The organism is Streptococcus nakanonensis, assembly GCF_059738785.1.
On sequence record NZ_AP027139.1, the window covers coordinates 879,327 to 1,110,012 of the forward strand.

The following is a 230,686-nucleotide window of genomic DNA, read 5'->3' on the forward strand; positions in this document are numbered from 1 at the left end:
AGTGAAATTGGAGAAAAAATCATTTGAAATGATTGCCCTTCAACAACCCGTTTCTCAGGACTTGCGTACTGTTCTAACAGTCTTAAAAGCCGTATCTGACTTGGAACGTATGGGTGACCATGCCGTTTCCATTGCCAAAGCGACAATTCGTATGAAGGGTGAGCAACGTATCCCAGCTGTTGAAGAAGAAATCAAGAGAATGGGTCGCGATGTCAAGAACTTCGTCGAAGCAGCCCTTGAACTCTATCTGAATGGTTCAGTGGATCAGGCCTATGAAGTAGCAACCATGGATGAAAAAATCAACCATTACTTTGATAGCATTCGTGACTTGGCTACAGAAGAAATCAAGAAAAATCCAGATGCTATCGTTACAGGCCGTGATTATTTCCAAGTGATTGCCTTCTTGGAACGCATTGGAGACTATGCCAAGAATATCTGTGAATGGGTTGTTTACTTTGAAACAGGTAAGATTGTCGAACTATAAAACAAGTTCAATCTGTATAAAAAGGAGCTTGAAATCAACTGATAGCTCCTTTTATTGAATGAAAAAAATATTTTTAAGATAAAAATTCAAAAAACACTTGACAAGTAGCTTGAATAGCGTTATAATTATACAAAATTAACAGAGAGGTTGTTTATTTATGAAATCAAAAAAATGGATATTTGTTTTATGTAGCTTTCTTGCAAGTTTCTTCTTAGTGGCTTGCCAGTCGGGTTCGAATGGTTCTCAGTCAGCTGTTGAGGCCATTAAGCAAAAGGGGAAATTAGTTGTGGCGACTAGTCCTGATTATGCACCTTTTGAATTCCAATCCTTAGTTGACGGAAAAAACCAGGTAGTCGGTGCGGACATTGATATGGCCCAAGCTATCGCTGATGAACTTGGGGTTAAGTTGGAAATCTCAAGCATGAGTTTTGACAATGTCTTGACTAGTCTTCAAACAGGTAAGGCTGATCTAGCGGTTGCGGGAATTAGCGCTACTGACGAGAGAAAAGAAGTCTTTGATTTTTCAATCCCTTACTATGAAAACAAGATTAGTTTCTTGGTTCGTAAGGCTGATGTAGAAAAATACAAGGATTTAACTAGCCTAGAAAGTGCTAATATTGCAGCCCAAAAAGGGACTGTTCCAGAATCAATGGTCAAGGAACAATTGCCAAAAGCGCAATTGACTTCCCTAACTAATATGGGTGAAGCTGTCAATGAATTGCAGGCTGGAAAAGTAGATGCTGTTCATATGGATGAGCCTGTTGCGCTTAGCTATGCTGCTAAAAATGCCGACCTAGCTGTCGCAACTGTCAGCTTGAAGATGAAGGACGGTGAAGCCAATGCCGTTGCCCTTAGAAAAAATAGTGCTGATTTGAAAGAAGTGGTGGACAAGGTCATCCAAAAACTCAAGGATGACGGTACCTACCAAAAATATCTTGAAAAAGCGGCAACCTTAACAGAAGTTGAAGAATAATACTCAATGAAAATCAAAGAGCAAACTAGGAAGCTAGCCGCAGGTTGCTCAAAGCACTGCTTTGAGGTTGTAGATAAGACTGACGAAGTTCAGCTCAAAACACTGTTTTGAGGTTGTGGATAGAACTGACGAAGTCAGTAACCATATCTACGGTAAGGCGACGCTGACGTGGTTTGAAGAGATTTTCGAAGAGTATAAGAAAAAAGCAGAGTTGGAAGTCAGTCCAATTCTGCTTTTAAATAGTTTAAAACCTTTTCCAGATTATCTAAGGACACCTTGGCAAATTGATAAGGACAGGTGCTTAAATAGGCCTCTTCAAAGAAATCCAAGCCCAGTTGACTGTGTTTGAGACTGGCAATTTTAGGATACTGTCTCAGGTCTAGTAATACACCATCGTGAAGCGGGAAATGAGGAAGGGGGCAAGGAGTGTTAGCTAATCTTTCCTCGAGTTGTTTTTGGTAGTCTTCCTGATTGGACAATCGAGCTAGACGATTTTTCTCAAATAATTGACTGTCAATATAGAGTGACAGGGCCTTTTGCATGATGAGGTTGCTGTCGTAATCTAGGATATTTTTGTAAGCCACAAAGGCTTCTTTGATAGCATTTGGAAGAATGAGTGACGTAATCCGCAGGGCTGGAAAGAGGCTGGTTGAGAAGGACTTGATGTAAATGATCCGCTCCTCTGTATCCAGATAGTGGAAGGTCTGACCCTTCTTGGAATCCAAATCCCCCAGATAATCGTCTTCGACGATATAAACACCATACTTGGCAGCTAAGTCAAGAATAGCCCGTTTGTCCTGCTCAGAATAGGAATGCCCCAGAGGATAGTGAAAACGAGGAATGGTATAGAAAAACTTAATTTTTCCTGTTTTGAAGTGGCCTTCCAGCTCTTCCAAGTCAATCCCATCAATGCCTCGTTCAATCGTTTGATAGTCCAATCCCTGAGCAATCAAGAGGCGATTCATCCGATGGTAGGTCGGCTGTTCCACCAAGATTTCCTTGGCTTGGCTAGGGAAGGAAATTTGAGAGAGGATAAATAAGGCTTGTTGGGTCCCAGAAGTCAGTACCAGTTGATCAGCCTTGCAGTAGAGAGCTTGGTCAAAGAGGAGTTTATGAATGGATTGTCTTAAGTCTTCTAATCCTTCTTGGTTGTCATAGTAGTTGAAGAGGTAGTTTTCCCGACCAATCAAGGTTTCATTGATACAGAGTCGGAAATCGTCATAGGCACTGGCATGTTCGTCAGTGACTTCGATTTCTAGATCCTGGTGTTGCCCTTGTTCTAGGACATAGTAACCACTCTGGGGCTTGGCATAGAGGTATTGTTCGTGCCGTAATTCCAGCAGGGCTCGTTGGACAGTATCCTTGCTACAGTGAAAGTCAAGGCTCAGTTGACGGATAGAAGGCAGGCGGCTTCCCGTCGAAAATCGTCCAGACTCGATACCATTTTTTAGATAGGAAACAACCTCTTGGTACTTGCTTTGTTTCTTCATTCCAGACCTCCCTTGATTTTGTTACATTGTACCCTTTTTTTTCCTTCTTGGCAATGTCTAGGGTATTTCTCTCGTTCACATCTAGGGGCAAATGTGGTATACTTAGGAGTAAGATTTATAGAATAATACTCTTCGAAATCTATTCAAACCACGTCAGCTTCGCCTTGCCGTAGATATGGTTACTGACTTCGTCAGTTCTATCCACAACCTCAAAACAGTGTTTTGAGCTGACTTCGTCAGTCTTATCTACAACCTCAAAGCAGTGCTTTGAGCAACCTGCGGCTCGCTTACTAGTTTGTTCTTCGATTTTCATTGAGTATAACAGATAAGAAAGAGAATGGATAAGAACGTGCAGGAACCAGTGAAATTATTTCAATACAATACCCTTGGAGCCTTGATGGCAGGCCTTTATGGTGGTACTATGACAGTAGGAGAATTGCTAGAACATGGTGACCTTGGTTTGGGAACCTTGGATTCTATTGATGGAGAATTGATTGTCTTAGATGGCAAGGCCTATCAGGCCAAAGGCTCAGGAGAACAACCAGAAATTGTAGAAGTATCACCAGATGCCCTTATTCCTTATGCAGCAGTAGTACCACATCAGGCAGAAGTTATTTTCCGCCAGCGCTTTGAGATGACAGACAAGGAATTGGAAGAACGAATCGAGTCTTATTATGACGGGGAAAATCTTTTCCGCTCGATCAAGATTCGTGGCGAATTTTCACATATGCATGTGCGCATGATTCCCAAGTCGACACCAGATACCAAGTTTGCTGAGGTCGCAACCCATCAACCGGAATATAGTCGTGACAATGTGGCGGGAACCATCGTTGGTTTCTGGACGCCTGAGATTTTCCATGGGGTTAGTGTGGCAGGTTACCATCTGCACTTCATCTCAGATGATTTGACCTTCGGTGGGCATGTCATGGACTTTGTCATCAAGGAAGGCATTATCGAGGTAGGAGCAGTGGACCAGTTGGACCAACGTTTCCCAGTACAAGACCGTCAATACTTGTTTGCTAAGTTCAATGTTGACGAGATGAAAAAAGATATTGAAAAGGCGGAATAGGAGAAGAAAATGACCATTCATATTATCATTACCATGTTGCTGTTGCTGGCTTTCTTGATAGGGAGCATTTGGTATGCTAAAAAGAAATACCAGATTAATCTAGCTGTCTTGGGCTTGGGGGCTGTTGCTTTCTTTGTCTCTTCACAGATTTTAGAAAAACTGGTGCATATCTTGGTTTTGCATCCTCAAAAAGACGGTAGTATTGCCCTCTTGCAAGAACATCCGCTTGTCTATATCATCTATGGCTTAGCTATGGCAGCATTTTTTGAGGAAACTGCTCGTCTTATTTTCTTCAAATGGTTGGAGAAAAAGAGAAGTTTGGAAAAGGCAGATGCCTTGGCTTATGGATTGGGGCATGGTGGCTTGGAGTTGATTTTCCTAGGTCTTACTAGTTTGCTTAATCTCTACATCGTTCTCTCAGCAGTTCAAACGCAAAATCCACAGGTCATGCAATTGCTGTCTGAAAATATGTTGAAAACTATTCAGTCGCTATCAGTCTGGCAGATTTATTTGCTTGGTTTTGAGAGAATCTTGGCGCTAGGTTTCCAATTACTCTTGACAGTTTGGGTTTACCAAGCTATTCGCCAGAAGAAATGGATTTATCTCCTAGCAGCCTATGGCCTACATGCCTTCTTTGATCTGGCACCATCTCTAGTCCAAGTTGGCTGGCTGACCAATCCAGTCTTGGTTGAAGTTGTCCTAGCACTAGAGCTCGTTCTGGTTGCCTATGGAACCAAGGCAATCTTTTGTAAAAAATCATAAAAAGAGGGGAAACCTCTTTTTTGTTTAAAATAAGCCCAAGATTTTTTTAGGGTCGTCAAATGGTCTTAAAAATGGTATAATGGAATGAATTTTGTAAAAGGAAGAGTGACATGTCTGTAAGAGAAAAAATGCTTGAAATCTTAGAAGGAATTGATATCCGTTTTAAGGAACCCTTGCATAGTTATAGTTATACAAAAGTAGGTGGAGAGGCTGATTATCTGGTCTTTCCACGAAATCGTTTTGAGTTGGCTCGCCTTGTCAAATTTGCCAATCAAGAAAATATTCCTTGGATGGTTCTTGGAAATGCCAGCAACATTATCGTTCGTGATGGTGGGATTCGTGGATTTGTCATCTTGTGTGACAAGCTCAATAACGTTTCAGTTGATGGATATACCATCGAAGCAGAAACAGGAGCCAACTTGATTGAGACAACTCGCATTGCCCTTCGTCATAGTTTGACTGGCTTTGAGTTTGCTTGTGGCATTCCTGGAAGCGTTGGTGGTGCTGTCTTTATGAATGCCGGTGCCTATGGTGGCGAGATTGCCCACATCTTGCAGTCTTGTAAGGTCTTGACCAAGGATGGAGAAATCGAAACCCTGTCTGCCAAGGACTTGGCTTTTGGTTACCGCCACTCAGCCATTCAAGAGTCTGGTGCAGTTGTCTTGTCAGCTAAATTTGCCCTTGCTCCAGGAACCCATCAGGTTATCAAGCAGGAAATGGACCGTTTGACGCACCTACGCGAACTCAAGCAACCTTTAGAATATCCATCTTGTGGTTCGGTCTTTAAGCGTCCAGTAGGTCATTTTGCAGGTCAATTAATTTCAGAAGCTGGCTTGAAAGGCTATCGTATCGGTGGCGTAGAAGTGTCTGAAAAGCACGCGGGATTTATGATCAATGTTGCTGACGGAACGGCCAAAGACTACGAAGACTTGATTGAGTCTGTTATCGAAAAAGTCAAGGAACACTCTGGCGTTACTCTTGAGAGAGAAGTCCGTATTCTAGGTGAAAGCAAGTAGGAAGCTGTAGTTGAAAAGCTGCTGCTATGTCATGGAAAGGGGGTGAAAGCCTATCGTTAGTGCAGAAGAATGTAGGCAGTTCAATCTCCTACACGAGGTAGTAGCGGCCTGACAGAGCCCTGATCTGTTAATCTATGAAAAAGAAGGAATAAATGACAATTGAAAAAACCAATTATTGAATTCAAAAACGTCTCAAAAGTTTTTGAAGACAGCAACACTAAGGTTCTCAAAGACATCAACTTTGAGTTGGAAGAAGGGAAATTCTACACCCTTCTAGGCGCATCTGGTTCAGGGAAATCAACTATCCTTAACATCATTGCAGGTTTACTGGATGCGACGACAGGAGATATTTTGCTGGATGGTGTCCGTATCAATGACATTCCAACCAACAAGCGAGACGTCCATACAGTCTTCCAATCCTATGCCTTGTTTCCACATATGAATGTGTTTGAAAATGTTGCCTTTCCGCTCCGCTTGCGTAAAATTGACAAGAAAGAAATCGAGAAACGCGTAGCGGAAGTTCTCAAGATGGTTCAGTTGGAAGGTTACGAAAAACGTTCCATCCGTAAACTCTCTGGAGGACAACGTCAGCGTGTGGCTATTGCCCGTGCCATCATCAACCAACCCCGTGTGGTTTTGCTGGACGAGCCTCTGTCAGCGCTGGACTTGAAATTAAGAACAGATATGCAGTACGAACTGCGTGAACTGCAACAACGATTGGGCATTACCTTTGTCTTTGTAACTCACGATCAAGAAGAAGCCCTGGCTATGAGTGACTGGATTTTTGTCATGAATGATGGCGAGATTGTCCAGTCAGGAACACCTGTGGACATCTACGATGAGCCAATCAACCATTTTGTTGCCACCTTTATCGGTGAGTCAAATATCTTGCCAGGAACCATGATTGAGGACTACTTGGTTGAGTTTAACGGCAAACGCTTTGAAGCGGTTGATGGGGGGATGAAGCCAAATGAACCTGTTGAGGTCGTGATTCGTCCAGAGGACTTGCGGATTACCCTTCCTGAAGAAGGCAAGCTCCAAGTTAAGGTCGATACCCAGCTCTTCCGTGGAGTTCACTATGAAATTATCGCCTATGACGTACTTGGAAATGAATGGATGATACACTCGACTCGTAAGGCCATCGTGGGTGAGGAAATCGGTCTGGACTTTGAACCAGAAGACATCCACATCATGCGTCTCAATGAAACAGAAGAAGAGTTTGATGCTCGTATAGAAGAATACGTGGAAATCGAAGAGCAAGAAGCAGGTTTGATCAATGCAATCGAGGAGGAAAGAGATGAAGAAAACAAGCTCTAAACTCTTTGTAGTGCCCTACATGCTCTGGATCGCACTCTTTGTCCTGGCACCCTTGGTCTTGATTTTCGGACAATCCTTTTTCAATATCGAAGGCCAGTTCAGTTTAGAAAATTATAAATCTTACTTTGCGTCACAAAACTTGACCTACCTAAAAATGAGTTTCAACTCTGTACTCTATGCAGGAATTGTGACCTTTGTGACCTTGCTTATCAGCTATCCAACAGCCCTCTTTTTGACCCGTCTCAAGCACCGTCAACTCTGGCTCATGCTGATTATCCTGCCTACCTGGATCAATTTGCTCCTCAAGGCCTATGCCTTTATCGGAATTTTTGGTCAAAATGGCTCTATTAACCAATTTTTGGAATTTATCGGAATCGGTTCGCAACAGTTGCTTTTTACTGATTTCTCCTTTATTTTTGTCGCAAGCTACATCGAGCTCCCCTTTATGATTTTGCCCATTTTCAATGTCTTGGACGATATGGACAACAATCTCATCAATGCCAGCTATGACCTAGGTGCGACCAAGTGGGAAACCTTCCGCCATGTCATCTTCCCTTTATCGATGAATGGTGTGCGAAGTGGAGTTCAGTCTGTCTTTATCCCCAGCTTGAGCCTCTTCATGCTGACCCGTTTGATTGGTGGGAATCGCGTTATTACGCTGGGAACGGCTATTGAACAGAACTTCCTGACAAATGACAACTACGGTATGGGTTCAACCATCGGTGTAATTCTCATCCTGACCATGTTTATCACCATGTGGGTGACCAAGGAAAGGAGAGAACGATGAAAAAATTTGCCAACCTTTATCTGGGACTGGTCTTTCTTGTCCTCTACCTGCCTATTTTTTACCTGATTGGCTACGCCTTTAATGCAGGCAATGACATGAATAGCTTTACAGGCTTTAGCTTGAGCCATTTTAAAACCATGTTTGGCGATGGTCGTCTTATGTTGATTGTAACTCAGACCTTTTTCTTGGCCTTCCTGTCAGCCTTGATTGCGACCATTATCGGGACTTTTGGTGCCATTTACATCTACCAGTCTCGTAAGAAATACCAAGAAGCCTTTCTATCACTCAATAATATCCTCATGGTTGCGCCTGACGTTATGATTGGTGCCAGCTTCTTGATTCTCTTTACCCAACTCAAGTTTTCACTTGGCTTTTTGACCGTTCTTTCTAGTCACGTGGCCTTCTCCATTCCTATCGTGGTCTTGATGGTTTTGCCTCGTCTCAAGGAAATGAACGGTGACATGATTCATGCGGCCTATGACCTTGGTGCTAGTCAATTTCAGATGTTCAAGGAAATTATGCTTCCTTACCTGACACCGTCTATTATTGCAGGTTATTTCATGGCCTTCACCTATTCGCTAGATGACTTTGCCGTAACCTTCTTTGTAACGGGAAATGGCTTTTCAACCCTGTCAGTCGAGATTTACTCTCGTGCTCGCAAGGGGATTTCCTTAGAAATCAATGCCCTGTCTGCCCTTGTCTTTCTCTTTAGTATTATCCTAGTGGTTGGATATTACTTTATCTCACGTGAGAAGGAGGAGCAAGCATGAAAAAACTCTATTCATTTTTAGCAGGAATTGCAGCCATCATCCTGGTCTTGTGGGGAATTGCGACGCATTTAGATAGTAAAATCAATAGCCGAGATAGTCAAAAACTGGTTATCTACAACTGGGGAGACTATATCGATCCAGAACTCTTGGAGAAATTCACAGAAGAAACAGGAATCCAAGTCCAGTACGAGACCTTTGACTCCAACGAAGCCATGTATACCAAAATCAAGCAGGGTGGAACGACCTACGATATTGCCATTCCTAGTGAATACATGATCAACAAGATGAAGGACGAAGACCTCTTGGTACCGCTTGACTATTCAAAACTTGAAGGTCTTGAAAATATCGGACCAGAGTTCCTCAACCAGTCCTTTGACCCAGGCAATAAATTCTCCATCCCTTACTTCTGGGGAACCTTGGGAATTGTTTACAATGAAACCATGGTAGAGGAAGCGCCTGAGCATTGGGATGACCTCTGGAAGCCAGAGTATAAGAACTCTATCATGCTCTTTGATGGGGCGCGTGAGGTACTGGGACTGGGGCTCAACTCCCTCGGCTACAGCCTCAACTCCAAGGATACCCAGCAATTGGAAGAGACAGTGGATAAGCTCTACAAGTTGACTCCAAATATCAAGGCTATTGTGGCGGATGAGATGAAGGGCTACATGATTCAGAACAACGCTGCTATCGGCGTGACCTTTTCAGGGGAAGCCAGCCAAATGCTGGAAAAAAACGAAAATCTACGCTATGTGGTACCGACTGAGGCCAGCAACCTTTGGTTTGACAATATGGTCATTCCCAAAACCGTCAAAAACCAAGATGCCGCCTATGCCTTTATCAACTTTATGTTGAAACCTGAAAATGCACTCAAAAATGCAGAGTATGTCGGCTATTCAACACCAAACCTACCAGCTAAGGAATTACTCCCAGAGGAGAAAAAAGAAGACAAGGCATTCTATCCAGATGCTGAAACCATGAAACACCTAGAAGTTTATGAGAAATTTGACCATAAATGGACAGGAAAATATAGCGACCTCTTCCTACAGTTTAAAATGTATCGGAAGTAGGAGTTAGCAGTCACGAAACGAATCAGTCAAGCTGGTTCGTTTTTTTAAAATAGAAGGCAATTTGTATAACTGTATGTTTTCTATGATAGTTGCTTATTTTCTTACTTAGTAGTATACTAAGTTTAACCTTACAGAAAGCGGTAACAAATAATGAAAGTGTCTACTTTTTTCAAAAAAAGTTTCTGGCCAACCTTTTTGACTGTTCAGCAAACATATATACTATTTTATCTAAAGGATGGTTTGGATCGACAATACCTAACAACTGAGTCTATATATTTGGTGATAGGAAACTTTATATTTGCAAATATTTGCGTAGCTATATTTAGCAATTCGAAAACTTGGGATAAAAGTTGGGATAAAAAGAAAAATGGCAGTAAGAAAAAGTATATTCTGAAAAAGTAATCTGAGATGTAGGGAATGGGTTATTTAAATAGGAATCATTTCCAGTTGACGCAAACTTAAAAAAACGTTATAATAAGAAAGTTGAGAATTGATTTTCTCTTGTCTTAGTCCAGAGAAATGGCGGTGCTGCGAGCCATCTAAGCTAGAAAGTCATGCTACTCAATTTAACAATTGCATAAGAACAAGAGAATGACAAGTTCATTGAATGAAGGTGGTACCGCGGTTTTTCGCCCTTCGTGATATGAGCTTGTCTTTTGATTTTTGGAGGTGTTGATGAAAACATTTCTTGTCAAACAAAAGTTTCGTCTTGGAGGCGAACGCTTCGCTATCAAGGATGACAGGGGAGAAATCGCCTATCAGGTGGAGGGATCATTCTTTAAGATTCCTAAAACCTTTACCATCTATGATGTGGCTGGTGAACAAGTCAGTCAGATCAGTAAAGAAATCTTGACCTTGCTTCCTCGTTTTGAGATTCAGCTTAGGGATGGCTCGAGTTTTGTCATTCGTAAGAAGTTGACCTTCTGGCGAGATAAGTATGAGTTTGATAATCTAGGTCTTCGTATCGAGGGCAATATCTGGGATTTGGATTTCAAATTGCTGGATGATCGCGATCAGCTGATTGCGGAAATTAAGAAGGAACTCTTCCATCTGACCTCTACCTATACCGTAACGGTTCTTGAGGATGCTTATGCAGACCTAGTCATTTCCCTCTGTGTCGCGATTGACTATGTGGAAATGCTGGAAAGCCAATCACATTAAACAAGTAAATAAGGAGACAATATGAAACAACTATCTAGTGCACAAGTACGCCAAATGTGGCTTGATTTCTGGGCAACCAAAGGTCACTCTGTAGAACCATCAGTGAGCCTGGTTCCTGTAAATGACCCAACTCTTTTGTGGATCAACTCTGGGGTAGCAACGCTTAAGAAATACTTTGACGGGACTATTATCCCTGAAAATCCACGTATTACTAATGCCCAAAAGGCTATCCGTACCAACGATATTGAAAACGTAGGGAAGACAGCACGTCACCATACCATGTTTGAAATGTTGGGGAACTTCTCAATCGGGGATTACTTCCGTGATGAAGCTATCACTTGGGCTTATGAGCTTTTGACAAGCCCTGAGTGGTTTGACTTCCCAGCTGAAAAACTTTATATGACCTACTATCCAGATGATAAAGATTCTTATAACCGCTGGATTGAAGTGGGAGTGGACCCAAGTCACTTGATTCCAATCGAGGACAACTTCTGGGAAATCGGTGCAGGACCTTCTGGACCAGATACAGAAATCTTCTTTGACCGTGGTGAAGCCTTTGACCCAGAAAATATTGGTCTTCGCCTTCTTGCAGAGGATATCGAAAACGACCGTTACATCGAAATCTGGAACATCGTTTTGTCACAATTTAATGCAGATCCTGCTGTTCCTCGTAGCGAGTACAAGGAATTGCCACACAAGAACATTGATACGGGCGCTGGTTTGGAGCGTTTGGTGGCAGTTATCCAAGGGGCTAAGACCAACTTTGAAACAGACCTCTTCATGCCGATCATTCGTGAAGTGGAGAAATTGTCTGGTAAGGTCTATGACCAAGATGGCGACAACATGAGCTTCAAGGTCATCGCTGACCACATCCGTTCTCTTTCATTTGCCATCGGTGATGGTGCCCTTCCTGGAAATGAAGGTCGTGGTTACGTCCTTCGTCGTCTTCTCCGTCGTGCTTCTATGCATGGTCAAAAATTGGGAATCAACGAGCCTTTCCTTTACAAACTCGTTCCAACCGTTGGAAAAATCATGGAAAGCTACTACCCAGAAGTGCTTGAAAAACGTGATTTTATCGAAAAAATCGTTAAGAGCGAGGAAGAGTCATTTGCCCGTACTCTTCACTCAGGTCAACACTTTGCCCAAGGCATTGTAGCTGACTTGAAAGAAAAAGGTCAATCTGTCATTGCTGGTTCAGATGTATTCAAACTCTATGACACTTATGGATTCCCAGTTGAATTGACTGAAGAAATCGCTGAAGAAGCTGGTATGACTGTGGACCGTGAAGGTTTTGAAGCAGCCATGAAAGAACAGCAAGAACGTGCGCGTGCGTCAGCTGTTAAGGGTGGCTCAATGGGTATGCAAAATGAAACCCTTCAAAACATCACTGTAGAAAGTGTCTTCAACTACAATGCTAGCCAATTGTCTTCTAAATTGGTGGCTATCGTGGCTGACAATGCAGAAGTTGAAGCTGTATCAGAAGGAACTGCCTCACTTATCTTTGCGGAAACTCCATTCTATGCTGAAATGGGTGGACAGGTTGCTGACCATGGACAAATCTTGGATGAGTCAGGTAAGGTTGTGGCTACTGTGACAAATGTTCAAAAAGCACCAAACGGACAAGCTCTTCATACAGTTGAAGTCTTTGCACCACTTGCCTTGAATCAAGAATATACCTTAGCAATTGATACAAATCGTCGTCACCGTGTTATGAAAAACCACACTGCGACTCACTTGCTTCATGCTGCCCTTCACAATATCCTTGGAAACCACGCAACACAAGCAGGATCTCTTAACGAAGTTGAATTCCTTAGATTTGACTTTACCCACTTCCAAGCCGTAACTCCTGAAGAGTTGCGCGCCATTGAACAACAAGTCAACGAAAAAATCTGGGAAGCTCTTGAAGTGAAGACAGTTGAAACGGATATTGACACTGCCAAGGAAATGGGAGCTATGGCTCTCTTTGGTGAGAAATACGGCAAGGAAGTCCGTGTTGTTACTATCGGTGACTACTCTATCGAGCTTTGTGGTGGTACCCACGTTGGCAACACTTCTGAGATTGGACTCTTCAAGATTGTCAAAGAAGAAGGGATTGGTTCAGGAACTCGCCGTATCTTGGCAGTGACTGGTAAGGAAGCCTTTGAAGCCTACCGTGAACAAGAAGACGCTCTTAAAGCTGTCGCAGCAACCTTGAAAGCACCTCAACTTAAAGAAGTACCTCACAAGGTAGAAGGACTTCAAGAACAACTTCGTCAATTGCAGAAAGAAAATGCTGAGTTGAAGGAAAAGGCCGCAGCTGCAGCCGCAGGCGATATCTTCAAGGATGTGAAGGAAGTCAATGGTCACCGTTACATTGCTAGCCAAGTATCTGTATCAGATGCTGGTGCCCTTCGTACCTTTGCGGACAACTGGAAACAAAAAGACTACTCTGATCTTCTTGTCCTAGTTGCCGCTATCGGTGACAAAGTCAATGTCCTTGTAGCAAGCAAGACAAAAGACCTTCATGCAGGAAACCTTGTCAAAGAATTAGCACCAATCGTCGATGGACGTGGTGGTGGTAAACCAGACATGGCCATGGCAGGGGGAAGCAACCAAGCTAAGATCCAAGAATTGTTGGATGCAGTAGCAGGTAAATTGTAATCAAGTAAAGATCTATCCATTTGGGTAGGTCTTTTTGTGAATGCAAAAAAGCCAAATCCGTTTGGACCTGGCTTGATTATTATGCACTATTAGATTGTATTGGCTGCCCAGACACTTACGGTTCTAGCTGAGACTGGGAATTGTCCATAACCTTCCTCATCGATTGTAACTTGACCTTGGTGGTTTCCAAGTAAATCTACAAAAGTTTGGTTAGCCCATTCTTGGCCGACAAACATTGATTTGCTGTTTTCTTGGTCATTTGAAATCAAGACTGCGATTGGGGATTGATGTTCAGCACCTGAACGTACCCAACCGATACAGTTAGCGTGGTCAAAGTAGTCTGTTTGTTCTCCATAGGCCAAATCTTTTCGGATGGTTAGGAGGCGGTCAAGGACTTCTTTGAAATCTTGTTGAGCATATTGCCCTGAAATCCCATAGTAGTCGCCGTAAAAGACACATGGAAGACCATTTTGGCGTAACAGAATGAGGGCATAGGCTGCTGGTTTGAACCATTCTTCAACAGTAGACTCAAGAGCCTGACCACGTTGAGTATCGTGGTTGTCGACAAAAGTCACAGCCTTGTCAGGTTTGAGTTCAACCAAGCTATCTGTAAAAATACCACGAAGGTCGTAGTTGGAACCTGCTCGGCTAGCATCAAAGAGATTCTGGTGGAGACGAACATCGACAAGGTCAAAGCGTTCTTCCGTTTTTTCAAGATAGTCTAGATTGGCTTCCTTGTCTGGATTCCAAAATTCACCGAACACATAGAAATCTTGACCATATTTTTCCTTCATATCACGGATGAAATTGCGCATGAAGAAAGAGTCAATGTGCTTAACGGCATCCAAACGGAAACCAGCAATACCAGTCGTTTCCATGAACCAGTCAGCCCAGTCATAGATATTTTGGATGACTTCAGGATGCTTAAAGTCTAGGTCGGCATACATGAGGTAGTCGTAGTTGCCGTTTTCATTATCAACCAATTCCTCGTTAGCCCAGCCCTTGTTGTCTCCTTGAATCAGATAAATCCCAGATTTACGGCGTTTTGCATCGTAATCTGTACCTGTGAAGTGGTACCAGTGCCAGTGGAAGTCATTGTAGGTATCTTGGCGACCATCGAAGGTAAAGCTAGTCCAGCCATTGATGGTGAAGGGTTCCCCAAGTTCAACTGTACGGTCTACAGGGTCCACTTCGATAACCTGAAAGGCTTCCATGTGATCGGCTGCAGCCTTGTGGTTGAGAACCACATCGGCCATAGGCTGGATTCCCTGTGCTTTTAGGGCTTGAATGGCTTGAAGATAGTCTTCTTTGAAACCATACTTGGTGCGGATAGTACCTTTTTGGTTAAACTCTCCTAGGTCGAATAAGTCATAGACCCCATAGCCGACATCTTTTTCATTGGTTGCCTTAAAAGCTGGTGGCATCCAGACGTGGCTAATCCCCAGATGAGCTAGGTGTGGAGTATCTTCAGCTAGGCGCGTCCAGTGTTGGCCGTCGTGGGGCAAATACCATTCAAAGTATTGCATGAGTGTTTGATTTTGCATGATGTTTCCTCTTACTTGTCAATCTTGTTCTTTATTCTATCATAAAGTATCTCTTAGCGCAAACGTTTGCGTAAGATAGAAAAAATATATTTTAACTACTTAAAATAAAGTGTTGATTTTTTTTGTATCAAAGTGCTAGTATAATAGTATGTAATATAGATAAAGATAGGAGTCATCCCATGATTGAATTTCAAAATGTTAGTAAGTTGTATGGTGATAAAGAGGCTTTGAGCAATCTCAATTTGCAGATTGAAAATGGGGAGATTATGGGCTTGATTGGCCATAACGGTGCTGGAAAATCGACTACCATAAAATCCCTAGTCAGTATCATTTCGCCCAGCAGTGGTCGTATTTTGGTAGATGGTCAGGATTTATCGGAAAATCGCTTGGCTATTAAACGAAAGATTGGCTACGTTGCAGACTCGCCTGACTTATTTTTACGCTTAACGGCCAATGAATTTTGGGAATTGATTGCCTCATCCTATGATTTGAGCAGCTCTGACTTGGAGGCTAGTCTAGCTAGGCTATTGAACGTTTTTGATTTTGCTGAAAACTGCTATCAGGTTATTGAAACCCTTTCTCACGGAATGCGTCAGAAAGTCTTTGTCATCGGAGCACTCTTGTCCGATCCCGATATTTGGGTCTTGGACGAACCCTTGACAGGTTTGGATCCCCAGGCTGCCTTTGATTTGAAGCAAATGATGAAGGAGCATGCGCAAAAAGGCAAGACAGTCTTGTTTTCAACCCATGTCCTAGAGGTGGCAGAGCAAGTCTGTGATCGGATTGCCATTTTGAAAAAGGGGCATTTGATTTATTGTGGTAGCGTAGAGGACTTGAGAAAAGACCACCCAAACCAGTCTTTAGAAAGTATCTATCTTAGCCTTGCTGGTAGAAAAGAGGAGGTTTCAGATGCGTCTCAAGGTCATTAAAAAATTAGTTGATATCAATATCCTCTATTCATCTCAAGAAGCTAATCTGGCTAACCTACGAAAGAAGCAAGCTAAGAATCCTGAGAAAAAAGTAAATGTTTCCGCTAGAGTCCTAAGTTCTTACATTTTTTCTAGTCTCTTGATGCTTTTCATGTTTATAAATATAGCCTTTCGTTTTCCTTTTGAGGAAATACCAAGTTTTTTTAGTAGCATGGTTGCTATTTTACTAGTGCTTGCCTTTTCAACTTCTTTCACTGCATTTTACAATGTCTTTTATGAGAGTAAGGACTTGGTATCGTATAGGCCTTATGCCTTTAAAGAATCAGAGATTATAATTGCTAAAGGACTGTCTGTCCTCTTGCCAGCTCTGCCTGGAATTGTACCAATCCTAGCTTATTTTCTAGTCCTCTACATTAGGCTAGCACCTTCTCTTTGGCTTGGCTTGCCTTTGATGCTGCTGTCCTTGGCCTTATTATTTGTCTCTGTTACTTTAGTGATGGTAGTGGCAGTACATTTCTTGGCTCAGACTAGGGTCTTCAGAAAGTATCAGTCTATTTTTGCCAATGTGATGATTGGGATAGGAGTTCTCATACCTTTAATATTTGTCCTCTTTCTACAGTCGACTTTTGGAAGTATTGTTGACAAAGTTAGAGACATTCCATTTCTCCTTTATCCTCTTCATATCTTTTACAAAATAGCAGTGGAGCCTTTTTCGACAGAAGCCATACTGGGTCTGCTCGCTTGGATAACTCTAACTGTCTTCTTACTTTACCTGACCAAAAAGAAGGTTCTTCCTCATTTTTATGACGTGATTCTGCTTAACAGTGAGGAGAAGGTCAAGAAAGAACGTCGCAATAAGGAGAGAATTTCAACTACTAATAAAAAGGGCTTTTTCCGTATGGTTTTACGCTACCACCTCACCCTCTTGGGACAGGGAACTGGCGTGGTTACAGTGCTTTTTACAAGTGCTTTCCTTCCTTATCTCATGATGATTGGTCTGATTTCCAAAATCCGAGATTCTCAGATAGTTCCAGATATTCATCCTCTATACTGGTTACCCTTGTTTTTTGTAGGAGTGTTTATAGCAGTTGTCAATAACAATATCACCAGCCTGCATTCAATTGCTTTATCCTTGGAGAGGGAAAATGTTGATTTTCTTAAGAGTTTACCCTTTGACTTTACTCGCTATGTGAAAGTGAAATTTTGGATTATATTTGCTGTCCAGTCCTTTTTACCAGTTCTGACTTTACTTGGCCTTTCTCTATATCTAGGCTTGCCCATCCTTTCGATGATTTACCTTCTTGTAGTCTGGATCCTTACCAGTGTCATCCTTTCTTGCCACCATTACCTTAAGGACGTGAAAAATCTGTCAACCAATTGGAGTAACATTACGGACCTGGTGAACCGTTCAAATCGTATAGTAGCAATTGTTTTGATTTTTATTTATAGTGCAATCTTAATGGCCCTTGTAATAGGGAGCTTATTCTTGGTTCGGTCTCTCTCCCCTGTCCTTGCCATCAGCTTGGGAGTAGGAACTCTTATCGTCTTGCTTGCTCTTGCTATTTTTGGCTATCATTACTACCTGTCACGCATATTGACAGAAATAGAAAAAAGATGAGCTAGTTGGTTACTATCTTGATAAATTTAATTCGACAAACGCTTTTATAGTTTGTTAGAATGTAGTTGTAAATGATTAAGATTGGTAATCAAAAATATATAGGGAGGAATGTTTTGAATAAGAAATATAATCTAGTTCTATTATTGTTGTTTATAGTTTATTTATTGGGATATTTTTCAATTTCAAAAACGTTCATTCCTATAATGTGTGTGATCCAAGTATTTTTGATAGAACATATATTTAAAGTTCGAAATAGAATGATGCAAATAGGTGAAATTTTAATTATTGTTGCTTCTATAATATTATTTATTGATAGTATATTTAGTTTGTAACAAAAGGCTTTTCTATAAAATCAAATTTTCCAGATACCTGCTGAAGCTGATTTATATCCTAATATTTCTTCTACTATCTTCGTCACTAAACTTGACAGACATATATTGCAGGTACAACCTCTCTACCTACAATCTTACAGGTTAGTTTCTTAGTTTGTTATTTGATTTTCATTGAATTTTATTTTATAAAAAGAAATGCTCCTCCACGATGGAAGAGCATCTTTTATTGTGATTTTGATTCGGTTTCGGCCGACTCGGGATGGAGTTCTTGGTAACTTGGTGCCTTGAAAAGGTCAGTACTGGTCTTACCTTGTCGTTGGCTAAAGAGACTGGTTGATTGACTACCTTTTTCCTGCTCAATCTTTTGAAGAATTGGTAAAGAATTGAGGTAAGAAATACTTTCAGTATCAACTTTTCCAAGATGATCTTTTTGGTAAAAACGTATCAAATCGCCAGTTTGAATCTGGTCGCTGATTTTCAGCTGTTGACTGGCTGCCTGTCGAACGCTTTCCAGTTCGGTCTGAGCTTGTTCATCAAGATTGCTGATTTCAAGACCGCTTTCAGTATAGTAGGTTCGTCCGTCGTAGTTGGTATATTTTGGTGTGACGAAGGAATTGGCAGTTCGAAAGGCAACGATTTCTTGGTGGTCTGGTGATAGGAGGTCTTGGCCGACTTGAAGGAAGGAATTGGACTCAATACCAAGGAGGTGTTCGAGAGTTGGTAAGATATCGATTTGTCCACCGTAGGTATTGATGATTTGTCCTTTTTCATAGCCAGGCATGACCACCATAAAAGGCACTCGTTGCAACATGGCATTGTCGTAATTCGACCAGTTCTCAGAAGTCTTGCCAATCAAGGGTGCCAGCTCAGGATTGCGGGAGTTGGAAATCCCATAATGGTCTCCGTAGATGACGATGATGGATTTTTCATAGAGGCCACTTTCTTTGAGATAGTCAAAGAAGGCCTTGATAGCACTGTCCAGATAGTTAGCTGTTTGGAAGTAGCCATTGATGGTTTCATCTTTGGTTTTAGCCAAGGGGAAACCAAGCTCATCGCCTGTCAGATTGCTAGCATAGGGATAGTGATTGGACACCGTGATATACTTAGCATAAAAAGGTTGCTGTAAATGCTCCAGATACTGAATAGAATCTTTCATCATGATTTTATCATTTAAACCATATTGGAAAGAGTTGCTACTGTCTTGCTTGGTGAAGTAGGAAGCATCAAAGAAGTATTGGTAGCCCCATTGCTTGTAGGTCGTATTTCGGTTCCAGAAGGTCCCGATATTGCCGTGAAAGACAGCACTTGATTGGTAGCCGTTTTTTGATAGGATAAAAGGCGCAGCTTGCTGGGTATTGGTACCTCCATAGTTGACCATGAAGGAACCTTGGTCAAGTCCAAACAAACCAGTTTCCAGCATGGTTTCCGCATCTGAGGTCTTCCCAGCCTTGACTTGGTTAAAGATATTCGAAAAGGCTAGGGTTGATTGCGAATGGTAGAGGGAGTTGAGGAAGGGAGTGACTTCATGCTCAGTTCCATCTATGTTGAGTTTATAGTCAAGCAGGAACTGCTGGAAGCTCTCCAAGTGGAGATAAATCACATTTTTCCCTTTGGCTAAGCCGAAATAGTCTGGATTGGGCTTAGCCGAATGTTCTTGAATATAATCTGTAATAGGTTGAAGGTCGGTCTCAGAGGCCTTAGCACGTTCTTTGTTGGCGCTATAGGATTGATTGGCACTATAACCTAAAAAGGCGGGCAAACTAAGGGCACGAACAATATAATAATTAGAAAATCCTCGCGACAGGAGATCGGGACGCTCAATTTCAGCCAAGAAAAGATTAGCAGAAAAGAGCAGGGCTGAGAGTGCAGTGATAGCAACACTTGAGCGGAATTTGAAAGGTCTCCTATCCAGCTGGATGAATTTTTTATAGAAAAGGAAAGCCAGCAATGGGAAATCCATAAAATAGATGAAATCCCAAAAGCGCAGTAACTCTAGTTCTGCAGTACCAACAGACACCTTGCTGACCACCTTCATGGTATTAGCCGTGATAAAGTCGCTAAATTCTCGATAGTAAAAGACATTGGAATAAAGCCAAATGAATAAAAGGCTATAAATAGCTATACTCAGGCCATAAAAAATCTTGGTTGAGCGAGCATAGAGGGCTAGAGCCAGCAGGAGTAGCCCCAAAGGAAGGGGATTGAAAAAGGCGATAAAGGCAAGGTAATTTCCCTGCAACTTGCCCACTTGAATATCTAAATTAAAGTCAACGGCATAGGCTAATAAGGTTTTGAGCCAATAGAGGATTAAAAGGGTTAGGACAAAACCCAGTCTGGTACCCATGGCTTTTTGGATTTTGTTAAAATTGCTTTTCACACATTTACTTCCTAATTTTTTATTAGTATTAGTATACCATTTTTTAAAAGAAGAGTAAAAAAGCAAGGGTAGTTTCTTTTTTGAGAATTGGCTAAAAGTTTGATATAATGGTAGTTATGAATAGAATAAGAGTCAGCAAAAGGGTTGAAAAGAAGCTCGCCAAAGGTCTGGTTTTACTAGAAGCCAGTGATCTTGAGAATGTAAATCTTAAGGATCAGGAAGTAGAAGTGCAGAGTCAAGAAGGAACCTTTCTTGGGACTGCCTACCTTTCGCAGCAAAACAAGGGCTTGGGCTGGTTTGTTAGTAAGGACAAGGTGGCCTTCAATCAAGCTTTCTTTGAAACGCTGTTTAGACAAGCTAAAGAAAAGAGAAAATCCTATTATCAAGATGATTTGACAACCGCCTTTCGTCTCTTCAACCAAGAGGGAGATGGCTTTGGGGGTCTGACAGTGGACCTTTATGGTGAGTATGCTGTCTTTTCTTGGTATAACTCTTATGTTTATCAGATTCGCAAGGTTATCTCAGAAGCCTTTAGACAGGTTTTTCCTGAGGTTTTAGGGGCCTATGAGAAGATTCGTTTTAAGGGTTTGGACTATGAATCTGCACATGTTTATGGTCAAGAAGCACCTGACTTTTTCACTGTTTTGGAAAATGGTGTCTTGTATCAGGTCTTCATGAATGATGGCTTGATGACAGGGATTTTCTTAGACCAGCATGAGGTTCGCGGTAGTCTGGTTGATGGATTGGCTATGGGCAAATCCTTGCTCAATATGTTTTCCTACACAGCAGCCTTTTCAGTGGCTGCGGCCATGGGTGGAGCAAGCCAGACTACTTCGGTTGACCTAGCTAAACGTTCACGAGAATTGTCTCAAGCGCATTTTCAGGCAAATGGAATCAGTATAGACGACCACCGTTTTGTGGTCATGGATGTCTTTGAATATTTCAAGTATGCCAAACGAAAAGGCTTGACCTACGATGTGATTGTCCTAGATCCGCCTAGCTTTGCTCGGAACAAAAAACAAACGTTCTCTGTGGCCAAGGATTATCACAAATTGATTTCCCAGAGTCTTGAGATTTTAAATCCGGGAGGGATTATCATTGCTAGTACCAATGCTGCCAATGTATCCCGCCAGAAATTTACAGAACAAATTGATAAAGGCTTTGCAGGAAGAAGTTACCAGATTTTAAACAAATACGGTCTTCCAGCAGATTTTGCCTATAATAAAAAAGATGAAAGTAGTAATTACCTCAAGGTGATTAGTATGAAGGTTAGTAAATGAAATTAATCGTTTCAGTAATGCCAAGAAGTTTAGAGGAGGCCCAGGCTCTGGACGCCACGAGGTACCTGGATGCCGACATCATTGAATGGCGTGCCGACTATCTGCCTAAGGAAGCGATTTTGCAGGTGGCTCCAGCTATTTTTGAAAAATTCGCAGGCCGTGAGTTGGTTTTCACTCTGCGAACTCGCTCAGAAGGGGGAGAAATCGACCTTTTTCCAGAAGAATATATCCATCTAATCAAGGAAGTGGCGCAACTCTATCAACCAGACTATATTGATTTTGAGTACTATAGCTACAAGGATGTTTTTGAAGAAATGCTGGACTTCCCAAATCTTGTTTTGAGTTACCATAATTTCCAAGAAACACCTGAAAATATGATGGAAATCTTGTCAGAGTTGACGAGCCTAAATCCAAAACTTGTCAAGGTTGCGGTGATGGCTCACACGGAGCAGGATGTATTAGACTTGATGAACTATACACGAGGCTTTAAAACCCTCAATCCTGAACAGGAATATGTGACCATTTCTATGGGCAAGGTGGGCAAGGTCTCTCGTATCACTGCGGATGTGACTGGTTCGAGTTGGTCTTTTGCCAGTCTGGATGAGGCCAGTGCACCTGGTCAGATTTCCCTAGCTAACATGAAAAAAATCAGGGAGATTTTGGATGAAGCTTGATGGCTATACACGTTTAGCTGCCGTTGTTGCCAATCCTATTAAGCACTCTATTTCTCCCTTCATCCACAATAGGGCCTTTGAGGCGACAGCTACCAATGGTGTTTATGTGGCTTGGGAGATTGAAGCGAGTGATTTGCCAGAAACAATGGCTAATATTCGTCGCTACCAGATGTTTGGTATCAACCTATCCATGCCCTATAAGGAGCAAGTGATTCCTTATTTAGATGAATTGAGTGATGAAGCGCGCTTGATCGGTGCGGTCAATACGGTTGTCAATGAGAATGGCAATTTAATTGGATATAATACAGATGGCAAGGGATTTTTTAAGAGCTTGCCTTCTTTTACAATTACAGGTAAGAAGATGACTCTGCTGGGTGCAGGTGGTGCGGCCAAGTCCATTTTGGCACAGGCTATTTTGGACGGCGTCAGTCAGATTTCGGTCTTTGTTCGTTCCGTTTCTATGGAAAAAACAAGACCTTACCTAGACAAATTACAGGAGCAGACAGACTTTAAAGTGGACTTGTATGCTTTAGAAGATGTTTCTGAACTGCAAGCAAGGATTGCCGAGTCGGATTTACTGGTCAATGCGACAAGTGTAGGAATGGACGGTCAATCATCCCCAGTTCCTGAAAGCATCAATTTGCCAGAAACTCTCTTAGTGGCAGATATCATTTACCAACCCTTTGAAACACCATTTTTAAAATGGGCCAGAAGTCAGGGCAATCCAGCCGTCAATGGTCTGGGAATGTTGCTCTATCAAGCTGCAGAAGCTTTTCAACTGTGGACAGGCAAGGAAATGCCAACAGAAGAGATTTGGCAGTCCTTAACAGAAAAATACCAATAAAGAAAGGGAGATTCTCCTATGAAAATCAGAATCGATATTCCTCATCATCCTTATGATATTCAGATTGAAAAAGGTTGTCTGGCTCAGGCTGGTCAATGGTTGCGAGAACTCTGGCAACCACAAAAGGTAGTCATTGTGACAGATAACCATGTAGCTTCTCTTTATGCAGAGAAGGTCAAGCTCAGCCTAGAAGATGCTGGTTTTCAGGTAGCTGTTTTTGACTTTTTAGAAGGGGAAGAAAGAAAGAATTTAACCACTGTTCAGAAAGTCTATGAATTCCTAGTTAAGCAGGGGTTGACTCGTAGCGATGGAATCGTGGCTCTCGGTGGTGGTGTCGTTGGGGACTTGGCTGGTTTTGTAGCCTCTACCTATATGCGGGGCATTCATTTTGTTCAGATACCGACTAGCTTAACAGCCCAGGTGGATTCTTCTATTGGTGGAAAGACGGGTGTTAACACTCCATTTGCCAAGAATATGGTAGGAACTTTTGCCCAACCAGATGGGGTTTTGATTGACCCACTTGTTCTTGAAACGCTTGGAAAAAGAGAGTTGATTGAAGGGATGGGTGAGGTTATCAAGTATGGCTTGATTGAGGATCCAGAACTGTGGGCTCTCTTGACGGAGCTGGATGGTACTGTAGAGAGCATTCTGGAACATGCGGAGACTTTGATTGAACATTCTTGTCAGGTCAAGCGCAAGATGGTGGTTGAGGATGAGTTGGACAATGGTGTTCGCCTTTACCTCAATTTTGGTCACACTATTGGCCATGCCATTGAAGCGACTGCCGGTTATGGCAAGGTCATGCATGGAGAGGCTGTAGCTATGGGAATGGTACAGATTTCCAAGGTAGCTGAGGGAAAAGGCCTTATGCCAGAAGGGATAACCCAGTCTATTACAGCTATGTGTCAGAAATTTGGACTACCTGTTGACTATGAAAACTGGGATGTTGACAAGCTTTATCAGGCTTTGACTCATGATAAGAAAGCGCGTGGCAATACCTTGAAATTGGTCTTGGTACCAGAGCTTGGTTCAGCGACTATTCACCCAGTTTCTCTGGAAGAGATGAAAGACTACTTGGTAAAATAAGGAGAGTGTATGAGATATTTAACTGCAGGAGAATCACACGGTCCCCGTCTGACAGCTATTATTGAGGGAATTCCAGCTGGACTACCTTTGACAGCAGAGGATATCAATGAGGACCTTAAACGCCGTCAGGGTGGTTACGGTCGTGGTGGCCGTATGAAGATTGAGAGCGACCAAGTTGTCTTTACTTCAGGCGTTCGTCATGGGAAGACGACAGGGGCTCCCATTACCATGGATGTCATCAATAAGGACCACCAAAAATGGCTGGACATTATGTCTGCGGAGGACATTGAAGACCGTCTTAAAAGCAAACGAAAAATCACCCATCCTCGCCCAGGTCATGCTGATTTGGTTGGGGGCATCAAGTACCGTTTTGATGATTTGCGTAATTCCTTGGAGCGTTCATCAGCTCGTGAAACCACCATGCGAGTGGCAGTCGGAGCAGTAGCTAAACGCCTCTTGGCTGAGCTGGATATGGAGATTGCCAACCATGTCGTAGTCTTTGGTGGCAAGGAAATCGATGTACCTGAAAATCTGACAGTCACTGAGATTAAGGAAAGAGCTGCCCAGTCTGACGTTTCTATTGTCAACCAAGAAAGAGAACAGGAAATCAAGGATTATATTGACCAAATCAAACGTGACGGTGATACCATCGGTGGGGTTGTGGAGACAGTCGTTGGAGGTGTTCCAGTTGGTCTTGGTTCCTATGTCCAATGGGACAGAAAATTGGATGCACGATTAGCCCAAGCTGTTGTCTCTATAAATGCCTTTAAAGGGGTAGAATTTGGTCTTGGATTTGAGGCTGGTTATTGTAAAGGAAGCCAGGTCATGGATGAAATTCTCTGGTCTAAAGAAGACGGCTATACTCGCCGTACAAACAATCTAGGTGGCTTTGAAGGCGGTATGACTAATGGGCAACCGATTGTTGTTCGTGGCGTCATGAAGCCCATTCCTACTCTCTACAAACCACTCATGAGTGTGGATATCGAAACCCATGAACCCTACAAGGCAACTGTGGAGAGAAGTGATCCGACTGCTCTTCCAGCTGCAGGTGTAGTTATGGAAGCTGTTGTGGCAACGGTTTTAGCACAAGAAATCCTCGAAAAATTCTCATCAGACAATCTAGAGGAATTAAAAGAAGCAGTGGTCAAGCACCGAGACTATACAAAGAACTATTAAGGAGTTTCTATGGCAAAAACAGTCTATATCGCGGGCCTTGGATTGATTGGTGCCTCGATGGCCCTTGGTATCAAACGCGATCATCCAGATTATGAAATTTTAGGTTATAATCGCAGTCAAGCTTCGAGAGATATTGCCTTGAAAGAAGGCATGATTGACCGTGCAACGGATGATTTTGCTAGTTTTGCTCCTTTGGCAGATATCATCATTCTCAGCTTGCCAATCAAGCAAACCATTGCTTTCATTAAGGAGTTGGCCAACTTGGACTTAAAAGAAGGCGTGATTATCTCAGATGCTGGTTCGACCAAGTCAGCCATTGTAGATGCGGCGGAGAACTATTTAGCTGGTAAGCCTGTTCGCTTTGTCGGGGCCCATCCCATGGCTGGTAGTCACAAGACAGGGGCTGCTTCTGCGGATGTCAATCTTTTTGAAAATGCCTATTATATCTTTACACCTTCGAGGCTGACAAGTCCTGACACACTTGAGGAAATGAAGGACTTACTTTCAGGTCTTCATGCTCGTTTTATCGAGATTGATGCCAAGGAGCACGATCGAGTCACTTCTCAGATTAGCCATTTTCCTCATATTCTGGCTTCTAGTCTCATGGAACAGACCGTGGTCTATGCTCAAGAACATGAGATGGCAAGGCGTTTTGCTGCCGGTGGTTTTCGAGATATGACCCGAATTGCGGAAAGCGAGCCAGGTATGTGGACCTCCATTCTCTTGTCCAATCGTGAAACAATTTTAGATAGAATTGGGGATTTCAAGGAGCGTTTGGACGAGATTGGACAAGCTATCAGTAAGGGTGATGAAAACCAAATCTGGAACTTTTTCAACCAAGCGCGTGAGCAACGTCAGGCCATGGAAATTCATAAGCGTGGTGGTGTGGATAGTTCTTACGACCTCTATGTCGACGTTCCCGATGAAGAAGATGTCATCTTGAGGATTTTGGAACTACTACGTGGAACTTCCTTGGTCAATATTCATATCAACGAGGAAAACCGTGAGGATATTCACGGGATTCTACAAATTTCATTTAAAAATGCTCAAGACTTGGAAAGAGCTGAGCATCTAATAACAGAAAATACCGACTACACAGTCGTTGTCAAATAAGGAGAAAAATATGCCTAAAATAGAGCCTAGATTCATATTTGGTATTATCTTTATTTCTTTTATCTTACTTAGAGCTTACGCTGTTAAAAAAGATGTGAAAACTACTTCAGAAGCTAGTGTTGAGACAAAAAATGAACCATCCAACAAGGAAATAAGTTAAGAGAAAACCAATTCAAAGTATGTAGACGATAGAATTATTAATGAGTTTATCAATAGCTATAATCAAAATTCTAATAGCCCATTGGAAAATATCAAAAAAGGAAATATAAAAATAAAATATTTCGCATCAAGCTACGGATACTACTTGGAACTTTTACATGCAAATGATACTGCTAAAATCAACGTAACAATAAATCAGACAAATGAAAATAGTGAATCTGGTGTTGCAGGAATGAAAGAAGTATTTCATGATATTGTTAAATCGATTGAATCATCCTTATCTGATGATGAGATAGAGAACTATTTTGATAATCTTATGTCAAATGAAATAAAAACAGGTTCTAATTTAGGAACTTTGAAGATCGAGTATATACCAGATAAGGAATTAAGGAATGGACATTCAAGAGGTCATATAAAAGTGATTGCACAATAATAAAGACCACAGAGTGACTAGTAATTTTAAAAGAAATGAATAAGGAGAACATCATGTCAAATATTTACGATAGTGCAAACGAACTCAGTCGCGGCCTACGCGAATTACCAGAATACAAGGCTGTCAAAGCGGCTAAAGATGCGATTTCAGCAGATGCTGAGGCAAGCAAAATCTTTACAGAATATGTTGCTTTCCAAGAGGAAATTCAAAGATTAGCGCAGACAGGGCAAATGCCAGATGCTTCCTTCCAAGCTAAAATGGAAGGCTTTGGTAAGCAGATTCAGGGGAACAGCCTCTTGTCAGAATTCTTTACCAAGCAACAACAATTGGCCATTTACCTTTCTGACATTGAAAAAATTGTTTTCGAACCAGTTTCAGAATTGCTAAAATAAGAAAATAACTATCATAAAGTCAGGAATTTTTAAGGAATTTCTGGCTTTTTATGATAAAATAGGTAAAAGTATTGCAAGTATGAGGTCCAGTATGAAACTAAAAACAAACATTAGCCACTTACACGGCAGTATCCGAGTTCCAGGTGACAAGTCTATCAGCCACCGTTCCATTATCTTTGGAAGTTTGGCTGAGGGTGAGACCAAGGTTTATGATATTCTGCGAGGTGAAGACGTTCTTTCGACCATGCAGGTTTTTCGTGATCTTGGTGTTGAAATTGAGGATAAAGATGGGGTTATTACCATTCAAGGTGTAGGTATGGACGGCTTGAAAACTCCACAAAATGCCCTTGATATGGGAAATTCTGGCACCTCGATTCGCCTGATTTCAGGTGTCCTTGCTGGTGCAGACTTTGAAGTAGAAATGTTTGGCGATGATAGTCTTTCCAAACGTCCTATGGATCGTGTGACGATTCCACTGAAAAAAATGGGCGTTAACATTTCTGGGCAAGCTGAGCGAGACCTGCCTCCCCTTCACTTAAAAGGGACGAAAAACCTAAGACCTATTCAGTATGAGTTGCCAATTGCCTCTGCCCAAGTTAAGTCATCCTTGATGTTTGCAGCTTTACAAGCTAAGGGGGAGTCAGTTATTATCGAAAAAGAATGCACCCGTAATCATACTGAAGATATGTTGCAACAATTTGGTGGTCATTTAAGTGTGGACGGCAAGAAAATCACAGTCCAAGGGCCACAAAAATTGACAGGACAAAAGGTGGTTGTTCCAGGAGATATTTCCAGTGCAGCCTTTTGGTTGGTCGCAGGTTTGATTGTTCCAAACTCTCGTCTAGTGCTGCAGAATGTGGGGATCAACGAAACGCGCACCGGTATTATTGATGTCATTCGCGCCATGGGTGGAAAATTGGAAATAACTGAAATCAATCCAGTCGCTAAATCTGCTACTTTGACTGTTGAGTCTTCTGATTTAAAAGGAACAGAGATTGGTGGCGCTTTGATTCCACGTTTGATTGATGAATTGCCTATTATTTCCCTACTTGCGACCCAAGCCCAAGGTGTTACAGTTATCAAGGATGCTGAGGAGCTCAAGGTCAAGGAAACAGACCGCATTCAGGTTGTGGCAGACGCCTTAAATAGCATGGGAGCAGATATTACTCCTACAGCAGATGGAATGATTATCAAAGGAAAATCAGCCCTTAACAGTGCTAGAGTCAATACTTTTGGAGACCATCGTATCGGAATGATGACAGCCATTGCAGCCCTTTTGGTTGCAGATGGAGAGGTGGAGCTTGACCGTGCAGAAGCCATCAATACCAGTTATCCTAGCTTCTTTGATGATTTGGAGAGCTTGATTCATGGCTAAGGTATTACTAGGATTTATGGGGGCTGGCAAATCGACTATTGCAAGAGGCTTGGATCCTAATTACCTTGATATGGATGCCCTGATTGAGAAGCGCCTAGGTATGTCCATTGCGAATTTTTTTGCTGAAAAGGGAGAATCAGCCTTTCGTCGGATAGAATCAGAAGTTCTAGCTGAGTTACTACAAACAGATCAAGTTGTGTCAACTGGTGGGGGAGTGGTTATTTCTCAGCGAAATCGTGACTTACTCAAGACTAATACAGATAACATCTACCTGAAAGCCGATTTTGAAACCCTCTACCATCGTATCGCAGCTGATAAGGACAATCAGCGCCCGCTTTTTCTAAATAATAGTAAGGAAGAACTAGCAACAATTTTCCAAGAAAGACAGGCTTGGTATGAGGAAGTGGCTAGTCGGGTTTTGGATGTGACCAAGTTAAGCCCAGAGGAAATTATAGAGGAACTGAGATGAAAATTGCTTATCTAGGTCCCAAGGGATCATTTTCACACCACGTTGTGCAGACAGCTTTTCCTCATGAGGAATTGCAGGCCTTTGCCAATATTACAGATGTCATCAAGGCTTATGAGCAAGGATTAGTGGACTATTCTGTGGTGCCAGTTGAAAATTCTATTGAGGGTAGTGTTCATGAAACCTTGGACTACCTTTTTCATCAGGCTCGCATTCAAGCAGTTGCAGAAATCGTTCAGCCTATTCATCAGCAGTTGATGGTGGTTCCAGGCCATACTAAGATTGAAAAGATTTTTTCACATCCACAGGCCTTGGCTCAAGGAAAGAAATTCATCGATGAACAGTATCCAGAGGCTCAAATAGAGGTGACTGCTAGTACAGCTTATGCGGCCCGCTTTATTTCCGAACATCCAGATCAGCCCTTTGCAGCAATTGCACCTAGAAGTTCTGCTGAAGAATATGGCTTAGAACTGATTGCCGAGGATATTCAGGAAATGGAAGCCAATTTCACACGCTTCTGGGTTCTGGGAGCTGAAAAGCCTAGTATTCCCTTGCAAGCACAAACTGAGAAAATGAGTTTGGCCCTGACCTTACCTGACAACCTTCCAGGTGCACTCTACAAGGCTCTTTCGACCTTTGCTTGGCGAGGAATTGACCTGACAAAAATTGAAAGTCGTCCACTCAAGACAGCGCTAGGCGAATACTTTTTCATTATCGATGTGGACTATACTGATAAGGACTTGGTTCACTTTGCCCAAAAAGAACTAGAAGCCATCGGAATCCAGTATAAAGTTCTGGGTGCCTATCCTATTTATCCAATATCAGACCATGGAAAGGAGAGAAGATGAGTAAAGAAAATCCTCTCAGTCATCATGAAAAATTACGTTATGATTATTTGCTAAAAAATATTCACTATCTCAATGAGAGAGAAAAAAATGAGTTTGCCTATTTGCAAGAAAAGCTAACTATTGCTAGGGTAAATAGTAGTTCCAGCTTGGAACAAGAAAGAGAAGAGCAGGTTGACTTACCAAGCTATGCGAACCGGAGTCGCTCACAATACAAATCACAAGCACTCTCTGCTCCTCCCAAAAAGAAAAGACGGAAGCTCCGTCTTAAACGCATTTTTATGGTGATTTTTTCACTTTTGGTCTGTGTGGCTTTGGCCATGGTATTCATGTTTTTACGTGGTTACCAAGATGCTAGTGCAAAGAAAACTGCTGATGCCAAGGCAGCACAGGTTCAAGTCTTTAATGGTCAAGATACCAGAGATGGTGTTAATATTTTGATTATGGGGACGGATGGTCGAATCGGCCAAAATAGTGCTGAGACGCGGACTGATTCTATTATGGTATTAAATGTCGGAGGTTCAGATAAGAAAATTAAGCTAGTCAGTTTCATGCGTGACAATTTGGTTTATATAGACGGTTACAGCCAAGTCATTAACGGTAGAAAACAGACGGATAACAAGTTAAACGTAGCCTATGAACTAGGGGAACAAGAAGGACAAAAAGGGGCAGAAATGGTTCGTCAAGTCTTGAAAGATAATTTTGACTTGGACATTAAGTACTATGCCTTGGTCGATTTTCAGGCCTTTGCCACAGCGATTGACACCCTTTTCCCTGATGGGGTGACAATTGATGCCCAATTTTCAACATTAAATGGGCGTCCACTAACAGAAGCTACAGTCGGAGATGATTTACACGCTACTGAGACTGAGTCTCCAACCCAAACCATCAAAGTCGGAAAACAGCAGATGAACGGCTCGACCCTGCTCAATTATGCACGCTTTCGTGATGATGATGAGGCGGATTACGGCCGTACAAAAAGACAGCAGCAAGTTTTAACAGCAATTTTAGAGCAAATTAAAGATCCTACTAAACTTTTCACTGGTTCTGAAGCTCTTGGAAAGGTTTTTGCTATGACCTCAACCAATGCACCCTATACTTTCCTCCTAACAAACGGTTTATCTGTTTTGGATGGAGCAAAAAATGGTATTGAAAAATTGACGATTCCAGAACTGGGTGACTGGGTAGATGCCTACGATGTTTATGGAGGCTTAGGCTTGCTGGTCGATCAAAACAAGTATCAGAATAAATTAGCTCAGATGGGCTTGAGATAAGATAATACTCAATGAAAATCAAAGTTTGATAGCTATTTGGATAGCAATCAGGGGTAAATTCCCAAACTAAGTTCCACCGCTAGTAGAAGTGGAAGTTAATCTGATAAAAATTGTAAAAACCAGTGGAAATCCATGTCAGGGTAAGTTCCACTGGTTTTACTAATGCTTGATTTTATTGCTTTTGTAGCCAAAATGAATCGAAAAAAAGAGCGCACAAAATCCTCTTATCTGAAAGCGTTTCAGATTAAGTTCCGCTATGGTGGAAGTTAGTGTGAGACGTTTGAATAGGGTTTTAGGTTAGTTTTTAGAACTTATGTTGGAGTAATTTAGAAGACTGACAGACGTCTTCTGCAGGTATTTTAGAAATACCGAGAAGCTTAGGAATTTCTTCTCCATAAGTAAAGGCAAAGAGTTCATAAGCTGACTTTCCATTCAAAGCAGCACGTTTGACGCTGTTGACATGAGAGCAGACGAGATTGATGTCCTCTTGAGTTAAATTGTCAAAAGAAGTTCCTTTAGGTAGAATGTCGCGAATCAGCGTGTGATTTTTCTCAATTCTCCCTTTCTGGTCAGAGCGATTAGGGTCACAAAAGAAGAGTTTACTCTCTCCTCGCACATCCATTTCGATGTCATCAACCCTGGCAAACTCTCCACCATTATCGGTAAGAATGACAGGGAAGAGTTGGAAGAAATCTTTGTCCGCTTGGTGAAGAGTGTTCTTGATGTCATAGAGATGTTTGGTAACCTCAAGGGCAGTTTTATTATCCAGAAGTCTAGCGAAGATAAAGTTACAGAAAGATAGATTGAAGGTGAGTAGGACTTTACCTCCCATTCTCCCCATAACTGTGTCCATTTCCAGCCAAGAGTCTAGTTGATTCAGTGCTAAATAGTTTTGGAAATCCTCATAGGAACGGCCTTTTTTAGCTTCTTTAGGGATGGAAGGTAGCTTACTTTTTCGTCTTTCTTTGAATTTAACGGCTCTGGCAAGATCAATCGGAGCGATAGATAGGTACCCTTTTCGGATGTGTCGATAGACAGTTGAGGAGCTGACATCAAGGTTATGAGTTTTGAGAATATGATAGATGTGTTGTCCTTTTTTAACCCCATCAGAAATGACTTTGTCCATGTCCCAGAAGGTCTTGGAATTGAGGGGAGTTCCTTCACGAGCTTCGCCAAGAGTTTGTTCGTATTGTTTTTGAGCTTGCTTAGCGAGGTAGAAGATCTTCTTATAGCCACAATTCTGTCTTCTTTTAGGGCAGCCGTTACAGACAAAGGGAGCTTTGTCGAGTAGAGGGCAAGGAAGGTTATGGCATGTAGACTCTCGGACTTGTCTGTTTCGTTTGACTTCTTTAGAAACAGTAGTCGGGTCTTTTAGAATGGATTGTCCAATAGCTTTGAAGGTTTCACTGCGCTCTAAACCTAATTGGATATCATTACGGTCTGAAAGGGTAAGGTGTTTATGTTTTGTCATAGTAGACCTCGTTTCTAACTCAAACGTCTCACACTTAATTCCACCATAAAAATCCGTTTTAGACTAATTTCCACTTTGGTCAGGCAAGTGGAAGTTACTTTGAGAAGTTACAGATAGCAATCAGGCTTTGATTTTTTACAGTCTGCAATAGATTTTCACCCCCTATTTGTGGTATAATGAAACGATACGATAGAAAGAATAATGAATAATATGACTGATTTAAAAGCAATTCAGGCTCGTAGTCTGGAGATGGCTGAATACTTTGTGGCCTTTTGCAAGGAGCATGATTTACTTTGTTATCTCTGTGGAGGGGGTGCTATTGGTGCCCTTCGAAACAAGGGTTTCATTCCTTGGGATGACGACCTAGACTTTTTTATGCCTCGTAAAGATTATGAGAAATTAGCAGAATTATGGCCTCGTTATGCAGATGAACGTTATTTCTTGTCAAAGAGTCACAAGGATTTTGTTGACCGCAATCTTTTTATTACCATTCGTGACAAGGAAACCACCTGTATCAAGCCTTATCAGCAGGATTTAGAATTGCCACATGGTTTGGCCTTGGACGTTTTGCCTTTGGATTATTATCCGAAAAATCTAGCTGAACGAAAAAAACAGGTTCGCTGGGCCTTGATTTATTCACTCTTTTGTGCTCAAACTATTCCAGAAAAGCATGGCGCACTTATGAAATGGGGAAGCCGTATTTTACTGGGTGTGACTCCAAAATCTCTCCGTTATCGCATTTGGAAAAAAGCTGAGAAAGAAATGACTAAGTATGATTTGGCTGAGAGCGATGGCATCACAGAATTATGCTCAGGTCCTGGCTACATGAGAAACAAGTACCCAATCGCATCGTTTGAAGACAATCTTTTCTTACCATTTGAAGGGACAGAGATGCCTATTCCAGTTGGCTACGATGCCTATCTCAGCACTGCTTTTGGAGATTATATGACGCCACCACCAGCAAATAAGCAAGTACCGCATCATGATACTGTCATCGCTGATATGGATAAGTCTTATACAGAATACAAGGGAGAATATGGTGGCTAAGAAAAAAATATTATTTTTTATGTGGTCTTTTTCTCTCGGAGGTGGCGCAGAGAAGATTCTGTCTACCATTGTTTCAAATCTGGATCCAGAAAAGTATGATATTGATATTCTTGAAATGGAGCACTTTGACAAGGGATACGAATCTGTTCCCAAGCATGTAGGCATTTTAAAATCCCTTCAAGATTACCGCCAAGCTAGATGGTTACGAGCTTTTTTGTGGAGAATGAGAATTTATTTTCCAAGATTGACACGTCGCTTACTGGTGAAAGATGACTATGATGTTGAAGTTTCCTTTACCATTATGAATCCTCCACTTTTGTTCTCTAAAAGAAGAGAAGTCAAGAAGATCTCTTGGATTCATGGAAGTATCGAAGAATTTCTTAAGGATAGTTCAAAAAGAGAATCACATAGACGCCAGTTGGATGCTGCGGATACCATTGTAGGAATTTCAAAAAAGACCAGTCATTCTATCAAGGAAGTCTATCCAGATTATGCTTCGAAATTACAGACGGTCTACAATGGATATGATTTTCAGAGTATTCTAGAAAAATCTCAAGAGAAGATCGATATCGAGATTGCTCCTCAAAGTATCTGTACCATCGGACGGATTGAGGAAAATAAGGGTTCTGACCGTGTGGTGGAAGTGATACGGTTATTACATCAAGAGGGAAAAAACTATCATCTCTATTTTATCGGGGCTGGGGATATGGAAGAGGAACTGAAAAAATGCGTCAAAGAATATGAGCTAGAAGACTATGTACATTTCCTTGGTTATCAAAAAAATCCTTATCAGTATTTATCTCAGATGAAAGTTCTTTTGTCTATGTCTAAACAAGAAGGTTTTCCTGGAGTGTATGTGGAGGCCTTGAGTTTAGGACTTCCTTTTGTCTCTACGGATGTTGGAGGGGCTGAGGAATTATCCCAAGACGGACAATTTGGACAAATCATTGAGAGCAATCAAGAGGCGGCTCAGGCAATTACTGACTACATGACCTCTGCTTCAAACTTCGATGTCAATGAGGCTAGTCAATTCATTCAACAATTCACAATTGCCAAACAAATCGAACAAGTAGAAAAACTATTAGAGGAGTAGCATGGAAACTGCATTAATCAGTGTGATTGTGCCAGTCTATAATGTGGCGCAGTACCTAGAAAAATCGATAGCTTCCATTCAGAAGCAGACCTATCAAAATCTGGAAATTATTCTTGTTGATGATGGTGCAACAGATGAGAGTGGTGGCTTGTGTGATGCAATCGCTAAACAAGATGATAGGGTGTCAGTTCTTCATAAAAAGAACGAAGGCTTGTCGCAAGCGCGAAATGATGGAATGAAGCAGGCTCACGGGGATTATCTGATTTTTATTGATTCAGATGATTATATCCATCCAGAAATGATTCAGAGCTTATATGAGCAATTAATTCAAGAAGATGCGGATGTTTCGAGCTGTGGTGTCATGAATGTCTATGCTAATGATGAAAGCCCACAGTCAGCCAATCAGGATGAGTATTTTGTCTGTGATTCTCAAACATTTCTAAAGGAATACCTCATAGGTGAAAAAATACCTGGAACGATTTGCAATAAGCTAATCAAGAGAGAGATTGCAACTGCCCTATCCTTTCCTAAGGGATTGATTTATGAAGATGCTTATTATCATTTTGATTTAATCAAGTTGGCTAATAAGTACGTTGTTAATACCAAACCCTATTATTACTATTTCCATAGAGGGGATAGTATTACGACTAAACCCTATGCAGAGAAGGATTTAGCCTATATTGATATCTATCAAAAGTTTTACAATGAAGTTGTGAAAAACTATCCGGATTTGAAAGAGGTTGCTTTTTTCAGATTGGCCTATGCCCATTTCTTTATTCTAGATAAGATGTTACTAGATGATCAGTATAAACAATTTGAAGCCTATTCTCAGATTCATCATTTTTTAAAAGGTCATGCCTTTACTATTGCTAGGAATCCAATTTTCCGTAAGGGGAGAAGAATTAGTGCTTTGGCTCTATTCATAAATATTTCCTTATACCGATTCTTATTACTAAAAAATATTGAAAAATCTAAAAAATTACATTAGAACGGGGGTGAGCAAGTGATTGATGGGAAACGATTATTATTTAGTTTGACCATAGTCAGCTATGCCTTGACGCTAGTAAGTGGAATTGTGTATCTGTTTAATAATAACAATGTTAGCTTGCTTTCTACTTTATTGTTCTTACTGGTTAGTAGCTTAATTGCCTGCTGGAATGACATCAAGTATTACTTAATCCATTTTATTTTCTATTTAACCATTTTTGTCTTTCTGGTATCAAGGCCGACCATTGATTATTTTAGGGATGGCGCTCTGGATACCTATCATCCCATAGCCTATCGTTTTGCCTTTATAGTCGTCATGGTTTCGATTCTGGGCTTGACCACAGGAGGCGTCCTGGCTCGTTACTTCATAGCTAGGAAGAAAATAAAAGTAGCAAATATAGGAAATTCTCTAAAAGAGGTTTATATCAAGCGGTTACGCTTTGTTTCGCTAGGAGTTTTTCTTCTCACCTATCCTTTCTATTTCATTCGGTTATTTGAACGGCTCCTGTATCGCTTGCAGACGTCCTACTATGCCTACTATGCAAATTTTGAAAGTAAACTGCCTTATTTTACCTACATTTTGTCTACCTTTACGGTCTACGCAATGTGTATGTATCTGGCAACCAAGCCAAAGAAATTGCAGGCCACAGCAGTGCTTGTCTCCTTTATTGCAGCCAATACCATTCATTTGGCAATCGGGACACGAAATCCCTTTATTTTAAGTATTTTATTTGCTTTTGTTTATTACTTTATGCGGGAGCAAACTGAAAAAGGAAAATGGATTGGGTTTAAAGAAAAGTTAGCGATTTTTGTAGGTTCTCCTATTCTCATGTTAGCGATGGGAGTGCTCAATTATGTGCGGGATAATGTTCAGGTTTCCCATACAGGTTTCTGGGATATCCTGCTTGACTTTATCTATAAACAAGGAACCAGTTTTGGCGTTCTGGCTCGAGGTTTTCTATTTAACAGTAGCCTCCCTTACCGAGATTTCCGTAATTTTACTTTTGGTCCTGTTCTTGATTATTTTGCAAGGGGGAGTTTGGGGTCCATTTTCGGAGGAAAAGCCTTTGAGCATACAACCAATAGTGTGGAATTAGCTATTGATAGTAATAGTTATGCCCACAATCTATCCTATCTTGTTTTGAACAAGGAATATTTGAAAGGACATGGTATCGGAAGTAGTTATATCATGGAGTTGTATACAGACTATGGTATGATAGGAGTCTTTCTACTTAGTCTCTTACTTGGTATGTTATTTATAGCCATGTTGCAAGTAGCCTATCGCTCAAGGACAATCCTATTTGCTTTGTCCCTACTCATCTTGAATAATCTATTCTTTATGCCTAGAAGTAGCTTTTCAGAAAGTTTCTTCAATTTATTTACAATGCAATTCTGGGGAATTGTTCTTGTGATTATATTTGTAGCAAAAATGCTTACAAAAGAGAACCAGTATCTACTCAACAAAGGAGAAAAAAATCATGTTTGAACATTATTCAGTAGCTGATTTGTTTGCAAATCTTTATAAAAAACGAAAAGCAAATATTTTAGCTCTCATCGCTTTATTTGCTCTTATTGCTGTACCATTTACAATTAAAGCAGTTAGGAATAAAAATACTGTCAAAGATACAACAAGTTATTCAACTTATCTTAGCTATAAAATCACTCCTCCAGAAGACTCAGCCAAAACGATTTTGAATCATCAAATTGGTGGTTATAGTGATTTTTATGGGAAATTGATTGATGGGAATTTGAATGGAGCTTATCTTTTCAATGATGTAGAACCCAGTGAGTTGAAAAAAATTGCCAGTGAATTAGATACGACAGAAACAACCTTGAAAAATTCTACGAATGACTATTGGTGGAAAAAACTGACCGTCTACTATATGATTGACGATGCAGGGGTCGGTGTGAAAATTTTGACACCAAGCAAGGATGTCAATGACTTGTTAGAGCGAAAAATTGATGGATTGATTGAGAAATTTAAACACACTTATGCAAATGTAAAAATTGAAAAATTGGAAACCATCAACTCTAAAGAATTGAATGCAAATGGTGAGACAGCACTTGGATTGAATGTGAAGAATTTGATTCTCCGTTTAGCTGTTATTGGAGTAGTCTGTGTGATTTTGGTTGTGATGGGAAATGTATTGGTTTATCTCTTTAATCCAACAATCAATAGAGCAGGTGATTTTTCTCAATATCAAATTGATTTTGTAACAGAGATCACAACAATTGCCAACCTAGCAGATGTTTTGTCATACAAAAATGCTGGACAGGAATTGACTATCGTTAGCTCAAACAAAGCTATCCTAGATAAATTGAAACAAAATCAAGAGTCTTTAAAAGGAATGCATTTTGTCGATTTACAAGATGTACCATCTCTTTTAGAAAGAGATACAGTCCTTCTTGTTGAAGAATACGGAGTGACTCGTTATAAGAAATTTGAGCAAAGTCTTCAAATTCTCAGAAACTTAAATCGTTCTATCCTCGGTGTAGCAACCTTTAAATTATAAGTATTCTGATGTATCAGGTCTTCAAAGTTGGCTAAGAGCCTATTTTGAAGGCTTTTTCTATTTGCTAGCAGAAATTTCCCTTTAGAATCTTTTATAGAAAGACCCTATGGAAAATCTATCCCGACAGAGGAGCCTTCTTTTGATAAAATCGTAAAAATCTAGTATAATAGATAGAACTGAAAGTATGAGGTTACTAGCAATGAAAATGAAACAAATTAGTGATACTACTTTAAAAATCACGATGTCTTTAGAGGATTTGATGGATCGAGGAATGGAGATTGCTGACTTTCTCGTCCCTCAAGAAAAAACAGAAGAGTTCTTTTATGCTATCTTGGATGAGTTAGAGATGCCTGATAGCTTTCTAGATACAGGCATGTTGAGTTTTCGTGTGACTCCAAAACCTGATAAGGTAGATGTCTTTGTAACCAAGTCAAAGATTGACCAAAATCTAGATTTTGAAGACTTATCGGATTTACCAGATATGGAAGAATTGGCTCAAATGTCGCCAGATGAATTTATCAAAACCTTGGAAAAAAGCATCGCAGAAAAGACTAAAGATGATATCGAAGCGATTCAATCTCTAGAGCAAGTTGAAGCCAAGGAAGAAGAGCAGGAACAGGCTGAACAAGAAGTTGAAAGTAAGAAAGAGCCTTACATCTATTACATCCTTTCTTTTGAAAAATTAGCTGAGTTGGTGGCTTTTGCCAAGACAGTGACTTTTGAGATGGAAACTTCTGAACTCTACAAGATGAATGAGCGCTATTATTTGACTATTTTAGTGGATATTGAAAATCATCCAAGTCCATATCCAGCTTGGCTGTTGGCTCGTATGCGTGAGTTTGCGGACGATAGTGACATCAGTCGCTCGGTCTTGCAAGAGTATGGTCAAGTCTTGATGAATCACGATGCAGTACTTAATCTGCAAAAGATTGGATAATCATTTCTGGAAAGCTATTTCTAGATTTCGAGAAGAGCGAATCGTCTGATTCGTTTTTTCTTTTTATACTGAAATAGTGATTTACTATAATAGGAATTTTCACAAAATTCTGTTATAATGGCTATATCAGAAAATTTCGAGGAGACAAACATGACAGTTAAAATTGCTTTACTAGGATTTGGTACCGTTGCAAGTGGTGTGCCTTTCCTCCTAAAGGAAAATGGAGAAAAAATCAATCAATCAGCACATTCAGAGATTGAAGTTGCTAAGGTGTTGGTCAAGGATGAAGATGAAAAGAATCGCTTGCTTGCAGCAGAGAATGATTTTAATTTTGTAACCAATGTGGATGACATTTTGTCAGACCAAGACATTACGATTGTAGTGGAATTGATGGGGCGTATCGAACCAGCTAAGACCTTTATCACTCGTGCCTTGGAAGCTGGAAAGCACGTTGTTACTGCTAACAAGGACCTTTTGGCTGTCCATGGTGCAGAATTGTTAGAAATCGCTAAAGAGAATAATGTAGCACTTTACTATGAAGCAGCAGTAGCTGGTGGGATTCCAATTCTTCGCACTCTAGCAAATTCCTTGGCTTCTGATAAAATCACGCGTGTGCTTGGAGTAGTCAACGGAACTTCCAACTTCATGATGACCAAGATGGTGGAAGAAGGCTGGTCTTATGATGATGCTCTTGCGGAAGCGCAAAGACTTGGTTTTGCAGAAAGCGATCCGACAAATGATGTAGATGGGATTGATGCAGCCTACAAGATGGTTATTTTGAGCCAATTTGCCTTTGGTATGAAGGTTGCCTTTGACGATGTAGCCCACAAAGGAATCCGCAATATCACACCAGAAGATGTGGCTGTAGCCCAAGACCTTGGCTATGTAGTGAAATTGGTTGGTTCTATCGAGGAAACTCCTTCAGGTATTGCTGCAGAAGTGACTCCAACCTTCCTACCTAAAGCGCATCCACTTGCCAGTGTGAATGGGGTAATGAACGCTGTCTTTGTAGAATCTATCGGTATTGGTGAGTCTATGTATTACGGACCAGGTGCTGGTCAAAAACCAACTGCAACAAGTGTTGTAGCAGATATTGTCCGTATCGTTCGTCGTTTGAATGATGGTACCATTGGCAAAGACTTCAACGAATATAGCCGTGACTTGGTCTTGGCAAATCCTGAAGATGTCAAAGCTAATTACTACTTCTCAATCTTGGCTCCAGACTCAAAAGGTCAGGTCTTGAAATTGGCTGAAATCTTTAATGCCCAAGATATTTCCTTCAAGCAAATTCTCCAAGATGGAAAAGATGGTGACAAGGCGCGTGTTGTTATCATCACACACAAGATTAATAAAGCCCAGCTTGAAAATGTTTCAGTTGAATTGAAGAAGGTTTCAGAATTCGACCTCTTGAATAGCTTCAAGGTGCTAGGAGAATAAGATGAAGATTATTGTACCTGCAACTAGTGCCAATATCGGGCCGGGTTTTGACTCGGTCGGTGTAGCTGTAACCAAGTATCTTCAAATTGAGGTCTGCGAAGAACGAGATGAGTGGCTGATTGAACACCAGATTGGCAAATGGATTCCTCATGACGAGCGTAATCTCTTGCTCAAAATTGCTTTGCAAATTGTACCAGACTTGCAACCAAGACGCTTGAAAATGACCAGTGATGTTCCCTTGGCGCGTGGTTTGGGTTCTTCCAGTTCTGTTATTGTTGCTGGGATTGAACTGGCCAACCAACTGGGCAAGCTCAACTTGACAGACCATGAAAAATTGCAGTTAGCGACCAAGATTGAGGGACATCCAGATAATGTGGCTCCAGCCATTTATGGTAATCTCGTTATTGCAAGCTCTGTTGATGGACAAGTTTCTGCTATCGTAGCAGACTTCCCAGAATGTGATTTTCTAGCCTACATTCCAAACTATGAATTGCGTACTCGAGACAGCCGTGGTGTCTTGCCTAAGAAATTGTCCTATAAGGAAGCTGTTGCAGCTAGTTCTATCGCCAATGTGGCGGTTGCGGCCTTGTTGGCAGGAGACATGGTGACCGCTGGGCAAGCAATCGAGGGAGACCTCTTCCACGAGCGCTATCGTCAGGACTTGGTGAGAGAATTTGCGACGATTAAGCAAGTAGCCAAAGAGAATGGTGCCTATGCAACCTACCTCTCAGGTGCTGGGCCTACAGTTATGGTCTTGGCTTCTCATGACAAGATGCCAACGATTAAGGCAGAATTGGAAAAGCAACCCTTCAAAGGAAAACTGCATGACTTGAAGGTTGATACCCAAGGTGTCCGTGTAGAAGCAAAATAAAGAATAGAAGATAGGATGGGGAAACTCGCGACCAGAGGGCTTCCTATCCTTTTTTTGAAAAGAAGTTTATACTCAATGAAAATCAAAGAGCAAACTAGGAAGCTAGCCGCAGGTTGCTCAAAGTACTGTTTTGAGGTTGCAGATGTAAGCTGACGTGGTTTGAAGAGATTTTCGAAGAGTATTAGTTAAAAACGTGATAAAGGAGAAATAAAGATGGCAGAAATTTATCTAGCAGGTGGTTGTTTTTGGGGCCTAGAGGAATATTTTTCACGCATTTCTGGAGTGCTAGCAACCAGTGTTGGCTATGCTAATGGTCAAGTCGAAACGACCAATTACCAGTTGATCAAGGAAACAGACCATGCAGAAACGGTCCAAGTGATTTACGATGAGAAGACAGTGTCACTCAGAGAGATTTTACTTTATTATTTCCGAGTTATCGATCCTCTATCTATCAATCAACAAGGGAATGACCGTGGTCGTCAATATAGAACTGGGATCTATTATCAGGATGAAGCAGATTTGCCAGCTATCTACACAGTGGTGCAGGAGCAGGAGCGCATGCTTGGTCGAAAGATTGCAGTAGAGGTGGAGAAACTTCGCCATTATATTTTAGCTGAAGATTACCACCAAGACTATCTTAAGAAGAATCCTTCAGGTTACTGTCATATCGATGTGACCGATGCTGAGAAGCCATTGATTGATGCCTCTAACTATGAAAAGCCTAGTCAAGAGGTGCTAAGGAAAAGTTTGTCAGAAGAGTCTTACCGTGTCACTCAAGAAGCTGCTACAGAGGCTCCATTTAGCAATGTCTATGATCAAACATTTGAAGAAGGGATTTATGTAGACATTACGACGGGTGAGCCACTCTTTTTTGCCAAGGATAAGTTTGCCTCAGGTTGTGGTTGGCCAAGTTTTAGCCGTCCGATTTCTAAGGAATTGATTCACTATTACAAGGATCTCAGCCATGGAATGGAGCGAATCGAGGTTCGTTCTCGGTCAGGAAATGCTCACTTGGGTCATGTTTTCACAGATGGACCGCGTGAGTTTGGCGGCCTCCGTTACTGTATCAATTCTGCTTCCTTGCGCTTTGTGGCCAAGGATGAGATGGAAGAGGAAGGATATGGCTATCTACTGCCTTACTTAAACAAATAAAACAGAGAGGGTGGGTGCTTCCCACTTTCTTCATTTCCAGAATACGAATAGAAGGGACTTATGAAACACCTATTATCTTACTTTAAACCCTACATCAAGGAGTCGATTTTAGCACCCTTGTTCAAGCTACTAGAAGCTGTGTTTGAGCTCTTGGTTCCCATGGTGATTGCTGGGATTGTTGACCAATCCTTGCCCCAGAGAAATCAAGGGCATTTATGGATGCAGATTGGTCTGCTCCTTATCTTTGCAGTGATTGGCGTTTTAGTGGCCTTGATAGCCCAGTTTTACTCAGCTAAGGCTGCGGTTGGTTTTGCCAAAGAACTGACAAACGACCTTTATCTTCATATTCTTTCCTTACCCAAGAATAGTAGAGACCGTTTGACAACTTCTAGCTTGGTGACTCGCTTGACTTCGGACACCTATCAGATTCAGACTGGTATCAATCAATTCCTGCGTCTCTTTTTGCGAGCGCCCATTATCGTTTTTGGTGCCATTTTTATGGCTTATCGAATCTCAGCTGAGCTGACTTTCTGGTTCTTGGTCATGGTTGTCATTCTGACCATTGTTATTGTAGGGCTCTCTCGATTAGTCAATCCTCTCTACAGTAGTCTCAGAAGGAAAACGGACCAGCTTGTTCAGGAAACGCGCCAGCAATTACAAGGGATGCGGGTCATCCATGCTTTTGGTCAGGAAAAACGAGAGTTACAGGTTTTTCAAACCCTTAACCAAGTTTATGCCAGATTGCAAGAAAAAACAGGTTTCTGGTCTAGTTTATTAACCCCTCTGACTTATCTGATTGTCAATGGAACTCTCCTCGTCATCATCTGGCAGGGCTATATTTCTATTCAAGGAGGTTTACTCAGTCAAGGTGCCCTGATTGCCCTTATCAATTATCTCTTGCAGATTTTGGTGGAATTGGTTAAGCTAGCCATGCTGATAAATTCCCTCAACCAGTCCTATATCTCAGCCAAGCGAATCGAGGAAGTCTTTGCTGAGGCTCCAGAGGATATCCATTCAGAGTTAGAACAAAAGCAAGCTACCCGGGATAAGGTTTTACAAGTCCAAGAATTGGCTTTTACCTATCCAGATGCAGCTCAACCTTCTCTGAGAGACATTTCCTTTGATATGAAGCAAGGGCAAATTCTTGGTATTATTGGTGGAACAGGTTCTGGTAAATCAAGCTTGGTGCAACTCATCCTTAGACTTTATCCAGCAGACAAGGGAAGCATTGACCTTTATCGAAATGGATCTAGTCCTCGTAATCTTGAGCAGTGGCGGTCTTGGATTGCCTATGTGCCCCAAAAAGTCGAACTATTTAAGGGAACTATTCGTTCCAACTTAACTTTGGGTTTACATCAAGAAGTGACTGATCAAGAACTATGGCAAGCCTTGGAGATTGCGCAAGCTAAGGATTTTGTCAGTGAAAAGGAAGGACTCTTGGATGCTCTAGTTGAGGCAGGAGGTCGAAATTTCTCAGGCGGTCAAAAACAAAGGCTGTCTATCGCACGAGCAGTCTTGCGCCAAGCTCCATTTCTCATCCTAGATGATGCGACTTCGGCCCTCGACACCATTACCGAGTCCAAGCTCTTGAAATCTATTCGAAAAAATCTGCCAAATACAAGTTTAATTTTGATTTCTCAACGGACTTCGACACTTCAGATGGCAGACCAGATTCTCCTCTTGGAAAAAGGTGAGTTACTAGCTGTTGGCAAGCACGAGGAATTGATGCAAACTAGTCAAGTTTATCGTGAAATCAATGCATCTCAATATGGAAAGGAGGACTAACATGAGACGACAAACTGCAAACCAGACGCTCAAACGTTTAGCCATAGATTTAGCTAGCCATCCCTTCCTCCTTTTCCTAGCATTTCTAGGAACTATTGCCCAAGTTGGTTTATCAATTTACCTACCTATTCTGATTGGGCAGGTCATCGACCAAGTCCTAGTGGCTGGTTCTTCCCCAGTTTTTTGGCAGATTTTCATCCAGATGATTTTGGTAGTCATAGGAAATACACTGGTACAATGGGCCAATCCTCTTCTTTATAATCGCCTAATCTTTTCTTATACCAGAGACTTGCGAGAGCGAATTATCCATAAGCTCCATCGTTTACCGATTGCTTTTGTGGATCGGCAAGGCAGTGGGGAGATGGTCAGTCGTGTGACCACGGACATAGAACAGTTGGCAGCCGGCTTGACCATGATTTTTAACCAATTTTTCATTGGTGTCTTGATGATTTTGGTTAGTATTCTAGCCATGCTTCAAATTCATCTCCTCATGACTATCTTGGTCTTGCTGTTGACACCACTGTCCGTGGTAATTTCACGCTTTATTGCCAAGAGCTCCTATCATCTCTTCCAGAAGCAAACAGAGACGAGGGGAATTCAGACTCAGTTAATTGAAGAATCGCTTAGCCAGCAGACCATCATCCAGTCCTTCAATGCTCAAACGGAGTTTATCCAAAAATTGCATGAGGCTAATAACAATTACGCAGGCTATTCTCAGTCAGCTATCTTTTATTCCTCAACGGTTAATCCTTCAACTCGCTTTGTCAATGCGCTTATTTATGCACTTCTAGCTGGAGTGGGAGCTTATCGTATCATGATAGGCTCTACCTTGACCATTGGACGCTTAGTGACTTTTTTGAACTATGTTCAACAATACACCAAGCCCTTTAACGATATTTCTTCAGTGCTAGCTGAGTTGCAAAGTGCTCTGGCTTGCGCAGAGCGCGTCTATGCTGTCTTAGAAAGTCCTGAGGTGGCTGAAACAGGCAAGGAAGTCTTGACCAGTGACCAAGTTAAGGGAGCTATTTCCTTTAAACAGGTCTCTTTTGGCTACCATCCTGAAAAGATTTTGATTAAGGATTTATCTATTGATATTCCAGCTGGTAGCAAGGTGGCCATCGTTGGTCCGACAGGTGCTGGGAAATCAACTCTTATCAATCTCCTCATGCGTTTTTACCCTATTAACTCAGGAGATATCTTGCTGGATGGGCAATCCATTTATGATTATACCCGAGCATCATTGAGACAACAGTTTGGAATGGTGCTCCAAGAAACCTGGCTCAAGCAAGGAACTATTCATGACAATATTGCCTTTGGAAATCCTGATGCTAGTCGGGAGCAGGTGATTGCTGCTGCCAAAGCAGCCAATGCAGACTTTTTCATCCAACAGTTACCTCAAGGCTATGATACCAAGTTGGAAAATGCTGGAGCATCTCTCTCTGTTGGTCAGGCCCAGCTCTTGACCATCGCCCGAGTCTTTCTGGCTATTCCAAAGATTCTTATCTTAGACGAAGCAACTTCATCCATCGATACGCGGACAGAAGTGCTGGTACAGGATGCCTTTGCTAAACTCATGAAGGGGCGCACAAGCTTTATCATTGCTCACCGTTTGTCAACCATTCAGGATGCGGATTTGATTCTTGTCTTGGTGGATGGTGACATTGTTGAGTATGGGAACCATCATGACCTTATGGCTAGAAAGGGCAAGTATTATCAAATGCAGCAAGCTGCAGCTTTTAGCTCTGAATAAGCCATTCTAATTTCGAACTCTTATAGATAAAAAAGTTGCCTTCGGGTGACTTTTTTGTTACAATAGCTAGAAAAATTATTCACTGTAATACTCAATGAAAATCAAAGAGCAAACTAGGAAGCTAGCCGTAGGTTACTAAAAGCACTGCTTTGAGGTTGTAAATAAGACTGACGAAGTCAGCTCAAAGCACTGCTTTGAGGTAGTAGATAAGACTGACGAAGTCAGCTCAAAACACCGTTTTGAGGTTGCAGATAGAACTGACGAAGTCAGTAACATATATCTACGGCAAGGTGAAGCTGACGTGGTTTGAATTTGAGTATAAATTGTCTTTTAGAAAAGGAGCCTATAATGAAAGTCTTTCAGCATGTAAACATCGTGACTTGTGACCAAAATTTCCATGTTTATTTGGATGGAATCTTAGCAGTAAAGGATTCTCAAATCGTCTATGTCGGTCAAGAGAAGCCAGAGATTTTAGATCAAGCTGAGCAGATTATAGACTATCAGGGAGCCTGGATCATACCTGGATTGGTCAATTGTCACACCCACTCGGCTATGACAGGTTTGAGAGGGATTCGGGACGACAGCAATCTCCATGAATGGCTCAATGACTATATTTGGCCTGCAGAAGCTGAGTTTACTCCAGACATGACTACCAAGGCGGTCAAAGAAGCTCTGACAGAAATGCTTCAGTCAGGCACCACAACCTTTAACGATATGTATAATCCCAATGGAGTGGAGATTGAGCAGATTTATCAGGCAGTCAAGGCTTCCAAGATGCGTTGTTATTTCTCACCTACCCTCTTTTCTTCTGAGGCGGAGACAACTGATGAAACTATAAGCAGAACACGAGCTATTATCGAGACAATCATAGGATATGAAAATCCAAATTTCAAGGTTATGGTAGCCCCGCATTCTCCCTACAGCTGTAGTAAAGATTTGCTGGAAGAGAGCTTGGAAATGGCAAAAGAGCTGGACATTCCCATCCATATCCATGTGGCGGAGACCAAGGAAGAGTCAGGCATTCTCCTGAAACGTTATGGAAAACGCCCTCTCGCTTTTCTTGAAGAACTGGGTTACTTAGATCATCCGTCTGTCTTTGCTCATGGGGTAGAATTAAACGAGCGAGAAATTGAACGCTTAGCAACTTCTCACGTGGCTATTGCCCACAATCCTATCAGTAACCTCAAATTGGCATCAGGGATTGCTCCTATAATTCAACTGCAAAAAGCAGGAGTAGCAGTCGGAATTGCGACGGACTCGGTTGCTTCCAATAACAATCTAGATATGTTTGAGGAAGGACGGACAGCAGCCCTTCTTCAGAAGATGAAAAGTGGAGATGCCAGCCAATTTCCTATCGAAACAGCTCTCAAGGCACTAACAATCGAAGGGGCTAAGGCCCTAGGAATGGAAAATCAGATAGGAAGCCTAGAAGTTGGTAAGCAGGCAGATTTTCTGGTTATTCAACCACAAGGGAAAATTCATCTCCAACCTCAGGAAAATATGCTTTCTCATCTCGTCTATGCGGTTAAATCCAGTGATGTTGATGATGTTTATATCGCTGGAGAACAGGTTGTTAAGCAAGGTCAAGTCCTGACAGTAGAACTTTAAAAGAAAAATAACGAAAAATTTTAAAAAAAGTTTGCAAAAATCTTGCATTCTTTTTTTAACTATGCTATACTTATATACGGTTTGAAAAAACTGCCTAAGACAGTAGGGGAGCTTGACTCATAAATATCCTACCGAGGACAAAACGTATCATGTAAAAAGAAGCGTATTGTACTTTCGTGTCTAGGTTTGGGCGCGTTTTTCTTTTGGAAAATTTCCCCAAGCAAAATAATTACGGAGGTGAACACACTAATGAGTGAAGCAATTATTGCTAAAAAAGCGGAACTAGTTGACGTAGTAGCTGAAAAAATGAAAGCTGCTGCATCTATCGTCGTTGTAGACGCTCGTGGTTTGACAGTTGAGCAAGATACAGTTCTTCGTCGTGAGCTTCGTGGAAGCGAAGTTGAGTATAAAGTGATTAAAAACTCAATCTTGCGTCGTGCAGCTGAAAAAGCTGGTCTTGAAGAACTTGCATCAGTATTTGTTGGACCATCTGCAGTAGCATTTTCTAACGAAGATGTTATCGCACCAGCGAAAATCTTGAACGACTTTTCTAAAAACGCTGAAGCACTTGAAATCAAAGGTGGTGCAATCGAAGGCGCTGTCGCATCTAAAGAAGAGATTCTTGCACTTGCAACTCTTCCAAACCGCGAAGGACTTCTTTCTATGCTCCTTTCTGTACTTCAAGCGCCAGTGCGCAACGTTGCTCTTGCAGTCAAAGCGGTTGCAGACAACAAAGAAGACGCAGCTTAATCTTAAGCTACGCAGCGTAGCCTAGCTACAAAAAAATATTATAAATTTAAAAACATATTTGGAGGAAATAACAATGGCATTGAACATTGAAAACATTATTGCTGAAATTAAAGAAGCTTCAATCCTTGAATTGAACGACCTTGTAAAAGCTATCGAAGAAGAATTTGGTGTAACTGCAGCTGCTCCTGTAGCTGTTGCTGCAGCTGGTGCTGCTGACGCTGGTGCTGCTAAAGATTCATTCGACGTTGAATTGACATCTGCAGGCGACAAAAAAGTTGGCGTTATCAAAGTTGTACGTGAAATCACAGGTCTTGGTCTTAAAGAAGCTAAAGAACTTGTTGACGGTGCACCAGCACTTGTTAAAGAAGGCGTTGCAACTGCAGAAGCTGAAGAAATCAAAGCTAAATTGGAAGAAGCTGGAGCTTCAGTTACTCTTAAATAATAGAGCGACTACATTAGTAGCTTAAAAACATGATTAAACCGCTATTCTTAGGACTAGCGGTTTTTATTTTTGTATAAAAAAGTTGGCGAGTAAGTAATACTCAATGAAAATCAAATAGCAAACTAGGAAGCTAGTCGCAGGTTGCTCAAAACACTGTTTTGAGGTTGCAGATAGAACTGACGAAGTCAGTAACATATATACGGTAAGGCGACGCTGACGTGGTTTGAAGAGATTTTCGAAGAGTATAAAATAGATTGAATTTAGAATAGCCCACCGAGTTTTATAAAACATTGTTAGAAATTGGTGTGAATTCCGTAATCAAGTTGTTTGGTTTTTATTTCATTTAATTTAATTAAATTAGAATTTACCAACTGTTTAATTCAAGCTAAAAATCCCCAATCAAAGCGATTGAGGATTAAGCAAATGAATCTTAAACAATACCTTGGGCAATCATAGCGTTTGCTACATTTTCAAAGGCAGCAATGTTAGCTCCTGCAAGGTAGTCTTTATCAAGACCGTATGTTTCTGAAGTAGTTTTAGCTGTGTTGAAGATGTTTGTCATGATGTCTTTGAGACGGCCATCAACTTCTTCACGAGTCCATGAGAGACGAAGACTGTTTTGGCTCATTTCAAGGGCTGAAACGGCTACACCACCAGCGTTGGCAGCTTTCGCAGGTCCGTAGAAGATACCATTTTCTTTGTAAACTTTGATGGCATCAAGATCGCTTGGCATGTTGGCACCTTCAGATACACAGATAACGCCTTGAGCAACCAAACGTTTAGCTGCTTCACCGTTGATTTCGTTTTGAGTCGCACATGGAAGCGCAATGTCATAGTTTCCAGCGTAAGTCCATACAGAACCTTCATGATAAGTAGCAGTTGCTTTCTCAGCTGCATACTCAGTCAAACGAGCGCGACGTTTTTCTTTAACATCAGCCAATAGATCGAAGTCGATACCATTTTCATCGATGACATAACCATTCGAATCAGATACAGAGATAACAGTTGCACCGAGTTCAGTCGCTTTTTGAAGAGCGTATTGAGCAACGTTACCAGAACCTGAAATAACGACTTTCTTACCAGCAAAGCTGTTACCGTTAGCTTTGAGCATTTCTTCAGTATAGTAAACCAAACCGTAACCAGTTGCTTCTGGACGGATCAAGCTACCACCAAATCCAAGAGGTTTACCAGTCAAGACACCAGCATCAAATTGGTTAAGACGCTTGTATTGACCGTAAAGATAACCAATCTCACGTCCACCTACACCGATATCACCAGCAGGTACGTCAAGTGATGGCCCAATGTATTTTTGCAATTCAGTCATGAAGCTTTGGCAGAAGCGCATCACTTCAGCATCTGTTTTACCTTTAGGATCGAAGTCTGATCCACCTTTACCTCCACCGATAGGAAGTCCAGTCAAGACATTTTTAAAGATTTGTTCAAATCCGAGGAATTTCAAGATCCCTTGGTTTACAGTTGGGTGGAAACGAAGTCCGCCTTTGTATGGTCCAACAGCTGAGTTGAATTGAACACGGTAGCCACGGTTTACTTGAACTTTTCCATCACGGTCAACCCAAGGAACACGGAAAGAAATCACGCGCTCAGGCTCAGTAATACGTGCCAAGATATTTTCTTCGATATACTCAGGGTGTTTTTCAAATACAGGTTCTAAAGTGTTGAAAAATTCTTCAACAGCTTGGAGGAATTCAGCCTCGTGCCCGTTACGAGCTTTTACAGTTTCAAACACGCTTTGGATATATTCTTTAGCAGATGTCATATCGTTCTCCTTTTATTGTCATATTTTATTACATGAGTCATTATAGCAGAATTTTTTTTCACTGTAAAGAAAAAAACAGAAATTTTCTAAAAATTCTTTCAATTCAGTTTTTGGGATTTTTTGAAAATAGATAAAAAAACGAACGTTTTTCTTGTAAATATCTTTCTCAAAGAGAAAATCTTAAAGTATGCTATAAGAAAAGAAAATGTTTAGCAATTCAGAAATCACTTGTTAATTTATCCGTGATATGTTAGATTTGCCAGTAAAACTATGACCATTTTGGAGGAAAGCAATATTTACATCCCCTTATTCAGGGCAGGATTTTCTATACAAGTATAGATGTCTTGCTGGAGTTGGATCATGGAACCCAAGCGGTTATTGAGATTTAGAACTATCATCAGAATTTTTTCATTAGGCTTGTTCGCTAACCATAAAGTACTATACTATCCATGAACAGGGCCCAGAAAAAGTAGCCTTATTTCTTAAGAATTTTAATAGTTTAAAGCAATTAGCACCTGTTTATATTGATGAAACAGGATTCGATACTTATTTTTATCGAGAATATGGTCGCTCTTTAAAAGGTCAGATAATAAGAGGTAAAGTATCTGGAAGAAGATATCAGAGGATTTCTTTGGTTGCAGGGCTAACAAATGGTGAGTTAATCGCTCCAATGACTTACCAAGAGGCGATGACGAGCGACTTTTTTGAAGCATGGTTTCAGAAATTTCTCTTACCAACATTAAACAAACCATCAGTTATTATTATGGATAATACAAGATTCCATAGAATGGCTAAGATAGAAGTCTTGTGTGAAGAGTTTGGGCATAAACTTTTACCTCTTCCTCCCTACTCACCTGAGTACAATCCTATGGAGAAGACATGGGCTCATATCAAAAAGCACCTCAAAAAGGTATTATCAAGTTGTAATACCTTTTACGAGGCTCTTTTGTCTTGTTCTTGTTTCAGTTTGTTATAAATACCTAAGATAAGAGTTACACTAGGTAAATAAAAATCTCTATACTATCTGAAAGTGAAGATTACTCACTATAAGATAGCATAGAGCCTTTTTGTTGTAGTTAAATTATCCTACCCACTCACCGTCGTAATTGACACGGTAGCCGTCTGGGGTCGTCGTATTGATGGCTAGGGCACCAGAGCTATAGGCATAGTACCATTTACCAGATACTTTCATCCAGCCTGTTTTCATAGCACCTGAATCTTGAAGGTAGTACCAGCTACCGTTATCTTTGAGCCAACCAGTCTTCATAGCGCCTGAACCGTCGAGATAGTACCAGCTACCGTCTTTCACCCAGCCTGTTTGCATCCAACCAGAGTTGTCAAAGCGATACCAAGTTCTATTTATTTTTTCCCATCCATTACTCGTGTATGAGCCGTCATTGTGTTTAAACCACCAACGTCCGTTTGATTGAATCCAACTTCCGAAGTATTGAGAATGATTGAACCAACTTCTTAGTCGATTAAGAAATTCGGCAGGGTCATTGGTCTCATCGTCTAGTTTCTGACTTGAATTTGTATTTTCATTTTTGGTTTTATGAGTTCCGATAGCCTTTAAGTCTTTGTCAAAAAGATTTGCCTTAGTCGCAAATGTTTGAATCTGAGAAGAATTTGCTTCTGTATATTGAATAGCCTTTCCATAACCACCAGCTAATTCTTCAGAGCCACCAGATGCTGTTCCGAAACTTTGTGCAACGGTAATCCATCCATTTTGAGTGGCAGGGTTTTCAAAGGCTGCCAACCCCATATAGGTCAGTTTTGGATCAATTAAGGATTTATAGTGTCCAGTTTGACCTGTAACACTGACACCACTACGAGATTTAACATAATCGGCTTTTTCATCATACCATTGCTGGATGGCCTTCATAAATCCGTCATAGTTCCAAGCCAAATTTTCTGAAAGGGAGAAATTTCCTGCAGGCCAAGCGCTCCAAATGTCCTTACTAGATAAGCGTGTGTGATCAATGGTGATCGAAGCTTCTGCTGCACGAACGAAGGCTGTTTTTTCTAGCGCAGTTGACCATTTGATAGGAACATAGCTAGTAACTAGACCTTCGTCTGCTGCCTCTTTTCGAATGGCATTGATACGGTCTAAGATAGCCTGTTTATCTGGCGTTAAGAAAGTCCCTTCAACCCCAACTAGAGTAGTACCAGAAGAAGTACTAGTGACCTCAGAGTTTAAGATATTGTAGGATTGACCATTGATTGCTTGAGTGGAAACCAGCCTATCATTAGCGGCTACTGATTGTGATGTAAGAGTTCCAGCTCCTAACAAGGAAAGTACTAAAACTGTAGCAAGTGTGAACTTTTTAGTTTTATTGTTCATTTTGTGTCCTCCTATTTTTATTATAACATCTCTACTGGGCAGAGTAAACTAAAATTCGGTATAGCTAGGGACTAGATTTATTTTAAATTTAGATGTTAGCAAAAATTTTTCTTAAATTTGGTGTATAATATAAATAGATGATTTTAATGAATCTACTCGACTTGTTCGATAACTATCTGAAGCGAGATTAGGTGCTCAGAAATTGAATTTTTAAGGTTCCCACTTAGTCATACTTTTTAGGTTTCACATCTTTAAATAAGCTAAACACTCTATGATGTAATATAAATTATAGTTTAGAGGATGTAGAACAAATCTTCCTTCATCAAGGAAGTCAAAGAACTCAATAACACAGGGATTCCATTCCCCTAGAAAGGTTAAATAAATGAAATCATATAAGAAATTTACGATTCTTGCTCTAGCTCTTCTTGGATTTACTAGCCAAACAGTTCTAGCTAATGATACTAGTCATCCTACGAATAACTCTATCGCTAGTTCAACTACTAGCTCTGCAAGTGATTCTCAAGCAGCTGCAGAAAACCAGCCGACGACTCCTAGTTCGAGTGAGCAGGAGACAAAACCAACTCTTCCTACTGAGTCTAAGCTACAAACTGGTTGGGTAAAAGAAGACGGGAAGTGGACTTATTATAGTCAAACAGGTGTCAAATTTACAGATACTCTTTATGAGGGCTACCTATTTGATAAGAATGGTTACTTACTTGAAAATAGCTGGTATCAGATGGCTAACAAGTGGTACTACGCCAATGGCTCAGGAAAATATTTGTCTAACCAATGGAGTCAAATCAATGGTAAATGGTATGCATTTGATCAAAATGGTGCCATGATGGCTAATACTTGGAAGGGAAACTATTACCTGAAATCCAGTGGGGCTATGGCAGATAAAGAATGGGTGTACGATCCTAACTACTCTAGCTGGTTTTATCTCAAGTCAGGTGGGCACTATGCTGAGCAGCAATGGGTCGGCTCTTACTATCTAAAATCTGGTGGCTACATGGCTCACAAAGAGTGGCTTTATGATCCAGATTATCAAGCTTGGTATTATCTTAAAGAAGATGGCGTTTATGTCACTGGAACTTATACTATTGATGGAAGTAGTCATTTTTTCAAAGATAATGGTAAATGGGTTCAAGAACTTCCAAAAGGATTTGAAAAGGGGCGCTATAGTAAAACTATCTTCCTAGATCCTGGGCATGGTGGACGTGATTCGGGCGCTTACTATTATGGAATAGCTGAAAAAGATTTGAATCTACAGGTCTCTCGTAAATTACGGAAACGTTTAGAAGAACTTGGCTATATAGTTTTAACATCTCGTGATAGTGATGTGGATGTTGACTTTGTGACAGAGCGTTCTCGTATGGTAAATAAAACGAATGCAGACTTCTTTATTAGTATTCATTTTAACGCTACTGGGAATGACACAACACTGAATCTGGGAATACAGACTTATTCTTATAAGGAAGATGCAGGTTACCCGAGCAAGATTAACCAGTACTGGCATAATAATCCAGACCGTATAAGTGAAAGTAATCGTTTGGCCGCTGACCTTCATTCATCTCTCTTGACTGAGACAGGAGCTAGAGATGCTGGACTTCTGCAAGCCACCTTCGCTGTTCTTCGTGAGACTGCGAAACCTGCTGTGTTATTAGAGTTGGGTTATATGGATAATCCAGAAGAAAACCAACGAATCCGTAGTGAACAATACCAAGATAAGTTGGTTGAAGGCATTATTAAAGGAATTCAAAAATATTACGCTGGAAATTAAGAAACTAGATCAAACTAAGCTTTGGAGATTGTCCTAGGCTTAGTTTTTTATTGGTAAGGAACTGAAAATCAAGATAAGGAAGACTAAGCCTTGTCAAATTAAAAAACTTTGTACTCTGGAAACCATTGTGTGGCTAGTTAGAGTGCAAAGTTTTTTTGATTTTCTAGTTAAAATGAGGACTGTATTTTTTATGAGTATACTATATGATTAAGAGTAGTGGACATTAAAATGATGATTTTGAGTTTTTATTATTTTTGCTTTGTAGCAAGGTAACATAGTCGCTTTTTGTGTGGAATAAGTGGGAAAGAAAAACAGTTCTTTGAGTTTGATCGATAAAGTAAAGCAAGATATATTGCCCGATAATTTTTCCTCGTGTGGGGTACTTACTATTGATTTTAAGTCCGATTTTTTCATCTGCATCAAAGCCAGCTTCAGGAAAGGTTTCTAAACTTTTTAAGCCGTCTAAAATTTTGGCCACAGTATTTTTAGCCGACTGGGGTGATAAAAGAACAGTAGTAATGTAATCATGAATACTGTCAATTGCTTGACTCACTTCGGTAGATAGAATCACTTTATAAGTCATATCGTAGCCTCATATCATCTAGGGAAGTTCCTTGTCCGGATTCATATTCTCTTAAGGCGCGTTCAGATTGGGCTTGTAGTTCTTGAATCAATCGTTCACGGTGTAAATCTTCTGCAGTTTTTATTGGCAAATCCTGTTCGAGGACAATCTGCTCGATAAAAAGACTAATAGCATCCGTCATAGTCATTCCTTTTTCCTTGATGATAGCTCTAGCCTGTTCCATTGATGACTCATTGATTTTAAAATTGTATTGCTTAGTAAGTGATGTAGTCATGGCATATCTCCAATCTATACGATATATAGCTAGTATATATCTTTTATATTTTTTAGGCAAGAAAAAACTCTATACTCTGGAAGCCATCATGTAGCTATCGAGAGTGCAAAGTTTTTTTGAGCTTGGAAAATTTGGATTTAAAAACTGATTTCAAGAAACAAAAAAGAACAGCCGAAACTGTTCTTTTTATCATTATTTGAGACCGTATTTTTTGTTGAAACGATCCACGCGTCCATCTGCTTGAGTGAACTTTTGACGTCCAGTGTAGAATGGGTGTGAGTCTGATGAAATTTCCACACGGATCAATGGGTAAGTCTCGCCTTCGAACTCAACTGTTTCGTTAGAGCGTTTTGTTGAACCGCTAAGGAATTGGTAACCAGTAGTTGTGTCCATGAAGACAACTGGGCGATATTCTGGATGGATATCTTTTTTCATTTTGCAATAGTTCCTTTCTGCCATGGTCTCTTTGCGAGCCATAGATTGTTACCATACTAGTCTATCAGATTCTGAAAAGTTTGGCAAGTATTTTATCAGTTTTTAAGCAAGTTTTTTAACTTTTGGTAGATGATTTCGTTTTCCTCTAGGCTATAGGAATTAGCACCACTTGCTAGAGGGTGGCCTCCACCATCATGTTCCTTGGCAATTTCATTGATAGGATGAATTTTACTGCGTAAGCGAACGCGGTAGTGGCCATCAGCCTGTTCCACAAAAATTCCCCAGAGACTCACACTGTCAATGCGTCCAGGCGCACCGACAATGGCTGCAGTTTCAGCATCGGTAACATTGAATTGTTTCAAGATTTCTTGACTCAGGATAACGCGAGCTGCACCATTTTCATCCACTTCCAGATGGTCGTAGATGTAGCCTTGAAGTTTCGCAATTTTGTAGCTCATAGTGTCCATTTTGCGAGTGAGGGCCGCAAAGTCAAAGTTTTGTTCTCTCAGAGAGGCAGCCAGGCGGAGGGTGCGTGCAGTGGTAGAAGGGTAGAGGAATCGACCTGTATCACCAACGATTCCTGCAAAAAGTAGCTCAGCAGCACGATCTGACAAGACCAGTTGGGTTGTTTGGGCAAATAGGGTAATCATCTCGCTAGCACTGCTAGAATTAGTATCCACCCAAGATAGGTCACCGTATACATCATCATTTGGATGGTGGTCAATCTTAATGAGAAAATCACCTTGACTATAGCGCTTATCATCAATACGAGCAGTATTGGCCGTATCACAGACGATAACAAGTGCCCCTTGGTAGGCACTATCTTCAACAAGATCCATCTCAGCCATCCAGGTAAGAGTTGGTTCATCAAAACCAACTGCTTTGATGGTTTTTTCAGGGAAATGATGTTCCAGTAAGGCCTTCAATCCCACCTGACTTCCCAAGGCATCAGGGTCTGGTTTCATATGACGGTGAATGATAATCGTGTCGTATTCTTTGATTTTTTCTAAAATTTGATGGCAAATGTCCATAGATAACCTCAATTCTTTCTCATTTCATTGTAGCACAAGAATTTTTATTTTTAAAATGAAAAAGATGTGATATAATGGAGAAAGATAAATTGAGGAGGACGATATGGCATTAGCAAAAATTGTATTTGCCAGTATGACCGGTAATACCGAAGAAATTGCAGATATTGTAGCAGACAAATTACGTGACTTGGGCTTGGATGTTGATGTTGATGAATGTACAACTGTTGACGCTTCAGACTTCTTGGAAGCAGACATCGCTATCGTTGCGACCTATACTTATGGTGATGGTGAATTGCCAGATGAGATGATGGACTTCTACGAAGACCTAGCAGATCTCAACTTGAATGGTAAAATCTACGGAGTAGTCGGCTCAGGAGATACCTTCTACGATGAATTCTGTAAAGCTGTAGATGACTTTGACTGTGTCTTTGTGTCAACAGGAGCAGAAAAAGGTTCAGAATGTGTCAAAGTTGACCTATCCGCCGAGGAAGAAGATATTGAACGCTTGGAACAATTCGCAGAAGAATTGGCTGCTAAAGTAGGATAAGCATAAACGTGCGCTGATGTAATCAATCAGTGCATTTTTCTTATCGTGAGTTGGGATTTTACTAGCCTAATTGGTGGCTTTTTGATACAATAATTCAAATAAAGGAGGAGACTGTATGGATTTAGATATTATTCGTCAAGAAATTGATCAAATCGACGACCAAATTGTCAAACTGTTAGAAGCACGTATGCACTTAGTTGAAGGGGTTGTTGCTTATAAGAAGGCTTCAGGGAAACCAATTTTAGATACCAAGAGAGAAGCAATTATCTTTGAAAAGGTTAGAAGTCGTGTAGAGGACAAGCGCTATCAGGAGACTATTGTCGCGACTTTTTCGGACATACTCAAACGTTCGCGTGATTATCAGGATCAAAATATCAAATGAAAAAAGAACAATTTTATTCGCTAGGAATTTTTCTAGCTGCTATGTTGGGCGGACTTGTCCGCTATCTAGTTTCCATTTGGTTACCAGCCAGCCCAGATTTCCCCTTGGGCACCCTTCTTGTTAACTATCTAGGCATTTTCTGCTTGGTGTATCTTGTTAAGGGCTATTTAGTCTATAAGGGAACTAGTAAGGGCTTGGTTCTAGCACTGGGGACGGGTTTTTGTGGAGGTTTGACAACCTTTTCTAGTCTCATGCTTGATGCTGTAAAACTGCTTGATACAGGGCGTTATCTTAGTTTGGTTCTGTATTTACTTTTGAGCATCGGAGGAGGCCTGCTCTTGGCTTACTATTTGGGGAGGAAGAAATGGTAATCATCTATCTTGCAATTGCTTGTGGTTTCGGAGCCCTAGTAAGGTATTTCTTTTCCCGCTATAATCAAACTTCTACATTGCCACTCGGAACGCTTATAGCCAATCTTTTGGGTTGTTTTTTGATTGGTTTATGCTACAATCATGTTGAGTCTAAGGAAGTCTATGCTATTTTAGCAACTGGATTTTGTGGAGGTCTGACGACTTTTTCGACCTTGAATGACGAACTCCAAAGGTTGCTAAGTGATAAGAAGGTATTTTATAGCTACCTAGCCTTAACCTACCTAGGTGGTTTAGTTGCGATTTTTTTAGGAATTCTGCTATAAATTTCTTTACTTTTTTGTGGAAATTTGGTAAACTGTATCTTGTGTGTAATGGACGCACAAAAATACAGTTTATCCGCTGAGGAAGATTCCTCAAGATTGACAAAGATAGGAGAATAAAATGAATCCATTAATCCAAAGCTTGACTGAAGGTCAACTTCGTACAGATATCCCATCATTCCGTCCTGGTGACACTGTTCGTGTACACGCGAAAGTTGTCGAAGGAAACCGTGAACGTATCCAGATTTTTGAAGGTGTTGTTATTGCACGTAAAGGTGCTGGCATCTCAGAAAACTACACAGTTCGTAAAATCTCTAACGGTGTAGGTGTTGAGCGTATCTTCCCAATCCACACTCCACGTGTTGAAAAAATCGAAGTTGTTCGTTACGGTAAAGTACGTCGTGCGAAATTGTACTACTTGCGTGCTCTTCAAGGTAAAGCAGCTCGTATCAAAGAAATCCGTCGTTAATTCGACTAAAAAACTCTGCTCATTTAGCAGAGTTTTTATCTAGCTCCCTTAGTTCAATGGATATAACAACTCCCTCCTAAGGAGTAGTTGCAGGTTCGATTCCTGCAGGGGGCAGTAATTAGATACTAAAAACCGCTCAGCCGAGCGGTTTTCGTATATTCTTCACTTTTACAGTACCCATGTACGGATGGCATGGGCAACGCCGGATTCATCATTAGATTTAGTGATGTATTTGGCGATTTTTTTGATTTCTGGATTTCCGTTTTCCATGACAACGGGGTTACCAACGACTTCCAGCATGGCACGGTCGTTTTCTTCGTCACCGATAGCCATGGTTTCATCTTTGGTCAATCCGAGTTTTTCAGCTAGGTGAGTGATGGCTGAACCTTTGTCCACATTCTTTTTAAGGAGTTCGAGGTAGAAAGGAGCAGATTTGTTGATGGAGTAGCGTTCGTAAAATTCTGCTGGGATTTTTTCAATTGCAGCATCGAGGATTTCTGGTTCATCGATGAACATACATTTAACGATTTCCTTGTCAGCCATTTCTTCAGGTGTACGGTAGAAGATAGGCATGCTGACGAGGGTTGATTCGTGCACTGTGTATTTTCCGATATTGCGATTGGCCGTGTAGATACCGTCTTTGGTAATAGCGTGCATGTGAACACCGAGCTTACGACTGAGAAATTCCATAACCAGATAATCCTCATAGGTCAAGGATTCGCTGATAATTTCATGGCCTGTAGCAGTTTCTTGGACAAGGGCACCGTTGAAGGTCACCACATAGTCACCCTCGTCTCTCAACTGCAAGTCGTCCAGAAGTTTGGCAACACCTGCGATAGGGCGGCCAGTTGCAATGACGACTTTGACACCAGCTTCTTTGGCATCTTGGATGGCAGAAAAGACTTCAGGAGTGATTTCCTTTTGGCTGTTGACTAGGGTTCCGTCAATATCGACGGCGATTAGTTTAATACTCATAAAATTCCTCCTCTAGTTTTTATTTGGGGTAAAATGATCGTTCTCAATCAAGTGTAAAAATTGCTGGGTAATGCTTGCGAAGATACTGTTTTGATCCAACATTTCTTTTGGGAAATAGAAACGATTATCTCCGTGGCGACTGCCAGCAAGGGATTGGACGATAGGAGACAGGCTAGAGAGTTCGGCTAGTTCTCCATTTTTCTGTAGAATCTCAATCTGTGTCCGTGGATTTTCAGATTCGGGACGATAGATATCATAAGGGAGGTCGAAGTTCTTATGAATGGCAGTATAGTAGTCGGGATCAAAGCCAATGTCCTCAACCAATTTTCTCATGCTAGCGAGTTGGTCTTGGTTTTCTTGTGAAAAAGTAATGGATTTAAAGACTTTGCGGTTGACAAAGCGTTGCGACAAGTCTGCAAGAATCTTATCAGGACTGGTCATCCAGAGCTGGAAGTAGGTATTCATCACACCATCATCCAGAGCCAGATAGTCAGTCAAGGTTACATTTTTTTCAAAGAAAGGCAGGAGATGTGGAGAAGTTCGTGCAAAGAAATCTTTGTCTTTAGGATAGAGTTCCTTGGCGCGCTTTAGAAGATTCTGTAGGAGGACCTCCATGGCGCGTGTTGCTGGGTGGAAATAAACCTGCATGTACATCTGGTAGCGACTGAGGACATAGTCTTCGATGGCGTGCATGCCATTGCGCTGAAAGGCGATACCATTTGCGACAGGACGAATGACTCGGAGGATGCGAGTCAGGTCAAATTCTCCATAGGAAGCTCCTGTAAAATAGGAGTCGCGCAAGAGATAGTCCATGCGATCCGCATCAATCTGGCTAGAAATGAGCTGCACAACCTGCTTGTTAGGGTAGGTATGGTCGATGACACTGGCTACCTTTTCTGGAAAGTCTGGCGCTACTTGTAGTAGAACTTGGTGAATCTCGGTCTCAGGATTTTGGATAATTTCCTGAGTGATTGCTTCATGGTCGGTATCAAAGAGATGTTCAAAAGTATGGGAGTAGGCACCATGCCCAAGGTCATGTAGGAGAGCAGCGGTCATGGTCAAGAGAGACTCGGCAGGATTCCATTCCTCAGGATATTTTTCTTCAAAAATCTCTGTGATGCGTCGTGCAATCTCATAGACTCCTAGACAGTGAGAGAAGCGACTGTGTTCTCCACCGTGGAAGGTATAACTGGAAGTCCCCAGTTGTTTGATGCGACGCAAACGCTGAAATTCTTTTGTATTGATCAAGTCATAGATGATTTGATTATTGACATGGATGTAGTTGTGAACTGGGTCACGGAATACTTTTTCGTTCATATGACCATTATAGCAAAAAGCTAGAGTTTTTGGTAAAATAGTAGGACAAGAGACAAGAAAGAGGACTTGATGTGAAGATTCGGATGCGAAATACGATTCAGTTTGATGAGCAGTTGGAAGTGATTGACCAACTCTATGATGTAGAAGTGCATGAAAAAGGAGATTATAGCTACCTGCTTTTTTATAATGAGGAAAAGGAAAAAGTGGTTATTAAATTTCATGGTCAAGAACTGGTGATGAGTCGATTTTCCAATCCCAAGACCATTATGCGCTTTCTAAAGGATAGCGATAGTTTAGCTTATATTCCTACACCTATGGGCATGCAGGAATTTATCATCCAAACGAGCCATTATCAAGTTGATGGGCAAAAGATTGAACTAGATTATCAACTACAAAATCAAGAGGGACACCCCTTTGCCAGCTATCAATTGGAAATTACTTGGGGCTAGTCTCTTGTCTTTTTCAAATTTAGCTAGCTATCTTCTCGGATTAGCCTGCTAATGTGGTAGATTAGGCTATTTTTTGGTATAATAAAAGTTATGGAAATTGAAAAAACCAATCGTATGAATGCGCTCTTTGAATTTTATGCGGCGCTGTTGACAGACAAGCAAATGAATTATATAGAGCTCTACTACGCTGATGATTACAGTCTTGCTGAGATTGCCGAGGAATTCGGTGTCAGTCGTCAGGCTGTCTATGATAATATCAAGCGGACAGAAAAGATTCTGGAAGATTATGAGATGAAATTGCACATGTACTCGGACTACATTGTCCGTAGTCAGATTTTTGACCAGATTTTGGAGCAGTATCCCAATGATGACTTTCTGCAAAAGCAGATAGAAATTTTAACAAGCATTGATAATAGAGAATAAGAGGAAGAAAAATGGCATTTGAAAGTTTAACAGAACGTTTACAGAACGTCTTTAAAAATTTACGTAAAAAAGGAAAAATATCTGAATCTGATGTCCAAGAGGCAACCAAAGAAATTCGCTTGGCCTTGCTTGAGGCCGACGTTGCCTTGCCTGTTGTAAAGGACTTTATCAAGAAAGTTCGTGAGCGTGCAGTCGGACATGAGGTCATTGATACCCTTAATCCTGCGCAACAAATTATTAAAATCGTTGATGAGGGGCTGACAACCGTTTTAGGTTCTGACACGGCAGAAATTATCAAGTCACCTAAGATTCCTACAATCATCATGATGGTCGGTTTGCAGGGGGCTGGTAAAACAACCTTTGCTGGTAAATTGGCCAACAAACTCAAGAAGGAAGAAAATGCCCGTCCTTTGATGATTGCGGCGGATATTTACCGTCCTGCGGCTATTGACCAGTTGAAAACTCTGGGTCAACAGATTGATGTGCCGGTTTTCGCTCTTGGGACAGAGGTTCCAGCTGTGGAGATTGTTCGTCAAGGTTTGGAACAAGCCCAAGCCAATCACAACGATTATGTCTTGATTGATACGGCAGGTCGTTTGCAGATTGATGAGCTTTTGATGAATGAACTTCGTGACGTAAAAGCATTGGCTCAACCAAACGAAATTCTGCTCGTCGTTGATGCCATGATTGGTCAAGAAGCGGCCAATGTTGCGCGTGAGTTTAATGCTCAGTTGGAAGTGACTGGGGTTATCCTTACTAAGATTGATGGGGATACTCGTGGTGGTGCGGCTCTATCTGTTCGTCACATTACAGGAAAACCAATCAAGTTCACTGGTACAGGTGAAAAGATTACGGACATTGAAACCTTCCACCCAGACCGTATGTCTAGCCGTATCCTTGGCATGGGGGATATGCTCACTCTGATTGAGAAAGCTTCTCAGGAATACGATGAGCAAAAAGCCCTTGAAATGGCTGAGAAGATGCGTGAAAACACCTTCGATTTCAATGATTTCATTGATCAGTTGGATCAGGTACAAAACATGGGCCCAATGGAAGACTTGCTCAAGATGATTCCAGGCATGGCTAACAACCCAGCCCTTCAAAACATGAAGGTGGATGAGCGTCAGATTGCGCGCAAGCGTGCTATTGTATCTTCTATGACGCCTGAAGAACGTGAAAATCCTGATTTGTTAAATCCAAGCCGTCGCCGTCGTATCGCTGCAGGTTCTGGAAATACCTTTGTCGAAGTTAATAAATTCATCAAAGACTTTAATCAGGCCAAACAGCTTATGCAGGGAGTCATGTCTGGCGATATGAACAAGATGATGAAGCAGATGGGAATCAATCCAAACAACCTTCCTAAAAATATGCCAAATATGGGAGGAATGGATATGTCTGCCCTTGAAGGAATGATGGGACAAGGTGGTATGCCTGACTTGTCAGCTCTTGGAGGAGCAGGAATGCCAGATATGAGCCAGATGTTTGGTGGCGGACTCAAAGGTAAAATCGGTGAATTTGCTATGAAACAGTCCATGAAACGCATGGCGAATAAAATGAAGAAAGCGAAGAAAAAACGTAAGTAAGACAAGGGAAGGCCGCAGGGCTTTCCTTTTTTAGAAAGAAGAAAAATGAGCACTTCCATAATTGGAAATGCTCGTTTTTTGATGTGTTTAGATGTTTAGTCTTTATTTTCGTATGGCAAGATTAAGTTCAAGATGATTCCTGTCATGGCTGATAGGGCAGTACCTGAAAGAGTAACTGGACCAAGTTTAAGGATAGCTCCTCCAAGTCCAAGCACCAACATAGCACTTGCGATGATCAGGTTTCGCATTTGAGCGAAATCAACACGTTCTTTAATCAAAACTTTCAAACCGTTGCTGGCGATAACTCCATAGAGAAGGATTGACATACCACCAAGTACAGCATTTGGAATAGTTGAAATCAAAGCAGTGAATTTACCAAGGAAGCTAAGGGCAATCGCGATGAAGGCAGCGTTACGGATAACTGAGACAGAAGCGATACGAGTCATACCAATAACCCCTGTATTTTCTCCGTAAGTTGTATTGGCTGGTCCACCAAGGAAGGCAGAAACAGAAGTTGCGATACCGTCACCAAGAAGAGTACGGTGAAGACCTGGTTCTTTCAAGAATTGACGGCCACAGATTTGACCCAAAACAGTATGGTCTCCGATGTGTTCAGAAATTGTTACGATAGCGATTGGCAAGATAGCGATGGTTTCTGGCCCAAAGTAAAGATTGTACTCTTTAAAGGCACCACCTGTGCTAAATGGCAAGTAGAAACCAGGAATTTCGAACCAGTTGGCTTTAAGAACTGGTGTAAAGTCAACTAAGCCAAGAGTTAGTGCGAAGAGGTAACCACCGATAATGGCAAATAGGAATGGAATGATTCGTAGGAAGCCTTTTCCCTTTGTATTGATAAAGGCAGCAATCAAGAAAGTAACAACTGCTACAAGAGCATTTTTCCAATTCCCGTCTGCTACAAGACCAGCATTGGTAACAGCTGAACCTGCAAGTCCAAGACCGATAACGATGATCATAGGACCGATAATGATTGGTGGCAAGAGTTTATCAATCCATTTTGTTCCTACAAATCGGATGCTGGTAGCAACAAGGACATAGACCAAACCAGTCAAGATAACCCCTGTTTGAGCAGCAGATACATCACCACCCATTTCTTTCATAGCCAGTGACATAGCTGTGATAAAGGCAAATGAAGAACCTAGATAAACTGGAACTTTAAAACCAGTTGAAATCATGTAGATGAGTGTTCCAACACCTGAAGCAAAAAGGGCAACGGATACAGGCATTCCCAAAATCAAGGGTACCAAGATAGTCGCACCAAACATGGCGAAAACGTGTTGGAAGCTAAGGAGAATTCCTTTTCCAGCCGAAGGACGTTGGTCAACGTCTAGTAACAAATCAACAGTTGATTCTTGTTTCATATAAACCTCACTTTTGGGCATCAAAAAAGAGCCCATTATTTTACAGCAATAGGCCCTCAGAGTAAGACTTCTTTAAAATTTAGATTTTAAAGAGTTTCAAATATTTCTGCGTCTTCGTCACCTCACGGGATGACATTAAAAACCTTTGCTTAGGATAGTATAGCAGAAAAAAATGATTTTGTAAATCATTTTTTCCCGAGCCTAGAAATAAAAGAGCGAGTGTAACTTCTCAAAGTAACTTCCACTTGCCTGACCAAAGTGGAAATTAGTCTAAAACGGATTTTTATGGTGGAATTAAGTGTGAGACGTTTGAGTTAGAAACGAGGTCTACTATGACAAAACATAAACACCTTACCCTTTCAGACCGTAATGATATCCAATTAGGTTTAGAGCGCAGTGAAACCTTCAAAGCTATTGGACAATCCATTCTAAAAGACCCGACTACTGTTTCTAAAGAAGTCAAACGAAACAGACAAGTCCGAGAGTCTACATGCCATAACCTTCCTTGCCCTCTACTCGACAAAGCTCCCTTTGTCTGTAACGGCTGCCCTAAAAGAAGACAGAATTGTGGCTATAAGAAGATCTTCTACCTCGCTAAGCAAGCTCAAAAACAATACGAACAAACTCTTGGCGAAGCTCGTGAAGGAACTCCCCTCAATTCCAAGACCTTCTGGGACATGGACAAAGTCATTTCTGATGGGGTTAAAAAAGGACAACACATCTATCATATTCTCAAAACTCATAACCTTGATGTCAGCTCCTCAACTGTCTATCGACACATCCGAAAAGGGTACCTATCTATCGCTCCGATTGATCTTGCCAGAGCCGTTAAATTCAAAGAAAGACGAAAAAGTAAGCTACCTTCCATCCCTAAAGAAGCTAAAAAAGGCCGTTCCTATGAGGATTTCCAAAACTATTTAGCACTGAATCAACTAGACTCTTGGCTGGAAATGGACACAGTTATGGGGAGAATGGGAGGTAAAGTCCTACTCACCTTCAATCTATCTTTCTGTAACTTTATCTTCGCTAGACTTCTGGATAATAAAACTGCCCTTGAGGTTACCAAACATCTCTATGACATCAAGAACACTCTTCACCAAGCGGACAAAGATTTCTTCCAACTCTTCCCTGTCATTCTTACCGATAATGGTGGAGAGTTTGCCAGGGTTGATGACATCGAAATGGATGTGCGAGGAGAGAGTAAACTCTTCTTTTGTGACCCTAATCGCTCTGACCAGAAAGGGAGAATTGAGAAAAATCACACGCTGATTCGCGACATTCTACCTAAAGGAACTTCTTTTGACAATTTAACTCAAGAGGACATCAATCTCGTCTGCTCTCATGTCAACAGCGTCAAACGTGCTGCTTTGAATGGAAAGTCAGCTTATGAACTCTTTGCCTTTACTTATGGAGAAGAAATTCCTAAGCTTCTCGGTATTTCTAAAATACCTGCAGAAGACGTCTGTCAGTCTTCTAAATTACTCCAACATAAGTTCTAAAAACTAACCTAAAACCCTATTCAAACGTCTCACACTAACTTCCACCATAGCGGAACTTAATCTGAAACGCTTTCAGATAAGAGGATTTTGTGCGCTCTTTTTTTCGATTCATTTTGGCTACAAAAGCAATAAAATCAAGCATTAGTAAAACCAGTGGAACTTACCCTGACATGGATTTCCACTGGTTTTTACAATTTTTATCAGATTAACTTCCACTTCTACTAGCGGTGGAACTTAGTTTGGGAATTTACCATAAAAGAGCGAGGCTGATTTTGTAAATATTTTTTACTTAAAAATTTAAAGCGGGCGTTTATTTGGCATGCCAGCCTTACGTGGGTATTTGTTGGGCGTTTCTTTTTTCTTTTCTACCACTGTGATGTAGCGCGGATCTCCATTTGGTAGGGCGTAGCTGAGATTGTCTTCGACCTTACTAAAAAGGAGGTTGAGGGCATTCTTAGCTTCTAATAATTCCTCAGGCGCATTGCTGGCCTTGAGTGCTAATAGTTTGCCACTAACTTTAAGGTAGGGGATAGTCAATTCAGATAAAACCTGCATGCGGGCAACCGCACGAGCTGTTACAAAATCATATTGAGCACGGAAGTTTTTGTCCTGTGCAAAATCTTCGGCACGTCCATGGTAGAAATGAACACCGTCCAAATCCAGTTCTTGAGCCAAAAGTTGGAGGAAGTTGATGCGCTTATTGAGTGAATCGATGATGGTCACATCTAACTGAGGATAGAGGATTTTCATGGGAAGACTAGGAAATCCTGCCCCGGCTCCAATATCAAGAAGTTTGATATTTTCATTTGAAATCAAGCCTTGAAGGATGGGTGCAATCGAATCGTAAAAATGTTTGAGATAAACTTCATCCTTGTCTGTAATAGCTGTTAGATTAATTTTTTCGTTCCACTCGACCAAGAGCTCAAAATAACGTTCAAATTGTTTTTTTTGCTGGTCAGAAAGTGGAAGATTTTGCTCGGCAAGCAAGTTGTAAAATGTTTCTGGTTTCATAGTTATTTCCTTCTTTAGTATCATCTTATTTTACCACAATCATTAAAAATTTGATATACTGGTACTAATCTAAAAGCAGAAAGGACTTATATCATGACTTGGATTATTCTTGGAGTTATCGCTCTTATTGTTATTTTTGTGATTGTTAGCTATAACGGTTTGGTTAAAAATCGTATGCAAACAAAGGAGGCTTGGAGCCAGATTGATGTTCAGTTGAAACGTCGAAATGACCTCTTGCCAAACTTGATTGAGACTGTAAAAGGTTATGCTAAATATGAAGGTTCTACCCTTGAAAAGGTGGCAGAACTTCGTAACCAAGTGGCGGCAGCGACTTCACCAGCAGAAGCTATGAAAGCTAGTGATGCCCTTACTCGTCAGGTTTCAGGTATTTTTGCAGTTGCAGAAAGCTATCCAGATTTGAAAGCTAGTGCAAACTTTGTTAAATTGCAAGAGGAGTTGACAAACACAGAAAATAAAATTTCTTACTCTCGTCAACTCTACAACAGTGTTGTCAGCAACTACAATGTAAAATTAGAAACTTTCCCAAGCAATATTATCGCTGGAATGTTTGGATTTAAAGCAGCAGATTTCCTTCAAACTCCAGAAGAGGAAAAGGCAGTTCCTAAAGTTGATTTTAGCGGTTTAGGTGACTAAGATGTTGTTTGATCAAATTGCAAGCAATAAACGAAAAACCTGGATTTTGTTGCTGGTATTTTTCCTACTCTTAGCTCTTGTTGGCTATGCGGTTGGTTACCTCTTTATGCGATCTGGGCTTGGTGGTTTGGTTATGGCACTGATTATTGGCTTTATCTATGCCTTGTCCATGATTTTTCAATCGACAGAGATTGTCATGTCCATGAATGGAGCGCGTGAGGTTGATGAGCAAACGGCACCAGACCTCTACCATGTAGTGGAAGATATGGCTATGGTGGCTCAGATTCCTATGCCTCGTGTTTTCATCATTGATGATCCAGCCTTAAATGCCTTTGCGACAGGTTCTAACCCTCAAAATGCGGCGGTTGCTGCGACTTCAGGTCTCCTAGCTATCATGAATCGTGAAGAACTAGAAGCTGTTATGGGACATGAAGTCAGTCATATTCGTAATTACGATATCCGTATTTCGACTATTGCCGTTGCTCTTGCCAGTGCTATCACCATGCTTTCTAGTATGGCAGGTCGTATGATGTGGTGGGGTGGAGCAGGTCGCAGACGAAGTGATGATGACCGAGATGGAAATGGCTTAGAAATCATTATGCTCGTGGTTTCCCTACTAGCTATTGTGCTGGCACCTCTCGCTGCAACCTTGGTGCAACTAGCTATTTCTCGTCAGAGGGAATTCCTAGCTGATGCTTCCAGTGTTGAGTTGACGCGCAATCCTCAAGGGATGATAAATGCTCTACGTAAGTTGGATAATAGTAAACCGATGAGTCGTCCTGTCGATGATGCCAGCAGTGCACTTTATATCAATGATCCTAAGAAAGGGGGAGGGTTCCAAAAACTCTTTTACACCCACCCACCTATCTCAGAACGGATTGAACGTTTGAAACAGATGTAAAATGAAGGCTGGGAAAAAGCCTTTAAAATCTGAAAAACGCATAATATCAGGTGTGCAAAAAACTTGATATTATGCGTTTTATTATGGGAAGATTTACTTCCTTTTCTCATAAAATTGTGTTTTTGTCCTACCTATCTGCTATGTTGCAAATTTATACATCTTCTAAATTAACTACCTCCAGACCGTGTTCTGTCATGCGATAGATGATCGAGCAGACTTCTTTTAAGAAACGACGGTCATGCGAAACAGTGATGAGACCGCCTGGATACGTAGCAAAGAGTTTTCTGATTTGGGGTTGAGAAGTTGGAGAAAAGTTTCGTGTAGGTTCATCCAGCAGGAGAAAGTTTGGTTTGCGCAGCACTAAATCCAAAAGCAGGAGTTTTCCCTGTTGTCCGCCAGATAAGGAGCGAATTTGATGCTGCATTTCTGGATAACTGAAATTGAGACTGGCTAAGTGAGATTGGATTTTCTGCAGTTCCTCTTTTTCACCAGTTTTGCTGAGATAGGCTATAGGGGATAAATCCAATTGTAGTTTTTTATGGTAATCTTGTGGCATATAACCAAGAGAAATCTCTCTTTTTTGACTTAGCATTTGTTGCAACTTTGCTAACAGAGTTGATTTCCCCATACCATTTGGCCCGATGATACCGATTTTTTCTTGCCCACGGACAGTTAGTTGTAGTTCTTGCACCAAAATTCGCTCGCCAATGGACAAATTCTCTTTTTCCAGTTGGATTAAGACTTTAGAAGCCGGTAATGGCTGTATATCTGAGAAGAAAAGTCTGATTTCTTCCTCTTCAAGTGGTTTTTGGGTCATGGACTGAGCTAGCTTTTCAAAGCGTTTTTCTTGAGATAGAACATTTTTCATCTTTTTAGCCAATAGGCGACCGGCAGTACTGTCTTTGGTAGCTCGAAGTGCAGTTTCTACATTTTGCTTGACTCGCCGATGTTTTTCCATGGTTTTATCGTAGGTTCTTTGATCGTTAGCCGCTTGCTGACTTTGTCTGGCAAAATTAGCCTTTCTCTGCTCACTATAGCGGTCATAGTCTAAATGCTCTACTAACGTTTCTGCTTCTTTACGGTGTTTGACCAGTCGCAAGTGAACAATAGTGTCTGCCGTTTCAGAAAGAAAGTCCTCATCATGGGAGATGAAAATAGCAGTTTGCCGAATCTTTTGAATCTGACTTTTTAGCCAATCAACCGTCTCAAGGTCTAGGTCATTTGAAGGTTCATCTAAAAATAGAATCTCAAAGGGTTTGGCTAACTCATGGATGAGCTGAATTTTCAAAGCTTCACCCCCTGATAGACTGCCAATCTCTTGGTCGCTTGCGAAACGATTGCTATCAAAATGCAATTCCTCAGCCAAACGATAGAGGATACTGTAGTCTAAATCAATAGAATCTAAAAAGAAGTAGTCGTGTAGAGTTTTCTTTTTCAGCTCCTCGGGGAGTTTTTGAGGAATGTAGGCTAGTGATTGATGGTCAGACTGGATGTCTCCCCTGATAGTGAAATCAGGCAAAGCTTCCCCCATTAAAGTTTTAAGTAAGGTTGATTTGCCATTTCCTTCCTCTCCAATAATAGCTACCTTTTCCCCATCCTGGATGGTCATGCTTAGATCAGAGACAAGGTCTCGTAAATCTTTGTTTTGTGTGATGGTCAGGTGATTGATTTTTATCATATGATTGCCCTTTCTAGAATGTCCATAGTGCATAACAAAAAGCTCTACTTTACCTAGTAGAGCCCAAAGTCTATGTCAAAAAAACTCTATGAAAATGCCAGAAAAAAGAGCATAAAAGAGCACACAAAAAGAGACAAAAACAAGATCTACTAAATAAAGGTTCTTTATTTGATAGACTTAGTTGTTCATGTCTCCCTTACCTCCGAGTATTAGTATCTTTATACTATACCTTTAAGGAAATTTTGTCAACAGAAAACTGGAAATTCTATGCTCTAAAATCCGTGTGGTAGGCATTAGTAATGAGTTCTTTGTCTTCCATGTGAGTATCTTCCTTGCTCTGATGTATTCTTGCCTATAGTATAGAACTAAAAAAATGACATAGTAAACATGTTAAAAACTCGAATGTTAATTACAAAGTTTGCTGTGCTGATTTGTAGCCTTTTCATGGTATAATCAAGAGAGTAAATCTTTATGGAGGAAGTATGAAATTAAATATTCAAGAAATTCGTAAGCAGTCTGAAGGCTTGCATTTTGAACAAGCGTTAGATTTAGTTGCTGACCTACGTGCACGTAATCAAGAAATTTTAGATGTAAAAGATATCCTTGCAGTTGGGAAAGTCCAATATGAAGACCGTATGTATTTCTTAGATTATCAGTTGTCTTATACCATTGTCCTTGCTTCAAGTCGTAGTATGGAGCCAGTTGAGTTGGCTGAATCTTATCCAGTCACAGAAGTTTTCATGGAAGGCGCAACTAACCAGCTAGATCAAGAAGTTTTAGACGATGATTTGGTCTTGCCTATCGAAAATGGAGAACTTGACCTTGCTGAGAGCGTGTCAGACAATATCCTACTAAACATTCCTATCAAGGTCTTGACGGCTGAAGAAGAAGCTGGTCAAGGTTTTGTGTCAGGAAATGACTGGCAAATCATGACAGAAGAAGAATACCAAGCCCAACAAGCGGTTAAGAAAGAAGAAAACAGTCCTTTTGCTGGCTTACAAGGACTATTTGATGGAGACGAATAATGGTCTTGTCAAAAAAACGCGCACGAAAGGTGCTAGAAGAAATTATTGCTCTTTTTCCAGATGCCAAGCCCAGTCTTGATTTTACCAATCATTTTGAACTACTAGTTGCGGTCATGTTGTCAGCTCAGACAACAGATGCAGCGGTAAATAAGGCCACACCAGGTCTCTTTGCTGCCTTTCCAACGCCACAAGCCATGTCTGTGGCGACAGAGGGTGAGATTGCTTCACATATTTCTCGCCTGGGACTGTATCGGAATAAGGCTAAATTCCTTAAAAAATGTGCCCAACAGTTACTAGACGATTTTTATGGCCAAGTTCCTCAAACACGTGAGGAATTAGAGAGTTTGGCAGGTGTTGGTCGCAAGACAGCCAATGTTGTTATGAGTGTAGGATTTGGGATTCCAGCTTTTGCAGTGGATACTCATGTAGAGCGTATTTGCAAACACCACGATATCGTCAAAAAATCAGCGACACCACTTGAGGTGGAAAAGCGGGTCATGGATATCTTGCCGCCTGAGCAGTGGTTAGCAGCTCATCAGGCCATGATTTATTTTGGAAGAGCCATTTGCCATCCTAAAAATCCAGAGTGTGACCAGTACCCACAGTTATATGATTTTAGCAATTTATAAGATGGGGTTTCAAAAGTTTTTGCTTGATTTTAGGCTCGCTTTGTGCTATAGTAATTGATAATTAAATATTCCTTTAAACCTGTCCCGTGAGGCAGGCAAGGAGCGTGATAAAGTAGAAGGGTGAAGTCTATACTGTTTGTAGTAGGGCTTACTTAGCTATACATTTCAAGTCTCCTTGTTTAAGGAGACTTTTCTTTTTGGAGGTTTGTCATGAAGACAAAAGAAGTTGTAGACGAATTGACCGTCAAACGAGCGATTACGCGTATTACTTATGAGATTATCGAACGCAACAAAGATTTGAATAAAATCGTCTTGGCTGGTATTAAAACTCGCGGTGTCTTTATCGCCTACCGAATCCAAGAACGTTTGGAGCAGCTAGAAAATCTTTCAGTTCCTGTTGTGGAATTAGATACTAAACCTTTCCGTGATGATGTTAAAAGTGGAGAAGATACTTCTTTGGTTTCTGTAGATGTGACAGACCGTGAAGTTATCTTGGTGGATGATGTGCTTTATACAGGCCGTACCATCCGCGCTGCTATTGATAATATTGTAGGTCATGGTCGTCCTGCGCGCGTGAGTTTAGCAGTTCTAGTCGATCGTGGACATAGAGAATTGCCAATCCGTCCAGATTACGTTGGAAAAAATATCCCAACTAGTCGTTCTGAAGAAATCATCGTAGAGATGGCAGAACTTGATGGCCAAGACAGAGTTCTGATTACTGAAGAAGCTTAGAAAGCTAAAGGAGTAGCCATGTCAGAAAATCAACAAGCATTGAACCATGTGGTGTCCATGGAAGACCTCACTGTCGATCAAGTGATGAAATTGATCAAGCGAGGAATTGAGTTTAAAAATGGAGCCCAGCTTCCTTATGAAGACCATCCGATTGTTTCCAATCTTTTCTTTGAGGATTCTACACGGACGCATAAGTCCTTTGAAGTGGCAGAGATTAAACTGGGGCTGGAACGACTTGACTTTGATGTGAAGACTAGTTCGGTTAATAAGGGTGAGACACTTTATGATACCATTTTGACTTTGTCTGCTTTAGGAGTGGATGTCTGTGTGATTCGCCACCCAGAGGTTGACTACTACAGAGAGTTGATTGCTAGTCCTACGATTACGACTTCCATCATCAATGGTGGAGATGGTTCGGGCCAACACCCTAGCCAGAGCTTGCTTGATTTGATGACTATTTATGAGGAATTTAGTCACTTTGAGGGTCTCAAGGTTGCGATTGCAGGTGACTTGGACCACTCGCGCGTTGCCAAATCTAATATGCAGATTTTGAAACGCTTGGGAGCTGAACTCTTTTTCGCTGGACCTGAGGAATGGAGAAGTCAAGAGTTTGCAGACTATGGACAGTTTGTAACCATTGATGAAATCATTGATCAGGTGGATGTCATGATGTTTCTTCGTGTGCAACATGAACGTCATGATAGTGGAGCTGTCTTTTCAAAAGAAGACTACCATACCCAACATGGCTTGACTCAAGAACGTTACGATCGTTTGAAAGAAACAGCAATCCTCATGCACCCAGCTCCAGTCAACCGTGATGTAGAAATTGCAGACCATTTGGTTGAAGCACCAAAATCACGGATTGTCCAACAAATGACCAATGGTGTCTTTGTTCGAATGGCAATCTTAGAATCCGTACTGGCGAGTAGAAACGCCAACTAAAACACAAGACGTTAAAAGACGCCAGTGAGCGTCCACGAGAGGTGAGAATATGACAAAAAGACTTCTAGTATTAGAAGATGGCACAGTTTTTGAAGGCAAGGCCTTCGGAGCAGATATTGATGTAACAGGCGAAATCGTCTTTAATACAGGCATGACCGGCTACCAAGAATCCATTACAGACCAGTCTTATAATGGACAAATCTTGACCTTTACCTATCCTTTGGTAGGAAATTATGGAATTAACCGTGATGATTATGAATCCATTATTCCAACTTGTAAGGGAGTTGTTGTTTTCGAAGAAGCACGTAGAGCAAGCAACTGGCGCAACCAAATGACCTTGGATGAATTTTTGAAAGCCAAGAAAATTCCTGGTATTTCAGGGATTGATACGCGTGCCCTCACTAAGATTATCCGTAAGCATGGTACGATGCGTGCAACCTTGACTCATGTTGGAGATAGTATGGATCATGTGACGGACCAGCTCCAAGCAACAGTCCTGCCAACAGACAATATCAAACAGGTTTCTACTAAAACCTCTTATCCAGCTCCAGGAGTAGGTTTGAGCGTGGTGCTAGTGGACTTTGGTCTCAAGCACTCAATTCTACGTGAACTTTCTAAGCGTAATTGTAACGTGACGGTTGTTCCTTATTCAACAACGGCGGAAGAAATTCTCCATCTCAATCCTGACGGAGTTATGTTGTCAAACGGTCCGGGTAACCCAGAAGACGCTCCACAGGCATTGGATATGATTCGCGGTGTTCAAGGAAAAATTCCAATCTTCGGTATCTGTATGGGGCACCAACTCTTTGCCATGGCAAACGGGGCTAAGACCTACAAGATGAAGTTTGGTCACCGTGGATTTAACCACGCGGTACGAGAGATTGCTACAGGACGAGTAGACTTTACTAGCCAGAACCATGGTTATGCAGTTAGCCGTGAGGATTTGCCAGAGCACTTGATCATTACCCACGAAGAAATCAATGACAAGTCAGTTGAAGGTGTGCGTCACAGATACCAACCTGCTTTCTCTGTTCAATATCATCCAGATGCAGCCCCTGGTCCACACGACGCAAGCTACCTATTTGACGAGTTTATCGAGATGATGGAAGCTTTTAAACAAGCAAACTAAGAACGAGTAAAAGCTCGTCGGAGAATTTATTTAATGTCAACCTGAGAGTTGCCAAATAGAAAGGAGAAGATACATTGTTCGCGGAAGTGAACACGCCCTAAGAACTGTGTGAAAAAGATAAACATCGTCTTGACGCTAAAGACGTCTGCACCGAGTTTCCTATTTTCACTATGTTCTTTACGGGCTTTGTATCATAAACTATGCCTAAACGTACTGATATTCAAAAAATTATGGTGATTGGTTCTGGTCCGATTATTATTGGTCAGGCTGCTGAGTTTGACTACGCTGGGACCCAGGCTTGCTTGTCTTTGAAAGAGGAGGGTTATGAGGTTGTCTTGGTTAACTCAAACCCTGCAACCATCATGACGGACAAGGAGATTGCGGACAAGGTCTATATCGAACCGATTACACTTGAGTTTGTGACACGTATTCTTCGTAAGGAGCGTCCAGATGCCTTGCTACCAACACTCGGTGGTCAGACAGGTCTCAACATGGCCATGGAATTGTCTAAAAATGGTATCCTAGATGAACTTGGTGTTGAGCTTCTGGGAACTAAATTATCTGCCATTGACCAAGCGGAGGACCGTGACCTCTTTAAACAATTGATGGAAGAGCTCAACCAACCAATTCCAGAATCTGAAATTGTTAACACAGTAGAAGAAGCAGTTGCCTTTGCAGCAACAATTGGCTACCCAGTTATCGTTCGTCCAGCCTTTACCCTTGGTGGTACTGGTGGTGGTATGTGTGCCAACGAGGAAGAATTGCGTGAAATTGCTGAAAATGGTTTGAAATTGTCACCTGTTACCCAATGTTTGATTGAGCGTTCAATCGCAGGTTTCAAGGAAATCGAATACGAAGTCATGCGTGACTCAGCTGACAATGCCTTAGTTGTTTGTAACATGGAAAACTTTGACCCGGTTGGGATTCACACAGGAGATTCTATTGTATTTGCTCCGGCGCAAACCATGTCAGACTATGAAAACCAAATGCTCCGTGATGCTAGCTTGAGCATCATTCGTGCCCTCAAAATTGAAGGTGGATGTAATGTTCAGCTGGCCCTTGATCCACATAGCTTTAAGTATTATGTTATCGAAGTAAACCCTCGTGTATCGCGTTCTTCAGCCCTTGCATCTAAGGCGACAGGTTACCCAATTGCTAAATTAGCTGCCAAAATTGCCGTTGGTTTGACCTTGGATGAGGTTATCAACCCAGTCACAGGTTCAACCTACGCCATGTTTGAGCCAGCTCTTGACTACGTCGTTGCCAAGATTCCACGTTTCCCATTTGACAAGTTTGAAAAGGGTGAACGTCGTCTGGGTACTCAGATGAAGGCGACTGGAGAAGTCATGGCGATCGGTCGTAACATTGAGGAATCTCTTCTTAAAGCTTGTCGTTCCCTTGAAATTGGTGTGCACCACAATGAAATGCCTGAACTTGCAGCAGTTTCTGATGATGCCTTGATTGAAAAAGTAGTCAAAGCCCAGGATGACCGTCTCTTCTACGTATCAGAAGCCATTCGTCGTGGCTACACACCAGAAGAAATTGCAGAGCTTACAAAAATCGATATTTTTTATCTGGATAAACTCTTGCATATCTTTGAAATTGAACAGGAGTTGGGTGCCCATCCACAAGATCTAGAAGTCTTGAAAACAGCTAAACTTAATGGCTTCTCAGACCGTAAGATTGCGGAACTTTGGGAAACGACTGCAGACCAAGTTCGTCAACTTCGCTTGGAAAACAAGATTGTTCCAGTTTATAAGATGGTAGATACTTGTGCGGCAGAATTTGACTCTGAAACACCATACTTCTATTCAACCTATGGTTGGGAAAACGAGTCTATCAAGTCTGATAAAGAATCTGTACTTGTCCTAGGTTCTGGTCCAATCCGTATCGGGCAAGGGGTTGAGTTTGACTACGCAACTGTTCACTCGGTTAAGGCTATCCAGGCTGCTGGCTATGAAGCTATCATCATGAACTCAAACCCAGAGACTGTCTCTACAGACTTCTCTGTATCAGACAAGCTTTACTTTGAGCCATTGACATTTGAAGATGTCATGAATGTTATTGACTTGGAACAACCAAAAGGGGTTATCGTTCAGTTCGGTGGTCAAACAGCCATCAACCTTGCGGAGCCATTGGCAAAAGCAGGTGTGACCATCCTTGGGACACAGGTTGCTGATCTAGACCGCGCCGAAGACCGTGACCTCTTCGAGCAAGCTCTCAAAGACTTGGATATTCCACAGCCACCAGGACAAACGGCTACCAATGAAGAAGAAGCAGTGCTTGCAGCTCGTAAGATTGGCTTCCCAGTTCTCGTTCGCCCATCTTATGTCTTAGGTGGACGTGCTATGGAAATCGTAGAAAATGAGGAAGACCTTCGTTCTTACATGCGTACAGCGGTTAAGGCTAGTCCAGATCACCCAGTTCTTGTCGACTCTTACATCGTTGGGCAAGAGTGTGAAGTTGATGCTATTTCAGATGGAGAAAATGTCCTCATTCCTGGGATCATGGAACATATCGAACGTGCTGGTGTCCACTCAGGTGACTCAATGGCCGTTTACCCACCTCAAACCTTGTCGCAAAAGGTTCAGGAAACTATTGCAGACTACACAAAACGCCTAGCAATCGGCCTTAACTGTCTTGGAATGATGAACATCCAGTTTGTTATCAAGGATGAAAAAGTCTACGTTATTGAGGTCAATCCACGTGCTAGCCGTACGGTGCCACTCCTTTCTAAGGTAACCAATATCCCTATGGCTCAAGTAGCAACCAAGCTCATTCTTGGTCAAAAACTTGAAGAACTTGGCTACCAAGATGGACTTTACCCTGAAAGTACCCGCGTTCATATCAAGGCACCTGTCTTCTCCTTTACCAAACTAGCTAAGGTAGACAGCTTACTTGGTCCTGAAATGAAGTCAACAGGGGAAGTTATGGGTTCTGATACGACTTTAGAAAAAGCTCTCTATAAGGCTTTTGAAGCTTCTTACTTACACTTGCCAACTTTTGGTAACGTTGTATTTACCATCGCTGATGATGCCAAAGAAGAAGCCTTGGACTTGGCTCGTCGTTTCCAAAATATTGGCTATGGAATCCTTGCGACAGAAGGGACAGCAGCCTTCTTTGCCAGTCATGGATTGCAATCCCAACCTGTTGGTAAGATTGGTGATGACGATAAGGATATTCCAAGCTTTGTTCGTAAAGGAAGAATCCAAGCTATCATTAATACAGTTGGAACCAAACGAACTGCTGACGAAGATGGTGAGCAAATCCGTCGTTCAGCCATTGAACACGGAGTGCCCCTCTTCACAGCCCTAGATACAGCTAATGCCATGCTCAAAGTATTGGAAAGCCGTAGTTTTGTCACAGAAGCAATTTAATACCCAATGAAAATCAAAGAGCAAACTAGCCGCAGGTTGCTCAAAGCACTGCTTTGAGGTTGCAGATAGAACTGACGAAGTCAGTAACATACATACGGCAAGGCGACATTGACACGGTTTGAAGAGATTTTCGAAGAGTATAAATAGGAAAATAAGTTGGACAAAAGGTCTTTAAGAAGATAAGGAAAACGCATAATATCAGGTGTAGAAATCCTTGATATTATGCGTTTTGTTGTGGGGGGACTTACTTCATTTTTTCCTGCAATTGAGTTTTTTCCAAGTCTCACTCAATACTTTGTATAATTGCCCTTAATCAGCTTTTACGATAGGCTTTAATACTGTGACTATACCACTCTTGCATTTCTTTTGATGGTGGTGTCATATAATCCCCATACATCTGGCTTAAAAATTGGTCATATTTTTTTGGCACAGGCAACATACGACCTTCAAACTCAGTCAAAATCAGTTCTTTAAAGGTATCAACTGGGAAGATTTCTTTCATTCCTTCCTTACCGATCCCAACTCCTCCTTCATATTGAGGAGTGTTGGTTGCAGCATTTTTGACTAGCTGATCAATTTTCTTGTAAAAGTAACGGGGATTGACCACCCGGAGGGCGTACCAGCTACATAATCTTAGAAAATCTTTTATTTTGCTGTCACCGTGAACTGCGCGTGATTTTTTGATATAAGCTAGTTGACGAAGGGCCACATACTTATAGCTCTTGTCGACAATGCTCAAGTCTGTAAATCGATCAATTGGGAAGACGTCGATGAAGAGACTGGTGTCATGACGCTTGTACTTAACATGGTCTTCGATAACAGTAGAAGTGTCCAAAATCGATGCGAAATTATGGAAGTACCAAGAAGATGTATCGTAGGAAAGAACCTTGTAGCGAGGGTGATTTTCTTCTTCAATAATCTTCAGTAAACGCTCATAATCCTCACGATAAAGGGAAATATCAATATCATCATCCCAAGGAATCATACCTTTGTGGCGGATGGCTCCAAGCATGGTTCCATAACTGAGAAAATAAGGAATATCATGTTTCTTACAAGTCTCATCAATATAGTCTAGCAGGGCTAGTTGAATTTCTTTAATTTCTTTTTTTTCTAAATACTGCATCCTAATCCTCCAATTTGTAAGCGTGAAATTCATGACTGTAGAAGCGTTTTTCTTCTGGTGGTAGGGTCATATAATCTCCATAAAATTGTGTCAAAATAGTATCAAATTTTTCAGGTGCAGGAAGATTTAAATTCTCAAAGGGGAGATCGATTGTTTTATCGAAGGTACCACTTGGGAATACTTCTTTTTCCTTAAATTTAGAAGGGATAAAGGCCATATACTGCCCATTATCACGACTATATTTTTGAATTTCTTTCTCGATTTTATGTGCGAAATAACGAGGAGAAACCGGTCTAAGGAGTAACCAGAAGGCTGTTCGTATCCAATCTTTTAAGAGGCTATCCTTATAGACAATATTTTTGTGTTTACTGAAAGACAGAAGTTTGAAGCTTTCCAGTTTATAACAAGTATCAATGACCTTAGGATCATCAAAGCGATCCATAGGGAAAATATCGATAAAGACACCAGACTCATAGGTTTTCGTATTTCGAGTATCAATAATTTTAGTCGTACTGTCGGTTATTTTGATAAAGTTATTAAAGTAGTTCTTATCAGTTTCTAAGGATAGGAGCTTATACTTGCTTTTTTCCTTTTGAAAAATGGTAATAAATCGTTGGTAGTCTTCTCGAGGCATGGACAGATCAATATCGTCGTCCCAAGGGATAAAGCCCTTATGTCGAACTGCCCCAATCAGAGTTCCGTAGTTAATAATATAGTTGATATTGTGCTTTTTACAAAGAGTATCAATATAATCCAAAATTTCTAATTCAATTTGTTTGGCATCTTCAATGGTTAGTTGTTTCATTCTATACTCCTATGATCTTTTGAATTTATTTTTTAAGGTTAGGACATGGTTTAAAAATTCATAGAAAATGCTATCTTTGGTGAAGACAAGTAGACCAATATAAGAGATGGCTGATAGCAAGACAATCAAACCAGTATTCATCAAAAATGGTAAATTAATGACCATATCCACAGGATACACGAAATTAATCAGGAAATAAATTGCTACAAAGGAAAGTGAAAAGAGAGAGTATCGAACAGTATAGCTAAAGATATGTCCTAAGTGAATGAGCTGTTTTCTATGGATGAAAATGATATAGAAGACAAGCAGAGAGGCCTCTGATAGCATAGTTGTCAGTAAGTAGTATTCAGGAGCCACGATATTGTTGAAAAAGAGGAGACTATTCAAGCCCAAATTGAGTAGCCCAGCAAAGACTGTGTATACTGTGATACGTTTTTCATAGCCATTTGTAAAGAGAATTTGGGAACCAAGAATGGTATCTAAGGCCAGGATAATCGTACGAAAAGCGAAGAGAGAGGTTAAGATACCGCCTCCGATATATTTTTCACTACCGTAAAGTAGGATGGCATTTGGTCCTAAAACCATGAGCCCAAAACTTAGTGGAATGATAAAGAAGTTAAAGATTCGACTACCTCTATTAACCAGGGAAACATAGGCTTCTTTATCGCCTTTTCCTAGATAGTAACTGAGACGAGGCACACTCACTCCGATAGCTCCTGTTACAACCCCAGCTATAACGGTCACAATTCGCTGAGCTATGGTGTAGTAACTAACGTTAACATCAATCCCTGTTTTAACGAGGAAGAGACGATCCAAAAATGTGAAGAGCATATTGGCATTTGCAAAGACCAACATGGCTGTTAAAGGGAGAAAGAGCGGTTTAAAATCACTTAGGTGAATCTTAACAAGCTTAATGTCTCTTTTAATCCAAAAATAACTAATCAGATAGTTAATTAGTGTCGATAAACTCATTACAAGTGTATAGACAACAATATCGTGTTCATTTTTAACAAATAAGAAAATAGAGACCAGCATCAGGATACGGATGAAGGCAGTTTTGTAAAAGAGAAAACTGTAATTTTCCAGAGCTTCATTGACCCATTCAATTGAAAAAATCTGAGCAATGAGTTGAATCCCCATAACAAGGTAGACTTTTTTGATAATTGGATTATCAGTAAAGAAGAGAGGATAAGCTAGGATATAGACAGCAGTGGTCAAAATTGTACAAGCTATGCACAAATAAAAAAGACTAGAGAAGGTTCTATTCAGATCTTTTTTGTTATCCTTGACATTACTGATGGCCCGTAAACCGTAGTTATAGACTCCATAAGTTGCAAAGGGTAAGAAAAATGACAAAATTGTGTCGACTGAGTTGAAGTAACCATAGTCAGTTCGGTCCAAGACACGCGCGACGTAGGTTCCAGTTAAGATGGGAAAAATAATATTTAAGACACGAATTCCCATGTAGGATAGAGCATTTAATTTTATACTTTTCATTCAATTTACCTCGTTTTTCATTATATCATAAAGTCAGCTAATAAGAAATGAAGGGCAGTAATACTCTTCGAAAATCAAATTCAAACCACGTCAGCGTCGCCTTACCGTACTCAAGTACAGCTTACGGCTAGCTTCCTAGTTTGCTTTTTGATTTTCATTGAGTATAAGTCAAGCAATTACTTTGAAGTTTCAAATCTTAATTTTAAGATTTTTTTAAGGAAATTATATTATTCTGGAGAACTCTAAAATTTCACAGCCATTTATTGGTAATGACTACAGAATTCCTAGTCATTGCTAGAAATGGACTAGTTTCTTTGAATAATGGAACTGCATAATCCTCCTATTCTAGAACGGGAGGTCTAGTATTTCTTTTATGATAGGACTAGATTGTGGTATAATAGAGAGAATAAGTTTTTTTAGTAAGACAAAGGAGAAAATAGATGATTTATGCAGGAATTCTTGCTGGTGGAACTGGCACACGCATGGGAATCAGTAACTTGCCAAAACAATTTTTAGAACTAGGTGATCGACCTATTTTGATTCATACAATTGAAAAATTTGTATTGGAACCAAGTATTGAAAAAATTGTAGTTGGTGTTCATGGAGACTGGGTTTCTCATGCAGAAGATCTTGTAGATAAATATCTTCCTCTTCATAAGGATCGTATCATCATTACAAAGGGTGGTGCTGACCGCAATACAAGTATTGAGAAAATCATTGAAGCTATCGATGCTTATCGTCCGCTTACTCCAGAGGATATCGTTGTTACCCACGATTCTGTTCGTCCATTTATTACACTTCGCATGATTCAAGACAATATTAAACTTGCCCAAAATCATGACGCAGTGGACACAGTGGTAGAAGCGGTTGATACTATCGTTGAAAGTACCAATGGTCAATTCATTACAGATATTCCAAATCGTGCTCACCTTTATCAAGGACAAACACCCCAAACATTCCGTTGCAAGGACTTCATGGACCTTTATGGATCTCTTTCTGATGATGAGAAGGAAATCTTGACAGATGCATGTAAAATCTTTGTGATCAAAGGAAAAGATGTGGCCTTGGCCAAGGGTGAATACTCGAATCTGAAGATTACAACCGTAACAGATTTGAAGATTGCAAAAAGTATGATTGAGAAAGACTAGTAAAATGATTAATCAAATTTATCAACTGACTAAGCCTAAGTTTATCAATGTCAAATACCAGGAAGAGGCTATTGACCAAGAGAATCATATCCTTATCCGTCCCAACTACATGGCGGTCTGTCATGCGGATCAGCGTTACTACCAGGGAAAACGTGATCCCAAGATTTTGAATAAAAAGCTTCCAATGGCAATGATTCATGAGTCATGTGGAATCGTTATTTCTGATCCGACAGGAACCTATGAGGTTGGGCAAAAAGTTGTTATGATTCCCAATCATCCTCCTATGCAGAGCAATGAAGAATTCTATGAGAACTACATGACAGGGACTCATTTCTTGTCTAGTGGATTTGATGGCTTTATGAGAGAGTTTGTTTCTCTCCCTAAAGACCGCGTGGTGGCTTATGATGCTATTGAAGACACGGTTGCAGCCATTACAGAGTTTGTCAGTGTCGGCATGCACGCTATGAATCGTCTATTGACCCTTGCTCATAGCAAGCGGGACCGAATCGCCGTTATCGGAGATGGAAGTTTAGCTTTTGTAGTTGCTAATATTATAAATTATACTTTGCCAGAAGCAGAGATTGTGGTTATTGGTCGTCATTGGGAAAAGTTGGAACTTTTCTCATTTGCCAAAGAATGCTATATTACGGATAATATTCCTGAAGATTTGGCCTTTGACCATGCTTTTGAGTGTTGTGGTGGTGATGGTACTGGACCGGCTATAAATGACCTGATTCGCTACATTCGTCCTCAGGGAACGATTCTCATGATGGGCGTTAGCGAGTATAAAGTCAATCTCAATACACGCGATGCCTTAGAAAAAGGCTTGCTCTTGGTTGGTTCCTCTCGTTCTGGTCGCATCGATTTTGAAAATGCCATCCAAATGATGGAAGTCAAGAAATTTGCCAATCGTCTTAAAAATATCCTTTATCTAGAAGAACCTGTAAGAGAAATTAAAGATATTCACCGTGTCTTTGCGACCGATTTAAACACAGCCTTTAAAACCGTGTTTAAGTGGGAAGTATAAGTGCTGGAGGTTAATTGTGGAGAAAATCATTAAAGAAAAAATTTCTTCCTTACTTAGTCAAGAAGAGGAAGTCCTCAGTGTTGAACAACTGGGGGGAATGACCAATCAAAATTATTTGGTCAAAACAACAAATAAGCAATACATTGTTAAGTTCTTTGGTAAAGGGACAGAAAAGCTTATCAATCGACAAGATGAGAAGTATAATCTTGAACTATTAAAGGATTTAGACTTAGATGTAAAAAATTATCTTTTTGATATTGAAGCTGGTATCAAAGTAAATGAGTATATCGAATCTGCGATTACGCTTGATTCAAGGTCAATCAAGACCAAATTTGATAAAATTGCTCCAATATTACAAACTATTCATGCTTCTGGTAAGGAATTAAGGGGAGAATTTGCTCCTTTTGAAGAAATTAAAAAATACGAATCTTTGATTGAGGAAAAAATCCCTTATGCCAACTATGAAGCAGTTAGAGAAGAAGTCTTCTCCTTAGAGAAAAGACTGGCTGACTTAGGTGTTGACAGAAAATCTTGTCATATCGATTTGGTCCCTGAAAACTTTATCGAATCACCTCAAGGACGACTTTATCTGATTGACTGGGAATATTCATCAATGAACGATCCAATGTGGGATTTGGCTGCCCTCTTTTTAGAGTCTGAATTCACTCGTCAAGAGGAAGAAACCTTCTTATCTCACTATGAGAGTGAGCAAACACCTGTCTCTCGTGAAAAGATTGCCATTTATAAAATTTTACAAGATGCTATTTGGAGTCTATGGACAGTCTACAAAGAAGAGCAAGGTGCAGATTTTGGTGACTATGGTGTGAGTCGTTACCAAAGAGCTGTTAAAGGTCTAGCTTATTATGGAGGTTCAGATGAAAAATAAAAATGGAGTTTCTTTTGGTCTACTCTCAGGTATTTTCTGGGGGTTAGGTCTAACGATTAGTGCTTATATCTTTTCGATTTTTACAGATTTGTCGCCCTTTGTGGTGGCCGCTGCTCACGATTTCTTGAGTATCTTTATCTTACTAGCTTTTCTCTTGGTAAAAGAAGGAAAAGTTCGTCTCTCAATTTTCTTAAATATTCGCAATGTCAGTGTTATCATCGGAGCCTTGCTAGCAGGTCCTATCGGTATGCAGGCCAATCTTTATGCGGTTAAGTATATCGGAAGTTCTTTAGCTTCATCTGTATCGGCTATTTACCCCGCGATTTCAGTTTTATTGGCTTTCTTCTTTTTAAAGCACAAGATTTCGAAAAATACTGTGTTTGGGATTGTCTTGATTATTGCAGGGATTATTGCTCAGACCTATAAGGTTGAACAGGTCAATTCCTTCTACATTGGGATTCTTTGTGCTTTGGTTTGTGCCATTGCATGGGGAAGTGAGAGTGTTCTTAGCTCTTTTGCCATGGAAAGTGAATTGAGTGAAATCGAAGCCCTCTTAATCCGTCAAGTGACTTCATTCTTGTCCTATCTTGTGATTGTGCTCTTCTCTCATCAGTCATTTACTGCAGTGGCCAATGGACAATTGCTAGGTCTCATGATTGTCTTTGCAGCCTTTGATATGATTTCCTACTTGGCTTATTATATCGCTATCAATCGCTTGCAACCAGCCAAGGCTACAGGCTTGAATGTGAGCTATGTAGTTTGGACGGTCTTGTTTGCAGTTGTTTTTTTGGGTGCACCGCTAGATATGCTGACAATTATTACGTCACTTGTCGTCATTGCTGGAGTTTATATTATTATTAAAGAATAAAGGAGATTCGTGTGAAAGCCATTATCTTAGCAGCGGGATTGGGAACTCGCTTGCGTCCTATGACTGAAAATACCCCTAAAGCCTTGGTTCAGGTTAATCAAAAACCCTTGATTGAATACCAAATTGAGTTTCTAAAAGAAAAAGGGATCCATGACATCATCATCATCGTTGGTTATCTTAAAGAACAATTCGATTACTTGAAAGAGAAATACGGTGTTCGTCTCGTTTTCAATGATAAATACGCTGACTACAATAACTTTTACTCTCTCTATCTTGTAAAAGAAGAATTGGCCAACAGCTATGTTATTGATGCCGATAACTATCTCTTTAAAAATATGTTCCGCAATGATTTGACTCGTTCGACTTATTTTAGTGTTTATCGTGAAGATTGTACCAACGAATGGTTCTTGGTCTATGGAGATGACTACAAGGTTCAAGACATTATTGTTGATAGCAAGGCAGGTCGCATCCTTAGTGGTGTATCCTTCTGGGATGCTCCAACAGCAGAAAAGATTGTTAGCTTTATCGACAAGGCCTATGCAAGTGGTGAATTTGTCGATCTCTATTGGGACAATATGGTTAAGGATAATATCAAAGAGCTAGATGTCTATGTTGAAGAATTAGAAGGCAATAGCATCTATGAGATCGATAGTGTCCAAGACTATCATAAATTAGAAGAAATTCTTAAAAACGAAAATTAAAGATTTTGTATGTGAGCTATAATCTCGATAAAAATAGTTACATCAAAATGAAATAGGAATTAGGCGAATCAATTGGGGAAGTCAAATTAATGTGTTCGTATCCTATGTCAATCTATTATACAAGAAAAGCGCAAATAAAAAATCTCCAGATTAGGAACCATCAGTGAGTTCTCTAGTCTGGAGATTTTTCAATATACTTCGTTATTGGGAAGTTACGATTTACTATAAATGAGTATAAAATTGAGTTTTGTCTAGCTTCTAGCTCATTCATTTGTTGTCTTAGATAACTCGCGTCCCACTTGACCATCTTTTAAACAATTAATCTCGGTAATCTCGCTATTCTTGGCAGTATCAACACTATTTTGGACTTGGCTTGGTCAATTTGAGGTGTTGCATCGTATTCTTTGGACTCTATGGCTGCTTTTACAGCATTCTCCTCTTTCGTAAGATGTTGGATACCATTAATCGTAGCCTTCTTCTCGTTAGCTTTTGTCTGTAGTTCGCTCTTAGCCCCCTCTCTATCGATTGGTGCTGTAGCTCTAACGCTATTTGTCGAGAATCCAGACTTCATTCCTTCACTGAATGTTTCATCTGTTCCTTTCCTCACGTAGGCAACCACTACTCTGACATCTCCTTCTCCAAGTTTTGGATCTCGGTATTCAGGTGGAACAAAATTAAAAGTTCCAGAAACAGTGACACGTGTCTTTGCTATAGTATGGTAGCCCTGAGCCTCATTGTTATAGCTATAAGGATTAGTTGAACCACCACGTACTAAATAAGCCATCAACTCAGCGCCATCTGGTGTGTTACCAGGTTCCGCTCTTACACCAATAGTTCCCGAAATTATCGGCTGAGTCTCGGCTTTACCTTCTAACTCCTTATTAGTTGTCGTAATCCTCGCATCAGGTAAAGGTCTAGCAATAGTTAGTGTAGTCTGATTTGTATTTCCTGAAGAATCTGTCGCAACAACCGTTACTCTGGTGTAACCATGTTTATCAGCAGGCATCCTTCCTCGCAAATCTACATATCCCAATCCGTTTGTAAGAGTTAATCCTGTCTGTGATAGTCCTGTGCCTTCCAGACCATTAACTGTAATACTCCTAACGGTCTTACCACTGAAAGATTTGACGGTTACTCGGAGGTTATTTCCATAGGCTTCACCTGTACTTAGCGTTCGTAGAGTTTCTTCACTATATTGTGGAACACTAGTTGTACCCTTACCGAATCATATTTTCAAGGAATTATCAGCAGATCTCGCTTTCCTAGATTTAGGACTATCGCTGCTACCTTTTTCCACACCATTCTTTAATTGGGTTGTCTTTTTATACTCCTCAAGTGCAGCATTAAAGACCTCCTGATTGACAAGCCCATTTTCTGATTGCCCCAATGCTTCGTTGAATTTATCATAGGCTTCCTTGAGTTTTTGGACTTGTTCTGGATTTTCAGTGCTGGTCTTCAGTTCTTGGAGGAGATGATGGATTTTGTCCGATAGAGGATAGCTTCCTCTACCTAAATAGGAGATTTTAACTTTGATTTAACAGAGATAGAATCATAATAAGAATGATACAGCAAACTGAAGCTAGAATAGTAGACCTTGTTTTCTAAAATATTGTTAAAAATTAGTTTGAATTTCTCAACTAATTTTATTCAGTTACTACTTTATTATGCTATAAAAAATCAAACGCTCCCTTCTCATGATGGCAAAAACAAGCATGTAATAAAAAATTAATAATTCTGACATTTTAAGATACAGAGCTTGCCATCATTGATAAAATCAGCTACCATGAGTAAGTAAGTAAGTAAGTAAGTAAGTAAGTAAGTAAGTAAGTAAGTAAGTAAGTAAGTAAGTTTTTTTGTCCCGATTATGATATAATGATTAAATCAGGTGAATTTTGCTAGTAGGAGAAGCGATATTTTGCCACTAGATATAAACATGAGACTTCCTTTCCAAAATAACATGACAACATTATTAATATTTGCTAAACCTACTAGACAGTTATCCTAGTTTTTTGAATAGAATGAATAGATAAAAGGGGTTACGAACATGACGCCAGAAGAAATGTATCTGACAGATCGATTGGATGTACAGATAGCTCATTTTTTAAAGAAAAGCGTTCAACATCGTAGACGCTATAAGGTATTAAAAATAACAGAAATCGTGGCAGGTTTCCTCATAGCTGTCTTTTGTGCTATTCCTATGCCAGGTGATCGCTACCGTTTGATTTCGGTTGCCTTATCCAGTCTCGGTTTACTGTGTGAGGGGATTCTCAATTTGTATAATGCCAAGGAACACTGGATTTCTTACCAAAAGACTGCGCAACTCCTGGAGAGAGAAAAATTCCTCTATCAATGCCAAACGGAGAAATATGCAGGAAAAACCAAGGCTTTTGCTCTATTTGTCAAGACATGCGAAGGTCTTATCTCAGAGGAAATCAACCAGTGGGAAAGTATCCAGTCAAAAGAAGTGGCAGCTAGTGCAGATGCTCCAGAGAAAAAAGAGTAGGAGGTGGAGGAAATGTACCAATCCAGCTACCTATTGCCCTTGCTCTGGTTAAAAAAAGAAGCCGATAAGGAAAAGATGAGCGCGACTCAGTGCCAGATATTTTTCTTTTACTATCAAATGTTTGAACTCTTATTTGCTAGAGAAAGCGACTTGAGAGACTTATGTCTGGGAAGGCAAGGTTTTTATTTCTCGCAGTTAGAGAAAGATTTGCTTTCTGGAGTTTCCCACTTTCTAAAAAACTTGGAGGGAAAAGGGACTCTCAAGGCTAATCAAGAAGTATCAGCTCGTAAAGCCCTTTTTCTAGCCTTGACAACTAGCCAGTCAGATTGGCAAGAGTTAGCTCCTGTTTTTGATTTTTATCAGGCTGTAGGGAGACTTGAACATCCTTCTCTCTTGAGTTCTCAGGACAGACAAGATCTGATGTGGATTTACCAGTCAGCTTTGGAGAAGGATTATAGTGTCAAGGTAATTGGCGACAAGCATTTTGTATTGAAGAGACAAGATGCTACTAAATTGACAGGGCGCCAAACTCAAACTTTGGAAGCACTGAGTCAATCAGAAGACTTGGTCAATCCTGTCTATGTTACATTAGGAGAAAAGGGGGTACTCTTGCTTGATTAAGAGAGGAGATGTTGTGGCTCTTTATTTGCCTTTTCCGACTATTAGTAGCGATTTGGCTGTGAAGAATCATATGTATATTTGTATTGACAACAGTATGACTAAAAACAAAGAGTTAGTTAAAAATCAGACCTTCAAACCAGCCCTCTTGACCAGACGTTTGGTCAAGAACTTTATGATAGAAGAGCCGGATCTAGCTCGTAATCCTTTTACAAGACCAACCTTGATTGACTTAGATAAGGTATTTATGTTAGATAATACGGTCATTCCGACTTCTTATCTAGCCAGACGGCGACGCAATGTCTCAGAAGAATTATACGAGGAAGTTTTGGATCACTTAGTCCAACCACGGCTGATTTCATTGAACAAGTCTGAGTTTATGCAACTCAATCCAGGAACTTATTAGGAGGTAGAAGATGACAAATAAAGCAGTAAACGACTTTATACTAGCTATGGATTACGATAAAAAGAAACTCTTGACCCATCAGGGAGAGAGTATTGAAAATCGTTTCATCAAAGAGGGGAATCAGCTGCCCGATGAGTTTGTTGTTATCGAAAGAAAGAAGCGGAGCCTGTCGACAAACACAAGTGATATTTCTGTAACAGCTACCAACGATAGTCGCCTCTATCCTGGAGCACTTCTCGTAGTGGATGAGACCTTGTTAGAGAATAATCCCACTCTTCTTGCGGTCGATCGTGCTCCGATGACTTATAGTATTGATTTGCCTGGTTTGGCAAGTAGTGATAGCTTTCTCCAAGTAGAAGATCCCAGCAATTCAAGTGTTCGCGGAGCGGTAAATGATTTGTTGGCCAAGTGGCATCAAGATTATGGTCAGGTCAATAATGTCCCAGCTAGAATGCAGTATGAAAAAATCACGGCTCACAGCATGGAACAACTCAAGGTCAAGTTTGGTTCTGACTTTGAAAAGACAGGGAATTCTCTTGATATTGATTTTAACTCTGTCCATTCGGGCGAAAAGCAGATTCAGATTGTTAATTTTAAGCAGATTTATTATACAGTCAGCGTAGATGCTGTTAAAAATCCAGGAGATGTGTTTCAAGATACTGTAACGGTAGAGGATTTGAGGCAGAGAGGAATTTCTGCAGAGCGTCCTTTGGTCTATATTTCGAGTGTTGCTTATGGGCGCCAGGTCTATCTCAAGTTGGAAACCACGAGTAAGAGTGATGAAGTAGAGGCTGCTTTTGAAGCTTTGATAAAAGGAGTCAAGGTAGCTCCTCAGACAGAGTGGAAGCAGATTTTGGACAATACAGAAGTGAAGGCAGTTATTTTAGGGGGCGACCCGAGTTCGGGTGCCCGAGTTGTAACAGGCAAGGTGGATATGGTAGAGGACTTGATTCAAGAAGGCAGTCGCTTTACAGTAGATCATCCAGGGTTACCGATTTCCTATACAACTTCATTTTTACGGGACAATGTAGTTGCGACCTTTCAAAACAGTACAGACTATGTTGAGACTAAGGTGACAGCTTACAGAAACGGAGATTTACTCTTGGATCATAGTGGTGCCTATGTTGCCCAATATTATATTACTTGGGATGAATTATCCTATGATTATCAAGGTAAAGAAGTTTTGACTCCTAAGGCTTGGTACAGAAATGGGCAGGATTTGACGGCTCATTTTACCACTAGTATTCCTTTGAAAGGGAATGTTCGCAATCTCTCTGTCAAAATTAGAGAGTGTACTGGGCTTGCCTGGGAATGGTGGCGTACGGTTTATGAAAAAACCGATTTGCCACTAGTGCATAAGCGGACGATTTCTATTTGGGGAACGACTCTTTATCCTCAGGTAGAAGATAAGGTAGAAAATGACTAGGAGAGAAGAATGTTTGCGACAAAAAGAGTGAATGGCGATTTGTTTTCAGGACTTATCACAGATGTGGATGAGGAAATCATGAATAGCGATCAAAATCGCCTTGATATTGATACTATTGTCATCCACCATAATGGTGGGCTGAGTGATGAGGGGGCTAGAAGTACTTGGTATGTCTCTACAGGTCATGGCACATCTGCTCACTATCAGGTGACTCCTGATAAGATATGGGGGTGTGTTGGTGAAGAGAGCGTTGCCTATCATGCTGGCAACTATGAAGTCAATCAGCGTTCGATTGGTATTGAACACTTAAATAACCGTGGGGAACCTGACTGGACTATTGCAGAGGAAACCTACTGGAACTCAGCACGTTTGATTGCAGATATTTGTGATCGTTATAATTTGCCAATCAATCGTGAGACCATCCATCCTCACCAGGAATTTACAGCTACAGATTGCCCTGGGGGGATTGATCTCAATCGACTCATCCAGATGGCGGCTGAGATTCATGCTGGCGATAGTTTCCAAGTCTCAAAAGAGGAACAGCCTCGAGATGGGAATGGAGAGTATCTAGTGCGTGTGGTAGATGATGATCTCTACATCCGAACAGGTCCAGGTCTGGCTTATCCTGACCAAGGTTTTTGTCCTCTTGGGACTTTTACCATCATGCAGGTAGAAGAAGCAGATGGCTATACTTGGGGCTTGTTGAAGTCGGGTAGGGGCTGGATCGCACTAGACTATACAGAAGAAATCAAATAGAAAAAGGAAGGAAGAATGAATGAAACTAAAAAGTAAAGAAGAGCGCAAAGGGGAAAAGGTTTTTCGTTACTCAATAAGGAAGTACCACTTCGGTGCTGCTAGCGTTGCCGTTGCGGCGCTGATGTTTTTTGCCAATGGGACAGTGCAGGCACAAACGCCTGATATTTCTCCAGCGACAGAGAACGGAACGACTAGAACCAGCGCCCTTGTAAGCGATTCCTCGGGGGGGGGGATCTGAAGAGCTAAGTGAAAAAAGTCTTGTCACAGCCCCTAGTGAACCCGAGCAATCTAGCCAAGGTAATCAAAAGCCTCAAGAAGCATCAGATGAAAACAAGTCTCTAGTAAAAGATAGCGAAGAAGGCAAGGGAGAAAAACAAGCAGAGGTAAACCGTCCTACTGTGGATAAGTCACTTGCCGAGTCTGCACAAACCAGTCTACAAGCTTTACTTGCTAATCTGACGCTGGACTCCATGAAAGAACTTCACGCTCGTGTAGAAGCAGGTCTAGCACAAGCTAAAGCTGTTCTTGAGAATCCAAACTCTAGTCAAGAGGAAGTCAATGCCCAAGTTCAAGCTATGAAAACCTTGACTGAGGAGGTCAACAAGGCTTTGGCTGGTGGAGTCACTTCTCCAACCGAGCTCGTAGAAGGAAGGGGTGCGACTCTGAGTGAACCGAGCCCGGCTCCTAGACGGGGGCGACGTGGTGGGGGATTGCTAGCCTCTCCTCCAGTATCAGTGTCAACAGAAAACAAAGAAAAGGGGGAGACAGCGGAGGGGGCTACAGACTACACAAATGGTTCAGGTAGCTATCCTCTATCAGAAAACATCCATAAACTCCTCCAAGAGCTGAAGACCAGCACTGAAAATCCAGAACAAGTCCAAAAACTTAAAGAAGCATACGATAAACTAAATGAAGCACTTCAGACAAAGGAAGATGGGGTTGTTGACCAGGAGGTCTTTAATGCTGCTCTTGAGGAGTATAAAAAGGCTAGTCAACTGAAAAAAGATGCAGAGGGAACTGGAACAACTAGGAGTCGAAGAAGTAAACGTGACGCTGTTAGCTTAAAGCTAGAGAAGCTTGCTCCAGGTCGTGTAGAACGCCCTACTCAAAATCCGAAGGATACTGTTTCAGACTACCAATATCAGGGATATGGTTTAAGATTTAGAGCTGAATCAACAACGAAAAATATTCGTGAAATGACTATTACCGGGATAGAGGGACTTGGACTTACAAGCAAAATAAGTGGTTTGGGTACTCGTAAGGCTATAATGCAATTAACTGGTGTAATCCCACGGACTCAGTTTGGTATAAGACAGTATACCGTTAAAGCTACAGATGAGGGAGGATTTTCACAAATATACACAGGATATATACAACTCCCTCTTCCAAAAGCAACATTTATTACAACGGATAAAGAACTTGAAGGAAAAGCGGGTACGATTCCTCAAGACCCGACATTTAGAGACCCTTCTAAATTTATTAGAGCTAGATTACCTGCTGGAGTTGATACAAGAAACAGAACTAATAATCAAGAAGTGAGAGTTTATCTAGTGAAAGGCGGCTCTACTTATAATGGATATGATACAGTTGTGCCATATGCTAAAAACTTTACAATCCTTTCAAGTGGTCTTCCAGATGCTAATGGAGTAGTAACTTTTACTCCGCCTGACTACCAAAAATATGGTGTTGATAAATTAGGAACCGATCAATTACGATTGGTCACAATGATGGTAACATCTGGTACGGATAGACCGCTTGATAACGAAGGTTCCATATCCGAGTTATCAGATAGTACCATACGGGCGACAGTTAATAAGAGCGATCTTTCTAACAAGATTCAAGAGCTAGAAGGCGTCTTACGACAAGAAGATCCAACGATCACTAACGGTAAGACAGAAGACAGTAAACAAGCTTATGTGACAGCCAAAGAGAAGGCAAACCAAGCGGTTACAAAAGCGAAGGCAGTTCAACAAAACAGCAACGCTTCTGAATCAGACGTTCGTGATGCAGAAAACGCCTTAACTGAAGCCAAGAATGGTCTTACAACAGCCAAGAACGGCTTGAGAAACGTTAATAAGAGCGATCTTTCTAACAAGATTCAAGAGCTAGAAGGCGTCTTACGACAAGAAGATCCAACGATCACTAACGGTAAGACAGAAGACAGTAAACAAGCTTATGTGACAGCCAAAGAGAAGGCAAACCAAGCGGTTACAAAAGCGAAGGCAGTTCAACAAAACAGCAACGCTTCTGAATCAGACGTTCGTGATGCAGAAAACGCCTTAACTGAAGCCAAGAATGGTCTTACAACAGCCAAGAACGGCTTGAGAAACGTTAATAAGAGCGATCTTTCTAACAAGATTCAAGAGCTAGAAGGCGTCTTACGACAAGAAGATCCAACGATCACTAACGGTAAGACAGAAGACAGTAAACAAGCTTATGTGACAGCCAAAGAGAAGGCAAACCAAGCGGTTACAAAAGCGAAGGCAGTTCAACAAAACAGCAACGCTTCTGAATCAGACGTTCGTGATGCAGAAAACGCCTTAACTGAAGCCAAGAATGGTCTTACAACAGCCAAGAACGGCTTGAGAAACGTTAATAAGAGCGATCTTTCTAACAAGATTCAAGAGCTAGAAGGCGTCTTACGACAAGAAGATCCAACGATCACTAACGGTAAGACAGAAGACAGTAAACAAGCTTATGTGACAGCCAAAGAGAAGGCAAACCAAGCGGTTACAAAAGCGAAGGCAGTTCAACAAAACAGCAACGCTTCTGAATCAGACGTTCGTGATGCAGAAAACGCCTTAACTGAAGCCAAGAATGGTCTTACAACAGCCAAGAACGGCTTGAGAAACGTTAATAAGAGCGATCTTTCTAACAAGATTCAAGAGCTAGAAGGCGTCTTACGACAAGAAGATCCAACGATCACTAACGGTAAGACAGAAGACAGTAAACAAGCTTATGTGACAGCCAAAGAGAAGGCAAACCAAGCGGTTACAAAAGCGAAGGCAGTTCAACAAAACAGCAACGCTTCTGAATCAGACGTTCGTGATGCAGAAAACGCCTTAACTGAAGCCAAGAATGGTCTTACAACAGCCAAGAACGGCTTGAGAAACGTTAATAAGAGCGATCTTTCTAACAAGATTCAAGAGCTAGAAGGCGTCTTACGACAAGAAGATCCAACGATCACTAACGGTAAGACAGAAGACAGTAAACAAGCTTATGTGACAGCCAAAGAGAAGGCAAACCAAGCGGTTACAAAAGCGAAGGCAGTTCAACAAAACAGCAACGCTTCTGAATCAGACGTTCGTGATGCAGAAAACGCCTTAACTGAAGCCAAGAATGGTCTTACAACAGCCAAGAACGGCTTGAGAAACGTTAATAAGAGCGATCTTTCTAACAAGATTCAAGAGCTAGAAGGCGTCTTACGACAAGAAGATCCAACGATCACTAACGGTAAGACAGAAGACAGTAAACAAGCTTATGTGACAGCCAAAGAGAAGGCAAACCAAGCGGTTACAAAAGCGAAGGCAGTTCAACAAAACAGCAACGCTTCTGAATCAGACGTTCGTGATGCAGAAAACGCCTTAACTGAAGCCAAGAATGGTCTTACAACAGCCAAGAACGGCTTGAGAAACGTTAATAAGAGCGATCTTTCTAACAAGATTCAAGAGCTAGAAGGCGTCTTACGACAAGAAGATCCAACGATCACTAACGGTAAGACAGAAGACAGTAAACAAGCTTATGTGACAGCCAAAGAGAAGGCAAACCAAGCGGTTACAAAAGCGAAGGCAGTTCAACAAAACAGCAACGCTTCTGAATCAGACGTTCGTGATGCAGAAAACGCCTTAACTGAAGCCAAGAATGGTCTTACAACAGCCAAGAACGGCTTGAGAAACGTTAATAAGAGCGATCTTTCTAACAAGATTCAAGAGCTAGAAGGCGTCTTACGACAAGAAGATCCAACGATCACTAACGGTAAGACAGAAGACAGTAAACAAGCTTATGTGACAGCCAAAGAGAAGGCAAACCAAGCGGTTACAAAAGCGAAGGCAGTTCAACAAAACAGCAACGCTTCTGAATCAGACGTTCGTGATGCAGAAAACGCCTTAACTGAAGCCAAGAATGGTCTTACAACAGCCAAGAACGGCTTGAGAAACGTTAATAAGAGCGATCTTTCTAACAAGATTCAAGAGCTAGAAGGCGTCTTACGACAAGAAGATCCAACGATCACTAACGGTAAGACAGAAGACAGTAAACAAGCTTATGTGACAGCCAAAGAGAAGGCAAACCAAGCGGTTACAAAAGCGAAGGCAGTTCAACAAAACAGCAACGCTTCTGAATCAGACGTTCGTGATGCAGAAAACGCCTTAACTGAAGCCAAGAATGGTCTTACAACAGCCAAGAACGGCTTGAGAAACGTTAATAAGAGCGATCTTTCTAACAAGATTCAAGAGCTAGAAGGCGTCTTACGACAAGAAGATCCAACGATCACTAACGGTAAGACAGAAGACAGTAAACAAGCTTATGTGACAGCCAAAGAGAAGGCAAACCAAGCGGTTACAAAAGCGAAGGCAGTTCAACAAAACAGCAACGCTTCTGAATCAGACGTTCGTGATGCAGAAAACGCCTTAACTGAAGCCAAGAATGGTCTTACAACAGCCAAGAACGGCTTGAGAAACGTTAATAAGAGCGATCTTTCTAACAAGATTCAAGAGCTAGAAGGCGTCTTACGACAAGAAGATCCAACGATCACTAACGGTAAGACAGAAGACAGTAAACAAGCTTATGTGACAGCCAAAGAGAAGGCAAACCAAGCGGTTACAAAAGCGAAGGCAGTTCAACAAAACAGCAACGCTTCTGAATCAGACGTTCGTGATGCAGAAAACGCCTTAACTGAAGCCAAGAATGGTCTTACAACAGCCAAGAACGGCTTGAGAAACGTTAATAAGAGCGATCTTTCTAACAAGATTCAAGAGCTAGAAGGCGTCTTACGACAAGAAGATCCAACGATCACTAACGGTAAGACAGAAGACAGTAAACAAGCTTATGTGACAGCCAAAGAGAAGGCAAACCAAGCGGTTACAAAAGCGAAGGCAGTTCAACAAAACAGCAACGCTTCTGAATCAGACGTTCGTGATGCAGAAAACGCCTTAACTGAAGCCAAGAATGGTCTTACAACAGCCAAGAACGGCTTGAGAAACGTTAATAAGAGCGATCTTTCTAACAAGATTCAAGAGCTAGAAGGCGTCTTACGACAAGAAGATCCAACGATCACTAACGGTAAGACAGAAGACAGTAAACAAGCTTATGTGACAGCCAAAGAGAAGGCAAACCAAGCGGTTACAAAAGCGAAGGCAGTTCAACAAAACAGCAACGCTTCTGAATCAGACGTTCGTGATGCAGAAAACGCCTTAACTGAAGCCAAGAATGGTCTTACAACAGCCAAGAACGGCTTGAGAAACGTTAATAAGAGCGATCTTTCTAACAAGATTCAAGAGCTAGAAGGCGTCTTACGACAAGAAGATCCAACGATCACTAACGGTAAGACAGAAGACAGTAAACAAGCTTATGTGACAGCCAAAGAGAAGGCAAACCAAGCGGTTACAAAAGCGAAGGCAGTTCAACAAAACAGCAACGCTTCTGAATCAGACGTTCGTGATGCAGAAAACGCCTTAACTGAAGCCAAGAATGGTCTTACAACAGCCAAGAACGGCTTGAGAAACGTTAATAAGAGCGATCTTTCTAACAAGATTCAAGAGCTAGAAGGCGTCTTACGACAAGAAGATCCAACGATCACTAACGGTAAGACAGAAGACAGTAAACAAGCTTATGTGACAGCCAAAGAGAAGGCAAACCAAGCGGTTACAAAAGCGAAGGCAGTTCAACAAAACAGCAACGCTTCTGAATCAGACGTTCGTGATGCAGAAAACGCCTTAACTGAAGCCAAGAATGGTCTTACAACAGCCAAGAACGGCTTGAGAAACGTTAATAAGAGCGATCTTTCTAACAAGATTCAAGAGCTAGAAGGCGTCTTACGACAAGAAGATCCAACGATCACTAACGGTAAGACAGAAGACAGTAAACAAGCTTATGTGACAGCCAAAGAGAAGGCAAACCAAGCGGTTACAAAAGCGAAGGCAGTTCAACAAAACAGCAACGCTTCTGAATCAGACGTTCGTGATGCAGAAAACGCCTTAACTGAAGCCAAGAATGGTCTTACAACAGCCAAGAACGGCTTGAGAAACGTTAATAAGAGCGATCTTTCTAACAAGATTCAAGAGCTAGAAGGCGTCTTACGACAAGAAGATCCAACGATCACTAACGGTAAGACAGAAGACAGTAAACAAGCTTATGTGACAGCCAAAGAGAAGGCAAACCAAGCGGTTACAAAAGCGAAGGCAGTTCAACAAAACAGCAACGCTTCTGAATCAGACGTTCGTGATGCAGAAAACGCCTTAACTGAAGCCAAGAATGGTCTTACAACAGCCAAGAACGGCTTGAGAAACGTTAATAAGAGCGATCTTTCTAACAAGATTCAAGAGCTAGAAGGCGTCTTACGACAAGAAGATCCAACGATCACTAACGGTAAGACAGAAGACAGTAAACAAGCTTATGTGACAGCCAAAGAGAAGGCAAACCAAGCGGTTACAAAAGCGAAGGCAGTTCAACAAAACAGCAACGCTTCTGAATCAGACGTTCGTGATGCAGAAAACGCCTTAACTGAAGCCAAGAATGGTCTTACAACAGCCAAGAACGGCTTGAGAAACGTTAATAAGAGCGATCTTTCTAACAAGATTCAAGAGCTAGAAGGCGTCTTACGACAAGAAGATCCAACGATCACTAACGGTAAGACAGAAGACAGTAAACAAGCTTATGTGACAGCCAAAGAGAAGGCAAACCAAGCGGTTACAAAAGCGAAGGCAGTTCAACAAAACAGCAACGCTTCTGAATCAGACGTTCGTGATGCAGAAAACGCCTTAACTGAAGCCAAGAATGGTCTTACAACAGCCAAGAACGGCTTGAGAAACGTTAATAAGAGCGATCTTTCTAACAAGATTCAAGAGCTAGAAGGCGTCTTACGACAAGAAGATCCAACGATCACTAACGGTAAGACAGAAGACAGTAAACAAGCTTATGTGACAGCCAAAGAGAAGGCAAACCAAGCGGTTACAAAAGCGAAGGCAGTTCAACAAAACAGCAACGCTTCTGAATCAGACGTTCGTGATGCAGAAAACGCCTTAACTGAAGCCAAGAATGGTCTTACAACAGCCAAGAACGGCTTGAGAAACGTTAATAAGAGCGATCTTTCTAACAAGATTCAAGAGCTAGAAGGCGTCTTACGACAAGAAGATCCAACGATCACTAACGGTAAGACAGAAGACAGTAAACAAGCTTATGTGACAGCCAAAGAGAAGGCAAACCAAGCGGTTACAAAAGCGAAGGCAGTTCAACAAAACAGCAACGCTTCTGAATCAGACGTTCGTGATGCAGAAAACGCCTTAACTGAAGCCAAGAATGGTCTTACAACAGCCAAGAACGGCTTGAGAAACGTTAATAAGAGCGATCTTTCTAACAAGATTCAAGAGCTAGAAGGCGTCTTACGACAAGAAGATCCAACGATCACTAACGGTAAGACAGAAGACAGTAAACAAGCTTATGTGACAGCCAAAGAGAAGGCAAACCAAGCGGTTACAAAAGCGAAGGCAGTTCAACAAAACAGCAACGCTTCTGAATCAGACGTTCGTGATGCAGAAAACGCCTTAACTGAAGCCAAGAATGGTCTTACAACAGCCAAGAACGGCTTGAGAAACGTTAATAAGAGCGATCTTTCTAACAAGATTCAAGAGCTAGAAGGCGTCTTACGACAAGAAGATCCAACGATCACTAACGGTAAGACAGAAGACAGTAAACAAGCTTATGTGACAGCCAAAGAGAAGGCAAACCAAGCGGTTACAAAAGCGAAGGCAGTTCAACAAAACAGCAACGCTTCTGAATCAGACGTTCGTGATGCAGAAAACGCCTTAACTGAAGCCAAGAATGGTCTTACAACAGCCAAGAACGGCTTGAGAAACGTTAATAAGAGCGATCTTTCTAACAAGATTCAAGAGCTAGAAGGCGTCTTACGACAAGAAGATCCAACGATCACTAACGGTAAGACAGAAGACAGTAAACAAGCTTATGTGACAGCCAAAGAGAAGGCAAACCAAGCGGTTACAAAAGCGAAGGCAGTTCAACAAAACAGCAACGCTTCTGAATCAGACGTTCGTGATGCAGAAAACGCCTTAACTGAAGCCAAGAATGGTCTTACAACAGCCAAGAACGGCTTGAGAAACGTTAATAAGAGCGATCTTTCTAACAAGATTCAAGAGCTAGAAGGCGTCTTACGACAAGAAGATCCAACGATCACTAACGGTAAGACAGAAGACAGTAAACAAGCTTATGTGACAGCCAAAGAGAAGGCAAACCAAGCGGTTACAAAAGCGAAGGCAGTTCAACAAAACAGCAACGCTTCTGAATCAGACGTTCGTGATGCAGAAAACGCCTTAACTGAAGCCAAGAATGGTCTTACAACAGCCAAGAACGGCTTGAGAAACGTTAATAAGAGCGATCTTTCTAACAAGATTCAAGAGCTAGAAGGCGTCTTACGACAAGAAGATCCAACGATCACTAACGGTAAGACAGAAGACAGTAAACAAGCTTATGTGACAGCCAAAGAGAAGGCAAACCAAGCGGTTACAAAAGCGAAGGCAGTTCAACAAAACAGCAACGCTTCTGAATCAGACGTTCGTGATGCAGAAAACGCCTTAACTGAAGCCAAGAATGGTCTTACAACAGCCAAGAACGGCTTGAGAAACGTTAATAAGAGCGATCTTTCTAACAAGATTCAAGAGCTAGAAGGCGTCTTACGACAAGAAGATCCAACGATCACTAACGGTAAGACAGAAGACAGTAAACAAGCTTATGTGACAGCCAAAGAGAAGGCAAACCAAGCGGTTACAAAAGCGAAGGCAGTTCAACAAAACAGCAACGCTTCTGAATCAGACGTTCGTGATGCAGAAAACGCCTTAACTGAAGCCAAGAATGGTCTTACAACAGCCAAGAACGGCTTGAGAAACGTTAATAAGAGCGATCTTTCTAACAAGATTCAAGAGCTAGAAGGCGTCTTACGACAAGAAGATCCAACGATCACTAACGGTAAGACAGAAGACAGTAAACAAGCTTATGTGACAGCCAAAGAGAAGGCAAACCAAGCGGTTACAAAAGCGAAGGCAGTTCAACAAAACAGCAACGCTTCTGAATCAGACGTTCGTGATGCAGAAAACGCCTTAACTGAAGCCAAGAATGGTCTTACAACAGCCAAGAACGGCTTGAGAAACGTTAATAAGAGCGATCTTTCTAACAAGATTCAAGAGCTAGAAGGCGTCTTACGACAAGAAGATCCAACGATCACTAACGGTAAGACAGAAGACAGTAAACAAGCTTATGTGACAGCCAAAGAGAAGGCAAACCAAGCGGTTACAAAAGCGAAGGCAGTTCAACAAAACAGCAACGCTTCTGAATCAGACGTTCGTGATGCAGAAAACGCCTTAACTGAAGCCAAGAATGGTCTTACAACAGCCAAGAACGGCTTGAGAAACGTTAATAAGAGCGATCTTTCTAACAAGATTCAAGAGCTAGAAGGCGTCTTACGACAAGAAGATCCAACGATCACTAACGGTAAGACAGAAGACAGTAAACAAGCTTATGTGACAGCCAAAGAGAAGGCAAACCAAGCGGTTACAAAAGCGAAGGCAGTTCAACAAAACAGCAACGCTTCTGAATCAGACGTTCGTGATGCAGAAAACGCCTTAACTGAAGCCAAGAATGGTCTTACAACAGCCAAGAACGGCTTGAGAAACGTTAATAAGAGCGATCTTTCTAACAAGATTCAAGAGCTAGAAGGCGTCTTACGACAAGAAGATCCAACGATCACTAACGGTAAGACAGAAGACAGTAAACAAGCTTATGTGACAGCCAAAGAGAAGGCAAACCAAGCGGTTACAAAAGCGAAGGCAGTTCAACAAAACAGCAACGCTTCTGAATCAGACGTTCGTGATGCAGAAAACGCCTTAACTGAAGCCAAGAATGGTCTTACAACAGCCAAGAACGGCTTGAGAAACGTTAATAAGAGCGATCTTTCTAACAAGATTCAAGAGCTAGAAGGCGTCTTACGACAAGAAGATCCAACGATCACTAACGGTAAGACAGAAGACAGTAAACAAGCTTATGTGACAGCCAAAGAGAAGGCAAACCAAGCGGTTACAAAAGCGAAGGCAGTTCAACAAAACAGCAACGCTTCTGAATCAGACGTTCGTGATGCAGAAAACGCCTTAACTGAAGCCAAGAATGGTCTTACAACAGCCAAGAACGGCTTGAGAAACGTTAATAAGAGCGATCTTTCTAACAAGATTCAAGAGCTAGAAGGCGTCTTACGACAAGAAGATCCAACGATCACTAACGGTAAGACAGAAGACAGTAAACAAGCTTATGTGACAGCCAAAGAGAAGGCAAACCAAGCGGTTACAAAAGCGAAGGCAGTTCAACAAAACAGCAACGCTTCTGAATCAGACGTTCGTGATGCAGAAAACGCCTTAACTGAAGCCAAGAATGGTCTTACAACAGCCAAGAACGGCTTGAGAAACGTTAATAAGAGCGATCTTTCTAACAAGATTCAAGAGCTAGAAGGCGTCTTACGACAAGAAGATCCAACGATCACTAACGGTAAGACAGAAGACAGTAAACAAGCTTATGTGACAGCCAAAGAGAAGGCAAACCAAGCGGTTACAAAAGCGAAGGCAGTTCAACAAAACAGCAACGCTTCTGAATCAGACGTTCGTGATGCAGAAAACGCCTTAACTGAAGCCAAGAATGGTCTTACAACAGCCAAGAACGGCTTGAGAAACGTTAATAAGAGCGATCTTTCTAACAAGATTCAAGAGCTAGAAGGCGTCTTACGACAAGAAGATCCAACGATCACTAACGGTAAGACAGAAGACAGTAAACAAGCTTATGTGACAGCCAAAGAGAAGGCAAACCAAGCGGTTACAAAAGCGAAGGCAGTTCAACAAAACAGCAACGCTTCTGAATCAGACGTTCGTGATGCAGAAAACGCCTTAACTGAAGCCAAGAATGGTCTTACAACAGCCAAGAACGGCTTGAGAAACGTTAATAAGAGCGATCTTTCTAACAAGATTCAAGAGCTAGAAGGCGTCTTACGACAAGAAGATCCAACGATCACTAACGGTAAGACAGAAGACAGTAAACAAGCTTATGTGACAGCCAAAGAGAAGGCAAACCAAGCGGTTACAAAAGCGAAGGCAGTTCAACAAAACAGCAACGCTTCTGAATCAGACGTTCGTGATGCAGAAAACGCCTTAACTGAAGCCAAGAATGGTCTTACAACAGCCAAGAACGGCTTGAGAAACGTTAATAAGAGCGATCTTTCTAACAAGATTCAAGAGCTAGAAGGCGTCTTACGACAAGAAGATCCAACGATCACTAACGGTAAGACAGAAGACAGTAAACAAGCTTATGTGACAGCCAAAGAGAAGGCAAACCAAGCGGTTACAAAAGCGAAGGCAGTTCAACAAAACAGCAACGCTTCTGAATCAGACGTTCGTGATGCAGAAAACGCCTTAACTGAAGCCAAGAATGGTCTTACAACAGCCAAGAACGGCTTGAGAAACGTTAATAAGAGCGATCTTTCTAACAAGATTCAAGAGCTAGAAGGCGTCTTACGACAAGAAGATCCAACGATCACTAACGGTAAGACAGAAGACAGTAAACAAGCTTATGTGACAGCCAAAGAGAAGGCAAACCAAGCGGTTACAAAAGCGAAGGCAGTTCAACAAAACAGCAACGCTTCTGAATCAGACGTTCGTGATGCAGAAAACGCCTTAACTGAAGCCAAGAATGGTCTTACAACAGCCAAGAACGGCTTGAGAAACGTTAATAAGAGCGATCTTTCTAACAAGATTCAAGAGCTAGAAGGCGTCTTACGACAAGAAGATCCAACGATCACTAACGGTAAGACAGAAGACAGTAAACAAGCTTATGTGACAGCCAAAGAGAAGGCAAACCAAGCGGTTACAAAAGCGAAGGCAGTTCAACAAAACAGCAACGCTTCTGAATCAGACGTTCGTGATGCAGAAAACGCCTTAACTGAAGCCAAGAATGGTCTTACAACAGCCAAGAACGGCTTGAGAAACGTTAATAAGAGCGATCTTTCTAACAAGATTCAAGAGCTAGAAGGCGTCTTACGACAAGAAGATCCAACGATCACTAACGGTAAGACAGAAGACAGTAAACAAGCTTATGTGACAGCCAAAGAGAAGGCAAACCAAGCGGTTACAAAAGCGAAGGCAGTTCAACAAAACAGCAACGCTTCTGAATCAGACGTTCGTGATGCAGAAAACGCCTTAACTGAAGCCAAGAATGGTCTTACAACAGCCAAGAACGGCTTGAGAAACGTTAATTCGGATTCAGCTCAGTCTGGAACAAATCCCGTGACTCCACCATCTGCGACAAGAAATCGAAGAACTCCTCCACGTCGCGCTCGTAGAAGCGTTGGATTTGTAGGGAATTCCCAAACAGGTACAAGTCCATCGGCTGTGGACAAGTCAGAACTTCGTACTCTGGTAGAGGAGCTAGAACGTCGCCTGCAAGATCTAGCAGGTCTATCTCCTGAAGTACTTGAGGAAGCACATCGTATCTTGGGAGAGGCGCAAGCAGCTCTTGCTAATGAAAACTTAACAGCTCAAGAATTGGCAGACCTCCTTGCTAAAGTTAGACAGGTTCTCAATTCTCTACAAACTGGGACATCAGCTGATAAGAGTCAGTCTGCGTCAAACTCAAATAAAGAAGCAGAAAGTACCAAGGGAGCTAAAAATGAGACAGAAATCCCTCTATATGGTGTCTTAGGAGCTGCAGTTCTTTCTCTTCTAGGAGCTCTCCTCTTTGCAGTAGCTCGTAAAAAATCCTCTCAACTAGATAAGCTTTCAAGAGAATTGCACCAGCTTGTAGTTGAGCTAGAGGCTAGCGACAAGGATAAAAAAGTTCTAAACAAGGCTAAGAAATTAGCTGATGAAGCACGACTCTTTGTAGATAGCCATCAAAAAGATTCTCAAAAAGAAGCAGAACTAATTTCTGAAATCAAGACTGTTCTCAGTCAACTCAAAGAAGAAGCCTAGTTTTGAAGAAAACACTACTTTCAGGAACTGAGTGAGTAGCTTTGTAGCTATGATGAGGAAATAAGAAATCTCCAGATTAGGAACTATCGCTGAGTTCTCTAGTCTGGAGATTTTTCAATATACTTCATTATTGGGGGATTACAAATAGTCGGATGTTTTTTGATTTTTTACGAATAGAATAGATGAGTAGTAAAAGAAATGGAGTTATTTATGAAAATCACAAACTATGAAATTTATAAGTTAAAAAAATCAGGTTTGACCAATCAACAGATTTTGAATGTCCTAGAATATGGTGAAAATGTTGATCAAGAACTGTTGTTAGGTGATATTGCAGATATATCAGGTTGCAGAAATCCAGCTGTTTTTATGGAACGTTATTTTCAGATAGACGATGCGAATTTGGAGAAGGAGTTTCAAAAATTTCCATCTTTCTCTATTTTAGATGACTGTTACCCTTGGGATTTGAGTGAAATATATGATGCGCCTGTACTTTTATTTTACAAGGGAAATCTTGACCTCTTGAAATTTCCAAAAGTAGCGGTTGTGGGTAGTCGTGCTTGTAGCAAACAGGGAGCTAAGTCAGTTGAAAAAGTCATTCAGGGCTTGGAAAATGAACTGGTTATTGTCAGTGGATTAGCCAAGGGCATTGACACAGCGGCTCATATGGCAGCTATTCAGAACGGTGGGAAAACCATTGCAGTGATTGGGACAGGTCTGGATGTGTTTTATCCTAAAGCCAATAAACGCTTGCAAGACTATATCGGAAATGATCATCTGGTTCTTAGTGAATATGGACCTGGTGAACAACCTCTGAAATTTCATTTTCCTGCCCGTAATCGCATCATTGCTGGACTTTGTCGTGGTGTGATTGTAGCAGAGGCTAAGATGCGCTCAGGTAGTCTCATTACCTGTGAGCGAGCAATGGAGGAAGGGCGCGATGTTTTTGCTATACCTGGTAGCATTTTAGATGGACTATCAGACGGTTGCCATCATTTGATTCAAGAAGGAGCAAAATTAGTCACCAGCGGGCAAGATGTTCTTGCGGAATTTGAATTTTAAAAATGACCTAAGCTAGAATTCTGAGAAAAATCAATTTTTAATAGAAAATGAAGTAAATATCCCCACAATAAAACGCATTTTATCAAGTTTTTCAGCACTTGATATTATGCGTTTTTTCTAAGTGAATAAGTGGAGTGGAGGACTTTTCCCATAGGAAGGAAAGCAATTTAGTGTAATTGAGAAAGGAGAGTTGCTTGTGACTAATCTTGGTCAGCTTATTATCAGGGAGCTGTATCGTCTCAAGTATTGCCAGTAAGGAAAAATAAATTCTTCAAAAGTAGAGATTACAAGGGCTTGTCTAAGAAAGAATTCAAAGACCTTGACAGATAAAAATAAAATGGTTATTATAAAAAATGGTCTGAAATTTATGATGACACTCTTCGAAAATCTTTTTAAATCAGCTCAGCTTTGCCTTGCTGTGTTTTGAGCAAGCTACGGTTAGCTTCCGAGTTTGATTTTCATTTACTAGAAATGAAGCTGATGAGAGATAGCAGTAGATATTTGCGTCAGGATGTGATGGAAAATGATAAAAAGACCTCATGAGATTGGCATATCAGACTACTAAAGCATTGAGTTTGTTAGGATTTTATACTCAATGAAAATCAAAGAGCAAACTAGGAAGCTAGCCGCAGGTTGCTCAAAGCACCGCTTTGAGGTTGCAGATAAAGCTGACGTGGTTTGAAGAGATTTTCGAAGAGTATTAGCGACTAGTTAGCTAGGAAAGGAAGATATTTGTGACAAATAATAAACTGTATTCGTTGGTAGAATTTAGAAATAAAATATACGAAGAATTAGAACTCTCCAGAAGTGATTTAGCGATTTTACTATGTGCCATGCTTATCGCCTCTATCGGATTAAATATGGATTCGACTCCCGTGATTATTGGAGCCATGTTAATCTCTCCTTTGATGACACCTATTCTGGGAGTGGGGCTCTCTCTAGCTATATTTGATTTTAAATTGTTAAGAAAATCTTTTAAAATCTTAGCTATTCAAATTCTTGCCAGTTTAATAGCTTCAACACTTTATTTTTATCTTTCTCCCATTTCGTATGCTAGTTCGGAGATTGTTGCTAGAACCTCTCCGACTATTTGGGATGTTCTCATTGCTTTTGTAGGAGGGATAGCAGGTATTATTGGTGCTAGGAAAAAAGAGACCAATAATATTGTCCCTGGTGTCGCGATTGCAACCGCCTTGATGCCTCCTCTTTGTACGGTAGGTTATGCTATTGCTTCTGCTAATATAAAATTTATCATAGGCTCCTCTTACCTATTCCTCATCAATTGTAGCTTTATTGTCATTGCGACTTATATAGGTGTTAGGTTGATGATGGTTAAGAAGCACTATTTTAGAGATAATGAAGAAGACTCTAAAATGCGCAGGATTTTGCTTTTAGTTGCTGTTTTGCTGATGATTCCGAGTTTCATCTCTGCAACAACTTTAGTGAGAGAAACATTGAAAAAAGAGTCCCTTAATAAATTTATATCAGAGCAGTTTCAGGGGCATAATATTTTGAAAAAAACCTATTCTAAAAAGAATCATACCCTAAAGCTAACCATTTCAGGAAATTATTTGACAGAAGAAGAACTCGATATGATTTCAAGTAAGAGAGGTGACTATGGTTTAAGTGATGTTTCTGTTCAAGTTTCACAATTGTCTGATTCAGAACAACTTAGCAAGGAAGAACTGGTGGAGTATTTCTTCCAGTATATCAAAGATAAGGAAGCAAAAGAAAAGGAAAAAGCTAATAAATTTGATACAGAGTCTGAGGAGCAATAATTTCTTGAGAATAGCTGGTTTTTCTCGTGAGTCTTCTATGTATATCAAAGGAAGATTGTGGTCTTAAGTATAAACTTTTCTTCTATTATAGTAGCTAAGTCTTGACAGGGTTTAAAAAATGGTTTACACTTTATAAAGTTTATTACTTTGAAAAGGTGTGATACTGTGGCTACGGCAACAAAAAAGAAAAAATCAACAGTTAAAAAAAATCTAGTCATCGTGGAGTCGCCTGCTAAGGCCAAGACGATTGAAAAATATCTAGGCAGAAACTACAAGGTTTTAGCCAGTGTCGGGCATATCCGTGATTTGAAGAAATCCAGTATGTCAGTCGATATTGAAAATAATTATGAACCGCAATATATCAATATACGAGGAAAAGGTCCTCTCATCAATGACTTGAAAAAAGAAGCCAAAAAAGCTAATAAAGTCTTTCTGGCGAGTGACCCGGACCGTGAAGGAGAAGCGATTTCTTGGCATTTGGCTCACATTCTCAACTTAGATGAAAATGATGCCAACCGTGTGGTCTTCAATGAAATCACCAAGGATGCGGTCAAAAATGCTTTCAAAGAACCTCGTAAGATTGATATGGACTTGGTCGATGCCCAACAGGCTCGTCGTGTCTTGGATCGCTTGGTCGGGTATTCGATTTCGCCTATTTTGTGGAAGAAGGTCAAGAAGGGCTTATCAGCAGGGCGCGTTCAGTCTATTGCGCTTAAGTTAATCATTGACCGTGAGAATGAAATTAATGCCTTCCAACCAGAAGAATATTGGACAATTGATGCTGTCTTTAAAAAGGGAACCAAGCAATTTCAGGCTTCCTTCTATGGAGTGGATGGCAAAAAGCTGAAATTGACTAGCAATGATGAGGTCAAGGAAGTCTTGTCTCGTCTGACTAGTAAAGACTTTTCAGTAGATCAGGTGGATAAGAAAGAGCGCAAACGCAATGCTCCTTTACCTTATACCACTTCATCTATGCAGATGGATGCTGCCAATAAAATCAATTTCCGTACTCGAAAAACCATGATGGTTGCCCAACAGCTCTATGAAGGGATTAATATTGGTTCTGGTGTTCAAGGTTTGATTACCTATATGCGTACCGATTCGACTCGTATTAGTCCTGTAGCGCAAAATGAAGCAGCAAGTTTCATTACGGACCGTTTTGGTAGTAAGTATTCTAAGCATGGTAGCAAGGTCAAAAACGCTTCAGGTGCTCAGGATGCCCACGAGGCTATTCGTCCGTCTAGCGTTTTTAATACACCGGAAAGTATTGCTAAATATCTGGACAAGGATCAGCTCAAGCTTTATACTCTTATCTGGAATCGTTTTGTGGCTAGCCAGATGACAGCTGCTGTCTTTGATACCATGGCTGTTAAATTGTCTCAAAATGGAGTTCAATTTGCTGCCAATGGTAGTCAGGTTAAGTTTGATGGTTATCTTGCCATTTACAATGATTCTGACAAGAATAAGATGTTACCAGATATGGCTGTTGGAGATGTAGTCAAACAGGTCAATAGCAAGCCAGAGCAACATTTCACCCAACCGCCTGCTCGTTATTCTGAAGCGACACTGATCAAGACCTTGGAGGAAAATGGGGTTGGCCGTCCGTCAACCTACGCACCAACCATTGAAACTATTCAGAAACGTTACTATGTTCGCCTTGCATCCAAACGTTTTGAACCGACAGAGTTGGGAGAAATTGTCAACAAGCTCATCGTTGAATATTTCCCAGATATCGTAAACGTGACCTTTACAGCTGAAATGGAAGGCAAGCTGGATGATGTCGAAGTCGGAAAAGAGCAGTGGCAACGTGTCATTGATGCCTTTTACAAACCATTTTCTAAAGAAGTCGCCAAGGCTGAAGAAGAAATGGAAAAAATTCAAATCAAGGATGAACCAGCTGGATTTGACTGTGAAGTGTGTGGCAGTCCAATGGTCATTAAACTTGGTCGATTTGGTAAGTTCTACGCTTGTAGTAATTTCCCAGATTGCCGTCATACCCAAGCAATCGTGAAAGAAATCGGCGTAGAGTGTCCAAGTTGTCATCAGGGACAAATCATTGAACGTAAAACCAAACGCAATCGCCTTTTCTATGGTTGCAATCGCTATCCAGAATGTGAATTTACCTCTTGGGACAAGCCTGTTGGTCGTGACTGTCCAAAATGTGGCAACTTCCTCATGGAGAAAAAAGTCCGTGGTGGTGGCAAGCAGGTTGTTTGTAGCAAGGGTGACTACGAAGAAGAAAAGATTAAATAAGAAGAGAGTCCTGAAAGTGAATTTCAGGCTCTTTTTGATTAGTGCTTGACAAAATTCATCATTGTATGCGAAACTAGAAGAAGATTATTTTATACTCAATGAAAATCAAAGAGCAAACTAGGAAACTAGCCGCAGGTTGCTCAAAGTACTGCTTTGAGGTTGCAGATAAGACTGACGAAGTCAGGAACCATACCTACGGTAAGGCGACGTTGACGTTTTTTGAAGAGATTTTCGAAGAGTATTAATTAGGAGTAGTTATGCGTCTTATCTATCTGATAATTGGTTTTTTATCACTGGCTTTGGCTATTATTGGGGTTGTCTTGCCCTTGTTGCCGACAACGCCTTTCCTTTTGTTGTCTATTGCTTGTTTCTCCAGAAGTTCCAAACGTTTCGAAGACTGGCTTTATCATACCAAGCTCTATCAAACATATGTAGCTGATTTTCGGGAAACCAAGTCAATTGCGCGTGAACGTAAGAAAAAAATCATCGTATCCATCTACATCTTGATGGGAATTTCCATTTATTTTGCCCCTCTCTTACCAGTCAAAATCAGTCTGGGTGCTTTGACCATCTTTATCACCTATTATCTCTTTAAGGTTATTCCAGACAAAGAATAAGTAAAATTTGTAACTATTTCCCTTGATAAAATTGAAAGCATATTCACAATAATATGATATAATAAATTTAAAGTAATCTTCAAGGAGAATCAAATGGTTTACGAATTTTGTGCTGAAAATGTGACCTTGCTTGAAAAAGCTATGGAGGCTGGAGCTCGTCGAATCGAACTCTGTGATAATCTAGCAGTTGGTGGGACAACACCAAGCTATGGAGTAACTAAGGCAGCAGTTGAACTGGCAGCTAACTATGATACGACCATCATGACCATGATTCGCCCACGTGGTGGCGACTTTGTCTATAATGATATGGAAATTGATATTATGCTAGAAGACATTCGCTTGACTGCTCAGGCTGGAAGTCAAGGGGTTGTATTTGGTACCTTAACTGCTGATAAGAAGTTGGATAAGCCTAATCTTGAAAAGTTAATTGCTGCATCAAAAGGAATGGAAATTGTCTTCCACATGGCCTTTGATGAATTGAGCGAAGAAGACCAGTTAGAAGCTATTGACTGGCTTAGTCAAGCTGGTGTCACTCGTATCCTAACTCGCGCTGGTGTGTCTGGCGATTCACTAGACAAACGTTTTGCTCACTATCACAGAATTTTGGAGCACGCTAAAGGTAAAATTGAAATTCTACCAGGTGGGGGGATTGACCTTGACAACCGTCAAACCTTTATTGACCAGCTGGGCGTGACACAATTGCACGGAACTAAGGTTGTCTTTTAAAAAATAGAAAGGAACTGCTAGCTTTGGGTAGCAGTTTTCACTTATGTTTGAAATTTTTAAATCCTATCAGTTTAATCACGAAAAGGCTAAAGCTTTTGGTTTTGTAGAAAATAGGGGAGTCTGGAATTATAGCAGCCAGATTTTGCAGGGCGACTTTGTCATGACTGTGTCCATCACTGCTGATAATGTGAGTTTTCAAGTCTTTGACCAGGAGACTGGTGATCTCTATCCTCAAGTTCATATGGAAAGCATGCGTGGGAGTTTTGTAGGAAGTGTCCGTGAGGCTTGTTTGGAGACTCTTTACCAGATTCGGAAGGCTTGTTTTGATGTGCAGGATTTTATCTGTCCTCAAACTAAGCGTATCATGACTCAAGTTCAGGAAAAGTACGGAAATCAGTTGGAATATCTGTGGGAAAAATCGCCTGATACGGCAGTGTTAAGACATGAAGGCAATCAAAAGTGGTATGCTGTTTTGATGAAAATCTCTTGGGATAAGCTGGAAAAGGGCAGAGAAGGACAAGTGGAAGCAGTCAATCTCAAACACGACCAAGTAGCGGACTTGCTTTCACAAAAGGGCATTTATCCAGCTTTTCATATGAACAAACGCTACTGGATTAGTGTGGCGCTTGATGATACTTTATCAGATGAAGGAGTACTGGAATTGATAGAAAGAAGCTGGAATTTAACTTCTAAAAAATGAAATATTTCAAGGATTTTCAATAACTTTCAATTAGCTAAATATTCTCTACTGAAGAAATTTTCAGAAAATATTGGATTTTTTCTTGACAAGTGCTTTTGCCTATGCTAAAATACTAAACAAGATATCAAACAAAGGAGAAAGTCAAACATGAAAACAGCTAAGTTTAATCAATTTGCTTTGTTGTTGAGGTACTCGGGCTAGTGCAAAAAGCATTAGTCCTGTTTGGCTTACCAAGCGGGAGTAAATCAACATCTCGCTTGGGTTTCTGAGCGAGATGTTTTTTTAAAATCACATTTGGAAAAGGGGAAATCTTATGAGAACAGTTGAATTTCTAGATACCAGCCTTCGGGATGGAGAGCAGACACCTGGCGTTAATTTTTCAATCAAGGAAAAAATTGCCATTGCAAGGCAGCTGGAGAAATGGGGCATTTCAGCAATCGAAGCTGGTTTTCCGGCGGCGAGTCCTGATTCATTCACAGCAGTGCAGGAGATTGCTAAGGTCTTGAAGAAAACGGCAGTGACTGGTTTGGCACGCTCTGTCAAGTCTGATATTGATGCTTGTTATGAAGCCCTCAAGGATGCCAAATATCCACAGGTTCACGTCTTTATCGCTACCAGTCCCATTCATCGCAAGTACAAGCTCAATAAGAGCAAGGAAGAGATTTTGGAAGCTATCAAGGAGCATGTTTCCTATGCCCGTTCTAAGTTTGAGATAGTCGAATTCTCTCCTGAGGATGCGACTAGAACAGAGTTGGATTTCCTCTTGCAAGTTGTTCAAACAGCGGTTGATGCAGGGGCGTCTTATATCAATATTCCTGATACGGTTGGATTCACCACTCCAGAAGAGTACGGAGCCATCTTCAAATACCTGATTGAGAATGTCAAGACAGATCGTCAGATTATCTATTCGCCTCACTGTCATGATGACCTCGGAATGGCAGTAGCTAATAGCCTTGCTGCTGTCAAGAACGGAGCAGGACGTGTCGAAGGAACCATCAATGGTATCGGGGAGCGAGCTGGTAATGTTGCTCTTGAGGAAGTAGCTGTTGCTTTGAAGATTCGTGAGGATTTCTTCCAAGTAACTAGTGATATTGTTTTGAATGAAACAATGAATACGTCAGAAATGGTTTCTCGCTTCTCAGGAATTCCAGTTCCTAAAAACAAGGCCGTCGTTGGAGGTAATGCCTTTTCTCATGAATCTGGTATTCACCAAGATGGAGTTCTTAAAAATCCTCTTACTTATGAGATTATCACCCCTGAATTGGTTGGTGTCAAGAGTAATAGCCTCCCACTTGGAAAATTGTCAGGTCGCCATGCCTTTGTCGAGAAACTAAGAGAACTGGCCCTAGATTTTACAGAAGAGGATATCAAACCACTCTTTGCGAAGTTCAAGGCGTTAGCAGACAAGAAACAAGAAATCACAGATGCAGATATTCGTGCGCTGGTAGCTGGAACCATGGTTGAAAATCCAGAAGGCTTCCACTTTGATGATTTACAACTGCAAACTCATGCTGATAATGACATCGAAGCGCTCGTAAGCCTAGCCAATATGGATGGTGAGAAAGTCGAATTTAATGCGACAGGGCAAGGTTCCGTTGAAGCGATCTTTAACGCTATCGATAAGTTCTTTAACCAATCTGTCCGCTTGGTGTCCTATACCATTGATGCGGTGACAGATGGAATTGATGCCCAAGCTCGGGTCTTGGTCACTGTTGAAAACAGAGATACAGAAACCATCTTTAATGCAGCGGGACTTGATTTCGATGTACTGAAAGCATCTGCTATTGCCTACATCAATGCCAATACCTTTGTTCAAAAAGAGAATGCTGGTGAGATGGGACGCAGTGTTTCTTACCGCGATATGCCTAGTGTGTAAAGGAGAAGGCTATGACAAAGAAAATAGTAGCTCTAGCAGGGGACGGAATTGGCCCAGAAATCATGGAGGCTGGTTTAGAAGTTCTGGAGGCTCTAGCTAAAAAAACAGGCTTTGTCTATGAAATAGACAGACGACTTTTTGGAGGTGCAGGTATTGATGCTACAGGGCATCCCTTACCTGATGAAACCCTCAAGGTATGTCGTGAAGCAGATGCCATTCTCCTAGCGGCTATCGGTAGTCCCCAGTATGATAGAGCAGCGGTTCGGCCTGAACAAGGCTTGCTGGCTCTCCGTAAGGAACTCAGTCTCTATGCTAATATTCGCCCTGTAAAAATCTTTGACAGTCTTAAGCATTTGTCACCTCTTAAACCAGAACGAATTGCTGGTGTAGACTTTGTTGTGGTGCGGGAGTTGACAGGTGGGATTTATTTTGGGGATCATATTCTTGAAGAGAGAAAAGCGCGTGATATCAATGACTATAGCTATGAGGAAGTGGAGCGAATTGTTCGTAAAGCCTTTGAAATTGCAAGAAATAGCAGAAAAATCGTTACTAGTATCGATAAGCAAAATGTTCTAGCGACCTCAAAACTCTGGCGGAAAGTAGCTGAGGAAGTCGCGCAGGATTTCCCAGATGTAACCTTGGAACACCAGTTAGTGGACTCAGCTGCTATGCTTATGATTACCAATCCTGCTAAGTTTGATGTTATCGTGACAGAGAATCTTTTCGGAGATATCTTATCTGATGAATCAAGCGTTCTATCTGGCACACTTGGGGTTATGCCATCAGCCAGTCATTCTGAAAATGGACCAAGTCTCTATGAACCTATTCACGGTTCAGCACCTGATATTGCTGGTCAAGGAATTGCCAATCCTATCTCCATGATTTTATCAGTGGCCATGATGCTGAGAGATAGTTTTGGACGTTATAAGGATGCGGAGCGTATCGAGCATGCTGTTGAGGCAAGTTTAGCGGATGGCATTTTAACAAGAGATATAGGTGGACAGGCTTCGACCAAGGAAATGACGGAAGCTATTATTGCAAGGTTATGAAGTTAGATGAAAAAATTACTCTTGCCCTCTTGATTTGGAATGTCATGATTTTCATCATTTATGGCATTGACAAATCTAAGGCAAGAAGAAGAGCGTGGCGCATCCCTGAGAAAATCTTACTCATTTTAGCCTTTACTTGTGGTGGTTTTGGGGCCTGGTTAGCAGGAATCATCTTTCATCACAAGACTCGAAAATGGTATTTTAAAACAGTTTGGTTTCTTGGTATGGTGTCCACACTAGTAGCCTTATATTTTATTTGGAGGTAATGGATGGCAGGAAAATCGATTTTTGATAAATTATGGGACCGTCATGTCATCACAGGAGAAGAGGGGCAACCCCAACTCATGTATGTGGACCAGCACTATATTCATGAAGTGACCAGCCCTCAGGCTTTTCAAGGACTACGAGATGCAGGTCGCAGATTGAGACGGCCAGACTTGACATTTGGAACCTTTGACCACAACGTCCCGACGGTCAATATCTACGATATTAGAGATGTCATTTCCAAGGCTCAAATTGATAAGCTGGCTGAAAATGTTGAGGAGTTTGGGATTGAACATGCGGCCCACGGTTCCGAAAAGCAAGGAATCGTTCATATGGTTGGTCCAGAGACAGGACGGACCCAACCAGGAAAATTCATTGTCTGTGGAGACAGTCACACAGCAACCCACGGAGCTTTCGGAGCAATCGCCTTTGGGATTGGGACCAGTGAAGTCGAGCATGTCTTTGCTACCCAGACACTCTGGCAGGTTAAACCAAAGAAAATGCTGGTGGAATTCACTGGCGTCCCTCAAAAAGGAGTTTATTCCAAGGATTACATTTTAGCCTTGATTGCCAAGTACGGTGTTGCCTGTGGAGTTGGCTATGTGGTGGAATATCGTGGGCAAGCGATTGATGCACTGAGTATGGAAGAGCGAATGACTATCTGCAATATGTCCATCGAGTTTGGATCCAAGATGGGAATCATGAATCCAGATCAAACCACCTATGATTATCTCAGGGGACGCGAGTGTGTTCCAAAGGACTTCGAAGAGGCTGTGGCGGATTGGAAAACAATTGTCAGTGATGAGGATGCCGTTTATGATAAGGTTATCCAGATGGATGTCTCAGGATTGGCTCCCATGGTGACTTGGGGCACCAATCCTGCTATGGGTGTTGACTTTGACAGTAGCTTCCCAGAAATTAAGGATATGAATGATGAGCGAGCCTACAATTACATGGACTTGGAGCCTGGTCAAAAGCCAGCTGATATTGAACTAGGCTATATCTTTATCGGTTCTTGTACCAATGCTCGTCTCAGTGACTTGCAACTGGCTGCGCGATTTGTCAAAGGAAAGAAAATAGCCCCCAACTTAACGGCTATCGTAGTCCCAGGTTCTCGTCCTGTCAAACGAGCTGCTGAGAAGTTGGGCTTGGACAAGGTATTTCTAGATGCTGGCTTTGAGTGGAGAGACCCTGGTTGCTCCATGTGTCTGGGGATGAATCCTGACAAGGTTCCAGATGGCGTTCACTGTGCCTCAACCAGCAACCGCAACTTTGAAGACAGACAGGGATTTGGTGCTAAGACTCACCTCTGCAGTCCAGCCATGGCAGCTGCAGCAGCTATCGCAGGGCGCTTTGTAGATGTTCGGAAAATGCCAGAAGCCCAGTAAGGAGAGGATATGGAGAAATTTACAGTTTATACGGGAACGACCGTTCCTCTCATGAATGATAACATCGACACCGACCAAATCCTTCCCAAGCAGTTTCTCAAGTTAATTGATAAAAAAGGCTTTGGTAAGTACCTCATGTATGCTTGGCGTTATTTGGATGACAAGTATACTGAGGACCCAGACTTTGTCTTTAACCGACCTGAATATCGTAAAGCTAGTATTCTCATTTCAGGGGATAACTTTGGGGCAGGGTCTTCGAGGGAACACGCAGCTTGGGCTCTAGCGGACTATGGTTTCAAGGTCGTAATTGCAGGATCTTTTGGTGATATTCATTACAATAATGAACTCAATAATGGCATGTTGCCTATTGTACAGCCCAGAGAGGTTAGAGAGAAACTAGCCCAGCTACAATCGACTGACCAGATAACTGTGGACTTGGAACAACAAAAAATCATCTCACCAATTGGAGAATTCACTTTTGAAATCGATAGTGAGTGGAAACACAAACTCTTAAATGGTTTGGATGATATCGGTATTACCTTGCAGTATGAAGATTTGATTGCTGCTTATGAAAAACAACGACCAGCCTACTGGCAGGATTAGAAGAAAAATAGAAAAGGAAATAGAACTATGACAAAACACATTCAATGGAACGGAACACTTTCACAAGAAGGCTATGACATTTTAAAAGGTGAGGGCGGATGTATCGTTTGCCCTACAAAAGTTGGTTACATTATTATGACTAGTGACAAGGCAGGTCTTGAACGCAAGTTCGCAGCCAAAGAGCGTAATCGTAACAAACCAGGTGTTGTTCTCTGCGGTAGCATGGATGAGCTTCGTGCTTTAGCACAACTCAATCCAGAAATTGAAGCCTTCTACCAAAAACATTGGGATGAAGATATTCTTCTTGGTTGTATCCTTCCTTGGAAACCAGAAGCCTTTGAGAAATTGAAAGCTTATGGGGATGGCCGTGAAGAACTGATGACTGACGTTCGTGGTACTAGCTGTTTCGTTATCAAGTTTGGGAAAGCTGGTGAACAATTGGCTGCCAAACTTTGGGAAGAAGGCAAGATGGTCTATGCCTCATCTGCAAACCCATCTGGAAAAGGAAACCGTGGTAAGGTAGAAGGTATCGGAGAACGCATCGAAGGAGCAGTGGACCTTGTCATTGAAGCAGATGACTATGTGGCATCTATCCAACCTGACAAAACGATTGAAACACGCTACGAGCAAGGTGTGATGGTCTCTATGGTCGATAAAGACGGCAAACTCATTCCAGAACAAGGAGGAGCTCGCTCAACTTCACCAGCTCCAGTTGTAATCCGCAAAGGGCTTGACATTGATAAAATCATGATGCACCTGTCAGATACCTTTAACTCATGGGACTACCGCCAGGGAGAGTATTATTAGGATAGAGAAGAAGTCTAGCGTTAAGAGACATTAAAGCTCCTAACACTGGGCTTTTTATTTAGAAATTCTTTTCATTTTTTGATAGATATGATATGCTAGAGGTGAACTATATATTAATAGAACTTACTTGTAAAAGTTAATTAAAGGAGTATTCAAATGAACAGTAAACAAAATAATTACTTTTTTGTTGGTACAAGATTTGGTGATGATGATTATCTTGAATATTTCAGGAAAGAAGGAAAGTGGGAATTAGGATGGCATAACAACGAGGAAAATAAACAGTATCAAAAAATGTTAAAGTTGTTTAATAAAATTAAACCAGGTGACATTTTATTTGCTAAATCCACATATGTCAAAAAGAAGAATTTACCTTGTGTAAAGAAAGATGATTTAAAGGTTTCTGTGATGAAAATTCGTGGAATGGCGACTGTTAAAGAGATTTTAGATGATGGGCATACCATTATTGTTGATTGGAATAAAGAGTATATAGAGAGGGAGTGGTTTTTCTTTACGGGGCAAGAAACAATATGGTTTCCATCAGATATTAAGTATCGAACTAAAGAGACTAACCAGTTAATAAAATTTGCTGCAAGTGATGAAATTATAATTCAAGACTATGACTATTTTTTGAATCATCCTAATTGGAAAAAGTATAAAAAATTAGAAAGCGAAACTATGTTAAGGAATGATTTTTTATTTGATTATAGTGGTATATTAAAAAAATCCAAAAACCTCATCCTTCGAGGTGCACCAGGTACGGGAAAAACTTATCTTGCTAAAGAAATCGCTAAAGAATTAACGGATGGCAATGAAGACCAAATCGGATTTGTACAATTTCACCCATCCTATGATTATACGGATTTTGTGGAGGGTTTAAGACCAGTATCAAATGGGGATGGATCTATTGAGTTTAAATTACAAGATGGTATTTTTAAAGAGTTTTGTTTGAAAGCAAAGAAAAATTGGCTTTATTCACATAAAAACAAGGATGATTTAGAAAAGGAAAAAAAATCAATAGCAAAGATTTCAAAATATTTTGCTAATATGGAGTTTCCGTCTGACAAGTTATATACAAAACGTCAATCGTCCTTTATCATTACAGAAATTGATGAAAATTACATTTATATATCTATTCCTGAAAATGAGGTATCAAAAAATGCAAAATTGAAAATTAAAGATATCGAAGCAATGTTAACTTCAGAATCTCAATTTGAACATGTTAAAGATATAACTCAGTTTTTTAATAAAAATAATGCAACCCAAGAATTTTCATACTATTTGACACTTTACAAAATGATAAAAAATGAAAGTATTCAGGATGAAATAATAGAAATAGATAATGAATTGAAAAACTTCGTTTTCATCATCGATGAGATCAATCGTGGGGAGATTTCTAAGATTTTTGGTGAACTCTTTTTCTCTATCGATCCTGGTTATCGTGGTGAAAAGGGAAGTGTTTCTACCCAGTATGCTAATTTACATGAGACTGATGAGAAATTTTATATCCCTGAAAATGTTTATATCATTGGGACTATGAATGATATTGACCGCTCAGTGGATACCTTTGATTTTGCTATGCGTCGTCGTTTCCGTTTTGTTGAAGTTACTGCTGAAAGCCAATTAGGTATGCTCGATACTGCTCTTGGTGATAAAGCTGAAGAAGCGAAAAAACGTTTAAGAAACTTGAATGTTGCTATCGAAAACGTTCAGGAATTAAATAGTCATTATCATATCGGACCAAGTTATTTCCTTAAGTTGCAGGATGTAGACTTTGACTATGAATTACTCTGGTCTGATTATCTCAAACCACTTTTGGAAGATTATCTACGTGGTTCCTATGAGGAAGTTGAAAAACTAAAAATATTGAAAAAAGCGTTTGATTTAAAAGAAAATGAGCAAACTATTCAGAAACATACAGGTGACGAAGAAAGCGATGAAAATAAAGATGAGGATAACTGATAATCATCATGAAATTGCTAAGGAAGACTTTGTCGCAGAATATCCCAAACTAAACAAACTTCTTTTAGATAGAACATTAGGAAATCTTTCTCAAGAAGACAGTATCTTTGTTTTCCCAAATGACCTACAATATTCTCCAGATTTGGATAAGAAACAAAAGATTTTGGAAACAGTTAATCAGAAAATCAAGACTGGAAATGTGATTGGTTTTCTGGGGTGTTGTCAGGAAAGATTAACGATTTCCTCTCGCTTTTCTAATGAGAGTAATGACCATTTTTTGCATTATCTTTTACAAAAGGTTCTTCATATCAATCTGACTAGTTTGGATGTTGGTCTATCTCCAGAGGATAAACTCTATCAGCTTTTGATTTACCTCTTTCCTAAGTATTTGCAAGCTGCTCTCAGAAAAGGTCTTTATAAGGAATATCAGAGATTTTTCCATAACGATAGTCATGTAAAAGGAGTAGTTGATGTAAGAAACCATCTCAAGAAAAATCTTCCTTTCACGGGAAATATTGCCTACACAACGAGAGAGTTCACCTATGATAATCCCCTCATGCAGTTGGTCCGTCACACTATTGAATACATTAAGAATCAGAAAAGCATTGGTCAAGGGGTACTAGATAATCTCTCAACTAGTCGTGAAAACGTATCTGAAATCGTGCGTGTAACGCCCTCTTATAAACTAGCTGATCGTGCTAAGATTACTCGGGGAAATCAATCTAAACCTCTACGTCATGCATACTTTAACGAGTACAGAAAGTTACAAGAACTTTGTCTGATGATTCTAAACCAAGAAAAGCACGGTTTAGGGTATCAAAATCAAAAAATTCATGGTATTCTTTTTGATGTTGCCTGGCTTTGGGAAGAGTATGTTCATATTTTGTTGCCAAAAGATTTTATCCATCCACGGAATAAAGATAAGACGGACGGAATTTCAGTATTTTCTAGTCAAGAAAGAAAAGTATATCCAGATTTTTATCAAGAAGAGCTTAAAATAGTATTAGACGCTAAATATAAAAGGCTTGAAAAAGCTGAAAAAGAAATAAATCGTGAGGACTTGTTCCAGCTGATTTCCTATTCTTATATTTTAAAAGCTGAGAAGGCTGGTCTTATTTTCCCTAGTGAGAAAAAGGCGGTTGATAATGAGATAGGAAAGCTAGCAGGGTACGGAGCTTTGTTGAAGAAATGGTCTATTCAAATTCCTCAGAACTCTTCATCCTATCGTGAATTTTGTGAAATGATGGAAAACTCCGAAGAAACTTTTAAAAGGAATATTACTAAAGAAGTGGGGAGAAAATAATCTCTCCACTTTCTTTTTTATTCACAGAAGAAAATCCGAACGATATATTTTAATTCATAAAATAATTTGACAAAAACTGTACTTTGGTTTATAATGAATTAAGGAAACGTCGGAAAAGACGTAGTGATGCGAGAGCATAGGTAGGTCATTACAAAAGAAACGAGACATCGATATGTTAAATGAATTTCCAATTTTTGATTACGAAGATATTCAATTGATTCCAAATAAATGTGTGATTAAAAGCCGTGCAGAAGCGGATACAAGTGTAACTCTAGGAAAGCACACCTTTAAACTACCTGTTGTGCCAGCTAATATGCAGACGATTTTGGATGAAAATGTAGCAGAGCAACTGGCTAAAGGGGGTTACTTCTACATTATGCATCGTTTTGATGAGGCAGGACGCATTCCTTTTATTAAACGCATGCACGATCAAGGGCTTATTGCTTCTATATCTGTCGGTGTTAAGGATTATGAGTATGATTTTGTTAGCCAGCTCAAGGCTGATGCTCCTGAGTACATCACGATTGATATTGCCCATGGTCATGCGGATAGTGTGATTTCTATGATTCAACACATCAAGAAAGAATTGCCAGATACTTTTGTCATTGCTGGAAATGTGGGAACACCAGAAGCTGTGCGTGAACTTGAAAATGCTGGTGCGGATGCTACTAAGGTCGGAATTGGTCCTGGTAAGGTTTGTATCACCAAGGTTAAGACTGGTTTTGGTACAGGTGGTTGGCAGTTGGCTGCTCTCCGCTGGTGTGCCAAGGCTGCGCGTAAACCGATTATTGCTGATGGAGGAATTCGTACTCACGGTGATATTGCCAAGTCTATCCGCTTCGGTGCTAGCATGGTCATGATTGGTTCCCTCTTTGCAGGACATATTGAAAGTCCAGGGAAAACGATTGAAGTCGATGGTGAACAGTTCAAAGAATACTACGGTTCAGCTTCACAATACCAAAAAGGAGCTTATAAAAACGTGGAAGGAAAACGTATCTTGCTTCCTGCCAAAGGTCATTTGCAAGATACCCTTACTGAGATGGAACAAGACCTTCAAAGTGCCATTTCGTATGCAGGTGGACGTCAGGTTGCTGACCTTAAACACGTTGATTATGTTATCGTGAAAAACTCTATCTGGAATGGGGATGCTTCCCACTAAGACGGGCTATCCGTCTAGAAAAAAACTTGTTATTAGAGCAAATTTCTGTTATAATAAAACAAGTTTCCACCCTTAGTGTAATGGATATCACGTAAGATTCCGGTTCTTGAGATGGGGGTTCGATTCCCTCAGGGTGGATGTAAACATCCTAAGAAAGCCTTTAGTAGGGCTTTTTTCTTTACACAGCCCTAAATTGGCCCTTAAAACTGAAAATCTCTTTTCAAAGAATTCCCAAATGCTCTCCAGTCCCATTTTAGAGTGACTCAGGGGGCTTTTTTTGATATAATAAAAAGGACTGTTATCAGTTAGAAAGAGGTTGGTATGAAAGAATTACAAACTGTACTTAAAAACCATTTTGCAATCGAATTTGCAGACAAAAAGTTACTGGAGACTGCCTTTACTCATACGAGTTATGCCAATGAGCACCGCCTCTTAAAAATTTCACACAATGAGCGCTTGGAATTTTTAGGAGACGCTGTTCTACAGTTATTGATTTCAGAATATCTGTATAAAAAATATCCTAAAAAGCCTGAGGGTGATTTGTCTAAACTCCGTGCCATGATTGTTCGCGAGGAGAGTTTGGCTGGTTTTGCGCGTGATTGCCAGTTTGATCAGTTTATCAAGCTGGGTAAGGGGGAAGAAAAGTCTGGTGGTCGCAATCGTGACACTATTCTTGGTGATGCCTTTGAAGCCTTTCTCGGTGCCCTCCTTTTGGACAAGGATGTGGCCAAGGTCAAGGAATTTATCTATCAAGTCATGATTCCTAAGGTTGAAGCAGGCGAATTTGAGATGATTACAGACTACAAAACCCATCTCCAAGAGTTACTTCAAGTCAATGGGGATGTGGCTATCCGTTATCAGGTGATTTCTGAAACGGGACCTGCCCATGATAAGGTCTTTGATGTAGAAGTTCTTGTTGAAGGCAAGAGCATTGGTCAAGGTCAAGGTCGTTCTAAGAAATTAGCAGAGCAGGAAGCTGCCAAAAATGCCGTTGAGAAAGGGCTGGATTCATGTATTTAAAGGAAATCGAAATTCAGGGATTCAAGTCTTTTGCTGATAAGACCAAGGTCGTCTTTGACCAAGGTGTGACGGCAGTTGTTGGACCCAATGGATCTGGAAAGTCAAATATTACAGAAAGTCTGCGTTGGGCTTTGGGGGAGTCAAGTGTTAAGAGTCTCCGTGGCGGCAAGATGCCGGATGTCATTTTTGCTGGAACTGAAAGTCGCAAACCGCTCAATTATGCTTCTGTAGTTGTGACTCTGGATAATCATGACGGATTTATCAAGGACGCAGGTCAAGAAATCAGGGTAGAACGCCATATCTATCGTAGTGGAGATAGCGAATACAAAATTGACAGCAAGAAAGTCCGTCTGCGTGATATTCATGATCTTTTCTTGGATACAGGTTTGGGACGAGATTCCTTCTCCATCATTTCTCAAGGAAAGGTTGAGGAGATTTTTAATTCCAAGCCCGAAGAACGCCGAGCTATTTTTGAAGAAGCTGCAGGTGTTTTGAAATACAAGACTCGCAGAAAAGAAACTGAGAGTAAACTACAACAAACTCAGGATAATCTAGACCGCTTAGAGGACATTATCTACGAGTTGGATAATCAAATCAAGCCTCTTGAGAAGCAAGCTGAGAATGCCCGTAAGTTTTTAGACTTGGAAGGTCAACGCAAGGCTATTTATTTAGACGTGCTGGTTGCTCAAATCAAGGAAAATAAGGCTGAATTAGAGTTGACAGAAGAAGAGTTGGCTCAGGTTCAGGAACTATTGACGAGCTACTACCAGAAGCGTGAAAAATTAGAAGAAGAAAACCAAACTCTTAAAAAGCAACGCCAAGATTTGCAGGCTGAAATGGCCAAAGATCAGGGCAGTTTGATGGACTTGACCAGTCTGATTAGTGATTTAGAGAGAAAATTAGCCCTATCTAAACTAGAATCTGAGCAAGTAGCCCTCAATCAACAAGAAGCACAAGCTCGTTTGGCTGCTTTGGAGGATAAGAGAAATTCACTCAGCAAAGAAAAATCTGATAAGGAAAGCTCTTTAGCACTTTTAGAGGAAAATCTAGTCCAAAATAATCAAAAACTCAATCGTTTAGAAGCTGAATTGCTGGCTTTTTCAGATGATCCTGATCAGATGATTGAGCTATTACGTGAACGCTTTGTATCCCTTTTACAAGAAGAAGTGGATGTCTCAAACCAGTTGACCCGTATCGAAAACGAGTTGGAAAATAGTCGTCAGCTTTCTCAAAAACAAGCAGATCAATTAGAAAAGCTGAAAGAACAGCTGGCTACAGCTAAAGAAAAGGCAAGCCAGCAAAGGAATGAGCTTGAAACTGCCAAGGAGCATGTTCAGAAATTATTGGCCGACTACCAAGCTATTGCCAAGGACCAAGAGGAGCAGAAAACTTCCTATCAAGCTCAACAAAGCCAACTATTTGACCATTTGGATAATCTCAAAAATAAGCAGGCGAGAGCTCAGAGTTTGGAAAATATCCTGAGAAATCATAGTAACTTTTATGCAGGTGTTAAGAGTGTTCTCCAAGAGAAAGATCGCCTTGGTGGGATTATTGGGGCAGTCAGTGAGCATCTGACCTTTGATGTGCATTATCAAACAGCCCTAGAGATTGCGCTTGGAGCCAGTAGTCAGCATATTATTGTGGAAGATGAGAACGCGGCGACTAAGGCTATTGATTTCCTCAAACGAAACAGAGCCGGTCGTGCAACTTTCCTTCCTTTGACAACGATCAAGGCGCGTACGATTTCTAGTCAGAACCAAGATGCTATTGCTGCAAGTCCGGGATTTTTGGGCATGGCAGATGAGTTAGTGACATTCGATACTAGACTGGAAGGCATTTTCAAGAACTTGCTAGCTACGACGGCTATCTTTGATACCGTAGAACATGCGCGTGCAGCAGCTCGCCAGGTTCGTTATCAGGTCCGTATGGTGACATTGGACGGTACAGAGTTGCGCACAGGTGGTTCCTATGCAGGTGGAGCCAATCGTCAGAACAACAGCATCTTCATCAAGCCAGAACTGGAGCAATTACAAAAAGAAATTGCTAAAGAGGAAGCAAGTCTGCGTTCAGAAGAGTCGACTTTGAAGACCTTACAAGACCAGATGGCTAGATTGACCGAATCATTAGAAACCATCAAATCTCAAGGAGAGCAGGCTCGTATTCAGGAGCAGGGCTTGTCCCTAGCTTATCAGCAGACCAGTCAGCAAGTTGAAGAGCTAGAAACTCTTTGGAAACTCCAAGAAGAGGAATTAGATCGTCTTTCTGAAGGAGATTGGCAAGCAGATAAGGAAAAATGCCAAGAGCACCTTGCTACTATTGCCAGTGATAAGCAAAATCTGGAAGCTGAGATTGAAGAGATCAAGTCTAACAAAAATGCCATCCAAGAACGTTATCAGAACTTGCAGGAAGAGCTAGCACAAGCTCGCTTGCTTAAGACAGAACTGCAAGGGCAAAAACGTTATGAAGTTGCTGATATTGAACGTTTAGGCAAGGAATTGGATAATCTGAATATCGAACAAGATGAAATCCAGCGCCTTCTCCAAGAAAAAGTTGACAATCTTGAGAAAGTTGATACAGAGCTTCTAGCCCAGCAGGCCGAAGAAGCCAAAACTCAGAAAACGAACCTCCAACAAGGTTTAATTCGCAAGCAGTTTGAGTTGGATGATATAGAAGGTCAACTGGATGATATTGCTAGTCATTTGGATCAGGCTCGCCAACAGAATGAGGAGTGGATTCGCAAGCAAACTCGTGCTGAAGCCAAGAAAGAAAAGGTCAGCGAGCGCTTGCGCCATCTACAAAGTCAATTAACAGACCAGTATCAGATTAGCTATACTGAAGCACTAGAAAAGGCGCATGAGTTGGAAAACCTCAATTTGGCAGAGCAAGAGGTGCAGGATTTAGAGAAGGCTATTCGCTCACTGGGTCCTGTCAACTTGGATGCTATTGAACAGTACGAAGAAGTTCACAGCCGTCTGGATTTCCTCAATAGCCAGCGAGATGACATTTTGTCAGCGAAAAATCTGCTCCTTGAGACCATTACAGAGATGAATGATGAGGTCAAGGAACGCTTTAAATCAACCTTTGAAGCTATTCGTGAGTCCTTTAAAGTGACCTTCAAACAGATGTTTGGCGGAGGTCAGGCAGACCTCATTTTGACTGAGGGCGACCTTTTAACAGCTGGTGTTGAGATTTCTGTCCAACCACCAGGTAAGAAAATCCAGTCGCTTAACCTTATGAGTGGTGGTGAAAAAGCCCTATCGGCTCTAGCTTTGCTTTTCTCTATCATTCGAGTTAAGACTATCCCATTTGTCATCTTGGATGAGGTGGAAGCTGCGCTGGATGAAGCTAATGTTAAACGTTTTGGGGATTACCTCAATCGATTTGACAAGGACAGCCAGTTTATCGTTGTGACCCACCGTAAGGGAACCATGGCAGCGGCTGATTCTATCTATGGAGTGACCATGCAAGAATCAGGTGTCTCAAAAATTGTTTCGGTTAAGTTAAAAGATTTAGAAAGTATTGAAGGATGACAATTAAACTAGTAGCAACAGATATGGATGGAACTTTTCTAGATGGGAATGGGCGCTTTGATATGGACCGCCTCAAGTCTCTCTTGGTTTCCTACAAGGAAAAAGGGATTTACTTTGCAGTGGCTTCGGGTCGGGGATTTCTGTCCTTAGAAAAATTATTTGCAGATGTTCGTGAGGATATTATTTTTATCGCGGAAAATGGCAGTTTGGTAGAATATCGAGGTCAAGACTTGTATGAAGCGACTATGTCTCGTGAGTTTTATCTGACAACTTTTGAAAAGCTGAAAACGTCACCTTATGTAGATATCAATAAACTGCTCTTGACGGGGAAAAAAGGATCTTATGTTCTAGATACGGTTGATGAGACCTATTTGAAAGTGAGTCAGCACTATAATGAAAATATCCAAAAAGTAGCGAGTCTGGAAGATATTACAGATGACATTTTCAAATTTACAACCAACTTCACAGAAGAAACGCTGGAAGCTGGGGAAGCTTGGGTCAATGAACATGTTCCTGGTGTTAAGGCCATGACAACTGGCTTTGAATCCATTGATATTGTTCTGGACTATGTCGATAAGGGAGTGGCCATTGTTGAATTAGCTAAAAAACTTGGCATCAAAATGGGTCAGGTTATGGCTTTTGGAGACAATCTAAATGATTTGCACATGATGCAGGTTGTGGGACATCCTGTAGCTCCTGAAAATGCACGACCTGAAATTTTAGAATTAGCAGAGACAGTGATTGGTCACCATAAGGACCAGTCGGTTATAGCTTATATGGAGGGCTTATAATGGCAGATATAAAATTGATCGCATTGGACTTGGACGGGACCTTGCTGACTACTGATAAAAGGCTGACGGATCGTACCAAGGCAACCTTGAAAGCTGCGCGTGATCGTGGTATCAAGGTCGTATTGACAACTGGTCGTCCCTTAAAAGCTATGGATTTCTTTCTCCATGAGCTAGGGACTGACGGCCATGAAGATGAGTATACGATTACTTTTAATGGTGGTTTGGTTCAGAAAAATACAGGTGAAATCCTTGATAAGACAGTCTTTTCATATGATGATGTGGCACGCTTGTATGAAGAAACAGAGAAATTATCACTGCCTCTTGATGCCATCTCAGAAGGAACTGTTTATCAAATTCAATCGGACCAAGAAAGTCTTTATGCCAAATTCAATCCAGCATTGACTTTTGTTCCAGTGGACTTTGAAGACCTATCTAGTCAAATGACTTACAATAAATGTGTGACTGCCTTTGCTCAAGAACCCTTGGATGCAGCTATTCAGAAGATTTCTCCAGAATTGTTTGACCAATATGAAATCTTCAAATCACGTGAGATGTTATTAGAGTGGTCTCCTAAAAATGTCCATAAAGCAACAGGTTTAACAAAACTAATCAGCCATCTTGGAATCGACCAAAGCCAAGTGATGGCCTGTGGAGATGAGGCCAATGACCTTTCTATGATTGAATGGGCAGGGCTCGGTGTTGCCATGCAAAACGCTGTTCCTGAAGTCAAGGCGGTTGCAAATGTGGTGACTCCAATGACCAATGATGAAGAGGCTGTTGCCTGGGCTATCGAAGAATATGTGCTAAAGGAGAACTAAGATATGGGATTATTTGACCGTCTTTTCGGAAAAAAAGAAGAACCTAAAATCGAAGAAGTTGTAAAAGAAGCTCTGGAAAATCTTGATTTGTCTGAAGATAATGAGCTTGCTCTTGCAGAAAATGAGGGAGTTCCTCAAGAAGAAGCAGAGGTTGAAATTGTTGAACAAGCTCTGCTCCAAGAAGAGGAAATCCAAGACACAGTTGAAGAAAGTCAGGATTCAGAGCCAACTGTAGTAGTTTTTCAAGAAGAAGTCGAAGAATTGCCAAACTCACAAGAAGTCACAGAGGAAGAGAATTCTGAGCTACTAGAGACTGTAGAAGAAAATAATTTTGAAGTGCTTGAACCAGAAAGGCCTCAAGCAGAAGAAACTGTTCAGGAAAAATATGACCGTAGTCTCAAGAAAACTCGTACAGGCTTCGGAGTTCGCTTGAATGCCTTCTTTGCTAACTTCCGCTCTGTTGACGAAGAATTTTTCGAGGAACTGGAAGAACTGCTGATTATGAGTGACGTTGGTGTCCAAGTCGCTTCTAACTTAACAGAGGAGCTACGTTACGAAGCCAAGCTTGAAAACGCCAAGAAACCTGACGCACTACGCCGTGTGATCATTGAGAAATTGGTTGAGCTTTATGAAAAGGATGGAAACTATGATGAAAGTATCCACTTCCAAAATGGCTTGACAGTCATGCTCTTTGTCGGTGTTAATGGTGTTGGGAAAACAACTTCTATCGGAAAACTAGCCCACCGCTACAAACAAGCAGGTAAGAAGGTCATGTTGGTTGCGGCAGATACCTTCCGTGCGGGCGCAGTAGCCCAGCTTGCTGAATGGGGTCGTCGTGTTGACGTTCCAGTTGTAACTGGACCTGAAAAAGCTGACCCAGCCAGTGTAGTCTTTGATGGAATGGAACGTGCCGTATCTGAAGGTATCGATATTCTTATGATTGACACCGCTGGTCGTCTGCAAAATAAGGATAACCTCATGGCTGAGCTAGAAAAGATTGGTCGTATCATCAAACGTGTTGTGCCAGAGGCGCCGCATGAAACCTTCTTGGCTCTTGATGCATCAACAGGTCAAAATGCCCTGGTACAGGCCAAAGAATTTTCAAAAATCACGCCATTAACTGGAATTGTCTTGACTAAGATTGATGGAACTGCTCGTGGTGGTGTAGTATTAGCCATCCGTGAAGAACTCAATATTCCAGTTAAGTTGATTGGTTTTGGTGAAAAAATCGATGATATTGGAGAGTTTAACTCAGAAAACTTTATGAAAGGTCTCTTGGAAGGCTTAATCTAATCAGAAACAAAAATCCTGCAAGCTACAAACTTGCAGGAATTTTTGTTATTCTAAACGACCATCTTGACGATAGGCGATATCTGGTTGCCAAGTCCATTTGGCATCGAATTTTTCAAGTAAGTCAAAGCTTGCTTGAGGTCCCATACTTCCAGCTTTATAGTCATGAAGTGGGGCACCATTTTCAGCCCAGAGCTCTTCGATACGGTCAATCAATTTCCATGATGCCCCAACTTCATCCCAGTGGCTAAAGTTAGTTGAGTTATTATTTAGGACATCATAAATCAATTTCTCGTATGGTTCTGGAGAAGCACCAGTTGCGGTTGCATCTGTACGGTAATCAAGTGAGTTAGGGGCCAAGTTAAATTCTTCTCCTACCTGCTTCCCATTTAGACTGAGAGAGAATCCTTCTGTTGGTTGGATATAGATGGTCAAAATATTTGGAGCAAGTGGCTCACCAAAGATAGAGTCCATTTGTTTAAAGACGATGTTGACATGAGTTCCTTTTTCGGTCAGACGTTTACCAGTACGGAAGAAGAAAGGAACACCGCGGAAACGATCGCTGTCAACAAAGAAGGCACCAGATGCGAAGGTTTCAGTTGTAGATTCTGGATTCACATTTGGCTCGCTACGATAAGAGATGTATTTCATGCCATCAATCTTACCAGAACGATATTGACCACGGATAAAGTGTTCTTTAAGTTCTTCATCAGTTGGATGATAGAGGTTTTTAAAGACCTTAATCTTTTCAGCACGGATCTCATCTTTTGTGAAGCTTGCTGGCTTGTCCATGGCAAGAAGGGAAAGGAGTTGTAGAGTGTGGTTTTGTACCATGTCACGGAGGGCACCAGATTCATCATAATAGCCACCACGTTCTTCTACGCCTAAGCGCTCCGCAAAGGTAATTTGAACATTGTCGATAAAGTCTTTGTTCCAAACGTTTTCAAAAATCAAGTTTGCAAAGCGAACTGCAAAGATGCTTTGGATCATTTCCTTACCAAGATAATGGTCGATACGGAAAATTTGTTCTTCGTCAAATGTTGCTAGGAGCTCGTCATTCAACTTGCTTGCGCTTGCGTAATCTGTACCAAATGGTTTTTCAACGATTAAACGTTCAAAACCTTTACCATCTACAATGTTTTCAGACTTAAGGTGTTTGGCAATGGTTCCAAAGAATTGAGGCGCCATAGACAAGAAGAAGAGCTTGTTGTGTTCAGCTTGGTACTTGTCATTTAGCTCAACCTGCAATTGACGCAAAGCAATGTAGTGCTCCGTATCATTGACATCATGACTTTGATAGTAGAAGTGGCTAGCGAACTCTTGAGCCTGTTCGGTACTATCTGCTAAATCAAGGATCGATTCGACTACAACAGATTCAAAATATTCCTTGCTCCAAGGACGACGGGCAGTTCCAATAACGGCAAAATGTTTGGAAAGATTGCCGGATTTATATAGTCTAAAAAGGGAAGGGTAGAGCTTGCGTTTAGCCAGGTCTCCACTCGCACCGAAAATTGTAACAATAACCTTAGATGACATCTAGCTACCTAATTTCTATTTTTATTCCTAGTCTTGCTAGGTATGAGGAAACCTCATTTCATAAACTTAATTCTAACATAATTTTCCGAAAAATCAAAAATTCCAATACGAGGTAGAAAAAAACTGCAAGGAAATCCTTACAGTTTGCGTTTAAACGTTTAAGACCTTGTCCAAGAAATCTTTCAGACGTGGGTGTTGTGGGTTGTCAAAGATTTGATCAGGTGTCCCATCTTCAAGGAATTCACCGTCCGCAGTAAAGATAACACGGTTGGCAACCTGACGGGCAAATCCCATCTCGTGGGTTACAATGATCATGGTCATGCCTTGTTCAGCCAATTCCTTCATAACGTTCAGTACGTCTCCGACCATCTCAGGGTCAAGGGCAGAAGTTGGTTCATCAAAGAGCATGATGTCTGGATTCATTGCTAGTCCACGAGCGATGGCTACACGTTGTTTTTGACCACCTGATAGGCTATCTGGATTGGCATTAGCTTTATCTGCTAGTCCAACCTTTTCAAGCAACTCCATTCCCAATTTCTCAGCTTCTTCCTTAGTCATCAACTTGTGCTCAATAGGAGCAAAGGTGATGTTGTCCAAAACAGACATGTGTGGGAAGAGGTTGAAGTGTTGGAACACCATTCCGATATTTTCACGGACGTGGTCAACATTAGTTGTTTTTTCAGTTAAGTCATAACCGTTCACAGTGATGTGACCGCTAGTAACTTCTTCCAAAAGATTTAGGCTACGAAGGAAAGTTGACTTACCAGAACCCGAAGGACCGATGATACAAACAACATCTCCTTCATAGAACTTGGTCGTAATTCCTTTTAAAACTTCATTTTTTCCGTAGCTTTTGTGTAAATCATTTACATCAATTTTTAATTTTGCCATTAACGAATCCTCTTTTCTAAGCGTTTCGCTAGTTTAGTCAAAAGTGTGATAATTACAAGATAGAAGATAGCAAGGATTGCATACATCTTGAAACTTTGGTAGTTACGGGCAATGATAATCTTACCAGTTTGGAAGAGTTCAACCAAACCGATAGCAGATACGATGGTTGTATCTTTAAGTGCGATAACGAATTGGTTAACAAAGTTTGGCAACATCAATTTAGTTGCTTGTGGCAAGATAATCTTACGCATAGTTTTTCCATAAGAGATACCCAAGCTTCGACTGGCTTCCATTTGGCCAACTGGAACGGCCTGAATACCACCACGAACGATTTCAGCGATATAAGCGGCTGCATTGAGAGAAAGGGCAATAGTACCAGCTACAAAGTCGTTAATTGGACTTTGTTGGCCTGTAATAGACTCGATGAAGTTTGGAATTCCCCAGAAGATGAAGGCTGCAAGAATCATCAATGGAATACCTCGAATAACGTCAACGAAAATCTCAGAAATCACACGAAGAGATTTGTAGGGGCTAACGCTAAACATACCGAAGATAATCCCGATAACAATAGCAATAGCAAATGAGATAAGAGCTAGAGCAAGAGTGATACCAAGACCGCTAAGGAGTTGTTTGTAGTTGTTTTGAAGCAAGCCCCAGATAGTTGTTTCGTCAACAGTGCTTGTTGAAGTAGTTGAAGATTCGCTAGCTAGGTATTTGTCAAGAATCTTTTGGAATTCTCCGTTTGCTTTAAGGTTTGCAAGTCCGTTATTGAACATTTCAATCAATTCTGGATTTGCTCCTTTTTTAACAGCAAAGGCTGTTTCACCGATTGGAGTTCCAGCGATTGGTGTCTTCAATTTTTGTCCTTGGCTGATAGAATATTTGAGAACAGGCTCATCATCCATAACGGCATCAATGGCACCAGTGTTTAAACTGTCATACATTGACGAACCATCAGCGAAGGTTTTGATTTTGTAGCCGTATTTGCTTTGATTTTCTGTTAGGAAGGTTTGAGAAGCAGTTCCGTTTTTAACACCAACTGTCTTCCCTTTCAAATCTTCATAAGAAGCAATGGTACTTGATTCTTTGACACCAAGGATAGTATTAGCAGTGTAGTATGATTCTGAGAAGTCAAAAGTTGCCTTACGAGCATCTGTGACAGACATACCAGCAATGATACCATCAGCTTGTCCAGCTTGAACAGCACTGATAGCGGCATCGAAACCAGGGTTGGTGATTTCAATTTCAAAACCTTGGTCTTTAGCGATTGCCTTAATCAATTCCATATCAATACCAGTGTATTGGTTACTTGAGTTTTGGAAAACAAAAGGTGCAAAAGAAGAATCGCTGGCAATGATATATTTAGCCTTAACGGGAATAGCTTTTAAGCCTGCAAGAGTAGTTGTAGTTGGCACTGCTGAAGACGATGAAGCAGTCCATTTTTTGATGATTTTATCAAGGCTACCATCTTTTTTCATTTCAGCTAAGGCTTGGTTAAATTCAGTAACCAGATGCTCGTATTTGCTTCCTTTTTTCACACCGAAAGCAAAGCTACCTACAGCTTCACCATCCATTTCAATATGAAGGTCTTGACCTTGGTTAATGGCATACTCGATAACAGGTTTGTCATCCATCATAGCATCAATGGCACCAGCACTCAAGCTGTTGTTCATCAAATCACTAGTGTCAAATGTTTTAATAGTAAAGCCGTATTTATCTTTAATCGTTTCTAGGAAACGTTGAGCAGCTGTTCCGTTTTTAACACCAACGGTTTTGCCAGTTAATTGGTCATATTTACTAATCTTATGTGATTTTGTAGTAGCAATGACAACTTTTGTATCATAGTAAGTATCAGACATGGTGAAGACTTTTTCACGTTCTTTCGTCTTTGTCATCCCTGCCATGATGGCATCAGCTTGCCCAGCTTGAACCGCATTGACCGCTGCATCAAATCCAGGATAGGACATCTGAATATTCCATCCTTTAATCTCTGCGACTTTGTTAATAATGTCAACATCAATTCCTTTATAAGTTTGATCTGAATCTTTAAACTCAAAAGGTGCATAGGCGGTATCAGAAACAATCTTAATCGTTTCAGCTTTTGCAATACCTAATGAGAAAATTGGGAATAAAATTAGCAAAAATGCTAGAAATTTTTTCTTCATTTTTAGTCTCCTTTTCCGAATATTTTCCCATTATATCAGAAAAAGTAAAAAAAGGCAAATTTTTATATTTCTGTGTTAGAAAATATAACATCCATAATTCTTGTTTTGTCTTGAATCACACAACAGAAGTGCTATAATAAAGGTATATCATATAGTAAAAGAGGATAAAGTTATGAAAGACAAAAGAATCTTAAAAGACTTTGAAACTTCTAAAATGAGTTTAAACATTTACACAAGCCCCTTGTTAGCTTTATTTTTCGTCTATATATCTGAGTTCATATCTTCTCTATTTTTTGGCCTTAGTTTTTTAGCATTGATCGGGCTATTTAGCAATCTTGGTATGGGTGGTCAAAGAATTGCAGATTTCCTTCAAATGTTATTTCAGAATTTATCTGATAAATCAAGTGACATCCATTTGATATTTGAATTACTGTCCTTTGGTTTTATCATCTTAACTGTGTTTAGATGGACTAGAAAAGTAGAGAAAAGACCTATTCGAACTTTAGGATTTTATAAAGAAAATTTCCTCAGCAATCTTCTTAAAGGGTTTGGTATAGGTCTGGCACTTTTTCTTCTGACCTTGTTAGGTTTAGTAGCCTTAGGACAATATCGTTTGGAGTCCATTCACTTGAATCCTTATTCGCTAGCCTTTGTCATTTTTACCATTCCATTTTGGATTTTACAGGGGACAACAGAAGAAGTGGTGGCCCGTACTTGGCTCCTTCCTCAATTGGCCTCAAGAACTAATCTAAAACTAGCTGTTCTTATATCTAGCCTGTTCTTTACCTTACTTCATTTAGGAAATTCAGGCATAACTTTCTTATCTGCAATTGATCTCTTTTTATTCGGAGTTGCCATGTCCCTATATCTTCTTAAAACAGATACTATATGGGGTATAGGTGGTATTCATGGAGCTTGGAATTTCGCACAGGGCAACCTCTTTGGAGTATTAGTTAGTGGTCAGTCTTCAGGAACCTCAATCATGAAATTTACTCCACAAGGCAATCAAGACTGGCTATCTGGTGGGTCTTTTGGTATTGAGGGTTCCATCATGTCCAGTATTATTTTGTTTCTGCTGATTGTCTATCTCGCTTATCAATTAAAGAAAGAAAATGAAAGGATGTGACTTAGGTCCGTCCTTTTCTTCGTGAAAATGATACAAGTATGCTAAAATAGGAATAGCATATCGAGAGAGGATTCTTATGATTAACCGCATTACAGATAATCAATTTAAACTAGTATCAAAATATCAACCATCAGGAGACCAACCTCAAGCTATCGAACAGTTGGTAGATAATATCGAGGGGGGAGAAAAAGCTCAGATTCTGATGGGGGCGACTGGTACAGGGAAGACCTATACCATGAGTCAGGTCATTTCCAAAGTCAATAAACCCACTCTGGTCATCGCCCATAATAAGACTCTGGCAGGACAGCTATATGGGGAGTTTAAAGAATTTTTCCCTGAGAATGCTGTTGAGTATTTTGTTTCCTACTATGATTATTACCAACCAGAGGCCTATGTCCCTTCTAGTGATACCTATATTGAAAAGGACAGCTCTGTCAATGACGAGATTGACAAGCTCCGCCACTCAGCGACTTCGGCTCTTTTGGAGCGTAATGATGTCATTGTTGTGGCCTCAGTCTCTTGTATCTATGGTTTGGGTTCGCCAAAGGAATATGCTGACAGCGTCGTGAGTCTGCGTCCAGGTCTGGAAATTTCTCGTGATAAACTCTTGAATGACTTGGTCGATATTCAGTTTGAGCGAAACGACATTGATTTCCAACGCGGAAGATTCCGTGTGCGTGGGGATGTGGTGGAGATTTTTCCAGCTTCCCGTGATGAGCATGCCTTTCGAGTAGAGTTCTTCGGAGATGAGATTGATCGTATCCGCGAAGTGGAGGCTTTGACAGGTCAAGTCCTTGGTGAAGTGGATCATTTGGCGATTTTCCCAGCCACTCACTTTGTGACCAATGACGACCATATGGAAGTGGCCATTGCTAAGATCCAGGCTGAATTGGAGGAGCAGTTAGCTATCTTTGAAAAAGAAGGCAAATTACTTGAAGCCCAGCGTTTAAAACAGCGGACAGAGTATGATATTGAGATGCTACGTGAGATGGGTTATACAAATGGGGTTGAGAACTACTCACGCCACATGGATGGACGGAGCGAAGGAGAGCCACCTTACACCTTGTTGGATTTCTTCCCAGATGATTTCTTGATCATGATTGACGAGAGTCACATGACTATGGGGCAGATCAAGGGTATGTACAATGGTGACCGTTCGCGTAAGGAAATGCTGGTTAATTATGGTTTCCGTTTACCGTCCGCCTTGGACAATCGACCTCTCCGTCGTGAAGAGTTTGAAAGCCATGTGCATCAGATTGTTTACGTTTCAGCGACACCAGGCGACTATGAAAATGAACAGACCGAGACAGTGATTGAGCAAATCATTCGTCCGACAGGTCTTTTAGATCCAGAGGTGGAAGTCCGTCCGACTATGGGACAGATTGATGACCTCCTAGGCGAAATCAATGCCCGTGTTGAAAAGAATGAACGAACCTTTATTACCACCTTGACCAAGAAGATGGCAGAAGACTTAACCGACTACTTCAAAGAAATGGGTATCAAAGTCAAGTACATGCACTCGGATATCAAGACCTTGGAGCGGACGGAGATTATCCGTGACCTGCGCTTGGGAGTCTTTGACGTCTTAGTAGGGATTAACCTCCTCCGTGAAGGGATTGACGTTCCTGAGGTAAGCTTAGTTGCCATTCTCGATGCTGATAAGGAAGGCTTCCTTCGTAATGAACGTGGACTCATCCAGACTATTGGCCGTGCTGCCCGTAACAGTGAAGGTCATGTCATTATGTATGCGGACACTGTGACCCAGTCTATGCAACGTGCCATCGATGAAACTGCCCGCCGTCGCAAAATACAAATGGCTTATAATGAAGAACATGGTATCGTACCACAAACAATCAAGAAAGAAATCCGTGATCTGATTGCCGTGACCAAAGCAGTTGCCAAGGAAGAGGACAAGGAAGTCGATATCAATAGCCTCAACAAACAAGAACGCAAAGAACTAGTCAAGAAACTGGAAAAACAAATGCAAGAAGCCGTTGAAGTGCTTGACTTTGAACTAGCAGCTCAGATCCGAGATATGATGCTGGAAGTCAAGGCGTTGTATTAAGGAGAAGAAAACAAATGACGGTTATTATCAAATCAATGGAAACTCCTGAAGAGATAGAAGATAAATCCCTCGTTCACTGGCAAACGTGGAGAGAGGCTTATGATAACCTTTTGCCTGCAGAATTTCAGGAGACAATGACATTAGAAAGATGCCGATTCTTTAGTCAAAAGTATCCAGAAAATACATTGATTGCGATGGATGGCGTGAAGGTGGTTGGTTTTATCAGTTATGGCAATTTTCGTGATGAGACTATTCAAGATGGTGAAATTATTGCTTTATATGTTTTAAAAGACTATTATGGAAAAGGTATCGCACAAAAGTTAATGAAAGCAGCTTTGACTGCTCTTAATCATTTTTCTGAAATTTTCTTATGGGTATTGAAAGATAACAAGCGCGCCATTGCTTTCTATCAAAAAATGGGTTTTACTTTTGATGGACAAGAAAAAATACTTGAACTTGGAAAGCCTATAAAGGAAAAACGAATGGTGTTCTATTCTAAATAATTTTAAAAAAGTAAAAGATAATATCTCTGGTAGTAAGTCTGAAAATTTAATAAATTAGAAAGCGAGAAAATATGTCCCGTTCCCAATTAACGATTTTAACAAATATTTGTCTGATTGAAGACCTAGAAACTCAGCGCGTGGTAATGCAGTATCGCTCTCCTGAAACTAATCGCTGGTCAGGTTATGCCTTTCCAGGAGGCCATGTAGAAAACGGCGAGGCTTTTGCGGAGTCTGTCATTCGTGAAATATATGAAGAAACAGGGTTGACTATCCAAAATCCTCAACTTGTCGGCATTAAAAATTGGCCACTAGATACAGGTGGGCGCTATATTGTCGTTTGTTATAAGGCAACTGAGTTCTCTGGTACTCTTCGCTCTTCAGATGAGGGAGAAGTTTCTTGGGTGCAAAAAGACCAGATTCCAAACTTGGATCTGGCCTATGATATGCTACCCTTGATGGAGATGATGGAAGATCCTGACAAGTCAGAGTTTTTCTACCCTCGCCGTACAGAAGATGATTGGGAGAAAGAAATTTTTTAGTTCTATGATTAGTTGATAGGTGTTATCTTTTAAAGTAAGGTACTGAAATATAGGCTAAGTATGGTGGTGTAAGTCAACTGAATATCTCTAAATTTCTTATTATTCTTTTCGATCTATATTTTGAACAATCTCCACCTTCAATGTTGAAATCGGAGATTGTTTTGTTTTATGGTATAATCTTAAAATATGAAAGGAAGTACCAGAAAATGGATGATAAAGTAATTGAACAATATAAAAGTCATGATAATCTTGATATTCGAGTAGAATTGCATAAGAAGTATTCAAAAAATAAATTGGGATTTAATAATTGGATATTTTCTAACTACCAAATCATTGATGAAGTAAAGGTTCTAGAATTGGGATGTGGTACAGGAGAACTATGGAAAAGTAATAGTGATTCTATAGATAAAATGAAGCAGTTGATTGTTACAGATTTTTCTAAAGATATGGTAAAATCAACGAAGTCAGTGATTGGAAATAGAGACAATGTTAACTATGAAATAATGGATATTCAAAAGATTTCTTTTGAGGATGAAACGTTTGATATTGTTATTGCTAATATGCTTCTACATCATGTAAATGATATTCCTAAAGCTCTCTCTGAGGTGAATAGAGTCTTAAAAACAGGCGGAATTTTTTACTGTGCTACATTTGGTGAAAATGGAGTTGTAGATTATTTGGCAAGATTATTTAAAGATGAGGTTAATCAAGATTTGGAAAATAAAACTTTTACTTTACAAAATGGCAAAAGGTACCTGAGTAGGTATTTTAACTCTGTCGATACATTACTCTATGATGATGAGTTACAGGTAACTAGCATAGATGATCTAGTTAAATACATCCAATCCTTTAAAGGAATTTCAGAAATAGGTTCGCTAGAAGAAAAAGTCATTCGTAAAAGATTGGAAGTGCATTTTCATAAGGGTAAGTTAATTATTCCTAAAGAATATGGTATGTTTATTGCTCGAAAGTAAAATTAAGGGAACGAAATTGTGAAAAATTAAGGAGAAGTTTTTCAATATAAAATCAAGCGGATAGTCTTTAGAGCATGCTATAGCTGATTCTATATAAAAGTCTCAATCTTTTGGATTTGGAGAAGTTTCTTGGGTGCAAAAAGACCAGATTCCAAACTTGGATCTGGCCTATGATATGTTACCCTTGATGGAGATGATGGAAGCGCCTGATAAGTCGGAGTTTTTCTACCGCCACCGTACTGAAGATGGCTGGGAGAAGAAAATCTTCTAGTCTTTTACCAAATAACCGAGCTGATCCAAGACCTCCTCGATATAGTGGAGGTCTTGTTGTGTTTCCTGTGTAATAGTAATAATAGATTTGGAAAAATATATGTACTATGAAATAAATTTAAAATATTTTTAGAAAAGTATTGACAAATCAAAAGAAAACGTTTACTATAGAATAAGGGAACGGTTCCACAACGTAAGAAGGAGGAATGATGACTACAATAAAACAGGTTGCTGAAGAAGCTGGAGTATCAAAATCAACGGTTTCAAGATATATATCAAAAAAAGGTTATGTTGGAGATGATGCGAGAGAGAAAATAAAAAATGCGATTAAAAAATTAAATTACACACCAAATGTATTAGCACAATCTTTGAAAACTAAAAAAAACCAAATGGTAGGACTCTTATTACCAGATATTTCAAATCCCTTCTTCCCAAGATTGGTTCGAGGAGCTGAATCATATTTGAAAGATAAAGGTTATAGAATTATGGTTGGTACGATTTCAGACCAAGAATCTTTGAGTGAATATGTTAATTTACTGTTAAAAACAAATGCTGCTGGCATTATTACTACACATGACTTCACAAAAGAATATCCGGATTTATCATTACCTGTTGTTGTAGTTGACCGAATTAGTAAAGATACAGGTTACGGTGTTTTTTCTGATAATCAGTCAGGTGGTCGTTTGGCTGCTGAAGCAATCTGTAATGCAGGTGCTAAACAAGTTCTGATTATTAAAGTTTTAGATGATAAAGCCGAGAATATCGCGGAACGGTTTGAAGCAAGTTTAAACTATTTGAGGAATAAATCTTTAGAGATTCGTATTGAAGAAAGTGAAACGTTTGACTTTGAAAAAATTCAAAAAGAAGCTAAAGAGAATCTAAAAAGAAATCCAAATATTGATAGTATTATAGCACCTTCTGATATTCATGCAATAGCTTATATTCATGAAATTTTAGCAATTGGGAAAAAAATTCCAGATGATATTCAAATCATTGGTTATGATGATATTGTACTTAGTCAATTTATTTACCCTTCTTTATCAACTATTCACCAATCATCATATAAAATGGGAGAACAGGCTGCAAAGCTAATCTATAATATGGCAAATAAGTTCTCTATAGATGAAGCTAAAATTAAACTACCTGTTAGATACGTAGAAAGAAATACATTAAGGAGAAAGTAATGAGTAAAATTGTTGTTGTTGGAAGTATTTCAATGGACTTAGTTATGAGAACAAAAAGGATTCCAGAAGGAGGTGAAACGATTTTTGGGGATTCGTTTAATATAGTTCCAGGTGGAAAAGGTGCAAATCAAGCTGTAGCTATTGGTAGATTATCCAGTGTAGAAGATAATATTTACATATTTGGAAACGTCGGAGAAGATATTTTTTCAGCAGATTTACTAAGTAATCTGCAAAATAATAATATTTCTACAGAACATGTGGGAACGGTACCACAATTTACGGGAGTTGCACAAATTACTTTATATGGAGGTGATAATAGGATTATTTATTATCCCGGAGCGAATAATTTAGTTAAAACAAATGATTGGAAAAATGAGTGGGAATTGATTAGTGATGCAAGTATTGTTGTATTACAGAATGAAATACCACATGAAGCCAATCTATCTATAGCTAAATTTTGCCAAGAAAATAAAGTTAAGGTGCTTTACAATCCTGCACCAGCTAGAGAAACAGATATAGAGATGATTCCTTTTTGTGATTTTATTACTCCTAATGAGCATGAATGTTCAGAGCTTTTTCCAGATAAGAAATTAGAAGAAATTATTAAAATTTATCCTAATAAAATGATTGTGACATTAGGAGTTGAAGGTTCCATTTATTATGATGGGGCAGTAGTTCAGAAGATTCCTGCTATAAAAGCAGAAGTAGTTGATACTACAGGAGCAGGAGATACATTTAATGGTGCTTTTGCTTATGCTATCTCAAAAGGAAAAGAGATGAATGTTGCATTGTCCTTTGCAACAATTGCTTCACATCTTTCTGTTCAAAGATTTGGAGCGCAAGGAGGCATGCCGAGTTTGAAAGAAATAAAGGAGCATTCAGGATATGAAGAAATATGGGATTTTAAATAGTAATATAGCAAAACTAGCTGATGATTTAGGTCATATGGATTTGGTTTGTATCGGAGATTTAGGATTGCCAGTTCCAAAAGGTGTTGATAAAATTGATTTAGCATTAAGAAAAGGTAGTCCAAGTTTTTTAGAAGTTTTAAAAGAATATTCAGATCATGTACTTATTGAAAAAATTTTCTTAGCAGAAGAAATTAAGGAAAAAAACAAAGAACAGTGGCAAGCAGTTCTAGATCTTTTAGGATCGAATATAATTATTGAATATATTAGTCATGAAGAATTGAAAGCTATGAATACTAAAGTTAAGGCAGTTATTCGCACTGGGGAAGATACACCATATTCGAATATAATCTTGCAATCAGGAGTTATTATTTAGAAGGGGGTTGCCTATGAAAATTGAAATGAAGAACATTTCAAAATCTTTTGGGAATAATCGTGTTTTAGAAAGTATTGATTTGGTTCTTAATTCAGGAGAAGTTCATGCTTTAATGGGAGAGAATGGTGCAGGCAAATCAACCTTAATGAATATTTTAACTGGACTTTTTCCAGCTACTTCAGGAACTATTTTTATTGATGGAAAAGAAAAAACATTTTCTAATCCTCAAGAGGCAGAACGGTTTGGACTGAGTTTTATTCATCAGGAAATGAATACTTGGCCAGATATGACTGTACTTGATAATCTTTTTTTAGGAAGAGAAATAAAAAATTCGATTGGGTTTTTAGATAAAGCTAGTATGGAAAGGAAAGCTAAAGAAGCATTTAAACGTCTTAATATCTCTATTCCTCTTGATGCAATCATTGGTCAATTATCAGTCGGACAACAACAAATGATAGAAATAGCAAAATGTTTATTATCAGAAGTTTCCTTGTTAATTATGGATGAACCCACAGCAGCTTTAACTGATCGTGAAACTGAAACACTTTTTAAAGTGATAGAAGGATTAAAATCTGATGGTGTAGGTATTGTGTATATTTCACATCGGATGGAAGAAATCTTTAAGATTACAGATCTTATAACTGTTATGAGGGATGGGTTTGTAATTGATACCAAGAAAACGAAGTTAACTAATGCGGATGAATTAGTTCAAAAGATGGTGGGGCGTGAATTAGAAGATTATTATCCAGAAAAAAAGGCTGAGATTGGGAATATTGTTTTTCAAGCTAAGAATCTTTCTGGTGATGCTTTTACGGATATTTCTTTCTATGTACGTCAAGGGGAAATTCTTGTTTTTTCTGGTTTGATGGGTGCTGGTCGTACTGAAATAATGCGAGCAATTTTTGGAATTGATTCTTTAAAATCTGGTCAAATTATAATAAATGGAGAACAACTGATAATTAAAAATCCTTTTGAAGCAATTAAGCATGGAATTGGTTTCTTAACAGAAGATCGTAAAGATGAGGGATTGATTTTAGATTTTTCTATTAAAGATAATATGACTTTACCTAGTACTCGTGATTTTGTTAAAAATGGTATTTTTGATAATAAAACAAGTGATATATTTGTACAACGTTTAATTGATAGGCTACGAATTAAATCAGGTTATCCAGATAAGGAAGTTGGAACACTTTCTGGTGGTAACCAACAGAAAGTAGTTTTAGCAAAATGGATAGGTATTGCACCAAAAGTACTGATTTTAGATGAGCCAACTCGTGGGGTAGATGTTGGAGCTAAGCGTGAAATTTACCAATTAATGAATGAATTGGCTGAACGAGGTGTACCGATTATTATGGTCTCTTCAGATTTACCAGAAGTGATTGGAGTCAGTGATCGCATTATGGTCATGCATGAAGGTAGAATTAGTGGGGAATTAACACGTCGAGAAGCTACACAAGAAAAAGTTATGCAACTAGCTACAGGAGGACAATAGTGTGAAAAATACTATGAAGTATATGTCAGAATTGACAACAGTAATAGCATTGATAATTTTAATGGCTGTCATCACTATTATCAATTCAAATTTTTTAACAGCAAATAATCTGTTAAATTTACTATTGCAAGTAACATCAAATGCACTGATCGCTTTTGGAATGACCTTTGTTATTCTAACAGGTGGAATTGATTTATCAGTTGGATCAATTTTAGCCTTATCCAGTGCGCTAACCGCTGGCCTATTAGGATCTGGAATGCCTGTTACGTTAGCAATTCTCATCTCTTTAATTTTGGGTTGCATTCTGGGGATGATGAATGGTTTATTGATTTCCTACGGGAAATTAGCTCCATTTATCGTTACTTTAGCAACTATGACTATTTTTAGAGGCGCAACACTTGTTTATACAAATGGGAATCCTATTACAAAAGGATTAAGTGATACATTCTTATTTCAATTTTTGGGGCAAGGTTACATAGTCGGAATTCCATTTCCTGTAATTATTATGTTTATTGTATTTATTGTTTTATATGTTTTACTTCATAAAACAGCATTTGGTAAATCTGTGTATGCTATAGGGGGGAATGAAAAAGCAGCATATATATCAGGTGTGAAACTAAATAAAGTGAAAATTATCATTTATTCAATTTCAGGTATTATGGCTTCAATTTCTGGATTGATTATAACATCACGCTTAAGTTCTGCTCAACCAACAGCAGGTGCTAGTTATGAAATGGATGCTATTGCAGCTGTTGTTCTTGGGGGAACCTCATTATCAGGAGGTAAAGGTCGTATACTGGGGACTCTAATAGGTGCTTTAATTATTGGAGTTTTGAATAATGGACTTAATATTATTGGTGTTTCAGCATTTTGGCAGCAAGTAGTAAAAGGAATTGTAATCTTAATTGCTGTTCTGATTGATCGTTTTAAAGTTGTAAAACAGTAGAATCATTTTCAATTTTTTTGGAAATAGTAACAATTTATTAGATGACGAACAATAGTCGGGATGGAAACTATCCCTATAGATATATATTACGAGGAGTAATAACATGAAAAATATTAAAAAAATTAGCATTTTTGCTTTGTTTGTAACATTTATTTTTGCTTTAGTAGCTTGTGGAAAAACTGGTTTAGGAAATTCATCAAATGATAACAAATCTACGACTCAAAAGTCGGCAAAAGAATTAAAATTAGGAGTTTCTATTTCGACTACTAACAATCCCTATTTTGTGGCTATGAAAGATGGTCTTGAAAAAGCCGCAGGAGAAAAAGAAGTAACTTTGAAGATAGCAGATGCACAAGATGATGCTGCTAGACAAGCAGATGATATTCAGAATTTTATTAGTCAAAATGTAGATGCTTTACTAATTAATCCAGTTGATTCTGATGCAATTGTTACATCTATTAAAGCTGCTAATAATGCAAATATTCCAGTAATCTTAATTGACCGCGGTAGTAATGGTGGTGAAGTCTTGACAACTGTTGCTTCTGATAACGTAGAAGCAGGTAAAATGGCTGCAGAATTTATTACCAAGCAATTGGGAGAAAAAGCAAAAACTTTTGAATTATCAGGAGTCCCTGGCGCTTCTGCAACTGTGGATAGAGGTAAAGGATTTGAACAAATTTCAAAGACAAATTTAGATGTTCTTTCTAGTCAATCTGCTAATTTTGATCGCGCAAAAGCTTTGAATACAGCGCAAAATATGATTCAAGGAAACAAAGAAGTACAAGCAATCTTTGCACAGAATGATGAGATGGCGTTAGGAGCTGCACAAGCAGTAAAAGCAGCTGGTCTTAGCAATGTATTAATTGTTGGTATTGATGGTCAACCAGATGCACATGACGCTATTGCAAAAGGTGATATTACTGCCACTATTGCTCAGCAACCAGCTAAGATGGGTGAAATTGCTATTCAATCAGCAATCGATCATTATCAAGGGAAAAAACTGGAAAAAGAAACAGTTTCTCCAATTTATCTTGTGACTAAGGATAATGTTGATCAACATAACTGGTGATATATTTTTAGTAAGCAAGTAGTTGTTAATTTTCATTCAATGTGGTTTTTAAATATCATTGTTACTATTTGAGATATTGGATTCAAAAAGACCAGATTCCAAACTTGGATCTGGCCTATGATATGCTACCTTTGATGGAGATGATGGAAGCTCCGGACAAATCTGAATTTTTCTACCCTCGCCGTACAGAAGACGATTGGGAAAAGAAAATTTTCTAATCCTTTACTAAATAACCTAGCTGATTCAAGGCCTCCTCGATATAGCGGAGGTCTTGTTGTGTTTCGGCTTCGACTAGGTGGTAATGGATGCCATCTGTCAATTCAGACAGAGGTCTAAAGTCAGAATGCTCGACTTGTTCTAGAAAATGTTGCACATCTCTGCGACAAGACAGTTTCAGCAAGGTTTCGATTTCTCCATAAACGGGATGGTCAATCAAGGTATTCTGGACACGCCCTCCATTATCGACGATAGCAAGGAGTTCCTGACCGATTTCTTCAACTTCATGTTTCACTTTGAAAAGTTTGTGAACATAAGGATTGGTATCAACTTGCTTATAGATGTAGCCACGATTAGTGGATAGGATAGGAGCGCCATCGGCTCTTAAAATTGCAATGTCTTGTACAATGACTTGGCGTGTTACATGAAAATGCTCCGCCAAACTTTGGCCATTAAGGGCTTTAGGAGCTTCTTTCAAGAGTTGGAGCAGGGCTTGTTTGCGATCTTTTGTCATAGCTTTTCCTTTTAACGGCGTTTTCGAAGTACTTTATAGACAGCTAGTGCTAATGTATAGTCTACCATACTATGGATAATTGTGCCAAATCCAACTAGTACAAAGAGAACATAAAACATATTTTCTACATTGGTACCGGAAGTTGCATAAAAAACGACACAGGCTAATACTTCAGCAAGGGCATGGATAAGCGCTAAAACAAAGTTGAAAATCCAGGAAGCTTTTGGTTTATCTAGGGTATCGGGGAATTTTTGTAGGTAAAGAGCCCCCAAAGTCCCAAAAAAGATATGGGAAAAAGCTCGAAAAACGATAACCATGGGATAGCCAGCCATCAAAAATCCGAAACTAGAAGCTAGGATGACAAAAACAGTCATCAAGGGCGATAAGAACATGGCAATAAAAATAGCGATGTGGCTTCCTAAAGTATAGGAAGCAGGTGGAATGACAATCTTGAAAGGCATAACAATTGGAATCAAAATTGCAATAGCCGTTAAGAGGGCAGTCATTGTCATAAATTGTGTCTTTTTCCGTGTATTCATAAGAATCTCCTTTTTATTGTATATACACTAGTATAGTACAATAAAATAGACAATAAAGCAAGGATTTACTTAGGTTTATAGGTCATTTTTAAGTTAATACTCTTCGAAAACCTCTTCAAACTACGTCAGCTTCCATCTGCAATCTCAAAACCGTGTTTTGAGCAACCTGCGGCTAGCTTCCTAGTTTACTTTTTGATTTTCATTGAGTATAAATATTGGTAAAGAGTTCACTAAAAAGAAACTACTTCAAACAAAATCTCCACCTTCAAGCATGAAAGCGGAGATTGTTTTTATTTCTTCAAAGTTTGTAATCTTGGAACAATGGCTAGGGTTAGAACTGCGGAAATGACTAATTCGGCAATCGAATTTGTTGAGATAACAGTTGCTAGGAGTTTTTGGATATTACCATCAAAAACATTTCCAAAAAGGTAGAAAATTCCACCAAGTACAAAGACTGTGTTGGTAAGTGAACCAAGGGCACCAGCTAGAATCAAACCAGTTTTATTTTTCATCAGTTTATAGACTAGATACGGAGTTAAACCAATCAAAATACGTGGGACGATGGCAATGATAGCTGAGTAGATGTTTCCGTTTGGTACAAATGGTGAGAAGAGATAGCTTGTAGGTAGAATCGTAATCGTATTAACTGTCAAGCTAAGAAGTCCCATCAAAAATCCAAGTGTAACCCCAACTCGTGGACCGTAGATAATGCTGGCAATAATGACAGGAATATGAACAATGGTCGGTTTGATTGGAAATGGAAAAAGGTTAAAGGCAAGCGAGCTCATAAAGTGTACAACGAGCATGGTTGCAAAAAAGATAGCAATAGGTGCAATATTAGAGCGTTTTTTCATCGAGAGTTTCCTTTATTCTTTCTAAAATAATTGTGAGGTCAGCTAAAGCTCCTCGTCCATGGTCTCCACAAGCTAGTAGGGATTCCTTCGGAGCAATCAGCTGATAGCCGTATGTTTCTAATGTTTTCAGATTAGTCTGAGTTGCCGGATGGTCATACATTTTTGTATTCATAGCAGGAGCTATTAGTTTAGGAATATTTTTGGGCAAGGCTAGAGCTATGCTGGTTACCATGTTGTCAGCATAGCCGTGGGCTAGCTTTGCAATTGTGTTAGCTGTTGCAGGGACTACGATAAATAAATCTGCCTTTTTTCCAAGTTCGATATGATTAATCTGATTAGGATAGGGTTCCTTCATGACATCAAGGTGGACAGGATTCTGTGATAAGACCTGTAGTGTCAAAGGTTGGATAAACTCTGTAGCGGCCTGAGTCATTAAAACCGTGACTTGATGACCTTGTTTTTTTAGAGAACTGACTAAATCTGCCGACTTGTAAGAGGCGATTGACCCTGTTACAGCCAAGAGAATATGTGACATATCTTTCCTTTCTAAGAATGGTAGGCTTGAATTTTTTCAAGGAGGAGTTCTGCAATTTCTTCCTTAGTATTAACTGATTGAAGTTGATTTTTCTCAACAAAGATAGCACGATGCTTGTCTGTTGAAATTTGAGTCTGGTCATTTGCAATGATTAAGTCTGCTTGATTATTGATAAGACTGTTTCTAGCAGTGTCAATTAGATGATTTTCAGATACATCAACTAGTAGTTTAAAACCAATCAGATGAATAGCAGGATTCCATTCCTTGACTAGAGAGATGATCTTGGGTGTTTTTTTCAGGAATAAGACCTGAACCTCGTCAGTTGAAGAAATCTTAGCTTGATGATTTTGCTTGATTAAAAATTCTTCTATATTGGAACTAGATTGAACTTCCTCAAGCCCTGTCATATAAACAGGAGTGTAGTCAGAAACAGCCATTGAGTGAATCAAGACCTGATAATCCTTAACACGTTCTTGCATTTCAAGGAGAAGGTTGTTTGTATTGTTAACTTCTCGAATGCTTAGGTTGGGATGGGCTTCTGGCTTCAAAGCTCGTTTTGTAGTAATTAAACAAACTTCATGTCCTGCAGCAAGCAAAGTCTCTGTGATGATTTTCCCCAAGCGTCCTGTAGAATGGTTAGTGATAGAGCGGACGCTATCAATAGCTTCACTGGTACCGCCCGATGTAACTAAAATTTTCATAGCACTATTGTACACAAAAATAAACGGTAAGTAAAATGAAAGTGATAAAATTTTGGTAAAAGGAAAGAATATAGTTTCAAACTATAAAGCCATATAAAATTTAAGAAAGGACTCTAAAAACCTTAAAAATAAGGATATTTACGAACGTTTAGAGAGTTTAAGGATGTTAAAAATCTTGTTTTGTGTTATAATGAATTATCATATAAGAGGTTAGAGGAGTTTTGAATGAAAACAGATATTGAAATCGCACAGAGTATTGAGTTGAAACCTATTGTTGATGTTGTAGAGAAGCTTGGAATTTCTTACGACGATTTGGAGTTGTATGGAAAGTACAAGGCTAAGCTCAGCTTTGATAAAATTCGTGCAGTTGAGAGCAATCCAGTTGGGAAATTGATTTTGGTTACTGCCATCAACCCAACACCTGCAGGTGAAGGAAAATCAACCATTACCATTGGTCTTGCGGATGCCTTGAATAAGATTGGCAAGAAAACCATGATTGCTATCCGCGAACCATCTCTTGGTCCAGTAATGGGGATTAAGGGTGGTGCTGCAGGAGGTGGTTACGCTCAAGTTCTACCAATGGAGGACATCAATCTCCACTTTACTGGGGATATGCATGCCATTACAACTGCCAACAATGCTCTTTCTGCCTTGATCGACAACCACTTGCACCAAGGGAATGAGTTGGGAATTGACCAACGTCGTATCCTCTGGAAACGTGTAGTGGACTTGAATGATCGTGCACTTCGTCATGTAACAGTTGGACTTGGTGGCCCTCTAAATGGTATTCCTCGTGAGGATGGCTTTGACATTACCGTCGCTTCCGAAATCATGGCGATTCTATGCTTGGCAACAGACATCGAGGACTTGAAACGCCGTTTGGCTAATATTGTTATCGGTTATCGCTATGATCGTACACCTGTTTCTGTAGGTGATTTGCAGGTTGAAGGTGCCTTAGCATCGATTTTGAAGGATGCTATTAAGCCAAACTTGGTTCAGACAATTTATGGAACGCCTGCTTTTGTGCACGGTGGTCCATTTGCCAATATCGCTCATGGATGTAATTCAGTCTTGGCAACAAGCACAGCCCTTCACTTGGCTGATTACACAGTTACTGAAGCTGGTTTTGGTGCAGACCTTGGTGCCGAGAAATTCCTTGATATTAAGACACCAAACTTACCAACATCTCCAGATGCAGTTGTCATTGTCTCAACCCTTCGTGCCCTTAAGATGAATGGTGGTGTGGCTAAAGACGCTTTGACAGAAGAAAACGTAGAAGCTGTTCGTGCCGGTTTTGCTAACTTGAAACGCCATGTTGAGAACATCCGTAAGTTCGGTATTCCAGCAGTTGTGGCTATTAACGAATTTGTCTCTGATACAGAAGCTGAAATTGCAGCCTTGAAAGAACTTTGTGCCTCAATCGATGTACCAGTTGAATTGGCTAGTGTCTGGGCTGATGGTGCAGAAGGTGGAGTAGCACTTGCCGAAACAGTTGTCAAGACTATCGCTGAAAACCCATCTAACTACAAACGTTTGTATGAGAATGACCTTTCCGTCCAAGAAAAGATTGAAAAGATTGTTACTGAAATCTACCGTGGTAGCAAAGTGAACTTTGAGAAGAAAGCTCAAACACAAATCGCTCAAATCGTTCAAAACGGTTGGGACAAATTGCCAATCTGTATGGCTAAGACCCAGTATAGCTTCTCAGACAATCCAAATGCACTTGGAGCACCTGAAAACTTTGAAATTACCATTCGTGAATTGGTACCAAAATTAGGTGCAGGCTTCATCGTTGCCCTAACTGGTGATGTGATGACCATGCCTGGACTTCCAAAACGACCAGCTGCTCTAAACATGGATGTTGAAAGCGATGGAACCGTTCTAGGCTTGTTCTAGTATATTGCAATTGACTTTAAATGAGTTTGGAAATACTATCCAAGCTCATTTTTTCTCAGACTGCAAGCAGTTCATCAATAAAATTTAGTCCTCTTTCTCTTGGGAAGAGGCTTTTTAATACTAGGAAAAGGACAGTTAGAATCTTCTGTGTTATACTAGAGATATGTTAGATTTGAAAGAATATGGTATTGCCATGTGGTCAGAGGAGAAGATTATTTCTTTCCGTGAGAAACTTCTCGCTTGGTATGATGAAAACAAGCGAGATTTACCGTGGCGTAGAAGTAAAAATCCTTATCATATCTGGGTCTCGGAAATCATGCTCCAGCAGACCAGAGTGGATACAGTTATCCCTTACTACGAAAGATTCTTGGACTGGTTTCCAACAGTGGAAAGTTTAGCAACAGCTCCTGAAGAAGGTTTGTTGAAGGCTTGGGAAGGTTTGGGTTATTATTCTCGAGTTCGTAATATGCAGGCTGCAGCCCAGCAGATTATGGCTGACTTTGGTGGTCAATTTCCAAACACCTATGAAGGAATTTCTAGTTTAAAAGGGATTGGCCCTTACACAGCAGGAGCCATTTCCAGTATCGCTTTTAATTTGCCTGAGCCAGCGGTCGATGGTAATGTCATGCGGGTTTTGGCGCGTCTGTTTGAAGTCAATCACGATATTGGCATTCCAAAGAATCGCAAAATTTTTCAGGCAATGATGGAAATCTTGATTGATCCGGATCGTCCGGGTGATTTTAATCAAGCCTTGATGGACTTGGGCTCAGATATTGAGGCGCCTGTAAATCCCAGACCAGAAGACAGTCCAGTGAAGGACTTTAGTGCGGCATACCAGAATGGCACAATGGACCGTTATCCAATTAAGGCACCAAAGAAAAAGCCAGTTCCTATTTATCTTAAAGCCTTAGTTGTGAAAAATTCTCAAGGACAATTTTTGCTTGAAAAAAATGAAAGTGAAAAGCTATTGGCAAGTTTTTGGCATTTCCCATTGATAGAAGTTGATAACTTTTCGCAAGAGGAGCAGTTTGACCTCTTTCATCAGGTTGCAGAAGAAAGTGTAAACTTTGGCCCCAGTCCAGAGGAGAGTTTCCAGCAGGACTATGACCTAGATGTTGCTTGGTTTGATGTTTATTTTGAGACTGTCAAGCATGTCTTTAGTCATCGTAAATGGCATGTTCAAATTGTAACCGGTCAGGTGACTGACTACCATGACTTTTCCGATAGAGAAGTTCGCTGGCTTTCACCAGAAGAGTTCAAGAATTACCCACTTGCCAAACCCCAACAAAAAATCTGGCAGGCTTATGCAAAAGCCAATATAGACACTAACAAAGACTAGCTATTGTGTCTTCTTGTTATTTTTTTGGTATAATAGTAGAGAAAAAGGTGAACATATGAAAAAAATACTAATTGTAGATGATGAGAAACCAATCTCGGATATTATCAAGTTTAATATGACCAAGGAAGGTTACGAAGTTGTAACTGCTTTTAACGGTCGTGAAGCGCTAGAGCAATTTGAAGCAGAGCAACCAGATATTATTATTCTGGATTTGATGCTTCCGGAAATTGATGGTTTGGAAGTTGCTAAGACCATTCGCAAGACCAGTAGTGTACCTATTATCATGCTGTCGGCTAAAGACAGCGAATTTGATAAGGTCATCGGTTTGGAGCTTGGGGCAGATGACTATGTGACAAAACCCTTCTCCAATCGTGAGTTGCAGGCGCGTGTTAAAGCTTTGCTGCGTCGTTCTCAACCTATGCTAGTAGATGGGCAGGAAGCAGAAAGTAAACCTCAACCTATCCAAATTGGGGATTTAGAAATTGTTCCAGACGCCTACGTGGCTAAAAAATATGGCGAAGAACTAGACTTAACCCATCGTGAGTTTGAGCTTTTGTATCATTTGGCATCGCATACAGGTCAAGTCATTACGCGCGAACACTTACTTGAGACTGTCTGGGGTTATGACTATTTTGGTGATGTCCGTACAGTTGATGTGACTGTCCGACGTCTGCGTGAGAAGATTGAAGATACGCCCAGCCGACCAGAGTATATCTTGACGCGCCGTGGTGTAGGGTATTACATGAGAAATAATGCTTGATTTACTGAAACAAACGATTTTTACCAGAGATTTTATCTTTATCCTGATTTTGTTAGGTTTCATCCTTGTTGTGACCCTCTTATTACTAGAGAATAGACGTGATAATATTCGGTTGAAGCAAATCAATCAAAAGGTTAAAGATTTGATTGCAGGAGATTATTCCAAGGTTCTTGATATGCAAGGTGGGTCTGAAATCACCAATATTACCAATAATTTGAATGACTTGTCGGAGGTTATTCGTCTCACTCAGGAAAATCTAGAACAAGAGAGTAAGAGACTAAATAGTATCCTGTTTTATATGACAGATGGGGTTCTTGCGACCAATCGTCGGGGGCAGATTATCATGATTAACGATACAGCCAAGAAGCAACTGGGGCTGGTTAAAGAAGATGTTCTGAATAGAAGCATTTTGGAATTACTCAAGATAGAAGAAGACTATGAATTGCGTGATTTGATTACCCAAAGTCCAGAATTGTTGCTAGATTCCCAAGACATCAATGGGGAATATCTGAGCCTTCGAGTTCGCTTTGCCTTGATTCGTCGAGAGTCTGGCTTTATTTCAGGTTTGGTGGCTGTTTTGCATGATACGACGGAGCAGGAGAAGGAAGAGCGAGAACGGAGACTCTTCGTTTCCAACGTTAGTCATGAGTTACGGACTCCTTTAACCAGCGTGAAATCCTATCTTGAAGCCTTGGATGAGGGAGCTTTGTGTGAAACTGTAGCACCAGACTTCATCAAGGTGTCTCTGGACGAAACTAACCGTATGATGCGCATGGTGACCGACCTCCTTCATCTTTCACGGATTGATAACGCCACTAGTCACTTGGATGTGGAACTGATTAACTTCACTGCCTTTATTACCTTTATCCTCAATCGTTTTGATAAGATGAAAGGACAGGAAAAGGAGAAAAAATATGAGTTAGTGAGGGATTATCCTATCAATTCTATCTGGATGGAAATTGATACAGATAAGATGACGCAGGTGATTGATAATATTTTAAATAATGCTATTAAGTATTCGCCAGATGGGGGTAAAATCACTGTCAGAATGAAGACAACTGAAGACCAGATGATTTTATCCATTTCTGACCACGGTTTGGGGATTCCTAAGCAGGATTTACCACGTATCTTTGACCGTTTCTATCGTGTGGATCGTGCTAGAAGTCGTGCCCAAGGTGGAACAGGTCTGGGACTGTCTATTGCCAAAGAAATTATCAAACAACATAATGGCTTTATTTGGGCCAAGAGTGAATACGGTAAGGGATCAACTTTCACAATTGTGCTCCCTTATGATAAGGATGCAGTGAAAGAAGAAGTATGGGAGGACGAAGTAGAAGACTAGAATGAGTGAAATAGGCTTTAAATACAGTATTTTAGCGTCGGGTTCCAGTGGAAATTCCTTTTATCTGGAAACCCCAAAAAAGAAGCTTTTAGTGGATGCAGGCTTGTCTGGCAAGAAAATTACCAGTCTCCTTGCTGAAATTAACCGCAAACCAGAAGACCTGGATGCCATCTTGATTACCCATGAGCATTCAGATCATATCCATGGAGTAGGCGTTTTGGCTCGCAAGTATGGTATGGATCTTTATGCCAATGAAAAGACCTGGCAAGCTATGGAAAATAGTAAATATCTTGGCAAGGTGGATTCTTCGCAAAAGCATATCTTTGAGATGGGCAAAACCAAAACCTTTGGAGATATTGACATCGAGAGTTTTGGTGTAAGCCATGATGCAGTCGCACCGCAGTTCTATCGCTTTATGAAGGATGATAAAAGTTTTGTCCTTTTGACAGATACAGGTTATGTCAGTGACCGTATGGCAGGGATTGTCGAAAATGCGGACGGCTATCTTATCGAGTCCAACCATGATGTAGAGATTTTGCGAGCAGGTTCTTACGCTTGGCGACTCAAACAACGAATCCTATCGGATCTGGGTCACCTTTCTAACGAAGATGGTGCCGAAGCCATGATTCGGACGCTAGGAAATCGCACTAAGAAAATCTATCTTGGTCACTTGTCTAAGGAAAACAATATCAAGGAGCTGGCTCACATGACTATGGTCAACCAGCTAGCACAAGCTGATCTGGGAGTTGGAGTAGACTTTAAGGTTTATGATACCTCACCAGATACCGCAACACCATTGACAGATATATAGAAAGAAGGCGAGTGCCTTCTTTTTATAAATTAGTAGATATTTGTTGTGGTATAACGTTCAAAAATAACATAGGAGAAGTAGTGTGAAAAGAAAATGTTTTTTTGCAGATTATTATGATACAACAATTATTTTACTTGCTTTAATCTCTGTTATTCTGGTATTACTTGGATTTGCTGAGATGATTGATTTGGACAATCCGCCTTATAGTATTATTGATTTAGCAATCTGGGGTGTTTTTGTAATTGATTATAGTTGGCGCTTTTTTATTACTAAAAGAAAATGGCGCTTTATTCTTGAAAATATTTTTGATTTATTGGCTATTCTCCCTTTAAATGCTATTTTTACAGTATTTCGATTAGGGCGTATCTTCCGCTTAGCAAGGCTGACAAAATTACTGAAACTGACTCGTTTACTTAGAATAATTGGACTTACAGGTAAATTAGAAAGAAAAATTAGTAGATTCTTACGAACAAATGGCTTGCTTTATATCTTGTATGTTAATATTTTTATCGTTCTAGTAGGAAGTTCAATTTTATCTGTAGTTGAAGAAAAATCCTTCTCAGATAGTCTTTGGTGGGCTCTTGTGACAGTAACCACTGTTGGGTATGGTGACATTGTTCCAGTTTCCCTTTTTGGGAAATGGCTAGCAGTTTTACTGATGCTTGTCGGTATTGGAACAATAGGGATGTTAACAAGTGCTTTGACGAACTTTTTTGTAAAGGATAATCCAGATGAACAGATAAAACTTGATAAACTTCAAGATGAATTATCTAGTCAGAGAATATTACTAGAGAAGCAATCTGAGAAAATCGAAGAACTGCATCGGATGATACAAGATTTGCTTGAAAAAACATAATAAAAATAAAGACAAAACAAAACTTGATTCGAGGAGAAATCAAGTAAGTCTTGACACAATAAAACGCATATTATCAGGTATAAAAACTTGATACTATGCGTTTTATAGAGAAATGAAATAAAATCTGAACAAATCAATTAGGAATTTAAAGCATTTTATAACAACGTTTTAGAGTAATGGGGTGCTATTTCAACTTCAATCCACTATAATATAGATAAAAAACAACTCCCTGAGTACTCAAGGAGTTGTCTATAGTTAAATTAGTGTTTAGAAGCTTCTTGGAATTCTGGGTTTTTCCATGCTTCGTCAATGATAGCTTGCAATTCTTTAGCAGATGCTTGCATTTTTTGAGTTTCTGCGTCGTTCAATGGGATATTTACTGGACGAACGATACCATGTGCACCAACAACAGCTGGTTGACCGATAAAGACGTTCTCAACTCCGTATTGACCTTCTTGGAATACTGAAAGTGGAAGTACTGCATTTTCATCGTCAAGGATTGCTTTAGTGATACGAGCAAGGGCTACTGCGATACCGTAGTATGTTGCACCTTTTTTGTTGATGATTGTGTAGGCTGCATCACGAACACCTTCGAACAATTCAATCAATTCAGCTTCTTGAACATTTTGAGTGTCTTTAAGGAATTCTTCAAGGTTTACACCAGCGATGTTTGCGTGTGACCAAACAGCGAACTCAGAGTCACCGTGTTCACCCATGATGTAAGCGTGAACTGAACGAGCATCAACATCCAATTTTTCAGCAAGTGCTTGACGGAAACGAGCTGAGTCAAGTGAAGTACCTGAACCGATAACGCGTTCTTTAGGGAAACCAGAGAATTTCCAAGTTGAGTAAGTCAAAACGTCAACTGGGTTAGCAGCAACAAGGAAGATACCTTTGAAACCTGATTCAACAACTTGAGTTACGATTGATTTGTTGATAGCAAGGTTTTTACCTACAAGGTCAAGACGAGTTTCACCTGGTTTTTGAGGCGCACCTGCAGTGATCACAACAAGGTCAGCGTCTGCACAGTCAGAGTATTGAGCTGCATAGATTTTTTTAGGTGAAGTGAAGGCAAGGGCGTGACTAAGGTCAAGTGCGTCACCAACAGCTTTTTCATGCAATTGTGGAATTTCGATAATTCCAAGCTCTTGTGCAATTCCTTGGTTAACCAGTGCAAAAGCGTAAGATGAACCTACAGCACCATCTCCGACAAGGATAACTTTTTTGTGTTGTTTAGTTGAAGTCATTGTTCTAAACATCTCCTTAATTTTATTAGGGGATTTTCCCCAGACAACTTCATTCTATCACTTTTAAAAAACTTTGTCACGAATATGCCTTATAGTTCTCAATGTAAACGTTTTAGTGGTTTAGAGGCTGAAATAGATGGGAATTTATGGTATAATGTTGTTACTTACTAATTGTGAAATGAGGCATTTATTAATGCAGGATAAAAATTTAGTGAATGTCAATCTGACAAAGGAGATGAAGACGAGCTTTATCGATTACGCCATGAGTGTTATCGTAGCCCGGGCTCTTCCTGATGTTCGAGATGGCTTGAAACCTGTTCACCGTCGCATTCTCTACGGAATGAATGAATTGGGTGTTACTCCAGACAAACCTCATAAAAAATCTGCTCGTATTACAGGGGACGTCATGGGTAAATACCACCCACACGGGGATTTCTCTATCTATGAAGCAATGGTCCGCATGGCTCAATGGTGGAGTTACCGTTACATGCTTGTAGATGGGCATGGAAACTTTGGTTCCATGGATGGAGATGGTGCTGCCGCCCAGCGTTATACTGAGGCACGCATGAGCAAGATTGCTCTGGAAATGCTTCGTGACATCAATAAAAATACGGTTGATTTCGTCGATAACTATGATGCCAATGAACGTGAACCCTTGGTCTTGCCTGCACGTTTTCCAAATCTTTTGGTCAATGGAGCAACTGGTATTGCCGTTGGGATGGCGACCAATATTCCACCTCATAACCTGGGTGAAACCATTGATGCAGTGAAGTTGGTCATGGACAATCCTGAAGTGACTACCAAGGACTTGATGGAAGTCTTGCCTGGTCCAGATTTTCCAACAGGTGCCCTTGTCATGGGGAAATCAGGCATTCATAAGGCTTATGAAACAGGTAAAGGTTCGATTGTCCTTCGTTCTCGTACTGAAATCGAAGAAACTAAGACTGGCCGTGAGCGCATCGTTGTGACAGAATTTCCATACATGGTCAATAAAACCAAGGTACATGAGCATATTGTTCGTTTGGTTCAGGAAAAAAGGATTGAGGGCATCACAGCAGTACGTGATGAGTCAAACCGTGAAGGGGTTCGTTTCGTGATCGAGGTCAAGCGCGATGCCTCGGCCAATGTTATCCTCAATAACCTCTTTAAGATGACCCAGATGCAAACCAATTTTGGTTTCAATATGCTTGCAATCCAAAATGGTGTACCGAAGATTTTGTCCCTTCGTCAGATTTTGGATGCTTATATCGAGCACCAAAAAGAAGTAGTTGTTCGTCGGACCCGTTTTGATAAGGAAAAAGCGGAAGCACGCGCTCATATCTTAGAAGGTCTCTTAATTGCGCTAGACCATATCGATGAAGTGATTCGTATCATCCGTGCTAGTGAAACGGATGCGGAAGCACAAGCTGAGTTGATGAGTAAATTTAAGCTTTCTGAACGTCAAAGTCAGGCCATCCTTGATATGCGTCTTCGTCGTTTGACAGGTTTGGAACGCGATAAGATTCAGTCTGAGTATGATGACCTCTTGGCTCTGATTGCGGATTTGGCGGATATTCTTGCTAAGCCAGAACGTGTTTCTCAAATTATCAAAGACGAATTAGATGAAGTTAAACGTAAATTTTCCGATAAACGTCGTACTGAATTGATGGTTGGTGAAGTCTTAAGCCTCGAAGATGAGGACTTGATTGAAGAATCAGATGTCTTAATTACGCTTTCTAACAAGGGGTACATCAAACGTCTGGACCAAGACGAATTTACTGCTCAAAAACGTGGGGGTCGTGGTGTTCAAGGTACAGGTGTTAAGGATGATGATTTTGTTCGTGAGTTAGTGTCAACTAGCACCCATGATCACCTGCTCTTCTTCACAAACAAAGGACGTGTCTATCGTCTGAAAGGTTATGAAATTCCTGAGTATGGTCGGACTGCCAAAGGGCTACCAGTAGTTAATCTCTTGAAATTGGATGAAGACGAAAGTATTCAGACGGTTATCAATGTTGAGTCTGATCGCAGTGACGATGCTTATCTCTTCTTTACAACCCGTCACGGTATTGTGAAGAGAACCAGTGTTAAGGAATTTGCCAATATTCGTCAAAATGGTCTCAAAGCGCTGAATCTAAAGGATGAAGATGAGTTAATCAATGTCTTGTTGACGGAAGAAGATACGGATATTATCATTGGTACCAAGTTTGGTTATGCAGTTCGCTTTAATCAATCAGCCGTTCGTGGTATGAGCCGTATCGCCACTGGTGTGAAAGGTGTTAATCTCCGTGATGGAGACACAGTAGTCGGAGCGAGCGTAATTACTGATCAAGATGAGATTCTTATCATTACTGAAAAAGGATATGGTAAGCGTACAGTCGCTACTGAATACCCAACAAAAGGTCGTGGTGGTAAGGGAATGCAGACAGCTAAAATTACCGAAAAAAATGGCTTGCTGGCCGGTCTTATGACTGTTCAAGGGGATGAGGATTTGATGATTATCACTGATACAGGTGTCATGATTCGAACCAATCTTGCCAATATTTCACAAACAGGACGCGCAACTATGGGAGTTAAAGTAATGCGCCTGGATCAAGATGCTCAGATAGTGACCTTCACAACGGTTGCAGCGGCAGAAAAAGAAGAAGTTGGGACAGAAAATGAAACAGAAGGTGAAGCATAATGTCTCAAAAAAATAATAAAAAGAAAAACAAACGAAAAAATCTGCTGACAAATATCCTAGCAGGATTTCTGATAGTACTGTCACTGGCTTTGATTTTTAATGCGCAAATTCGTGATATGTTCATGGTCTGGAATACCAATAAGTATCAAGTTAGCCAGGTATCAAAAGAAAAATTAGAAGAAAATCAGGATACAGAAGGAAATTTTGATTTTGATTCGGTCAAAGCAATTTCTTCGGAGGCTGTTCTAGCTTCTCAATGGGATGCTCAAAAATTACCAGTTATTGGGGGAATTGCAATTCCTGAATTGGAAATGAATTTGCCGATTTTTAAAGGACTTGATAATGTTAATCTCTTCTATGGTGCTGGTACAATGAAACGCGAGCAAGTAATGGGAGAAGGAAATTATAGTCTAGCTAGTCACCATATCTTTGGTGTTGATAATGCTAATAAAATGTTATTTTCTCCTTTAGATAATGCTAAAAATGGTATGAAGATTTATCTAACTGATAAAAATAAAGTTTATACCTATGAAATCCGTGAAGTCAAACGTGTGACACCGGATCGTGTTGATGAAGTTGATGATAGAGATGGGGTTAATGAAATCACATTAGTAACCTGTGAAGACCTTGCTGCTACAGAACGTATTATTGTAAAAGGTGATTTGAAAGAAACAAAAGATTATTCACAAACATCTGATGAAATCCTAACAGCTTTCAATCAACCGTATAAACAATTTTATTAGTACAAATCAGTGAAATCATGGATTTCACTGATTTTTTAAGATTTTCATAAAAATAAACTTTTATGAAATATAGAAAACGCTTCCTTAATTCTAAAGTTTGTGATATAATTATCAAGAAAAAAAGATTTAGGAGTTTATTATGGTTTCTTCAGAATTTATCTCAAAGATTGAATTTGCTTGCAAGAAGAAAGAAAGTCTTTATAGCCAAAGCAAATTTAAGTATGCAATTCGTTCTATGTTCGCGGGTGCATTTTTAACCTTTAGTACAGCTGCAGGTGCAGTTGGGGCTGACTTGATTAATAAAATCGCACCAGGTAGTGGACGCTTCCTTTTCCCATTTGTCTTTGCTTGGGGCTTGGCCTATATTGTTTTCTTAAATGCCGAGTTGGTAACATCAAATATGATGTTTTTGACTGCTGGTAGTTTCTTGAAAAAAATCTCTTGGAGAAAAACAGCCGAGATTTTACTATACTGTACCTTGTTCAACCTTATCGGTGCCTTGATAGCAGGTTGGGGTTTCGCTCACTCGGCAGCCTATGCACATCTGACTCACGATAGCTTTATTTCAGGGGTTGTTGAGATGAAATTAGGCCGTTCAAATGAATTAGTCTTGCTTGAGGCGATTTTGGCAAATATTTTCGTAAATATTGCGATTCTTTCATTTGTTTTGGTCAAAGATGGTGGTGCCAAACTTTGGCTTGTGTTGTCAGCTATTTACATGTTTGTATTCTTAACAAACGAGCACATTGCGGCGAACTTTGCTTCTTTCGCGATTGTGAAATTCAGTGTTGCTGCGGATTCAATTGCTAATTTCGATGTTGGAAATATGCTTCGTCACTGGGGTGTAACCTTCATCGGAAACTTTATCGGAGGAGGCCTCTTGATGGGTCTTCCATATGCCTTCCTCAATAAAAACGAAGATACTTATGTAGATTAAGAAAATGAGCACGATTGAGTCGTGCCTTTTTGTTTTGTAAGAAGTAATAGCCACTCCTTATATCAAAATATAGAAAAGAGGTATTAGTCAAGATAGGTCGATAGTGCTAGAATATCCTTAATGAAACTATATGGAGGTCGCCTTATGACTCGTGATTTTAAATTTGAAACTCTACAACTACATGCTGGTCAAGTTGTGGATCCAGCAACTAAGTCTCGTGCAGTGCCGATTTATCAGACAACATCCTTTGTTTTTGATGATACGCAGGAAGGTGCCGATTTGTTTGCCTTGAGGAAACCAGGGAACATTTATACTCGTATTACCAATCCTACAACAGCTGCTTTTGAAGAAAGAATTGCAACTCTCGAAGGTGGTGTCGGAGCTCTTGCAACAGCATCAGGTATGGCAGCAGTGACTTATACGATTTTGGCTCTTGCCCATGCTGGTGACCATGTTGTAGCAGCCTCAACTATTTACGATGGAACCTTCAATCTCTTGAAAGAAACCCTTCCTCGTTATGGGATCACAACAACCTTTGTCGATGTGGATAATTTGGAGGAAGTGGAAGCAGCTATCAAAGACAATACCAAGCTTGTCTTGATTGAAACCTTGGGCAATCCCTTGATAAACATTCCTGACTTGGAAAAATTGGCTGAGATTGCTCATAAACACCAGATTCCACTAGTTTCGGATAATACCTTTGCTACACCATATTTGATTAACGTCTTCTCTCACGGTGTAGATATTGCTATTCACTCTGCGACTAAGTTTATCGGTGGGCATGGTACAACTATTGGTGGAGTGATTGTCGATAGTGGTCGTTTTGACTGGGCGGCTTCAGGTAAATTTCCTCAATTTGTTGAGGAAGACCCAAGCTATCATAACTTGAGCTATACTCGTGATGTGGGTGCAGCAGCCTTTATTATCGCTGTCCGTGTTCAATTGCTTCGTGATACTGGTGCAGCCTTGTCGCCATTTAATGCCTTCCTCTTGCTTCAAGGACTTGAAACCCTTTCACTTCGTGTGGAACGCCATGTGCAAAATGCAGAGAAAATTGTTGATTTCCTTGTCAACCATCCTAAGGTAGAAAAGGTCAATTATCCAAAACTTGCAGATAGTCCTTATCATGCCTTGGCTGAGAAATACTTGCCAAAAGGTGTGGGCTCCATCTTTACCTTCCATGTCAAAGGTGGGGAGGCAGAAGCACGCAGGGTAATTGATCATTTAGAAATCTTCTCTGACCTTGCAAACGTAGCGGATGCCAAGTCTCTGGTTGTCCATCCAGCAACAACCACTCACGGTCAATTGTCAGAAAAAGACCTAGAAGCAGCAGGTGTCACACCAAACCAAATCCGCTTGTCTATCGGACTTGAAAATGTAGATGATTTGATTGAAGACTTGCGCTTGGCCTTGGAAAAAATTTAAAGTAAAAGAAGATAAACAGTGGGTTTTGACTCACTGTTTTTGATTTTCCCTCAGGCATGATATAATGGTTACAGAAGCCTAGAAAGAGGAACGATATGAACGAAATCAAATGTCCCAACTGTGGGGAAGTCTTTACAGTAAATGAAAGTCAGTATGCTGAACTTCTGTCTCAAGTGAGAACAGCAGAGTTTGATAAGGAACTACATGATTGGATGAAGCAGGAGTTGGCCTTGGCTGAGCAAAAGTCCATGAATGAACAACAGTCTAAACTGGCTCAAAAAGACAAAGAAATTGCTCAATTGCAGAGTCAAATCCAAAACTTTGATACAGAAAAAGAATTGGCCAAGAAAGAGGTTGAACAGACAAGCTATCAGGCCTTATTGGCTAAGGATAAGGAAGTACAGGCCTTGGAAAACCAACTGGCTACCTTGCGTTTGGAACATGAAAATCAACTACAAAAGACCCTTTCTGACCTAGAAAAAGAACGAGACCAGGTCAAAAATCAGCTCCTACTACAAGAAAAGGAAAATGAGCTTTCTCTTGCTTCAGTTAAGCAAAACTATGAAGCCCAGCTTAAAGCAGCTAGTGAACAAGTCGAGTTTTATAAGAATTTTAAGGCTCAACAATCTACAAAAGCGATTGGGGAAAGTCTGGAACAGTATGCAGAGAGTGAGTTTAACAAGGTCCGTAGTTTTGCCTTTCCAAATGCCTGCTTTGAGAAGGATAACAAGGTTTCTGCGCGTGGGTCTAAAGGGGACTTTATCTTCCGTGAGTGTGATGAAAATGGAGTGGAAATCATTTCCATCATGTTTGAGATGAAAAATGAAGCGGATGGAACAGAGAAGAAGCACAAGAATGCAGATTTTTATAAGGAATTGGACAAGGATCGTCGGGAGAAGAACTGTGAGTATGCCGTTTTGGTGACCATGCTTGAGGCCGATAATGACTACTTTAACACGGGTATCGTGGATGTCAGTCATGAGTATGAAAAGATGTATGTGGTTCGACCTCAATTCTTTATCCAGTTGATTGGACTCCTGCGAAATGCGGCGCTTAATTCTCTAAAATACAAGCAGGAGTTGGCCTTGGTTCGTGAGCAAAATATCGATATTACACATTTTGAGGAAGACTTGGATGCCTTTAAACTAGCTTTTGCTAAAAATTATAATTCAGCTTCGACCAACTTTGGAAAAGCTATTGATGAAATCGACAAGGCCATCAAACGTATGGAAGAGGTCAAGAAATTCCTAACCACATCTGAAAACCAACTTCGACTCGCAAACAATAAATTGGAAGATGTTTCCGTCAAAAAATTGACCCGGAAAAATCCAACCATGAAAGCTAAGTTTGAAGCGCTGAAGGGGGAGTGAGAAAGCAAAAATGAACGGTATTATCAACTTAAAAAAAGAAGCGGGGATGACCTCGCATGATGCGGTTTTTAAACTGCGTAAGATTTTGGGAACCAAGAAAATTGGTCATGGTGGGACCTTGGATCCGAATGTAGTGGGCGTTTTGCCCATTGCGGTTGGCAAGGCGACACGCATGGTCGAGTTTATGCAGGACGAGGGCAAGGTCTATGAGGGGGAAATCACTCTTGGCTATTCCACGACGACTGAGGATGCCAGTGGGGAAGTGGTCGCAGAGACACCTGTTCTATCGCCCTTGGATGAAAAACTTGTCGATGGAGCGATTACTAGCTTAACTGGGTCTATTAGTCAGATTCCACCTATGTACTCAGCAGTTAAGGTCAATGGTCGCAAGCTCTATGAGTATGCGCGTGCTGGTCAAGAAGTAGAGCGTCCAGAGCGTCAGGTGATCATTTATCAATTTGAGCGGACAAGTCCGATTTCTTATGAGGGTCATCTTGCACGCTTTACTTTTCGTGTGAAATGCAGTAAAGGGACTTATATCCGTACCTTGTCAGTTGACTTGGGAGAGAAGCTTGGCTATGCGGCCCATATGTCTCAGTTAACTCGTACTAGTGCAGCTGGTTTGCAACTAGAAGATGCTCTTACCTTGGAAGAAATTGCTGAAAAAGTGGAGGCTAGCCAATTGGACTTTCTCCATCCTTTAGAGATTGGAACAGGGGATCTTGTTAAAGTTTTCCTAAGTCCAGAAGAGGCTACAGAAGTGCGCTTTGGTCGTTTTATCGAACTCGAACAAACAGAACAAGAATTAGCTGCCTTTGAAGGAGATAAATTGTTAGCCATTCTAGAAAAACGGGACAAACTCTACAAGCCAAGGAAGGTTTTTAGCTAGTCTAACTGAGGTGTAGGGATTGGAATTCTTTCCCTAGACCATCCAAATCAGACTATAAATTTTGTAAAAAATGTGATAGAATAGACGACGGATAAAAAAACGGAGGATAGCATGCAAAATAGACCAATCATTATCGGAGTGACAGGTGGTTCTGGTGGGGGTAAGACCAGTGTTTCAAGAGCCATTTTATCGCATTTCCCTGATGAAAAGATTTCCATGATTGAGCATGATTCATACTACAAGGATCAGTCTCACTTGACCTTTGAAGAGCGTGTCAAAACCAACTACGACCATCCTTTTGCCTTTGATACAGACTTGATGATTGAGCAGATAAAGGAATTGTTGGCAGGGCGTCCGGTGGACATCCCGACTTATGACTATACAGAGCATACACGAAGCAGCAAGACCTATCGTCAAGAGCCTCAAGATGTCTTTATCGTTGAGGGGATTTTGGTCTTGGAGGACAAGCGTCTGCGCGATTTGATGGACATCAAGATTTTTGTGGATACGGATGATGATGTGCGCATTATTCGTCGTATCAAGCGCGATATGGAAGAACGTGGCCGTAGCCTTGATAGCGTTATTGACCAGTATCTAGGTGTGGTCAAACCCATGTACCACCAGTTTATCGAGCCAACCAAGCGGTATGCTGATATTGTCATTCCTGAAGGGGTTAGCAATACAGTGGCTATCGACCTGTTGACGACCAAGATTGCAAAGATTTTGGAAGAAGCTCGAAACAGCAAATAAACAGATGAATTAGATTTAAGTAAATTTATTGTATATGTATTAAGTTTGGAAAATAAATAATCAAAAGAAACTAAGTTTTCTCTAAATCGTTCTAAGAAAGAGTGAGTAATATGAACAAAAACTCAGTAAAATTTGGATTAGCAAGCGCATGCTTAACTTCTGCTATCTTATTTGGGGTACATACAGTTGAAGCTTCTGACCAATCTTCAAACATTCAACAAAACGAGTCTGATAGTTATGGCAAGGATTTAACTACGTATAAGGCAGAAACAACAAAATATGAATTAGATAAGAAAGCATATGAAGCAGAACTGAAAGCCTACAATGAAAGTGTGGCTAAATATGAAGCGGACAAGGCTGAATACGATAGAGCTGTTTTAGCAAATAAAGAACTTACTACCAAATATGAAGCTGATAAAGCAGCCTATGAAAAAGCAAAAGCTGAATATGACAAAGTGTTAGCTGCAAACAAAGAGACACTTACAAAATACGAAAGTGACCTTTCGGAATACAATAAACAAAAAGCTGAGGCAGACAAGGTAAAAGCTGAATACGAAAAACTTAAAGCTGAGTGGGACGCTAAAAAAGCACAATATGAAAAAGATAAAGCGGCCTATGACAAAGCTCAAACTGACTATAATATGGCCAAAGCTGATTATGACGTTAAACTCGCAACATACAATACAAAACTTGCAGAATACAATAAACAAGTTAAATCTAATGAAGCTGCTGATAAAATTGAAAACGATAAACGTAGAGCAGAATATAACGAAAAATTGAAAAAATTCGAAGAAGAATCGAAGAAACCAGGTCGTTTTGCAAGTGAAGAAAAAAACTATTTGATTTTCGTTAAAGAACCAAATGCTAAAATTAGCATCGAAGTTAAAGATACTGGGGATACTGGTGCGCTCGCTATGATTAAAGATACTGCTAAAGACTTTAGGTTTTGGCAACTAAATCATAAAAAGTTGAGTAGCGACCAATTATCAGATGAAGCATTAGCCAAAAATAATTTGACAGATAAGATCATCAAACGATGGGATGAAACAGTAACAGGTTATCGAGAATACGGCAAAGACCCACATATCACCACATATCCTGTCATTGCCAAAAAAGATAGACCATTTACAGTAACTTATACGAACTTAGAGAATACAACTTATGATAAGAAAAAAGTTACACGTATTGATTATGAATACACTGTCTTAGATACCGGTAGTTCTGTTGATACAATGCAAATTTCTCCTGCCTACGATCCAACTATTTCAGTATCTATTTATGGTGATTTAAAAAAACATGGATATAGTACAAGAGTTCGTATGAAACCAACTCTATATCTTGAAGATGGAACGAAAGTGATTCCAACAAAAGAAAAACCAATCATGTTCGCAGTAAGCTCTATGAATACAGGATGGAACGATTATTCTTGGAACTCATCTAATTTTGCAGACAATAAGGATATGTTTAAAGAATTCTATGGGAAATCAGGAGTTTATGAGGAATACTTAAATGACGAATTTAAGAAACTGTATAACGTAGACATCGAAACAGCATCAAAACCCGGCGGATTGTTGAGTGCCCCTGCTAAACGTCAAGAGTGGGGGACAAAAAAAGCAGAATTGAAACAAGCATACCAAAAAGATGAAGAAGAGTACAAAAAAGATGGTTTCAAAAAAGTCAAAGATTATATGACTAACAAATATGGATCCAATGTGAATACATGGCCTAGTACCTATCGTGAAATTGTGTATGCTATTCATAATGCTTCATTTATCAAATTGAATGAATCTTTTGTTGATAAACATGGTGATGGAATTTATGCTGATAAAACATTAGATGAAATTAACAGTGGAAACCCGGTATGGGATAACCAAGAATCACCTTACAAGTACAGGGGTGCAGGTGTTATAAAAGTGACAGAAGATGGCTTCTATTTGGAATTTGGTGCAACCGTCCCATTCACTCAATTATTCGGAATCAACACGGCTATCGTTGACGAATATATTGAAGTGAAACCGAAATTAGAATTGGTTGAAACACCAAAACCAACGCCACCAACTCCACCGATTGAACCAAAACAACCAGAGCTTAAAGAACCAACACCATTAGGAGTTGCTCCAAAAGAACCAAACAAGTTCGATAAAGAAAAACCAGTGAAACCTGACTTGAAAGAACCAACGCCACCAACGAGACCAGTGGAGCCACCAAAAGTGGAGAAACCAGTGGAACCGCCAAAAGTGGAGAAACCAACAAAACAAGTTGAGACACTAAAAGAGGAGATACCAACGAAACTAGTTGAGCCACCAAAAGAGGAAAAACCAACATTGCCACGTACGGGGAGTGCGTCGGACATGAGTATGACTGTGGTTGGGTTATTAACAACTTTAGCATCATTCTTTGTGTTTACTAAACGTAAAGATGAAAGTAACAAATAGTTATCAAGGTTTTGTCGAAAAGATTTAAGCAGAAGGCAAAAAGTTCACTTTTAAAATATCAAAAAAACGAGTATATCCGTAATTGGAGATACTCGTTTTCTTATGCCATAAGCTGTCAGATATTTGTTGTAAACCTATTATTTATTTTTCCCTCATAATGGTACATAAATGGAGATTTTTAGGCATATTTTTGGTATAATAATACCCATGAAAGAGCAAGAAAATGAATAGTAGGTGGAGATGGAAAAGTATTTATCGGTAACAACTTTGACCAAGTATCTGAAAATGAAATTCGATAAAGACCCTTACTTGGAACGGGTCTATTTAACTGGTCAAGTTTCCAACTTTCGTAAACGACCTACTCACCAATATTTCTCCCTAAAGGATGACCATGCAGTTATTCAAGCGACCATCTGGTCTGGGATTTATCAAAAATTAGGCTTCGACCTAGAAGAAGGAATGAAAATCAATGTGATTGGGCGTGTGCAGGTCTATGAACCGAGCGGTAGCTACTCCATCATCATTGAAAAGGCTGAGCCTGATGGGGTTGGGGCGCTTGCGATTCAGTTTGAACAACTCAAGAAAAAATTGACAGAAGAAGGACTGTTTCAAGAGAGATTCAAGCAACCTCTTCCCCAATTTTCTAAGAGAATTGGTGTAGTAACCAGTCGCAGCGGAGCCGTTATTCGAGATATTATCACGACCGTCAGCAGGCGATTTCCAGGTGTCGATATCCTACTTTATCCAACTAAGGTGCAAGGAGATGGAGCAGCAGAGGAAATTGCTCGAAATATTGCGCGTGCTAATCAACGGGACGATTTGGATTTGCTGATTATTGGTCGTGGAGGTGGTTCCATAGAGGATCTCTGGGCCTTTAACGAAGAAATTGTGGTACGAGCTATTTTTGAGTCTCGTTTGCCAGTTATCTCTAGTGTTGGGCATGAGACGGATGTGACCTTGGCGGATTTTGTGGCAGATCGCCGCGCTGCGACGCCGACAGCGGCAGCTGAATTAGCAACACCTGTGACAAAGTTGGATGTATTAGCTCATTTGCAAAATCAGGAAAAACGGATGGCAACAGCAGTCCGAAATGTCCTATCGAAGAAACAAGAAGCTTTGAAAAAATGCAGTCAGTCAGTCATCTTTAGACAGCCAGAGCGTTTGTATGATGGCTATTTGCAACGGCTAGACCAATTACAACTGCGATTAAAACAAAGTTTGCGAACACGGATTTCTGATAACAAACAGACAGTACAAGCAAGGACGCATCGACTGGTACAATTATCACCCGTTACCAAAATCCAACGCTATCAAGACCGTCTAGGTCAGTTGGACAAGCTTCTCCGTAGCCAAATGGCTCTGGTTTATGATGCCAAAGTTGCTGAGGTCAAGCGACTTTCAGAAGCCTTACTGATGTTGGATACCAGTCGAATCGTGGCGCGTGGCTATGCAATTGTCAAAAAAGAAGAGTCAGTTGTGGATTCGGTTGAGAGTTTGAAGAAAAAAGACCAAGTAACGCTTTTGATGCGAGATGGTCAAGTAGAATTAGAGGTTAAAGATGTCAAAACAAAAGAAATTTGAGGAAAATCTAGCAGAACTGGAGACCATTGTCCAAAGTTTGGAAAATGGTGAAATTGCTCTGGAAGATGCGATTGCTGCCTTTCAAAAGGGTATGGTCTTGTCAAAAGAGCTCCAAGCGACGCTGGACAAGGCTGAAAAGACCTTGGTCAAGGTCATGCAAGAAGACGGAACAGAAAGTGATTTTGAATGAAGAAGCAAGAAAAATTAGCTCTTGTCGAATCGGCTTTGGATGATTTTTATGGAGACCAGCAGTTTGCCTCTAGTTTGCGAGAGTCTGTTCTATATTCCATTCATGCTGGTGGCAAGCGTATTCGGCCTTTTCTCTTGTTAGAAGTTTTGGAAGCCTTGCAGGTCGCTATTAAACCTGCTCACGCGCAGGTGGCTGCGGCCTTGGAAATGATTCATACAGGGAGCTTGATTCATGATGATCTTCCAGCTATGGATGATGATGATTACCGTCGAGGGCGTTTGACCAACCATAAGAAATTCGGTGAAGCTATGGCCATTTTGGCTGGAGATGCCTTGTTCCTAGATCCTTATGCTTTGATAGCGCAGGCAGATTTGCCAAGTCAGATTAAGGTAGACTTGATTTCCAACTTATCCCTTGCTTCAGGTAGTCTGGGTATGGTGGCAGGGCAGGTTTTGGACATGGAGGGAGAACACCAACTTTTGTCTTTGGAAGAACTTCAGACCATTCATGCTAATAAGACTGGAAAACTACTAGCCTTTCCTTTCCAAGCGGCTGCTATCATTGCGGAATTGGCACCTGAAATGCAGGCAAAGCTGAAAACTATTGGGGAATTGATTGGACTTGCTTTTCAAGTTCGAGATGATGTGTTAGATGTGACAGCTAGTTTTGAGGAAATCGGTAAGACACCACAAAAGGACCTACAGGCTGAAAAGTCAACCTATCCTGCTTTGTTGGGCTTGGAAGAGGCTATTGCCTTTTGTAACCAAACTCTGGATCAAGCTAATGCAAAATTAGAAGAAATTGCCCAGCAGGTTCCCTTTGAAACAGAATCGATTGTAAAAGTAGTAGAAAGTTTGAGAATCAATGGCTAAGGAAAGAGTGGATGTACTAGCTTATAAACAAGGCTTGTTTGAAACGCGAGAACAGGCCAAGCGTGGTGTCATGGCTGGTCTAGTCGTAGCAGTTCTTAACGGAGAACGTTTTGATAAACCAGGAGAGAAAATTCCAGATGACACCGAGTTAAAACTTAAGGGTGAAAAACTCAAGTACGTCAGCCGTGGTGGCTTGAAACTGGAGAAGGCCTTGCAGGTCTTTGATTTGTCAGTAGAAGGGGCAACAACGATTGATATCGGTGCCTCTACTGGAGGTTTTACCGATGTTATGTTGCAAAATGGTGCTGAGTTAGTCTTTGCAGTCGATGTCGGTACCAATCAATTGGCTTGGAAACTACGCCAAGACCCACGGGTTGTCAGTATGGAGCAGTTCAATTTCCGCTATGCTGAAAAGACTGATTTCGAGCAGGAACCGAGCTTTGCCAGCATTGACGTGAGTTTCATTTCCCTCAGTCTGATTCTTCCGGCCTTGCATCGTGTCTTGGCTGATCAAGGTCAGGTTGTGGCTCTGGTTAAGCCCCAGTTTGAGGCAGGACGTGAGCAGATTGGGAAAAATGGAATTATTCGAGATGCTAAAGTTCATCAGAATGTCCTTGAATCTGTAACAGCTATGGCAGCAGAGGAAGGCTTTTCAGTCCTTGGATTGGATTTTTCTCCTATCCAAGGCGGTCATGGAAATATTGAGTTTTTAGTGTATTTGAAAAAAGAAGAGTCAGCAAGCAATCAGGTTCTTGCTGAAATTGAAGAAGTAGTAGAGAGGGCGCATAGTCAATTTAAAAATGAATAAAAAAGAGAGACTTGAAAAAATTAGACGATTTGTGACAGATTATCAAATCGGTACACAAGAAGAAATTGTAGAACATTTGAAAGAAGCAGGTATCACTGCCACTCAAGCGACGGTATCACGAGATATCAAAGAACTAGGTATTGTCAAAATTCCTTTGAGAGATAACACCTATGTCTATGAATTACCAAAATCAATCGTGAAAAGTTTGCAACTGGCTGAAGACAATATTGAATCAGCTGAATTGATGGATAAGATGATTAATCTCCAAGTTATTCCAGGAAATACAGCTTTTGTAAAAGCTCAGTTAATCGAGACTTTTGCGGATAAGATTTTTAGCTGTTTGGCTGATGATAGTTCGATTTTAGTCATTGCCAGAAGTGAAAGTCTAGCTGAGGAAATCTTTGAACAAGTAAAAAATTGGTAGGTCTATATGTTACTTGAAATTTCGATAAAAAACTTTGCCATTATTGAGGCTATTTCCCTCAATTTTGAAAAGGGGATGACAGTCCTGACTGGTGAAACGGGTGCAGGGAAGTCGATTATCATTGATGCCATGAATATGATGTTGGGAGCTCGTGCGACGACAGATGTTATTCGTCATGGTGCGCCAAAGGCAGAGATTGAGGGGCTTTTCTCAGTTGAGAATAGTCGCCTTTTGCAGGAAATTTTTGATGAGCAAGGTTTAGAAATGGGTGATGAGATTATCATCCGTCGAGAAATTCTGCAAAATGGTCGTAGTATCAGCCGTGTAAATGGTCAGATGGTTAATCTATCTGTTTTGCGCGCTATTGGGCAACATCTGGTTGATATTCATGGTCAGCATGACCAAGAGGAGTTAATGCGTCCTCAGCTCCATATCCAGATGTTGGATGAATTCGGCGATGTAGCTTTTTGGGAATTGAAAGAAACCTATCAAACGAGTTTTGATGCTTATCGAAAAATGCGCAAGCAGGTTCTGGAAGTCAAGAAAAACCAGCAGGAACACAAGGCACGTATCGAAATGTTGGAATTTCAAATGGCAGAGATTGAGGCAGCAAACTTGCAGGCTGGAGAAGATTTGGCTCTCAATCAAGAGCGTGATAAACTGCTCAACCATAAAAATATTGCGGATACACTGACCAATGCCTACAGTATGTTAGACAATGAAGAGTTCTCGAGTCTGGCCAATGTTCGTTCGGCCATGAATGACATGGAAAGTGTCGAAGAGTACGACCCTGAATACCGTGAGATTTCAAGCTCACTGTCTGAGACCTACTATGTCTTAGAAGATATTAGCAAGCGTTTGGAAGCTATTATTGAGGACCTTGATTTTGATGGCAATCGCCTCATGCAGGTTGAGAATCGTTTGGACCTCCTTCACACTATTACCCGTAAGTATGGTGGGACTGTAGACGATGTCTTGCTTTATTTTGCTAAAATTACAGAAGAATACAATCTATTGACAGGTAATAACCTTTCGTCTGAGGACATGGAAGCAGAGCTCAAGAAATTGGAAGTCAATCTTGTTGATTTGGCAGGTCAACTTGCATCTGCTCGTCATGACTTGGCTCAGCAGCTCGAAGCAGAGATTAAACAAGAGCTTCAAGATCTTTATATGGAAAAAGCCCAGTTTCAAGTTCGTTTTAGCAAGGGTAAATTCAGTCGTGAGGGTAATGAAATGGTCGAATTTTACATTTCAACCAATCCTGGAGAAGACTTTAAACCCTTGGTTAAGGTTGCATCTGGTGGGGAATTATCCCGTCTCATGCTAGCCATCAAGTCTGCCTTTTCTCGCAAAGAAGGTAAGACCAGCATTGTCTTTGATGAGGTGGATACAGGAGTTTCAGGCCGTGTAGCTCAGGCTATTGCACAGAAGATTCACAAGATTGGCCAGCATGGGCAGGTTCTGGCTATCTCCCACTTGCCACAAGTGATTGCGATTGCGGATTATCAATTCTTTATTGAGAAGATTAGCAATGACCATTCAACAGTTTCGACTGTTCGTCTTTTGACGGTTGAAGAGCGAGTGGAGGAAGTTGCCAAGATGTTGGCAGGTGATGATGTGACGGAAGCAGCTCTGACGCAAGCCAGAGAATTGTTGAGAAACAGGGAGAAATAAGATGACAGATTATTATGTAATTGGAGATGTTCATGGAAAAGCTGGAATGCTAGAAGACCTTCTCAAAACATGGGATGGTCAGACCCAGTTGCTCTTTCTAGGGGATTTGATTGACCGCGGTGAAGATAGTCGCCGTGTCCTTGAAATGGTTAAGGATTTAGTAGATAATCAAGGGGCTATCTGTTTGTCAGGAAACCACGAGTATATGTTTTTGACTTGGCTCGATGACCCAGAAGAAAGCTATGACCATTATCGTCGCAATGGTGGAGATACAACCATTAACTCTATCCTAGGTCGTCCCTTGGATGCACCAGTTGATGGGGTCGAGGATGCCAAGCGTGTTGCTACTGAAGCAGCAGACTTGGTCGAATTCATTCGTCAAATGCCGTTTGTGGTAGAGACCGACAAGTATATCTTTGTTCACGCAGGTATTGATTTGACCTTGGATGACTGGCATGAAACCACAGATTATAAAAAAGTATGGCTTAGAAAACCATTCCACGAAGCAGAAAATCATACTGGAAAAATCATTGTCTTTGGTCATACACCAGTTTATGGTTTATTACAGCAAGAACGCGGTACAGCTGAGCTTTGGGTGACAGAAGACGGTAAGATTGGAATGGATGGAGGAGCTGTCTATGGTGGTGTCCTTCACGGGATTGTCTTTACAGACCAAGGAATGACAGAACATCACTTTATCGAAAATGACGGCTTTGTCGCTGAAGATTAGTACTCCTAGCAGGGTATGGTCTTGTCAAAATGTCAAAAACAATTTATAATAAATAGATACCCTGAAAGGAAGAGAATCATGAACTTAGAAGAATTGAAAAAACGACAGGAGAAGATCCGTAACTTCTCTATTATCGCCCACATTGACCACGGGAAATCAACTCTAGCAGACCGCATTTTGGAAAAAACAGAGACGGTTTCAAGTCGTGAAATGCAGGCCCAGCTTTTGGATAGCATGGATTTAGAGCGGGAACGTGGGATTACCATTAAGTTGAATGCCATTGAGCTGAATTATACTGCAAAAGATGGAGAAACTTATATTTTCCACTTGATTGACACGCCAGGTCACGTGGACTTTACCTATGAAGTTTCGCGTTCGCTAGCTGCCTGTGAAGGAGCGATTTTAGTGGTTGATGCTGCTCAAGGAATTGAGGCCCAAACCCTTGCCAACGTTTATCTGGCCTTGGACAATGATTTGGAAATCATGCCAGTCATTAACAAGATTGACCTGCCAGCAGCGGATCCAGAGCGCGTGCGTACTGAGATTGAAGATGTCATTGGTTTGGATGCTAGTGAAGCAGTTTTGGCTTCTGCCAAGGCTGGTATCGGTATTGAAGACATCCTTGAGCAAATCGTAGAAAAAGTACCAGCACCAACGGGTGATGTGACGGCACCACTTAAGGCCTTGATTTTCGACTCTGTTTACGATGCTTACCGTGGGGTTATCCTCCAAGTGCGTGTCATGGACGGAGTGGTCAAACCTGGAGATAAGATTCAGCTCATGAGCAATGGTAAGACCTTTGATGTGACCGAAGTTGGTATTTTTACTCCGAAAGCAGTTGGTCGTGATTTCCTTGCGACTGGTGACGTTGGATATATCGCTGCTTCTATTAAGACGGTTCAAGACACTCGTGTGGGTGATACCGTTACCTTGGCAACCAATCCTGCGGCAGAGCCATTACATGGTTACAAGCAGATGAATCCTATGGTCTTTGCGGGTCTCTATCCTATCGAGTCAAACAAGTACAATGACCTGCGTGAAGCGCTTGAAAAATTGCAGCTCAACGATGCCAGTCTGCAGTTTGAACCAGAAACATCTCAGGCACTTGGATTTGGTTTCCGTTGTGGTTTCCTTGGACTTCTTCATATGGATGTTATTCAAGAACGTTTAGAGCGTGAGTTCAATATCGACCTCATTATGACAGCTCCGTCTGTTATCTATAAAGTCAATCTGACAGACGGCGAATCTATGGATGTGTCTAACCCATCTGAGTTCCCAGATCCAACTAAGATTGCGACCATTGAAGAGCCTTATGTCAAGGCGCAAATCATGGTGCCGCAGGAGTTTGTCGGGGCAGTAATGGAATTAGCTCAGCGTAAGCGTGGGGACTTTGTGACTATGGATTATATTGATGACAATCGTGTTAATGTTATCTATCAAATTCCACTTGCTGAAATCGTCTTTGACTTCTTTGATAAACTTAAGTCTTCGACACGTGGTTATGCAAGTTTTGACTACGAATTGTCAGAGTATCGTCCATCTAAGCTGGTCAAAATGGATATCCTTCTCAATGGAGACAAGGTGGACGCCCTCAGCTTTATCGTTCACAAGGATTTTGCTTACGAACGTGGAAAACTTATCGTTGATAAACTCAAGAAAATTATCCCTCGTCAACAATTTGAAGTTCCAATCCAAGCGGCTATTGGACACAAGATTGTCGCTCGTACTGATATTAAGGCCCTTCGTAAGAACGTACTTGCTAAATGTTATGGTGGTGACGTTTCTCGTAAGCGTAAACTCCTTGAAAAACAAAAAGCTGGTAAGAAACGTATGAAAGCTATCGGATCAGTAGAAGTTCCGCAAGAAGCCTTCCTCAGCGTCTTGAGCATGGATGAAGAATAAGTTATCAGGAATACATTTCCTTGTTCATAGGAAATTTGTATAAGAATCAATAGTAAAGCAGGCTTTAATGGCCTGCTTTTTTAGTTTTTATACTCTTCGAAAATCTCTTCAAACCACGTCAGCGTCGCCTTGCCGTAGATATGATCACTGACTTCGTCAGTCTTATCTACTACCTCAAAACTATGTTTTGAGCTGACTTCGTCAGTTTCATCTACAACCTTAAAACCATGTTTTGAGCAACCTGCGGCTAGCTTCCTAGTTTGCTCTTTGATTTTCATTGAGTATTAGAACAGAAAAAATACTTGGAGTATTTGTTTGTGTGTTTATTTTTATATAACAAACTATAAACACAACAAAAATATAAAAAAAGAGACAAAAATCAACAGAAAACTATTGACAACGATTTCATATAGTGTTATACTTATGGCATAAAGTTAATGGAAAGAAGGGAAAACCTTATGGGATTAGATTATTTCTTTGACAAAAACCTTGTGTTTTGCTTAGAAGCGGATAATCAAGAACATCTCTTTGATCAGGTTGCAACTTTATTGGAAGAACGAGAAATCGTAACTCCGACCTATCGTGAAGCCTTGATCACGCGTGAAAAGTCATTTCCAACTGGCTTAGATATGGAATTTTTAGGTAAGGATTTGCCGAATGTAGCTATTCCTCATACAGATATTGTTCATAATCTGGCTGAAAAAGTTGTGGTCGTTCGATTAGAGAAACCGGTGACTTTCCACAATATGATTGCGCCAGATAAGGAAGTAGAAGTATCCTTGCTCTTCTTTATTATTAACAACTCAAGCTCAAGTCAAACTAACATTCTTGCTCAGTTGATGGACTTCTTCACAGGAAATGGTCATCTTGAAGACCTATCAAAAATTTCTGAACCAGAAGCCCTCTATGCTTATATAGCTGAAGCAATCGCTTAATCTTGTCTATTAAAAATATTAAATCGGAGGAGATCCATATGATTAAAATTCTTGCTGCCTGCGGTGCAGGTGTTAACTCAAGCCACCAAATTAAAAGTGCTCTTGAAGAAGAACTTTCAAACCGTGGCTACGATGTTCACTGTGATGCAGTTATGGTCAAAGATGTTAATGAAGATCTTATCAAAGGTTATGACATCTTCACACCAATTGCTGCGACAGACCTTGGTTTTGACCCAGGTATTCCAGTTATCGAAGCTGGACCAATCTTATTCCGTATCCCAGCTATGAGTGCTCCAGTATATGATAATATTGAAGCAGCTATCAAAGAACACGGGTTAAGCTAATTTTAATTTGTTAACATTCATATAACATAAAAAAGGGAGGAACTGTTATGGATGCAATCTTTGGCCTAATCAAAGACTTTTTCACACCTATCTTAGATATGGGTGGTCCTGTCATCATGTTGATCATTTTGACAGTATTGGCTTTACTTTTTGGAGTGAAATTCTCCAAAGCGCTTGAAGGTGGTATCAAACTTGCCATCGCTCTTACAGGTATCGGTGCCATCATCGGTATGCTAAACACTGCTTTCTCAGCATCACTAGCAAAATTCGTTGAAAACACTGGTATCCAATTGAGTATCACTGACGTTGGTTGGGCACCACTTGCTACAATCACTTGGGGTTCTGCTTGGACACTTTACTTCTTGCTCATCATGTTGATTGTCAACATAGTGATGCTAGCTATGAAGAAAACAGATACACTTGACGTTGATATCTTCGATATCTGGCACTTGTCTATTACAGGTCTTTTGATTAAATGGTATGCTGACAATAATGGTGTGAGCCAAGGGGTTTCACTCTTGATTGCTACAGCAGCTATCGTCCTTGTTGGTGTCTTGAAAATTATCAACTCTGACTTGATGAAACCTACATTTGATGACCTTCTTAACGCTCCAAGTTCATCACCAATGACATCAACTCACATGAACTACATGATGAACCCAGTTATCATGGTTTTGGATAAGATTTTTGAAAAATTCTTCCCAGGTCTTGATAAGTATGACTTTGACGCTGCAAAATTGAACAAGAAAATCGGTTTCTGGGGTTCTAAATTCTTTATCGGTTTCATCCTTGGTATTGTAATCGGTATTATGGGAACTCCACATCCAATTGCAGGAGTTGAAGATGCAGATAAATGGCGTCTTGTTATCAGAGGATGGTTGTCTCTTGGTTTGACTGCCGGTGTATCTTTGGAACTCTTCTCACTTATCGGTTCATGGTTCATCGCAGCCGTAGAACCACTATCACAAGGTATTACAAACGTTGCTACTAAACGTCTTCAAGGACGTAAATTCAACATCGGTCTTGACTGGCCATTCATCGCTGGTCGTGCTGAAATCTGGGCTTGTGCTAACGTACTTGCACCAATCATGTTGATTGAAGCTGTGCTTCTTTCAAAAGTTGGAAATGGTATCTTGCCACTTGCAGGTATCATCGCAATGGGTGTTACTCCAGCTCTCTTGGTTGTAACACGTGGTAAATTGCTCCGTATGATTATCTTTGGAACACTCTTGTTGCCACTCTTCCTTCTTTCAGGTACACTTATCGCACCATTTGCAACAGAACTTGCTAAAGGTGTAGGTGCCTTCCCAGCAGGTGTGAGTGAAACTCAATTGATCACTCACTCAACTCTTGAAGGACCAATCGAAAAACTTCTTGGTTGGACAATTGGTAACACTACAACTGGTGATATCAAAGCAATCCTTGGTGCTGTAGTCTTCCTTGTATTCTATATCGGTATCTTTGCTTGGTACAGAAAACAAATGATCAAACGTAACGAAGAGTACGCAGCAAAAGCAAAATAATGCGCTCCTATAAAATGTAAGCTCAATGAAAATCAAAGAGCAAACTAGGAAGCTAGCCGCAGGCTGTACTAAAGTACGGCAAGGTGACGCTGACGAAGTTTGAATTGGATTTTCGCAGAGTGTAAATTGTTGAAACTAGGTTGTCATACCATTAGGAGTGACAGCCTAGTTTTTTATAAACTATCAAGAAATTGGAGAAAATAATGGTAATTGAATTAAAATCAGAACAATTAAGTGTTCAATTTAACAGTTTTGGTGGAGCTCTTTCTTCTATAAAAGATGCTGAGGGACTTGAGTATTTGTGGCAAGGAGATGCTACTTATTGGAGTGGACAAGCTCCTGTTCTCTTTCCCATTTGTGGTTCATTGAGAGAGGATACAGCACTTTATATAGATGATAATGGACAAGAAAGTAAAGGAAAGATTCCTCGTCATGGTCTGGTCCGCAAGAAAGAATTTGAATTAGTTGAACAGACAGATAATAGTGTAACTTTTGCAATTGAAGACGATGAGAATAGCTATCAGAACTACCCTTATCATTTCCGCCTAGAAATCACTTATATCCTTACTGGCAAGACAGTACGAACTCAATACAAAATATTTAATAAAGAAACTAGCAAGATCATGCCTTACTTTATTGGTGGACATCCAGGATTTAATTGTCCTATACTGGATGATGAGGTCTATGAAGATTACTATTTAGAGTTTGAGAAAGAAGAAACTTGTTCTGTTCCGCGTCCTTTCCCAGAAACGGGGATGCTTGATTTTCAAGATAGAAGTCCATGGCTAGAGGGACAAAAAGAAATCGATCTTAGTTATGATCTTTTCAGCACAGATGCAGTGACTTTGGATGAATTGCAATCTCAAACAATTGCGCTTCGTTCTCGTAAACATAATAAGGGATTGAAAGTGCACTTTGAAGAGTTTCCAAACCTCATCATCTGGTCAACTTTGAACAAGGGGCCTTTCATTGCCTTTGAGCCATGGTCTGGCTTGTCAACATCCCTTGAAGAAGGAGATCATTTAGAAGATAAGAAGAATGTTCGTCTCTTAGAAGCCAATCAGGTTGAAGAAATAGGGTTTGAGATAGAAGTTTTATAAAAAAGTAAAAAATAAATAACAAAAACAAACACAAACTGTTGACTTTTTCAAACAATAGTAGTATATTATGTTTGTGAGGACTAATTGACTGTTTTTTAAAGACAGCCAATACACTGCTGGAATCCAGCATAGAAAAAATAAAAAGGAGTATACAATATGTCTATTGTTATCGGTGCAGATGCTGCAGGTTTGAGATTGAAAGAAGTTGTGAAAGACTTCTTAGAAAAAGAAAACTTCCACGTTGTGGATGTTACAGCTGAAGGTCAAGACTTTGTTGATGTGACTCTTGCTGTTGCTGCAGAAGTAAACAAAGAAGAACAAAACCTTGGTATCGTGATTGATGCTTACGGTGCTGGTCCATTTATGGTCGCAACAAAAATCAAAGGAATGGTTGCTGCAGAAGTATCTGATGAACGTTCTGCTTATATGACTCGTGGCCACAACAACTCACGTATGATCACTATGGGTGCACAACTTGTTGGTGATGAATTGGCTAAAAACATTGCTAAAGGATTTGTTAACGGTAAATACGATGGTGGACGTCACCAAATTCGTGTCGACATGTTGAACAAAATGTGCTAATTAGATTACAGTAAGAAAGGTAAGTTAAAAATGAGAATTGCAATTGGATGTGACCACATCGTAACAGATGAAAAAATGGCGGTTTCAGAATTTTTGAAATCAAAAGGATATGAAGTCATTGACTTTGGTACTTATGACCATACACGTACTCACTACCCAATCTTTGGTAAAAAAGTTGGTGAAGCTGTAACTAGCGGTCAAGCTGATCTTGGGGTATGTATCTGTGGTACAGGTGTTGGTATCAACAACGCTGTAAATAAAGTTCCTGGTGTTCGTTCTGCCTTGGTTCGTGATATGACAACAGCCCTTTATGCTAAAGAACAATTGAACGCTAACGTTATCGGTTTTGGTGGTAAAATTACTGGTGAATTGCTCATGTGTGATATTATCGAAGCTTTCATCCATGCTGAATACAAACCATCTGAAGAAAACAAAAAATTGATTGCGAAAATTGAACACCTTGAAAGTCACAATGCTCAACAAACTGACGCAAACTTCTTCACTGAATTCCTTGAAAAATGGGATCGCGGAGAATACCACGACTAAGAGGTAACCTATGATTTTAACAGTCACAATGAACCCATCCATTGATATTTCCTATCCCTTGGATGAGTTGAAGATTGATACTGTCAATCGTGTGGTAGATGTAACCAAAACGGCTGGTGGTAAGGGACTCAATGTTACCCGCGTACTTTCAGAATTTGGAGATTCTGTTCTTGCTACTGGTTTAGTGGGTGGCAAGCTTGGTGAGTTTTTGGTTGAACATATCGATGATCAAGTAAAGAAAGATTTCTTCTCAATTCAGGGAGAAACTCGTAACTGTATCGCTATTCTTCACGGAGACAACCAAACAGAAGTTCTTGAAAAAGGTCCTGAAGTATTGGAACAGGAAGGTCAAGACTTTTTGGAACATTTCAAAAATCTCCTAGAGTCAGTTGAAGTAGTTGCTATCTCAGGCAGTCTGCCAGCTGGTCTTCCAGTTGATTACTATGCGAGCTTGGTTGAACTTGCTAATCAAGCTGGCAAGCCTGTTGTTTTGGACTGCTCTGGTGCAGCACTTCAGGCAGTTCTTGAATCACCACATAAACCAACAGTCATCAAACCAAATAATGAGGAATTGTCTCAACTTCTAGGAAGAGAAGTTTCTGAGGATTTGGATGAATTAAAAGAAGTTCTTCAAGAACCTTTGTTTGCAGGGATTGAATGGATTATCGTTTCACTTGGTGCCAATGGTGCTTTTGCCAAACATGGTGACACTTTCTACAAGGTAGATATTCCTAGAATTCAGGTAGTCAACCCTGTTGGCTCTGGAGACTCTACTGTGGCAGGGATTTCTTCAGGACTTCTTCATAAAGAATCGGATGCAGCATTACTCATCAAGGCAAATGTCCTTGGTATGCTCAATGCTCAAGAAAAAATGACTGGTCATGTCAACATGGCCAACTATCAAGCTCTATATGATCAATTAATAGTAAAAGAGGTATAAAATGGCTTTAACAGAACAAAAACGTGCACGCTTAGAAAAACTTTCTGATGAAAATGGAATCATCTCAGCTCTTGCATTTGACCAACGTGGTGCTTTGAAACGCCTCATGGCTCAACACCAAACAGAAGAACCAACAGTGGCTCAAATGGAAGAACTGAAAGTCTTGGTAGCAGATGAATTGACTAAATACGCTTCATCTATGCTTCTTGACCCTGAGTATGGACTTCCAGCAACTAAAGCTCTTGATGAAAAAGCTGGTCTTCTCCTTGCTTATGAAAAAACAGGTTATGACACAACAAGTACAAAACGCTTGCCAGACTGCTTGGATGTTTGGTCTGCAAAACGTATTAAAGAAGAAGGCGCAGATGCAGTTAAATTCTTGCTTTACTATGATGTAGATAGCTCAGACGAACTCAACCAAGAAAAACAAGCTTACATCGAACGTATCGGTTCTGAGTGTGTGGCTGAAGATATCCCATTCTTCCTTGAAATCCTTGCTTACGATGAAAAAATTGCGGACGCAGGTTCTGTAGAATACGCGAAAGTAAAACCACACAAAGTTATTGGTGCTATGAAAGTCTTCTCAGACCCACGTTTCAACATTGATGTCTTGAAAGTAGAAGTTCCTGTTAACATTAAATATGTTGAAGGCTTTGCTGAAGGTGAAGTAGTTTATACACGTGAAGAAGCAGCAGCTTTCTTCAAAGCACAAGATGAAGCAACTAACTTGCCATACATCTACTTGAGTGCTGGTGTATCAGCTAAACTCTTCCAAGACACTCTTGTATTTGCTCATGAATCAGGTGCAAACTTTAACGGAGTTCTTTGTGGCCGTGCTACATGGGCTGGATCGGTTGAAGCATACATCAAAGATGGTGAAGAAGCAGCACGTGAATGGCTTCGTACAACTGGATTTGAAAATATTGATGAACTCAACAAGGTTCTTCAAACAACAGCGACTTCGTGGAAAGAACGCGTGTAAGAAAGCCCTTCCAGTTTAGGAACATGAATCTAAAAAAATTTCAAAAAAAGTTGTATGTAAAGGTTTACAAAATAACTTACTTGTGCTATACTTAAATCACAAGTTAATACAAGGTGAGTGTTACTAAGTAATATTAGGCATGATCACGGATGAATTAGGAATCGGATGATTTTCTAGTTCATTTGTGGTCATTTTTTGTACTCATATACCTTTAAGATATAAAAGGAGGTTGACATGTATCGAATTCTAAATCCAATGAATCACAATGTCTCGCTTGTCAGAAATGATAAAGGAGAAGAAGTGATTGTAATTGGTAAGGGGATTGCATTCGGAAAGAAGAAGGGGGATTTGATTGCTGAACATCAGGTTGAGAAAATCTTTCGGATGAAGACCGAAGAGTCCAGAGAAAACTTTATGGCTCTTCTCAAAGATGTTCCGCTTGATTTCATCACAGTGACCTATGAGATTATTGATAAGCTTTCCAAGAAATATCATTATCCGATTCAAGAGTATCTCTATGTAACCTTGACAGATCATATTTACTGTTCTTACCAAGCTCTAACTCAAGGAAGGTACAAGGATAGTAATCTGCCAGATATTTCCGCTAAGTATCCTGTCGCTTTTCAAATCGCAAATGAAGCATTTGGGATTTATCGTCAAAAACTGACCGATAATTTTCCTGAAGACGAAATTATTCGGATTGCTTATCATTTCATCAATGCCGAAGGCGAGAATGAAGTAGAAGTAGTTAAGTCGATTGATAAGAGGAAAGAAATTCTCAGGAATGTTGAGGAAGTTCTAAAGGAATATGCAATTCAACGAACCAAAGAGAATAACCATTTCTATGATCGCTTTATGATCCATTTGAATTATTTCTTGGATTATTTAGACAGATCCAGAGATGATAACCAATCGCTTCTGGATATGGAAGACCATATCAAACAATCCTACCCAAAAGCATTTGAAATTGGTTCCAAGATCTACGATGTGATTACGCAACATACGGGTCTTGATTTGTATAAGAGTGAACGAGTTTATCTAGTTCTACATATCCAACGCTTATTGTCATAAAAATTATTTAAAATTATATAAGGAGAATTCTATCATGAATAGAGAAGAAGTAACATTGTTAGGTTTTGAAATCGTAGCCTATGCTGGCGATGCTCGTTCAAAACTATTGGAAGCCTTGAAGGCTGCTGAAGCTGGCGATTTTGCGAAAGCAGATAGCTTAGTCGAGGAAGCTGGTTCTTGCATTGCAGAGGCTCACCACGCGCAAACAAGTCTATTGACTAAGGAAGCAGCTGGTGAGGACTTAGCTTATAGTGTAACCATGATGCATGGCCAAGACCACTTGATGACAACTATCTTGTTAAAAGATTTGATGCATCATTTAATTGAACTGTACAAGAGAGGAGTTAAATAATGAATAAACTAATTGCATTTATTGAGAAAGGAAAACCTTTCTTTGAGAAACTATCTCGTAATATCTATCTTCGTGCTATTCGTGATGGTTTCATTGCAGGTATGCCTGTTATTCTCTTCTCAAGTATTTTTATCTTGATTGCCTTTGTACCAAACTCATGGGGCTTTAAATGGTCTGATGAAGTTGTAGCCTTTCTGATGAAACCGTATAGCTATTCTATGGGTATTCTGGCTCTCTTGGTAGCTGGTACAACAGCTAAGTCATTGACCGACTCAGTAAACCGTAGCATGGAGAAAACCAATCAAATCAACTATATGTCAACATTGTTGGCAGCGATTGTTGGTTTGTTGATGTTGGCAGCTGATCCAATTGCAGGTGGTTTTGCAACAGATTTCCTTGGGACAAAAGGTTTGCTTTCAGCCTTCCTTGCTGCCTTTGTTACAGTAGCTATCTATAAGGTCTGTGTTAAGAACAACGTTACCATTCGTATGCCTGACGAAGTTCCACCAAATATCTCACAAGTCTTTAAAGATGTGATTCCATTCACTCTCTCAGTTGTTTCACTTTATGCTCTTGATTTACTAGCTCGTCATTTTGTTGGTGCAAGCGTAGCTGAATCAATCGGTAAATTCTTTGCACCATTATTCTCTGCTGCTGATGGTTATCTAGGTATTACGATTATCTTTGGTGCCTTTGCTTTCTTCTGGTTTGTTGGTATCCATGGTCCATCTATCGTTGAACCAGCTATCGCAGCTATTACCTATGCCAATGCCGAAGTCAACTTGAACCTTCTCCAACAAGGTATGCACGCTGACAAGATTCTTACTTCTGGTACACAAATGTTTATCGTTACCATGGGTGGTACTGGTGCGACACTGGTTGTTCCATTCATGTTCATGTGGTTAACAAAATCTAAACGTAACCGTGCAATCGGTCGTGCTTCAGTAGTTCCTACCTTCTTTGGTGTAAATGAACCAATCTTGTTTGGTGCACCGCTTGTATTGAACCCGATTTTCTTCATTCCATTTATTTTTGCTCCCATCGCAAACGTTTGGATCTTTAAATTCTTCATTGAAACTCTTGGAATGAATTCATTTACTGCTAATCTACCATGGACAACTCCAGCTCCACTAGGTCTAGTTCTTGGAACCAACTTCCAAGTTCTATCATTCATTCTTGCTGCCCTTCTAATCGTGGTTGACGTTGTCATTTACTATCCATTCCTTAAGGTCTATGATGAACAAATTCTTGAAGAAGAACGTTCAGGTAAGTCTAATGATGAATTGAAAGAAAAAGTTGCTGCAAACTTCAACACTGCAAAAGCGGATGCTATTCTTGAAAAAGCGGGTGTAGAAGCAGCACAAAATACAATCACTAAAGAAACAAATGTCCTCGTTCTCTGTGCAGGTGGAGGAACAAGTGGTCTCCTTGCAAATGCTTTGAATAAGGCAGCAGCAGAATACAATGTTCCTGTGAAAGCAGCAGCAGGTGGCTATGGTGCTCACCGTGAAATGTTGCCAGAGTTTGATCTTGTTATCCTTGCTCCTCAAGTTGCTTCAAACTTTGAAGACATGAAAGCAGAAACTGATAAACTCGGTATTAAACTTGCCAAGACAGAAGGCGCTCAATACATCAAATTAACCCGTGATGGAAAAGGTGCTCTTGCATTTGTACAAGCTCAATTCGAAAAATAAAAGATTAGAAGTGAGATGGAGAATAAAGCCTCACTAGCCTCCTCTCCATCTTATTTCTTTTTTAATTAAAAGGAGAATTATATGACAAAAACATTACCAAAAGACTTTATTTTCGGTGGCGCAACAGCTGCTTATCAAGCAGAAGGTGCTACACATACTGATGGAAAAGGACCAGTTGCGTGGGATAAATATCTTGAAGATAACTACTGGTACACTGCAGAACCAGCCAGTGATTTTTACAATCGATATCCAGTTGACCTCAAGCTGGCAGAAGAGTATGGTATCAATGGCATTCGAATTTCTATTGCCTGGTCACGTATTTTTCCGACTGGTTATGGTGAAGTAAATGCTAAAGGTGTTGAATTTTATCATAATCTATTTGCAGAGTGTCACAAACGTCACGTTGAGCCATTTGTAACTCTTCATCATTTTGACACTCCAGAAGCTCTCCACTCAAATGGCGACTTCTTAAATCGTGAAAATATTGAACACTTTGTAGACTACGCGGCCTTCTGTTTTGAAGAATTTCCAGAAGTAAATTATTGGACAACCTTTAATGAAATTGGGCCAATCGGTGATGGTCAATATTTAGTTGGTAAATTCCCTCCAGGTATCCAGTATGACCTTGCCAAAGTCTTCCAATCGCACCACAATATGATGGTGTCTCATGCGCGTGCAGTTAAGCTATATAAAGATAAAGGTTATAAAGGTGAAATTGGTGTTGTTCACGCTCTGCCAACTAAGTATCCTTTGGATCCTAAAAATCCAGCAGATGTTATTGCGGCAGAGTTGGAGGACATTATCCATAACAAATTTATCTTGGATGCAACTTATCTGGGGCACTACTCTGAAAAGACCCTGGCAGGGGTAGAGGCTATCTTGGCTGCCAATGGTGGAAAGCTTGACTTGCGTGACGAAGATTTCGAAGTATTAGAAGCCGCAAAAGACTTGAATGACTTCCTTGGAATTAACTACTATATGAGTGACTGGATGGAATCCTTTGATGGAGAAACTGAAATCATCCATAATGGTAAGGGTGAGAAAGGAAGTTCTAAATACCAAATCAAAGGTGTTGGTCGTCGTGTAGCTCCTGATTATGTACCACGTACGGATTGGGATTGGATTATCTACCCTCAAGGTTTGTATGACCAAATCATGCGCGTGAAGAAAGATTATCCGAACTACAAGAAGATTTACATCACTGAAAATGGTCTCGGCTATAAAGATGAGTTCGTCGATAACACTGTTTATGATGATGGCCGTATTGATTATGTGAAACAACACTTGGAGGTCTTGTCTGATGCGATTGCAGATGGCGCTAATGTAAAAGGTTACTTTATTTGGTCATTGATGGATGTCTTCTCATGGTCAAATGGGTATGAGAAACGTTACGGTCTCTTCTATGTAGATTTTGAAACTCAAGAACGTTATCCTAAGAAATCAGCTCACTGGTACAAGAAAGTAGCGAAAACTCAAGTGATTGAGTAGTAGAATGAGTCATTAGATATAGAATTTTAGTGAGGCAAAAAGATGTTCAAAAATTTTATCCAATCTATTTATGAAAAAGTTTATATTATCAACTTTGAAAAATGCTCTCAAATACCGTGTTTGACGAATGAAGAACTGAAAAGCCTTGGGAAATGGTATGTCTCTACCGGTAAAGAATGGATTTGTCATTCAGATTATGAGCTGGAAGAATTTAAAAATATCTTTTTAAATTTTATCAATCCTGAAGAACGGGATAATATCTCCTTTGATTCAGATTTTATGCCGTTTCAACAATCGTAACCAATTTCCAAAAAAGTTAAATCTTATATCTAGTACTCTGCAAAACTCTTATCTAATCACGTTGCTTATACTCAATGAAAATCAAAGAGCAACTTTAAACTAGGAAGAGAGTCGCAGATTTCTCAATGCATAGCTTTGAGGTGGCAGATAAAACAATTGGGCAAAAAGTCTTTGATACAGAAAAACGCATAATATCAGGTGTTGAAAAAACTTGATACTATGCGTTTTATTGTGGGAAGATTTACTTTTTTTCTTCTGAAATTGAGTTCTTACCCAGAATCTTTCAGTTGATTAAGGCTTGATGACTTTAGTAAGTTTAGATAGCTCAAAAAGGATTGAATCACTTAGTTTAGAATCTGAAACAATAGTATCAAGATTTGATACATTATAAAAAGTATAAAAATCAAACTTATTGAACTTACTATGATCTGCGAGTAAATATTTTTTATTAGAATTATTTAAAGCGATGCGTTGAGCCTCTCCCTCTTCCTCGCTAAAAGTAGCTAGAGCTCCGTTTTGAATGCCATTACAGCTAACGAAAGCTTTAGAAAATTGGAGATTAGAGAGATTTTGTAGGGTCAATGTACCAACAAAAGCACCTGTAATATCGCGATAATTTCCACCTATCAAAATCAAATCTGTTAATTTTCGTTCGCTTAAAATCAGAAAAACAGGTAGACTGTTGGTCACGACGCGGATATTGTCAATAGGCAACTCACGCGCAAAAAATTCTAATGTTGTTCCTGGTCCAATGAAAATAGTTTCTCTTTCTTCTACTAGACTGCCTGCAAAACGGGCTATTTCTTGTTTTTCTGCCGTTTGGAGGGCTTGTTTTTCAATATTTGATCGCTCATTAGTCAAAAGGGAGTTGGTTCGAAGTTTTTCAGCTCCACCATGCACACGAATCAGCAAATCTTTATCAGCTAATTCCTGTAAATAGCGCCTTGCAGTCATATCTGAAACGGCTATTTCATCCATAATCTGTTTAACCGTTATGGTTCCTTTACTATTTACTATCTCTAAAATTTTGGCTAATTTTTCTTGTTTGAGCATATTATCACCTCGTTTCCTACTACTATCTTACCATAAACTAGCTCATCATTCAAATACAAAAACAACAAAATAAAACAAAAACAAAAATATCGAGGTTTGTTTTCAAAACTTTCGATATTTTTATTAAGTTATTATTTTGTTGTTTCTAGTTTACTTTTTGATGATTGAGAGTGGTGGAGAATTATACTCAATGAAAATCAAAGAGCAAACTAGGAAGCTAGCCGCAGGTTGCTCAAAACACAGTTTTGAGGTTGTAGATAAGACTGACGAAGTCAGTGATCATATCTACGGCAAGGCGAAGCTGACGTGGTTTGAAGAGATTTTCGAAGAGTATTAGTCCAAACCGTAGTTGTAGTCATCATCTTGCATGGCTTCAACTTCACCAAGAAGGTAACCATTTCCGACTTGAGAGAAGAAGTCGTGGTTGGAAGTTCCTGTTGAAATTCCGTTCATGACGATTGGATTGACATCATCTGCTGAGTCTGGGAAGAGTGGATCTTGTCCCATGTTCATGAGAGCTTTATTGGCATTGTAGCGAAGGAAGGTTTTAACCTCTTCAGTCCAACCAACACCGTCATAAAGACTCTCTGTGTAGCCTTCTTCATTTTCATAAAGAGTATAGAGTAGGTCGTACATCCATTCTTTGAGTTTTTCTTGCTCTTCTTCAGGCAATTCATTGAAACCAAGTTGGAATTTGTAACCAATGTAGGTTCCGTGAACAGACTCGTCACGAATAATCAATTTAATGATTTCTGCAACGTTGGCTAGTTTGTTGTTACCGAGATAGTAGAGGGGAGTGAAGAAACCAGAGTAGAAGAGGAAGGTTTCGAGGAAGACGCTGGCAACTTTCTTTTCAAGTGGGCTACCGTTGAGGTAGATTTCGTTGACAATCTCAGCCTTCTTTTGTAGGTAAGGATTGGTATTGGTCCATTCGAAAATTTCTTCAATCTCAGCCTTAGTATTTAAGGTAGAAAAGATTGAAGAGTAAGATTTAGCGTGAACAGATTCCATAAATTGGATGTTATTGAAAACAGCTTCCTCATGTGGTGTACGGATGTCTGCGCGAAGGGCTTCAACCCCAGTTTCAGATTGCATGGTGTCCAGAAGGGTTAAACCACCAAAGACTTTTCCGACCAAGTCTTTCTCTTTGTTAGATAGCTTTCTCCAGTCATCCAAGTCATTTGACAAGGGAATACGTGTATCGAGCCAGAATTGCTCCGTCAGTTTTTCCCAAGTTGATTTGTCGATGACATCTTCGATGGCATTCCAGTTAATGGCTTTGTAGTAAGTTTCCATTTAAAATCTCTTTCTGTGTTTAGTATTGCGAACTCACAATTATTTCTACTTTACCATAATTCTATAGGAGTATCGCACAAAAAGTCGGAAGCCCGACTTTTAAAATGTTACATAAATTATGTTATGACCTAGTAGATTTGATTTTATCAGTGCTGCTTAGGGAAAAATAGTGTTTCTATGCTAGAAACTAAATTACACAGCTTTCACATTGGTTAGCACCGACTTCTCCACCGTCATCTGTAAAGGTACGGACGTAGTAGATAGACTTGATTCCCTTGTTAAAGGCATAGTTACGAAGGATGGACAAGTCACGTGTCGTTTGTTTATTTTCCCTCTTCCATTCGTAAAGGCCTTTTGGAATGTCACTACGCATGAAGAGGGTGAGTGAAAGTCCTTGATCCACGTGTTCAGTCGCAGCAGCGTAAACATCGATGACTTTACGCATATCCATATCGTAGGCAGAAGTGTAGTAAGGAATGGTTTCTGTAGACAAGCCAGCAGCAGGGTAGTAGATTTTACCAATTTTCTTCTCTTGGCGTTCTTCGATACGTTGCGTAATCGGGTGGATAGAAGCAGAAACGTCGTTGATATAGCTGATAGAACCATTTGGCGCTACAGCAAGGCGGTTTTGGTGGTAAAGACCATCTGCTTGAACCTTGTCGCGAAGTTCAGCCCAGTCAGCAGCACTTGGAATAAAGACATCTTTGAAGAGTTCTTTAACACGGTCTGATTTTGGAACAAACTCGCCAGTTATATACTTATCAAAGTAGCTTCCCTTAGCATAGTCTGATTTTTCAAAGTTATGGAAGGTAATACCACGTTCACGCGCGATATTGTTTGACTCAACCAAGGTCCAGTAGTTCATAAGCATAAAGTAGATGCTTGTAAACTCAATAGACTCAGGCGATCCATATTCAATCAATTGTTGGGCAAGGTAGCTGTGAAGTCCCATAGCACCAAGACCAAAAGTATGAGCTTGGCTATTTCCATAGTCAATCGTAGGTACAGCCACGATGTGTGAACTATCTGTAACGAAAGTAAGGGAACGAACCATAGCACGGATAGAACGACCAAAGTCAGGTGAGGTCATCATGTTGACCACGTTGGTTGAACCAAGGTTACATGAAACATCTGTTCCCATTTGAAGGAATTCTTGAGCATCGTTGATCAAGCTTGGTTCTTGGACTTGAAGAATCTCAGAACACAAGTTACTCATGATAATCTTTCCATCAACAGGATTTGCACGGTTAGCCGTATCAATATTGACTACATAAGGATAACCAGACTCCTGTTGCAATTTAGAGATTTCAGTTTCTAAATCACGCGCCTTGATTTTTGTCTTGCGAATATTTGGATTTGCGACCAATTCATCGTATTTTTCAGTAATGTCGATGTAGTTGAATGGGACATTGTATTCTTTTTCTACAGAGTAAGGGCTGAAGAGGTACATTTCTTCATTTTTACGCGCCAATTCGTAGAATTTATCTGGTACTACAACACCAAGTGATAGGGTTTTGACACGAACTTTTTCATCGGCATTTTCTTTCTTAGTTGAAAGGAAGGCGATGATATCTGGGTGAAAGACGTTGAGGTAGACAACCCCAGCACCTTGACGTTGCCCCAATTGGTTTGAGTAAGAGAAGCTATCTTCGAAGAGTTTCATAACTGGTACGACACCAGAAGCTGCTCCTTCATAACCCTTGATAGGTGCACCAGCTTCACGAAGGTTGCTGAGGGTAATTCCCACACCACCACCAATACGTGAAAGTTGAAGGGCAGAGTTGATAGAACGTCCGATAGAGTTCATGTCATCCGTCACTTGGATTAAGAAACAAGATACCAACTCCCCACGACGAGCACGTCCAGCATTCAAGAAGGAAGGAGTAGCAGGTTGGTAGCGTTGGTGGATGATTTCATTGGCAATATCGATTGCAACAGCTTCATTCCCATCAGCGAAATAAAGGGCGTTAAAGAAGACACGGTCTTCCATACTTTCAAGATAGTATTCACCGTCATTAGTCTTTAAGGCATATTGATTGTAAAATTTATAAGCAGCCATGAAAGACTTGAATTGGAAGTTTTGGTCTTTGATAAATTGAGCCAATTCTTCCAAGAACTCTGGACGGTATTTCTTGATAAAGGCTGTTTCGATGTAGTTGTGTTCAATGAGGTAGTTGATTTTATCAGTAATTGAATCAAAAACCATAGTGTTTGGAACGACATTTTCTTTAAAGAAGGCATCCAAGGCTTCCTTATCTTTATGAAGCATGATTTGTCCATTAACAGGACGGTTAATTTCGTTATTGAGACGGAAGTAAGTCACGTCTTCAAGATGTTTTAATCCCATAAAATTTCCCTTATCTAATTACAAAAGAAAGGCTTCTAAGTTAGCCCTAAAAGCAGTTTCTTCTGGATGATGTACTAAGATTATGCTAATTGTTTCAGTTTTCCTGGTTGGAAACCTGAAAAGACTTCAGTTGGTGTTTGGATAACAGGAGCTGCGCTAAAACCGAGCTCTTTAACTTGATCGATGTACTCAGGTTGCTCATCAAGATTGATTTCACGATAAGAGACATTATTACTGTCCAAGAAACGTTTGGTCATCTTACATTGGACACAGTTGTTTTTAGAATAAACGGTTACCATTGTGTAACTCCTCTTCAAAATTTAATACTATCCTAGTATATCAGAAAATAAAATTTTGTCAATGATTTGAACTAAATATAGTGGTCTGTTTTTCTAGTCAAGCTCACAAAACACAATATGTAGTGTTTACTTTATAAAACAGCAATGATTATCCTATAAATCGTTTTTAAAGAAACTATATCCTGTGTTTTGTTATCTAGGATAGAAGATTTTCAGCAAGTTATCTGAAAGGAAATTGAAGGAAAATCCAGAAAATGCTTGAAAAAAATCCTAGAAGATGGTATAATACCAAACTGTAAGGGTTATCACATATAACTCAAAAAAAGAAAGAACAAAAGGAGAGTCAAACTATGGCTTCTAAAGATTTCCACGTAGTGGCAGAAACAGGTATTCACGCACGTCCAGCAACATTGTTGGTGCAAACTGCTAGCAAATTTGCTTCAGATATCACTCTTGAATACAAAGGTAAATCAGTTAACCTTAAATCAATTATGGGTGTTATGAGTCTTGGTGTTGGCCAAGGTGCTGACGTAACTATCTCAGCTGAAGGTGCAGATGCAGATGACGCTATCGCTGCAATCTCAGAAACAATGGAAAAAGAAGGATTGGCATAAGGGAAATGACAGAAATGCTTAAAGGAATCGCAGCATCTGACGGTGTTGCAGTTGCAAAAGCATATCTACTCGTTCAACCGGATTTGTCATTCGAGACTATTTCAGTCGAAGATACAAACGCAGAAGAGGCTCGTTTGGATGTTGCTCTTGAAGCTTCTCAAAACGAGCTTTCTCTTATCCGCGAGAAAGCTGTAGGTACGCTTGGTGAAGAAGCGGCTCAAGTTTTTGACGCTCATTTGATGGTTCTTTCTGACCCAGAATTGATTGGTCAGATTAAAGAAACAATTCGTGCTAAGAAAGTCAATGCAGAAGCAGGTCTTAAAGAAGTGACTGACATGTTCATCACTATCTTTGAAGGTATGGAAGACAACCCATACATGCAAGAACGTGCAGCGGACATCCGCGACGTGACAAAACGTGTATTGGCAAACCTTCTTGGTAAGAAATTGCCAAACCCAGCTTCTATCAATGAAGAAGTGATCGTGATTGCACATGACTTAACACCATCTGATACAGCTCAATTGGACAAAAACTTTGTAAAAGCTTTTGTAACAAACATCGGTGGACGTACAAGCCACTCAGCTATCATGGCACGTACACTTGAAATTGCAGCTGTATTGGGAACAAATAACATCACTGAAGTAGTGAAAGACAGTGATATCCTTGCCGTTAACGGAATTACTGGTGAAGTGATTATCAACCCAACAGATGAACAAGCGGCAGAATTTAAAGCAGCTGGTGAAGCTTATGCTAAACAAAAAGCTGAATGGGCACTTTTGAAAGATGCTCAAACAGTGACTGCTGACGGTAAACATTTCGAGTTGGCTGCTAACATCGGTACTCCAAAAGATGTTGAAGGTGTTAACAACAACGGTGCAGAAGCTGTTGGACTTTACCGTACAGAGTTCTTGTACATGGATTCTCAAGACTTCCCAACTGAAGATGAGCAGTATGAAGCATACAAGGCTGTTCTTGAGGGAATGAATGGTAAACCAGTGGTTGTTCGTACAATGGATATCGGCGGAGATAAGGAACTTCCTTACTTCGATATGCCACATGAAATGAACCCATTCCTTGGATTCCGTGCCCTTCGTATCTCTATTTCTGAAACTGGAGATGCAATGTTCCGTACACAAATCCGTGCTCTTCTTCGTGCTTCTGTTCATGGTCAATTGCGTATCATGTTCCCAATGGTTGCCCTTTTGAAAGAATTCCGTGCAGCTAAAGCAGTTTATGAAGAAGAAAAAGCAAACCTTCTTGCTGAAGGTGTTGCAGTTGCGGATGACATCCAAGTTGGTATCATGATTGAAATCCCTGCAGCAGCCATGCTTGCAGACCAATTTGCAAAAGAAGTAGACTTCATGTCAATTGGAACAAACGACTTGATCCAATACTCAATGGCAGCAGACCGTATGAACGAGCAAGTTTCATACCTTTACCAACCATATAACCCATCAATCCTTCGCTTGATCAACAACGTTATCAAGGCAGCTCACGCTGAAGGTAAATGGGCTGGTATGTGTGGTGAGATGGCTGGTGACCAAAAAGCTGTTCCACTTCTTGTCGGAATGGGCTTGGATGAGTTCTCTATGTCAGCAACATCTGTCCTTCGTACACGTAGCTTGATGAAGAAATTGGATACTGCTAAGATGGAAGAGTACGCTAACCGTGCCCTTACAGAGTGTTCAACAATGGAAGAAGTTCTTGAACTTCAAAAAGAATACGTTAACTTCGATTAATGTCATTAACCTTGTAACCTAGTTGCAAGGTTTTTTGACGCATTTTGGGAAAGTATAGTCTTTTAAAGTCCACTTTTCAATGAATCAGAGGCATGATATAATAGGAGAAACAAATAGAATAAGAGAGAAATCATGTCTAAAGAAATTGATATTGAGTATTACCACCAGCTAGCCTTGCAAAAGCAAAAGGAACACCGTAAAATTTTAGCAAATCTAAAGAAAAAACCACCAAAAAATCTAGATAAGATAGCCCAGCAGATTCACCAAGAAGTTTTTGCGGAGATTGATTGTACGGCCTGTGCCAACTGTTGCAAGACATTGGGGCCTGACTTTAAAGAAGCGGATATTACACGAATCGCCAAGTACTTTAAGATGAAATTACCAGCTTTTGAAGCAGAGTTTTTGCAGGTAGATGAAGATGGCGATAAGGTTTTTAAATCCATGCCTTGTCCCTTTCTAGGAGGAGATAATCTCTGTTCCATCTATGATGTTCGTCCCAAGGCCTGCCGAGAGTTCCCCCATACAGATCGCAAAAAGATCCATCAAATCAACCATTTGACGATTAAGAATACTTTGACCTGTCCAGCAGCCTATCTCTTTGTTGAGAAATTAAAGGATAAGTTATAGAGATTTATTATAAAGATACTGTTCTAACTCTGTAGAAATCATTTCTATGGAGTTTTCTCTTTATGTTCTATTTTTGAGAAATCATCAATTTATTTTTATAAAAAAGCAGTTATACGGATTTTTTAAGCAAGTGAACGTATACTTATACAAACAAAAAGAAAGAGGTACAGCTATGAATTATCTAGTTATTCCAGCTTATCAACCTGATTTTAATTTGCTAACACTGATTGAAAAAATTCACAAGAAGGGTGATTTTTCTATCATTGTGATTGATGATGGTAGTTCTCCTGAATGTAAAGAAATATTTGCTCAGGCTGAAAACTATGGGACTGTACTTCGTCATCAGGTCAATCAAGGTAAGGGTCAGGCTTTGAAAACGGCTTTTGCTTACATTCAATCCCTCAAGATGCCTGGAACTATCGTTACAGCAGATGCGGATGGTCAACACAAGATTTGGGACATACTCCGCACTAGTAACAAGGCCAACGAAAATCCTAGCACTCTGGTTCTTGGTGTTCGTGCTTTTACTGGCAAGGTTCCCTTGCGTAGTCGCTTTGGAAATAGCTTGACACGTATCTTATTTAAAATCCAAACAGGCGTAGCAGTTTCAGACACACAGACAGGACTTCGTGCTTTCACGACAGACTTGATTCCTTTTATGATGGAAGTGGAAGGACAACGTTATGAGTATGAAATGAACATGCTATTGGAAGCCAGCAAGCAATATCCGATTTTGGAAGTTCCTATTGAAACAGTCTATATAAACGACAATCAAGCTTCTCATTTCCGACCTATTCGAGATGGTTTAATGATTTACAAAAACATTTTGAAATTTGCTCTTTCATCATTTAGTAGTTTTATCGTAGATTATCTAGTTTATGCTTTTTCTATTCTTTTCTTGGGCTTTATTCCATCAGGTTTACACCTCCTCCTATCAAATGGGCTGGCTCGTGTGACCAGCTCTATCTTCAACTTTTCGACTAATAAAAAATTGGTATTTAAAAATAAAGCAAGTAATTTAAAAACAGGTGCAGGTTATTTAACCTTGTCTGTTGTTCTCTTTTTCTTAGATACTCTCCTAATTAGCCTTTTTAACACAGGTTTCGGAATCAATTTATTCATGGCTAAAATTTTTGTAGGAATGCTTCTCTTTGTGGTATCTTGGACTGTTCAAACACGATTTATTTTCAAAGAAAGGACTTGTTATCCAGTATGAAATTTTTTAAGAAAGCTTATCTATACGCCTCGATCTTTAGCTTGCTTCTGACAAGTTCCTTTACCTATTCGATGTTAAAGACATTTGTACTAGCGGAGACTATCTCCACTGTATCTAATACTAACTCGACATTTAACACAGCAGTAGCAAGTCAAGCAGTAAAAAATGCCCAAGTAACGGATACCAGCTATTCAGATGGAAATATCAGTGTCAATCTAACTGAAAAGACAGTGAATGATACGCAAATCTATGTGGCGGATGTGACTCTGAGCTCTGCAGATTATCTGAAAACAGGCCTAGCTCAAAACTCCTATGGAACCAACGTCACAGCCAAAACCTCTGTGACAGCAGCTGAAAACAATGCTATTTTAGCTGTCAATGGCGACTACTATGGAGCCAATAGCTCAGGTTATGTTATTCGTAATGGTGTCGTCTATCGGGATAGTGTCCGTGAAGACGCCAGTAATGGTGACCTTGCCATTTACAAAGATGGCTCTTTTAAAATCATTTACGAGAACCAAATCTCAGCTGACCAGTTAGTTCAGGACGGTGTCGTTAATCTACTGGCATTTGGTCCGTCTCTAGTTGAGAATGGAGAAATATCTGTTGATACCAATACAGAAGTCGGTCAGGCTATGGCTTCAAATCCTCGTACAGCTATTGGAATTATCGATGAAAACCACTATATCATTGTTGTTTCAGATGGTCGTACCTCGGAGAGCAAGGGCTTGTCTCTTTACCAGATGGCAGAAGTGATGAAATCTTACGGAGTGAAGACGGCCTACAACCTAGATGGTGGAGGTTCTTCAACTCTCTACTTTAATGGTCAGGTAATCAATAAACCGACTACAGGTGGAAGCAAAATATCAGAAAGGGCGGTGAGTGATATTGTCTACATCGGTTACTAAAAATAAAAACAAACGCCTCCAAAAGACGCTAGTCGGCTATAGCATTCTTACTATTTTCTTTTTAGTATTTAGCCGTATCTACGAGTCTTTCAGTTTTGGGGAAACCTCCCTTCATATGCACTATCTTTTTGTAGTCCCCCTAGTAGGGGGCGTCATTCTGGCATTACTGTTGAAAATCATTCCAAACTTAGGGCGAATCAGTCTAAACTTATGGAACTCGTCAGTAGCTGTTCTAACAACTGGTATGCTTTTTCGCGGAATCGTCAATCTATCAGGTCGTTCAACGACCCTAGATCAACTCTACTGGTATGTTGGTATAGCTTTTGCTATCTTAGCTATAGTATCACTTTTCTTTCAGAAGAAAAACAGTAAGTAATTAGCTGAAAAATGAAAAACTGGTTGTTGAGAGAAACAGCCAGTTTTATTGTGGTATAATGAAGTAAGAAAACACCTCAACCTACTTGAAAATGAATGGAGAACTCTGTGCCTAGACCGAGAACGAAAGAGGAATTAGTGCTAACCTCTAAGGAAAACTATGAAAAGCTCAACCTCTTCATCTCTCAACTAAGTGAAGAAGAGTTGCAGGCTCCATTTGATTTTTCAAGAGACCAAAAGAAAAAAGAAGCTCACTGGAAAAGGGATAAAAATCTACGGGATGTCTTGATTCATCTTTATGAATGGCAGCAGTTACTTTTGACTTGGGTACATTCTAATCAAAAAGGTCACGAAAGACCTTTTCTTCCTGAACCTTATAATTGGAAAACTTATGGAGAAATGAATGTCGCTTTTTGGAAGAAGCACCAGAAAACGACATTAGAAGAAGCAACTAGAATCTTGGTGCAATCACATAGAGAGGTTTTAGAGTTGGTGGAAGGCTTTAGCACTGACGAACTCTTTACCAAAGGTGTCTATAAGTGGACAGGTGGGACAAGTCTAGGTTCCTACTTTGTCAGTAGTACCTCCAGTCATTATGATTGGGCTCTGAAAAAACTCAAAGCTCATCAGCAGAATTGTAAGGGATAGATGGACTTTTTGAAATTGCAAGAATGAGTTCTTTTAAACGTAATACTCTTCGAAAATCAAATTCAAACTGCGTCAACGTCGCCTTGCCGTACTCAAGTACAGCCTGCGGCTAGTTTCCTAGTTTGCTTTTTGATTTTCATTGAGTATAAGATAAAAGCAAAGGGCTATCAAGTGATGTAGCCCTTTTGAGTTATACAAGCAAATTACCATGCAAAAGCTGTCGTTGGAGCATTGAGCGCTTCTAACCATTGCTTATTTTTTACAGGGCAAAGAGTTACGGATATACCTGCCATATCTAGACTGGTCATAAATGTTCCTGATTTTATAAAGGTAATAGTGACTCCTTCAATTTCTAAGAGTTGAAGGAGATCATTGATAAATATGCCCATTTCTAAGTTGCTGGTAGTGCCTAGATTATTTACAAGCAATATAAATTGATCACCCTTTTTCCAATGATAGTGCAATCTTAATTTACTTATAATTTCATTTGCAAGGATTTCCGATGATTGGAATGGGACGATACGATAGCCTTCTTCGCCATGTATCCCAATACCATAGGAAATATTTCCTTCTTCCAAGTTAAATAGTGGAAGGATGGCTTGGGGGAGACTAGCAGATTTCGTTGCAAAGCCAATTGTTGCGATTTCGGGAGCAAGCTGATGACCTAAATCAGTTAGTCGCTCGATGTCGGCACCATTTTGAGCTGCATATCCTAGAACTTTATGAAGTAAAATAGTCCCTGCAAGCCCTCTTCCTCTAATTTGAAATCTATTGTGAGGTTCAATAGAAATATCGTCGTGTGCTAGACTATAGCCGACCTTAATTCCTTCTTGTCTAGCAGTATTAATGGCCCAGCTAAATTCTTTGATGTCTGCTTCGAAATTTTTTACAATGATGAAGACACCGTGACCATTGTTTAAAAAACGAATGGACTCTAAGATTTCAGTTCTTGTAGGAGGAGTAAATAATTGGCCATAGATAGCAGCGGTAAGCATTCCTTTTCCCACATATCCAATATGAGCAGGTTCGTGTCCTGAACCTCCACCCGCCAATATTGGAACCTGATGAGGATTGCAATTTTTTTGATAGACTAATGGTAAGGTAGGGTGTTTTTCTAATTCAGGATGACTGCTGACAGTTGCCGAAATGTAACTTGAAATAATTTTTTGTTTATGATTTGAAATAAATGTCATTGTGGTCTCTTTCCAATAATTGTCATGATTAGAAAGTCTGGTTGTGGAACTGGACTTTTTTTATTGACGTAAGCCTTCACGATTTCTGCTAGAGCATGTGAATGATAGTCTAACAAAAAGCAAGTATAAGCAGATGAATCGATATCAATCTGACCGTATTCTTTTAAAATTTTTGATACAAGCAAGCGACAGTAGCTGATAAAGTGGTCATAGAAGTTATTTTGCCCTTGAATATCAAAAAGTTGAATATAAAAGTCACGCTCTTGTTCGAAATAAAAAAATAATTCTTGTAATAGTTTTTGGCCTGAAATGAAGTCCAAGTTATTGGTGATATACTCGGTTAAGTCATTTTCAAATATCCAGTCTAGCAGTTCATATTTGTCAAGAAAGTGATTATAAAAGGTCTGTCTACGAATGCCAGCTGATTCCATGATATCTACAATAGAGATTTTATCAAATTCTCTAGTAGCTAATAGGTCTCTAAATGCCTTGGCAATCCGTTTTTTTGTAATAAGTGATGATGCCATAGGAAACCTTTCTTTTACTTCCTTCATTTTACCAAAAAAATGTTTTAAACGGGTTTAAAAGGGGACAAATAATAGAATCTGTCCCTTATCATCCAGCGATAAAAAATATATAATGAAAGCGAAAACAAAGGTAGATGCCGAAAGGAGTTTCTCATGAAAAAAATTATAAATGAACCGACACAAGTTGTTGATGAAATGTTGCAGGGATTGTCATTCATGCATGATGACTTGGTTCAACGTTTAGATGGTTTTGATGTTATCGTTAGAAAGGCAGAAAAGACAGGAAAAGTTGGACTTATTTCAGGTGGAGGCTCAGGACATGAACCAAGTCATGCTGGATTTGTAGGAGAAGGAATGTTGTCTGCTGCCATTTGTGGAGCAGTCTTCACTTCACCTACTCCAGACCAAATTTTAGAAGCCATCAAGGCGGCTGATGAAGGTGCTGGAGTTTTTATGGTCATCAAGAACTATTCTGGTGACATTATGAACTTTGAAATTGCACAAGAACTTGCTGAAATGGAAGGTATTGATGTAGCAAGTGTTGTAGTCGATGATGATATTGCGGTTGAAAATAGTCTCTATACCCAAGGTCGTCGAGGTGTCGCAGGTACTATATTAGTCCATAAAATTTTGGGTGCTGCAGCTCGTTCTGGTAAATCATTATCTGAAATGAAGGACTTGGCCGACAAACTTGTCTTAGAAATTAAAACAATTGGGCTGGCCCTGTCTGGAGCAACCGTTCCTGAAGTTGGGAAACCAGGTTTTGTTTTAGAAGATGATGAATTTGAATATGGAGTTGGTATTCATGGTGAGCCAGGATATAAGAAAGAGAAAATGCAACCTTCAGCACAATTGGCCTCTGAATTGGTTGAAAAACTATCTGAAGGTTTCCAACTTAAAGCTGGTGAACGCTATGGGCTTCTCATCAATGGTTTAGGAAGCACTCCGCTTATGGAACAATATGTTTTCGCAAATGATGTGGCTAAATTACTCCATGAAAAAGGTGTTGAGTTGGCATTTAAGAAAATTGGAAACTATATGACCTCAATTGATATGGCTGGTTTGTCATTGACATTGATTCGATTGGCAGATGATGAGTGGTTGGATGCTTTAAATGCACCTGTTACAACACCAGCTTGGTAAGACTCAAGGAGGAAATGTCGCATGAATGCTGAACAAGCTCTTGAATGGATGAAGCTTTTTAATAAAAAGATTCAAGAACAGAAAGATTATCTTAGTGAGCTAGACACTCCTATAGGAGATGGAGACCACGGTGGAAATATGGCGCGTGGAATGGCTGCAGTTATGGAAAACTTAGAAGGAAAGCAATTTGAGACCAGCAGTGATGTGTTTAAACTTGTCTCAATGCAACTACTGAGTAAGGTAGGCGGTGCTTCTGGTCCCTTGTATGGCTCTGCTTTTATGGGCATGGCCAAGGCTGATTCAAATTCGAAATTAGAAGAAATCTTACAAAGTGGTTTGGATATGATTGTCAAACGCGGGAAAGCAGAAGTTGGAGAAAAGACAATGGTTGACGTTTGGACTCCTGTTATTGCTGCCTTGTCTGATGGCCAGTTGACTCAAGAGGTTATTGATCAGGTAGTGAATGCTACCAAAGATTTACTTGCAACTAAAGGAAGAGCATCTTATGTAGGAGAACGATCTCTCGGACATATTGACCCTGGATCATTTTCATCAGGATTACTCTTTACTGCTCTATTAGAAACTGGGGTGGTTTAATGGGAAGCATTGGTCTTGTTATCGTTTCACATTCCAAACACATTGCACAAGGTCTTGTTGAACTGATTAGTGAAGTAGCTAAAGATGTTCCGATTACTTATGTAGGAGGAACCGAAGATGGAGGAATTGGAACGAGTTTTGATCAGGTAGATAGGGTTGTTTCTGAAAATCAAGCAGATACTTTACTAGCCTTTTTTGACCTAGGTTCTGCTAAAATGAATTTAGAAATGGTGGCTGATTTCAGTGATAAGAGTATCATCATCAACAGTGTTCCAATTGTAGAAGGCGCCTATACTGCAGCTGCTCTTCTACAGGCTGGGGCAGAACTATCGGTTATTCAAACACAGTTGGCGGAGCTTGAAATCAATAAATAAGGAATCTTCCTATTATTCCTTTTTAGGTGAGTTATTACTTATCTCTACTATCAAAGTTTAAGTAGATTATTACAAAATCAGAAAGGGATTGCTTGGGCAGTTCCTTTTTAATTTAACAGAAGTAAAGCCATAGAGTTTCTAAATTGTGAACCATTCAAAACTAATTGTAATGGGATTATTCTAGCTTTAGAATCCTTCAAAAATTTAGATTTAAAGCAATCAATGACTTAGAAGAGTACGAAAACATTTAGTTTATAGGAATTTTAGTCCTAGAATTACATGGATATTTATGAAGTTGAGTTGTTCGATAGCTAGAATTGTTCTATTCTGAAAGATTTGGGCTGTCAATTGTATAGGATAGTAGTTTGCCAATGAATTTTGAAAATTAGAGGGGATAAAAAGAATCTTGACATTATTAGTTTCTTGCATTATAATGAGATTACATACCGTTAGTATGTTGAAAAGGAGTTATAATGGCAAGGAATAGAAATCCGGAAGAAACAAGAAGGAAAATATTAGAAGTTTCGAAAGATTTATTTTTAGAAAAAGGATTTGATAATACCTCAATACAAGATATAATCGATGGGTTAGGTGGATTGACGAAAGGTGTTATTTATCATCATTTCGAGTCTAAAGATGAAATATTGCAATCAATCATTAGCGAAAATAATCAAGAAATTTTAAATTACAATTGGAGAGGAGATACTGCATTAGAAAAAATACAAAATTCTTTGATGGATGCGTTCTCTAATTTAGAACAACAAAGATTAGTATACTCTGTCTCAATTATGCTAAGAAGTCCACGTTTGTTAGGAGAGCAGTATTTAAGTTTATTTTCTGATTTTTTACCAGGGATTAGAGAAAAAGTTTTCGAAGGTGTTAAAGATAAATCAATTAAAACAGAATATCCTGAAGAGCTAGCTGATTTGATTGTTTTAACTTTGAATATTTGGATTGGGTTCCAAATTTCTATTTATTCAGTAGAAGAATTAAAGAGTAAAATGAAGTTCATTAAACTAACTTTTGAAGGTTTGGGAGTACAGTTGATTACTGATGAAATGATGGAAGTAATTTTCCAATTATTTGATCACTTAAAAGGTGTCAAATAAATTTTAAGTATTGATATTTTAAAAAATACCATACTCTAGATATGGTATTAAAAATGCCATTATACATACCTTTAGTATGTTTATTTATTTATTTATTTGAATTTACATACCAGAAGTATGTAAAGTGCTTTTTGACTAGCGTCATTAATATTAACAAAATTTTTTGGAGGAAAAATCTATGTTGTCGCTTATTAAAATTGAATTAAATAAAGTTTCAAAATCAAAATTATTTTTAGCCTGGTTGTGTACTATATTTATAGTGTTAGGTATTACAGCAATCATTATTATGGGTTTAGCTACTGACAATAAACTAGGAGAATTCACTGGACAGGATTCTAATGTTATTAGAGTTACTGGTAAATGGGAAGGTTGGGCAATTGTAGCTTCATTGTTTTCATCTTTATTTACCAAAGCAGCATTTTTGATTTTTGAATCTTATTTATTGTCTACGATTATTATTGATGAATTTAAACGAAGAACAATTTTTCAGCTGTTTTCCTACCCTGTTTCTAAAATAAAGTTACTATGGGGAAAAGTGCTTACAGTAATTCTGATATCATTTATTGCTCATTTTACTGCACATTTTGTTATTCAATTATTAATTAAATTAGTAGCAGTTTTAACTGAATCAAATTATATCCCAGTAGCTAATCAAATGATTGACTTAGCTGGAATTACGTTTGGGATGGTATTAATCGGAATACTACCTTTTGTTTTAGGCATGATTAGGCATTCAATAGCTATAACAATGCTTACAGGACTTGGTTTAGCAGCATTACTTTCAAATGTAAGTCCAGGCAGTTTAACTAATAACTTTGTTGATAACTTATTCTTCTTAATATTTGCTAGTTTCATAAGTTTAATGATTGTTTCATTTTCAATTTATACTATTTCAAGAAAAGATATTAATATCAAGTAGTATAGCTGAATTTAATGGAAGTAAAGTGATAATTCTTTGATGATTACTTTAAAAGAAGAGCTGTATAAATTGGTAGTTATGCTCCTTAAGAAAAAATTTTTGCATTTAAAGCTGGCTATAGAAAGAGAGATAGAAATGGGAAATATTGTTGAAATAAAAGAAGTTTTTAAAACAATTGATAAAGAAGAAATTTTAAGTGGTATCAACCTTCAAATTGCTGAAGGAGAAATCTATGGTCTTTTAGGACCAAATGGCGCAGGGAAAACAACTTTAATGAAATGCATGTTATCCTTATCAACTGTTACATCCGGTAGTATTGAAATCTTTGGAAAAAATTTACAAGATCACAGAGAGGAGATTCTAAGTCAGGTTGGAAGTGTTATTGAAACACCAATTTTTTATGATAATTGCACTGCAAAAGAAATTTTAGAAATTCACGCTCAGTATATGGGGAAAAATATTATTGAATCAGATATAATAAGAGCCTTAAGAATGGTCGGATTAAAGAATACGACTAAAAAAGTAAAAGATTTTTCGTTAGGAATGAGGCAAAGGCTTGGTTTAGCTCGTGCCTTTCTAACAAAACCTAAATTGTTAATTTTAGATGAACCAATCAATGGTTTAGATCCAATAGGAATTCAAGAAATTCGAAATCTTTTGTTGTCTCTTTCTAAGGAATGTGGTGTTACAATATTCATCTCAAGTCATATTTTATCGGAAATTTCACAGATAGCAGATAAGATTGGTGTTATCAAAAATGGAGAAATGCTAGAACAGGTCTCTATGAAAGAGCTTAAGAGAGAGAATATTGACTTAGAAGAATATTTTATGTCACATTTTCTAAATGAAATATAAGAATTATGAGGTAGATTAGGAATGAAACAATTGACAAAGTACCATAAGAAGTCTTTTTATACTTTCATGATTTTTAATATACTAGTTCCTTTAACTAATATTGCTTTTGCTTATTCTATTAAAATTATAATTGATAGTGGAATGTCCCAAAATAGGGAAGCTCTAACCCAAGCGATACTAATAGGTGCTATCGTAATATTTATCTATGCCAGTCTTAATTTTATATCCCTTCGATTAAGAAATAAACTTGTTAGGCAGATTATGTCAATATACAAAAATAAGGTGTTTAAATCTATTTTAGATAGGGATTATAGAGAATTTTCTAAGGAAAAATCAGGGAAATTTATTTCAATATTAACTGAGAACATGAAGAAAATTGAGCAGGATTATTTGCACCAGTATTTTAATATTTCAAAAAATATTTCCTTAATGATTTTCTCACTAGTAGCCATGTTTATAGGTAATTGGTTTTTGACCTTATTAGTTATCATTGCTAGCATTATTCCTATGATGATTTCAGGATTTATTGGACAAAAATCAGCCTCTCTACAAAATAGTTCTATGATAGCCGATCAGAAATATTTAGCTAAGGTTAAAGATATTTTAGCAGGGTTTCTAGTTATAAAGAGTTTTAATGTGAAAGAGGCTATCGGTCAGGATTACAAAAACGAAAGCGAAAAATTGGATGAGATATATTTCATCAAAGGGAAATTTGATGTTTTATCTAATGTTATTTCTCAACTTTCAGGGATGATTGTTTTTTTAGTAGCCTTTGGTGGAGGAATGTATCTGGTCTTCGGTGGGCATACCACAATTGGGAGTGTTACAGCTATTGTTCAACTAGTCAATTTTGTAGTAATGCCACTAAATGAAATTGGTATGGGAATGAGTAAATTCCGCGAAGGTCAGGCTACACTGAATTCATTTGAGGTAAAAGATGTAATTGAACTTCAAACTGGTAAAACGAAAGAATATTTTGATGATGTCATTTCTTTTTCAAATGTAGATTTTTCCTACCCTAATGCTGAGGAAAAGATTTTTAATAATTTATCTTTACAGATCAAAAAGGGGGAAAAAATTGCAATAGTAGGTATGTCAGGTAGTGGAAAATCAACTTTACTCAATCTATTACTGCGTTTTTATGATGTAACAAGTGGGTATATCTCAATTGATAATCAAGATTTGCAAGCTATTTCAGCAGAGAGCCTTTATAACTTAATGACTATTGTTCAGCAAGATGTTTATATCTTTGATGATACTTTAAAAGCAAATATTACCCTTAGTCAATCCTTTACTGAAGATGATATAAAAAAAGCTGTACAGCAGTCTGGCTTAGAAAGTTATATTTTAGAAAATGAATTAGGTCTACAAACTTTATGTGGCGAGAATGGATCAAATCTATCTGGGGGAGAAAGGCAGAGACTTAGTATTGCGCGTGCTTTAATTCGAAAAACACCAATCTTATTATTAGATGAGGCTACCTCGTCTTTAGATAATAAAGTTACTACTGAAATTGAAAATTCAATTTTAGAAATTCAAGATTTGACGGTTCTTGTTGTTACGCATAAGTTAAATAAGAGCATGTTGAAAAAATACAATAGAATTCTTTTTATGAAAAATGGAGTTATTGTTGAAGATGCTTCTTTTGATAACTTGATGGATAGGAAAGGTGAATTTTATAAATTGGTTGAGTTGAGTGTGTAGTGCTACCAGAATAAAAAGAGGATGAAAATCTTTAATCTCAAGTTGTTTTTCAATAATATTATGGTTGTATAAACAAAGGGAATTTGAGAATTAAAAAGTAACTAAAAAAGAAGGCTAAATAATATTAATCTGTAAAATACAACTCATCGAATATGATTAAATGGTAAATATCAATTAAATTGAAAATTTTATAGTGTTATAATATAATTAAATCATAAGAGCAAGAAGGTTGTGCTTAAAAAATAATCTTAGTATAGCTTATCTCTGACAAATATTTAGATTTTAGGGCTGTTTAATTTTAAGCGGTCATTATTTTTAAACATTAGGGGCTTCAAAGGAGAATATTTAAAATGAAATATTTTTTGCAGGAATTGGTGAGATAAGATTTAGTAGTTATCTATTGTCTCTATGTGTAGGATTAGCCCCTCTTTTTCATATCTATGTAATAGGCTCTAAAATGAATTTTGTGAAAATAGTGTTATCTATTTTGGGAATTATATTTGTTTATATTTTAACTATTGCTCGAATTTATAGAAGATTTTTCTACAATAAAAATAAACTTGACTAGAATAGTATGGATTAATTAATCCATTGGAACGATTATTCTTTGTGATACTATACCACTTTTAAGTTTTTACATTAAACAACCGAATGAAGTGAAAGTTGTTTATCCTAGAAAGGAAAACCTCAAATTGTCCTACAAATTTCTACTCTTCGACCTTGACCACACTCTTCTTGATTTTGATGTTGCTGAGGATGTGGCTTTAACGCAACTTCTAAAAGAAGAAGGGGTTGCAGATATTCAGGCCTATAAAGACTATTACGTTCCTATGAACAAAGCTCTCTGGAAGGACTTAGAGCAAAAGAAAATTAGTAAACAAGAGCTGGTTAACACGCGCTTTTCTCGTTTATTTGCTCATTTTGGACAGGAAAAAGACGGTAGTTTTCTAGCCCAGCGTTACCAATTTTACCTTGCCCAGCAGGGGCAAACTTTTTCAGGCGCTCATGAATTCTTGGATATCCTTATCGAGCGAGATTATGAGCTATATGCTGCGACAAATGGAATTACTGCCATTCAGACAGGGCGTTTGGCTCAGTCTGGTCTGGCACCTTATTTCAATCAAGTCTTTATCTCTGAGCAATTGCAAACACAAAAGCCAGATGCTCTCTTTTATGAAAAAATTGGTCAACAGATTGCAGATTTTAGCCAAGAAAAGACGCTGATGATTGGAGACTCTCTAACCGCAGACATCCAAGGTGGTAATAATGCTGGGATTGCCACTATCTGGTACAACCCTCATCACCTCGAAAATCACACACAAGCCCAGCCGACTTACGAAGTCTATTCTTACCAAGACTTGCTGGATTGTTTAGATAAACTGTAAAAAGTGGTTTAGATAACCACTTTTTGCTATAATAGAGGCAGTAAAAATGAAGGAGTCGGCTATGGAACACTCGTCTTGGCATGCTTTGATTAAGGCGCAATTACCTGAGGGTTATTTTGGGAAAATCAATCAGTTTATGGAGCAGGTCTATTCTCAGGGTACTATTTATCCACCCAAGGAAAAGGTTTTTCAGGCTCTATTGACAACACCGCTAGAAGAGGTTAAAGTAGTCATTCTAGGGCAAGATCCCTATCACGGACCAGGTCAAGCGCAAGGTTTGAGTTTTTCTGTACCTAATTCTATTCCAGCTCCGCCATCCTTGCAAAATATCTTGAAAGAATTAGCAGATGATATCGGTGTTAAGAAATCTCATGATTTGACAGTTTGGGCTGAGCAAGGAGTCTTGCTTCTTAATGCTTGTTTGACGGTTCCTGCTGGACGTGCCAATGGTCATGCCGGGCAGATATGGGAGCCTTTTACGGATGCTGTAATTCAGGTGGTCAATCAACTAGATAGACCAGTCGTTTTTGTACTCTGGGGAGCTTATGCACGCAAGAAGAAGGCCTTGGTTACCAATCCTAACCACTTGATTATCGAATCAGCCCATCCCAGTCCTTTGTCAGTTTATAGAGGATTTTGGGGTTCCAAGCCTTTTTCCAAGGCCAATGCATTCTTAAAAGAAACAGGACAAGAGCCAATCGATTGGCTTAGATAAGGAGAAAATATGCCTCAGTTAGCGACAATTTGCTACATTGATAATGGGAAAGAACTGCTCATGCTTCATCGCAATAAAAAGCCAAATGATGTCCATGCGGGTAAATGGATTGGTGTGGGTGGTAAGCTAGAGCGAGGAGAGACACCTCAGGAATGCGCGGCGCGGGAAATTTTTGAAGAAACAGGGCTCAAAGCTAAGCCAGTTCTAAAAGGTGTCATCACTTTTCCTGAATTCACACCAGATTTAGACTGGTACACCTATGTTTTTAAGGTGACGGAGTTTGAGGGAGACTTGATTGACTGCAATGAAGGGACGCTAGAATGGGTTCCCTATGACGAGGTTTTGAGTAAGCCAACTTGGGAAGGCGACCATACCTTTGTTGAGTGGCTTTTAGAGGATAAACCCTTCTTTTCAGCCAAGTTTGTTTATGATGGGGATAAATTGTTGGATACTCAAGTTGATTTCTATGAATAAAGGAGAAAGCAGATGCTACTAATCAAAAATGGTCGTGTTATGGATCCCAAGTCTGGTTTGGATCAAGTGTGTGATGTCTTGGTTCAAGATGGAAAGATTATCAAAATTGCGCCTGAAATCAAAGAAGAAGGAGCAGAAATCCTAGATGCTACCGGTTTTGTAGTTGCTCCTGGATTGGTTGATATCCATGTTCATTTCCGTGAACCTGGTCAAACCCACAAGGAAGACATTCATACTGGTGCCCTAGCAGCTGCTGCAGGTGGTTTTACAACGGTCGTCATGATGGCTAATACCAGTCCAACCATTTCAGACGTGGAGACTTTGCAAGAAGTTCTCCAGTCAGCTACCAAGGAAAAGATTAATGTCAAGACAGTTGCTACTATTACTAAGAATTTTAATGGCCAAGATTTGACTGACTTTAAGGCACTCTTAGAAGCAGGTGCGGTTGGTTTTTCAGATGACGGTATTCCGCTTGAAAGCAGTAAAGTGGTCAAGGAAGCCATGGAGGAAGCCAAAAAACTCAACACCTTTATCAGTCTTCATGAGGAAGATCCAGATTTGAATGGGATTCTTGGATTTAACGAAAATATTGCTACAGAGCATTTCCATATCTGCGGTGCGACTGGGGTGGCTGAGTACGCTATGATGGCGCGTGATGTCATGATTGCCTATGCAACCAAGGCCCATGTTCACATCCAGCATTTGTCTAAGGAGGAAAGTGTTAAAGTAGTGGAGTTTGCTCAAGGTTTGGGTGCGCAAGTTACAGCAGAAGTAGCGCCACAGCATTTTTCTAAGACCGAAGCCCTTCTTTTGACACAAGGTAGCAATGCTAAGATGAATCCTCCCCTTCGTTTGGAATCAGACCGTCGTGCCGTTATCGAAGGTCTCAAATCAGGCGTCATCACAGTTATCGCAACTGACCATGCTCCTCACCATGCAGATGAAAAAAATGTTGAGGATATTACCAAAGCGCCATCTGGTATGACTGGTTTAGAAACATCACTGTCCCTTGGATTGACCTATTTAGTGGAAGCTGGGGAGTTGAGCTTGATGGAATTACTTGAAAAAATGACATACAATCCAGCCAAGCTTTACAACTTTGAAGCAGGTTATTTGGCTGAGAATGGTCCAGCGGACATCACTATTTTTGATGCTAAGGCTGACCGCCTTGTGGATTCCCATTTTGCTTCCAAAGCAGCTAATTCACCATTCATCGGTGAAACCTTAAAAGGGCAGGTTAAATACACCATCTGTAAGGGACAAATTGTCTATCAAGCTTGATAGGAGTTGGAATATGAATTATTTTCGAAAACGTAGGGAGAGAAAAGCAAAATCTAATAGCGGAATTTACTGTCCCGCATCTAATCGTTCTAAAATTCAATATGAAACTAAAGAAAAAGCTGACCATGCGGTTCAATATGATAATGGAGGTTTAGTTAGAAGCTATTATTGTCGTACATGTGCGTGTTGGCATACTACTTCAAAATCTAATAACCCTCCGCTAAGTTTGAAAAACTATGGTCTGAAACTCTTTGGTTTAGATAAATCAGAATAGAAAGAGAAGTATGTATAAGACAAAGTGTTTACGAGAGAAGTTAGTATTATTTTTAAAAATTTTCTTCCCAATCCTGATCTACCAATTTGCCAATTATTCTGCCTCTTTTGTTGACACTGCAATGACAGGTCAATACAATACTATGGACTTGGCTGGTGTGTCTATGGCAACCAGTATCTGGAATCCTTTCTTTACATTCCTGACAGGGATTGTGTCAGCCTTGGTGCCTATTATTGGTCACCATCTTGGTCGAGGTAAAAAGGAAGAAGTTGCATCTGATTTTTACCAGTTCATCTATCTGGCCTTGGGTCTATCTGTGCTCTTGCTGGGGATGGTACTTTTCTTGGCACCACCAATCTTGAATCATATCGGACTAGAAGCACCAGTGGCTGCAGTAGCGGTTCGTTATCTCTGGTTTTTATCTGTTGGGATTATCCCCTTGTTGCTCTTTAGTGTCATTCGTTCCTTGCTGGATTCGCTGGGCTTGACCAAGCTGTCCATGTACCTCATGCTTTTGTTACTTCCCTTGAATAGTGGATTTAACTATCTCTTGATTTACGGTGCCTTTGGAGTTCCAGAGCTGGGAGGGGCTGGTGCAGGTTTAGGAACATCCTTGGCCTACTGGGTCTTGCTTGGGATTTCTGTTCTGGTTTTATTTAAACAGGAGAAGCTCAAAGCCCTACACCTTGAGAAACGAATTCCATTTAATATGGGTAAAATCAAGGAAGGAGTTCGACTAGGTCTTCCTATTGGGGGAACTATCTTTGCGGAAGTGGCTATCTTTTCCGTGGTTGGCTTGATTATGGCTAAGTTCTCGTCCTTGATTATCGCTAGTCACCAGTCAGCCATGAACTTTTCAAGTCTCATGTACGCCTTTCCTATGAGTATCTCATCGGCTATGGCTATTGTCGTTTCCTATGAAGTGGGAGCCAAGCGATTTGATGATGCGAAAACCTATATTGGTCTAGGAAGATGGACTGCCCTCATTTTTGCGGCCTTCACCTTAACCTTCCTTTACATTTTTAGAGGAAATGTGGCCAGTCTTTATGGTAACGACCCAGAATTTATCGATTTGACAGCACGTTTTTTGACTTATAGTCTTTTCTTCCAGTTAGCAGATACCTTTGCGGCACCGCTTCAGGGAATTTTGCGGGGGTATAAGGATACCGTTATTCCTTTTTACCTTGGTTTGATTAGTTACTGGGGGGTGACACTCCCAGTGGCTATGATATTTGATTCCCTAACAGATTTTGGAGCTTATTCTTACTGGATCGGTTTGATTATTAGTCTAATTGTAAGTGGGGCTCTCTACCGTTGGCGTCTAACTGTGATTATGAAGAGATTTGAATCCAGAAAAGCTTGATTTTTAGAATTCATACAAGCAAAAATATTCTTCCTTATCTGCATTATTTTTGCTATAGTTAAATTAGTAGTAGGCAAATGAGAATTTCAAAAATATAGAAACAATTGATATTCCACGCTACTTTACTGGTATCAGATATAAAGAAAAAGAAGTTGCTTATTTTTAGCAGCTTCTTTTTCTTAATAATTATTTTACATAATTTACATTATGTAAAACTATAAACTATCCAAGGCATTCTTTTGTTCATCATTGACGATATGAGTATAGAGGTCTGTGACTTGTGTACTGGCATGTCCTAGCTGATGGCTGACCAAAACTTGCGATTTAGTAGCATCATAGAGCCTAGTTGCTAGGGTATGGCGCAGTTTGTGGGGAGTTACACGGACTTTGAAGTCCTCAGAGTACTTAGCAACCATTTTCTCAACGCTGGAAGCGTCAATACGATTGGGAACACCTCTATAGAGTGTCAAAAAGAGGGCTGTGTCTGTCTTTTCCGTTTTATAGCGTTGATTTCGAATGGCTAGATAATTCTCTAAATAAGGCTTAGCAAAGGCAGCTACATTGACAGAGTCACGTTTGCCCCCTTTTCGAGTGACATCGATAACCATCATTTTGAGATTGAGATCTCTTAGATCCAGATTAACAGCTTCAGATAAGCGGACACCAGACGCCAAAAGAAGAGCAATAATGGCCAAATCACGTTCTTTATTTTTGTTGAATGATGAGAGAGCTCGATTAGAGAGTCGTTGAGGGTACTCTTGGTCTATATAAGTTAGAAACCCTTCTGTTTCATCACCTAAAAAGAGTTTTTGCTTGATGTTTTCAGCTCTGGCAGCAAGGGTCTCTTTCTTTTTCTTTGTTGAAACTTTCTTCATTACATTACGATAGAAATAAGGTTCGCCCTGGTCGTTTTCAACCTCCTCGGTCAGATACTTGTAAAGACTGGAAAGCGCTGATAAGGTCCGATTGATGGTTGTCTGAGAAACACCTTGTTTGCTTGTATTGGCATTCAGCAAAGGACGTTCTCGAAGATAAAGGATAAAAGCCTCCATATCTTTCTTTGACATGTTTTCCAAGACAGATAAAGGAATATTGGACATTTTATCAGCGTTTGAGATACCAGACTCCAAAACCCAGCTGAAAAATCGATCATATTCCTTGAGGTATTCGTACAAGGTTGTAAAACTGTAAGGAACAGCAAGCTTAGATTGGTAGTATTCAAGAATATACCAGGGCATGATTTGTTTTAGTTTGTCGATTCGTTCCAGTAAAATCTCACGTTTCATGTATTTCTCCATAAATAAGTCTACTAGTAGTATAGCATAGGCTTATATATTTTTCAAGAAAATTATAGTTTTTCGGAAAGATGTTATAGAGCTTTTTAAAAAAACTTAGATCTGTGTAAATACGGATCTAAGTCAGCTAAATAACTAATACTCTTCGAAAATTAAATTCAAACCACGTCAGCGTCGCCTTACTGTACTCAAGTACAAAGTACAGCCTGCGGCTAGCTTCCTAGTTTGCTTTTTGATTTTTATTGAGTATAAAAAAATTTTTTCGTCCAAAATTGCCTAAAATGTACCTTATTAAAGTGAAAATTAAAAATTTTTCAATTGTATATAATCCAAAATTTATTTTTTAAAATAAAATATTTTTTAGGAAGTAACTAAGACAATTTACATAAAACATAAAGCACATCGATTGTAAAATGTACTTTATGCTTCTAATTCAGTTTTATCGATGGTTTAAGTCTAGTTAATTCAATTGTACATAAACTTTTAGTTTTACAGAGCTAAATCTTTGGAATTGCTATTGTGAATCATTAGCTAGTGCTTTTTCTAGTTTCCAAATACTAAACCAGAATGAAATAGTCAGCAGAATAAGGAAAATAAAAAAGAGATTATCAGTAACGATACTTCTGTTCATTCTACATAACTGAAGAGCTATATAAGGAGCTATAAGATACAAAATACATTGTATAATCGCTATCGTTTTCTTTTTCATGATTTTAATCTTACTGTACAGATTTGATACAGTAAACTCCTTTCTAGCTTTATGCTTTATCGTTCAATTATTTGTATGAGAAATATCTTATCTGTAAAAAATAACCGATCTCATTGCTGAGAATCGGTTATTTAAATAAATTAAGTTGATATTTACATAACATAAATTATGTAACAATTATACTACAACAACAAATCTTTGACTTTCCCAATTTCGCTTTTTGGAATAACCAGGTGAATCATATCACCCAGATACATTCTGGTTGAGCCGTTAACTGTTTGGCTCTTTCCATTATGCACTTGAGTAGTGATGAGGACGTTGTGTGGTAAGTTGAGTTCATGAACTTGTTTCCCAGCAATTTTATCAGAAACTGGTATTTCGATAAGTGTAACTTCTCCTTCGCTGGATACTTCTTCTGGAAGCATTTTTTCCAGCATGGCTTCATAGACTGGCGCACCCTTGAGCAAATCCATGATAATATAAGAGACAAGAGTGACAAGACCAAGTGGCATGAGGTTGCGAATATCTCCTACCATCTCAGTTACGAGGATCATGGCGGTTAAGGGAGCTTTTGATATGGCTCCAAAATAGCCACTCATTCCTAGAATGACAAATATAGGGAATTGCTCCTGACTGACAAGTCCAAGATTGACACAGATAACACCAACTAGGGCACCAAGTAAGGAACCGAGCGCCAAAATAGGTAGGAAAATTCCTCCTGGAAGACCACTTCCATAACTAATCATGCTCCAGATAAAGCGAATTAAAAAGTAAGCTAATAGAACTTGAAAACTAAAATCTTGCTCAGTTAGGGAAAGTACCAGCTGATTTCCACCACCAAGGATGTGGGGTAAAAAAATTCCGACTGGTATGATGAGAATGAAGGCCAGAATTGGATAATAGGCTCTATCCAAATGGATTTTTTGACCAAGCCAATCATAAACTCTTCCGACGTTTAATACAGCTTTCTCATAGAGAAAACCTGACAATCCAAGGAAAATTCCCATCACAAGATAAATCCAGTACTGGTCTAGGGTCATGAGTGGGATATTATCAGGCATATCCAGTACGGGTGTTAGGCCAAATATGAGCAGAGAAACAAAGTTTGCTACGAGACTAGCTGCGAGAGTAGATACCCAGAAAAAGCGTGAAAAATGGTGATAAACTTCTTCTACCACAAAGAGAAGTCCTGCAATCGGAGCATTAAAGGCAGCGGCTAAACCTGCTGCAGCTCCACTGGCAATCAAGGAACGTTCCTCTACTGGACTGGATTTGAGCCACTTGGCAATTCCTTTACCACCAACTGCTCCCAGTTGGATACTTGGCCCTTCACGCCCCAGCATAAGGCCACTTGCAATAGCAAGAATTCCTAGAATATATTTTTTCCAAAGAACTCCCCACCAATTGAGGGTCATGAGGCCTTTCAGTTCGGCTTCGACTTGAGGAATTCCTGAGCCTTTAATATCTTTTTCAGAGCGTGTCAGTTTGGCACTGAGCCAGCAGATGATTAGATAAAACAGGGCGATAATAAATAAATTAACAAATAGGTGTCCTTGATCTTGATAAAGTCCTTGTATCAGGTGGAAGCCTTTTTCAATTAAGAAACGAAAGGATCCGACGATAATTCCAACGATGAGGCCGACAATGATTCCTCGACCAACTTGGGATAGTATAGTGCTGGATGCAAAGGCGAATTCTTTCTTAGAACGGACTATTTCCGACTGTTCCTCCATGGTATCTCCTTTCAATTAACTTTCTTTTTTACCTAAAACCAGTGATTTAACGGGTTCAAAGCTGGTTCGGTGAATTGGGGTAACTCCTAGTTTTTCGAGTCCTTCTAGGTGTTTAGCAGTTCCATAACCTGCATTAGTAGCAAAATCATAGCCGGGAAACTGCTGATCATATTCCTTCATCAATTCATCACGTGTCACCTTGGCTACTATAGAAGCTGCTGCGATAGAGAGGGAATTGGCATCTCCTTTGATGATGGAGGTTTGTGAAATTGGTAAATCCAGTTTCATGGCATCTATCAAAAGGTGCTCAGGTTGAGGACTGAGCTGAGAGATTGCTTCCTGCATGGCCAGTTTGGTTGCTTCATAGATATTGACTTGATCGATGATCTGATTATTCATGATACCAATTCCAATCGACAAGGCTTTATCTTGAACTGCTTGATAAATTTCTAGGTGTTTCTTTTTAGGAATTTTCTTGCTGTCATTGAGACCTTTAATCTTACAATTTTGAGGTAAGATGACGGCTGCAGCGACCACAGGACCAGCCAGAGGACCACGGCCGACCTCGTCAACACCAGCAATTAAGGTCAATCCTTGCTTGTAAAGTTCTTTTTCATAGGAAAGCATGGCTTCCAAGCGAAGATCCTCATCCAATTCTGCCTGAATGGCTTTTTTACGCTTGCTGATTTCTTTTTGAACTCCAGAGCGACTATCCTGTTCGAGTTCTAAAAAAACAGGACTTTCTAAATCCTTGACCGTTGCAAGGAGTTCTTTGATTTCTTTAATCGTCGCCATCGAGGTCTTCCAATGTATCTAAGGTATAGTTACCGAGTTTGCCGTCGCGGACTTCCTTCACGAAGAGACTGTAAAAGCGGTCATAGTCATCACGGAAACCGAGGGCACGGGTCATGTCCATAATAATTACAGGCGCTTCTTCTTCAATTTTCATTTGTTTGAAGCGTTCAGCTAGCTTTTCTGGATAATGTTTTTTGAAATAATTAAGACCAAAAATAGTTACCTCATCCATAGGGAGCAACTGATCTTTAATAGCTCCAGTCAAGGCTAGTTTCAGTGCAACAGTTTCGTCTTCGAATTTAGGCCAGAGAATCCCCGGTGTATCCAAGATTTCCAGGTCTTTATTTGTTTTAAGCCATTGTTGTCCCTTTGTCACCCCTGGTTTGTTGCCGACAACGGCAATCTTCTTACCAGCCAAACGATTCATAAGAGTTGATTTACCAGCATTTGGAATCCCGATAATCATGGTACGCAAGGTTTCAATCTGAATCCCACGTTCTTTCTGGCGAGCAATTTTATCAGCCATGAGTTTTTTAGCAGCATCAGTTACAACTTTTACAGTTACTTGCTCTTTGGAGTTGATAGCTAGCGTCTGGATTCCTTGTGATTCAAAATACTGACGCCATTCTTTGGTCATTGCTGAATCGGCCAAGTCCGCCTTGTTTAAAATCAAAAGTTTTGGTTTGTCACCAACAATCTTGGTCAACATAGGATTTTGACTAGATAGAGGCAAGCGTGCATCTACCAAAATCGTCACAAAATCAACAAATTTTAAATTTTCCTGCACCTGTCGACGAGCTTTAGACATGTGACCAGGAAACCATTGAATAGTAGCCATTGAGTTTTTTTTCCTTTCGTAGCAAGGGTTTAGAGCCCCTATTTTATTTTACTATCGTTTGGATATAAAATGAATGATGTTCAAACAGTTCTTGCTTTATAACATAGAAATCTAATTTATATTATATCATGACTTCTTTATTTTGTCCGCTTTTGTTTCCAGATTATACTAATTCAAAATTAAATGAAAATTAAAGTCTATCATTTTATGGAAGTCTTACTCAAGACATAGCTTAATTCAAGTATATCCTTTGAAATTCAATATCTCTTATAGTTATTACTTCATATTAGGGAGAGCTAATACTCTTCGAAAATCTCTTCAAACCACGTCCATCTGCAACCTCAAAACAGTGCTTTGAGCTGACTTTGTCAGTTTTATCTACAACCTCAAAGCAGTGCTTTGAGCAACCTACGGCTAGCTTTCTAGTTTGCTCTTTGATTTTCATTGAGTATAAGAGTGGAATTTTATGAGTTTTTGGGATTTTTTAGGTATAGTGGATTGAAATAAGATGTGAACAAATTGATTGGGAAAATCAAATTAATTTCTAGAAATTTTTTAGCAATCATAGCGTACTATTCCAACTTCAATTTATTATATAAAACGCTAACCATTCAAAAACCACACAATGTTTCTTTCAGCTTAATTGAGTATAAAACTGAAATTATCACTGTGTGGTTTTATTTTGAAGCTAGTTTTTGCCCAACATCATATTAAGTAGCAATTTGTTATATTCATTTAAACAAAGGATTAAAGAAACCATCTGTATTTTTTAGTAGGGCTTTGAATACTTTAGATTTCAAGTCCACTGTATTTTTGAAATGATCTTTAATTTTCGGATCTGACATTCCCTCCAGATCTTTGCGAACTGCTTTATCAAATAAAGTGCGTAACTCATCATAGTTGCTAATATGGGTTCCATCAATATCGATAGCCTCAAAACCTTTCTTAGCTTTAACAAGAATTTCCCCGTACCAATGTCTCTTCCACTCTTCAAGGGTTTTAAAGTTTCCTTGCGATACTTTATTAATTATTAGCTTATCGCTTAGTAAACCATGGTTGTTTTTATCTGCTTCTGTTTTGTATTTATTGGATACATAACTGATAAAGCCATTTTCATAACCATAATAGCCCCACATACGGAAAGCATTATGCTTAAATGATAATGAACCAGGTGCACCATCACTCGTATTTCCACCGTAAATACCAGCCATCATATTGACATTTACGTAAGCTGAGTTTGGTGTAAAATCTTCTGGTCTATAACGTCCATTACCTGGATTTCCATGTTTTGTCATGAAGTTATTATCCACTAAATCATTGACGCTAGATAAAGTCATTACCTTTTCTTCATCTTTCAAATCACGGACACTATCCCATTGGTTTGGACCTAAAAGATCATTATACTGAATCTTAGAGCGCATTTCTTTGTCAATCTTCTTGAACCACTTACTATTGTCTCCTTTAATTTTAGGAAGTACAGCATCAGCTTCTACATGATCAAGCAACATCATAGCTTCATTGTAGTTTCTCATGTAGCGGTCAATGTCATCACGTGTCTTTAATTTGTCAGGATCTGGGTTGTACCATTGGTTACCATCATTTGGACGATGGTAAGCCATGTTAATTCCAAGTGCGCCGTATTCACCATTAGTCGTTGAGCTGTCAGGTGTTTGCAGCATACCTTGTGCATAGGCTTCAACGTCTGTACCTTGACGATGCTTATGACCACCGAAGTAAAGCATTCTATCGTTTACGTGTGTTGTTTCGTGAGTAAAGGCTGAAATACCAAATGGGCTAATCATATCCGTCACCATAAACAAGACCTTGTCATCATTATTTGGATTAGGGAATATTGATGCCATAGCGCCCATACGCCAGTCTCTATCATGGTGTCGCCATGTTGGACCATATAATTCACGAATTGGAGCTATAGGGTTACCTTTACTGTCAAATCCTCGACGACCTACAGGAGAACCATTGTAGGTCTGGTTATCCCAAACTGGTGTCGGTACCATATTTTGACTCTTAAGAAGTCTATCACGAACATTAGATAATGATAAACGTGACCAGAAATCTAAATAAGTTTGTTGAGCATGTGCAACTTCATCAATCTTAGTTTTGAACTCATTACGAGCTTCTTCTGTATGTTTTCCATATTTCTCAAATGAACTGTACGCCATCGTGTTATATGTTGAAATTAAGAACATATGGGCATCTTTAAGCGTTAGAAGTGGTAAAATCATACGACCATGAACACCGTTATCTAAACCATCAAAGACTCTATGACGTTTATTGACAAAGTCAGGATTTGTAGTTTTAGGTTCTGAAACATAAACATTCTTAGCTGAGTGGATAAACCAATCATTGATGTCTTTATCTTCTGTAAACAAACGCATGTTGTATTCTAGGAAGTTACGAAGACTACCTTTACCAGTATTACTTGCAATGATTTCACGATAAGCATCCTGAGTTCGGTCACCCTTTAAGTTCTTCTCGCTAGACCCGATGTTAATCAAGCGATCTAACACACTTGGTGTTTTACCGTAGAAGTCAGGTTTAAATATCATAATGTCTTTGATACTCATACTGTTGTCAGTATACTTAATGTTATAGTAACGGTTCAAGTAAGATAGAGCCATCATAATTTTCGCTTTATTATCGTCAATTTTCTTCACAAGTGCTTTCATCGCAGCTTCGTCACTATTCAATTGATGATCTTCATTTTCGACTAAAGCTTTCACAAATTTATCAAGATTGTCTTTGACGTCAGTAAAGCTTTCTTCTAGATACAAATCAGCTGGATTTCCAATAATTTTACGAACATCTTGCGAATCGTATGTGACTGAAGATAACTTCTCTTTCACATCTGCAATCAGTTTGTCTCGATTTTTAACAACCATATTCGGTGTATAAACAACATCACCAAGACCAGATACGCTATATTCACGCACTTGTTGGACTTTAGAATCCTTGAGTGTGACCACCATTTCTTCTTTAGTGCCATCTGCATAGTGAATCATTATTTTATCAATATCTGATAAATCGGTCACGAATTGACCATCCTTCATCCCCGTAACAGAAAGGACTTCTTTCTTAGCTAAGTTTGAATCTTCTGCAAGTTTGTTACCTTGGTTGACAATCCATTCTTTATTATAAAATGGTTGAAGTTTCTCAATATTACGATAAGCTAAATCACGTTCGGATTTGTAGTCTTGAGTTGATTTGTATTCCTCTGATTTTGGTGCTGTACGGTTAAGCATATCTTCAGGAAGAGCACTAATTTCAAATCCACTAGCTGTTATATTGTACCCTTTAATTTTCTTATTAGCTTCTTCTAAACTAATTTCTTTAACACGTTTAGAACGTTGATATGAAGAGGTTCCTGTACTCATATCACGAACAACGAAATCATTTTCAAGTCTATTACCTGAGAAGTAACCACCTTCGTCATCTATATTTCTTGAACCATAGAAGATCTCACCTTTAGAAACTTTCACCATTGATACGTTATCTTCAATTTGCCCTAATACCCAGTTAGAACTGATAAACCCACCAACATCAACTGGATTATCAATGTCAATTGTACCTTTAGCAACTGAATGACGAACAGAGCCCTCTTTTCCTACAGTGAAATTATCCATACCATTATCAGATTTCGCAACAAGTCCAGCAGCTCTAGCTCGTTTACCTGTGATTGTTACATCAGCATATGCTCTATCTAAGTTACCTTTCCAAATTTCACCAGCAATACCAGCTAAATTCCAATCACGATCACCAACAGCCTGCAATTTACCGATAAATGCTACATTTCTTAACAGGCCACCACGATCAATCTTATTAACAATACCAGCAATACTATTGTTTCCAAGAATGCTACCAGTAACCTTGATATTCTCAACTGTCGCATTTTTAACAGTCTTAGCAAGTGCTGAAATATCATTAATCCAAGGCATATTGATATTAACGTTTGCTAAGTTAATATTTTTAACTGAACCACCTTCGATACCACCGAATAATTGACGTTTCATGTTATGAATTGAATACTGGTTACCTTCTACACTGGTCAATGTACCTCTAAATGTCCCAGGTACATATTCTTTATTAGGCGTTGGTACATTTTCTGCATTCAAATCTGCACCGATTTTAAATGTACCGTTTTTATCAGCATTCATAGCATCTACCAATTCTTTAAAGTTATAATAAACGTTATCAACTTTTGGAACTGGTTTTTCAATGTAATGAATGTATTCATTTCTAGTCTTAGATGGATCAACATGTTGAATTAAATCTTGAGCGGTTGCTGTAATTTTATAAAGTTCTTTTTCTTTTTCAGTTACTAACTCAATCTTATCAACTGCTAAACGTGTTACTTTATTATCACGACTAGTAATTTTTAAGTACATTTTCTTCACATCTTCATCTGAAGGTTTTTCAGTCATGAAATCACTAGGTATTTCAGTACCATCGTCATTTACCTTCACTAAATTAGTAGATGCGATATTTTTAATTTCAACTTTTTTCAAATCCAAGCGAAGTGGTTTCTCTTCTAATGTTGCAGTTTCTTCTCCCTTACCACGGTCATAGGTCATAGTGGTTTCTATCTTATAGTCCTTGTAGAATTTTAAATCTTCTACCTGCTTATCTAATTGCTCTGAAGTTAAATCTACTGTTTTGACAATTTCATTTCCATCTTTAATTGTCGCAGTAATTTTATTGATCTTGACTCCATCTGTATTAACCAAATGATAAGAAAGATTTGCGGAGCGGTCTAATACATTTGTATCTGTTTGCTCCAAAGTCAAAACAGGAGCCGTTTTTTCTTTAGGCTTTTCTTTTGTACCTTTTACAAGAATTTCAGGCTTCATTTCTTTCAAAATAGTTACTGTTTCAACTGGTTCACTAATTTTTTTACCATGTAACTCTTCATAGCTAGTAACAATTTGACGTTCGCCATCCTCACCAACTTGTTTAACAGAATCATCGCCTATAAATTTGCTAGGATCAGATTCTTCTATAGTGGTTTTGGGAATAGTCTCTGTCCGAATATCGGTATGTAAAGAAGGCAACTCTTCTCTTTCTGATGCAACTTCTGAAACGGTAGATATTGGTTCAGTATACTCTGGAATGTCGCTAACAGGTGGTTCAAGTAAGTTTCCTTTTTCATCCACTCCTGTTGCACCTACTGCTTCCGTGTATGCTGGTTTTTCGCTAACAGGTGGTTCAATCAAGTTTCCATTTTCATCCACTTCTGTTGTACCTACTGGCTCAGTTTCTGGTTTCTCAGTTTTAGGCGCTTTATCTGGAACTGTACCTACAGGAGCTGTGTACTCTGGCTTCTCAGACTTAGGCGCTTCATCTGGAACAGTACCTACAGGTTCAGTGTATGCTGGTTTTTCATGAACTGCTGGTTCAACTAAATTACCGCCAATTGGAGCTGTATATTCTGGTTTCTCATGAACTTCTGGCTCTACAAGGTTTGCTCCTATTGGTTGCGTATAGTCAGGCTTCTCTGATTTAGTTGTCTCGTTTGGAACGGTGCTTACAGACTCTGGATTTTTAGGTTTTTCTGCTTTAGGCGCTTCATTATGAACACTTTGAATTTCAGATACTGGAACATTTTTTGTCCCCTCATCCTTATGTTGAATTTCTGAAATTGCATCATCATTAAGGGGTAGGTATCCAATATAACGATATCCAGCAATTTGAACTACTCCTTCATTACTTGGAGCTTTCAAAGGATTGCTTATATCGAGTGCTTGTATGCTAGAAAGACCGATTAGTCCAATCGTAGTAACTAAGAACAGACTAGCAACTTTTTTCTTTTTATGAACTAAAAGAACTAAACTACCAATAGCTAATAGACCTAAAGCTGTAAGCACAGAAGTCGATGAACCTGTTGCAGGAAGAGTTTCCTGCTGATAAATAAGAGCATAAATTTTCTCATTATCAGTAGGAATTCCTGCCTGAATCTTTGTTTGTTCTTCTTGTGTAAGAGAGCTTTTTTCAATGTAATGATAGGTAGAAGCATGAATGATTGACGGTGCAACCAAGATACTTCCGAGTAATACCGAACCAACAATCCCACAGATTTTTCGGATCGAAAATCGTTCTTTTTTAAATAATGACAAGCGTAATCACCTTCTTTAATTTTATTTCCTAATAGTAAACACTATTTTTTATTCTCAAAAATTGAACTTCTAAAATCACCGGTTTGGTCAAGATAAGCTTTAAAGATCGCTTTTTTCAGTTTAAGAACTCTACTATATTCAGGATAAATATTTACACGTTCATCCTCTGCATCAGCTTTGACAGCAGCAGTTATCATACTTTGAAGCTCTTCTATATTTTTTATTGTCACTCTATCTTTTCTGAACCAATTTCCATTTGGGTTATCGAAGCTAATGCTCATTAATTTATTAAATTTAGCTTTTCGCTCTTCATACATTGCTTTTTTAAAGTCTACCCAAGATGAGTAACTATTATTAAATATTTTTTGAAGTACTAACTCATCAGTTACATTACCAACTTCCTTACCATATGACTTAATCACTTTACCTTTAGCTTTCGCTTCTTCTGCGTATTGATTAGAAATATATGGTACCATTCCATCTTTAAATCCTTTTGCAGCTAACAATTCAAACGCCATACGACGTCCCATTAAATCACCCGGCGTTCCTTCATTATTACTTAAAGCTGAATATATTGGTGAAAATAGTTTAATTGTATAATAGCCATTTCGTTTAAAGGTATTATCATTGTCATTTTCATATCCTCTTCTTGTAATAACATCATTTTCAATTAGACTATTAAATGTCGTTAATTTGCTAAGTTCACTTTCATTTAAGTAACGAATAGTATTAGTTGCATATACTTTACTTCCGTCTGGATCCGGTTCAAATTTATTTTCTATTTTTCTCAACAACTCATTTTTCTTAGAAATATCTAAGTTAACAACTGCATTACCTTCTAGATATTCTAGCATATAAATTACATCAAACAGATTATGCATATATTTTTGCAAGTCTTCTGCATTATTAAATCGTTTTGTAGGATCTTTTACCTGAAGTCTAGTTGGATCTTCTGATTTTTCATACTTCAATATAGAGTTAATCGTAATAGTAGGATCATCAGGATGATCAGGAGCTTGTAACAATCCTTTAGCATAAAACTCTGGTCCAAGTCCATTTCGTCTTCCATAGCCTCCAAGATAAATTTCTCGATCTGAGTTATGTGTCATTTCATGTGTATAAGTTACCGCACCATCTTTATCAAGCATACGATATGCCATATAATAGAATGCATCCCCTGTAGCGTAGGCTCCATTAGAATTATGAACAACATTATTTCCCGCTGGACCGAAGAAATGTTTTATCGCTGGATGATTAGTTTCAAAATTAGCTTCTTGTATCTTATTATCTTTATCATTTCCAAATCTAAATGCATCATAGACTAGAACACTTCTATATAATTTTTCTTTATTTTTATCATCTAATATTTTATACCAATAATCATAGTGATCTCTAAATCTAGCTGCCGCTTCTTTAGCTTTTGTCTCAACATAGTCATTTAAATTAGTTCCTGCTGGATGTTCTTTACTTCTATATCTATCATAAGTCCCAAATCCTATAGTCGAAATGTTCGCAATCATAAACACCGATTTTTCAGGTAATGTTAATAGCGGCAAGACCATACTTGGGTATTTCCAAGATGGGCTAGTTAATCTATCATATACTCCAATTGAATATGGACTACCAGCTATTGATTGCTTATCACTTACCTCTTTAATTGTAGATTTTTCTTCTACTATATAAGCTTTAGTTTGTTCTTTAAACCACTCATTATTTGTTTTATCTGGTACAAAAGCTTTTCTATATTTTTCTAATGCATCAAATAAATTATTAGTTTTATAATTTTTCGCTAATAAAACGTTATAAGTTATAACATTATTTTTCGCTAGTAAATTATTATATCCAGATTTACCTAATTCGATAACATTATCTAACGCTGAACTATTTGATTTACCGAAGAAATCCAAGTGGTACATGACTAAATCTTTCGCTTTTGTTTCACCATATTTGAAATTATACCAACGCTCTAAGTATGTTAATCCTAGAAGTAGAGCTTCTTTATTATTTTTAATTTTTTCGATTACATAATTATCTATTATCTTATTATTATTTTCAGCTATTGCAGCATCTGAAGTAAGAAGTTTTGTCAAACTATCTTTCAAATTAGTTTTTGTGGTATTGAATTGTTCTTCTAAATATAACTCCGTTAAACTAACATCCTTAGAAACATCTAATACTTTTCTAATTGCCTCTGATTTATATTCTACACTATTTAATGCTGGTAAAACTTCTCCTAAAATATTATTATAATTGCGAAGTAATGTATTCGGTGTGTAAATTAAATTTGTACCGCCTATTCTATACTCTGCTACACTTGAAAAATCACTTTGATATTCTATATTTTTTGTCTCTGATGTATTGTCCGCGTAATATAGTAACAGTTTATTTATACTTTCTTTGTTTTTGTTAATATCACTAATTACTTCATTATCTTTCATAGGAACTACTGACAATAATTCCTTATTATAAAGGTTACTACTTGCCTCTACTAAATTTCCGTACTTAACTATTGTTTCTCTATTATAGAATGGTAATAGTTTTTCTATATTTTTATATACTTTTTCTTTTGATGAATCAGCATTCTCAAGACTTCTATAGTCAGTTACATATCTAGAAGAGAAGTTAAAATCTTCTGTTTTAGTAGTATTTTTAGATACAAAAGCAGCTTTTTTCTCTCTAATTTGTGCGTCTTCTAATACTTCTCCTCTTTGAACATCAGAATCCTTAGTTAAGATTTCATCATCTTCTTGTACTACGTTTACAACCTTATTATTTTTGTTGCTATACACATGATTTGCTTTCATGTTAGTGAAATCTTTTCCAGTTATAGCATTACCGTTTGTAACATTAACGTCGCTTAGTACATTAGAAAGTCGACCAGATTTTTCTAATCCTCCAGCTGGATCCCAAAGATTACCAACTACTCCACCAACGTTTGCAAAACGTTGCACATTATTAAGATTTCCTTCAGCATAACTATTACTAATTAGTGCACTATCTTCTACTGCACCAACAATTCCACCAATAGATTGATCCCCTTTAGTTGCGTTTGATGCTAAATCAATTGATGCGAACGACTTATCTATTAATCCCCTCGAACCAGAAAGTTTACCTACTAAACCTCCGATTTGATAACTAGCAACTGTTTTATATGTATTAGTTATTCTACCTGTATAGCTACTGTTAGAAATAGTAGAATTATTAACTTGTGATACTAATCCTCCAATTCCATGTTCCCCAGCTATTGCTCCATCAGCATGAACATTATCAATATGGGTATTGCTATTCGCTTCTTTTGCAAGTGTTGCAGCATCTTCTTTTGCTGAAATATTGACATCTTTTAGTGAAAGTTTTTCTACTGTAGCACCATTTAATCCTCCAAATAATGGTTTTTTCAAATTATAAATAGCGTAATATTTCTCATTATTTGTTCCTACTAATGTTCCATGGAATACATTATTCACATAACTTTCTTGACCATCTGGAAGTTCAACTTCACGAGCATCCATAGTTGCACCTAAACGGAATGTGCCATTAGGATTGCTATTCATTGCATCTACTAAATTTTTAAATGATGTATAGACACCAGTTTCACTTTGCTGAGTTTTTGGTAAATAGTAAGTATAATTTTCTAGTACATTATTATTTTCATGATGTATCAGATTATTTGCACTCGCTACTATCTTATAAACATCTCTATTATCTTTAGTATCATTAGTAATGCTTGTAACTGGTAGCATCACATCTTTAAAGTTCTCTGATTTAACTTTCATAAAGTAATTTTCTGCATTACTTGGTAAAGAAGCAAGTGAAGTTACATGTCGATACTTATTACCATCTTTTGAATATAGTTCTACAGAAGATATATTTCTAAGTTCTAATTTCTTAATAACTTCTTTTTCATCTTTAGCGTCATCTTTTTTCTCATCTTTATGACGATAAAGTTTATCGTATACTGGGG

At 39.8% G+C, this 230,686-nt stretch carries 203 protein-coding genes, 2 tRNA genes, 5 pseudogenes and 1 other annotated feature (2 of these 211 only partly in view); of the genes and pseudogenes, 166 read left to right on the plus strand and 44 right to left on the minus strand.

What is annotated here, in order from left to right; translation table 11 throughout:
- A protein-coding gene (phoU, locus tag AC6I9F_RS04340; protein ID WP_176139548.1) for a phosphate signaling complex protein PhoU crosses the window boundary here: on the plus strand, nt 1–484 show its 3' portion. The gene continues 170 nt to the left of window position 1, outside the view; 484 of the gene's 654 nt are visible here — the last part of the coding sequence; its start codon lies beyond the left edge, outside the window; its stop codon occupies nt 482–484.
- A 157-nt stretch (nt 485–641) separates the two neighbouring features.
- Entirely contained in the window at nt 642–1,457 is an 816-nt protein-coding gene (locus AC6I9F_RS04345) for an ABC transporter substrate-binding protein (protein WP_000837372.1), read from the plus strand.
- A gap of 218 nt (nt 1,458–1,675) precedes the next feature.
- On the opposite strand, the gene AC6I9F_RS04350 is transcribed toward AC6I9F_RS04345, so the two are convergent.
- A complete protein-coding gene (locus AC6I9F_RS04350; protein WP_498023011.1) occupies nt 1,676–2,947 on the minus strand; it encodes an aminotransferase-like domain-containing protein in 1,272 nt (423 codons plus the stop codon).
- A gap of 139 nt (nt 2,948–3,086) precedes the next feature.
- Nucleotides 3,087–3,260 carry a hypothetical protein gene (locus AC6I9F_RS04355; protein ID WP_498023013.1) on the minus strand — a complete coding sequence of 58 codons (174 nt, stop codon included), beginning with the start codon at nt 3,258–3,260 and terminating at the stop codon, nt 3,087–3,089.
- 24 nt (nt 3,261–3,284) lie between these two features.
- Between AC6I9F_RS04355 and budA the strand changes: the two genes are divergently transcribed.
- From budA to alaS, 10 genes are all read left to right on the plus strand, one after another.
- Nucleotides 3,285–4,016 (plus strand): acetolactate decarboxylase, encoded by a 732-nt coding sequence (budA, locus tag AC6I9F_RS04360; RefSeq protein ID WP_000360314.1) that lies wholly within the window; start codon nt 3,285–3,287, stop codon nt 4,014–4,016.
- 9 nt (nt 4,017–4,025) lie between these two features.
- A complete protein-coding gene (locus AC6I9F_RS04365; RefSeq protein WP_498023015.1) occupies nt 4,026–4,778 on the plus strand; it encodes a YhfC family intramembrane metalloprotease in 753 nt (250 codons plus the stop codon).
- A gap of 110 nt (nt 4,779–4,888) precedes the next feature.
- Nucleotides 4,889–5,794: a UDP-N-acetylmuramate dehydrogenase gene (gene murB / locus AC6I9F_RS04370; RefSeq protein ID WP_173214092.1), complete on the plus strand. Its 906-nt coding sequence runs from the start codon at nt 4,889–4,891 to the stop codon at nt 5,792–5,794.
- Nucleotides 5,795–5,953: 159 nt separating this feature from the next.
- Nucleotides 5,954–7,111: an ABC transporter ATP-binding protein gene (locus AC6I9F_RS04375; RefSeq protein WP_176139555.1), complete on the plus strand. Its 1,158-nt coding sequence runs from the start codon at nt 5,954–5,956 to the stop codon at nt 7,109–7,111.
- A complete protein-coding gene (locus tag AC6I9F_RS04380; protein ID WP_000753801.1) occupies nt 7,092–7,898 on the plus strand; it encodes an ABC transporter permease in 807 nt (268 codons plus the stop codon). Before AC6I9F_RS04375 ends, AC6I9F_RS04380 begins: the two co-directional genes overlap by 20 nt.
- Nucleotides 7,895–8,668 (plus strand): ABC transporter permease, encoded by a 774-nt coding sequence (locus AC6I9F_RS04385; RefSeq protein WP_000712740.1) that lies wholly within the window; start codon nt 7,895–7,897, stop codon nt 8,666–8,668. The genes AC6I9F_RS04380 and AC6I9F_RS04385 overlap by 4 nt, the downstream gene beginning before the upstream one ends.
- Nucleotides 8,665–9,735 (plus strand): ABC transporter substrate-binding protein, encoded by a 1,071-nt coding sequence (locus AC6I9F_RS04390; RefSeq protein ID WP_498023027.1) that lies wholly within the window; start codon nt 8,665–8,667, stop codon nt 9,733–9,735. The genes AC6I9F_RS04385 and AC6I9F_RS04390 overlap by 4 nt, the downstream gene beginning before the upstream one ends.
- A gap of 150 nt (nt 9,736–9,885) precedes the next feature.
- Nucleotides 9,886–10,137, plus strand: coding sequence for a hypothetical protein (locus AC6I9F_RS04395; protein WP_049511572.1), 252 nt, complete (start codon nt 9,886–9,888; stop codon nt 10,135–10,137).
- Nucleotides 10,138–10,410: 273 nt separating this feature from the next.
- Nucleotides 10,411–10,896: an LURP-one-related/scramblase family protein gene (locus AC6I9F_RS04400; RefSeq protein ID WP_173228992.1), complete on the plus strand. Its 486-nt coding sequence runs from the start codon at nt 10,411–10,413 to the stop codon at nt 10,894–10,896.
- Nucleotides 10,897–10,917: 21 nt separating this feature from the next.
- Nucleotides 10,918–13,536, plus strand: a complete 2,619-nt coding sequence (gene alaS / locus AC6I9F_RS04405) for an alanine--tRNA ligase (protein ID WP_498023030.1) — start codon at nt 10,918–10,920, stop codon at nt 13,534–13,536.
- 89 nt (nt 13,537–13,625) lie between these two features.
- On the opposite strand, the gene AC6I9F_RS04410 is transcribed toward alaS, so the two are convergent.
- A complete protein-coding gene (locus tag AC6I9F_RS04410) occupies nt 13,626–15,080 on the minus strand; it encodes an alpha-amylase (RefSeq protein ID WP_498023032.1) in 1,455 nt (484 codons plus the stop codon).
- Nucleotides 15,081–15,259: 179 nt separating this feature from the next.
- Between AC6I9F_RS04410 and AC6I9F_RS04415 the strand changes: the two genes are divergently transcribed.
- The 3 genes from AC6I9F_RS04415 to AC6I9F_RS04425 all read left to right on the plus strand — a co-directional run bounded on the left by AC6I9F_RS04415 (nt 15,260) and on the right by AC6I9F_RS04425 (nt 17,959).
- Nucleotides 15,260–16,009 carry an ABC transporter ATP-binding protein gene (locus AC6I9F_RS04415; protein ID WP_173214098.1) on the plus strand — a complete coding sequence of 250 codons (750 nt, stop codon included), beginning with the start codon at nt 15,260–15,262 and terminating at the stop codon, nt 16,007–16,009.
- Nucleotides 15,990–17,627, plus strand: coding sequence for a hypothetical protein (locus AC6I9F_RS04420; RefSeq protein ID WP_498023034.1), 1,638 nt, complete (start codon nt 15,990–15,992; stop codon nt 17,625–17,627). The genes AC6I9F_RS04415 and AC6I9F_RS04420 overlap by 20 nt, the downstream gene beginning before the upstream one ends.
- Nucleotides 17,628–17,698: 71 nt before the next feature.
- On the plus strand, nt 17,699–17,959 hold the full coding sequence (locus AC6I9F_RS04425; RefSeq protein WP_316043869.1) for a hypothetical protein: 261 nt from the start codon (nt 17,699–17,701) through the stop codon (nt 17,957–17,959).
- Nucleotides 17,960–18,182: 223 nt separating this feature from the next.
- On the opposite strand, the gene AC6I9F_RS04430 is transcribed toward AC6I9F_RS04425, so the two are convergent.
- On the minus strand, nt 18,183–20,333 hold the full coding sequence (locus AC6I9F_RS04430) for an LTA synthase family protein (protein WP_498023037.1): 2,151 nt from the start codon (nt 20,331–20,333) through the stop codon (nt 18,183–18,185).
- 116 nt (nt 20,334–20,449) lie between these two features.
- On the opposite strand from AC6I9F_RS04430, the gene AC6I9F_RS04435 reads away from it, so the two are divergent.
- From AC6I9F_RS04435 to psr, 13 genes are all read left to right on the plus strand, one after another.
- The gene (locus AC6I9F_RS04435) at nt 20,450–21,613 is read left to right on the plus strand and encodes a class I SAM-dependent rRNA methyltransferase (RefSeq protein WP_498023039.1); all 1,164 of its coding nucleotides are present in this window, start codon (nt 20,450–20,452) and stop codon (nt 21,611–21,613) included.
- The gene (gene aroD, locus AC6I9F_RS04440) at nt 21,610–22,287 is read left to right on the plus strand and encodes a type I 3-dehydroquinate dehydratase (RefSeq protein WP_261038199.1); all 678 of its coding nucleotides are present in this window, start codon (nt 21,610–21,612) and stop codon (nt 22,285–22,287) included. The genes AC6I9F_RS04435 and aroD overlap by 4 nt, the downstream gene beginning before the upstream one ends.
- Entirely contained in the window at nt 22,277–23,131 is an 855-nt protein-coding gene (locus tag AC6I9F_RS04445) for a shikimate dehydrogenase (RefSeq protein WP_498023041.1), read from the plus strand. Before aroD ends, AC6I9F_RS04445 begins: the two co-directional genes overlap by 11 nt.
- A gap of 18 nt (nt 23,132–23,149) precedes the next feature.
- Nucleotides 23,150–24,217 carry a 3-dehydroquinate synthase gene (aroB, locus tag AC6I9F_RS04450; protein WP_173233369.1) on the plus strand — a complete coding sequence of 356 codons (1,068 nt, stop codon included), beginning with the start codon at nt 23,150–23,152 and terminating at the stop codon, nt 24,215–24,217.
- A gap of 9 nt (nt 24,218–24,226) precedes the next feature.
- Complete coding sequence (gene aroC / locus AC6I9F_RS04455) at nt 24,227–25,393, plus strand: chorismate synthase (RefSeq protein WP_173233371.1); 1,167 nt, start codon at nt 24,227–24,229, stop codon at nt 25,391–25,393.
- 9 nt (nt 25,394–25,402) lie between these two features.
- Nucleotides 25,403–26,506, plus strand: a complete 1,104-nt coding sequence (locus AC6I9F_RS04460; protein ID WP_112444086.1) for a prephenate dehydrogenase — start codon at nt 25,403–25,405, stop codon at nt 26,504–26,506.
- A gap of 10 nt (nt 26,507–26,516) precedes the next feature.
- Entirely contained in the window at nt 26,517–26,666 is a 150-nt protein-coding gene (locus AC6I9F_RS04465) for a hypothetical protein (RefSeq protein ID WP_173214114.1), read from the plus strand.
- Between the two features lie 81 nt (nt 26,667–26,747).
- Entirely contained in the window at nt 26,748–27,098 is a 351-nt protein-coding gene (locus tag AC6I9F_RS04470; RefSeq protein ID WP_173273262.1) for a hypothetical protein, read from the plus strand.
- Between the two features lie 53 nt (nt 27,099–27,151).
- On the plus strand, nt 27,152–27,490 hold the full coding sequence (locus tag AC6I9F_RS04475) for a YlbF/YmcA family competence regulator (protein WP_000065980.1): 339 nt from the start codon (nt 27,152–27,154) through the stop codon (nt 27,488–27,490).
- Nucleotides 27,491–27,581: 91 nt separating this feature from the next.
- Nucleotides 27,582–28,865 (plus strand): 3-phosphoshikimate 1-carboxyvinyltransferase, encoded by a 1,284-nt coding sequence (gene aroA, locus AC6I9F_RS04480; protein WP_498023044.1) that lies wholly within the window; start codon nt 27,582–27,584, stop codon nt 28,863–28,865.
- Nucleotides 28,858–29,334 (plus strand): shikimate kinase, encoded by a 477-nt coding sequence (locus AC6I9F_RS04485; RefSeq protein WP_173214120.1) that lies wholly within the window; start codon nt 28,858–28,860, stop codon nt 29,332–29,334. Before aroA ends, AC6I9F_RS04485 begins: the two co-directional genes overlap by 8 nt.
- Nucleotides 29,331–30,179: a prephenate dehydratase gene (pheA, locus tag AC6I9F_RS04490; RefSeq protein WP_173214122.1), complete on the plus strand. Its 849-nt coding sequence runs from the start codon at nt 29,331–29,333 to the stop codon at nt 30,177–30,179. Before AC6I9F_RS04485 ends, pheA begins: the two co-directional genes overlap by 4 nt.
- The gene (gene psr, locus AC6I9F_RS04495) at nt 30,176–31,450 is read left to right on the plus strand and encodes a polyisoprenyl-teichoic acid--peptidoglycan teichoic acid transferase Psr (protein WP_164226467.1); all 1,275 of its coding nucleotides are present in this window, start codon (nt 30,176–30,178) and stop codon (nt 31,448–31,450) included. Before pheA ends, psr begins: the two co-directional genes overlap by 4 nt.
- A gap of 304 nt (nt 31,451–31,754) precedes the next feature.
- Here the strand turns inward: psr and AC6I9F_RS04500 are convergent, their stop codons facing one another.
- On the minus strand, nt 31,755–32,921 hold the full coding sequence (locus tag AC6I9F_RS04500; protein WP_000160552.1) for an IS30 family transposase: 1,167 nt from the start codon (nt 32,919–32,921) through the stop codon (nt 31,755–31,757).
- Between the two features lie 201 nt (nt 32,922–33,122).
- Here AC6I9F_RS04500 and AC6I9F_RS04505 point away from each other — a divergent pair, with 201 nt between their 5' ends.
- From AC6I9F_RS04505 to rplL, 14 genes are all read left to right on the plus strand, one after another.
- The gene (locus AC6I9F_RS04505) at nt 33,123–33,968 is read left to right on the plus strand and encodes a LicD family protein (protein WP_265528511.1); all 846 of its coding nucleotides are present in this window, start codon (nt 33,123–33,125) and stop codon (nt 33,966–33,968) included.
- Nucleotides 33,958–35,061 carry a glycosyltransferase gene (locus tag AC6I9F_RS04510; protein ID WP_261091309.1) on the plus strand — a complete coding sequence of 368 codons (1,104 nt, stop codon included), beginning with the start codon at nt 33,958–33,960 and terminating at the stop codon, nt 35,059–35,061. The genes AC6I9F_RS04505 and AC6I9F_RS04510 overlap by 11 nt, the downstream gene beginning before the upstream one ends.
- A gap of 1 nt (nt 35,062) precedes the next feature.
- The gene (locus AC6I9F_RS04515) at nt 35,063–36,049 is read left to right on the plus strand and encodes a glycosyltransferase family 2 protein (RefSeq protein WP_265528515.1); all 987 of its coding nucleotides are present in this window, start codon (nt 35,063–35,065) and stop codon (nt 36,047–36,049) included.
- Nucleotides 36,050–36,064: 15 nt separating this feature from the next.
- Nucleotides 36,065–37,534: an O-antigen polysaccharide polymerase Wzy family protein gene (locus AC6I9F_RS04520; protein WP_498023048.1), complete on the plus strand. Its 1,470-nt coding sequence runs from the start codon at nt 36,065–36,067 to the stop codon at nt 37,532–37,534.
- The gene (tarQ, locus tag AC6I9F_RS04525; protein ID WP_057487597.1) at nt 37,527–38,561 is read left to right on the plus strand and encodes a teichoic acid biosynthesis protein TarQ; all 1,035 of its coding nucleotides are present in this window, start codon (nt 37,527–37,529) and stop codon (nt 38,559–38,561) included. Before AC6I9F_RS04520 ends, tarQ begins: the two co-directional genes overlap by 8 nt.
- Before the next feature lie 199 nt (nt 38,562–38,760).
- Nucleotides 38,761–39,498: an adaptor protein MecA gene (gene mecA / locus AC6I9F_RS04530; protein ID WP_173226724.1), complete on the plus strand. Its 738-nt coding sequence runs from the start codon at nt 38,761–38,763 to the stop codon at nt 39,496–39,498.
- Between the two features lie 150 nt (nt 39,499–39,648).
- Nucleotides 39,649–40,935: a homoserine dehydrogenase gene (locus AC6I9F_RS04535; protein ID WP_112444064.1), complete on the plus strand. Its 1,287-nt coding sequence runs from the start codon at nt 39,649–39,651 to the stop codon at nt 40,933–40,935.
- 1 nt (nt 40,936) lies between these two features.
- On the plus strand, nt 40,937–41,806 hold the full coding sequence (thrB, locus tag AC6I9F_RS04540; RefSeq protein ID WP_498023050.1) for a homoserine kinase: 870 nt from the start codon (nt 40,937–40,939) through the stop codon (nt 41,804–41,806).
- A 213-nt stretch (nt 41,807–42,019) separates the two neighbouring features.
- The gene (gene msrB / locus AC6I9F_RS04545; RefSeq protein ID WP_164227047.1) at nt 42,020–42,958 is read left to right on the plus strand and encodes a peptide-methionine (R)-S-oxide reductase MsrB; all 939 of its coding nucleotides are present in this window, start codon (nt 42,020–42,022) and stop codon (nt 42,956–42,958) included.
- Nucleotides 42,959–43,018: 60 nt separating this feature from the next.
- Nucleotides 43,019–44,743: an ABC transporter ATP-binding protein gene (locus tag AC6I9F_RS04550; protein ID WP_498023052.1), complete on the plus strand. Its 1,725-nt coding sequence runs from the start codon at nt 43,019–43,021 to the stop codon at nt 44,741–44,743.
- A 1-nt stretch (nt 44,744) separates the two neighbouring features.
- Nucleotides 44,745–46,493: an ABC transporter ATP-binding protein gene (locus AC6I9F_RS04555; protein WP_164227049.1), complete on the plus strand. Its 1,749-nt coding sequence runs from the start codon at nt 44,745–44,747 to the stop codon at nt 46,491–46,493.
- A 348-nt stretch (nt 46,494–46,841) separates the two neighbouring features.
- Nucleotides 46,842–48,101: a TRZ/ATZ family protein gene (locus AC6I9F_RS04560; protein ID WP_164227066.1), complete on the plus strand. Its 1,260-nt coding sequence runs from the start codon at nt 46,842–46,844 to the stop codon at nt 48,099–48,101.
- Nucleotides 48,102–48,176: 75 nt separating this feature from the next.
- Nucleotides 48,177–48,312: a sequence feature (ribosomal protein L10 leader region), on the plus strand.
- 38 nt (nt 48,313–48,350) lie between these two features.
- Nucleotides 48,351–48,851: a 50S ribosomal protein L10 gene (gene rplJ / locus AC6I9F_RS04565; protein ID WP_004259693.1), complete on the plus strand. Its 501-nt coding sequence runs from the start codon at nt 48,351–48,353 to the stop codon at nt 48,849–48,851.
- A gap of 73 nt (nt 48,852–48,924) precedes the next feature.
- The gene (gene rplL, locus AC6I9F_RS04570) at nt 48,925–49,293 is read left to right on the plus strand and encodes a 50S ribosomal protein L7/L12 (protein WP_001196965.1); all 369 of its coding nucleotides are present in this window, start codon (nt 48,925–48,927) and stop codon (nt 49,291–49,293) included.
- A 430-nt stretch (nt 49,294–49,723) separates the two neighbouring features.
- Here the strand turns inward: rplL and gdhA are convergent, their stop codons facing one another.
- Nucleotides 49,724–51,070, minus strand: a complete 1,347-nt coding sequence (gene gdhA / locus AC6I9F_RS04575) for an NADP-specific glutamate dehydrogenase (RefSeq protein WP_164226588.1) — start codon at nt 51,068–51,070, stop codon at nt 49,724–49,726.
- 433 nt (nt 51,071–51,503) lie between these two features.
- Here gdhA and AC6I9F_RS04580 point away from each other — a divergent pair.
- Nucleotides 51,504–52,046, plus strand: a pseudogene (locus tag AC6I9F_RS04580) (transposase); the annotation flags it as partial.
- A 105-nt stretch (nt 52,047–52,151) separates the two neighbouring features.
- Here the strand turns inward: AC6I9F_RS04580 and AC6I9F_RS04585 are convergent.
- Nucleotides 52,152–53,411, minus strand: a complete 1,260-nt coding sequence (locus AC6I9F_RS04585; protein WP_164226587.1) for an N-acetylmuramoyl-L-alanine amidase family protein — start codon at nt 53,409–53,411, stop codon at nt 52,152–52,154.
- A gap of 382 nt (nt 53,412–53,793) precedes the next feature.
- On the opposite strand from AC6I9F_RS04585, the gene AC6I9F_RS04590 reads away from it, so the two are divergent.
- The gene (locus tag AC6I9F_RS04590; RefSeq protein WP_164226586.1) at nt 53,794–55,191 is read left to right on the plus strand and encodes an N-acetylmuramoyl-L-alanine amidase; all 1,398 of its coding nucleotides are present in this window, start codon (nt 53,794–53,796) and stop codon (nt 55,189–55,191) included.
- Nucleotides 55,192–55,414: 223 nt separating this feature from the next.
- Here AC6I9F_RS04590 and AC6I9F_RS04595 read toward each other — a convergent pair whose 3' ends face one another.
- From AC6I9F_RS04595 to AC6I9F_RS04610, 4 genes are all read right to left on the minus strand, one after another.
- Entirely contained in the window at nt 55,415–55,774 is a 360-nt protein-coding gene (locus tag AC6I9F_RS04595; protein WP_164226585.1) for a type II toxin-antitoxin system RelE/ParE family toxin, read from the minus strand.
- Nucleotides 55,764–56,048: a type II toxin-antitoxin system RelB/ParD family antitoxin gene (relB, locus tag AC6I9F_RS04600; RefSeq protein ID WP_023941319.1), complete on the minus strand. Its 285-nt coding sequence runs from the start codon at nt 56,046–56,048 to the stop codon at nt 55,764–55,766. The genes AC6I9F_RS04595 and relB overlap by 11 nt, the downstream gene beginning before the upstream one ends.
- Before the next feature lie 192 nt (nt 56,049–56,240).
- The gene (locus AC6I9F_RS04605; protein ID WP_000710764.1) at nt 56,241–56,483 is read right to left on the minus strand and encodes a type B 50S ribosomal protein L31; all 243 of its coding nucleotides are present in this window, start codon (nt 56,481–56,483) and stop codon (nt 56,241–56,243) included.
- 95 nt (nt 56,484–56,578) lie between these two features.
- Nucleotides 56,579–57,514 carry a DHH family phosphoesterase gene (locus AC6I9F_RS04610; RefSeq protein WP_498023069.1) on the minus strand — a complete coding sequence of 312 codons (936 nt, stop codon included), beginning with the start codon at nt 57,512–57,514 and terminating at the stop codon, nt 56,579–56,581.
- Nucleotides 57,515–57,617: 103 nt separating this feature from the next.
- Between AC6I9F_RS04610 and AC6I9F_RS04615 the strand changes: the two genes are divergently transcribed.
- The 6 genes from AC6I9F_RS04615 (at nt 57,618) to AC6I9F_RS04640 (ending at nt 59,717) form a co-directional block, all read left to right on the plus strand.
- On the plus strand, nt 57,618–58,061 hold the full coding sequence (locus tag AC6I9F_RS04615) for a flavodoxin (RefSeq protein ID WP_498023071.1): 444 nt from the start codon (nt 57,618–57,620) through the stop codon (nt 58,059–58,061).
- Between the two features lie 115 nt (nt 58,062–58,176).
- Nucleotides 58,177–58,443 (plus strand): chorismate mutase, encoded by a 267-nt coding sequence (locus tag AC6I9F_RS04620; RefSeq protein WP_261035165.1) that lies wholly within the window; start codon nt 58,177–58,179, stop codon nt 58,441–58,443.
- Complete coding sequence (crcB, locus tag AC6I9F_RS04625) at nt 58,440–58,814, plus strand: fluoride efflux transporter CrcB (RefSeq protein WP_498023073.1); 375 nt, start codon at nt 58,440–58,442, stop codon at nt 58,812–58,814. Before AC6I9F_RS04620 ends, crcB (AC6I9F_RS04625) begins: the two co-directional genes overlap by 4 nt.
- On the plus strand, nt 58,808–59,137 hold the full coding sequence (crcB, locus tag AC6I9F_RS04630) for a fluoride efflux transporter CrcB (protein ID WP_049512865.1): 330 nt from the start codon (nt 58,808–58,810) through the stop codon (nt 59,135–59,137). The genes crcB (AC6I9F_RS04625) and crcB (AC6I9F_RS04630) overlap by 7 nt, the downstream gene beginning before the upstream one ends.
- Before the next feature lie 118 nt (nt 59,138–59,255).
- Complete coding sequence (rplS, locus tag AC6I9F_RS04635; RefSeq protein WP_001068669.1) at nt 59,256–59,603, plus strand: 50S ribosomal protein L19; 348 nt, start codon at nt 59,256–59,258, stop codon at nt 59,601–59,603.
- A gap of 42 nt (nt 59,604–59,645) precedes the next feature.
- A tRNA-Arg gene (locus AC6I9F_RS04640) sits at nt 59,646–59,717 on the plus strand.
- Between the two features lie 54 nt (nt 59,718–59,771).
- Here AC6I9F_RS04640 and yidA read toward each other — a convergent pair.
- Nucleotides 59,772–60,578, minus strand: coding sequence for a sugar-phosphatase (yidA, locus tag AC6I9F_RS04645; protein ID WP_498023075.1), 807 nt, complete (start codon nt 60,576–60,578; stop codon nt 59,772–59,774).
- A 12-nt stretch (nt 60,579–60,590) separates the two neighbouring features.
- A complete protein-coding gene (locus AC6I9F_RS04650) occupies nt 60,591–61,895 on the minus strand; it encodes an HD domain-containing protein (RefSeq protein ID WP_173282671.1) in 1,305 nt (434 codons plus the stop codon).
- Nucleotides 61,896–61,966: 71 nt separating this feature from the next.
- Between AC6I9F_RS04650 and AC6I9F_RS04655 the strand changes: the two genes are divergently transcribed.
- The 3 genes from AC6I9F_RS04655 (at nt 61,967) to ffh (ending at nt 64,350) form a co-directional block, all read left to right on the plus strand.
- Complete coding sequence (locus AC6I9F_RS04655) at nt 61,967–62,344, plus strand: YwiB family protein (protein ID WP_004238036.1); 378 nt, start codon at nt 61,967–61,969, stop codon at nt 62,342–62,344.
- A 90-nt stretch (nt 62,345–62,434) separates the two neighbouring features.
- Entirely contained in the window at nt 62,435–62,767 is a 333-nt protein-coding gene (locus tag AC6I9F_RS04660; protein WP_033680400.1) for a putative DNA-binding protein, read from the plus strand.
- A gap of 11 nt (nt 62,768–62,778) precedes the next feature.
- A complete protein-coding gene (ffh, locus tag AC6I9F_RS04665; protein ID WP_173282672.1) occupies nt 62,779–64,350 on the plus strand; it encodes a signal recognition particle protein in 1,572 nt (523 codons plus the stop codon).
- A 95-nt stretch (nt 64,351–64,445) separates the two neighbouring features.
- Here the strand turns inward: ffh and AC6I9F_RS04670 are convergent, their stop codons facing one another.
- The gene (locus AC6I9F_RS04670) at nt 64,446–65,729 is read right to left on the minus strand and encodes a uracil-xanthine permease family protein (RefSeq protein WP_164226579.1); all 1,284 of its coding nucleotides are present in this window, start codon (nt 65,727–65,729) and stop codon (nt 64,446–64,448) included.
- Between the two features lie 332 nt (nt 65,730–66,061).
- Between AC6I9F_RS04670 and AC6I9F_RS04675 the strand changes: the two genes are divergently transcribed.
- Entirely contained in the window at nt 66,062–67,228 is a 1,167-nt protein-coding gene (locus tag AC6I9F_RS04675; RefSeq protein WP_000160552.1) for an IS30 family transposase, read from the plus strand.
- Nucleotides 67,229–67,525: 297 nt separating this feature from the next.
- Here AC6I9F_RS04675 and rsmG read toward each other — a convergent pair whose 3' ends face one another.
- Nucleotides 67,526–68,239, minus strand: coding sequence for a 16S rRNA (guanine(527)-N(7))-methyltransferase RsmG (gene rsmG / locus AC6I9F_RS04680; protein WP_164226578.1), 714 nt, complete (start codon nt 68,237–68,239; stop codon nt 67,526–67,528).
- A 93-nt stretch (nt 68,240–68,332) separates the two neighbouring features.
- On the opposite strand from rsmG, the gene AC6I9F_RS04685 reads away from it, so the two are divergent.
- Nucleotides 68,333–68,893: a LemA family protein gene (locus AC6I9F_RS04685; protein ID WP_000219822.1), complete on the plus strand. Its 561-nt coding sequence runs from the start codon at nt 68,333–68,335 to the stop codon at nt 68,891–68,893.
- 1 nt (nt 68,894) lies between these two features.
- Nucleotides 68,895–69,794, plus strand: a complete 900-nt coding sequence (gene htpX / locus AC6I9F_RS04690; RefSeq protein WP_498023080.1) for a zinc metalloprotease HtpX — start codon at nt 68,895–68,897, stop codon at nt 69,792–69,794.
- Between the two features lie 151 nt (nt 69,795–69,945).
- Here the strand turns inward: htpX and AC6I9F_RS04695 are convergent, their stop codons facing one another.
- Nucleotides 69,946–71,505, minus strand: a complete 1,560-nt coding sequence (locus AC6I9F_RS04695; protein ID WP_173282677.1) for an ATP-binding cassette domain-containing protein — start codon at nt 71,503–71,505, stop codon at nt 69,946–69,948.
- A gap of 449 nt (nt 71,506–71,954) precedes the next feature.
- Between AC6I9F_RS04695 and AC6I9F_RS04700 the strand changes: the two genes are divergently transcribed.
- From AC6I9F_RS04700 to carB, 6 genes are all read left to right on the plus strand, one after another.
- Nucleotides 71,955–72,497 (plus strand): YceD family protein, encoded by a 543-nt coding sequence (locus AC6I9F_RS04700; RefSeq protein ID WP_088791026.1) that lies wholly within the window; start codon nt 71,955–71,957, stop codon nt 72,495–72,497.
- A complete protein-coding gene (gene nth / locus AC6I9F_RS04705; RefSeq protein WP_088791027.1) occupies nt 72,497–73,126 on the plus strand; it encodes an endonuclease III in 630 nt (209 codons plus the stop codon). Before AC6I9F_RS04700 ends, nth begins: the two co-directional genes overlap by 1 nt.
- A gap of 210 nt (nt 73,127–73,336) precedes the next feature.
- Nucleotides 73,337–73,858, plus strand: coding sequence for a bifunctional pyr operon transcriptional regulator/uracil phosphoribosyltransferase PyrR (gene pyrR / locus AC6I9F_RS04710; protein WP_088791028.1), 522 nt, complete (start codon nt 73,337–73,339; stop codon nt 73,856–73,858).
- Between the two features lie 18 nt (nt 73,859–73,876).
- Nucleotides 73,877–74,800, plus strand: coding sequence for an aspartate carbamoyltransferase catalytic subunit (locus AC6I9F_RS04715; protein ID WP_088791029.1), 924 nt, complete (start codon nt 73,877–73,879; stop codon nt 74,798–74,800).
- A 49-nt stretch (nt 74,801–74,849) separates the two neighbouring features.
- Nucleotides 74,850–75,929 carry a carbamoyl phosphate synthase small subunit gene (locus tag AC6I9F_RS04720; protein ID WP_164226575.1) on the plus strand — a complete coding sequence of 360 codons (1,080 nt, stop codon included), beginning with the start codon at nt 74,850–74,852 and terminating at the stop codon, nt 75,927–75,929.
- Between the two features lie 200 nt (nt 75,930–76,129).
- Entirely contained in the window at nt 76,130–79,306 is a 3,177-nt protein-coding gene (gene carB, locus AC6I9F_RS04725) for a carbamoyl-phosphate synthase large subunit (RefSeq protein WP_498023084.1), read from the plus strand.
- Nucleotides 79,307–79,619: 313 nt separating this feature from the next.
- On the opposite strand, the gene AC6I9F_RS04730 is transcribed toward carB, so the two are convergent.
- The 3 genes from AC6I9F_RS04730 to tacF are packed head-to-tail and all read right to left on the minus strand — an operon-like array spanning nt 79,620 to nt 82,731.
- Nucleotides 79,620–80,429 carry a LicD family protein gene (locus AC6I9F_RS04730; RefSeq protein ID WP_164226573.1) on the minus strand — a complete coding sequence of 270 codons (810 nt, stop codon included), beginning with the start codon at nt 80,427–80,429 and terminating at the stop codon, nt 79,620–79,622.
- A gap of 1 nt (nt 80,430) precedes the next feature.
- A complete protein-coding gene (locus tag AC6I9F_RS04735; protein WP_164226572.1) occupies nt 80,431–81,234 on the minus strand; it encodes a LicD family protein in 804 nt (267 codons plus the stop codon).
- A gap of 9 nt (nt 81,235–81,243) precedes the next feature.
- Complete coding sequence (tacF, locus tag AC6I9F_RS04740; RefSeq protein ID WP_164226571.1) at nt 81,244–82,731, minus strand: type IV teichoic acid flippase TacF; 1,488 nt, start codon at nt 82,729–82,731, stop codon at nt 81,244–81,246.
- Between the two features lie 440 nt (nt 82,732–83,171).
- On the opposite strand from tacF, the gene AC6I9F_RS04745 reads away from it, so the two are divergent.
- The 5 genes from AC6I9F_RS04745 to AC6I9F_RS04765 are packed head-to-tail and all read left to right on the plus strand — an operon-like array spanning nt 83,172 to nt 87,361.
- A complete protein-coding gene (locus tag AC6I9F_RS04745) occupies nt 83,172–83,879 on the plus strand; it encodes an IspD/TarI family cytidylyltransferase (protein ID WP_164226570.1) in 708 nt (235 codons plus the stop codon).
- Between the two features lie 4 nt (nt 83,880–83,883).
- Nucleotides 83,884–84,906 (plus strand): ribitol-5-phosphate dehydrogenase, encoded by a 1,023-nt coding sequence (locus AC6I9F_RS04750; protein WP_164226569.1) that lies wholly within the window; start codon nt 83,884–83,886, stop codon nt 84,904–84,906.
- Nucleotides 84,907–84,922: 16 nt separating this feature from the next.
- The gene (gene licA, locus AC6I9F_RS04755; protein WP_498023089.1) at nt 84,923–85,792 is read left to right on the plus strand and encodes a choline kinase LicA; all 870 of its coding nucleotides are present in this window, start codon (nt 84,923–84,925) and stop codon (nt 85,790–85,792) included.
- The gene (locus tag AC6I9F_RS04760) at nt 85,782–86,660 is read left to right on the plus strand and encodes a DMT family transporter (protein ID WP_498023091.1); all 879 of its coding nucleotides are present in this window, start codon (nt 85,782–85,784) and stop codon (nt 86,658–86,660) included. Before licA ends, AC6I9F_RS04760 begins: the two co-directional genes overlap by 11 nt.
- Before the next feature lie 11 nt (nt 86,661–86,671).
- Nucleotides 86,672–87,361, plus strand: a complete 690-nt coding sequence (locus AC6I9F_RS04765; protein ID WP_020902399.1) for a CTP--phosphocholine cytidylyltransferase — start codon at nt 86,672–86,674, stop codon at nt 87,359–87,361.
- 310 nt (nt 87,362–87,671) lie between these two features.
- Here the strand turns inward: AC6I9F_RS04765 and AC6I9F_RS04770 are convergent, their stop codons facing one another.
- The gene (locus AC6I9F_RS04770) at nt 87,672–88,379 is read right to left on the minus strand and encodes a hypothetical protein (protein ID WP_498023093.1); all 708 of its coding nucleotides are present in this window, start codon (nt 88,377–88,379) and stop codon (nt 87,672–87,674) included.
- A 1,026-nt stretch (nt 88,380–89,405) separates the two neighbouring features.
- Here AC6I9F_RS04770 and AC6I9F_RS04775 point away from each other — a divergent pair.
- From AC6I9F_RS04775 to ftsY, 29 genes and pseudogenes are all read left to right on the plus strand, one after another.
- Nucleotides 89,406–89,864 carry a DUF4231 domain-containing protein gene (locus AC6I9F_RS04775; RefSeq protein ID WP_031222784.1) on the plus strand — a complete coding sequence of 153 codons (459 nt, stop codon included), beginning with the start codon at nt 89,406–89,408 and terminating at the stop codon, nt 89,862–89,864.
- Between the two features lie 12 nt (nt 89,865–89,876).
- Nucleotides 89,877–90,485, plus strand: a complete 609-nt coding sequence (locus AC6I9F_RS04780) for a hypothetical protein (RefSeq protein ID WP_173220132.1) — start codon at nt 89,877–89,879, stop codon at nt 90,483–90,485.
- Nucleotides 90,486–90,555: 70 nt separating this feature from the next.
- Nucleotides 90,556–90,888 carry a hypothetical protein gene (locus tag AC6I9F_RS04785; protein ID WP_031233610.1) on the plus strand — a complete coding sequence of 111 codons (333 nt, stop codon included), beginning with the start codon at nt 90,556–90,558 and terminating at the stop codon, nt 90,886–90,888.
- 10 nt (nt 90,889–90,898) lie between these two features.
- Entirely contained in the window at nt 90,899–92,314 is a 1,416-nt protein-coding gene (gene ply / locus AC6I9F_RS04790) for a cholesterol-dependent cytolysin pneumolysin (RefSeq protein WP_498023095.1), read from the plus strand.
- Between the two features lie 9 nt (nt 92,315–92,323).
- The gene (locus AC6I9F_RS04795; protein WP_101514457.1) at nt 92,324–93,070 is read left to right on the plus strand and encodes a peptidoglycan recognition protein family protein; all 747 of its coding nucleotides are present in this window, start codon (nt 92,324–92,326) and stop codon (nt 93,068–93,070) included.
- Nucleotides 93,071–93,089: 19 nt separating this feature from the next.
- Nucleotides 93,090–93,489, plus strand: a pseudogene (locus AC6I9F_RS04800) (YSIRK-type signal peptide-containing protein); the annotation flags it as partial.
- The gene (locus tag AC6I9F_RS04805) at nt 93,469–106,299 is read left to right on the plus strand and encodes a hypothetical protein (RefSeq protein ID WP_498023179.1); all 12,831 of its coding nucleotides are present in this window, start codon (nt 93,469–93,471) and stop codon (nt 106,297–106,299) included. The pseudogene AC6I9F_RS04800 and the gene AC6I9F_RS04805, both read left to right, overlap by 21 nt.
- 210 nt (nt 106,300–106,509) lie before the next feature.
- Nucleotides 106,510–107,358 carry a DNA-processing protein DprA gene (gene dprA / locus AC6I9F_RS04810; protein ID WP_498023098.1) on the plus strand — a complete coding sequence of 283 codons (849 nt, stop codon included), beginning with the start codon at nt 106,510–106,512 and terminating at the stop codon, nt 107,356–107,358.
- 734 nt (nt 107,359–108,092) lie between these two features.
- Nucleotides 108,093–109,136 (plus strand): TIGR00341 family protein, encoded by a 1,044-nt coding sequence (locus tag AC6I9F_RS04815; RefSeq protein ID WP_498023099.1) that lies wholly within the window; start codon nt 108,093–108,095, stop codon nt 109,134–109,136.
- Nucleotides 109,137–109,301: 165 nt separating this feature from the next.
- Nucleotides 109,302–111,389, plus strand: a complete 2,088-nt coding sequence (gene topA, locus AC6I9F_RS04820; protein ID WP_498023101.1) for a type I DNA topoisomerase — start codon at nt 109,302–109,304, stop codon at nt 111,387–111,389.
- A gap of 98 nt (nt 111,390–111,487) precedes the next feature.
- On the plus strand, nt 111,488–111,634 hold the full coding sequence (locus tag AC6I9F_RS04825) for a hypothetical protein (RefSeq protein ID WP_000693333.1): 147 nt from the start codon (nt 111,488–111,490) through the stop codon (nt 111,632–111,634).
- A 12-nt stretch (nt 111,635–111,646) separates the two neighbouring features.
- Entirely contained in the window at nt 111,647–112,006 is a 360-nt protein-coding gene (locus tag AC6I9F_RS04830) for a YbaN family protein (RefSeq protein WP_001237210.1), read from the plus strand.
- A gap of 93 nt (nt 112,007–112,099) precedes the next feature.
- Nucleotides 112,100–112,732 (plus strand): copper homeostasis protein CutC, encoded by a 633-nt coding sequence (locus AC6I9F_RS04835; protein ID WP_498023104.1) that lies wholly within the window; start codon nt 112,100–112,102, stop codon nt 112,730–112,732.
- Between the two features lie 43 nt (nt 112,733–112,775).
- Nucleotides 112,776–113,432 (plus strand): MmcQ/YjbR family DNA-binding protein, encoded by a 657-nt coding sequence (locus tag AC6I9F_RS04840; protein WP_498023105.1) that lies wholly within the window; start codon nt 112,776–112,778, stop codon nt 113,430–113,432.
- 313 nt (nt 113,433–113,745) lie between these two features.
- On the plus strand, nt 113,746–115,308 hold the full coding sequence (locus AC6I9F_RS04845; RefSeq protein ID WP_498023107.1) for a 2-isopropylmalate synthase: 1,563 nt from the start codon (nt 113,746–113,748) through the stop codon (nt 115,306–115,308).
- Nucleotides 115,309–115,319: 11 nt separating this feature from the next.
- The gene (gene leuB, locus AC6I9F_RS04850; RefSeq protein ID WP_498023109.1) at nt 115,320–116,357 is read left to right on the plus strand and encodes a 3-isopropylmalate dehydrogenase; all 1,038 of its coding nucleotides are present in this window, start codon (nt 115,320–115,322) and stop codon (nt 116,355–116,357) included.
- On the plus strand, nt 116,354–116,623 hold the full coding sequence (locus AC6I9F_RS04855; protein WP_000762420.1) for a DUF1294 domain-containing protein: 270 nt from the start codon (nt 116,354–116,356) through the stop codon (nt 116,621–116,623). Before leuB ends, AC6I9F_RS04855 begins: the two co-directional genes overlap by 4 nt.
- Nucleotides 116,624–116,626: 3 nt before the next feature.
- Nucleotides 116,627–118,009: a 3-isopropylmalate dehydratase large subunit gene (leuC, locus tag AC6I9F_RS04860; RefSeq protein ID WP_164226206.1), complete on the plus strand. Its 1,383-nt coding sequence runs from the start codon at nt 116,627–116,629 to the stop codon at nt 118,007–118,009.
- 9 nt (nt 118,010–118,018) lie between these two features.
- Entirely contained in the window at nt 118,019–118,612 is a 594-nt protein-coding gene (gene leuD, locus AC6I9F_RS04865; protein ID WP_112443768.1) for a 3-isopropylmalate dehydratase small subunit, read from the plus strand.
- Nucleotides 118,613–118,639: 27 nt separating this feature from the next.
- Nucleotides 118,640–119,419, plus strand: coding sequence for an L-threonylcarbamoyladenylate synthase (locus tag AC6I9F_RS04870; protein ID WP_000160498.1), 780 nt, complete (start codon nt 118,640–118,642; stop codon nt 119,417–119,419).
- A gap of 291 nt (nt 119,420–119,710) precedes the next feature.
- Nucleotides 119,711–121,378, plus strand: a complete 1,668-nt coding sequence (locus tag AC6I9F_RS04875) for an McrB family protein (RefSeq protein ID WP_498023181.1) — start codon at nt 119,711–119,713, stop codon at nt 121,376–121,378.
- Nucleotides 121,365–122,681 carry an McrC family protein gene (locus tag AC6I9F_RS04880; RefSeq protein WP_164226208.1) on the plus strand — a complete coding sequence of 439 codons (1,317 nt, stop codon included), beginning with the start codon at nt 121,365–121,367 and terminating at the stop codon, nt 122,679–122,681. The genes AC6I9F_RS04875 and AC6I9F_RS04880 overlap by 14 nt, the downstream gene beginning before the upstream one ends.
- Nucleotides 122,682–122,853: 172 nt before the next feature.
- Nucleotides 122,854–123,840 carry a GMP reductase gene (locus AC6I9F_RS04885; RefSeq protein WP_049546505.1) on the plus strand — a complete coding sequence of 329 codons (987 nt, stop codon included), beginning with the start codon at nt 122,854–122,856 and terminating at the stop codon, nt 123,838–123,840.
- 66 nt (nt 123,841–123,906) lie between these two features.
- A tRNA-Arg gene (locus tag AC6I9F_RS04890) sits at nt 123,907–123,978 on the plus strand.
- A gap of 183 nt (nt 123,979–124,161) precedes the next feature.
- A complete protein-coding gene (gene rnc / locus AC6I9F_RS04895) occupies nt 124,162–124,860 on the plus strand; it encodes a ribonuclease III (RefSeq protein WP_000661480.1) in 699 nt (232 codons plus the stop codon).
- The gene (gene smc / locus AC6I9F_RS04900) at nt 124,851–128,390 is read left to right on the plus strand and encodes a chromosome segregation protein SMC (RefSeq protein ID WP_164226209.1); all 3,540 of its coding nucleotides are present in this window, start codon (nt 124,851–124,853) and stop codon (nt 128,388–128,390) included. Before rnc ends, smc begins: the two co-directional genes overlap by 10 nt.
- The gene (locus AC6I9F_RS04905; RefSeq protein ID WP_498023114.1) at nt 128,387–129,181 is read left to right on the plus strand and encodes a Cof-type HAD-IIB family hydrolase; all 795 of its coding nucleotides are present in this window, start codon (nt 128,387–128,389) and stop codon (nt 129,179–129,181) included. The genes smc and AC6I9F_RS04905 overlap by 4 nt, the downstream gene beginning before the upstream one ends.
- Nucleotides 129,181–129,999: a Cof-type HAD-IIB family hydrolase gene (locus AC6I9F_RS04910; protein ID WP_498023115.1), complete on the plus strand. Its 819-nt coding sequence runs from the start codon at nt 129,181–129,183 to the stop codon at nt 129,997–129,999. The genes AC6I9F_RS04905 and AC6I9F_RS04910 overlap by 1 nt, the downstream gene beginning before the upstream one ends.
- Before the next feature lie 3 nt (nt 130,000–130,002).
- The gene (ftsY, locus tag AC6I9F_RS04915; protein WP_498023117.1) at nt 130,003–131,292 is read left to right on the plus strand and encodes a signal recognition particle-docking protein FtsY; all 1,290 of its coding nucleotides are present in this window, start codon (nt 130,003–130,005) and stop codon (nt 131,290–131,292) included.
- A gap of 45 nt (nt 131,293–131,337) precedes the next feature.
- Here ftsY and zwf read toward each other — a convergent pair whose 3' ends face one another.
- The 3 genes from zwf to AC6I9F_RS04930 all read right to left on the minus strand — a co-directional run bounded on the left by zwf (nt 131,338) and on the right by AC6I9F_RS04930 (nt 135,881).
- Nucleotides 131,338–132,825, minus strand: a complete 1,488-nt coding sequence (gene zwf, locus AC6I9F_RS04920; protein ID WP_498023119.1) for a glucose-6-phosphate dehydrogenase — start codon at nt 132,823–132,825, stop codon at nt 131,338–131,340.
- Nucleotides 132,826–132,975: 150 nt separating this feature from the next.
- Nucleotides 132,976–133,716, minus strand: coding sequence for an amino acid ABC transporter ATP-binding protein (locus AC6I9F_RS04925; RefSeq protein ID WP_084887071.1), 741 nt, complete (start codon nt 133,714–133,716; stop codon nt 132,976–132,978).
- Nucleotides 133,716–135,881, minus strand: a complete 2,166-nt coding sequence (locus AC6I9F_RS04930; protein ID WP_498023122.1) for an ABC transporter substrate-binding protein/permease — start codon at nt 135,879–135,881, stop codon at nt 133,716–133,718. Before AC6I9F_RS04930 ends, AC6I9F_RS04925 begins: the two co-directional genes overlap by 1 nt.
- 172 nt (nt 135,882–136,053) lie before the next feature.
- Between AC6I9F_RS04930 and AC6I9F_RS04935 the strand changes: the two genes are divergently transcribed.
- The 6 genes and pseudogenes from AC6I9F_RS04935 to AC6I9F_RS04960 form a co-directional block, all read left to right on the plus strand.
- Nucleotides 136,054–137,007, plus strand: coding sequence for a CPBP family intramembrane glutamic endopeptidase (locus AC6I9F_RS04935; protein WP_498023124.1), 954 nt, complete (start codon nt 136,054–136,056; stop codon nt 137,005–137,007).
- A gap of 76 nt (nt 137,008–137,083) precedes the next feature.
- On the plus strand, nt 137,084–139,072 hold the full coding sequence (gene uvrB, locus AC6I9F_RS04940; RefSeq protein WP_498023126.1) for an excinuclease ABC subunit UvrB: 1,989 nt from the start codon (nt 137,084–137,086) through the stop codon (nt 139,070–139,072).
- 14 nt (nt 139,073–139,086) lie between these two features.
- Nucleotides 139,087–139,575 carry a GNAT family N-acetyltransferase gene (locus tag AC6I9F_RS04945; protein WP_498023128.1) on the plus strand — a complete coding sequence of 163 codons (489 nt, stop codon included), beginning with the start codon at nt 139,087–139,089 and terminating at the stop codon, nt 139,573–139,575.
- Nucleotides 139,576–139,646: 71 nt separating this feature from the next.
- Complete coding sequence (locus tag AC6I9F_RS04950; RefSeq protein WP_498023130.1) at nt 139,647–140,114, plus strand: 8-oxo-dGTP diphosphatase; 468 nt, start codon at nt 139,647–139,649, stop codon at nt 140,112–140,114.
- Nucleotides 140,115–140,320: 206 nt separating this feature from the next.
- Complete coding sequence (locus tag AC6I9F_RS04955) at nt 140,321–141,088, plus strand: class I SAM-dependent methyltransferase (RefSeq protein ID WP_498023132.1); 768 nt, start codon at nt 140,321–140,323, stop codon at nt 141,086–141,088.
- Between the two features lie 103 nt (nt 141,089–141,191).
- Nucleotides 141,192–141,359, plus strand: a pseudogene (locus tag AC6I9F_RS04960) (8-oxo-dGTP diphosphatase); the annotation flags it as partial.
- Here AC6I9F_RS04960 and AC6I9F_RS04965 read toward each other — a convergent pair.
- A pseudogene (locus tag AC6I9F_RS04965) lies at nt 141,356–141,433 on the minus strand (DNA-binding transcriptional regulator); the annotation flags it as partial. The pseudogenes AC6I9F_RS04960 and AC6I9F_RS04965 overlap by 4 nt on opposite strands.
- 134 nt (nt 141,434–141,567) lie before the next feature.
- Here AC6I9F_RS04965 and AC6I9F_RS04970 point away from each other — a divergent pair.
- The 7 genes and pseudogenes from AC6I9F_RS04970 to AC6I9F_RS05000 form a co-directional block, all read left to right on the plus strand.
- On the plus strand, nt 141,568–142,542 hold the full coding sequence (locus AC6I9F_RS04970; protein WP_333502961.1) for a LacI family DNA-binding transcriptional regulator: 975 nt from the start codon (nt 141,568–141,570) through the stop codon (nt 142,540–142,542).
- Nucleotides 142,542–143,453: a ribokinase gene (rbsK, locus tag AC6I9F_RS04975; RefSeq protein ID WP_023940188.1), complete on the plus strand. Its 912-nt coding sequence runs from the start codon at nt 142,542–142,544 to the stop codon at nt 143,451–143,453. Before AC6I9F_RS04970 ends, rbsK begins: the two co-directional genes overlap by 1 nt.
- Nucleotides 143,428–143,826 carry a D-ribose pyranase gene (gene rbsD, locus AC6I9F_RS04980; RefSeq protein WP_000759835.1) on the plus strand — a complete coding sequence of 133 codons (399 nt, stop codon included), beginning with the start codon at nt 143,428–143,430 and terminating at the stop codon, nt 143,824–143,826. The genes rbsK and rbsD overlap by 26 nt, the downstream gene beginning before the upstream one ends.
- 13 nt (nt 143,827–143,839) lie before the next feature.
- Nucleotides 143,840–145,318 carry a sugar ABC transporter ATP-binding protein gene (locus tag AC6I9F_RS04985; protein ID WP_498023133.1) on the plus strand — a complete coding sequence of 493 codons (1,479 nt, stop codon included), beginning with the start codon at nt 143,840–143,842 and terminating at the stop codon, nt 145,316–145,318.
- Between the two features lies 1 nt (nt 145,319).
- Entirely contained in the window at nt 145,320–146,264 is a 945-nt protein-coding gene (locus AC6I9F_RS04990; protein WP_498023134.1) for an ABC transporter permease subunit, read from the plus strand.
- Between the two features lie 103 nt (nt 146,265–146,367).
- A complete protein-coding gene (locus tag AC6I9F_RS04995) occupies nt 146,368–147,333 on the plus strand; it encodes a substrate-binding domain-containing protein (protein WP_000789622.1) in 966 nt (321 codons plus the stop codon).
- 77 nt (nt 147,334–147,410) lie between these two features.
- A pseudogene (locus AC6I9F_RS05000) lies at nt 147,411–147,551 on the plus strand (8-oxo-dGTP diphosphatase); the annotation flags it as partial.
- On the opposite strand, the gene AC6I9F_RS05005 reads toward AC6I9F_RS05000, so the two are convergent.
- The 5 genes from AC6I9F_RS05005 to coaB all read right to left on the minus strand — a co-directional run bounded on the left by AC6I9F_RS05005 (nt 147,548) and on the right by coaB (nt 150,692).
- On the minus strand, nt 147,548–148,063 hold the full coding sequence (locus AC6I9F_RS05005; protein ID WP_301352551.1) for a transcription repressor NadR: 516 nt from the start codon (nt 148,061–148,063) through the stop codon (nt 147,548–147,550). The pseudogene AC6I9F_RS05000 and the gene AC6I9F_RS05005 sit on opposite strands and share 4 nt — an antisense overlap.
- An 11-nt stretch (nt 148,064–148,074) precedes the next feature.
- Nucleotides 148,075–148,602, minus strand: a complete 528-nt coding sequence (locus AC6I9F_RS05010) for a hypothetical protein (RefSeq protein ID WP_301352549.1) — start codon at nt 148,600–148,602, stop codon at nt 148,075–148,077.
- Between the two features lie 290 nt (nt 148,603–148,892).
- Nucleotides 148,893–149,456: an ECF transporter S component gene (locus tag AC6I9F_RS05015; RefSeq protein ID WP_049532675.1), complete on the minus strand. Its 564-nt coding sequence runs from the start codon at nt 149,454–149,456 to the stop codon at nt 148,893–148,895.
- Nucleotides 149,440–149,991 carry a phosphopantothenoylcysteine decarboxylase gene (gene coaC / locus AC6I9F_RS05020; RefSeq protein WP_498023135.1) on the minus strand — a complete coding sequence of 184 codons (552 nt, stop codon included), beginning with the start codon at nt 149,989–149,991 and terminating at the stop codon, nt 149,440–149,442. The genes AC6I9F_RS05015 and coaC overlap by 17 nt, the downstream gene beginning before the upstream one ends.
- Nucleotides 149,992–150,002: 11 nt before the next feature.
- The gene (gene coaB, locus AC6I9F_RS05025; protein WP_498023136.1) at nt 150,003–150,692 is read right to left on the minus strand and encodes a phosphopantothenate--cysteine ligase; all 690 of its coding nucleotides are present in this window, start codon (nt 150,690–150,692) and stop codon (nt 150,003–150,005) included.
- 225 nt (nt 150,693–150,917) lie between these two features.
- On the opposite strand from coaB, the gene AC6I9F_RS05030 reads away from it, so the two are divergent.
- From AC6I9F_RS05030 to AC6I9F_RS05055, 6 genes are all read left to right on the plus strand, one after another.
- Nucleotides 150,918–152,588, plus strand: a complete 1,671-nt coding sequence (locus AC6I9F_RS05030; RefSeq protein WP_498023137.1) for a formate--tetrahydrofolate ligase — start codon at nt 150,918–150,920, stop codon at nt 152,586–152,588.
- 163 nt (nt 152,589–152,751) lie between these two features.
- A complete protein-coding gene (gene mutY / locus AC6I9F_RS05035; protein ID WP_498023138.1) occupies nt 152,752–153,927 on the plus strand; it encodes an A/G-specific adenine glycosylase in 1,176 nt (391 codons plus the stop codon).
- A gap of 55 nt (nt 153,928–153,982) precedes the next feature.
- Nucleotides 153,983–154,687, plus strand: coding sequence for a response regulator YycF (gene yycF, locus AC6I9F_RS05040; protein ID WP_498023139.1), 705 nt, complete (start codon nt 153,983–153,985; stop codon nt 154,685–154,687).
- Complete coding sequence (gene vicK / locus AC6I9F_RS05045) at nt 154,680–156,029, plus strand: cell wall metabolism sensor histidine kinase VicK (protein ID WP_173212554.1); 1,350 nt, start codon at nt 154,680–154,682, stop codon at nt 156,027–156,029. Before yycF ends, vicK begins: the two co-directional genes overlap by 8 nt.
- A gap of 1 nt (nt 156,030) precedes the next feature.
- Nucleotides 156,031–156,840 (plus strand): exodeoxyribonuclease WalJ, encoded by an 810-nt coding sequence (gene walJ, locus AC6I9F_RS05050; protein WP_054384038.1) that lies wholly within the window; start codon nt 156,031–156,033, stop codon nt 156,838–156,840.
- A gap of 82 nt (nt 156,841–156,922) precedes the next feature.
- Nucleotides 156,923–157,696 carry a potassium channel family protein gene (locus tag AC6I9F_RS05055; RefSeq protein WP_498023140.1) on the plus strand — a complete coding sequence of 258 codons (774 nt, stop codon included), beginning with the start codon at nt 156,923–156,925 and terminating at the stop codon, nt 157,694–157,696.
- A 260-nt stretch (nt 157,697–157,956) separates the two neighbouring features.
- Here AC6I9F_RS05055 and AC6I9F_RS05060 read toward each other — a convergent pair whose 3' ends face one another.
- Entirely contained in the window at nt 157,957–158,943 is a 987-nt protein-coding gene (locus tag AC6I9F_RS05060) for an L-lactate dehydrogenase (protein WP_498023141.1), read from the minus strand.
- A 193-nt stretch (nt 158,944–159,136) separates the two neighbouring features.
- Between AC6I9F_RS05060 and gyrA the strand changes: the two genes are divergently transcribed.
- From gyrA to lepA, 16 genes are all read left to right on the plus strand, one after another.
- Nucleotides 159,137–161,605, plus strand: a complete 2,469-nt coding sequence (gene gyrA, locus AC6I9F_RS05065; RefSeq protein WP_498023183.1) for a DNA gyrase subunit A — start codon at nt 159,137–159,139, stop codon at nt 161,603–161,605.
- A complete protein-coding gene (gene srtA / locus AC6I9F_RS05070; RefSeq protein WP_498023142.1) occupies nt 161,605–162,348 on the plus strand; it encodes a sortase SrtA in 744 nt (247 codons plus the stop codon). The genes gyrA and srtA overlap by 1 nt, the downstream gene beginning before the upstream one ends.
- 139 nt (nt 162,349–162,487) lie before the next feature.
- The gene (locus AC6I9F_RS05075) at nt 162,488–163,285 is read left to right on the plus strand and encodes a formate/nitrite transporter family protein (protein ID WP_498023143.1); all 798 of its coding nucleotides are present in this window, start codon (nt 162,488–162,490) and stop codon (nt 163,283–163,285) included.
- Between the two features lie 144 nt (nt 163,286–163,429).
- Nucleotides 163,430–164,710 carry an O-acetylhomoserine aminocarboxypropyltransferase/cysteine synthase family protein gene (locus AC6I9F_RS05080; protein ID WP_498023185.1) on the plus strand — a complete coding sequence of 427 codons (1,281 nt, stop codon included), beginning with the start codon at nt 163,430–163,432 and terminating at the stop codon, nt 164,708–164,710.
- Between the two features lie 95 nt (nt 164,711–164,805).
- A complete protein-coding gene (locus tag AC6I9F_RS05085) occupies nt 164,806–166,080 on the plus strand; it encodes a DUF2130 domain-containing protein (RefSeq protein ID WP_498023144.1) in 1,275 nt (424 codons plus the stop codon).
- 10 nt (nt 166,081–166,090) lie between these two features.
- Nucleotides 166,091–166,969, plus strand: coding sequence for a tRNA pseudouridine(55) synthase TruB (truB, locus tag AC6I9F_RS05090; protein WP_173218485.1), 879 nt, complete (start codon nt 166,091–166,093; stop codon nt 166,967–166,969).
- Nucleotides 166,970–167,080: 111 nt separating this feature from the next.
- On the plus strand, nt 167,081–167,719 hold the full coding sequence (gene udk / locus AC6I9F_RS05095) for a uridine kinase (protein ID WP_001181376.1): 639 nt from the start codon (nt 167,081–167,083) through the stop codon (nt 167,717–167,719).
- 110 nt (nt 167,720–167,829) lie between these two features.
- The gene (locus tag AC6I9F_RS05100; RefSeq protein ID WP_498023145.1) at nt 167,830–170,154 is read left to right on the plus strand and encodes an LPXTG cell wall anchor domain-containing protein; all 2,325 of its coding nucleotides are present in this window, start codon (nt 167,830–167,832) and stop codon (nt 170,152–170,154) included.
- Between the two features lie 240 nt (nt 170,155–170,394).
- A complete protein-coding gene (gene xseA / locus AC6I9F_RS05105) occupies nt 170,395–171,735 on the plus strand; it encodes an exodeoxyribonuclease VII large subunit (protein ID WP_498023146.1) in 1,341 nt (446 codons plus the stop codon).
- Nucleotides 171,713–171,925: an exodeoxyribonuclease VII small subunit gene (locus AC6I9F_RS05110; RefSeq protein ID WP_000043226.1), complete on the plus strand. Its 213-nt coding sequence runs from the start codon at nt 171,713–171,715 to the stop codon at nt 171,923–171,925. Before xseA ends, AC6I9F_RS05110 begins: the two co-directional genes overlap by 23 nt.
- The gene (locus tag AC6I9F_RS05115) at nt 171,922–172,797 is read left to right on the plus strand and encodes a polyprenyl synthetase family protein (protein WP_498023147.1); all 876 of its coding nucleotides are present in this window, start codon (nt 171,922–171,924) and stop codon (nt 172,795–172,797) included. The genes AC6I9F_RS05110 and AC6I9F_RS05115 overlap by 4 nt, the downstream gene beginning before the upstream one ends.
- A complete protein-coding gene (locus tag AC6I9F_RS05120; protein ID WP_498023148.1) occupies nt 172,790–173,605 on the plus strand; it encodes a TlyA family RNA methyltransferase in 816 nt (271 codons plus the stop codon). The genes AC6I9F_RS05115 and AC6I9F_RS05120 overlap by 8 nt, the downstream gene beginning before the upstream one ends.
- Nucleotides 173,598–174,029 (plus strand): arginine repressor, encoded by a 432-nt coding sequence (locus tag AC6I9F_RS05125; protein ID WP_020900686.1) that lies wholly within the window; start codon nt 173,598–173,600, stop codon nt 174,027–174,029. Before AC6I9F_RS05120 ends, AC6I9F_RS05125 begins: the two co-directional genes overlap by 8 nt.
- A gap of 6 nt (nt 174,030–174,035) precedes the next feature.
- Entirely contained in the window at nt 174,036–175,703 is a 1,668-nt protein-coding gene (gene recN / locus AC6I9F_RS05130; protein WP_112443731.1) for a DNA repair protein RecN, read from the plus strand.
- Nucleotide 175,704: 1 nt separating this feature from the next.
- The gene (locus AC6I9F_RS05135; RefSeq protein WP_112443730.1) at nt 175,705–176,433 is read left to right on the plus strand and encodes a metallophosphoesterase family protein; all 729 of its coding nucleotides are present in this window, start codon (nt 175,705–175,707) and stop codon (nt 176,431–176,433) included.
- 78 nt (nt 176,434–176,511) lie between these two features.
- Nucleotides 176,512–178,335, plus strand: a complete 1,824-nt coding sequence (gene lepA, locus AC6I9F_RS05140) for a translation elongation factor 4 (RefSeq protein WP_078238629.1) — start codon at nt 176,512–176,514, stop codon at nt 178,333–178,335.
- A gap of 80 nt (nt 178,336–178,415) precedes the next feature.
- Here the strand turns inward: lepA and AC6I9F_RS05145 are convergent, their stop codons facing one another.
- Complete coding sequence (locus tag AC6I9F_RS05145) at nt 178,416–178,613, minus strand: hypothetical protein (RefSeq protein WP_225904820.1); 198 nt, start codon at nt 178,611–178,613, stop codon at nt 178,416–178,418.
- A gap of 180 nt (nt 178,614–178,793) precedes the next feature.
- On the opposite strand from AC6I9F_RS05145, the gene AC6I9F_RS05150 reads away from it, so the two are divergent.
- The 13 genes from AC6I9F_RS05150 (at nt 178,794) to AC6I9F_RS05210 (ending at nt 190,192) form a co-directional block, all read left to right on the plus strand.
- Nucleotides 178,794–179,270: a PTS sugar transporter subunit IIA gene (locus AC6I9F_RS05150; RefSeq protein ID WP_000522067.1), complete on the plus strand. Its 477-nt coding sequence runs from the start codon at nt 178,794–178,796 to the stop codon at nt 179,268–179,270.
- Between the two features lie 38 nt (nt 179,271–179,308).
- A complete protein-coding gene (locus AC6I9F_RS05155; RefSeq protein ID WP_000590550.1) occupies nt 179,309–179,614 on the plus strand; it encodes a PTS sugar transporter subunit IIB in 306 nt (101 codons plus the stop codon).
- Between the two features lie 47 nt (nt 179,615–179,661).
- A complete protein-coding gene (locus tag AC6I9F_RS05160) occupies nt 179,662–181,137 on the plus strand; it encodes a PTS galactitol transporter subunit IIC (protein ID WP_262082234.1) in 1,476 nt (491 codons plus the stop codon).
- Nucleotides 181,138–181,340: 203 nt separating this feature from the next.
- Nucleotides 181,341–182,237: an aldose 1-epimerase family protein gene (locus AC6I9F_RS05165; RefSeq protein WP_498023149.1), complete on the plus strand. Its 897-nt coding sequence runs from the start codon at nt 181,341–181,343 to the stop codon at nt 182,235–182,237.
- Nucleotides 182,238–182,393: 156 nt separating this feature from the next.
- On the plus strand, nt 182,394–182,819 hold the full coding sequence (gene lacA / locus AC6I9F_RS05170; RefSeq protein WP_000029277.1) for a galactose-6-phosphate isomerase subunit LacA: 426 nt from the start codon (nt 182,394–182,396) through the stop codon (nt 182,817–182,819).
- Between the two features lie 30 nt (nt 182,820–182,849).
- A complete protein-coding gene (lacB, locus tag AC6I9F_RS05175; protein WP_001216910.1) occupies nt 182,850–183,365 on the plus strand; it encodes a galactose-6-phosphate isomerase subunit LacB in 516 nt (171 codons plus the stop codon).
- A gap of 10 nt (nt 183,366–183,375) precedes the next feature.
- Nucleotides 183,376–184,305: a tagatose-6-phosphate kinase gene (locus AC6I9F_RS05180; protein ID WP_498023151.1), complete on the plus strand. Its 930-nt coding sequence runs from the start codon at nt 183,376–183,378 to the stop codon at nt 184,303–184,305.
- A gap of 1 nt (nt 184,306) precedes the next feature.
- The gene (gene lacD / locus AC6I9F_RS05185) at nt 184,307–185,287 is read left to right on the plus strand and encodes a tagatose-bisphosphate aldolase (protein WP_001229115.1); all 981 of its coding nucleotides are present in this window, start codon (nt 184,307–184,309) and stop codon (nt 185,285–185,287) included.
- Nucleotides 185,288–185,521: 234 nt separating this feature from the next.
- The gene (locus tag AC6I9F_RS05190) at nt 185,522–186,358 is read left to right on the plus strand and encodes a PRD domain-containing protein (RefSeq protein WP_219947883.1); all 837 of its coding nucleotides are present in this window, start codon (nt 185,522–185,524) and stop codon (nt 186,356–186,358) included.
- Between the two features lie 34 nt (nt 186,359–186,392).
- Nucleotides 186,393–186,710, plus strand: a complete 318-nt coding sequence (locus AC6I9F_RS05195) for a PTS lactose/cellobiose transporter subunit IIA (RefSeq protein ID WP_001078323.1) — start codon at nt 186,393–186,395, stop codon at nt 186,708–186,710.
- A complete protein-coding gene (locus AC6I9F_RS05200; RefSeq protein ID WP_498020869.1) occupies nt 186,710–188,404 on the plus strand; it encodes a lactose-specific PTS transporter subunit EIIC in 1,695 nt (564 codons plus the stop codon). Before AC6I9F_RS05195 ends, AC6I9F_RS05200 begins: the two co-directional genes overlap by 1 nt.
- Nucleotides 188,405–188,485: 81 nt before the next feature.
- Nucleotides 188,486–189,892 carry a 6-phospho-beta-galactosidase gene (lacG, locus tag AC6I9F_RS05205; protein ID WP_173306875.1) on the plus strand — a complete coding sequence of 469 codons (1,407 nt, stop codon included), beginning with the start codon at nt 188,486–188,488 and terminating at the stop codon, nt 189,890–189,892.
- Nucleotides 189,893–189,934: 42 nt separating this feature from the next.
- On the plus strand, nt 189,935–190,192 hold the full coding sequence (locus AC6I9F_RS05210) for a DUF3884 family protein (protein ID WP_262078544.1): 258 nt from the start codon (nt 189,935–189,937) through the stop codon (nt 190,190–190,192).
- Between the two features lie 291 nt (nt 190,193–190,483).
- Here the strand turns inward: AC6I9F_RS05210 and AC6I9F_RS05215 are convergent, their stop codons facing one another.
- Nucleotides 190,484–191,245 carry a DeoR/GlpR family DNA-binding transcription regulator gene (locus AC6I9F_RS05215; protein ID WP_023939067.1) on the minus strand — a complete coding sequence of 254 codons (762 nt, stop codon included), beginning with the start codon at nt 191,243–191,245 and terminating at the stop codon, nt 190,484–190,486.
- 190 nt (nt 191,246–191,435) lie between these two features.
- Here AC6I9F_RS05215 and AC6I9F_RS05220 point away from each other — a divergent pair, with 190 nt between their 5' ends.
- Nucleotides 191,436–191,582 carry a hypothetical protein gene (locus AC6I9F_RS05220; protein WP_000693265.1) on the plus strand — a complete coding sequence of 49 codons (147 nt, stop codon included), beginning with the start codon at nt 191,436–191,438 and terminating at the stop codon, nt 191,580–191,582.
- Here the strand turns inward: AC6I9F_RS05220 and nrdF are convergent.
- From nrdF to nrdH, 3 genes are all read right to left on the minus strand, one after another.
- Entirely contained in the window at nt 191,579–192,541 is a 963-nt protein-coding gene (gene nrdF, locus AC6I9F_RS05225) for a class 1b ribonucleoside-diphosphate reductase subunit beta (RefSeq protein ID WP_498020872.1), read from the minus strand. The genes AC6I9F_RS05220 and nrdF overlap by 4 nt on opposite strands.
- 187 nt (nt 192,542–192,728) lie before the next feature.
- On the minus strand, nt 192,729–194,888 hold the full coding sequence (nrdE, locus tag AC6I9F_RS05230) for a class 1b ribonucleoside-diphosphate reductase subunit alpha (RefSeq protein WP_166731698.1): 2,160 nt from the start codon (nt 194,886–194,888) through the stop codon (nt 192,729–192,731).
- An 80-nt stretch (nt 194,889–194,968) separates the two neighbouring features.
- The gene (gene nrdH / locus AC6I9F_RS05235; protein WP_000259247.1) at nt 194,969–195,187 is read right to left on the minus strand and encodes a glutaredoxin-like protein NrdH; all 219 of its coding nucleotides are present in this window, start codon (nt 195,185–195,187) and stop codon (nt 194,969–194,971) included.
- A 350-nt stretch (nt 195,188–195,537) separates the two neighbouring features.
- On the opposite strand from nrdH, the gene AC6I9F_RS05240 reads away from it, so the two are divergent.
- From AC6I9F_RS05240 to AC6I9F_RS05270, 7 genes are all read left to right on the plus strand, one after another.
- A complete protein-coding gene (locus tag AC6I9F_RS05240) occupies nt 195,538–195,801 on the plus strand; it encodes a phosphocarrier protein HPr (protein ID WP_000146947.1) in 264 nt (87 codons plus the stop codon).
- 5 nt (nt 195,802–195,806) lie between these two features.
- Nucleotides 195,807–197,540: a phosphoenolpyruvate--protein phosphotransferase gene (ptsP, locus tag AC6I9F_RS05245; RefSeq protein ID WP_138704059.1), complete on the plus strand. Its 1,734-nt coding sequence runs from the start codon at nt 195,807–195,809 to the stop codon at nt 197,538–197,540.
- Between the two features lie 132 nt (nt 197,541–197,672).
- Nucleotides 197,673–198,167 (plus strand): YkgJ family cysteine cluster protein, encoded by a 495-nt coding sequence (locus AC6I9F_RS05250; RefSeq protein WP_070482622.1) that lies wholly within the window; start codon nt 197,673–197,675, stop codon nt 198,165–198,167.
- Nucleotides 198,168–198,339: 172 nt separating this feature from the next.
- A complete protein-coding gene (locus AC6I9F_RS05255) occupies nt 198,340–199,383 on the plus strand; it encodes a glycosyltransferase (RefSeq protein ID WP_498020884.1) in 1,044 nt (347 codons plus the stop codon).
- Nucleotides 199,380–200,291, plus strand: coding sequence for a phosphodiester glycosidase family protein (locus AC6I9F_RS05260; protein WP_498020886.1), 912 nt, complete (start codon nt 199,380–199,382; stop codon nt 200,289–200,291). The genes AC6I9F_RS05255 and AC6I9F_RS05260 overlap by 4 nt, the downstream gene beginning before the upstream one ends.
- Nucleotides 200,272–200,667, plus strand: coding sequence for a hypothetical protein (locus tag AC6I9F_RS05265; protein WP_498020888.1), 396 nt, complete (start codon nt 200,272–200,274; stop codon nt 200,665–200,667). The genes AC6I9F_RS05260 and AC6I9F_RS05265 overlap by 20 nt, the downstream gene beginning before the upstream one ends.
- Before the next feature lie 107 nt (nt 200,668–200,774).
- Nucleotides 200,775–201,314 carry a ClbS/DfsB family four-helix bundle protein gene (locus tag AC6I9F_RS05270; protein ID WP_498020890.1) on the plus strand — a complete coding sequence of 180 codons (540 nt, stop codon included), beginning with the start codon at nt 200,775–200,777 and terminating at the stop codon, nt 201,312–201,314.
- 203 nt (nt 201,315–201,517) lie between these two features.
- Here AC6I9F_RS05270 and dhaQ read toward each other — a convergent pair whose 3' ends face one another.
- The gene (gene dhaQ, locus AC6I9F_RS05275) at nt 201,518–202,507 is read right to left on the minus strand and encodes a DhaKLM operon coactivator DhaQ (RefSeq protein WP_498020892.1); all 990 of its coding nucleotides are present in this window, start codon (nt 202,505–202,507) and stop codon (nt 201,518–201,520) included.
- Nucleotides 202,504–203,034: a dihydroxyacetone kinase transcriptional activator DhaS gene (dhaS, locus tag AC6I9F_RS05280; RefSeq protein ID WP_000168605.1), complete on the minus strand. Its 531-nt coding sequence runs from the start codon at nt 203,032–203,034 to the stop codon at nt 202,504–202,506. Before dhaS ends, dhaQ begins: the two co-directional genes overlap by 4 nt.
- Before the next feature lie 153 nt (nt 203,035–203,187).
- Between dhaS and dhaK the strand changes: the two genes are divergently transcribed.
- The 14 genes from dhaK to pdrM all read left to right on the plus strand — a co-directional run bounded on the left by dhaK (nt 203,188) and on the right by pdrM (nt 215,227).
- A complete protein-coding gene (gene dhaK / locus AC6I9F_RS05285) occupies nt 203,188–204,177 on the plus strand; it encodes a dihydroxyacetone kinase subunit DhaK (RefSeq protein WP_498020894.1) in 990 nt (329 codons plus the stop codon).
- 21 nt (nt 204,178–204,198) lie between these two features.
- Nucleotides 204,199–204,774: a dihydroxyacetone kinase subunit DhaL gene (gene dhaL, locus AC6I9F_RS05290; RefSeq protein WP_498020896.1), complete on the plus strand. Its 576-nt coding sequence runs from the start codon at nt 204,199–204,201 to the stop codon at nt 204,772–204,774.
- Nucleotides 204,774–205,148: a dihydroxyacetone kinase phosphoryl donor subunit DhaM gene (dhaM, locus tag AC6I9F_RS05295; RefSeq protein ID WP_173234977.1), complete on the plus strand. Its 375-nt coding sequence runs from the start codon at nt 204,774–204,776 to the stop codon at nt 205,146–205,148. Before dhaL ends, dhaM begins: the two co-directional genes overlap by 1 nt.
- A gap of 473 nt (nt 205,149–205,621) precedes the next feature.
- Nucleotides 205,622–206,257, plus strand: a complete 636-nt coding sequence (locus AC6I9F_RS05300) for a TetR/AcrR family transcriptional regulator (RefSeq protein ID WP_164226190.1) — start codon at nt 205,622–205,624, stop codon at nt 206,255–206,257.
- Between the two features lie 178 nt (nt 206,258–206,435).
- Entirely contained in the window at nt 206,436–207,176 is a 741-nt protein-coding gene (locus AC6I9F_RS05305) for an ABC transporter permease (RefSeq protein ID WP_164226189.1), read from the plus strand.
- Nucleotides 207,177–207,215: 39 nt separating this feature from the next.
- On the plus strand, nt 207,216–208,031 hold the full coding sequence (locus AC6I9F_RS05310; protein WP_239499787.1) for an ABC transporter ATP-binding protein: 816 nt from the start codon (nt 207,216–207,218) through the stop codon (nt 208,029–208,031).
- Between the two features lie 21 nt (nt 208,032–208,052).
- Nucleotides 208,053–209,735: an ABC transporter ATP-binding protein gene (locus AC6I9F_RS05315; RefSeq protein ID WP_164226188.1), complete on the plus strand. Its 1,683-nt coding sequence runs from the start codon at nt 208,053–208,055 to the stop codon at nt 209,733–209,735.
- A gap of 355 nt (nt 209,736–210,090) precedes the next feature.
- Complete coding sequence (locus AC6I9F_RS05320; RefSeq protein WP_498023187.1) at nt 210,091–210,303, plus strand: hypothetical protein; 213 nt, start codon at nt 210,091–210,093, stop codon at nt 210,301–210,303.
- Nucleotides 210,304–210,427: 124 nt separating this feature from the next.
- Entirely contained in the window at nt 210,428–211,120 is a 693-nt protein-coding gene (gene pynA / locus AC6I9F_RS05325) for a pyrimidine 5'-nucleotidase PynA (RefSeq protein ID WP_498020901.1), read from the plus strand.
- Nucleotides 211,121–211,181: 61 nt separating this feature from the next.
- Nucleotides 211,182–211,835 carry a uracil-DNA glycosylase gene (locus AC6I9F_RS05330; protein WP_498023189.1) on the plus strand — a complete coding sequence of 218 codons (654 nt, stop codon included), beginning with the start codon at nt 211,182–211,184 and terminating at the stop codon, nt 211,833–211,835.
- A 9-nt stretch (nt 211,836–211,844) separates the two neighbouring features.
- Nucleotides 211,845–212,309, plus strand: coding sequence for an NUDIX hydrolase (locus AC6I9F_RS05335; RefSeq protein WP_485701052.1), 465 nt, complete (start codon nt 211,845–211,847; stop codon nt 212,307–212,309).
- 12 nt (nt 212,310–212,321) lie between these two features.
- Nucleotides 212,322–213,590: a dihydroorotase gene (locus AC6I9F_RS05340; RefSeq protein ID WP_485701053.1), complete on the plus strand. Its 1,269-nt coding sequence runs from the start codon at nt 212,322–212,324 to the stop codon at nt 213,588–213,590.
- Between the two features lie 13 nt (nt 213,591–213,603).
- On the plus strand, nt 213,604–213,864 hold the full coding sequence (locus tag AC6I9F_RS05345; protein WP_001105920.1) for a hypothetical protein: 261 nt from the start codon (nt 213,604–213,606) through the stop codon (nt 213,862–213,864).
- 10 nt (nt 213,865–213,874) lie between these two features.
- Entirely contained in the window at nt 213,875–215,227 is a 1,353-nt protein-coding gene (gene pdrM, locus AC6I9F_RS05350; RefSeq protein WP_498020904.1) for a sodium-coupled multidrug efflux MATE transporter PdrM, read from the plus strand.
- A 215-nt stretch (nt 215,228–215,442) separates the two neighbouring features.
- On the opposite strand, the gene xerS is transcribed toward pdrM, so the two are convergent.
- From xerS to zmpA, 7 genes are all read right to left on the minus strand, one after another.
- Nucleotides 215,443–216,513 (minus strand): tyrosine recombinase XerS, encoded by a 1,071-nt coding sequence (xerS, locus tag AC6I9F_RS05355; RefSeq protein WP_498020906.1) that lies wholly within the window; start codon nt 216,511–216,513, stop codon nt 215,443–215,445.
- 900 nt (nt 216,514–217,413) lie between these two features.
- Nucleotides 217,414–218,964 carry a ClC family H(+)/Cl(-) exchange transporter gene (locus AC6I9F_RS05360; RefSeq protein WP_498020908.1) on the minus strand — a complete coding sequence of 517 codons (1,551 nt, stop codon included), beginning with the start codon at nt 218,962–218,964 and terminating at the stop codon, nt 217,414–217,416.
- 15 nt (nt 218,965–218,979) lie between these two features.
- On the minus strand, nt 218,980–219,759 hold the full coding sequence (rnhB, locus tag AC6I9F_RS05365; RefSeq protein ID WP_498020910.1) for a ribonuclease HII: 780 nt from the start codon (nt 219,757–219,759) through the stop codon (nt 218,980–218,982).
- Nucleotides 219,746–220,597: a ribosome biogenesis GTPase YlqF gene (gene ylqF / locus AC6I9F_RS05370; RefSeq protein WP_498020912.1), complete on the minus strand. Its 852-nt coding sequence runs from the start codon at nt 220,595–220,597 to the stop codon at nt 219,746–219,748. Before ylqF ends, rnhB begins: the two co-directional genes overlap by 14 nt.
- 286 nt (nt 220,598–220,883) lie before the next feature.
- Nucleotides 220,884–221,042, minus strand: coding sequence for a hypothetical protein (locus AC6I9F_RS05375; protein WP_498020913.1), 159 nt, complete (start codon nt 221,040–221,042; stop codon nt 220,884–220,886).
- Nucleotides 221,043–221,328: 286 nt separating this feature from the next.
- Nucleotides 221,329–226,725, minus strand: coding sequence for a zinc metalloprotease D (gene zmpD / locus AC6I9F_RS05380; RefSeq protein WP_498020915.1), 5,397 nt, complete (start codon nt 226,723–226,725; stop codon nt 221,329–221,331).
- Between the two features lie 41 nt (nt 226,726–226,766).
- Nucleotides 226,767–230,686, minus strand: partial view of a zinc metalloprotease A gene (zmpA, locus tag AC6I9F_RS05385; RefSeq protein WP_498020917.1) — the 3' portion only. The gene runs 2,503 nt beyond the window's last position; 3,920 of the gene's 6,423 nt are visible here — the last part of the coding sequence; its start codon lies beyond the right edge, outside the window; its stop codon occupies nt 226,767–226,769.

Coding starts and splice junctions, on each gene's coding strand:
- smc (WP_164226209.1), top strand. CDS start 124,851: ATGTATTTAAAGGAAATCGAAATTCAGGGATTCAAGTCTTTTGCTGAT.
- dhaQ (WP_498020892.1), bottom strand. CDS start 202,507: ATGACATTTATTTCAAATCATAAACAAAAAATTATTTCAAGTTACATT.
- AC6I9F_RS04395 (WP_049511572.1), top strand. CDS start 9,886: ATGAAAGTGTCTACTTTTTTCAAAAAAAGTTTCTGGCCAACCTTTTTG.
- AC6I9F_RS04885 (WP_049546505.1), top strand. CDS start 122,854: ATGTTAAATGAATTTCCAATTTTTGATTACGAAGATATTCAATTGATT.
- AC6I9F_RS04875 (WP_498023181.1), top strand. CDS start 119,711: ATGTTAAAGTTGTTTAATAAAATTAAACCAGGTGACATTTTATTTGCT.
- relB (WP_023941319.1), bottom strand. CDS start 56,048: ATGACTACATCACTTACTAAGCAATACAATTTTAAAATCAATGAGTCA.
- AC6I9F_RS04610 (WP_498023069.1), bottom strand. CDS start 57,514: ATGGACATTTGCCATCAAATTTTAGAAAAAATCAAAGAATACGACACG.
- nrdF (WP_498020872.1), bottom strand. CDS start 192,541: ATGGAAACTTACTACAAAGCCATTAACTGGAATGCCATCGAAGATGTC.
- truB (WP_173218485.1), top strand. CDS start 166,091: ATGAACGGTATTATCAACTTAAAAAAAGAAGCGGGGATGACCTCGCAT.
- AC6I9F_RS04445 (WP_498023041.1), top strand. CDS start 22,277: ATGAAGCTTGATGGCTATACACGTTTAGCTGCCGTTGTTGCCAATCCT.
- AC6I9F_RS04650 (WP_173282671.1), bottom strand. CDS start 61,895: ATGAACGAAAAAGTATTCCGTGACCCAGTTCACAACTACATCCATGTC.
- AC6I9F_RS04995 (WP_000789622.1), top strand. CDS start 146,368: ATGAAAAATATTAAAAAAATTAGCATTTTTGCTTTGTTTGTAACATTT.
- AC6I9F_RS05115 (WP_498023147.1), top strand. CDS start 171,922: ATGAAGAAGCAAGAAAAATTAGCTCTTGTCGAATCGGCTTTGGATGAT.
- AC6I9F_RS05215 (WP_023939067.1), bottom strand. CDS start 191,245: ATGCTCAAACAAGAAAAATTAGCCAAAATTTTAGAGATAGTAAATAGT.
- AC6I9F_RS04880 (WP_164226208.1), top strand. CDS start 121,365: ATGAGGATAACTGATAATCATCATGAAATTGCTAAGGAAGACTTTGTC.
- AC6I9F_RS04675 (WP_000160552.1), top strand. CDS start 66,062: ATGACAAAACATAAACACCTTACCCTTTCAGACCGTAATGATATCCAA.
- AC6I9F_RS04380 (WP_000753801.1), top strand. CDS start 7,092: ATGAAGAAAACAAGCTCTAAACTCTTTGTAGTGCCCTACATGCTCTGG.
- msrB (WP_164227047.1), top strand. CDS start 42,020: ATGGCAGAAATTTATCTAGCAGGTGGTTGTTTTTGGGGCCTAGAGGAA.
- AC6I9F_RS05360 (WP_498020908.1), bottom strand. CDS start 218,964: ATGGAGGAACAGTCGGAAATAGTCCGTTCTAAGAAAGAATTCGCCTTT.
- AC6I9F_RS04410 (WP_498023032.1), bottom strand. CDS start 15,080: ATGCAAAATCAAACACTCATGCAATACTTTGAATGGTATTTGCCCCAC.
- AC6I9F_RS04845 (WP_498023107.1), top strand. CDS start 113,746: ATGAGAACAGTTGAATTTCTAGATACCAGCCTTCGGGATGGAGAGCAG.
- AC6I9F_RS05160 (WP_262082234.1), top strand. CDS start 179,662: ATGGATGCAATCTTTGGCCTAATCAAAGACTTTTTCACACCTATCTTA.
- lacG (WP_173306875.1), top strand. CDS start 188,486: ATGACAAAAACATTACCAAAAGACTTTATTTTCGGTGGCGCAACAGCT.
- nrdH (WP_000259247.1), bottom strand. CDS start 195,187: ATGGTAACCGTTTATTCTAAAAACAACTGTGTCCAATGTAAGATGACC.
- thrB (WP_498023050.1), top strand. CDS start 40,937: ATGAAGATTATTGTACCTGCAACTAGTGCCAATATCGGGCCGGGTTTT.
- AC6I9F_RS04590 (WP_164226586.1), top strand. CDS start 53,794: ATGAAATCATATAAGAAATTTACGATTCTTGCTCTAGCTCTTCTTGGA.
- yidA (WP_498023075.1), bottom strand. CDS start 60,578: ATGAGTATTAAACTAATCGCCGTCGATATTGACGGAACCCTAGTCAAC.
- htpX (WP_498023080.1), top strand. CDS start 68,895: ATGTTGTTTGATCAAATTGCAAGCAATAAACGAAAAACCTGGATTTTG.
- AC6I9F_RS04500 (WP_000160552.1), bottom strand. CDS start 32,921: ATGACAAAACATAAACACCTTACCCTTTCAGACCGTAATGATATCCAA.
- AC6I9F_RS04620 (WP_261035165.1), top strand. CDS start 58,177: ATGGATTTAGATATTATTCGTCAAGAAATTGATCAAATCGACGACCAA.
- AC6I9F_RS05190 (WP_219947883.1), top strand. CDS start 185,522: ATGTATCGAATTCTAAATCCAATGAATCACAATGTCTCGCTTGTCAGA.
- zwf (WP_498023119.1), bottom strand. CDS start 132,825: ATGTCATCTAAGGTTATTGTTACAATTTTCGGTGCGAGTGGAGACCTG.
- AC6I9F_RS05145 (WP_225904820.1), bottom strand. CDS start 178,613: ATGAAAATCAAAGAGCAAACTAGGAAGCTAGCCGCAGGTTGCTCAAAA.
- AC6I9F_RS05240 (WP_000146947.1), top strand. CDS start 195,538: ATGGCTTCTAAAGATTTCCACGTAGTGGCAGAAACAGGTATTCACGCA.
- xseA (WP_498023146.1), top strand. CDS start 170,395: ATGGAAAAGTATTTATCGGTAACAACTTTGACCAAGTATCTGAAAATG.
- AC6I9F_RS05345 (WP_001105920.1), top strand. CDS start 213,604: ATGAATTATTTTCGAAAACGTAGGGAGAGAAAAGCAAAATCTAATAGC.
- AC6I9F_RS04700 (WP_088791026.1), top strand. CDS start 71,955: ATGAAATTAAATATTCAAGAAATTCGTAAGCAGTCTGAAGGCTTGCAT.
- AC6I9F_RS04735 (WP_164226572.1), bottom strand. CDS start 81,234: ATGAAACAACTAACCATTGAAGATGCCAAACAAATTGAATTAGAAATT.
- AC6I9F_RS04945 (WP_498023128.1), top strand. CDS start 139,087: ATGACGGTTATTATCAAATCAATGGAAACTCCTGAAGAGATAGAAGAT.
- AC6I9F_RS05340 (WP_485701053.1), top strand. CDS start 212,322: ATGCTACTAATCAAAAATGGTCGTGTTATGGATCCCAAGTCTGGTTTG.
- ylqF (WP_498020912.1), bottom strand. CDS start 220,597: ATGGCTACTATTCAATGGTTTCCTGGTCACATGTCTAAAGCTCGTCGA.
- udk (WP_001181376.1), top strand. CDS start 167,081: ATGCAAAATAGACCAATCATTATCGGAGTGACAGGTGGTTCTGGTGGG.
- AC6I9F_RS04950 (WP_498023130.1), top strand. CDS start 139,647: ATGTCCCGTTCCCAATTAACGATTTTAACAAATATTTGTCTGATTGAA.
- recN (WP_112443731.1), top strand. CDS start 174,036: ATGTTACTTGAAATTTCGATAAAAAACTTTGCCATTATTGAGGCTATT.
- AC6I9F_RS05010 (WP_301352549.1), bottom strand. CDS start 148,602: ATGAATACACGGAAAAAGACACAATTTATGACAATGACTGCCCTCTTA.
- AC6I9F_RS04550 (WP_498023052.1), top strand. CDS start 43,019: ATGAAACACCTATTATCTTACTTTAAACCCTACATCAAGGAGTCGATT.
- AC6I9F_RS05100 (WP_498023145.1), top strand. CDS start 167,830: ATGAACAAAAACTCAGTAAAATTTGGATTAGCAAGCGCATGCTTAACT.
- AC6I9F_RS05300 (WP_164226190.1), top strand. CDS start 205,622: ATGGCAAGGAATAGAAATCCGGAAGAAACAAGAAGGAAAATATTAGAA.
- AC6I9F_RS04560 (WP_164227066.1), top strand. CDS start 46,842: ATGAAAGTCTTTCAGCATGTAAACATCGTGACTTGTGACCAAAATTTC.
- AC6I9F_RS04670 (WP_164226579.1), bottom strand. CDS start 65,729: ATGAAACAAGAATCAACTGTTGATTTGTTACTAGACGTTGACCAACGT.
- AC6I9F_RS04425 (WP_316043869.1), top strand. CDS start 17,699: ATGATTAAGATTGGTAATCAAAAATATATAGGGAGGAATGTTTTGAAT.
- AC6I9F_RS04870 (WP_000160498.1), top strand. CDS start 118,640: ATGACAAAACACATTCAATGGAACGGAACACTTTCACAAGAAGGCTAT.
- AC6I9F_RS05305 (WP_164226189.1), top strand. CDS start 206,436: ATGTTGTCGCTTATTAAAATTGAATTAAATAAAGTTTCAAAATCAAAA.
- AC6I9F_RS04385 (WP_000712740.1), top strand. CDS start 7,895: ATGAAAAAATTTGCCAACCTTTATCTGGGACTGGTCTTTCTTGTCCTC.
- AC6I9F_RS04715 (WP_088791029.1), top strand. CDS start 73,877: ATGTCAGAAAATCAACAAGCATTGAACCATGTGGTGTCCATGGAAGAC.
- ftsY (WP_498023117.1), top strand. CDS start 130,003: ATGGGATTATTTGACCGTCTTTTCGGAAAAAAAGAAGAACCTAAAATC.
- AC6I9F_RS04485 (WP_173214120.1), top strand. CDS start 28,858: ATGGCTAAGGTATTACTAGGATTTATGGGGGCTGGCAAATCGACTATT.
- rplS (WP_001068669.1), top strand. CDS start 59,256: ATGAATCCATTAATCCAAAGCTTGACTGAAGGTCAACTTCGTACAGAT.
- walJ (WP_054384038.1), top strand. CDS start 156,031: ATGAGTGAAATAGGCTTTAAATACAGTATTTTAGCGTCGGGTTCCAGT.
- AC6I9F_RS05005 (WP_301352551.1), bottom strand. CDS start 148,063: ATGACAAAAGATCGCAAACAAGCCCTGCTCCAACTCTTGAAAGAAGCT.
- AC6I9F_RS05150 (WP_000522067.1), top strand. CDS start 178,794: ATGGGATTAGATTATTTCTTTGACAAAAACCTTGTGTTTTGCTTAGAA.
- AC6I9F_RS04420 (WP_498023034.1), top strand. CDS start 15,990: ATGCGTCTCAAGGTCATTAAAAAATTAGTTGATATCAATATCCTCTAT.
- AC6I9F_RS04745 (WP_164226570.1), top strand. CDS start 83,172: ATGATTTATGCAGGAATTCTTGCTGGTGGAACTGGCACACGCATGGGA.
- AC6I9F_RS04795 (WP_101514457.1), top strand. CDS start 92,324: ATGTTTGCGACAAAAAGAGTGAATGGCGATTTGTTTTCAGGACTTATC.
- AC6I9F_RS05110 (WP_000043226.1), top strand. CDS start 171,713: ATGTCAAAACAAAAGAAATTTGAGGAAAATCTAGCAGAACTGGAGACC.
- carB (WP_498023084.1), top strand. CDS start 76,130: ATGCCTAAACGTACTGATATTCAAAAAATTATGGTGATTGGTTCTGGT.
- AC6I9F_RS05085 (WP_498023144.1), top strand. CDS start 164,806: ATGAACGAAATCAAATGTCCCAACTGTGGGGAAGTCTTTACAGTAAAT.
- AC6I9F_RS05125 (WP_020900686.1), top strand. CDS start 173,598: ATGAATAAAAAAGAGAGACTTGAAAAAATTAGACGATTTGTGACAGAT.
- leuD (WP_112443768.1), top strand. CDS start 118,019: ATGGAGAAATTTACAGTTTATACGGGAACGACCGTTCCTCTCATGAAT.
- AC6I9F_RS04930 (WP_498023122.1), bottom strand. CDS start 135,881: ATGAAGAAAAAATTTCTAGCATTTTTGCTAATTTTATTCCCAATTTTC.
- crcB (WP_498023073.1), top strand. CDS start 58,440: ATGAAAAAAGAACAATTTTATTCGCTAGGAATTTTTCTAGCTGCTATG.
- AC6I9F_RS04605 (WP_000710764.1), bottom strand. CDS start 56,483: ATGAAAAAAGATATCCATCCAGAATATCGCCCAGTTGTCTTCATGGAC.
- AC6I9F_RS05180 (WP_498023151.1), top strand. CDS start 183,376: ATGATTTTAACAGTCACAATGAACCCATCCATTGATATTTCCTATCCC.
- yycF (WP_498023139.1), top strand. CDS start 153,983: ATGAAAAAAATACTAATTGTAGATGATGAGAAACCAATCTCGGATATT.
- AC6I9F_RS04615 (WP_498023071.1), top strand. CDS start 57,618: ATGGCATTAGCAAAAATTGTATTTGCCAGTATGACCGGTAATACCGAA.
- AC6I9F_RS04970 (WP_333502961.1), top strand. CDS start 141,568: ATGACTACAATAAAACAGGTTGCTGAAGAAGCTGGAGTATCAAAATCA.
- AC6I9F_RS05330 (WP_498023189.1), top strand. CDS start 211,182: ATGGAACACTCGTCTTGGCATGCTTTGATTAAGGCGCAATTACCTGAG.
- AC6I9F_RS04730 (WP_164226573.1), bottom strand. CDS start 80,429: ATGCAGTATTTAGAAAAAAAAGAAATTAAAGAAATTCAACTAGCCCTG.
- AC6I9F_RS05375 (WP_498020913.1), bottom strand. CDS start 221,042: ATGAAAATCAAAGAGCAAACTAGAAAGCTAGCCGTAGGTTGCTCAAAG.
- AC6I9F_RS04925 (WP_084887071.1), bottom strand. CDS start 133,716: ATGGCAAAATTAAAAATTGATGTAAATGATTTACACAAAAGCTACGGA.
- ffh (WP_173282672.1), top strand. CDS start 62,779: ATGGCATTTGAAAGTTTAACAGAACGTTTACAGAACGTCTTTAAAAAT.
- coaB (WP_498023136.1), bottom strand. CDS start 150,692: ATGAAAATTTTAGTTACATCGGGCGGTACCAGTGAAGCTATTGATAGC.
- ptsP (WP_138704059.1), top strand. CDS start 195,807: ATGACAGAAATGCTTAAAGGAATCGCAGCATCTGACGGTGTTGCAGTT.
- rplL (WP_001196965.1), top strand. CDS start 48,925: ATGGCATTGAACATTGAAAACATTATTGCTGAAATTAAAGAAGCTTCA.
- AC6I9F_RS04905 (WP_498023114.1), top strand. CDS start 128,387: ATGACAATTAAACTAGTAGCAACAGATATGGATGGAACTTTTCTAGAT.
- psr (WP_164226467.1), top strand. CDS start 30,176: ATGAGTAAAGAAAATCCTCTCAGTCATCATGAAAAATTACGTTATGAT.
- AC6I9F_RS05210 (WP_262078544.1), top strand. CDS start 189,935: ATGTTCAAAAATTTTATCCAATCTATTTATGAAAAAGTTTATATTATC.
- lacD (WP_001229115.1), top strand. CDS start 184,307: ATGGCTTTAACAGAACAAAAACGTGCACGCTTAGAAAAACTTTCTGAT.
- xerS (WP_498020906.1), bottom strand. CDS start 216,513: ATGAAACGTGAGATTTTACTGGAACGAATCGACAAACTAAAACAAATC.
- AC6I9F_RS04350 (WP_498023011.1), bottom strand. CDS start 2,947: ATGAAGAAACAAAGCAAGTACCAAGAGGTTGTTTCCTATCTAAAAAAT.
- lacA (WP_000029277.1), top strand. CDS start 182,394: ATGTCTATTGTTATCGGTGCAGATGCTGCAGGTTTGAGATTGAAAGAA.
- AC6I9F_RS04415 (WP_173214098.1), top strand. CDS start 15,260: ATGATTGAATTTCAAAATGTTAGTAAGTTGTATGGTGATAAAGAGGCT.
- rnc (WP_000661480.1), top strand. CDS start 124,162: ATGAAAGAATTACAAACTGTACTTAAAAACCATTTTGCAATCGAATTT.
- AC6I9F_RS04935 (WP_498023124.1), top strand. CDS start 136,054: ATGAAAGACAAAAGAATCTTAAAAGACTTTGAAACTTCTAAAATGAGT.
- lepA (WP_078238629.1), top strand. CDS start 176,512: ATGAACTTAGAAGAATTGAAAAAACGACAGGAGAAGATCCGTAACTTC.
- AC6I9F_RS05135 (WP_112443730.1), top strand. CDS start 175,705: ATGACAGATTATTATGTAATTGGAGATGTTCATGGAAAAGCTGGAATG.
- AC6I9F_RS04365 (WP_498023015.1), top strand. CDS start 4,026: ATGACCATTCATATTATCATTACCATGTTGCTGTTGCTGGCTTTCTTG.
- aroB (WP_173233369.1), top strand. CDS start 23,150: ATGAAAATCAGAATCGATATTCCTCATCATCCTTATGATATTCAGATT.
- leuB (WP_498023109.1), top strand. CDS start 115,320: ATGACAAAGAAAATAGTAGCTCTAGCAGGGGACGGAATTGGCCCAGAA.
- AC6I9F_RS04775 (WP_031222784.1), top strand. CDS start 89,406: ATGACGCCAGAAGAAATGTATCTGACAGATCGATTGGATGTACAGATA.
- AC6I9F_RS04515 (WP_265528515.1), top strand. CDS start 35,063: ATGGAAACTGCATTAATCAGTGTGATTGTGCCAGTCTATAATGTGGCG.
- mecA (WP_173226724.1), top strand. CDS start 38,761: ATGAAAATGAAACAAATTAGTGATACTACTTTAAAAATCACGATGTCT.
- crcB (WP_049512865.1), top strand. CDS start 58,808: ATGGTAATCATCTATCTTGCAATTGCTTGTGGTTTCGGAGCCCTAGTA.
- aroA (WP_498023044.1), top strand. CDS start 27,582: ATGAAACTAAAAACAAACATTAGCCACTTACACGGCAGTATCCGAGTT.
- dhaS (WP_000168605.1), bottom strand. CDS start 203,034: ATGGCATCATCACTTATTACAAAAAAACGGATTGCCAAGGCATTTAGA.
- gdhA (WP_164226588.1), bottom strand. CDS start 51,070: ATGACATCTGCTAAAGAATATATCCAAAGCGTGTTTGAAACTGTAAAA.
- AC6I9F_RS05260 (WP_498020886.1), top strand. CDS start 199,380: ATGAAATTTTTTAAGAAAGCTTATCTATACGCCTCGATCTTTAGCTTG.
- AC6I9F_RS05200 (WP_498020869.1), top strand. CDS start 186,710: ATGAATAAACTAATTGCATTTATTGAGAAAGGAAAACCTTTCTTTGAG.
- AC6I9F_RS05155 (WP_000590550.1), top strand. CDS start 179,309: ATGATTAAAATTCTTGCTGCCTGCGGTGCAGGTGTTAACTCAAGCCAC.
- AC6I9F_RS04555 (WP_164227049.1), top strand. CDS start 44,745: ATGAGACGACAAACTGCAAACCAGACGCTCAAACGTTTAGCCATAGAT.
- AC6I9F_RS05195 (WP_001078323.1), top strand. CDS start 186,393: ATGAATAGAGAAGAAGTAACATTGTTAGGTTTTGAAATCGTAGCCTAT.
- uvrB (WP_498023126.1), top strand. CDS start 137,084: ATGATTAACCGCATTACAGATAATCAATTTAAACTAGTATCAAAATAT.
- AC6I9F_RS05220 (WP_000693265.1), top strand. CDS start 191,436: ATGAAAATCAAAGAGCAAACTAGGAAGCTAGCCGCAGGTTGCTCAAAA.
- AC6I9F_RS04685 (WP_000219822.1), top strand. CDS start 68,333: ATGACTTGGATTATTCTTGGAGTTATCGCTCTTATTGTTATTTTTGTG.
- aroD (WP_261038199.1), top strand. CDS start 21,610: ATGAAATTAATCGTTTCAGTAATGCCAAGAAGTTTAGAGGAGGCCCAG.
- AC6I9F_RS05250 (WP_070482622.1), top strand. CDS start 197,673: ATGTCTAAAGAAATTGATATTGAGTATTACCACCAGCTAGCCTTGCAA.
- AC6I9F_RS04855 (WP_000762420.1), top strand. CDS start 116,354: ATGAAGTTAGATGAAAAAATTACTCTTGCCCTCTTGATTTGGAATGTC.
- AC6I9F_RS04760 (WP_498023091.1), top strand. CDS start 85,782: ATGAAAAATAAAAATGGAGTTTCTTTTGGTCTACTCTCAGGTATTTTC.
- AC6I9F_RS05080 (WP_498023185.1), top strand. CDS start 163,430: ATGACTCGTGATTTTAAATTTGAAACTCTACAACTACATGCTGGTCAA.
- AC6I9F_RS04595 (WP_164226585.1), bottom strand. CDS start 55,774: ATGACTTATAAAGTGATTCTATCTACCGAAGTGAGTCAAGCAATTGAC.
- leuC (WP_164226206.1), top strand. CDS start 116,627: ATGGCAGGAAAATCGATTTTTGATAAATTATGGGACCGTCATGTCATC.
- AC6I9F_RS04400 (WP_173228992.1), top strand. CDS start 10,411: ATGAAAACATTTCTTGTCAAACAAAAGTTTCGTCTTGGAGGCGAACGC.
- rbsD (WP_000759835.1), top strand. CDS start 143,428: ATGAAGAAATATGGGATTTTAAATAGTAATATAGCAAAACTAGCTGAT.
- aroC (WP_173233371.1), top strand. CDS start 24,227: ATGAGATATTTAACTGCAGGAGAATCACACGGTCCCCGTCTGACAGCT.
- AC6I9F_RS05165 (WP_498023149.1), top strand. CDS start 181,341: ATGGTAATTGAATTAAAATCAGAACAATTAAGTGTTCAATTTAACAGT.
- rsmG (WP_164226578.1), bottom strand. CDS start 68,239: ATGAAACCAGAAACATTTTACAACTTGCTTGCCGAGCAAAATCTTCCA.
- AC6I9F_RS05315 (WP_164226188.1), top strand. CDS start 208,053: ATGAAACAATTGACAAAGTACCATAAGAAGTCTTTTTATACTTTCATG.
- murB (WP_173214092.1), top strand. CDS start 4,889: ATGTCTGTAAGAGAAAAAATGCTTGAAATCTTAGAAGGAATTGATATC.
- AC6I9F_RS04910 (WP_498023115.1), top strand. CDS start 129,181: ATGGCAGATATAAAATTGATCGCATTGGACTTGGACGGGACCTTGCTG.
- pyrR (WP_088791028.1), top strand. CDS start 73,337: ATGAAGACAAAAGAAGTTGTAGACGAATTGACCGTCAAACGAGCGATT.
- AC6I9F_RS04475 (WP_000065980.1), top strand. CDS start 27,152: ATGTCAAATATTTACGATAGTGCAAACGAACTCAGTCGCGGCCTACGC.
- AC6I9F_RS05335 (WP_485701052.1), top strand. CDS start 211,845: ATGCCTCAGTTAGCGACAATTTGCTACATTGATAATGGGAAAGAACTG.
- AC6I9F_RS05075 (WP_498023143.1), top strand. CDS start 162,488: ATGGTTTCTTCAGAATTTATCTCAAAGATTGAATTTGCTTGCAAGAAG.
- AC6I9F_RS04750 (WP_164226569.1), top strand. CDS start 83,884: ATGATTAATCAAATTTATCAACTGACTAAGCCTAAGTTTATCAATGTC.
- AC6I9F_RS04510 (WP_261091309.1), top strand. CDS start 33,958: ATGGTGGCTAAGAAAAAAATATTATTTTTTATGTGGTCTTTTTCTCTC.
- AC6I9F_RS04535 (WP_112444064.1), top strand. CDS start 39,649: ATGACAGTTAAAATTGCTTTACTAGGATTTGGTACCGTTGCAAGTGGT.
- rplJ (WP_004259693.1), top strand. CDS start 48,351: ATGAGTGAAGCAATTATTGCTAAAAAAGCGGAACTAGTTGACGTAGTA.
- AC6I9F_RS04835 (WP_498023104.1), top strand. CDS start 112,100: ATGGTTTACGAATTTTGTGCTGAAAATGTGACCTTGCTTGAAAAAGCT.
- AC6I9F_RS05120 (WP_498023148.1), top strand. CDS start 172,790: ATGGCTAAGGAAAGAGTGGATGTACTAGCTTATAAACAAGGCTTGTTT.
- AC6I9F_RS04785 (WP_031233610.1), top strand. CDS start 90,556: ATGTATATTTGTATTGACAACAGTATGACTAAAAACAAAGAGTTAGTT.
- coaC (WP_498023135.1), bottom strand. CDS start 149,991: ATGTCACATATTCTCTTGGCTGTAACAGGGTCAATCGCCTCTTACAAG.
- AC6I9F_RS04830 (WP_001237210.1), top strand. CDS start 111,647: ATGCGTCTTATCTATCTGATAATTGGTTTTTTATCACTGGCTTTGGCT.
- tarQ (WP_057487597.1), top strand. CDS start 37,527: ATGTTTGAACATTATTCAGTAGCTGATTTGTTTGCAAATCTTTATAAA.
- AC6I9F_RS04695 (WP_173282677.1), bottom strand. CDS start 71,505: ATGCACTATGGACATTCTAGAAAGGGCAATCATATGATAAAAATCAAT.
- AC6I9F_RS04345 (WP_000837372.1), top strand. CDS start 642: ATGAAATCAAAAAAATGGATATTTGTTTTATGTAGCTTTCTTGCAAGT.
- rbsK (WP_023940188.1), top strand. CDS start 142,542: ATGAGTAAAATTGTTGTTGTTGGAAGTATTTCAATGGACTTAGTTATG.
- nth (WP_088791027.1), top strand. CDS start 72,497: ATGGTCTTGTCAAAAAAACGCGCACGAAAGGTGCTAGAAGAAATTATT.
- AC6I9F_RS04505 (WP_265528511.1), top strand. CDS start 33,123: ATGAATAATATGACTGATTTAAAAGCAATTCAGGCTCGTAGTCTGGAG.
- srtA (WP_498023142.1), top strand. CDS start 161,605: ATGTCTCAAAAAAATAATAAAAAGAAAAACAAACGAAAAAATCTGCTG.
- AC6I9F_RS05015 (WP_049532675.1), bottom strand. CDS start 149,456: ATGAAAAAACGCTCTAATATTGCACCTATTGCTATCTTTTTTGCAACC.
- lacB (WP_001216910.1), top strand. CDS start 182,850: ATGAGAATTGCAATTGGATGTGACCACATCGTAACAGATGAAAAAATG.
- alaS (WP_498023030.1), top strand. CDS start 10,918: ATGAAACAACTATCTAGTGCACAAGTACGCCAAATGTGGCTTGATTTC.
- AC6I9F_RS04825 (WP_000693333.1), top strand. CDS start 111,488: ATGAAAATCAAAGAGCAAACTAGGAAACTAGCCGCAGGTTGCTCAAAG.
- AC6I9F_RS05060 (WP_498023141.1), bottom strand. CDS start 158,943: ATGACTTCAACTAAACAACACAAAAAAGTTATCCTTGTCGGAGATGGT.
- rnhB (WP_498020910.1), bottom strand. CDS start 219,759: ATGGCGACGATTAAAGAAATCAAAGAACTCCTTGCAACGGTCAAGGAT.
- dhaM (WP_173234977.1), top strand. CDS start 204,774: ATGGGAAGCATTGGTCTTGTTATCGTTTCACATTCCAAACACATTGCA.
- ply (WP_498023095.1), top strand. CDS start 90,899: ATGACAAATAAAGCAGTAAACGACTTTATACTAGCTATGGATTACGAT.
- AC6I9F_RS04780 (WP_173220132.1), top strand. CDS start 89,877: ATGTACCAATCCAGCTACCTATTGCCCTTGCTCTGGTTAAAAAAAGAA.
- AC6I9F_RS04660 (WP_033680400.1), top strand. CDS start 62,435: ATGGAAATTGAAAAAACCAATCGTATGAATGCGCTCTTTGAATTTTAT.
- gyrA (WP_498023183.1), top strand. CDS start 159,137: ATGCAGGATAAAAATTTAGTGAATGTCAATCTGACAAAGGAGATGAAG.
- AC6I9F_RS04840 (WP_498023105.1), top strand. CDS start 112,776: ATGTTTGAAATTTTTAAATCCTATCAGTTTAATCACGAAAAGGCTAAA.
- AC6I9F_RS04985 (WP_498023133.1), top strand. CDS start 143,840: ATGAAAATTGAAATGAAGAACATTTCAAAATCTTTTGGGAATAATCGT.
- AC6I9F_RS05310 (WP_239499787.1), top strand. CDS start 207,216: ATGATTACTTTAAAAGAAGAGCTGTATAAATTGGTAGTTATGCTCCTT.
- AC6I9F_RS04465 (WP_173214114.1), top strand. CDS start 26,517: ATGCCTAAAATAGAGCCTAGATTCATATTTGGTATTATCTTTATTTCT.
- AC6I9F_RS04955 (WP_498023132.1), top strand. CDS start 140,321: ATGGATGATAAAGTAATTGAACAATATAAAAGTCATGATAATCTTGAT.
- AC6I9F_RS04585 (WP_164226587.1), bottom strand. CDS start 53,411: ATGAACAATAAAACTAAAAAGTTCACACTTGCTACAGTTTTAGTACTT.
- AC6I9F_RS04460 (WP_112444086.1), top strand. CDS start 25,403: ATGGCAAAAACAGTCTATATCGCGGGCCTTGGATTGATTGGTGCCTCG.
- mutY (WP_498023138.1), top strand. CDS start 152,752: ATGTTAGATTTGAAAGAATATGGTATTGCCATGTGGTCAGAGGAGAAG.
- budA (WP_000360314.1), top strand. CDS start 3,285: ATGGATAAGAACGTGCAGGAACCAGTGAAATTATTTCAATACAATACC.
- tacF (WP_164226571.1), bottom strand. CDS start 82,731: ATGAAAAGTATAAAATTAAATGCTCTATCCTACATGGGAATTCGTGTC.
- dhaK (WP_498020894.1), top strand. CDS start 203,188: ATGAAAAAAATTATAAATGAACCGACACAAGTTGTTGATGAAATGTTG.
- AC6I9F_RS04435 (WP_498023039.1), top strand. CDS start 20,450: ATGAATAGAATAAGAGTCAGCAAAAGGGTTGAAAAGAAGCTCGCCAAA.
- AC6I9F_RS04390 (WP_498023027.1), top strand. CDS start 8,665: ATGAAAAAACTCTATTCATTTTTAGCAGGAATTGCAGCCATCATCCTG.
- AC6I9F_RS04720 (WP_164226575.1), top strand. CDS start 74,850: ATGACAAAAAGACTTCTAGTATTAGAAGATGGCACAGTTTTTGAAGGC.
- AC6I9F_RS05030 (WP_498023137.1), top strand. CDS start 150,918: ATGAAAACAGATATTGAAATCGCACAGAGTATTGAGTTGAAACCTATT.
- dprA (WP_498023098.1), top strand. CDS start 106,510: ATGAAAATCACAAACTATGAAATTTATAAGTTAAAAAAATCAGGTTTG.
- AC6I9F_RS04355 (WP_498023013.1), bottom strand. CDS start 3,260: ATGAAAATCGAAGAACAAACTAGTAAGCGAGCCGCAGGTTGCTCAAAG.
- nrdE (WP_166731698.1), bottom strand. CDS start 194,888: ATGGGATTAAAACATCTTGAAGACGTGACTTACTTCCGTCTCAATAAC.
- pheA (WP_173214122.1), top strand. CDS start 29,331: ATGAAAATTGCTTATCTAGGTCCCAAGGGATCATTTTCACACCACGTT.
- dhaL (WP_498020896.1), top strand. CDS start 204,199: ATGAATGCTGAACAAGCTCTTGAATGGATGAAGCTTTTTAATAAAAAG.
- pdrM (WP_498020904.1), top strand. CDS start 213,875: ATGTATAAGACAAAGTGTTTACGAGAGAAGTTAGTATTATTTTTAAAA.
- vicK (WP_173212554.1), top strand. CDS start 154,680: ATGCTTGATTTACTGAAACAAACGATTTTTACCAGAGATTTTATCTTT.
- AC6I9F_RS05255 (WP_498020884.1), top strand. CDS start 198,340: ATGAATTATCTAGTTATTCCAGCTTATCAACCTGATTTTAATTTGCTA.